This is a genomic window from Psychrobacter sp. PSP (genome assembly GCF_024085615.1).
GTDB lineage: Bacteria > Pseudomonadota > Gammaproteobacteria > Pseudomonadales > Moraxellaceae > Psychrobacter > Psychrobacter pacificensis.
The window spans coordinates 1-230,686 of record NZ_JABLTF010000020.1; the positions used below are offsets into that span (position 1 = coordinate 1).

Annotated in this window: 191 protein-coding genes, 2 tRNA genes, 3 pseudogenes and 1 riboswitch (1 of these 197 cut by a window edge); of the genes and pseudogenes, 119 read left to right on the forward strand and 77 right to left on the reverse strand. The window is 44.1% G+C overall.

Going from position 1 to position 230,686, the window contains the following annotated elements:
- Positions 1 to 94: IS3 family transposase (locus tag HL061_RS09885; protein ID WP_252962710.1), on the forward strand; the 94-nt coding region annotated here is incomplete at its 5' end.
- Positions 95 to 177: 83 nt separating this feature from the next.
- Here the strand turns inward: HL061_RS09885 and HL061_RS09890 are convergent.
- The 3 genes from HL061_RS09890 to msrA form a co-directional block, all read right to left on the reverse strand.
- Positions 178 to 1,638, reverse strand: coding sequence for a lytic murein transglycosylase (locus HL061_RS09890; protein WP_252962784.1), 1,461 nt, complete (start codon positions 1,636 to 1,638; stop codon positions 178 to 180).
- Positions 1,639 to 1,972: 334 nt separating this feature from the next.
- A complete protein-coding gene (tmpT, locus tag HL061_RS09895; protein WP_071002870.1) occupies positions 1,973 to 2,638 on the reverse strand; it encodes a thiopurine S-methyltransferase in 666 nt (221 codons plus the stop codon).
- Positions 2,639 to 2,775: 137 nt separating this feature from the next.
- Positions 2,776 to 3,297: a peptide-methionine (S)-S-oxide reductase MsrA gene (gene msrA, locus HL061_RS09900; RefSeq protein WP_071002871.1), complete on the reverse strand. Its 522-nt coding sequence runs from the start codon at positions 3,295 to 3,297 to the stop codon at positions 2,776 to 2,778.
- 210 nt (positions 3,298 to 3,507) lie between these two features.
- Here msrA and cmoA point away from each other — a divergent pair, with 210 nt between their 5' ends.
- The 3 genes from cmoA to HL061_RS09915 are packed head-to-tail and all read left to right on the forward strand — an operon-like array spanning position 3,508 to position 5,769.
- Positions 3,508 to 4,293 (forward strand): carboxy-S-adenosyl-L-methionine synthase CmoA, encoded by a 786-nt coding sequence (gene cmoA, locus HL061_RS09905; RefSeq protein WP_071002872.1) that lies wholly within the window; start codon positions 3,508 to 3,510, stop codon positions 4,291 to 4,293.
- Between the two features lie 50 nt (positions 4,294 to 4,343).
- Positions 4,344 to 5,396: a tRNA 5-methoxyuridine(34)/uridine 5-oxyacetic acid(34) synthase CmoB gene (gene cmoB, locus HL061_RS09910; RefSeq protein ID WP_071002873.1), complete on the forward strand. Its 1,053-nt coding sequence runs from the start codon at positions 4,344 to 4,346 to the stop codon at positions 5,394 to 5,396.
- Entirely contained in the window at positions 5,383 to 5,769 is a 387-nt protein-coding gene (locus HL061_RS09915; protein WP_071002874.1) for a DUF1176 domain-containing protein, read from the forward strand. Before cmoB ends, HL061_RS09915 begins: the two co-directional genes overlap by 14 nt.
- Before the next feature lie 35 nt (positions 5,770 to 5,804).
- On the opposite strand, the gene HL061_RS09920 is transcribed toward HL061_RS09915, so the two are convergent.
- Positions 5,805 to 6,023 (reverse strand): DUF2788 domain-containing protein, encoded by a 219-nt coding sequence (locus HL061_RS09920; RefSeq protein WP_071002875.1) that lies wholly within the window; start codon positions 6,021 to 6,023, stop codon positions 5,805 to 5,807.
- A gap of 443 nt (positions 6,024 to 6,466) precedes the next feature.
- Between HL061_RS09920 and argS the strand changes: the two genes are divergently transcribed.
- The 3 genes from argS to HL061_RS09935 all read left to right on the forward strand — a co-directional run bounded on the left by argS (position 6,467) and on the right by HL061_RS09935 (position 10,439).
- Positions 6,467 to 8,296, forward strand: coding sequence for an arginine--tRNA ligase (gene argS, locus HL061_RS09925; protein ID WP_071002876.1), 1,830 nt, complete (start codon positions 6,467 to 6,469; stop codon positions 8,294 to 8,296).
- Between the two features lie 87 nt (positions 8,297 to 8,383).
- Positions 8,384 to 9,196, forward strand: coding sequence for an SPOR domain-containing protein (locus tag HL061_RS09930; protein WP_071002877.1), 813 nt, complete (start codon positions 8,384 to 8,386; stop codon positions 9,194 to 9,196).
- 148 nt (positions 9,197 to 9,344) lie between these two features.
- Positions 9,345 to 10,439: a PTS sugar transporter subunit IIC gene (locus HL061_RS09935; RefSeq protein ID WP_212564115.1), complete on the forward strand. Its 1,095-nt coding sequence runs from the start codon at positions 9,345 to 9,347 to the stop codon at positions 10,437 to 10,439.
- Between the two features lie 93 nt (positions 10,440 to 10,532).
- On the opposite strand, the gene HL061_RS09940 is transcribed toward HL061_RS09935, so the two are convergent.
- From HL061_RS09940 to clpP, 3 genes are all read right to left on the reverse strand, one after another.
- Entirely contained in the window at positions 10,533 to 11,561 is a 1,029-nt protein-coding gene (locus HL061_RS09940) for an SDR family NAD(P)-dependent oxidoreductase (protein ID WP_083328923.1), read from the reverse strand.
- Positions 11,562 to 11,903: 342 nt separating this feature from the next.
- Positions 11,904 to 13,178 (reverse strand): ATP-dependent protease ATP-binding subunit ClpX, encoded by a 1,275-nt coding sequence (clpX, locus tag HL061_RS09945; protein WP_071002879.1) that lies wholly within the window; start codon positions 13,176 to 13,178, stop codon positions 11,904 to 11,906.
- A 186-nt stretch (positions 13,179 to 13,364) separates the two neighbouring features.
- On the reverse strand, positions 13,365 to 13,991 hold the full coding sequence (gene clpP / locus HL061_RS09950; RefSeq protein WP_212564481.1) for an ATP-dependent Clp endopeptidase proteolytic subunit ClpP: 627 nt from the start codon (positions 13,989 to 13,991) through the stop codon (positions 13,365 to 13,367).
- 803 nt (positions 13,992 to 14,794) lie between these two features.
- On the opposite strand from clpP, the gene HL061_RS09955 reads away from it, so the two are divergent.
- The 7 genes from HL061_RS09955 (at position 14,795) to HL061_RS09985 (ending at position 21,583) form a co-directional block, all read left to right on the forward strand.
- Entirely contained in the window at positions 14,795 to 15,817 is a 1,023-nt protein-coding gene (locus HL061_RS09955; RefSeq protein WP_252962785.1) for an urease accessory protein UreD, read from the forward strand.
- Between the two features lie 79 nt (positions 15,818 to 15,896).
- Positions 15,897 to 16,199, forward strand: a complete 303-nt coding sequence (gene ureA / locus HL061_RS09960) for an urease subunit gamma (protein WP_057761815.1) — start codon at positions 15,897 to 15,899, stop codon at positions 16,197 to 16,199.
- A gap of 44 nt (positions 16,200 to 16,243) precedes the next feature.
- Positions 16,244 to 18,418, forward strand: a complete 2,175-nt coding sequence (ureC, locus tag HL061_RS09965; RefSeq protein ID WP_083328924.1) for an urease subunit alpha — start codon at positions 16,244 to 16,246, stop codon at positions 18,416 to 18,418.
- A gap of 179 nt (positions 18,419 to 18,597) precedes the next feature.
- A complete protein-coding gene (gene ureE / locus HL061_RS09970; protein ID WP_071002882.1) occupies positions 18,598 to 19,227 on the forward strand; it encodes an urease accessory protein UreE in 630 nt (209 codons plus the stop codon).
- Positions 19,217 to 20,011 carry an urease accessory UreF family protein gene (locus HL061_RS09975; protein ID WP_071002883.1) on the forward strand — a complete coding sequence of 265 codons (795 nt, stop codon included), beginning with the start codon at positions 19,217 to 19,219 and terminating at the stop codon, positions 20,009 to 20,011. Before ureE ends, HL061_RS09975 begins: the two co-directional genes overlap by 11 nt.
- 78 nt (positions 20,012 to 20,089) lie before the next feature.
- Positions 20,090 to 20,779, forward strand: coding sequence for an urease accessory protein UreG (gene ureG, locus HL061_RS09980; RefSeq protein ID WP_083328925.1), 690 nt, complete (start codon positions 20,090 to 20,092; stop codon positions 20,777 to 20,779).
- A 51-nt stretch (positions 20,780 to 20,830) separates the two neighbouring features.
- Entirely contained in the window at positions 20,831 to 21,583 is a 753-nt protein-coding gene (locus HL061_RS09985) for a HupE/UreJ family protein (RefSeq protein ID WP_252962786.1), read from the forward strand.
- Between the two features lie 205 nt (positions 21,584 to 21,788).
- Here the strand turns inward: HL061_RS09985 and tig are convergent, their stop codons facing one another.
- Together tig and rdgB are read right to left on the reverse strand one after the other, a co-directional pair.
- Complete coding sequence (gene tig, locus HL061_RS09990) at positions 21,789 to 23,132, reverse strand: trigger factor (RefSeq protein ID WP_071002885.1); 1,344 nt, start codon at positions 23,130 to 23,132, stop codon at positions 21,789 to 21,791.
- A 438-nt stretch (positions 23,133 to 23,570) separates the two neighbouring features.
- Entirely contained in the window at positions 23,571 to 24,224 is a 654-nt protein-coding gene (gene rdgB / locus HL061_RS09995; protein ID WP_071002886.1) for an RdgB/HAM1 family non-canonical purine NTP pyrophosphatase, read from the reverse strand.
- Positions 24,225 to 24,751: 527 nt separating this feature from the next.
- Between rdgB and HL061_RS10000 the strand changes: the two genes are divergently transcribed.
- The gene (locus HL061_RS10000) at positions 24,752 to 25,381 is read left to right on the forward strand and encodes a superoxide dismutase (protein ID WP_071002887.1); all 630 of its coding nucleotides are present in this window, start codon (positions 24,752 to 24,754) and stop codon (positions 25,379 to 25,381) included.
- A 98-nt stretch (positions 25,382 to 25,479) separates the two neighbouring features.
- Here the strand turns inward: HL061_RS10000 and HL061_RS10005 are convergent, their stop codons facing one another.
- From HL061_RS10005 to HL061_RS10015, 3 genes are all read right to left on the reverse strand, one after another.
- On the reverse strand, positions 25,480 to 25,992 hold the full coding sequence (locus HL061_RS10005) for a hypothetical protein (RefSeq protein WP_071002888.1): 513 nt from the start codon (positions 25,990 to 25,992) through the stop codon (positions 25,480 to 25,482).
- A gap of 134 nt (positions 25,993 to 26,126) precedes the next feature.
- Positions 26,127 to 26,945: a DUF72 domain-containing protein gene (locus HL061_RS10010; RefSeq protein ID WP_071002889.1), complete on the reverse strand. Its 819-nt coding sequence runs from the start codon at positions 26,943 to 26,945 to the stop codon at positions 26,127 to 26,129.
- Between the two features lie 70 nt (positions 26,946 to 27,015).
- The gene (locus HL061_RS10015) at positions 27,016 to 28,077 is read right to left on the reverse strand and encodes a polyprenyl synthetase family protein (RefSeq protein WP_093070404.1); all 1,062 of its coding nucleotides are present in this window, start codon (positions 28,075 to 28,077) and stop codon (positions 27,016 to 27,018) included.
- 806 nt (positions 28,078 to 28,883) lie between these two features.
- Between HL061_RS10015 and fadB the strand changes: the two genes are divergently transcribed.
- The 4 genes from fadB (at position 28,884) to HL061_RS10035 (ending at position 34,069) form a co-directional block, all read left to right on the forward strand.
- Entirely contained in the window at positions 28,884 to 31,043 is a 2,160-nt protein-coding gene (gene fadB / locus HL061_RS10020; RefSeq protein ID WP_093070401.1) for a fatty acid oxidation complex subunit alpha FadB, read from the forward strand.
- 233 nt (positions 31,044 to 31,276) lie between these two features.
- The gene (fadA, locus tag HL061_RS10025; protein ID WP_071002892.1) at positions 31,277 to 32,449 is read left to right on the forward strand and encodes an acetyl-CoA C-acyltransferase FadA; all 1,173 of its coding nucleotides are present in this window, start codon (positions 31,277 to 31,279) and stop codon (positions 32,447 to 32,449) included.
- Between the two features lie 284 nt (positions 32,450 to 32,733).
- Positions 32,734 to 33,309: an isochorismatase family protein gene (locus HL061_RS10030; RefSeq protein WP_058025121.1), complete on the forward strand. Its 576-nt coding sequence runs from the start codon at positions 32,734 to 32,736 to the stop codon at positions 33,307 to 33,309.
- 130 nt (positions 33,310 to 33,439) lie between these two features.
- Positions 33,440 to 34,069 carry an HD domain-containing protein gene (locus HL061_RS10035; RefSeq protein WP_071002893.1) on the forward strand — a complete coding sequence of 210 codons (630 nt, stop codon included), beginning with the start codon at positions 33,440 to 33,442 and terminating at the stop codon, positions 34,067 to 34,069.
- Positions 34,070 to 34,160: 91 nt separating this feature from the next.
- Here HL061_RS10035 and asd read toward each other — a convergent pair whose 3' ends face one another.
- Positions 34,161 to 34,994 carry an archaetidylserine decarboxylase gene (gene asd / locus HL061_RS10040; protein ID WP_071002894.1) on the reverse strand — a complete coding sequence of 278 codons (834 nt, stop codon included), beginning with the start codon at positions 34,992 to 34,994 and terminating at the stop codon, positions 34,161 to 34,163.
- A gap of 129 nt (positions 34,995 to 35,123) precedes the next feature.
- On the opposite strand from asd, the gene dtd reads away from it, so the two are divergent.
- From dtd to phoR, 3 genes are all read left to right on the forward strand, one after another.
- Positions 35,124 to 35,576: a D-aminoacyl-tRNA deacylase gene (dtd, locus tag HL061_RS10045; RefSeq protein ID WP_071002895.1), complete on the forward strand. Its 453-nt coding sequence runs from the start codon at positions 35,124 to 35,126 to the stop codon at positions 35,574 to 35,576.
- A 112-nt stretch (positions 35,577 to 35,688) separates the two neighbouring features.
- Positions 35,689 to 36,393: a phosphate regulon transcriptional regulator PhoB gene (gene phoB, locus HL061_RS10050; protein WP_058025125.1), complete on the forward strand. Its 705-nt coding sequence runs from the start codon at positions 35,689 to 35,691 to the stop codon at positions 36,391 to 36,393.
- Positions 36,394 to 36,485: 92 nt separating this feature from the next.
- A complete protein-coding gene (phoR, locus tag HL061_RS10055) occupies positions 36,486 to 37,601 on the forward strand; it encodes a phosphate regulon sensor histidine kinase PhoR (RefSeq protein WP_252962787.1) in 1,116 nt (371 codons plus the stop codon).
- A gap of 68 nt (positions 37,602 to 37,669) precedes the next feature.
- Here phoR and HL061_RS10060 read toward each other — a convergent pair whose 3' ends face one another.
- Entirely contained in the window at positions 37,670 to 38,260 is a 591-nt protein-coding gene (locus HL061_RS10060) for a M23 family metallopeptidase (protein ID WP_186473538.1), read from the reverse strand.
- Between the two features lie 196 nt (positions 38,261 to 38,456).
- Between HL061_RS10060 and HL061_RS10065 the strand changes: the two genes are divergently transcribed.
- Entirely contained in the window at positions 38,457 to 39,185 is a 729-nt protein-coding gene (locus tag HL061_RS10065) for a DUF3820 family protein (protein WP_227511617.1), read from the forward strand.
- A gap of 85 nt (positions 39,186 to 39,270) precedes the next feature.
- Here HL061_RS10065 and HL061_RS10070 read toward each other — a convergent pair whose 3' ends face one another.
- Positions 39,271 to 40,116, reverse strand: a complete 846-nt coding sequence (locus HL061_RS10070) for an alpha/beta fold hydrolase (protein WP_355457773.1) — start codon at positions 40,114 to 40,116, stop codon at positions 39,271 to 39,273.
- A gap of 689 nt (positions 40,117 to 40,805) precedes the next feature.
- Here HL061_RS10070 and HL061_RS10075 point away from each other — a divergent pair.
- Positions 40,806 to 41,396, forward strand: coding sequence for a TIGR00730 family Rossman fold protein (locus HL061_RS10075; protein WP_240366551.1), 591 nt, complete (start codon positions 40,806 to 40,808; stop codon positions 41,394 to 41,396).
- 134 nt (positions 41,397 to 41,530) lie between these two features.
- Here HL061_RS10075 and HL061_RS10080 read toward each other — a convergent pair whose 3' ends face one another.
- Positions 41,531 to 43,159 carry an FAD-dependent oxidoreductase gene (locus tag HL061_RS10080; RefSeq protein WP_252962789.1) on the reverse strand — a complete coding sequence of 543 codons (1,629 nt, stop codon included), beginning with the start codon at positions 43,157 to 43,159 and terminating at the stop codon, positions 41,531 to 41,533.
- A gap of 531 nt (positions 43,160 to 43,690) precedes the next feature.
- Here HL061_RS10080 and HL061_RS10085 point away from each other — a divergent pair.
- Positions 43,691 to 44,125, forward strand: coding sequence for a hypothetical protein (locus HL061_RS10085; protein WP_252962790.1), 435 nt, complete (start codon positions 43,691 to 43,693; stop codon positions 44,123 to 44,125).
- A gap of 96 nt (positions 44,126 to 44,221) precedes the next feature.
- Here HL061_RS10085 and HL061_RS10090 read toward each other — a convergent pair whose 3' ends face one another.
- Positions 44,222 to 44,827, reverse strand: a complete 606-nt coding sequence (locus HL061_RS10090) for a YceI family protein (RefSeq protein ID WP_240365494.1) — start codon at positions 44,825 to 44,827, stop codon at positions 44,222 to 44,224.
- 499 nt (positions 44,828 to 45,326) lie between these two features.
- Between HL061_RS10090 and HL061_RS10095 the strand changes: the two genes are divergently transcribed.
- Complete coding sequence (locus HL061_RS10095; RefSeq protein WP_075107333.1) at positions 45,327 to 45,605, forward strand: type B 50S ribosomal protein L31; 279 nt, start codon at positions 45,327 to 45,329, stop codon at positions 45,603 to 45,605.
- A gap of 96 nt (positions 45,606 to 45,701) precedes the next feature.
- Here HL061_RS10095 and HL061_RS10100 read toward each other — a convergent pair whose 3' ends face one another.
- The 3 genes from HL061_RS10100 to HL061_RS10110 form a co-directional block, all read right to left on the reverse strand.
- Positions 45,702 to 46,544, reverse strand: a complete 843-nt coding sequence (locus HL061_RS10100; RefSeq protein WP_252962791.1) for an SGNH/GDSL hydrolase family protein — start codon at positions 46,542 to 46,544, stop codon at positions 45,702 to 45,704.
- On the reverse strand, positions 46,538 to 47,935 hold the full coding sequence (locus HL061_RS10105; RefSeq protein WP_252962792.1) for a nicotinate phosphoribosyltransferase: 1,398 nt from the start codon (positions 47,933 to 47,935) through the stop codon (positions 46,538 to 46,540). The genes HL061_RS10100 and HL061_RS10105 overlap by 7 nt, the downstream gene beginning before the upstream one ends.
- Positions 47,936 to 48,103: 168 nt before the next feature.
- Complete coding sequence (locus tag HL061_RS10110) at positions 48,104 to 49,171, reverse strand: bifunctional nicotinamide-nucleotide adenylyltransferase/Nudix hydroxylase (RefSeq protein WP_071002904.1); 1,068 nt, start codon at positions 49,169 to 49,171, stop codon at positions 48,104 to 48,106.
- Between the two features lie 1,036 nt (positions 49,172 to 50,207).
- Here HL061_RS10110 and nfuA point away from each other — a divergent pair.
- Together nfuA and HL061_RS10120 are read left to right on the forward strand one after the other, a co-directional pair.
- Positions 50,208 to 50,870, forward strand: a complete 663-nt coding sequence (nfuA, locus tag HL061_RS10115; protein WP_058025134.1) for a Fe-S biogenesis protein NfuA — start codon at positions 50,208 to 50,210, stop codon at positions 50,868 to 50,870.
- A 230-nt stretch (positions 50,871 to 51,100) separates the two neighbouring features.
- The gene (locus HL061_RS10120; protein WP_093070375.1) at positions 51,101 to 52,411 is read left to right on the forward strand and encodes an aminotransferase class I/II-fold pyridoxal phosphate-dependent enzyme; all 1,311 of its coding nucleotides are present in this window, start codon (positions 51,101 to 51,103) and stop codon (positions 52,409 to 52,411) included.
- 394 nt (positions 52,412 to 52,805) lie between these two features.
- On the opposite strand, the gene HL061_RS10125 is transcribed toward HL061_RS10120, so the two are convergent.
- Together HL061_RS10125 and rsmI are read right to left on the reverse strand one after the other, a co-directional pair.
- The gene (locus tag HL061_RS10125; protein ID WP_071002907.1) at positions 52,806 to 53,825 is read right to left on the reverse strand and encodes an adenosine kinase; all 1,020 of its coding nucleotides are present in this window, start codon (positions 53,823 to 53,825) and stop codon (positions 52,806 to 52,808) included.
- Between the two features lie 54 nt (positions 53,826 to 53,879).
- Positions 53,880 to 54,836, reverse strand: a complete 957-nt coding sequence (gene rsmI / locus HL061_RS10130; protein WP_071002908.1) for a 16S rRNA (cytidine(1402)-2'-O)-methyltransferase — start codon at positions 54,834 to 54,836, stop codon at positions 53,880 to 53,882.
- A gap of 131 nt (positions 54,837 to 54,967) precedes the next feature.
- On the opposite strand from rsmI, the gene HL061_RS10135 reads away from it, so the two are divergent.
- The 8 genes from HL061_RS10135 (at position 54,968) to hisC (ending at position 63,131) form a co-directional block, all read left to right on the forward strand.
- Positions 54,968 to 55,453, forward strand: a complete 486-nt coding sequence (locus HL061_RS10135; RefSeq protein ID WP_240365489.1) for a YraN family protein — start codon at positions 54,968 to 54,970, stop codon at positions 55,451 to 55,453.
- Between the two features lie 211 nt (positions 55,454 to 55,664).
- Positions 55,665 to 56,456: a BON domain-containing protein gene (locus HL061_RS10140; protein WP_252962851.1), complete on the forward strand. Its 792-nt coding sequence runs from the start codon at positions 55,665 to 55,667 to the stop codon at positions 56,454 to 56,456.
- A gap of 343 nt (positions 56,457 to 56,799) precedes the next feature.
- Positions 56,800 to 57,789: an alpha/beta hydrolase gene (locus tag HL061_RS10145; protein ID WP_083328927.1), complete on the forward strand. Its 990-nt coding sequence runs from the start codon at positions 56,800 to 56,802 to the stop codon at positions 57,787 to 57,789.
- Between the two features lie 164 nt (positions 57,790 to 57,953).
- Positions 57,954 to 58,205, forward strand: coding sequence for a BolA/IbaG family iron-sulfur metabolism protein (locus HL061_RS10150; RefSeq protein ID WP_058025509.1), 252 nt, complete (start codon positions 57,954 to 57,956; stop codon positions 58,203 to 58,205).
- A gap of 111 nt (positions 58,206 to 58,316) precedes the next feature.
- The gene (gene murA, locus HL061_RS10155; RefSeq protein ID WP_058025508.1) at positions 58,317 to 59,585 is read left to right on the forward strand and encodes a UDP-N-acetylglucosamine 1-carboxyvinyltransferase; all 1,269 of its coding nucleotides are present in this window, start codon (positions 58,317 to 58,319) and stop codon (positions 59,583 to 59,585) included.
- 96 nt (positions 59,586 to 59,681) lie between these two features.
- The gene (gene hisG, locus HL061_RS10160) at positions 59,682 to 60,374 is read left to right on the forward strand and encodes an ATP phosphoribosyltransferase (RefSeq protein WP_252962793.1); all 693 of its coding nucleotides are present in this window, start codon (positions 59,682 to 59,684) and stop codon (positions 60,372 to 60,374) included.
- Between the two features lie 251 nt (positions 60,375 to 60,625).
- Positions 60,626 to 61,921, forward strand: coding sequence for a histidinol dehydrogenase (hisD, locus tag HL061_RS10165; RefSeq protein ID WP_252962794.1), 1,296 nt, complete (start codon positions 60,626 to 60,628; stop codon positions 61,919 to 61,921).
- A gap of 76 nt (positions 61,922 to 61,997) precedes the next feature.
- Positions 61,998 to 63,131 (forward strand): histidinol-phosphate transaminase, encoded by a 1,134-nt coding sequence (gene hisC / locus HL061_RS10170; protein ID WP_240365484.1) that lies wholly within the window; start codon positions 61,998 to 62,000, stop codon positions 63,129 to 63,131.
- A gap of 114 nt (positions 63,132 to 63,245) precedes the next feature.
- Here the strand turns inward: hisC and HL061_RS10175 are convergent, their stop codons facing one another.
- Both HL061_RS10175 and HL061_RS10180 read right to left on the reverse strand, forming a co-directional pair.
- A complete protein-coding gene (locus tag HL061_RS10175; protein ID WP_252962795.1) occupies positions 63,246 to 64,934 on the reverse strand; it encodes an anthranilate synthase component I family protein in 1,689 nt (562 codons plus the stop codon).
- A 3-nt stretch (positions 64,935 to 64,937) separates the two neighbouring features.
- Positions 64,938 to 66,173 (reverse strand): beta-ketoacyl-ACP synthase II, encoded by a 1,236-nt coding sequence (locus HL061_RS10180; RefSeq protein WP_240365483.1) that lies wholly within the window; start codon positions 66,171 to 66,173, stop codon positions 64,938 to 64,940.
- 578 nt (positions 66,174 to 66,751) lie between these two features.
- Between HL061_RS10180 and HL061_RS10185 the strand changes: the two genes are divergently transcribed.
- The 15 genes and pseudogenes from HL061_RS10185 to HL061_RS10255 all read left to right on the forward strand — a co-directional run bounded on the left by HL061_RS10185 (position 66,752) and on the right by HL061_RS10255 (position 86,423).
- Positions 66,752 to 67,840, forward strand: a complete 1,089-nt coding sequence (locus HL061_RS10185; protein ID WP_071002916.1) for an EcsC family protein — start codon at positions 66,752 to 66,754, stop codon at positions 67,838 to 67,840.
- Positions 67,841 to 68,249: 409 nt separating this feature from the next.
- Positions 68,250 to 68,624, forward strand: coding sequence for a 30S ribosomal protein S12 (rpsL, locus tag HL061_RS10190; protein WP_011281154.1), 375 nt, complete (start codon positions 68,250 to 68,252; stop codon positions 68,622 to 68,624).
- Positions 68,625 to 68,832: 208 nt separating this feature from the next.
- Complete coding sequence (gene rpsG / locus HL061_RS10195) at positions 68,833 to 69,306, forward strand: 30S ribosomal protein S7 (RefSeq protein WP_057761735.1); 474 nt, start codon at positions 68,833 to 68,835, stop codon at positions 69,304 to 69,306.
- A 351-nt stretch (positions 69,307 to 69,657) separates the two neighbouring features.
- Entirely contained in the window at positions 69,658 to 71,784 is a 2,127-nt protein-coding gene (fusA, locus tag HL061_RS10200) for an elongation factor G (RefSeq protein WP_071002917.1), read from the forward strand.
- 223 nt (positions 71,785 to 72,007) lie between these two features.
- Positions 72,008 to 72,112: pseudogene (locus tag HL061_RS10205) on the forward strand (GTP-binding protein); the annotation flags it as partial.
- A 427-nt stretch (positions 72,113 to 72,539) separates the two neighbouring features.
- Positions 72,540 to 72,615, forward strand: a tRNA-Trp gene (locus HL061_RS10210).
- Positions 72,616 to 72,666: 51 nt separating this feature from the next.
- Positions 72,667 to 73,152 (forward strand): preprotein translocase subunit SecE, encoded by a 486-nt coding sequence (gene secE, locus HL061_RS10215; RefSeq protein WP_240365480.1) that lies wholly within the window; start codon positions 72,667 to 72,669, stop codon positions 73,150 to 73,152.
- A 71-nt stretch (positions 73,153 to 73,223) separates the two neighbouring features.
- Complete coding sequence (gene nusG / locus HL061_RS10220) at positions 73,224 to 73,754, forward strand: transcription termination/antitermination protein NusG (RefSeq protein WP_071002919.1); 531 nt, start codon at positions 73,224 to 73,226, stop codon at positions 73,752 to 73,754.
- Between the two features lie 95 nt (positions 73,755 to 73,849).
- On the forward strand, positions 73,850 to 74,281 hold the full coding sequence (rplK, locus tag HL061_RS10225) for a 50S ribosomal protein L11 (RefSeq protein ID WP_071002920.1): 432 nt from the start codon (positions 73,850 to 73,852) through the stop codon (positions 74,279 to 74,281).
- Positions 74,281 to 74,982, forward strand: a complete 702-nt coding sequence (rplA, locus tag HL061_RS10230; protein WP_071002921.1) for a 50S ribosomal protein L1 — start codon at positions 74,281 to 74,283, stop codon at positions 74,980 to 74,982. Before rplK ends, rplA begins: the two co-directional genes overlap by 1 nt.
- A 474-nt stretch (positions 74,983 to 75,456) precedes the next feature.
- The gene (gene rplJ, locus HL061_RS10235) at positions 75,457 to 75,984 is read left to right on the forward strand and encodes a 50S ribosomal protein L10 (protein WP_071002922.1); all 528 of its coding nucleotides are present in this window, start codon (positions 75,457 to 75,459) and stop codon (positions 75,982 to 75,984) included.
- Positions 75,985 to 76,104: 120 nt separating this feature from the next.
- Positions 76,105 to 76,482, forward strand: coding sequence for a 50S ribosomal protein L7/L12 (gene rplL / locus HL061_RS10240; RefSeq protein ID WP_071002923.1), 378 nt, complete (start codon positions 76,105 to 76,107; stop codon positions 76,480 to 76,482).
- 763 nt (positions 76,483 to 77,245) lie between these two features.
- Positions 77,246 to 81,364, forward strand: coding sequence for a DNA-directed RNA polymerase subunit beta (gene rpoB, locus HL061_RS10245; protein WP_071002924.1), 4,119 nt, complete (start codon positions 77,246 to 77,248; stop codon positions 81,362 to 81,364).
- A 151-nt stretch (positions 81,365 to 81,515) separates the two neighbouring features.
- Positions 81,516 to 85,733, forward strand: a complete 4,218-nt coding sequence (rpoC, locus tag HL061_RS10250) for a DNA-directed RNA polymerase subunit beta' (protein WP_071002925.1) — start codon at positions 81,516 to 81,518, stop codon at positions 85,731 to 85,733.
- 165 nt (positions 85,734 to 85,898) lie between these two features.
- The gene (locus HL061_RS10255; RefSeq protein WP_071002926.1) at positions 85,899 to 86,423 is read left to right on the forward strand and encodes a DUF6586 family protein; all 525 of its coding nucleotides are present in this window, start codon (positions 85,899 to 85,901) and stop codon (positions 86,421 to 86,423) included.
- A gap of 102 nt (positions 86,424 to 86,525) precedes the next feature.
- Here the strand turns inward: HL061_RS10255 and HL061_RS10260 are convergent, their stop codons facing one another.
- Positions 86,526 to 89,171: a PBP1A family penicillin-binding protein gene (locus HL061_RS10260; protein WP_252962796.1), complete on the reverse strand. Its 2,646-nt coding sequence runs from the start codon at positions 89,169 to 89,171 to the stop codon at positions 86,526 to 86,528.
- Positions 89,172 to 89,363: 192 nt separating this feature from the next.
- On the opposite strand from HL061_RS10260, the gene pilM reads away from it, so the two are divergent.
- The 11 genes from pilM (at position 89,364) to HL061_RS10315 (ending at position 106,341) form a co-directional block, all read left to right on the forward strand.
- Positions 89,364 to 90,419, forward strand: coding sequence for a type IV pilus assembly protein PilM (gene pilM / locus HL061_RS10265; RefSeq protein ID WP_071002928.1), 1,056 nt, complete (start codon positions 89,364 to 89,366; stop codon positions 90,417 to 90,419).
- Positions 90,419 to 91,069 (forward strand): PilN domain-containing protein, encoded by a 651-nt coding sequence (locus tag HL061_RS10270; RefSeq protein ID WP_071002929.1) that lies wholly within the window; start codon positions 90,419 to 90,421, stop codon positions 91,067 to 91,069. Before pilM ends, HL061_RS10270 begins: the two co-directional genes overlap by 1 nt.
- Complete coding sequence (gene pilO / locus HL061_RS10275) at positions 91,066 to 91,800, forward strand: type 4a pilus biogenesis protein PilO (protein ID WP_071002930.1); 735 nt, start codon at positions 91,066 to 91,068, stop codon at positions 91,798 to 91,800. Before HL061_RS10270 ends, pilO begins: the two co-directional genes overlap by 4 nt.
- The gene (locus HL061_RS10280; protein ID WP_058025948.1) at positions 91,800 to 92,333 is read left to right on the forward strand and encodes a pilus assembly protein PilP; all 534 of its coding nucleotides are present in this window, start codon (positions 91,800 to 91,802) and stop codon (positions 92,331 to 92,333) included. The genes pilO and HL061_RS10280 overlap by 1 nt, the downstream gene beginning before the upstream one ends.
- A 27-nt stretch (positions 92,334 to 92,360) precedes the next feature.
- Complete coding sequence (gene pilQ, locus HL061_RS10285; protein WP_252962797.1) at positions 92,361 to 94,733, forward strand: type IV pilus secretin PilQ; 2,373 nt, start codon at positions 92,361 to 92,363, stop codon at positions 94,731 to 94,733.
- 205 nt (positions 94,734 to 94,938) lie between these two features.
- Positions 94,939 to 95,499 carry a shikimate kinase AroK gene (aroK, locus tag HL061_RS10290; RefSeq protein ID WP_058025946.1) on the forward strand — a complete coding sequence of 187 codons (561 nt, stop codon included), beginning with the start codon at positions 94,939 to 94,941 and terminating at the stop codon, positions 95,497 to 95,499.
- 78 nt (positions 95,500 to 95,577) lie between these two features.
- On the forward strand, positions 95,578 to 96,687 hold the full coding sequence (gene aroB / locus HL061_RS10295; protein WP_252962798.1) for a 3-dehydroquinate synthase: 1,110 nt from the start codon (positions 95,578 to 95,580) through the stop codon (positions 96,685 to 96,687).
- A 135-nt stretch (positions 96,688 to 96,822) separates the two neighbouring features.
- Positions 96,823 to 97,926, forward strand: a complete 1,104-nt coding sequence (locus tag HL061_RS10300) for a hypothetical protein (protein WP_240365476.1) — start codon at positions 96,823 to 96,825, stop codon at positions 97,924 to 97,926.
- Positions 97,927 to 98,807: 881 nt separating this feature from the next.
- A complete protein-coding gene (gene gltB, locus HL061_RS10305) occupies positions 98,808 to 103,271 on the forward strand; it encodes a glutamate synthase large subunit (RefSeq protein WP_252962799.1) in 4,464 nt (1,487 codons plus the stop codon).
- A gap of 231 nt (positions 103,272 to 103,502) precedes the next feature.
- A complete protein-coding gene (locus HL061_RS10310; RefSeq protein ID WP_252962800.1) occupies positions 103,503 to 104,924 on the forward strand; it encodes a glutamate synthase subunit beta in 1,422 nt (473 codons plus the stop codon).
- Between the two features lie 205 nt (positions 104,925 to 105,129).
- Entirely contained in the window at positions 105,130 to 106,341 is a 1,212-nt protein-coding gene (locus HL061_RS10315) for an FUSC family protein (protein ID WP_252962801.1), read from the forward strand.
- 82 nt (positions 106,342 to 106,423) lie between these two features.
- On the opposite strand, the gene HL061_RS10320 is transcribed toward HL061_RS10315, so the two are convergent.
- The gene (locus tag HL061_RS10320) at positions 106,424 to 107,551 is read right to left on the reverse strand and encodes a spermidine/putrescine ABC transporter substrate-binding protein (protein ID WP_071002937.1); all 1,128 of its coding nucleotides are present in this window, start codon (positions 107,549 to 107,551) and stop codon (positions 106,424 to 106,426) included.
- A 359-nt stretch (positions 107,552 to 107,910) separates the two neighbouring features.
- Between HL061_RS10320 and HL061_RS10325 the strand changes: the two genes are divergently transcribed.
- Entirely contained in the window at positions 107,911 to 108,723 is an 813-nt protein-coding gene (locus HL061_RS10325) for a 3-oxoacyl-ACP reductase (protein ID WP_071002938.1), read from the forward strand.
- Between the two features lie 42 nt (positions 108,724 to 108,765).
- On the opposite strand, the gene HL061_RS10330 is transcribed toward HL061_RS10325, so the two are convergent.
- Positions 108,766 to 109,605, reverse strand: a complete 840-nt coding sequence (locus HL061_RS10330) for a Cof-type HAD-IIB family hydrolase (protein WP_083328928.1) — start codon at positions 109,603 to 109,605, stop codon at positions 108,766 to 108,768.
- Between the two features lie 393 nt (positions 109,606 to 109,998).
- Here HL061_RS10330 and HL061_RS10335 point away from each other — a divergent pair, with 393 nt between their 5' ends.
- The 3 genes from HL061_RS10335 (at position 109,999) to HL061_RS10345 (ending at position 112,830) form a co-directional block, all read left to right on the forward strand.
- Positions 109,999 to 110,592 (forward strand): hemerythrin domain-containing protein, encoded by a 594-nt coding sequence (locus HL061_RS10335; protein WP_083328929.1) that lies wholly within the window; start codon positions 109,999 to 110,001, stop codon positions 110,590 to 110,592.
- 357 nt (positions 110,593 to 110,949) lie between these two features.
- Entirely contained in the window at positions 110,950 to 111,258 is a 309-nt protein-coding gene (locus HL061_RS10340; RefSeq protein WP_252962802.1) for a BLUF domain-containing protein, read from the forward strand.
- 1,110 nt (positions 111,259 to 112,368) lie between these two features.
- Positions 112,369 to 112,830, forward strand: a complete 462-nt coding sequence (locus tag HL061_RS10345; RefSeq protein WP_252962803.1) for a BLUF domain-containing protein — start codon at positions 112,369 to 112,371, stop codon at positions 112,828 to 112,830.
- Positions 112,831 to 113,077: 247 nt separating this feature from the next.
- Here HL061_RS10345 and parC read toward each other — a convergent pair whose 3' ends face one another.
- Positions 113,078 to 115,384 carry a DNA topoisomerase IV subunit A gene (gene parC, locus HL061_RS10350; RefSeq protein ID WP_252962804.1) on the reverse strand — a complete coding sequence of 769 codons (2,307 nt, stop codon included), beginning with the start codon at positions 115,382 to 115,384 and terminating at the stop codon, positions 113,078 to 113,080.
- Between the two features lie 778 nt (positions 115,385 to 116,162).
- On the opposite strand from parC, the gene HL061_RS10355 reads away from it, so the two are divergent.
- The 5 genes from HL061_RS10355 (at position 116,163) to HL061_RS10375 (ending at position 122,670) form a co-directional block, all read left to right on the forward strand.
- Entirely contained in the window at positions 116,163 to 117,890 is a 1,728-nt protein-coding gene (locus HL061_RS10355) for an AMP-binding protein (protein ID WP_071002943.1), read from the forward strand.
- A gap of 440 nt (positions 117,891 to 118,330) precedes the next feature.
- A complete protein-coding gene (locus HL061_RS10360) occupies positions 118,331 to 120,130 on the forward strand; it encodes an AMP-binding protein (protein ID WP_252962805.1) in 1,800 nt (599 codons plus the stop codon).
- A 182-nt stretch (positions 120,131 to 120,312) separates the two neighbouring features.
- Positions 120,313 to 121,029, forward strand: coding sequence for a ribonuclease PH (gene rph / locus HL061_RS10365; RefSeq protein ID WP_093069240.1), 717 nt, complete (start codon positions 120,313 to 120,315; stop codon positions 121,027 to 121,029).
- 119 nt (positions 121,030 to 121,148) lie between these two features.
- Entirely contained in the window at positions 121,149 to 121,640 is a 492-nt protein-coding gene (locus tag HL061_RS10370) for a hypothetical protein (RefSeq protein WP_093069242.1), read from the forward strand.
- Between the two features lie 265 nt (positions 121,641 to 121,905).
- Complete coding sequence (locus tag HL061_RS10375) at positions 121,906 to 122,670, forward strand: hypothetical protein (RefSeq protein WP_240365464.1); 765 nt, start codon at positions 121,906 to 121,908, stop codon at positions 122,668 to 122,670.
- Positions 122,671 to 122,784: 114 nt separating this feature from the next.
- Here HL061_RS10375 and hemJ read toward each other — a convergent pair whose 3' ends face one another.
- From hemJ to serB, 6 genes are all read right to left on the reverse strand, one after another.
- Complete coding sequence (gene hemJ / locus HL061_RS10380; RefSeq protein WP_186473602.1) at positions 122,785 to 123,219, reverse strand: protoporphyrinogen oxidase HemJ; 435 nt, start codon at positions 123,217 to 123,219, stop codon at positions 122,785 to 122,787.
- A gap of 75 nt (positions 123,220 to 123,294) precedes the next feature.
- The gene (gene bioB / locus HL061_RS10385) at positions 123,295 to 124,407 is read right to left on the reverse strand and encodes a biotin synthase BioB (protein ID WP_075106707.1); all 1,113 of its coding nucleotides are present in this window, start codon (positions 124,405 to 124,407) and stop codon (positions 123,295 to 123,297) included.
- A 256-nt stretch (positions 124,408 to 124,663) separates the two neighbouring features.
- Positions 124,664 to 125,170, reverse strand: a complete 507-nt coding sequence (locus HL061_RS10390) for an SCP2 sterol-binding domain-containing protein (RefSeq protein ID WP_071002949.1) — start codon at positions 125,168 to 125,170, stop codon at positions 124,664 to 124,666.
- A gap of 189 nt (positions 125,171 to 125,359) precedes the next feature.
- Entirely contained in the window at positions 125,360 to 125,752 is a 393-nt protein-coding gene (aciT, locus tag HL061_RS10395; RefSeq protein WP_227517140.1) for an AciT family ciprofloxacin tolerance protein, read from the reverse strand.
- Positions 125,753 to 126,035: 283 nt separating this feature from the next.
- Complete coding sequence (locus HL061_RS10400) at positions 126,036 to 127,043, reverse strand: DUF368 domain-containing protein (RefSeq protein ID WP_093069245.1); 1,008 nt, start codon at positions 127,041 to 127,043, stop codon at positions 126,036 to 126,038.
- Positions 127,044 to 127,201: 158 nt separating this feature from the next.
- Positions 127,202 to 128,392 carry a phosphoserine phosphatase SerB gene (gene serB, locus HL061_RS10405; protein WP_093069246.1) on the reverse strand — a complete coding sequence of 397 codons (1,191 nt, stop codon included), beginning with the start codon at positions 128,390 to 128,392 and terminating at the stop codon, positions 127,202 to 127,204.
- A 478-nt stretch (positions 128,393 to 128,870) separates the two neighbouring features.
- On the opposite strand from serB, the gene HL061_RS10410 reads away from it, so the two are divergent.
- The 6 genes from HL061_RS10410 (at position 128,871) to HL061_RS10435 (ending at position 133,960) form a co-directional block, all read left to right on the forward strand.
- A complete protein-coding gene (locus HL061_RS10410; protein ID WP_252962806.1) occupies positions 128,871 to 130,337 on the forward strand; it encodes a hypothetical protein in 1,467 nt (488 codons plus the stop codon).
- Positions 130,338 to 130,522: 185 nt separating this feature from the next.
- Positions 130,523 to 130,759 carry a PA3496 family putative envelope integrity protein gene (locus HL061_RS10415; protein ID WP_057761656.1) on the forward strand — a complete coding sequence of 79 codons (237 nt, stop codon included), beginning with the start codon at positions 130,523 to 130,525 and terminating at the stop codon, positions 130,757 to 130,759.
- A 248-nt stretch (positions 130,760 to 131,007) separates the two neighbouring features.
- The gene (locus HL061_RS10420) at positions 131,008 to 131,565 is read left to right on the forward strand and encodes a UPF0149 family protein (RefSeq protein WP_071002953.1); all 558 of its coding nucleotides are present in this window, start codon (positions 131,008 to 131,010) and stop codon (positions 131,563 to 131,565) included.
- 109 nt (positions 131,566 to 131,674) lie between these two features.
- The gene (locus HL061_RS10425) at positions 131,675 to 132,112 is read left to right on the forward strand and encodes a YbjQ family protein (RefSeq protein WP_071002954.1); all 438 of its coding nucleotides are present in this window, start codon (positions 131,675 to 131,677) and stop codon (positions 132,110 to 132,112) included.
- 78 nt (positions 132,113 to 132,190) lie between these two features.
- Complete coding sequence (locus HL061_RS10430) at positions 132,191 to 132,724, forward strand: heavy metal-binding domain-containing protein (protein ID WP_071002955.1); 534 nt, start codon at positions 132,191 to 132,193, stop codon at positions 132,722 to 132,724.
- 312 nt (positions 132,725 to 133,036) lie between these two features.
- The gene (locus tag HL061_RS10435) at positions 133,037 to 133,960 is read left to right on the forward strand and encodes a bile acid:sodium symporter family protein (protein ID WP_071002956.1); all 924 of its coding nucleotides are present in this window, start codon (positions 133,037 to 133,039) and stop codon (positions 133,958 to 133,960) included.
- A 166-nt stretch (positions 133,961 to 134,126) separates the two neighbouring features.
- Here the strand turns inward: HL061_RS10435 and HL061_RS10440 are convergent, their stop codons facing one another.
- Together HL061_RS10440 and HL061_RS10445 are read right to left on the reverse strand one after the other, a co-directional pair.
- Entirely contained in the window at positions 134,127 to 134,927 is an 801-nt protein-coding gene (locus HL061_RS10440; protein WP_223333556.1) for a formate/nitrite transporter family protein, read from the reverse strand.
- A gap of 29 nt (positions 134,928 to 134,956) precedes the next feature.
- Positions 134,957 to 135,277 (reverse strand): hypothetical protein, encoded by a 321-nt coding sequence (locus HL061_RS10445; protein WP_223333383.1) that lies wholly within the window; start codon positions 135,275 to 135,277, stop codon positions 134,957 to 134,959.
- Positions 135,278 to 135,567: 290 nt separating this feature from the next.
- Between HL061_RS10445 and HL061_RS10450 the strand changes: the two genes are divergently transcribed.
- From HL061_RS10450 to HL061_RS10460, 3 genes are all read left to right on the forward strand, one after another.
- Positions 135,568 to 138,501, forward strand: coding sequence for a valine--tRNA ligase (locus HL061_RS10450; RefSeq protein ID WP_252962807.1), 2,934 nt, complete (start codon positions 135,568 to 135,570; stop codon positions 138,499 to 138,501).
- 366 nt (positions 138,502 to 138,867) lie between these two features.
- Positions 138,868 to 139,446, forward strand: coding sequence for a hypothetical protein (locus HL061_RS10455; RefSeq protein ID WP_252962808.1), 579 nt, complete (start codon positions 138,868 to 138,870; stop codon positions 139,444 to 139,446).
- A 2-nt stretch (positions 139,447 to 139,448) separates the two neighbouring features.
- Positions 139,449 to 140,555 (forward strand): DUF262 domain-containing protein, encoded by a 1,107-nt coding sequence (locus HL061_RS10460; RefSeq protein WP_252962809.1) that lies wholly within the window; start codon positions 139,449 to 139,451, stop codon positions 140,553 to 140,555.
- 102 nt (positions 140,556 to 140,657) lie between these two features.
- On the opposite strand, the gene HL061_RS10465 is transcribed toward HL061_RS10460, so the two are convergent.
- Positions 140,658 to 141,554 carry an ABC transporter substrate-binding protein gene (locus HL061_RS10465; RefSeq protein WP_240365451.1) on the reverse strand — a complete coding sequence of 299 codons (897 nt, stop codon included), beginning with the start codon at positions 141,552 to 141,554 and terminating at the stop codon, positions 140,658 to 140,660.
- Between the two features lie 151 nt (positions 141,555 to 141,705).
- Positions 141,706 to 141,823: riboswitch (TPP riboswitch) on the reverse strand.
- A 559-nt stretch (positions 141,824 to 142,382) separates the two neighbouring features.
- Between HL061_RS10465 and HL061_RS10470 the strand changes: the two genes are divergently transcribed.
- Complete coding sequence (locus HL061_RS10470; RefSeq protein ID WP_071002960.1) at positions 142,383 to 142,808, forward strand: YbaN family protein; 426 nt, start codon at positions 142,383 to 142,385, stop codon at positions 142,806 to 142,808.
- Positions 142,809 to 143,041: 233 nt separating this feature from the next.
- Positions 143,042 to 143,251: a cold-shock protein gene (locus HL061_RS10475; protein ID WP_025644841.1), complete on the forward strand. Its 210-nt coding sequence runs from the start codon at positions 143,042 to 143,044 to the stop codon at positions 143,249 to 143,251.
- Between the two features lie 188 nt (positions 143,252 to 143,439).
- On the opposite strand, the gene HL061_RS10480 is transcribed toward HL061_RS10475, so the two are convergent.
- A complete protein-coding gene (locus HL061_RS10480) occupies positions 143,440 to 144,564 on the reverse strand; it encodes a YeiH family putative sulfate export transporter (RefSeq protein ID WP_071002961.1) in 1,125 nt (374 codons plus the stop codon).
- A gap of 222 nt (positions 144,565 to 144,786) precedes the next feature.
- On the opposite strand from HL061_RS10480, the gene HL061_RS10485 reads away from it, so the two are divergent.
- A complete protein-coding gene (locus tag HL061_RS10485) occupies positions 144,787 to 145,722 on the forward strand; it encodes a LysR substrate-binding domain-containing protein (RefSeq protein ID WP_071002962.1) in 936 nt (311 codons plus the stop codon).
- 99 nt (positions 145,723 to 145,821) lie between these two features.
- On the opposite strand, the gene HL061_RS10490 is transcribed toward HL061_RS10485, so the two are convergent.
- Positions 145,822 to 146,283, reverse strand: coding sequence for a universal stress protein (locus tag HL061_RS10490; RefSeq protein ID WP_071002963.1), 462 nt, complete (start codon positions 146,281 to 146,283; stop codon positions 145,822 to 145,824).
- Between the two features lie 815 nt (positions 146,284 to 147,098).
- Between HL061_RS10490 and HL061_RS10495 the strand changes: the two genes are divergently transcribed.
- Positions 147,099 to 150,179 (forward strand): insulinase family protein, encoded by a 3,081-nt coding sequence (locus tag HL061_RS10495; RefSeq protein ID WP_071002964.1) that lies wholly within the window; start codon positions 147,099 to 147,101, stop codon positions 150,177 to 150,179.
- Positions 150,180 to 150,246: 67 nt separating this feature from the next.
- On the opposite strand, the gene HL061_RS10500 is transcribed toward HL061_RS10495, so the two are convergent.
- The 3 genes from HL061_RS10500 to HL061_RS10510 form a co-directional block, all read right to left on the reverse strand.
- Positions 150,247 to 150,810 (reverse strand): NUDIX hydrolase, encoded by a 564-nt coding sequence (locus HL061_RS10500; protein WP_058025448.1) that lies wholly within the window; start codon positions 150,808 to 150,810, stop codon positions 150,247 to 150,249.
- Positions 150,811 to 151,049: 239 nt separating this feature from the next.
- Positions 151,050 to 152,321 carry an AGE family epimerase/isomerase gene (locus HL061_RS10505; protein ID WP_156770991.1) on the reverse strand — a complete coding sequence of 424 codons (1,272 nt, stop codon included), beginning with the start codon at positions 152,319 to 152,321 and terminating at the stop codon, positions 151,050 to 151,052.
- A gap of 4 nt (positions 152,322 to 152,325) precedes the next feature.
- Positions 152,326 to 153,141, reverse strand: coding sequence for an SDR family oxidoreductase (locus tag HL061_RS10510; protein WP_071002966.1), 816 nt, complete (start codon positions 153,139 to 153,141; stop codon positions 152,326 to 152,328).
- A 765-nt stretch (positions 153,142 to 153,906) separates the two neighbouring features.
- Between HL061_RS10510 and HL061_RS10515 the strand changes: the two genes are divergently transcribed.
- Positions 153,907 to 154,641 carry a CoA pyrophosphatase gene (locus HL061_RS10515; protein ID WP_071002967.1) on the forward strand — a complete coding sequence of 245 codons (735 nt, stop codon included), beginning with the start codon at positions 153,907 to 153,909 and terminating at the stop codon, positions 154,639 to 154,641.
- A 10-nt stretch (positions 154,642 to 154,651) separates the two neighbouring features.
- Here HL061_RS10515 and HL061_RS10520 read toward each other — a convergent pair whose 3' ends face one another.
- Together HL061_RS10520 and nhaA are read right to left on the reverse strand one after the other, a co-directional pair.
- Positions 154,652 to 156,004, reverse strand: coding sequence for an oxygenase MpaB family protein (locus tag HL061_RS10520; protein ID WP_071002968.1), 1,353 nt, complete (start codon positions 156,002 to 156,004; stop codon positions 154,652 to 154,654).
- Between the two features lie 377 nt (positions 156,005 to 156,381).
- Positions 156,382 to 157,584: a Na+/H+ antiporter NhaA gene (gene nhaA, locus HL061_RS10525; protein WP_071002969.1), complete on the reverse strand. Its 1,203-nt coding sequence runs from the start codon at positions 157,582 to 157,584 to the stop codon at positions 156,382 to 156,384.
- Positions 157,585 to 158,083: 499 nt separating this feature from the next.
- On the opposite strand from nhaA, the gene HL061_RS10530 reads away from it, so the two are divergent.
- A complete protein-coding gene (locus tag HL061_RS10530) occupies positions 158,084 to 158,839 on the forward strand; it encodes a TSUP family transporter (RefSeq protein ID WP_058025453.1) in 756 nt (251 codons plus the stop codon).
- A gap of 95 nt (positions 158,840 to 158,934) precedes the next feature.
- Here the strand turns inward: HL061_RS10530 and HL061_RS10535 are convergent, their stop codons facing one another.
- From HL061_RS10535 to radC, 3 genes are all read right to left on the reverse strand, one after another.
- Positions 158,935 to 160,311 (reverse strand): dicarboxylate/amino acid:cation symporter, encoded by a 1,377-nt coding sequence (locus tag HL061_RS10535; protein ID WP_240365449.1) that lies wholly within the window; start codon positions 160,309 to 160,311, stop codon positions 158,935 to 158,937.
- Positions 160,312 to 160,803: 492 nt separating this feature from the next.
- Positions 160,804 to 163,710 carry an acyl-CoA dehydrogenase gene (locus tag HL061_RS10540; protein ID WP_083328931.1) on the reverse strand — a complete coding sequence of 969 codons (2,907 nt, stop codon included), beginning with the start codon at positions 163,708 to 163,710 and terminating at the stop codon, positions 160,804 to 160,806.
- A gap of 362 nt (positions 163,711 to 164,072) precedes the next feature.
- Positions 164,073 to 164,756, reverse strand: a complete 684-nt coding sequence (gene radC / locus HL061_RS10545) for a DNA repair protein RadC (RefSeq protein WP_071002971.1) — start codon at positions 164,754 to 164,756, stop codon at positions 164,073 to 164,075.
- 128 nt (positions 164,757 to 164,884) lie between these two features.
- On the opposite strand from radC, the gene coaBC reads away from it, so the two are divergent.
- Together coaBC and HL061_RS10555 are read left to right on the forward strand one after the other, a co-directional pair.
- A complete protein-coding gene (gene coaBC / locus HL061_RS10550; RefSeq protein ID WP_240365448.1) occupies positions 164,885 to 166,267 on the forward strand; it encodes a bifunctional phosphopantothenoylcysteine decarboxylase/phosphopantothenate--cysteine ligase CoaBC in 1,383 nt (460 codons plus the stop codon).
- Between the two features lie 42 nt (positions 166,268 to 166,309).
- The gene (locus HL061_RS10555; protein ID WP_212564176.1) at positions 166,310 to 167,092 is read left to right on the forward strand and encodes a sulfite exporter TauE/SafE family protein; all 783 of its coding nucleotides are present in this window, start codon (positions 166,310 to 166,312) and stop codon (positions 167,090 to 167,092) included.
- Positions 167,093 to 167,247: 155 nt separating this feature from the next.
- Here the strand turns inward: HL061_RS10555 and HL061_RS10560 are convergent, their stop codons facing one another.
- The 4 genes from HL061_RS10560 to HL061_RS10575 all read right to left on the reverse strand — a co-directional run bounded on the left by HL061_RS10560 (position 167,248) and on the right by HL061_RS10575 (position 170,448).
- On the reverse strand, positions 167,248 to 167,454 hold the full coding sequence (locus HL061_RS10560) for a DUF2905 domain-containing protein (protein WP_071002974.1): 207 nt from the start codon (positions 167,452 to 167,454) through the stop codon (positions 167,248 to 167,250).
- Between the two features lie 56 nt (positions 167,455 to 167,510).
- Positions 167,511 to 168,428, reverse strand: a complete 918-nt coding sequence (locus tag HL061_RS10565) for a histone deacetylase (protein WP_240365447.1) — start codon at positions 168,426 to 168,428, stop codon at positions 167,511 to 167,513.
- Between the two features lie 109 nt (positions 168,429 to 168,537).
- Positions 168,538 to 169,308 carry a YbjN domain-containing protein gene (locus HL061_RS10570; RefSeq protein WP_223333405.1) on the reverse strand — a complete coding sequence of 257 codons (771 nt, stop codon included), beginning with the start codon at positions 169,306 to 169,308 and terminating at the stop codon, positions 168,538 to 168,540.
- Positions 169,309 to 169,338: 30 nt separating this feature from the next.
- A complete protein-coding gene (locus tag HL061_RS10575) occupies positions 169,339 to 170,448 on the reverse strand; it encodes a hypothetical protein (protein ID WP_252962810.1) in 1,110 nt (369 codons plus the stop codon).
- Between the two features lie 146 nt (positions 170,449 to 170,594).
- Here HL061_RS10575 and ccmA point away from each other — a divergent pair, with 146 nt between their 5' ends.
- The 5 genes from ccmA (at position 170,595) to ccmE (ending at position 174,023) form a co-directional block, all read left to right on the forward strand.
- The gene (gene ccmA, locus HL061_RS10580) at positions 170,595 to 171,224 is read left to right on the forward strand and encodes a heme ABC exporter ATP-binding protein CcmA (protein ID WP_223333407.1); all 630 of its coding nucleotides are present in this window, start codon (positions 170,595 to 170,597) and stop codon (positions 171,222 to 171,224) included.
- A gap of 135 nt (positions 171,225 to 171,359) precedes the next feature.
- Entirely contained in the window at positions 171,360 to 172,016 is a 657-nt protein-coding gene (locus HL061_RS10585; protein ID WP_223333558.1) for a heme exporter protein CcmB, read from the forward strand.
- A 225-nt stretch (positions 172,017 to 172,241) separates the two neighbouring features.
- Entirely contained in the window at positions 172,242 to 173,030 is a 789-nt protein-coding gene (locus HL061_RS10590; RefSeq protein ID WP_058025463.1) for a heme ABC transporter permease, read from the forward strand.
- Between the two features lie 16 nt (positions 173,031 to 173,046).
- Complete coding sequence (gene ccmD / locus HL061_RS10595) at positions 173,047 to 173,268, forward strand: heme exporter protein CcmD (RefSeq protein ID WP_186473637.1); 222 nt, start codon at positions 173,047 to 173,049, stop codon at positions 173,266 to 173,268.
- A gap of 254 nt (positions 173,269 to 173,522) precedes the next feature.
- A complete protein-coding gene (ccmE, locus tag HL061_RS10600; RefSeq protein WP_186473638.1) occupies positions 173,523 to 174,023 on the forward strand; it encodes a cytochrome c maturation protein CcmE in 501 nt (166 codons plus the stop codon).
- Between the two features lie 86 nt (positions 174,024 to 174,109).
- Here ccmE and HL061_RS10605 read toward each other — a convergent pair whose 3' ends face one another.
- The 7 genes from HL061_RS10605 to HL061_RS10635 all read right to left on the reverse strand — a co-directional run bounded on the left by HL061_RS10605 (position 174,110) and on the right by HL061_RS10635 (position 182,603).
- A complete protein-coding gene (locus HL061_RS10605; RefSeq protein ID WP_071002980.1) occupies positions 174,110 to 174,958 on the reverse strand; it encodes an aldo/keto reductase in 849 nt (282 codons plus the stop codon).
- A 349-nt stretch (positions 174,959 to 175,307) separates the two neighbouring features.
- Positions 175,308 to 176,288, reverse strand: coding sequence for a MetQ/NlpA family ABC transporter substrate-binding protein (locus tag HL061_RS10610; RefSeq protein ID WP_252962811.1), 981 nt, complete (start codon positions 176,286 to 176,288; stop codon positions 175,308 to 175,310).
- Positions 176,289 to 176,457: 169 nt separating this feature from the next.
- Positions 176,458 to 177,144, reverse strand: coding sequence for a methionine ABC transporter permease (locus HL061_RS10615; RefSeq protein WP_252962812.1), 687 nt, complete (start codon positions 177,142 to 177,144; stop codon positions 176,458 to 176,460).
- Between the two features lie 19 nt (positions 177,145 to 177,163).
- Positions 177,164 to 177,934, reverse strand: a complete 771-nt coding sequence (locus tag HL061_RS10620) for a methionine ABC transporter ATP-binding protein (protein WP_240365441.1) — start codon at positions 177,932 to 177,934, stop codon at positions 177,164 to 177,166.
- A 254-nt stretch (positions 177,935 to 178,188) separates the two neighbouring features.
- Positions 178,189 to 180,240 (reverse strand): sensor histidine kinase, encoded by a 2,052-nt coding sequence (locus HL061_RS10625; RefSeq protein WP_252962813.1) that lies wholly within the window; start codon positions 180,238 to 180,240, stop codon positions 178,189 to 178,191.
- Between the two features lie 76 nt (positions 180,241 to 180,316).
- Entirely contained in the window at positions 180,317 to 181,039 is a 723-nt protein-coding gene (locus HL061_RS10630) for a response regulator transcription factor (protein ID WP_058025471.1), read from the reverse strand.
- Between the two features lie 307 nt (positions 181,040 to 181,346).
- Entirely contained in the window at positions 181,347 to 182,603 is a 1,257-nt protein-coding gene (locus HL061_RS10635) for an HlyD family efflux transporter periplasmic adaptor subunit (RefSeq protein WP_212564178.1), read from the reverse strand.
- A 678-nt stretch (positions 182,604 to 183,281) separates the two neighbouring features.
- Between HL061_RS10635 and pilG the strand changes: the two genes are divergently transcribed.
- From pilG to HL061_RS10680, 9 genes and pseudogenes are all read left to right on the forward strand, one after another.
- Entirely contained in the window at positions 183,282 to 183,659 is a 378-nt protein-coding gene (gene pilG, locus HL061_RS10640; RefSeq protein ID WP_057761576.1) for a twitching motility response regulator PilG, read from the forward strand.
- Positions 183,660 to 183,842: 183 nt separating this feature from the next.
- The gene (locus HL061_RS10645; RefSeq protein ID WP_071002986.1) at positions 183,843 to 184,205 is read left to right on the forward strand and encodes a response regulator; all 363 of its coding nucleotides are present in this window, start codon (positions 183,843 to 183,845) and stop codon (positions 184,203 to 184,205) included.
- Between the two features lie 3 nt (positions 184,206 to 184,208).
- Positions 184,209 to 184,739: a chemotaxis protein CheW gene (locus tag HL061_RS10650; RefSeq protein ID WP_071002987.1), complete on the forward strand. Its 531-nt coding sequence runs from the start codon at positions 184,209 to 184,211 to the stop codon at positions 184,737 to 184,739.
- Between the two features lie 360 nt (positions 184,740 to 185,099).
- Positions 185,100 to 186,329 (forward strand): annotated as a pseudogene (locus HL061_RS10655) (methyl-accepting chemotaxis protein); the annotation flags it as partial.
- A gap of 109 nt (positions 186,330 to 186,438) precedes the next feature.
- Positions 186,439 to 187,374: a CheR family methyltransferase gene (locus HL061_RS10660; RefSeq protein WP_071002989.1), complete on the forward strand. Its 936-nt coding sequence runs from the start codon at positions 186,439 to 186,441 to the stop codon at positions 187,372 to 187,374.
- Positions 187,375 to 187,404: 30 nt separating this feature from the next.
- A complete protein-coding gene (locus HL061_RS10665; RefSeq protein WP_252962814.1) occupies positions 187,405 to 194,328 on the forward strand; it encodes an Hpt domain-containing protein in 6,924 nt (2,307 codons plus the stop codon).
- Positions 194,318 to 195,319, forward strand: a complete 1,002-nt coding sequence (locus HL061_RS10670; RefSeq protein ID WP_093069309.1) for a chemotaxis protein CheB — start codon at positions 194,318 to 194,320, stop codon at positions 195,317 to 195,319. The genes HL061_RS10665 and HL061_RS10670 overlap by 11 nt, the downstream gene beginning before the upstream one ends.
- A gap of 17 nt (positions 195,320 to 195,336) precedes the next feature.
- Positions 195,337 to 195,834, forward strand: coding sequence for a hypothetical protein (locus tag HL061_RS10675; RefSeq protein ID WP_058025479.1), 498 nt, complete (start codon positions 195,337 to 195,339; stop codon positions 195,832 to 195,834).
- Between the two features lie 141 nt (positions 195,835 to 195,975).
- Positions 195,976 to 196,497, forward strand: coding sequence for a cytochrome b (locus tag HL061_RS10680; protein WP_071002992.1), 522 nt, complete (start codon positions 195,976 to 195,978; stop codon positions 196,495 to 196,497).
- Between the two features lie 143 nt (positions 196,498 to 196,640).
- Here the strand turns inward: HL061_RS10680 and minE are convergent, their stop codons facing one another.
- From minE to HL061_RS10705, 5 genes are all read right to left on the reverse strand, one after another.
- Complete coding sequence (gene minE, locus HL061_RS10685; protein ID WP_071003763.1) at positions 196,641 to 196,931, reverse strand: cell division topological specificity factor MinE; 291 nt, start codon at positions 196,929 to 196,931, stop codon at positions 196,641 to 196,643.
- 2 nt (positions 196,932 to 196,933) lie between these two features.
- Complete coding sequence (gene minD / locus HL061_RS10690; protein WP_071002993.1) at positions 196,934 to 197,746, reverse strand: septum site-determining protein MinD; 813 nt, start codon at positions 197,744 to 197,746, stop codon at positions 196,934 to 196,936.
- A gap of 414 nt (positions 197,747 to 198,160) precedes the next feature.
- A complete protein-coding gene (minC, locus tag HL061_RS10695; protein ID WP_071002994.1) occupies positions 198,161 to 198,988 on the reverse strand; it encodes a septum site-determining protein MinC in 828 nt (275 codons plus the stop codon).
- A 76-nt stretch (positions 198,989 to 199,064) separates the two neighbouring features.
- Positions 199,065 to 200,156, reverse strand: a complete 1,092-nt coding sequence (locus tag HL061_RS10700; protein ID WP_227517143.1) for a hypothetical protein — start codon at positions 200,154 to 200,156, stop codon at positions 199,065 to 199,067.
- A 341-nt stretch (positions 200,157 to 200,497) separates the two neighbouring features.
- On the reverse strand, positions 200,498 to 201,463 hold the full coding sequence (locus tag HL061_RS10705) for an acyltransferase (protein ID WP_071002996.1): 966 nt from the start codon (positions 201,461 to 201,463) through the stop codon (positions 200,498 to 200,500).
- A 448-nt stretch (positions 201,464 to 201,911) separates the two neighbouring features.
- Here HL061_RS10705 and HL061_RS10710 point away from each other — a divergent pair, with 448 nt between their 5' ends.
- From HL061_RS10710 to HL061_RS10740, 7 genes are all read left to right on the forward strand, one after another.
- Complete coding sequence (locus HL061_RS10710) at positions 201,912 to 202,568, forward strand: OmpA family protein (protein ID WP_071002997.1); 657 nt, start codon at positions 201,912 to 201,914, stop codon at positions 202,566 to 202,568.
- Between the two features lie 426 nt (positions 202,569 to 202,994).
- Complete coding sequence (locus HL061_RS10715) at positions 202,995 to 204,452, forward strand: imelysin family protein (RefSeq protein WP_071002998.1); 1,458 nt, start codon at positions 202,995 to 202,997, stop codon at positions 204,450 to 204,452.
- Between the two features lie 226 nt (positions 204,453 to 204,678).
- Entirely contained in the window at positions 204,679 to 206,328 is a 1,650-nt protein-coding gene (locus tag HL061_RS10720; protein ID WP_071003764.1) for a di-heme oxidoredictase family protein, read from the forward strand.
- A gap of 83 nt (positions 206,329 to 206,411) precedes the next feature.
- Positions 206,412 to 207,563, forward strand: coding sequence for an imelysin family protein (locus HL061_RS10725; RefSeq protein ID WP_071002999.1), 1,152 nt, complete (start codon positions 206,412 to 206,414; stop codon positions 207,561 to 207,563).
- 3 nt (positions 207,564 to 207,566) lie between these two features.
- Positions 207,567 to 209,099: a DUF1513 domain-containing protein gene (locus HL061_RS10730; RefSeq protein ID WP_071003000.1), complete on the forward strand. Its 1,533-nt coding sequence runs from the start codon at positions 207,567 to 207,569 to the stop codon at positions 209,097 to 209,099.
- A gap of 49 nt (positions 209,100 to 209,148) precedes the next feature.
- Positions 209,149 to 209,796 (forward strand): M48 family metallopeptidase, encoded by a 648-nt coding sequence (locus HL061_RS10735; protein WP_227517144.1) that lies wholly within the window; start codon positions 209,149 to 209,151, stop codon positions 209,794 to 209,796.
- A gap of 193 nt (positions 209,797 to 209,989) precedes the next feature.
- On the forward strand, positions 209,990 to 210,592 hold the full coding sequence (locus tag HL061_RS10740; RefSeq protein ID WP_071003002.1) for a methyltransferase domain-containing protein: 603 nt from the start codon (positions 209,990 to 209,992) through the stop codon (positions 210,590 to 210,592).
- Here HL061_RS10740 and HL061_RS10745 read toward each other — a convergent pair.
- Complete coding sequence (locus tag HL061_RS10745) at positions 210,570 to 211,241, reverse strand: hypothetical protein (protein ID WP_071003003.1); 672 nt, start codon at positions 211,239 to 211,241, stop codon at positions 210,570 to 210,572. The two genes, HL061_RS10740 and HL061_RS10745, sit on opposite strands and share 23 nt — an antisense overlap.
- A gap of 23 nt (positions 211,242 to 211,264) precedes the next feature.
- The gene (locus HL061_RS10750; RefSeq protein WP_058025493.1) at positions 211,265 to 212,173 is read right to left on the reverse strand and encodes a hydrogen peroxide-inducible genes activator; all 909 of its coding nucleotides are present in this window, start codon (positions 212,171 to 212,173) and stop codon (positions 211,265 to 211,267) included.
- Positions 212,174 to 212,455: 282 nt separating this feature from the next.
- Here HL061_RS10750 and ahpC point away from each other — a divergent pair, with 282 nt between their 5' ends.
- Positions 212,456 to 213,022 (forward strand): alkyl hydroperoxide reductase subunit C, encoded by a 567-nt coding sequence (ahpC, locus tag HL061_RS10755; RefSeq protein ID WP_058025494.1) that lies wholly within the window; start codon positions 212,456 to 212,458, stop codon positions 213,020 to 213,022.
- 416 nt (positions 213,023 to 213,438) lie between these two features.
- Here ahpC and HL061_RS10760 read toward each other — a convergent pair whose 3' ends face one another.
- A complete protein-coding gene (locus HL061_RS10760; protein ID WP_240365428.1) occupies positions 213,439 to 213,687 on the reverse strand; it encodes a DUF465 domain-containing protein in 249 nt (82 codons plus the stop codon).
- Between the two features lie 362 nt (positions 213,688 to 214,049).
- On the opposite strand from HL061_RS10760, the gene ahpF reads away from it, so the two are divergent.
- Together ahpF and HL061_RS10770 are read left to right on the forward strand one after the other, a co-directional pair.
- Positions 214,050 to 215,627, forward strand: coding sequence for an alkyl hydroperoxide reductase subunit F (gene ahpF / locus HL061_RS10765; RefSeq protein WP_252962815.1), 1,578 nt, complete (start codon positions 214,050 to 214,052; stop codon positions 215,625 to 215,627).
- 264 nt (positions 215,628 to 215,891) lie between these two features.
- Positions 215,892 to 217,340: an alanine/glycine:cation symporter family protein gene (locus HL061_RS10770; RefSeq protein WP_071003006.1), complete on the forward strand. Its 1,449-nt coding sequence runs from the start codon at positions 215,892 to 215,894 to the stop codon at positions 217,338 to 217,340.
- A gap of 73 nt (positions 217,341 to 217,413) precedes the next feature.
- Here HL061_RS10770 and HL061_RS10775 read toward each other — a convergent pair whose 3' ends face one another.
- The 5 genes from HL061_RS10775 to HL061_RS10795 form a co-directional block, all read right to left on the reverse strand.
- Positions 217,414 to 218,163, reverse strand: a complete 750-nt coding sequence (locus HL061_RS10775) for a glutathione S-transferase family protein (protein WP_071003007.1) — start codon at positions 218,161 to 218,163, stop codon at positions 217,414 to 217,416.
- Between the two features lie 182 nt (positions 218,164 to 218,345).
- On the reverse strand, positions 218,346 to 218,678 hold the full coding sequence (locus tag HL061_RS10780; protein WP_071003008.1) for a TIGR01244 family sulfur transferase: 333 nt from the start codon (positions 218,676 to 218,678) through the stop codon (positions 218,346 to 218,348).
- A 73-nt stretch (positions 218,679 to 218,751) separates the two neighbouring features.
- Entirely contained in the window at positions 218,752 to 219,087 is a 336-nt protein-coding gene (locus HL061_RS10785; RefSeq protein WP_071003009.1) for a sulfur transferase domain-containing protein, read from the reverse strand.
- A 225-nt stretch (positions 219,088 to 219,312) separates the two neighbouring features.
- Positions 219,313 to 221,022 (reverse strand): SulP family inorganic anion transporter, encoded by a 1,710-nt coding sequence (locus HL061_RS10790; protein ID WP_071003010.1) that lies wholly within the window; start codon positions 221,020 to 221,022, stop codon positions 219,313 to 219,315.
- Positions 221,023 to 221,076: 54 nt separating this feature from the next.
- Positions 221,077 to 221,502: a metalloregulator ArsR/SmtB family transcription factor gene (locus HL061_RS10795; protein ID WP_252962816.1), complete on the reverse strand. Its 426-nt coding sequence runs from the start codon at positions 221,500 to 221,502 to the stop codon at positions 221,077 to 221,079.
- Positions 221,503 to 221,731: 229 nt separating this feature from the next.
- Between HL061_RS10795 and HL061_RS10800 the strand changes: the two genes are divergently transcribed.
- Together HL061_RS10800 and trxA are read left to right on the forward strand one after the other, a co-directional pair.
- Positions 221,732 to 222,604, forward strand: a complete 873-nt coding sequence (locus HL061_RS10800) for an MBL fold metallo-hydrolase (protein ID WP_240365424.1) — start codon at positions 221,732 to 221,734, stop codon at positions 222,602 to 222,604.
- A gap of 139 nt (positions 222,605 to 222,743) precedes the next feature.
- Entirely contained in the window at positions 222,744 to 223,181 is a 438-nt protein-coding gene (gene trxA, locus HL061_RS10805) for a thioredoxin (RefSeq protein ID WP_240365423.1), read from the forward strand.
- A gap of 139 nt (positions 223,182 to 223,320) precedes the next feature.
- Here the strand turns inward: trxA and HL061_RS10810 are convergent, their stop codons facing one another.
- The 4 genes from HL061_RS10810 to HL061_RS10825 all read right to left on the reverse strand — a co-directional run bounded on the left by HL061_RS10810 (position 223,321) and on the right by HL061_RS10825 (position 225,689).
- A complete protein-coding gene (locus tag HL061_RS10810) occupies positions 223,321 to 223,722 on the reverse strand; it encodes a hypothetical protein (protein WP_071003013.1) in 402 nt (133 codons plus the stop codon).
- A gap of 185 nt (positions 223,723 to 223,907) precedes the next feature.
- Entirely contained in the window at positions 223,908 to 224,267 is a 360-nt protein-coding gene (locus HL061_RS10815) for a SirB2 family protein (protein ID WP_212564188.1), read from the reverse strand.
- 60 nt (positions 224,268 to 224,327) lie between these two features.
- Positions 224,328 to 224,648, reverse strand: coding sequence for a BolA family protein (locus HL061_RS10820; protein ID WP_212564189.1), 321 nt, complete (start codon positions 224,646 to 224,648; stop codon positions 224,328 to 224,330).
- Positions 224,649 to 224,876: 228 nt separating this feature from the next.
- On the reverse strand, positions 224,877 to 225,689 hold the full coding sequence (locus HL061_RS10825) for a M48 family metallopeptidase (protein WP_212564190.1): 813 nt from the start codon (positions 225,687 to 225,689) through the stop codon (positions 224,877 to 224,879).
- Between the two features lie 583 nt (positions 225,690 to 226,272).
- Between HL061_RS10825 and HL061_RS10830 the strand changes: the two genes are divergently transcribed.
- A tRNA-Gly gene (locus HL061_RS10830) sits at positions 226,273 to 226,347 on the forward strand.
- Between the two features lie 241 nt (positions 226,348 to 226,588).
- On the opposite strand, the pseudogene HL061_RS10835 reads toward HL061_RS10830, so the two are convergent.
- Positions 226,589 to 227,724: pseudogene (locus HL061_RS10835) on the reverse strand (IS3 family transposase).
- A 436-nt stretch (positions 227,725 to 228,160) separates the two neighbouring features.
- Here HL061_RS10835 and HL061_RS10840 point away from each other — a divergent pair.
- The 4 genes from HL061_RS10840 (at position 228,161) to HL061_RS10855 (ending at position 230,529) form a co-directional block, all read left to right on the forward strand.
- A complete protein-coding gene (locus tag HL061_RS10840) occupies positions 228,161 to 228,520 on the forward strand; it encodes a hypothetical protein (RefSeq protein WP_071003016.1) in 360 nt (119 codons plus the stop codon).
- Positions 228,521 to 228,849: 329 nt separating this feature from the next.
- On the forward strand, positions 228,850 to 229,578 hold the full coding sequence (locus tag HL061_RS10845; protein WP_071003017.1) for a BLUF domain-containing protein: 729 nt from the start codon (positions 228,850 to 228,852) through the stop codon (positions 229,576 to 229,578).
- A 4-nt stretch (positions 229,579 to 229,582) separates the two neighbouring features.
- A complete protein-coding gene (locus HL061_RS10850; RefSeq protein WP_071003018.1) occupies positions 229,583 to 230,116 on the forward strand; it encodes a hypothetical protein in 534 nt (177 codons plus the stop codon).
- Positions 230,117 to 230,124: 8 nt separating this feature from the next.
- Positions 230,125 to 230,529: a hypothetical protein gene (locus HL061_RS10855; RefSeq protein WP_143007412.1), complete on the forward strand. Its 405-nt coding sequence runs from the start codon at positions 230,125 to 230,127 to the stop codon at positions 230,527 to 230,529.
- 86 nt (positions 230,530 to 230,615) lie between these two features.
- Here HL061_RS10855 and HL061_RS10860 read toward each other — a convergent pair whose 3' ends face one another.
- Positions 230,616 to 230,686, reverse strand: the final stretch of a protein-coding gene (locus HL061_RS10860) for a LysR family transcriptional regulator (protein WP_252962817.1). The gene runs 835 nt beyond the window's last position; 71 of the gene's 906 nt are visible here — the last part of the coding sequence; its start codon lies off the right edge, out of view; its stop codon occupies positions 230,616 to 230,618.

The window sequence follows — 230,686 nt, forward strand, 5'->3', positions numbered from 1 at the left end:
TCATGAGTATATGCATTATTACAATAATGAGCGTATTCAACTCAAACTAAAAGGACTGAGCCCTGTGCAGTACAGAACTCAGTCCTTGGTATAAACTAAACCGTCCAAGTTTCGGGGGTCAGTTCAATTATAGCGTGGCTTTTTTAATGATTTACGGTAGGACTATTCGTTACATTATTATGACCCTTCGTCAATGCGAACTAGCTTGAGCGTCCCATCGGCACTAGCAACACGGCGATAGCGCGTATTAGTAGAAGTTGAAGGACTTATCAATGGTTTAGAAGAATAGCTATTAGGCGTAGTGGTCTGCTGCTCAATTAGCTGCCCCATACGATCAGCAGGCGCAGGGCTCAAAGGTCGGCTATTTGCTGGCTGACCGTACTGCCCTTGAGTTGGCGATGCGTTACCAATGATGGCCCGATAGAACTTTTGGCCTGCGCGTCCATCTGCTGGGAAAATGCCACGACTGGTCTGATATTGCTGGATAGCGGTACGGGTATTGTCCCCAATGATGCCATCAACACCACCAATATCATAGCCTGCATTTAATAAGGCTTGCTGAATATCTTTTGCTTGTTGACGACTGATACCAGGATCGTCTGTTGGCCAAGCAGTGATAAAGTCTGTTTTGCTACTGTCTTCGCGAGTAATCAAATCTGATAAATGGGCGATAGCCAAAGCATAGTTTTCTGAAGCATTATACGAGTAGAACGTATCAAAGTTTTTACCAACCAAAAACGCAGGACCATCGACACCAGCTGGTAGCAATAAACCCGCACTACTCAAGTCATAAGGCAGCGGACTACCGTTAGCCAGCGTTAGACCTTGATTGCGCCAATGGCTGATAGATTTTTTGTCTTTACGGTTGGAAGCCGCCCAAAATCCATCAGGTAGTTTGACTTCATAACCCCAAGGCTCGCCCGTACGATAACCACGTTTGTCTAAAAAATTTGCAGTAGAGGCGAGCGCATCAGGCACACTATTAACAAGGTCACGACGTCCATCACCATCACCGTCTACTGCTAGCTCTAAGAAGGTACTAGGCATAAACTGCGTTTGCCCAAACGCACCTGCCCATGAGCCTGTCATATCATTGGGCGCGATATCACCATTTTGTACGATTTTTAGGGCATTGGCATACTCACCTTGAAAGTAGCTTTGACGACGATCAAAACAAGACAATGTCGCTAACGATTCAAACAATGGCTTTTTGCCCAGCGTCTGACCAAAGTTAGATTCTACGCCCCATACGCCAAGCACATGCTCCGCTTTTACGCCATAGCGCGATTCGATTTGGCGCAGCGTGTCACGCCACTGGCGCTTGGCACGGATACCATCTTCGACACGCTCTTTGTCTACTAGCGCTGAGAGATAATCCCAGACATCTTTTTGAAACTCTGGCTGATAGTTGAGTGACTGAATGACACTAGGATCAGGCTGGCTTGGACGATAGTTGTTAAAGGTATAGCTACTGACACCGCGAAACTTGCTCGAATTTTTTAGGCCATCCAAGCATTGCTGAAATTCACTATTGGACAGATCTGGAGCGGGCGGCTGAGCTGCTTGGGCAGTGCTCGCAAGGCTAATGCCAACTGCAACACTAAGCAATGAAAAGGTAGAAAAAGGAGTCAAACGCATGAAAACATCCTATAAACGTTAAGTTGGTTGCTAAGAGACAAAAATCAAAAGGCTAAAAGTGGTATCAAGGTAGAGTAACCAATCTAAACAGTAAAGAAAAGCTGTCGAAGTACTAAGATTATGAATGGTTACGATAAATTGACGATGGCGTGAGGTTGGGAGAGTATTTTGTTGAGCTAAAAGTTCAAAGTGTCAGACAGCATTTAAATTTCAGAGATTTTTTAGCAAATAGAACCTATCTACTTAGCTAGCAAATTATCCAACTCTTTAATAAAGCCATGAATCCGCGCCGCATTTTTACCCAAGTTTGCTGCGCAAACCAATTCTTTGTTGCTTATTTCAATAGCCAAATATGCTCTGTGACTTTTAGATTAGGTGCAGACCCTATAGAAGAAGGCTCGCTTGCTAGCTTACAGATCTGATAGTGACTGCCATAATACTGCTGCACTTGCTCATGATTGATAGAGAACGGCGGCCCATCTTTTTTACTTTGATCGTAATTAAGCGTTATTAGCAATTGTGGCGCATTGTCGCTAACTTTACGTATCTGTTCGCTATAGTCGGGACGCATATCAGCTGGCAGAGCGATCAAAGCTGCTTTATCATATATCGCATCGATAGTACCTAGATCTGTAGAGGTCAAGGCAAAGATATCAGCAGCCCAGAGTGTAATAGTTCGCTGCTCATCACCATCTACCAGCTGACCTTGGTAGCATTTAATATCTGGATTTTCTACATGCTGAGAGACAATAGGTTGGATATTTTGTTCAGCAAAGAATGCTTGTACGGCTGTCTCAACCAACTCAACGCCCACCACATCATACCCTTGTGCCGCGAGCCAAACCATATCGATAGATTTGCCGCAAAGAGGCACAAAGATGCGACTACCCGTGGATAAGTCTAATTGGTCAAAGTAATTGACTAATAACGGATTAACATCTGACTGATTAAATCCGATACGCTTTTCTTGCCAGCGTTTGTGCCAAAATTCGGGATTCATAATTTACGCCTATCTATAGGTATTTGTTGATAACTTTATAATAACGTCTTATTTGAAAATGCTGAACACAATAAAAAGCCAAACACCTATTTTATAAGCATTTGGCTGTTAGCAAGCAGGATTTGTTAATCAATCGTTTAGCTCGTCATATATTGACTAAATTCTTTACGCAATTTAGCAAGCTTTGGTGGTATGGCAAAATTGCAATAAGCCTGTCCTGGATTTCTGTTAAAGAAGTCTTGATGCGCCTCTTCTGCGCGGTAAAATTCAACGGCAGGATGTACTTCTGTGACGACATTGATGCCCATGTCACGCAGCTTATTAATGGTGCGGTCGACCGTTGGTTTCTGATCTTCCTCGGTATAAAAGACCACGCTGCGATACTGACTGCCAACGTCATTGCCTTGACGATCCATCGTTGTGGGATCATGCGTGGCAAAAAATACGTCGAGGATGACTTCCAACGGGACGGTCGTCTCATCAAATTCGACTTTAATGACTTCGACATGTCCAGTGTCACCACCGCATACGGCTTCATAATTGGCTGATACTGCATCGCCGCCCATATAGCCTGAAACGACAGACTGCACGCCTTTTACGGATAAAAAGACAGCCTCGGTGCACCAAAAGCAGCCACCGCCTAATACGATTGTTTGCATAATTTTTTCCTATTTTTATAAATATAAAATCATCGTTGTTTGCCTAGGTGTGATCTATCAAACAATGTCGTTTAGCTTAGCAGGGCATCTGGTGGCGATAAGTAACAAACAGTAATGTTATAATGGGCTTTTGCTACGTGTGGTATGACCGCAGCGCTGATAAAAACGGTGCGGTTTGCCCATCATTTTATTTGAATAATGAGTGTGACCATGAGCCAGCCAACGCCCGATACTGCCCCAGCCATCCAGCATGATACGCTATTTACCACACCGCTGGACAAAGCGGCGCGTTTTTCTTTTGATGAGCAAGTGGTGGCTTGTTTCCCCGATATGATTCGCCGTAGCGTACCCGGTTATGGTCAGGTATTGGCCATGCTGCCCATATTTGCCCGTCGTCACTGCAAGTATCGTCAGAAAAAGGGCAGCGGTCAGCGCGTGAGCCGCGTGTATGATTTGGGCTGCTCGCTTGGTGCCGCCAGTATGACGCTGGCTGGTGAGTTTGATCCGCAAGACTTGCAGATTAAGGCGATTGATATCTCCCCTGCGATGACGACCGAAGCCACGACGTTATTGAGTGACAATTATCCTGAGCACGATATCGAAGTCATTACTGCAGACATTCGCGACGTTGAGCTTGAGCCATGCGACATGGTGATTTTAAACCTAACGCTACAGTTTTTACCAGCAGCCGATAGAGTCGCAGTATTAGAAAAAATCTATGCGGCCTTGAGCGAAGGCGGCATACTGGTATTAACCGAAAAAACTCATGCCTTTGATGAGCAGTATGATGCGTGGTTGGTTGAGCGTTATTATGACTTTAAGCGTGCCAATGGCTATACCGAAATGGAAATCAGTGGCAAGCGTAATGCATTAGAAAACGTGCTGATTACCGATACGCTAGATGAGCATCATGCACGGTTAGATCAGGTTGGCTTTAAACGTCATCTGACGTGGTTTCAGTTTTTAAATTTTGTCTCTATTGTGGCGTTTAAATAATCCTTACTTTTAACACAGTTATTTCTTCATCATTACGGTAATCTGCTTCTATGCTAAACGACACAATTACGCACGCCGAACGCGAACTATATTTAACCCTATTAGAGCTGGCTCAGCAGCAGCCGAGCGCTTATGAGTGGCTGACGCGACTGCCAACATGGTTAAATGACATCAAGGACAAAGCTAACTACGCACATGCGCCTGCTTATCAAGCGTCAGTCGCTCGTTTACCACAATTGGCTGTCAATCACGTCGATCTCAACAGCGATATATTGACGATTGAGGCAAGTCTAAATGAGTCTCAGCGCAAACAAACAACGGCGTTATTAAAGCAGTTGATGCCGTGGCGTAAAGGCCCATTTCAGATTGGCGGTCAAATCGGCGATGATGAGTCAGGTATTAAGATCGATACCGAGTGGCATAGTGATTGGAAATGGCAACGTGTTGCGCCGCATTTAAGTAGGCTTGATGGTCGGCGTGTATTGGATGTGGGCGGAGGTTCTGGCTATCACGGTTGGCGTATGGCAGGGGCTGGCGCGGACACGGTCATTATTATTGATCCGTCATGCTTGTTTTACCATCAGTTTATGGCGATTCGTCATTTTGTCGGTAGCGCGGATGCCCATACTCATAATACAGGCCGTTACCGTACGCATTATATTCCTGTGCCGCTCGAGGCCTTGCCAGAGCATAGCCAACTGTTTGACACCGTATTTAGCATGGGTGTGCTCTATCATCGCCAGTCACCGTTCGAGCATTTACAACAGTTGAAAGGGCAGTTGGTCAAAGGCGGTGAGCTAGTGCTTGAGACGTTAGTTATCGAAGGCGATGCCAATACAGTCCTAGTACCGCACGACCGCTACGCGCAGATGAATAACGTGTATTTTTTACCATCGGTCGCCGCATTGATAGGTTGGCTAGAAAAAGCAGGTTTCTCAGAAGTGCGTTGTGTCGATGTGGCTGTCACCTCAATGAAGGAACAACGAAAAACCGAATGGATGACCTATCATTCGTTAGCAGACTTCTTAGATCCTAATGACTCAACTAAGACCATCGAAGGATATCCTGCACCCATGCGTGCGACTTTGATTGCGAAAAAGTAGCAAGACTTTTATTGTAGCTACCATCAGCTTGCTATCGCTACCTGCTCTCGCAGGATACGGGACACCATCCAAAGATTCAGGTTTTGTACAAGACGACTGGCAAGTGGTTTGTGATAATACGCGTACTTGCCGAGTGGCAGGCTACTCAAGTGACGCCTCAATAGATAAGCCTGTTTCAGTGCTATTCACCGTATCGCCAAAAGTAGCGCTGCCAAAGGCACAAATTCAGTTGGCATCAAAAGTATCCAAAGATAAGGCTGAGCTGTGGTTAAATAATAAAAACTATGGGACATTGCAGCCCGCTGGAAGTGACGCTGCATTATATGATCTATCTGCTAAGCAAACACAAGCAATTATCGATAAGGCTCGATAAGAAATATTTGGGATTTAATGACGAAAAATGACTGATTATATCAGCCATTTTTTGAAAGCGACTTCCATGACTATTTTAAGGATGAAACCAACAGAGCCTGCGCCAAGGGCCAAAAAGATCCAAAAGGTACCTGCGCGCCCAGCATCAGAAGTTTTAGAGATATCCCACATGATAAAGAATAAGAAAGCGATGAATATCGGCAGTAAGACGTACAAGCCCCAACTGGTGACCGTACTGGCAGCAATAGCAAACATAGCGTAATCCTATAGGGTAATAACGCGTCTTCTATGGCGTAAAAGCGTCATAGAAGCGCAATATAAACCATCATTATAACGTGTAAGCGGTTGGGTATAAACGACTGCCCAGTATCGGGCAACAGGAACGCTACAATTGACAAAGTCATTCGCTCATTGATTTTATATTATTTATACCAGATTTATTTTACTAAGCATCAGCAAACGAGCGAACAAAATTTATATTAATCCCAATTATCAATATTAGTTGTCATAACGGTAAGATTTTAGGGCTAATTTTGGCGCAAATGGTGCAATAAAGCGCAAAGATTGTTATATTTACAGATTACTTATCTTTTTGCATTATTTTATCCCTGCAATGTCGGTCGGCACTATAATAAGCAGTTATCGACTGCTCGCATTCGCACCGTTTTTGTTGTTTATTTAATTGAGTTCAAATCCCTATGTCACAAGCCCAAATTGATACGCTTGCATCCCTATTCAATGATGCCATTCAAACCCTACAAGCAGATGGTACGCTACCAAGCGACTGGCAGAACAACAGCCAAATCACGCGTACGAAAGATTTAAGCCACGGTGATTTTGCCAGCAATATCGCACTGACGGCGGCCAAAGCGGCCAAGGCCAATCCACGCCAACTTGCCGAAAAAATCGTCAATGCACTCCCTGAGAATCAAGACATTCGCCAAGTAGAAATCGCCGGTCCTGGGTTTATCAACGTATTTTTAAACTCAGAGGCTAAGTTTGCGGTATTGGACGATATTTTTACTCAGCAAGATCGTTTTGGTCTGAGTAATCAGTTTGATGGTCAAAAGGTACAAGTCGAGTTTGTCTCTGCCAATCCGACCTCAAGCCTGCATGTCGGTCACGGACGCGGTGCAGCGTTTGGTATGAGCGTATCAAACTTACTAGAAGCCATCGGTTACGACGTCACTCGCGAGTATTATGTCAATGATGCGGGTCGTCAGATGGATATTTTGGCGACCAGTACCTATTTGCGTTATTTGGCGCTAAATGGTGAGCAAATCACGTTCCCAATCAACGGCTACCAAGGCGATTATGTCAGTGATATCGCACAGACATTAAAAACGCAGCATGGTGACAGCTACGTTCATCGTTTTGCCGATGTTGCCAAAGACGTACCAGAAGACGCAAAGTTTGAGATCAATGCGGATGGCGAAAAAACGCTCATTTCAGGTGACAAAGAAGCGCATATTGATGGCTTGATTGCGGGTAGCAAAGCCTTGCTTGGTGACAGCTATGCGCTGTTTTTAAATGCCGCCTTGAGCAGTATTTTGGCCGATATCAAAGACGATTTGAATGACTTTGGTGTGAGCTACGAGTGCTGGTTCAGTGAAAGATCGATTGATAGCGAGATTGAGCCTGTCCTACAAATACTCGATGACAAAGGTTACTTGTACGAAAAAGACGGCAACATCTGGTTCAAATCGACCGATTTTGGTGATGAAAAAGACCGCGTGGTTCGCCGTGCTAATGGTCAGTCGACGTATTTTGCCTCGGATATTGCTTATCATAAAAACAAGTTTGATCGCGGTTTTGACAAAGTGATTAACGTTTGGGGCGCCGACCACCATGGTTATGTGCCACGCGTAAAAGCGGCGCTGCTCGCGTTGGGGATTGATGCTGAACGTCTTGATGTCGTGCTCGTACAGTTTGTGGCATTGTGGCGCGGCAGTGAAAAAGTACAAATGTCTTCACGCTCAGGTCAGTTCGTTACTTTGCGTGATTTACGTGCAGAAGTCGGCAATGATGCGGCGCGTTTTTACTATGTCGCGCGTAAGCCTGAAGTACACATTGACTTTGATTTAGAGCTTGCCAAATCACAAAGCAAAGACAATCAAGTGTATTATATTCAGTATGCGCATGCGCGCGTTTGCCGTGTATTAGAAAAACTGGCAACCTACGATTTGGCAGTAGATGATGCTGTTGGTTTGGCACATCAAGATTTGCTTAATGCGCCCAATGAAGACGAGTTGATTAAACTGTTAGCTGGTTATCCAGCGACACTATTACGTGCAGCGACTGGCTACGAGCCGCATGTCTTGACTAACTACTTAAAAGAGCTTGCTGCATTGTTCCATGGTTGGTATGACACCAATCGCATTTTGCCTGTCAGTCTCACGACAGGTGAAACACCAAGCTCAGATGAGATGGCATTGATGCAAGCACGTTTGCGCTTGTCCAAAGCAGTTAGACAGGTCTTGGCGAACGGCCTTGGTCTGCTTGGTTTGTCAGCACCTTCTGCTATGTAGTCATTTTCTAACATGTGACATGAGTATAGACAGCCAATAGCATTAATTCGATGATGACCGTTAAATTCAGTAGGGAGAACGAGATCCATGCTAGCCAAAAAACCGAAAGGCGCAACAGAAAAGCGCAAATCAAGTAGCGTATCGGGCTTATTGTGGATGTTTGTTGGGGCGGTATTGACCCTTATGATCGGGGTATTTATCTACCTTTCACCATTATTCAACTTTAGTCCCGCTGATGGTAGCGCCGAGAACGATCCTGACAGGCAGGTGCAGCCGCGCGTAGATACTGATACCGATAATGGCGATTATGAATTCTACGATATTTTGCCCAATCAAGAGATGGCAACCATTCCTGATGAAGATATCGCTGAGATTGATAACGATCAGATAGGAGATATTGGCGCGTTTGAGCCGGATGTCGTCGTGACCCAGCCGGATAGTACGGCAGCTAATGGTATAGATAATGCTGGTAGCTTTGGTAATGTGGAAAGTCCTGCAGGCGAGACCAGTGGCGGTAGTAATACTGCTGCGGGCGACGATATTGTTGTTGTTGAAGAGGACGCAACTTATGATGGCACGCCACCTGCTAACACCAGCAACTCTGCGACCCGTAACAACAATGCAGGAGCAGGTACGGCAAGTATTCAAGCGGCCAAACCTGCTGCGACCTATATTTTGCAGATCAATAGCTTTAGTGATGCAGATGAAGCAGATCGTCGCCGCGCCCAAGTATTGATGGCAGGCGTGGATGCCAGAGTAGTCAAAAATACGACAGGTAATGGCTTACCTATCTATCAGGTAATCTCGCGTCCGTTAAGTAACCGTCAGGCAGTGACAACAGCACAGCAGCGCCTACAAAATAACGGTATTGACTCTATTATCGTTGAACAGCGTCGTTAGTCCAAGCGCTATATATAATAATCGGTATATATAAGAAGTATTTGTGATCATAAAAAAGCGTCGTCATGACGCTTTTTTTATCTCTTTAATTTATTAAGCACTCTATTATCTTTTCTCCTTAATCAAAATATTCATAAAGAGTATGGTTATGACAGCATCTCCCTCAGCAGTACCGCAAGCAGGCGTTATCAAAGCATTCTTTCAAAAGTACTTTATCAATGCCTTTACGGGCATGGCGTTAGGGCTATTTGTCACACTAATTGCTGGCTTGATTATCTCGCAAATCGGTGGCTGGTTGAATTTGCCCGCATTAATCGCCGTGGGTAAGCTTGCGTCAATATTGATGGGGGCGGGCATTGGGGTAGGTATCGCTTATTATTTAAAAGCGCCAACACTCGTGATGCTTAGCTGCCTTGTAGCAGGTATGTTGGGTGCGCATTCTGAAGCACTAATGGCAGGAACGCTATTCATACCACAAGAGGGTGGCCCTGCGACCTTTGTAGCACTGCCAGGCAACCCAATCGGCGCTTATCTGACGTCTGTATTCGCTTATCGCGCTGGTACGTGGATCGCAGGCAAGACCAAGCTCGATATTTTATTAGTGCCCTTAGCAGTGTGTGGTATCGCGCTATTGGTCTGTGCGCTGCTCAATCCGCCTGTTGTTGCGGCAGTTAATGCGATTGGGCAAGGGATTCACGCGGCAACTGAGCTACAGCCATTGCTGATGGGTATCGTGATTGCAGTCGTCGTTGGTATCTTATTGACGCTACCGACATCGAGCGCTGCCATTTGTATTGCGATTGGCCTTGGGGGTTTGGCGGGCGGTGCCGCAGTTGTTGGCTGTGCCGCGCATATGATTGGTTTTGCCGTGGCCAGTTTTAAGGATAATGGATTTAGTGGCGTGATATCTCAAGGATTGGGAACCAGCATGCTGCAAATCCCTAATGTGCTAAAAAAACCTATCGTTTTGCTGCCTGCCGTTATTGCGAGCGCGATCGTTGGCCCTATCGCGACTGTCGGATTTGGCTTGGCTTGTACGGCGACAGGGGCGGGCATGGGTACCGCTGGTCTGGTTGGTGTGTTCGGCGTTATTGAAGCATCACAAGAAATCATGAGTACGACCCAATTATGGACAGCGATTGTCCTTCTGATGTTTGTATTGCCTGCAGTGATTGCAGGTTTGGTCGCTTACATCATGCGCCGTATGGGCTGGCTAGTCGCTGGTGATATGAAGCTGCCCTAAAAACGGTTAAAAATTTGTATTCGTGACCATACAACAAAAAAGCCCTGCTGTTCAAAAACAGTAGGGCTTTTTTATTTAAGGAGCGTCAGTTAGTTATGGTGCGGTACTTGTTTTATCACTACGCTTGTTATTGCGTCTTGGTTTTAGTTTACGCGATAACTGAGTGATGTCGTTTATAACTTCACTATAATGTGATGGGAATACCCGCTGAATGGCATCAACCATTTTGGCATCATTCCCAATTAAGCAGCGCTGCTGATTGGTCGCAGCGGCATGTAAAATAATCCAAGCTGCTTCGCTGGCATCAAATTTCAACAGTTTATTAAAGCTTTTAATGGCTTTATCACCAGTAGGCATACCGACCGTACTGGTACTATCATTGCCACGTGCGCTATTGGCAATATTGGTTTTGATACCGCCTGGATGGATACAGGTCGCTGATACACCGCAATTCTGAATGTTAAGCTCTTGACGCAGGCTTTCTGTAAAGCCGCGTACCGCAAACTTACTGGCATTATAAGCAGAATATGAAGGCTGAGCGGTCAAACCAAACAAGCTGGAGATATTGATCACATGACCATGTTCTTTAAACTGGCGGGGTTGATCGTTTTGATTATCACTCGTCACCTCGCTTTGTTTGACACTGTTTTTGATGAGTGGCAAAAACGCTTTGGTGCCATAAACCACGCCCCAAAAATTGATATCCATCACCCATTCAAGCTCCTCAATACTAGCGCCCTCTATCGTCGAAGAGAAGGCCACGCCTGCATTGTTAAAGATGAAATTGACTTTGCCATGGTCGCGCATCACGCTATCCGCCCACGCTTGCATAGCGTCATTGTCTGATACATCAAGTACAGTCATGGTGACCTTAACATCATAACCAACCAGCATCTCTTTGGTTCGTGTCAGTTGTTCTACATTGATGTCTGATAGCGCCACATGACAGCCCATTTTTGCTAAGTGAAGCGCAAGCTCGCGTCCCATCCCAGAACCTGCGCCAGTAATGGCGGCGACATGATTTTGGTAATAAGGTGCAATATCATTATCTTGTTCGCTGGGTGTATAAAAGGGCAGGTGCTGGCGTAATGAGGACGCCATCGTGGTTATATTGTTAAGCATAATAAACAGTCCTTTGTATTATTAAGAGTGAGTATTCATAGGTGCCATAGACGTTGGAAAACAGCAGTAGAATAAAAGTCGCAATAGACTATCTACATTAGCATGATTAATCATGAGGTCTACTTGCGATTGATAAATACTGCTATCATTTTGTAATGAGGAGCGTCAATTATCTCTAAAGCACTATACTGTTAAGTGTTCTTGGAATATAAAGGTTAATCAAATTTTTGATAAATAATTTAGGCGATCGATAGACATAAAAAAGCGCCGTGGCTTATAAGGCCAGACGCTTTTTTTGAATACCTCATTACTAATAATGAGCCATCTAAGTCGCATTATGCATTAAGCAATTTTAGGTATTTTACCTTCATTGATGACTTCTGCATCAACCATCACGGTCTTGGCATTTTCCATAGAAGGTAGCTCATACATGGTCTCAAGCAGGGCGTTTTCTACGATAGAACGTAGACCGCGCGCGCCAGTTTTACGCTCCATTGCTTTTTTGGCGATGGCATCAAGTGCTTCATCTGTAAAGCTGATCTCAGCACCTTCCATATCGAACAAGTACTTGTACTGTTTGACCAGTGCGTTCTTAGGTTCGGTAAGGATTTGGACTAAGGCTTCTTCATCAAGCTCTTTGAGCGCTGCAAGCACAGGCAGACGACCGATGAGCTCAGGAATCAAACCAAACTTGATCAAATCTTCTGGCTCAACTTCTTGTAGCAAGTCTGAGCTACGACGGCTGTCGTCTTTTGAGCTAACATCTGCGTTAAAGCCGATACCACCTTTTTCGGTACGTTGCTGAATGACTTTATCAAGTCCTGCAAACGCGCCGCCGACGATGATTAGGATGTTACTGGTATCGACTTGGATCAGCTCTTGCTGTGGATGCTTACGACCACCGTGCGGCGGAATCGCAGCAACGGTGCCTTCGATCAGCTTTAGCAGCGCTTGCTGCACGCCTTCGCCCGATACATCACGGGTAATCGATGGGTTATCACCTTTTTTGCTAATTTTGTCGATTTCATCAATATAGATGATGCCTTGTTCCGCTTTGGCCACATCGTAGTCAGACGCTTGTAGTAGCTTTTGCACGATGTTCTCAACGTCTTCACCGACATACCCTGCTTCGGTCAAGGTGGTGGCATCGGCCATTGCAAATGGCACATCAAGCAGACGAGCCAAGGTTTGCGCCAGCAAGGTCTTACCAGAACCCGTTGGGCCAATCAGCAAAATGTTACTTTTTGCCAATTCTACCATCGCGTCATCAGCACCGATTTTGGCTTTTTTGCTGTTATTGGCAAGTGTCTGGCTGACTTTTAGACGTTTGTAATGGTTATATACCGCGACCGATAACGCTTTTTTGGCAGCGTCCTGACCGATGACATACTCATCAAGCTTGGCACGCAGCTCTTTTGGGGTAGGTAGCTTTTTGTTGACCCATGAGGTATCTACGTCGCTGTCGTCATCGCTGTGTTCTGCACTGTCTGCGATTAGATCAGTACATAGCTCGATACATTCATTGCAGATATTGGCGTCATCAGCAGCAATCAGCTGCTGTACATCACTTTTGGCTTTACCACAAAACGAACAATGCGGGGTGTTATCTTCTGCCATAAAAGGCGCTCCTAAAGTTTAAAACTGGTTAGTCTATTTGCGACATATCGATGGTTGTATTGGTTGAACGCTCATACCTGCTTACGATCTATCAGGTATGAGCGGCATATTGATTTACCATACAAACAGACTATAACTATTCTTATGATGGCGCACTCGTTTGAGAGGCGTAGCGCTTATTTGAGATTACAAAGATTCAGGACGGCGCTCTAATACTTCATCAACCAAACCGTACTCTTTGGCTTCCTCAGCATCTAACCAAAAATCGCGCTCGACGTCTTTTTCGATTTTTTCGAGTGGCTGGCCGGTGCGCTCAGCCAAAATGCGGTTTAGGCGATCACGGATTTTGAGGATTTCACGAGCATTAATCTCGATATCAGTCGCTTGGCCTTGCGCGCCGCCTGATGGCTGGTGAATCATCACGCGAGCATTGGCGAGTGAGTAGCGCTTACCTTTTTGACCCGCGGCCAACAAGAATGAGCCCATGCTATAAGCACCGCCCATACAGATGGTGGATACTTCAGGTTTGATAAAGTTCATGGTATCAAAGATTGCCAAGCCTGCACTTACTGAGCCACCTGGTGAATTGATATACAAATGAATGTCTTTGTCAGGGTTTTCAGCTTCTAGAAATAGCAGCTGTGCGACGATTAGATTGGCCATATGGTCTTCGACTTGGCCTGTCAAAAAGATCACACGCTCACGCAATAGGCGTGAAAAAATATCAAACGAGCGTTCACCGCGTGAAGACTGCTCAACCACCATTGGTACTAGCGCCGCTTGGGTGGTTTGTACTTCTTTGTGAGCGCTCATTAGCATATCAAAATGTGGGTTAGCAGTGATGCGTTCATAATCTGTCATAGAAAAGTCCTATCGATAAAGGGATAAAATAAAAAACAGTTAAAATGGTTTTATTGTCTGGTATGTTTTGTGCTAATGGGTAGTTTATAGGGGGACTACGCCCACTATTCAAGCCTATAAAACCCGTTTGTACATAAAATAGGTGAAAAAGTGAGTCCGCTATATTTTTATATATAAGTTGAAAGAATATCCAAAAAAGGCAGATTCTATCTGCAAATCAGGCGTATCCCACAGAAACTTACCCCGATATGGATATCATAGAGCAGTGTCTCACCATACTTTTAACATAGAATACCTGATTAACTGCCTTGCAATCTACCTATCTTACTATTCAATTGTGCAAATGTGGGTTGTCAAAAGAATCCTTAAGCGCATTTACTCATAGTTATTCTTATAAGTAGAAAGTGCGGCCTGACATAGTGCGTTAATAGTCCAAGTTTGAATGCTAAAAAATGGTGCATATTAACGAAAAACGCCACAATTTGGTGCAAACCGTTATTTATCTAATGGTTATCAGCGTTAAAAGGCTGTTAAAAAAATAGCTAAACCAGCTTTGTCATGTTAGTAAGAAAAAATATACAGTCAAAACCAAAGTAAAATCATTATGTTGGGTGTGATGGTGGACTGTATGTAAGAGTATTTGCATATGAGTTGGCATAATGCTTGTATGGACAGTGAAATTAACTGACTTTTTGGTCAGGAACCAGATTACTAGATTGTATTTAATGAGTAAAATGAGCAAATGAGTATATAAAATGAGTTGGGCTTCTTCTTTAACATTGAGTTTTGACACTGTTAAGCGCAAAGATACTGTCAAAAGTATGGCTGCTACCGCTAAGACGCGGCTATCTCATCGTAAGCACACGGGCGCGCTTATGATACAGCGTGCCCTATATCCTGAGCCACGTGTGCAACAAGGCATTTGCCATATATTGATGTTATATCCGCCAGCAGGTATCGCAGGCGGTGATACGCTGACGATAGAGTTGCATTTAGACAATGGCAGCCATGCTGTTATCACCACACCAGGGGCGGGCAAGTGGTATGGTAATGACGGTGTCAGCCAAAAACATAAAGCTCGGTCGGACGACAACGACACGCACCAAAGTATGAGCCAAGACAAGATAGCTGCCTATGCAAGCCAACATCTGCAAGCCAAACTCGCCGCACATGTTCGCTTAGAATGGCTACCACAAGAGAGTATTATTTATAACGAAGCCAATATGCATGCAGTGAGCCGTTTTGATTTAGCTGACTCATCTAGCTTGCTGACTTGGGAGATTAGCGTATTTGGGCGGCAAGCATATGATGAGCAGTTCCTGCAAGGGCGTTATCATACTGGATTAAATATCTACCGAGAAGGTAAGGTTATCGTTGCTGATCGGGTCAAACAGGCGGCCCAAAGTCGCTGGTTTACATCGAGTCTAGGACTAGCAGATCAGCATATTTATGGGTCATTTTGGGCAGTGCCAAGTTTGAGCGATGTACATGACAACGCTGCACTGCCTGCCTCTGCCGCACAATCAGACGAGACAGCCTTAGCAACGATGAAGCAGGCCCTAGCTCGCTATTTAGACAATACCATCGTTGCATTACGCCATATGATTGCTGAGGCTAGATTACCGGTTTATTGTACTCATAACGGTCAAGCCATTAATATTCGGTATATCGGTTCAGATGTGCGCGGCTGTTTTGAAGCTTTTTATCAAATCAGAGAAGGCTTGCGACATCATTGGTGGCAGCTTGAGCCTTGCCGTCCGCGTATTTGGGACACCTAAGTCTACGGTTTTTCATAGCTAAGCCACACGACCTGATAATCTGCTATAACTTTTATAATAAATAAAATAAGGATTTGCCATGCATCTGACGCCAACAGAAAAAGACAAGCTCATGCTATTTACCGCTGGCATGGTGGCTGAGCGCCGCAAAAACCGCGGCGTTAAGCTCAATTACCCCGAAGCCATCGCTTATATCAGTATGCTGCTGATGGAAGGGGCTAGAGATGGCAAAAGAGTGGCTGAATTAATGAGTGAAGGGGCTACTTACCTGTCTGCCGATGATGTCATGGAAGGGGTGGCAGAGATGGTCGATGAAGTGCAAATCGAGGCGACCTTCCCTGATGGTACCAAATTGGTCACGGTACACAATCCCATCGTATAGTTCTGTCTATCACTAAATGATCACTCCAACATAAGGCGGCTCCCATGCAAGCAGGCGAATATAACATCCAAGATGGTGACATTATCCTAAACCAAGGAAGACAAGTACAGACCATCAGTGTGAGTAATACTGGCGATAGACCGATCCAAATCGGCTCGCATTATCACTTTTATGAAGTCAATGATGCGCTGAGCTTTAATAGAGAGCAGACCCGTGGGTATCGCCTAAATATCATCTCTGGCACGGCAGTTCGTTTTGAGCCGGGGCAGTCGCGAGAGGTAGAATTGGTGGCTTATGCTGGCAAGCAGGAAGTATATGGCTTTGCAGGTCGTGTCATGGGCGCGGTTCAACCAGATAAGACCGATGAAAAGCAACTGGCTACTTCGCAAAAGCGGGTAAGTCGGCAGATTTATGCAGAGCATTTTGGTCCGACTACCGGCGATAAAGTGCGTCTCGCTGATACTGAGCTTTGGCTACAGGTTGAGGCGGATTTGACCAGCCATAAAGATACTGCTATTGACCAAGCGAATACGTCACAAAGTGATGAAGGTACTAGCCATACTACCGAGATTAAGGGTGAAGAAGTCAAATTTGGCGGCGGCAAAGTCATCCGTGATGGTATGGGTCAAGGGCAACTGCTGGGCGCGGAAGTTGCAGATACCGTGATTACCAATGCACTGGTTGTAGATTATACGGGTATCTACAAAGCCGATATCGGTATCAAAAATGGCCGTATCAGCGCGATTGGTAAAGCGGGTAATCCTGATATCCAGCCTGCCATCGATATTCCGATTGGCGGCGAGACCGAAATCATCGCTGGTGAAGGCAAAATCCTCACCGCAGGCGGCGTCGATAGTCATATTCACTTTATCGCGCCTCAGCAGTGTGAGACGGCGCTGATGTCGGGGGTGACCACGATGCTAGGCGGTGGCACAGGCCCTGCCCAAGGTACGCTCGCGACTACTTGTACGCCGGGGGCATATCATATTGCCTCAATGCTACAATCTACCGATAGTATCCCTATGAATATTGGGCTATTGGGTAAAGGCAATGTGAGTGTGCCCACTCCAATTGCTGAGCAAATCGAAGCGGGTGCCGTCGGACTCAAGCTACATGAAGATTGGGGTACGACGCCGCAAGCTATTGATAATTGTCTGAGCGTTGCTGACGACTATGATGTGCAAGTTGCGATTCATACTGACACGTTAAATGAAAGTGGCTATCTTGAGAGTACGCTTGGCGCATTTAAAAACCGCTGTATTCATACTTTTCATACCGAAGGCGCAGGCGGTGGCCATGCGCCTGATATTCTAAAGGCCATTGGCAAGTCGCATGTGCTTCCATCTTCCACCAATCCTACTAGGCCTTATACCGTCAATACCATTGATGAGCATCTCGATATGCTCATGGTTTGTCATCATTTAAGCCCTGCTATCGCAGAGGACGTAGCATTTGCCGAAAGCCGTATTCGTCAAGAAACCATCGCGGCTGAAGACATCTTGCACGATTTGGGTGCTATCTCGATGATGAGTAGTGACTCACAAGCGATGGGGCGCGTGGGTGAAGTGGTCATTCGCACATGGCAGACGGCGCACAAAATGAAAGTTCAGCGTGGTCATCTGGCTCCAGATGCGACAGCACAAACAGAGCATCAAGCGCAGCATATTACTCTGACCGACTACGATCAAAGCGCGGACAATGATAACTTTCGCATCAAACGCTATATTGCAAAATATACGATAAATCCTGCGATTACGCATGGTATTAGCGATATGGTCGGCTCCATTGAAGTGGGTAAATGGGCGGATATGGTGCTGTGGTCGCCCAAGTTTTTTGGGGTAAAACCTGAATGCATCATCAAAGGTGGCCTGATCGCTGCGGTACCGATGGGCGATATTAACGCCTCTATTCCCACCCCTCAGCCTGTGCATTATCGTCCTATGTTTGCGTCGTATCCCAAATCGGTTGCTCAAACCAGTATCACCTTTATGTCGCAAGCCGCGATAGACAAACAAGTCGATAAACAGCTTGGACTGACAAAAGTGATTCAGCCTGTCCATGGGATACGTGAGATTCGCAAAAGCGATATGCGCCTCAACAGCTACTGCCCAGATATGGACATCAATCCTGAGACCTACGAAGTACGTGCCGATGGTAAGACACTTACCTGTGAGCCTGCTGAGGTACTGCCCATGGCACAGCGTTATTTCTTATTCTGATTTTTATTTTAAGATTTAAAGACACACGGCTAAAGGCTGTCTTAAAAAGCGTGTCACAGGCTTATAGAGAGCTGGTTTTGGGTGATCTTCTCATTGATTGCTGACTGCCATTTTGGGCACTTTTATTATCAATACTATTATTCAATCGTTTGAGCCACAGTAAACAGAGCATTATATTTATGAAAATATTTAATACCCGTCTTCCTACCTTAAGTGATATCCAACAAGCGCAATTGACTGCCCAGCGCCAAGCGGATGACTATCTGCTTTTGGACTTTGATACTCGTCAGCATTCTCGCTTTAGGGCCATTACTGTTTCAGGGGAGGCGGTCGGTATCGATTTGCCGCGTACTGGTGTCTTAAAAGGAGATGACGTCCTCACCAATGCCGCAGGGGAGTTGATGCAAGTCATCGCCAAGCCCCAAGCGGTGACCAAAGTGACGGCAGCCGATGATTTTTTATTAATGAAAGGCGCGTATCATTTGGGCAATCGCCATGTGCCGTTAATGTTTGAGCACAGTGCAGCAGGATACGCGCTGTATTTTGAAAACGATCATGTACTGGCACAAATGCTAGAAAATCTTGGGCTGCATACTGAGTCTGCATCAGTGCCGTTTGAGCCTGAAACAGGCGCTTATCAGACAGGACACGGGCATTCGCATAGCCATTCTCACGCTCATACGCATTCGCATAATGACGCGCATAGCCATGATGACCATGACAACAACCACAACCACAATCACAGTCATAACCATGATGACAGCCACAGCCATCATAATGCGTCTATAGGTCATTCAAATGAGGGTTGATGGCAGTACTCAGCCTACTCAGTCTGTCCAACTTGGACAGATGTTGATGCTGGCATCGAGCAATTTGCCGATTGGTAGCTATACCTACTCGCAAGGTGTAGAGTCAGCGATTGAGTCAGGGGTTGTCTTTGATGAAACCAGTACGCTTACCTTTATGCAGGACTATCTAGCGCTGGCTGTTATTGGCTACGAGCTACCTATATTGGCACTGATCATGTGTGCGCTTGATCAAGGTCATGAAGCGCTAGCGGCAAATCTGGCACATGATTATCATGCAGGCCTTGAGAGTAAAGAGTTTATACTAGAGTCGCAGCAGTTGGCACAAGCGATGGTATCTTGGCTCAACGAGGTACTGAATCTTGGTATACCTGCTGAGATACCTGATGATGGTTATTTACCACTTTTTGCTCACATTGCCCAGCATTGGCAGCTGCCACTCATGCAGTCGATGACCACCTATGGATTTGCTCAATTGGAAAATATGGTGCTCGCTGCTGTCAAGACTGTACCACTCGGGCAAATGGCAGGTCAGCGTATCTTGTGGCAGCTGCAAAGTGATCTTGGCTCTGAAGTTGAAGCGCTGAGCGATAGCATACAGCAAGCCTTTGAGAATGTAATTAGGTCATCAAAAGCGATCGACACGCTCAATATGAGTGAACATCAGGGTTATCAAAAGCTGTGCGAAGACCTCTATGACAGGCTCAATATTTCTAATAGCTTGCCCAATTTGGCGATTCTCTCAAGTATGCATGAGGAGCAATACAGCCGGTTGTTCCGCTCATAACTGTACCTTTATCTCTCATAACTGTACCTTTATCTCTATTTATCACTATTCCTATATGAAACATTTAAGGAGCTTACCATGTCTCTAACCCCGATCAAAACAAAAAGCATCCAATCTACACCTGACTCACATATTGATAATGACCAGTCAAATCCGCCTGCTTCTTTATCCTGCTTACGCCTCGGCATCGGCGGGCCAGTCGGCAGTGGTAAGACCGCTTTGACCCTAAAATTGTGTCAAAACTTGCGTGATACGATCAATATGGCAGTTGTCACCAATGATATTTATACCAAAGAAGATTCGCAGTTTTTGACACGCAATAATGCGATGCCAGCTGAACGTATTCGCGGCGTAGAGACGGGCGGCTGTCCGCATACCGCGATTCGTGAAGATGCCTCTATCAACCTGACGACCATTGCCGAGTTGCAAGAAACCTTTGAGGGCCTAGAATTGATTATCATTGAATCGGGTGGTGACAATCTTGCCGCGACCTTTAGCCCAGAGCTGTCTGATCTGACCTTATATGTCATTGACGTCTCAGCGGGTGACAAAATACCTCGTAAAGGGGGCCCTGGTATCACCAAGTCGGATTTATTAATCATCAATAAAACCGATCTTGCCCCAATGGTTGGCGCATCGCTTGAGGTGATGGAGCGCGATGCCAAAAAAATGCGTGGCGATAAGCCTTTTGTCTTTAGCAATATGAAAACCGGTGATGGTCTGGATGAAATTATTGCCTTTATCAAAGAGCACGGTATGCTCGCTTAACTAATAGCCCCTCATCAATCATTAAAATATTCATCATAAGGAGTCAACCCCATGACAGAACATACAAAAGAGCATCACAGTCATAAAGCCCGTTTTTCACAGGCTTTATCTTCTCGAAAAATAGCAGCGGCTTCAATGACGCTTGCAACCTTTACGATGGTACCGTCGTTGGCGCAGGCACATTCGGGTCATCTTCACTCGGCTACTATGCAAGCGCCCTCGTTTTTGGGCACATTGCAAGCGGGACTGATGCATCCAGTGACGGGTCTTGATCATCTGTTTTTGGCAGTAGGGATGGGTATGTTGTTTTATGGACTACAAAAGCAGCGCCTAGGTATGATGTCATTGGCAGCTGGATTATCACTAGGGGCCGTTTTGGGCACTATTGGGGTGTTGGTTGGCGGTGTTGGGTTTGCGGCATCATCTGGATGGATTGAGATTGCCATATCGCTATCAGTGGTCGTATTGGCTCTGATTTTGATGAGTGATAAGAGTCGACAAGAAGCTTTTTCAGCGCGTACGCAGCCAGCGCATACGCCAAGCATCCAGCAACTATCGTTGTTTGGTTTTGGTGGTTTGGCAGTCTTTCACGGATTGGCACATGCCCTTGAAGTACCAGCGAATGCTGGCGTAAGTGGTCAGTTGGGTTTTTATGCAGGGATGCTAGTGACGATGCTGGCGCTATATGCAGTTGGTACGTTGGTCAGCCAGCAGCTACAGCAGCGCCTAGGCAATAACTTATGGTTACAGCGTGGTCTGGTCGTACTTGGACTGGGTGCGGTGTTTGTACCTGCTCTAGTATAGGGTGTATTATTGCAAGACTTTGAGCGTAGTCTTAGCTGATGCGTCTTGCGTAACGACCATGCTAGCGATTGGTTAATCAAAAAAGCCATTGAGCGTGCACAAAAAAATACGGCCCCGATCGATGATCGGGGCCGTATTTTTTGATATGTAGAACAAGCGTGCTGTATGGTGTTATGGTTTAACACCATACAGCGCTCAGTCTAGATTACATACCTTGCTGCTGTTGTTGCTGAGCCGCTAGCAAATCTTGGTAGCTGACTTCTTTGTCAGTCACTTTGCCTTGGCTGATCAAGTAATCTACTACTTGGTCTTCTAGTACCACAGACTCAATGTTAGCGCGTTGCTGCTTGTCATTGGTGTAGTACTCGATTACTTCCGCTGGATCTTCGTAGTTTTCAGCCGCTTCTTTGATGAAGGTTTCAACACGCTCTTGATCCACTTCTAGACCTTCGGTGTCGATAACACGGGCAACGATGATACCAAGACGGGCTGCACGTAGCGCTTGCTCTTCAAACAGCTCATTTGGCAGCATGTCTTTATCGAAGCTATCAGCGCTCGCACCAAACTGCTGAGAAAAACGTTGCATCATCATGTTGCGCTGACGCTCGATTTCTTGCTCTAGCATGGCGCTTGGTACGTCAAACTCGTTCTTTTCTAGCAATGCATCAAAAGTCGCTTGCTTCACTTGGCTACGCGCGGCGTTCTTGATTTCGCGTTCCATGTTTTTGCGTACGTCTTCTTTTAGTTTATCTACGCCGCCCTCAGTCACGCCAAATAGCTCAAGGAAAGCATCATCGATCTCAGGTAACTTAGGTTTTTCAACCAATTTTACGTTGATTTTGAACTGAGCTTCTTTACCAGCTAGGTTCTCAGCTTGATAATCTTCTGGGAAAGTCACATCGATAATTTTTTCTTCGCCAGCTTTCATGCCTTTGATACCGTCTTCAAAGCCTGGAATCATCTGGCCGCTACCGATGACTAGTTTGAAGTCTTCAGCGCTACCGCCTTCAAACTTCTCGCCGTCGATTGAACCTTCAAAGTCGAAAGTGACCTGAGTATCTTTAGTCGCTTTACCTTTTTTCTCAACGTACTCTTGACGCTGCTTTTGCAGGTTTTCGATCATGGTGTCGACGTCTTCGTCGCTGACGGTTGCCGTGTGACGCTCAACTTCGATTTCATCGATACCTTGTACGTCGATTTCTGGGAAGATTTCAACGGTGGCTTGATACACCAAGAAATCGTCTTCAAGTTTGACGTCGTCGATGTTTGGCATGCCAACCGCGCGGATGTCTTCAGATTTGATCGCTTCAAAGACCGTATCACGGATCACATCGTTGATCACTTCTTGCTGGATGCCTGCACCGTACTGTGAGCGGATGTGCGACATTGGCACTTTGCCTTTACGGAAACCGTCGATTTTGGCGGTTTTCGCCACTTGGCTGATGCGGCCTTCTACTTTGTTTTGAATTTTTTCAACGGGTACTTTAACCGTGAGCTGAGTCTCTTTATTAGATAGCTTGTTGGTTGTGACTTGCAAATCTGTAGCCATGTTCATTACACCTTTAGGATTAAGTAGTACGTTTGATTAATGAGATAGTACTTGGGTTAAATGGTAATAGACAAACCGTGCCTCAAATTACGGGCGTGTACGACGGTTGTCGCTGGAATAAATAGGGGATAATGATAAGCCCGCCACTTCAAAATCAGCACCAGTAGCAATCGCCGCTGATACCAAAGGGTGACACTGTCGAAGTTGTCAGGGTTACCAAATATCAGTTATAAACCGTTAATGCACCGCATAATAACGCTTTTTGGTGAATTATACAGGCAAATAACGGCCTTCAACAAAATTTTAAAAGTAGAACAGTATAATCTATCTGCTTATTAAAGTAAAAATTATCTCTTTGACGGCAGGGTTTCTAAGGTTTTTTGCGATGACAAGCGCACTTATTTTACAAGAGAACCTATAAAGTTTTTATAAGAGAACCTATAAAGGCAGTTGTGCCAATAATTGCTGAATAGCCTGCCCCCGATGACTGAGACGATTTTTATCAGCCGCGCTTAGGCTTGCCGCACTGGCTTGTAGATTAGGTAACCAAAACAATGGATCATAGCCAAAACCGCCGTCGCCATGCGGTGCGTCTAAGATCTCACCGTGCCATAAGCCTTGAGCGATAATCGGTAATGGGTCATCTGCATGACGCACCATCGCTAATACGCAAACGAACATACCCTCAATCGGTGTGTCAGGCTGGGCGTTGCGTAGCGGCTGCAAGTCAGCAATGAGCTTGGCGTTGTTTTTGTCATCGTTACCGTGCTCGCCAGCATAGCGCGCCGAGTAGATGCCGGGGGCATTACCGAGTACAGGCACGCACAGTCCTGAGTCATCAGCAATCGCAGGCAAGCCGCTCAGACGGCTGGCATGACGGGCTTTGATAATGGCGTTTTCGACAAAGCTGAGCCCATCTTCTATCGCATCGTCGATATTGAGCTGACCTTGCGGGACAATCGTCACGTCCAAGTTCGCTTCGGCAAATAGCCGTTTAAACTCAGCCAGTTTGCCTTTGTTATTGCTGGCCAGCACCCACTGGTTATTAGAGGTTGATTGGGGAGCAAGTTGTACGGTATCGGTAGTGCTCATAGGGTCGTTCCGTTATATAAAAAATATGAATGAATTAGCCGAGCTTTAACTTTTGGCATTTTTATAGATGCTATAAGATCGACCTCGATAACGATGTTAGTACTGATGGCATAGGGTTTGACGAGGTAAAAGGTCATCGTTGAATAAATAACCAGTGACGATGCAGAATATACGAGCTATAACATTTGGTAACTGATATTATTAGGGGCTGTTGTTATAATAGTGACCAAGCTACAGTGAAATATATCTTATAGCTTGTGAATATTAAGTTAATATAAGTCTATAGAGTCAAACACTTGGCTTTTGGACGAACAATAACAGCTAGGTTAATTTTGGATTCATAATAATACGTGATACAGTGTTAAGCAATCACGTGTATTAAGCGATAACATTCACTTCAAACAATCAACTCAGCCAATTTAGCTCGATACCAAGTGTTTCTATTCTTAAGGCGTATCTATTTTAGGTATGTCTGTATTTAGAGAGACAGTAGTATGAGTGGACAAATAAGCAAGGATAAAATAATTATGTCAAATATTACTTTACCAGATCTCCCATATGCAAAAGACGCGCTAGAGCCACATATCAGTGCCGAGACGCTAGAATATCATCATGACAAGCATCATGCTGCTTACGTAAACAAGTTAAATGAGCTACTACCAGGTTCTGGTTTAGAAGACAAAACCTTACCAGAAATCATCAAAGCGACTGCTAAAGATGACAGCAAGCAAGGTATGTTCAACCAAGCCGCTCAAGTATGGAACCACACGTTCTACTGGAACTGCATGACGCCAACCAACGGCGGCGGCGAACCTACTGGCGATCTAAAAGCAAAAATCGAAGAAGATTTTGGCAGCTATGACAAGTTCCGCGAAGAGTTCAAAAATGCGGCAACTTCACAGTTCGGTTCAGGCTGGGCATGGCTAGTCGCTGATAAAGTGGGTGGCAAACTGTCTATCGCCAAAACTGGCAACGCAGACACCCCACTAGCGCACGACCAAGTCGCTGTATTGACTTGTGATGTATGGGAACACGCATACTACATCGACTACCGTAACCGTCGTCCTGACTACGTAGATACCTTCCTAGACAAGCTCGTAAACTGGGACTACGCAAACGCAAAATATAAAGGTCAAGACGCAGGCGTTGAAGAGTAATCTTAACGCTTAAGTTTCGATTAATAAAAAAGGACGCTGAGAGGCGTCCTTTTTTTGGTTTTAATGGACAGTTTGGGAGCCGCTAATGAATATAGACCTTATTTAATTGTTGTGTCCTCTTCAATAGCAATCACATCAGCATCTGTTATAAACACTCTATCTGTTAGGCATGACGCATCACCTTTAGTAGCATAAACCACGTTATTTTTAGGTAAAGCGCCGCCGCCTGTGCCTACTTGTACATCCAATGGCACTTTAATATCTCCTAGCATAACAGCATTTTCCTCTATTAAAAAAGTGGCTTTGCCTTGAGGAAAGACAGGGGTTATAAAAGCATCTTGTCCAGTAAGCTCAAGCAATAGACAATTATTTTTAAGTACAAACTCGCCATAGATAATAGCCACCATCTGTGACTCAGATGGATAATGAGTAAAAAGATCAGTCGGTCTTTTACGAGCTTTTTTTTCTTCTATAACAACTTTGGCTGGCTCTACAATAACGTCTTTTTGTTCCATATTATTTTTATTTATATCTATACTTTTTGTTGTACTGACACAACCCAATTGAAAGCAAGATAATAAGACTAGGGTAAGTACAAAACGATGTTTCATAATTGATACCAGTTGATAATATTTAGTAGACGTAATTTGGTTTTTTAACCTAGCTTTGAAACTTTGCAAAGATAAAATGCTGGGTTAAAAACCCAGCCTACAAATATAGTTAAGATTATTATTTAAACTTAATCCTACAAAACCTCAAACCCAAAATTACCCAACGCTTCTCGCAGCATCGCAATATTATAATAAGCATGCGCCTTCACCGTATTTTGAAAAAAGATATAGAGCGTATCAAAATGCTGACGCTGATTGGTAATCGCTTGCGCCCAGTCGTTCATCTCAGCCTCAGAGTAGCGATAATCATGACGATCAGCCGCGCTCATCGCATCCCACCAGTTCAGATTATTGCCATGCATTCGCAGATAGCCCGTACGTTCGGTAAATATCAGGCGCGAGGGCGGCAGCCCGCTGACTTTAGGATAATCGACACTGCACCAAATCAGCCCCTGCTGTTTAAAGCTATCGATTACTTGCGGCGTGTGCCAGCCGTTATGACGAAACTCGATGGCAAGCGGATAGTCCTTAAACCAGCTGACAAGTTCTGCCAAGTACAGACGATGCTCGCGAGTACGGTCAAAGCCATGTGGGAACTGGAGCAGTAACGGCGCTAACGCATCCGCTTCAACAAGTGGCGACAAGGCGTTAAGAAAAGCCTGTGCGTGTGCGGCAGTGCCTTTACGTGCATGAGTAAAGTCTTGGTGTAGTTTAACGGCAAATTTTAACTGGCTATTAGCTTGTGTGTAAGCTTTATCAATCATCCCCGCAAAGGCTTTTTGCCCGATGGGCGCATAGAATGTGCTGTTTATTTCGACTGCACCGTATTGTTTGGCGTATTCACGTAAAAAGTCCGCTTTTTTGGTGCCTTGTGGGTACAGCGTGCCGAGCAAATCCGTGTCGCTATAGCCACCAGTGCCGAGGTAAATGCGCGGGGTAGGGTTACTGTCCATGTTGACCACTCACTGCCGTTTGAGGTGATAAAACTTTCTGAGCTGTTTTTATTCAGCGGCTATTCACTAGCTATTTCTTACGTGACCACAGCCATTCAATCAATGCCAGTAGCGCATCATTGTTTTTGACAGTGTTGTCTTGATTATTGCTAAGTTCACGGCTGATAGCCGCGCGCCCACCATCAAATAGCGATTGCGCATAGCTGGTCGCGTCATCGACGCCCATCAGTTTTACATAGGTAGATTTGTCCAATTTTTCATCGCTACCCGCAGGCTTACCAAGCGTATCTGTCGTCATCGTGACGTCCAATACATCGTCTTGAACTTGAAAGGCAAGACCGATATATTGGGCGCACTCTTGCAATGCCATACGCTGTGGAGCCGTTGCGCCAGCACAGACGCCGCCCATAAGCATGGCCGCTTCAATCAGTGCACCTGTCTTGTCACGATGGATGGCTTCTAAATCGTTTTGCACAATATCAGTACTGGCTTCGGCATTCAGATCCAGCATTTGCCCAGATACCATGCGTCTAGCGCGCGGGGCAAATATGGCCAATAGCTGACTTGCGATATTGGCATCGAATGGCGCAAAGGTTGGCATTTCCGCGGTCAATACTTCAAACGCGAGCGTCTGCAATACATCTCCTGCTAGCAGTGCCGTCGCTTCATCAAAGGCAATATGAGCAGTCGGTTGCCCACGTCGCAGCTCGTCATCATCCATACATGGCAAATCATCATGCACCAACGAATAGGTATGTAGTAGCTCTACGGCCAATGCAGCACGGCGCGACATATCATAGTCTGAGTCGTTTTCTAGCAATGAGTCCAGATCAGCATTGAGCATGTCGATGTCGTCATTGCGCTCGCCTGTACGTTCACTATTACCGCTATTAATACTGGCAAAAGCACTGGCAACCATCAATGGGCGCACCAATTTACCTTGTCCCGTCATGACATAACGACAGGCATCTACCAGTGGACTAGGCAGCTTGGCATAAGCAAACAAGACCTCAATATCTTGCGTCAGTTGCGCGCGCACAGCACTATGAAATTGCTCAGTGCTTTGAAAAGAGACAGCGTTAAAAGGGGCAAAGCCAGAAGAGGTAGCGCTAGAAGTAAGGGAAACCGTCATAATCCAACCATTTATCAGGGATACAATGAAAACTTATTAAGGACAAGGTAAAAACGGTATTAGTGTAGCATGATAGGCCATATTGCTCGTGTGAGACACGGTATCAATCGTTTGTTTTTTGCATTTTATAGCTCTGATTTATCCAAAAACGAGGCAGTACAATCGTAATCTTACAACAAGTCTTGGTTACGCATCGCTGATGTCACTTGCCGGTTGAATATGTTTTGATAAAAGCGCAAGCTAAGTAAATTATATTAATTGGGCTACACCAACGGTTTATCACCCTTGAGGTGGTAGACCGTAAAGACGAGCAAGACCGAATACATTCAAAATAGTAACTCAGTATACAAGTATTCACTAAAACACTTTGCGCATAAGGTAAATGCCTACAGGTGATTTAAGAGTGACTTGCGAGTATGGCATTAGCTTGTGACAGTTGGGGGCATAATCCCCTACACTAATTGACGTGAAAATGGTCTGATGTTGACCGTAATGGGTTTTTACTGAGCGTATTACTTCAGCAATTATCAGTGTTAGACCATGTCTCAGTCAGTATTTTAATAGCGGTATTTGCAACATATAAATGAAGCGCCGTGTGATGGGGTACAAGAGACGTCAAAATAAGTATCAAATCATGAGCGCTGGATAATAAAGACACCTTCACTGATGCGCCCTCTATGTGTTTGTCTTTATGACGATGTTTGTCTTGAAGGCGGCGCACAGTGCTATTACCCATTTTACTAACAGTAACTGGCTATTTATTTTAATTCAAAACGTAGCTTTCGTTATATAGAAAGGAGTTTCAAATGGTATACCAAGGAAATCGCATCACGGTGACAATGCTAGAAGATGGCATCGCCAACATGCACTACAACGCCGAAAATGAGAGCGTGAACAAATTTGATGCCGAAACCAACAAACAGTTTGGTGAAGCCGTTACTGCTTTAGAAAAAGCGGACGACGTCAAAGGTCTTATCGTCACTTCAGGCAAAGGCGTGTTTATCGCTGGTGCTGATATCACAGAGTTTGTGGCTTCTTTCAAAAAATCAGAAAGCGATATCAAAGATTGGGTCGTTCATATCAATGACGCTTTCAATCGTTTTGAAGATTTGCCATTCCCGAAAGTGGCGGCCATCAATGGCGCGGCAATGGGCGGCGGCTGTGAGATGACCTTGGTTTGTGAATACCGCGTCATGAGTGACAAAGCGATTATCGGTCTACCAGAAACTCAGCTAGGTATCTTCCCAGGCTTCGGTGGTACGGTTCGTAGTACGCGTATCATTGGTATCGATAACGCGCTTGAGCTTATCGCCACTGGCACACCAAAAAAACCACTTGATGCGCTAAAACTCGGCTTGGTTGATGCAACCGTACCAGCTGACGACTTGCAAGATGCAGCCATTGATTTGGTCAAAAAATGTATCTCAGGTGAGCTTGATTGGCAAGCAAAACGTGAAGAAAAACTGGCTCCTGTTAAGCTAAACCAGCTTGAGCAAGCTATGGCATTTAATAGTGCCAAAGGTGCTATTTTTGCTAAAGCCAATCCTAAGCAGTACCCAGCACCAGCTCTTGCTATTGAAGCGATTGAAAAGCACGTCAACCTACCACGTGACAAAGCGATTGAAGTTGAAGCTGCTGGCTTTGCCAAAGCGGCCAAAACCCCGCAAGCAGAGAGCTTGGTTGGTCTATTCTTAAACGATCAGCTAGTCAAAAAACTGGCCAAAAAACACAGCAAGCTTGCACACGATATCAATGAGGCCGCTGTACTAGGCGCTGGTATCATGGGTGGCGGTATCGCGTATCAAGCGGCCAGCAAAGGCTTGCCAATTATCATGAAAGATATCAAGTCTGAGCAATTAGATCTTGGTATGGGCGAAGCCAGCAAACTGCTTGGTAAAATGGTTGAACGTAAGAAGATGACCCCAGCGAAAATGGGTGAAACCTTAAGCCGCATCCGTCCTACTTTGAACTATGGTGACTTTAGCGAGACTGATATCGTTATCGAAGCGGTCGTAGAAAATCCAAATGTGAAGCGTGCAGTTCTAAAAGAAGTAGAAGGGCTAGTAAAAGACGATTGCATCCTAGCGTCAAACACCTCGACTATCTCTATCACCTATCTTGCTGAGGCGCTTGATCGCCCAGAGAACTTCGTCGGTATGCATTTCTTTAACCCAGTACATCGCATGCCACTCGTTGAAGTGATTCGCGGTGAAAAATCTTCTGAAGAAGCCATCGCGACTACCGTAGCACTCGCCTCAAAAATGGGCAAAGTGCCAGTTGTGGTCAACGACTGCCCAGGTTTCTTGGTCAACCGCGTATTGTTCCCATACTTTGGCGCGTTTGATTTATTGCTCAAGCAAGGTGCTGACTTTACCCATGTTGATAAAGTCATGGAAAAATTCGGCTGGCCAATGGGCCCTGCATACCTAATCGACGTGGTCGGTCTAGATACAGGTGTACATGGCGCAGAAGTGATGGCAGATGGTTTCCCAGATCGCATGAAACCTGACTACAAAGGTGCCATCCAGCATCTATACGAAAACGAGCGTCTGGGTCAGAAAAACGGCGTAGGTTTCTATAAGTATGAAACTGACAAGCGCGGTAAGCCAAAGAAAGTCGCTGACGACGCCACTTATGAGCTACTTAAAACCACGACAGATAGCGACAAAAAAGAGTTTGATGATCAAACCATCATCGACCGCACTATGCTGGCTTTCTGCAACGAAACGGTTCGCTGCCTAGAAGACAACATCGTGAGCACGCCTGCCGAGGCTGACATGGCAATGATTATGGGTGTCGGTTTCCCGCCATTCCGCGGTGGTCCTTGTCGTTATATCGACCAAATGGGTCTCGATAATTACTTGGCACTATGCGAAAAATACGCACACCTTGGCAAAGCCTATGAAGCGCCGCAAAAGATTCGCGACATGGCAGCCGCTGGCGAGACTTTTTACGCCACAGCGTAACGAGCATACCGTATTAGGATAAGTGGGGTGCGTTTGCTGACGTCGCTATCGGTGATAAAAAAATAGCAGACGCACCGTTTTGGTCGGTTTTATCAGGTCTGGCCTGCCGCGATAATATCCAGCGCGAAAACATCTAGATAGTTATCGTACTGATGTACGGATCGCGTGATAGATGGCTATAGAGCCCGATTAAATCGACAACACTGACAATAAAAATTGAAAAGGAAGATAGTATGACAACTTTAAGTCCAAAAGATGTGGTCATCGTAGATGGCGTGCGCTCAGCGATGGGCAGATCTAAAAATGGTATGTTCCGCCATGTACGTGCGGATACCATATCCGCTGAACTGGTACGCGCGCTAGTAGAACGTAACGACTTCGACACCAATGACATCGAAGATATTATCTGGGGCTGTGTCAACCAAACACTAGAGCAGGGCATGAACATCGGTCGTAACATTGGCCTATTGGCAGGTATTCCAAAGACTGCTGGTGGACAAACGGTTAACCGTCTGTGCGGCTCATCTATGCAGGCACTACATACCGCAGCTGCACAAATCATGACCAACCAAGGTGATGTGTTTATCATTGGCGGTGTTGAGCACATGGGTCACGTCGGCATGATGCATGGTATTGATCTAAACCCTGCCGCTTCTAAGCACTATGCAAAAGCCTCAAATATGATGGGGTTGACCGCTGAGATGCTAGGCCGTATGAATGGCATTACGCGTGAAGAGCAAGATGCGTTTGGTCTTGAATCGCATCGCCGTGCATGGGCTGCGACCACTGAAGGCCGTTTTGATAATGAAATCATCGGCATCGAAGGTCATGATGCAGATGGCCGCCTGCAGCTATGTACCGTCGATGAAGTGATTCGCCCAGATGCGACGATGGAGCAAATGCAAAAGCTACGTCCAGCGTTTGATCCAAAAGGCGGTACAGTGACTGCTGCGACGTCCTCTGCACTCTCTGACGGTGCGTCAGCGATGCTAGTCATGAGCGCGCAAAAAGCCAAAGATCTTGGTCTAAAGCCTCGCGCTCGTATTCGTAGCATGGCTGTCGCTGGTTGTGACGCAGCGATTATGGGTTATGGTCCTGTACCAGCCACCAACAAAGCCTTGAAGCGTGCTGGCATGAGCATCGATGACATGCAAACCATCGAGTTAAACGAAGCCTTTGCCGCACAAGGCCTATCAGTCTTAAAAGCGTTGAACTTGACGGACAAGCAAGATATCGTCAACATCAACGGTGGCGCGATTGCTCTAGGTCATCCACTAGGATGTTCAGGTGCTCGTATCACAGTGACATTGCTCAATGCAATGGAGCAGTCAGATACCGAGCTTGGCCTTGCAACCATGTGTATCGGTCTTGGTCAAGGTATCGCCACTATTATCGAGCGTGTTTAATTTTAAAATCGGCAACCAGTTTGTAACATTTGTTGATTAAAAATATTCTAATAATGACCCCTAGCCGTGATGGCTGGGGGTTTTTTGTGAATATAATGAGCGAGTTAATGCTTGGCGTAGTAAAGAGCACACAGGTACGTATGAAAATTATCTCCATTGACGCATTCAAGAAACTGTGACTAAATAAGGGTGAGCTGAGCTAAGATGTTATTGATGACAACTCTAATAATGACCATTCTAAAATAGCTTTTTATAATAAATATCAGTCGTACAAGGAGTGTACTATGTCTACCATGATTACTGATCGTACTTACCGAATTGCTCGTGAAAACACCCAAGCGATGATTATCGATGTACAAGAACGCCTCACGCCGTACATTTATGATCACGAAAATATCGTCAAAAAAACAGTGACCATAATCAAAGGACTGCAAGCGCTTGGTATTCCCATCATGCTCAACGAGCAGTATAAAAAAGGATTGGGCGATAGCTTGCCAGAGCTTCGTGATGTGCTAGAGGGCGACAATGCAAAGAGCTTTGAAAAAGTCACATTTAGTGCCTGCGATAACAATGACACATGGCATCATTTAGCGCAGCAAAACCGTAGTACCGTATTGCTTATCGGAGTTGAGGCACACGTCTGTGTGCTACAGACCGCGCTTGATTTGCTAGACAATGGTATGCAACCGGTCATTATTGGCGATGCCGTTGGCTCGCGTTTTCCATACGACAAAAAACAAGCCATTCGCCGTATTCGCCGTGCAGGTGGGATAATCTCGACAGTAGAAACCATTTTGTTTGAGTTGTGCCGTAGCAGTGAAGACCCTGCTTTCAAAACCATTCTGAATTTGATTAAGTAGATGGTTATATAATAGGGTGCTCAGTCATTTGACCCAATGACTTATAAGAGATAGCGCTTGATAACATCAGCGCTATTTTGTTGTTAGCCACACCGTAATGTGTAAAATTATCAAAAAATCAGAGAGAAATATGTCTTCAAACACACTGACGTCATTGACCGATCAAAAATCCGTTGCAACTATCGATATAGAGGACGTCACTCATTTCTTACTAGAGCTAGATGCGCTCAAACGCGTGAATCGCCGTAGTTACGTGACTGAGACTGATCGCAGAGAAAACTCTGCCGAACATTCTTGGCACTTAGCAATGGCATGCTGGTCGATCGCTGAGTTGTTTGAGCTGGATGTCAATCATGAACAATTGCTAAAGATGGCACTGGTACATGATTTGGGCGAGATTGATGCGGGCGATACGTTTTTGTACGCCGACTCGCGTCATGATGCACATGTTGAGGAGCGAGCGGGTATCGCCAGATTGCAAGGCGAACGCGGCAATGGGATTGGCAATTTGAGTGAGATTTGGGAGGCGCAAGAGACAGGCAGTAGTAAAGAGACTGCGCTACTTAAAGTGGTCGATCGCTTACTGCCATTTTTGCTCAACTTAAATACTGAAGGCAAAACGTGGCGTGAGCTTGGAGTGACACGTAGTCAAGTCGCAGGTGCACATGCGTTTATTCAAGACAGCTTTGCTCCTATTCATAAATGGCTATCACACAATATTGACTATGCGACCCAGCAAGGATGGTTGATCGACGCGTAAATCTATAAAAACGCTAGGTATAAAAAAGCCCAGTTGAGCATTGTGATATACGCTTCACTGGGCTTTTATTTCTTATTATATTAGAAATAAATTACGGTTTCGTGACACCCAGTAATTGACCCATTTTTACAAAACTATTGGCTTTCATGGTCTCTTGCCAATCGGCTTTTGCTGCTTTTGGCAACACTACGATAGCCGTTGATCCTAAATAAAAACGACCAAGCTCATCACCTGCCGCAAACTGCATATCGTGATCCGCTTCTTGTATATCATCCGTGCGGGTAATTTTGCCAGTGGCGACGGTTTCGATACCAGCGACAATCATAGCGCCTACCATGACAACGGCCGCTTTGCCATACTTGGTATCAAACATGCAGACCAAACGCTCATTACGTGCAAACAAGTCCGGCACATTAGCTGCCGTGGTATTGTTGACCGAAAACAGCGTACCAGGGACATAGCGAGTCTTGGTCAGCGTACCGGCAAATGGCATATGAACACGGTGGTAATTGCTAGGAGCTAGATAGATTGTCGCAAAACTACCATCGGCAAAATAACGGCCATCTTCGCTATCAGCCAGCAATTGGCCAACGTCATAGTGACGCCCTTTGGCTTGTAGCATTTTATGATCTTTAATTTGCCCAAGCTGAGAGATGATACCGTCAGCAGGACTAACGATGCCGTTTGCGGTGGTATCGATGGTGCGAGCATCTTCTTTTAGTTCACGAGTAAAAAAGTCATTAAAACTCTCGTAAGCATTAAGGCTCTGGCGCTCATACTCATCTAGGCTGATATTATAAGCTTTGGCAAAACCACGGATAAAGGTGCGTTTGACATAAGGATGACGACTGGCGGCCAAACGTCCAGCGACTTTACTGAGCTTTTGCTGCGGTACCAGCTGTTGTAAGGTGGTAAATACATTCATAATAAGGCTACCAAAATAGGATGTGATGTCATTATTGCATAGGCAAGTTAATGGCCATATTTTATCATGGACAGCGTATTATTGTCTGACCATAAACTGTAAGCCATTTATAAATAAAGAAGGTCGTAAATGAAAGCACTGATACAACGAGTGAGCCGTGCTAGCGTCACTATCGATGAGCATTGTGTTGGCAAAATTGATCATGGGATATTGGCCTATATTGGGTTGGGTCATGATGATGATTTCGCCGCCGCCAAGCGAATGATTGACAAAATATTGACCTATCGCATTTTTGAAAATGATGACGATCCTGCCAAATTTGGTAAACTGGATAAAAACGTCCAGCAAGTCGGCGGCGGATTGTTATTAGTGTCACAATTTACGCTGATGGCAAAAACGGATAAAGGTCGCCGCCCTGACTTTGGTGGCGCGATGGCACCTGATGCGGCCCAAGCGCTGTTCGAGCAACTCATCGACTATGCCAAAACCCAGTATCCGAATGTAGCCACTGGTCAGTTTGGCGCTGACATGCAAGTTGAAAGCATCAATGATGGACCACTTAATTTTCTATTGGAGATCTGACATCAGAGTGTCATCAGGCTGTCATAATTAATCCGTTTAATAGATAGAGACTGGTGAGTATTTATCGCCTTTTTATATGCCAGATTTTGTCCGCTAACACCGAGAATGTCCTATGTATAATGAGAAAATTTTGATTGTTGAAGATGAACCTGCGATTCGTGAAATGGTTGTGATGACGCTAGAAATGGCTGGGTTTGATAGCCTACAAGCGGCTGACGTATCAGAAGCGCATCAGCAAGTGGTCGATCATAGACCGTCATTAATATTATTAGATTGGATGTTGCCCGGAGACAAGAGCGGTGTTGATTTTTGTCGTATGCTCAAAAGCGATGAGATGCTCTCTGAGATACCCGTCATTATGCTAACGGCCAAAAGCGAAGAAGACAGCAAGGTTCACGGCCTCGATGCAGGTGCAGATGATTACATGACCAAGCCTTTTTCGACGCGCGAGCTGATTTCCAGAATCAAAGCCGTCTTGCGCCGTAGTAGCGCGATGAGTAGCGACAAGCCTATCGAAATTGGTCAGCTGAGTCTCGATACCAAAAGCCAGCGCGTGACAGCCGCAGGAAAAGTCATTGAGGTCGGCCCAACAGAATATCGCTTATTAGCATTTTTTATGAGTCACCCAGAGCGCGCTTACACAAGAACGCAGCTGCTCGATCAGGTTTGGGGCGGTAACGTTTATATCGAAGATCGAACCATTGATGTACATATCAAGCGTCTACGTAAACTATTGCGCCCTTATGATTGTGATACATTGATACAAACGGTGCGCGGTACAGGTTATCGGTTCTCTAGTCTTATTGAGCCAAGCTAATCTTATATAAGTTGATTTTTGATAACTTGATCTTGTATGAACAATGCCACCATAACAATAAATAAAATAGCGGATAGTGGTAAGGATAAGAAATGAACAAGATAGCGCCAGCAAAAAAGAAAAAAGACCATAACTATAATAATGACCAGCAAGATGCGCCAGCACAAATCGCTAGCCAAAATGCGGCGGAGCAATTAGAGAAAATCAGAAGTGCGCTGCGAGCATTGCGAGATGCGGTCATCTTACTGAATGAAGATGATGGGTTAGAGTGGTGGAATCAGGCGGCGCAGGATCTCTTGTCACTGCAGCCAGCTGACAAAGGCCAAAGTGTGTTTGACTTTATCATTGTGCCCGAGTTTCGCCAGTACTATCAAAACACCACCCTGCCGAATGATGGTATTCATATAGAATCGTGGCGCGATCCCAGTCGTTATCTAAAGTGTGAGCTCACGCCTTTTGGTGACGAGAAGCTATTGTTTATTTATGATGTGACCCGCGTACAGCATTTAGAGCAAATGCGCCAAGACTTCGTGGCGAATGTCTCGCACGAGCTACGCACGCCGCTGACAGTGATGATGGGCTATTTGGAGAACTTCTCTCACCAACCAGACATGCCGCCACAGTGGCGTCGCGGTTTTGAGCTGATGACCCAGCAAACAGCCCGTATGAATCGAATCGTAAATGACTTATTACTGCTCTCCAAGATTGAAATCGAAGAGACGCATGAGTTTAATGATGTCGATATGACCAAACTCCTCACCAATATCTATGATGATGCACAGGCATATAACCAAGCGTACAAGCACACCATTCATTTGCACATAGATACCTATGACGGGTTATATGGGTCGGAGGTGTACTTGATCAGCGCCTTGTCCAACTTAGTCATCAATGCGATTAAATATACACCAAAAGGCGGTAATATTACCATCAGTTGGACGCAGACATCGGATGGGTGCCGATTTGCCGTTGAGGACGATGGACTTGGTATCGCACCAGAGCATATTGCGCGTTTGACGGAGCGCTTTTATCGTATTGATAAAGGGCGTAGTCGTGCCACAGGCGGTACAGGATTAGGGCTGGCTATCGTGAAGCACGTTTTGCATCAGCACGAAGCGCAGTTGCAGATTGACTCAATAGAGGGAGAGGGGTCGACATTTAGCGTGGTATTTCCAGCCGCGTATGTAAGGACGGCTGCGACAAATTAGTACAGGCCTTGCCCCATATTGTTTAGACTCGTCATGCGGATTTATTTAGCATGCCTAATTTAGTATACCTAGTCTTTTTGCAACAGCGGGTAAGGGTTGACGGCACTGCCATTGATATAAATACCGTAATGTACATGTGGCGGTGTCCCTTTTGCGTTACCGCTATCACCCACATAACCGATAATATCGCCTTGATTGACCCAATCATTGGGCGCAATATCGGCATAATCCTCTAGATGGGCATAATAATGTCCAGCACCGCCAGGCCCTACCACGACGACCACGCGCCCACCCAAGTTATTCTCACCAACCTTACTCACAATTCCCTGCGTGGTTGACTGTATCGGCGTGCCACGTTCTGCAAAGATATCGATGCCTTCATGTGAGCGCCCTTGACTGCGTGCCGCACCCCAAGTGTCCGTCAGGTTTTTCTCTGGCAGTGGACTGGGGAGACTGCTTTCTGTAGGCAGCTCTTGCTGTAATAGACTCAGCTGTTGCCACTTGGCGACCACAAATGATTGGGTCTGCTCGCTAATGCTGGGTAGCAGCTTATCAAAGACAAATAAGAATCCTAGCAATACAACTGCCCTAATCAGAACGCTCAATATGCGGCTGACCAAAGAAGGCTTCGGTGGTTGGTTTTTTCCATCTGCTAGCATTGATATCTCTTATCTGTTTTATATTATATGAGCTAATATTATAAAAGCCCTATCTGCTAAGGTATGTATCGCATTGTTATCTATGGCTTTTATCCCCATAAATACAGGTGTGGTTAAATACAAGCACAGCAAATATAACTTTATCTACTTAACGCTTCGGTTGAGCGATGATGGTGCTATGGATGGTTAATTTTTTATGAATGATGCTTTGAACACCGCTGACATGACAGATACGGCTACTATGGCTGAAACAGCGCTTGTCATCGATACTGAAACCGATCAAGGCCGTGATCCGAGACCCATTCAAGTGGCGACGATCAACGTGGCAACTGGATTTGAATGGATGAAGTACTTCAATAGCGGCCGCTCTATATCCCCTGCCGTCATCAAGGTGCATGGTATTACTGATGCTGACGTGGCTGGTCTTGAGCGTTTTGAGTTGGATCAGTTTGAGCTGCCAGAGTATTTGATTGGTCATAATGTACGCTTTGATTGGCGAGTGATTGGCAGCCCTTCTGCTAAGCTGATTTGTACTGTGAGACTCGCGCGTGCTGCCTTTCCAGAGTGGCGCGCTTATGGTCAGTCTAAGTGTATCGAGCAATTATTGGGTAAGGGCGAGGCGAGCACGATGACGATTGCCGCTCATGATGCGCTAGGGGATGCACGGATGTGTTATCTACTTTATCAAGCCTGCTGCGAGCGTTTAGAGATTGCGCCGACCGATTTTGCAGCGGCACATGCTATCTCAAATAAAGCGACGCCTGTGAGCAAGATGCCATTTGGCAAGCATAAAGGTAAGCCAATCAAAGAGGTGCCTATCAGCTATGTTAAATGGATGATAGGCAATATTCATAATATGCAGCCGTCACTGTATTCTGCCCTAAAGAAGCGGATAGAAGCAGAAAAAACAAACAATGCTAAGTAATAAAAGCGCATTTACCGACTTTGTGTATTGATACAAATAAATGATATCAGTCGCGACGGCCTCTTATACTGATGGATGAACAACGCTATTCACCTTTACTAAACCAATCTACTGCCATTTGCCACAGCTCAGGCGCTTTAGCATTGGTTTTACTGCTAAAGTAGCGCATGTGACCGATATGATTTAATCCGAAATCTTCAGGATTTAAAAACCGCTTTTCGACGGGCATGTTCGTAAATACGCGTATCATGTCATCCATGTTTTCGCTATTGGCAATATCATCATCACTAAAGCCAAGCCACAATGCTGGCATGCTGAGTGCATCGTAAAAATGGGTGTGTATACTTTTACCAAAAGCAGTCTTGATATAGCCTGCGCCATTACACCATTCACGCCATTGACGAGCCACGCCGCGCGGTAGTGGCTCGCCCATGCCGATTTTGTCTGATGGTGTGTACCCTAAGGTTAAGTTTGATAATGGGATAAAGGCGTCCATAAATCCCATGGCTTTGAGCTTATAAGGCATGCCCATGTTTTTGATACGGCCTGAAGAGCACGCGACATTGAATACGGACGTAATCTCCTGATAATTTGGCATCAAACCGATAAGCTGCCCTCCTGCGCTATGACCGATAAGGTGATAAGACGCTTCAGGAAACTCATCTTGCAGCGCATCAAGTACGGCAGGCATATCGTGTCGCCCCCAACTTATGAGCGAAGCATCACACTTTGCCAGATTGGTCGAAAGCGACTCACCAATCCCTTCATTATCAAAAGTCAGTACGCCAAAGCCGCTCTCTGCTAAATAGATAGCAAAGCTATGATAAAAATGGCGTTTGATACCGGTGGCGGGCGCGATCATAATCGCTTTTGTCATTCCCTCTTTAGGGCGATAGACAGTGGCTGCCAATGCCTGATTGCGATCAGTCATGATGCTCAACGAGTACGTGTCGATATTGGTTGTGCCATCAGCAATATTAGGACTAATCAAAGGATTGTTAATAATACTTTCTGCATACTTTGCGGCAGAAACAGCGTTGTGATTATCCATCGTGATACCTTCATGTTTTTTATGAGTAGATAGTGATTATTAAACTGCGATGAGTCGTCAATTCCCATCTTTAAAATGTAGTTGTTGCGTAGTGATAAATCGTTGTGACTATGTGGTAGCATTGCTTATGTTAAGATAAATACTAGCGAGACAGGTACTCAAATATGACTTTCAAGTTTTGTATGACTTGGTTGAACTCATTCTATAAATGGCGTGCATAACACTATAAATGAAACGTGTGGTATTTGACCTTTACTAGGGCCTGTCATCAATTAGCCCATTCAATCATTTAGCGGTCTTAAAATGGCTAAATCTTGTCAAATATCGTCAAAAATCTTGTGAATATATCTATATTCTCTGCAATTTTTTTCTCATTTGACTACTATTTATCTCATTTTAAGCCTCGCTATCTAAATGATGACACGCCCTAATAACAAACATTCAATAAAAAATGATCGATAAATTAAGGAAACTATATGCAAATGAAAATCAACGATGATACTTATGATGTAATCACGAGCAAAGACATTACCAATATTGAAAAAGCAGTCGATAAGTCTGCCTTGTCCATGCCGCTAGTGGCCGTATATTGCGGTTCACGCTTGGGCAACAATGATGTGTATGAGCAGGCAGCACGCGAGCTTGGCAGTGCGTTGGCAGATAATGGTATGGGACTGGTATATGGCGGTGCTAGCATTGGTCTCATGGGCGCGGTCGCAGATGAGGTCATCAAAGGCGGTGCTGAGGCGGTAGGCGTCATTCCAACCTTTATGCTCAAGCACGAAATCGCTCATGAGCAGCTGACTCGCTTGCATTTGACCGATACCATGCACACGCGTAAGACCGTTATGGCAGAGTATGCTGATGCCTTTATTACCTTGCCGGGCGGACTGGGCACACTAGAAGAAATTATGGAAATCGCCACATGGCGTCAGCTGTATCAACATGAAAAGCCAATGATTATTCTCAATATCAATGGTTTTTATGACCGTATGATTGAGCATCTAAAATATACCACCGAGCAAGGGTTTATGAAGCAGCAAGATTTAGATCGTTTGGTGGTGTGCAATACGATTGGCGAGGCAATCGAGATGCTACAGACCGTCGTGACTATCAATGATCATGTAGATACAGAAAAAATGGCTGGTAGCAACAGCTAAGCTTTATAAAATCGAGCAAAAAGCAGTCACGTAAAAAAGGAGCAGATAACCGATTATTGGTTGTCCGCTCCTTTTGTATAGTCAGTTTTATATTCATAAAGCTAACCGTAAACGCTAGAAATGACTAATACCTGCTATACACCAGCGGGTGAGAGATCATCCAGTGCTGCTTCACGAATACTGTGATTGACATCTGCCATTGCTATTGGAAATCCACGCTGCTCAGCGAGTACACGTGCAACCTTATCAACAGCCAGACCATCGTTATGTATCAAGTACGACCATTCGTGTGCGTAGCGGCTACGATTCATTGGCGTATCGTTTTGTATCAATCCCAGCGTCGTCAGCTCAGTGACTATCTGATCAGAGGCGATCAAAGTCGAAGATGCTTTGACATTTTCTGCACGAGCGTAACGTATATTAGAATACAAGCTTACGTCAGCCACTCGCAACGTATCATCTTCTCCAGGAATTTGCTGCCCACCATATAGCGCATTGCCAACAGTGCGTGCACTATTGAACGTCGGTACAAACTCAGCCACATATTCAATCGCCTGCTGGCTACGCGCTTGTAGCGGCGCTTTGTCCCAGCCATCCTCGATATAGTGTACGTATTGCTGTGGTAGTTTAGGCTGAGCGCTGTCTGAGCTAGATGCGACCAGACCGTCATCAAATAAGGTAATGGCTTTACTCATGCCATGTATCTGAAAATACCCACCCGGATAGGGGGTTAACTGCGCCATGCCTTCGGGCGTACCTCGTTGACCATAAACAATAATCTCAGGTATCTGTCCACCTGCATCGCCCCAATGGGTGACATAAGAGGATTTAAACTCGACCATGCGCGTGACTTCAACACCGACCATGTCATCGATGACACCAGTGCGAAAACCGCAAGCATTGACCAAATAATCGACTTCGATAGAGTCAGCTTGAGAGTCGTTTGCTTGCTGATAGTCAATGCGCCATTTGGTAACATGGTGATCGGCATTGGTGCAGTTTTCACAATCCACAGGGACTACTTTTTGTACTGTGGTGTCAGTAAAGACATGGGCATGATCATATTCTTCAAGCGCCAACTGCGCAGAAGCCGCCAAGCGAAAGATATTCCAGCCATATTCTTGTACGACAATCAGTGGAAATTTTACCTTATTTAAGTCTAAGTATTTGGCAACGGGTATCATCCACTCATCAACCGTACTTGGTACTTCAACTTGCTCACGCTCAGACAACTCAAGCAACTGCTCATGGCTATAGAGTTGATAGTAGTCTTCAGGTTCGCCAAGTACTTTATTGTTGACATCCTGCTCGATAAGCTCTTGATAAGCTTCTGTCAAAATATCCAAACGCGGCAGCAAGTCTTCAGGCAGTCCTTCATCGCGTGTCGGCACCGCAAATACAGTAGGACGAACATCGATGGTATAAGGATAGAGACGTAATATATCAATACATTGTTTGAGAAGTGCCACGCAATCTTCATCAGGTATCTCGCGGTACAAGTTGCCGCCAGCATGCAAATGACACATTGGTGGGCCATCAATGAGTGATTTTTTCTTCTCAAACAAATAAGTCTCAAGCCCTAGTGTCGCAAGGCGAATGGCAATCGTTGAGCCTGCAGTACCGCCGCCCAAAATGCCGACGCGTTTAGTAGGACGTTTGATTGGCGAGTTTTGATGATCTCCATAAGACAGCACCTTAGAAGAATCATCTTGTTTGACAGAATGAGCGTGATTTTTATTAGAAGACTGAGTCATTGTCGTCATTATATCCTTAGTAGCATTTGCATCAGGCCATGCTCGGTGTAATCGTTAAATGTCTTGTAACTATTGATATGCGTGCGAAGGTCGCTAAGTTCAATATTTATTTATAAGCCACAACAGAGGGATTGTCCATTGTGTAGTAATACTTCATTTCTATAAGTTCATTTTACGAAGAACTACAGACAATATGATGACAAATACGTAAGTAGATGCATGAGTTTTGTCAACGAGGTGAGGTGGCCTTGGGCAGTTTCTAATAGGCGAGGTTGAGTGCAGCATCTGGAGAATGGGGATAAGGTCAGTTTTCTGTAGCCAAAAAAGGCTTGTGTTTAAGCATTTTGTAAAATTCAGCCACTTTTGTAAGTTTGTATATTGATGGCCATCATCGCTAAAAACTGTGTGCTATATTTATTTCGCTCAAGTGAGATCAAAGCTTTGTTTTTATCGCTTTCACATCAAAAAATAAAAACGGCTCATAAAATTTACTATTACAATTATCAAAATGACAATTATCAAAATGACAAGGAAGTTGCTATGAAAAATATCATGATGTTATCTGCACTAACTGGCGTATTAGCATTGACCGGTTGTACGACCCTAAAAAGTGTTGTTGGAAATGACATGTCAGGCACGCACGAAGTCCAAGCAACCAATAAAAACACTGCCCCTGTCGCTAGCAAAAATGGCGTGTTGGTTGATGCAACCAATTACATGACGCTTTATACCTATGACAAAGATTCAATGAACAAGTCAGATTGCGGCACAGCGTGTCAAGTTGTGTGGCCAATTTTCCAAGCACCAAGCAATGCTAAAGCTTCTGGCCAGTTTGCGGCGTTCAAGCGTGAAGATGGTAAGTATCAATGGGCGATGAATGGTAAACCATTATACTTCTATGCTAATGATACAAAAATGGGCGATAAAGATGGTGATGACAAATTTGACGTTTGGCATGTTATTCCAACCAAATAGTATCTTATAACGCTATTGTTGGACAAAAAAAGCAGCCTCTATAAAAGGGCTGCTTTTTTATTGTTGCTAGTAAAAGCGATTAATAGCGAATGACGTCTATTTTGACTTTTTCTCTACCAATTCGCCATCTATCTGAATAGGGACGTTGGTGGTGATGCCTTGTGAGTATGCATCCATGCCATACGCTGTACGATCGATGTTACCTGTGGCACGGAAGCCAATCACAGGCTCTTTGGTCAAAGGACTGTTATCGATTTTCTTTAGCGTTAGGTTAAGTGTTAATGGTTTGGTTTGACCAAGTAAAGTAAAGTCGCCAGTGACTTTTGCTTGTTGTGGATTGATAAAGTTAACCTGAGTGGATTTAAAGCTCATGGTAGGGTACTTCTCAACATTGAAAAACTCATCGGTTTTCAGATGCTTGTCACGGGCTTCCCAACCAGTATCAATACTGTCTGTATCTACAACAAAGTTAAATTGAGTTTGATTTGGGTTTTTTAGATCGAACTGTACAGTGCCGTCGACATCACTAAAGTGCCCCATAACCGTAGAAAATCCCATATGCTCAACAGAGAAACCGACACGAGTATGTGAATTATCTAGTTGCCACTGAGTTGGTAGAGCAGCGCTTGCCATAGTCGTGATAGCAAGTGCTGAGCTGATTAATAGTGCCTTAGTAGTGGTTTTGATGGTAGTGTTTATCATTGAATAGTCCTTATTTAGTGTTAGGGAAGTTGTGCTTACCGATGAACAAAGAGTGCGATATTTTTTGAAGAAAACTGACTAGCCATATCGCATAAATGTTCGATAGATAATAGATAAATGGCAAAGAAAAGCTAAAGCTCGTTAGCTTAACTACAGATATCTATATAATTGATTAATTAAACTAACCAAAGTATTGTATTGGGTTAACTCGTACATCTCAACACTATTTGTGTATTGGTGACAACTTATCACATATCTCTATCACAACTGCGGCTTGCGTTGGGTGACAAAAACCGTTAAAATCGCGGTTTAATTTTCCCGCTGGGGAAAGGCTAAGTGAGCAGAAGAGTGGTGCTTTGTGCTGGAATAAGCCAGTGACGCAGTTGCCATACTTATAATGTCCTTAGTGCCTCAGTTACGTATGTTTTCGTTTGCTTGAGACATCGCTCATGATGTTGACGCAAATTGCCATACATACATCGGACCTAGAGAGTTTATTATGCGTAAAGATATCCATCCTGATTACCAAGAAGTTTTGTTCCATGATACGAACGCTGACGTGTTCTTTTTGACTCGTTCAACGGCTAAGACTAAAGCGACTCGCGAATACGAAGGTAAAGAATACCCATACTACCCACTTGATATCTCAAGTGCGTCGCATCCATTCTATACTGGTGAGCAACGTAAAACCTCTACTGAAGGCCGTGTTGCAAGCTTCAACAAACGCTTTGGTGCATTTGGTGGCCGTAGCAAGAAAGCTGCTGACGCTGCTGAATAATTTATACCTATGGTGTAAATGTGTTTTGCTAAGTAATAAAAAACCGCTGATGATTCAGCGGTTTTTTTGTGTCGATAGATCAATACTTGCGTGTTTTTAGCAATCCGTCTGAGCGGTGGGTGAGTCTAACAGTTGGGTCATGTTCTCTACGATCTGCTGTGCCCAATAACCGTACATTAGGCTGCTAGGATGGAAGCCATCACTGGCGAACATCACGGCAATATCAATAGGCTGACCATTGCCATGCTCTGATATCATGCGTGCAAAGTCAGTTGCCATATAGTTGACACCGTCATGAGCAGCGCAGACTTTTTGCAATATCTCATCAAGTATTGAGGCCTTTGCCCCAACAAAATTATTGAGTGGGGAGGGAATCGCAGGCATCTGCGCCATCGGTGGTAAGCTCAAAAAAATCAACTCGCGTACGCCAAATTTACGCTGCGCAATATCAATGGTATCTTCAATTTGCTGCTGCCATTGATGCACAGAGACATTGGACGTCGTATCGTTGACCCCAACGCTCAGCAGCATCACATCGATAGGTTGGTCAGGAGTAGGGAGGACATATAATCTGCGCAAAATATCAAAGCTAGTATGACCAGTTGTCGCTTGTAATGACCAATTGAGCTGTGCAAAGTTCGATCGAATAACGGCATTCTGTTCCAATATCGGAATCAGCTTACCAACCAGCGCTTCTTGCTGAGTCTGACTGCCAACACCTGCTGCTGCTGAGTCGCCCACGACCATCAAATTGAGCGTCTCTTGGCTTTTAGATGACAGTCCATCATCTGCTTTTGATAGCTCAACCATACCATGTCTGTCGCCGTTTGGCTCCGGCAAACGAACGGTTTCACGCTTGATTTTACGACCCTGATAAAGATATACAGGCGCAAATAATACATCTTTTGCGATAGATGTTAGTTTATTAGTATCTACCATCCTGCACGTTCCCTAATAATCGTGAGACTGTCCTCAATCAATAATTGACCATCAACATAGACATCGCGTAATAGGTTGTCTGATGGTCTACCCAATGCTTGCTCTTTTATGGTTTTGATCTGGCCATTGCCATCTTGTACCAGTGCCAATCGTCCTTTTTTCGATCGTTTTGAGCGGCTGGTGATAGGGTCTTTATAAATATCTTTCCATGTGCCATCGATACAGATAGCGCTCGATTTCATCGCCCAGCTCATGGTGTCACGGTTGACTTGCTGCAATAGACCACCGCCCATACCAAATGTCACGTTTTCTATGCTAAAGCCTGCTTTGATTATCACGTCAATGATTTTGCTTAAGCTTTGTGAGCTAATGCCATCGCCTTGGATGATTCGCACGTAGTCAGGCAAGACTTTATAGCCTTTGCTGTTTACCGTCGTGCCAAACTTCAGCGCCAAGCGCTCTAGCGCTTCACGGACGACTTTAGTCGGCTCGCCACTGTCTGGGCGAATAACCAAAGTGCCACCCATATTTTCGACCTCATCTTTTAAGGCATCGCCCCAGATATTATCGATCGCATTCCATAGGTCGTAACTGTCTGATACCACCGAAAACGCTTTGTCTGTGCCGCCGAACTGCTCAATCATATTGTGAAAAGCAGCGGTTTCTCCATCACGTCCCCAAGCCGTCATTGTGCTGTGTTCGGCCGCTGGGATAGAGAACGCAGGCATGTCATCACCCATCTGATACCAGCGACTGGCTGCAATAAGTGCTGTCATTGAATCGGTACCAGCAAAGTTGACCAAATGCGCCAAGCTGCCAAGGGCAACCGTCTCCTGACTCGACGCACCGCGCGCGCCAAAGTCATGTAAGCGAAAAGGTAGCGACTCTGTATTGTCCGCTGACTTTTCTAGCGCTTGACGGATAATCTCTTTGCAATAGCGAGAGACACTAGCGACCGTTGACGGATACCAAATCGCGCGTAATAGCGCTGTTTCGATATAACTTGGTAGCCAATAAAACTCAGGATCAGTGTTGATAACTTGGCAGACTACATTTGATGCCGGAGCGATGCTGCCCTCAGGAACGGCTTGAATACGCAGTGGCAAATAGCCGTTGTGTTTTTCAATCAAGTGCTCCCAGCCCGCACGATTAAAGGTTAAGCCATGCGCTTTAACCACTTTTTCGGCTTCGTCGATATCTTGATGCGTGATAGGGGTGCTTAGGTACTCTTTGATAAAGGCCTGCAGACCAAAGAACACCACATCATAGTCGCCTTTGCGCGCTTCAATGTAGCTGGACAGATACTCACTACCACTTGGATATTGCACCCAATGTGAGGTTTTATAGCTGTCACTATTTAAGATTAAATTATTTAAATTACTGGTGTACATCACAGAACTCCTCTGCTTTGAGCTGCCGCAGCTGCTTTGAAAGAACAGTGGCGGCGGTTAACCATTGCCGTCTATCGGCACTGGTATAAAAAGTTAAAAAATACATTGTGTAGATATCAGTGAGGGTTGATTTGACCATGACCTGATCATCCGTTTAATAACGAAAAACTACAACCCAACCATTTTGGTAATAATCGCATAATGATCTTCAAACATCATTTTGGCATCAAGCTCTGCCAATGGTAGCCAAAATGCTTTGGTCGCATCATCACCGCCTTTTACTTTTGGCAACCCTTTTGGGTCGTTTTTTAGCTGGAAGTAAAAGGCTTGGGTAATGGTGCGTCCGCGTGCTGAACGATACGGGTCATCAAAGGTATGCTGACTGTGGCAAGAACCGCGCAATACGGGCTCAGGCACTTTCAGGCGTGTCTCTTCACGCAGCTCGCGAATACAAGCGTCAAATAGCGTCTCTTTTGGGTTTAAAAAACCACCCGGTAGTGCCCACAATCCGCGTCCTGGCATACTACGTCGCTCGACTAGTAAGATGTGCCCAGATTGTACAATCAACGCATCAGCCGTCATGAAGGTTGGTGGATAGGGGGCAGATTGCCACTGTCTTTTGTATTTATCAATAAAGTCCGCTTCTTCATGCAGTTGATGATAGTCGTCCGTTTTTTTGAATGCATCGAGGACGCTGCGCGTTGACTCAGGCGTGCGCTCAGGCGTTGGCGTAGCGCCCATCAGATAGCTGTCGCGAATAGGCGTGGCTGATAGATTATGATAATTGGGTACTGACACCGATGCCCAGTTAGGGAACAGCGATAAGTAATATGATGAGCTGTCTTTTGAGTGACCAATCAAGCCAATATCCGTTTGCAAATCACCCGTGACCGATTTCACGCCTGCTTGGACGTATTGTAGCCAGCGCGTGTCATTGTAGAGCGCATCGTCTAGACCGACGCAATGGATACGAGCGGCGTCTTCTGCTGAGTAAGCGCCCTTGATCATTGCAGCGCGTTCAGCGACGCTAAATGGATTACGTAAGCTGCGTGGTAGATTGGCCGAACCAATCAGCATAATCACTTCATCAGAGCGTTTGAGCGCTTCGTCAATGACTGCCTTGTGCCCACAATGAAACGGCTGGAAACGCCCGATAAAAACCAAATAACGGTAGTGTGTACTGTTTTTTTGCTCGGGGTTTTGCTTATCTGAAGCTTGCTCTGATAATTCACTCATAGACGCCAATTTCCTACAATTTATTTTTACTGATAAAAAATTAATGACGCTAATACTGACACAGCCTGTGACTTTCTGACAAGTAGAAAGATGTTTTGTCAAAGGCGACACTTAGTTTTTATTCAGATATATAAGGGTATTGCCTATGATTAACAGCGCTATAAACAAAACAATGGTAACTATGTAAAGTATAAAATAGTACTTAAACGCATTTATTTCTTTAGGATTTAAATCATTTTTATAATCTGCGTAAAAGGTTATATGGTATGAGGGATTGTAAAACAGGATGAGTAGATAAGGTGCTTTGTCGTAACGTTTCATTATTTTTTTGGTTAAGGTGAAGTAATAATTACTAGCGATTATCATAGTGATTATTAGAATAACAAAGATGCTCAATATTAACGTTGCCATTGTATATTCCATTTATAAATATCTACTTTTGTTTATTTATTATTTATGAATAGAACTTTCAGTAACAACAGTCTTATACAGAAAAGCTATTGCTAAATTTCTTACGAAAATCCTAATCATCACAATCCGTTATTGTAAATCTAGTGTCATTAATGAAAACAGCTAGTGTTTTCATTTGTGTTTAATCCGATTAGTGATAGAACGTATACGGTTTGATAAGTGCATGGCGTTAATTAGCATAAATCTCTTATGATTTTAAAGCTACCTAGGATACTTGATAAATAATGCAGCTGTCTTTATATAGAGGGTAGCTTATCAGTCATTATATAAACAATGCCTAATCTACTGACTTGTAGTGCCATTGAAAAAACCAATGACAACCATTTGCAGCGGTCACGGTTCAATTCACAGTAGCGCGGTCGGAATTACTCCTTGATTCAGGTATAATGGCCATTATAGACGGATTAAATTTTATGACTATTGCTGCCAGTGCATTACAATAATAAACCTCAAGCACTGATGGCTTGCAAACTGATATAAGCCATAAAAATTTTGAAAAATTCAAATTCACGACACGGTCGCCATAATAGATATTGCGCTTGTGTCATAACGCATAGGAAACATTATGAGTGAGCAAAATCAAGCCGCTGACTATGAGTCAGCATTAGATACTGAGCAAGTTGAAGCAAAAAGCAATATCACCATCACTGAGTCTGCTCAAGGCTATTTGGCAGACTTGTTAGCCAAGCAAGACACTGATGGTATCGGTGTGCGTATCTTCGTTGAGCATCCTGGTACGCCGCGCGCAGAGTGCTGCATGGCTTACAACCAACCAGGCGAAGAAGACAGCGCTGATTTGTGCTTGACCTATGATGATTTTTCAGCCTTTATCGAAGCGGCCTCGGTGCCTTATTTGGAAGATGCGGTCATCGATTACAATAAAGATCGTTTTGGTGGTCAGCTGACCTTCCGCGCGCCAAACTCTAAAGTACCGAAAGTAGGTGCTGATGCCAGTGTCGAAGAGCGTATTAACTATGTCTTGCAGTCAGAGATTAACCCTGGCTTGGCAGCGCATGGCGGTGACGTACAGTTGCTTGAATTGATTGAAGAAGAAGGTATTGGCCTGACCGCGGTCTTGAAGTTTGGCGGTGGTTGCCAAGGCTGTTCAGCTGTTGATATGACACTGCGTCAAGGCGTTGAAGTACAGCTTAAGCAGCAAATACCAGAACTGACGCAAGTGGTTGATGATACCGACCATACGCGCACAGAAAATGCTTATTATAAATAAATGCAAAAAACCAATAAAAGCAGCATAGCGGTTATAAAAACGCTTATGCATGTTTGTCATTAAACAATTAGTATTTTGCTATTCTTTTAATAAAGAAGCTGAGTTATGATGAACTCAGCTTTTTTTATTGCTATGATTTAGCAGACAGCTTTTTAAAATAGTTTTTAAACGCGAACTCTTGAATCAGTAAATCTTGATCAATACATTTGATCCATACAAAGGAATGTACGATGAGTGATGAACAAGCAGCCCAAGAACTAAAGAACAACCAGCGTCTTGAGACCTTGGCGATTCATGCTGGCTATAGCGTGGAGCCGACCACCAAATCTGTCGCCGTACCTATCTACCATACCAGCTCCTATGCGTTTGATAACACTCAGCATGGTGCTGATCTGTTTGATCTAAAGGTCGCGGGCAATATCTATACGCGTATTATGAATCCGACCAATGCGGTGCTAGAAGAGCGCGTTGCTGCGCTTGAAGGTGGTATCGGTGCGCTTGCGGTCGCCTCTGGTATGGCTGCTATCACTTATGTGATCCAGACCATTTGTGAAGCAGGTGACAATATCGTCGCCGTATCGACGCTATATGGCGGGACTTACAATTTGTTTGCGCATGCATTGCCGCGTCAAGGTATCGAGGTGCGCTTTTTTGACCACAAAAATCCAGAAGCCATTCGTGATTTAATCGATGATAAGACGAAAATGGTCTTTGCCGAGAGTATCGGTAACCCACTAGGTAATATCGTAGATATTCAGGCGCTCAGTGATATTGCTCACGAGTACGGTGTGCCTGTCGTGATTGACAATACCGTTGCGACCCCTGCGCTATGCCGTCCGTTTGAGTTTGGTGCGGACATTGTGGTGCATTCATTGACTAAGTATATGAGCGGTACGGGGACGTCGATTGGTGGTGCGATTATCGATAGTGGTACGTTTGCGTGGGGCGATTATCCTGAGCGTTTCCCATTACTGAACACACCAGATGCCAGTTATCATGGGGTGAATTTTGTCAAAGACGTGGGCGCGCCTGCCTTTATCGCGCGTGCTCGTGTCGCACCGCTACGCAATACGGGCGCGGCGCTTAGTCCGCTTAATGCGTTTAGTATCTTGCAAGGGATGCAGACGCTGAGCCTACGGATGGAGCGTCATGTACAGAACGCACAAGCGGTTGCAGAATACTTACGTGACCATGACAAGGTCGCTTGGGTAAAATATGCTGGCCTGTCTGACCATCCTGAGCATGAGCTTGCCAAAAAATATATGAAAGGCACACCTTCTGCTATTTTGACCTTTGGCGTAAAAGGCGGTTTGGAAGCAGGGTCGCGCTTTATCGATGCGCTACAGCTGATTACGCGCTTGGTGAATATCGGTGATGCCAAGTCATTGGCCTGTCATCCTGCCTCGACGACGCATCGCCAGTTAAATGGGCAGGAGCTTGAGCAAGCTGGCGTTAGTGAAGATATGGTACGTTTGTCTATTGGTATCGAGCATATTGAAGACATCAAAGCCGATCTTGCGCAAGCATTAGCTACTGCTTAGGGCGTGTTGAACACTCGACCATGGCACTGACAGCGACTATTTTTTAGGCGACTCGATGTTAAAAATAATAAGCTTAGTCATTCTAAGCGCTTATTTTTAACGATGAAGCGGCAAAAAAGAGTCCTGTCCCCTGCTTTTATCGTTGGGGCTGATGCTAAAATTGCCCCATACTGCGTTACAAATCTCGCTAAGGCATCTGCATTATCGTCGCTTTGTGCCTTGTCTGGAACAATTTTAGCGATCAGCAGTGCCTATTTGCGAATGTTCAACACGCCCTAATATAAAAGCGTGCTCATTTAGGAAAATTATTTGAGTGATTATAATCTATAAACAAAAAAGCCCATATCGACTTGATATGGACTTTTTATTTGCGTTAAATATACATATTCAGCATTTAAGCAGATAGGACACGCTGAGCGATATCTCGGTAATCCTGCGAGGCAAGACGTGGTCCAAACTGCTGGATGACTTGTGACGATATTTCGCTAGCAAGACGTCCACACTCTGGCAAGCTATAATGCTGTGATAGCGCATACAAGAAGGCACCCGCGTAGTTATCACCTGCGCCATTGGTATCGATGACACTCGTTACTGCTGGCGTTGCTACGTCGTAAACTTCAATCTCCGATTCGTCATCAGGCTTGTGGGCAATGACCGCACCGTTGGCACCATCAGTGACGACCGCTGTTTGGCAATGTTCAAGCAAAGCACGGGCAGCGGCTTTGACTTGTTTTTTATCGGTGAATAGCTTGGCTTCTTCGCTATTACAGAATATCACGGCAACTTTATTGCCGAGCATGTTAAGCAGGCCGTCTTTGGCAAATTTCACTACCGCAGGATCCGCAAAACTCACGGCAATTTTTGCATTATGAATACCGGCTTGTTGGCGCAGTTGCGTCATTGCTGGTTGAATGCTTTCAGACATGGCCAAATAGCCTTCTAAATATAGCCAGTCTGCTTGCGTCAACGCATCAAAATCAACATTGTCAGCTGCGATTTCGCTTGAGGTGCCAAGATAGGTCTGCATGGTACGCTCGCCATCTTCGGTGACAGCGACCACGCATGAGCCGGTCACACCGCCTTCATGGATAGATTTATCTGATGTGGCAACGCCTGCTTCGTGCAAGTCTCTGAGGTAAAATGCCCCTTGATCGTCATCACCGACGCGGCATGCATAGAACGGCTTGCCACCGAGGCTAGCAAAGGTGAACATCGTGTTGGCTGCTGAGCCACCGCCGGCTTGTTTTGATGGCTCAATCTCAGCCAACTTAAAGTAAGCCAGTAGTTGCTGCTGCTCCTCAAACTCTGCTAGTGTCATATTACCTTTGGTCAGCTCGGTCTCTTCTAGTGCCGCATCTGACAGCACATACTCGTGATCAACCAACGCATTACCTATCGCCATTACATCGTACATTGCTTACCTCTCTTCAATTAATTTATAAACAGTTATCTTTCTTATTGTTAAAAACTAGTCAGCTTGCAGCTCTAGTAGACGCTGATAAAGTGCATTCTTTTTTACACCAGTGATATCAGAGGCCAGCGCGGCTGCTTTTTTGACCGATAGATCCTCTAGCAAACGCTGTAGCAATTTATCATGAGTACTGATGTCGTCAGTATCCTTTGCCACACCGGCGCCAGCGACGACCACGACGATCTCACCGCGTTGCTGATTGTCATCTGCTTTGACAAACTCGACTAAATCGCCAAGGGTGCTCTTATGTACGGTTTCAAACGTTTTGGTCAATTCACGACAAAAAGTCACTGCACGGCCTGCACCAAATATCGTCGCCATATCTTCCAGGCTAGATACGATACGATGCGGCGCTTCATAAAATATCAGAGTTTCGGTACGTGCGATCAAATCGTTCAGTTGTTTTTGACGGCCGTGAGTTTTGGCTGGTAAAAACCCAATAAAGCTAAATCGATCTGATGGCAACCCTGCCACTGACAATGCGCCAATAGCAGCAGAAGCCCCAACGATAGGAGATACGGTCACGCCAGCTTCATGTGCAGCCTGTACCAATTGATAACCTGGGTCACTAACCAGTGGCGTACCAGCGTCACTAATCAAGGCAATCGAATGACCTTGCTCAATCATTTGAATGATTTTAGGCGTTTGAATAGCGCTATTGTGTTCGTGATAAGCCCATAGCTTGTTATGACCTTTTTGCTTCGTTGTGGCCTCATCATCTTCTACACTACTTGTGGCATGATGGGTCTCTGAGCTTTTTGCCTCATCCGTTTTGCTTCCTTTGGTATCAATACCAAAATGCGACAACAGCTTACCTGAAGTGCGAGTATCTTCACAGGCAATGATCGCGACCTGCTTTAAAACAGCAATCGCGTGTGGCGTCATGTCGGTCAAGTTGCCAATCGGCGTGGCAACGATATAGAGACAAGCTGGCATCGCAGTAGGGGTAGACATGAAAACCTCGGGTTATTAACAATAATAGTGCGCCATTATATCCAGTCGTTATCTATGATTTTTCAGTCAAATAGTGAGTGAATAAATCGATAGATTTTGAGAGCATAACGCGCAGAAGTGGCTAGTTTAGCATGTTGTGCTATGATAATTCTCAAATGTTAAGCAGACGAATTAACCTTATGGCGAATCACAAACCTTTGATTTTAACCTCACCGAAACAACGCCAAGGCAGCCTGTTTGAACAGCAGGCGTGTGAGTATTTACAAGCACAAGGGTTACGGTTGGTGGCGCAAAACTGGCAACAGCCAAAAATAGGCGAGCTAGATCTGATTATGACGGAAGTAGGACCTGCATGGTCAACGCTAGTATTTATCGAAGTTCGTCAACGCAAGCGGTCAGTCTATGGCGATGCAGCACTCAGCGTGACGACAAGCAAGCAGCGTAAAGTGATTAAAGCGGCGCAATGTTTTTTGCAGCAGCATCCTGAGTACGCTCATTATGACTGCCGCTTTGATGTCATTGCTTATAATACGGCGGGTAAGCTCAGCTCAAAAGAGAATCCGTTGAGTGATGAGCTGCAATGGCTTAAAGGTGCCTTTGTAGCCAGTGCATGGTAGTAAATATATAACGCAAATACGGGATGACTCGCGCGCCTGACTGAATCTAGCGCGCAATACTCGTTACCAAAAACCTAACCGCTGCTGGCCAAAATTAAGTAAAGTAGCTGTTAACAAAATTTGTCTTATCACTGCTAGATAAAAATTGACTCAACTCATTGAATTTATAACACCGTCACCACCATGCTCTAAGAGGTAAACAATGACACGGATGCATTTGCGCACTGCTATTTTTGGTTCATCACGCTGTATTACGACGGGCATTATGCTTGCTGCTTGTGTGGCCAGTACAGGCTGTGCCACCAACTATCTGACCAACAGTACAGAAGGAACTTACGGTGTGCCAATGACTGAGCGCACCATTCCGCAGCGTCTACTAGATCGTAGTATCGAGCATACTGCCAAAATCAATGTGTATGGGCTAAAAGAAGACTTGCAGCAGACCAGTCGTATGGGTATCGATAGCTTCAATAGCGAAGTGCTGCTCACAGGGGAAGTACCGTCTGAAGCGCTCAAAGCAGAAGTAGAAAAGGTCGTCAGCTCCATGCCAGATGTACGCCGCGTCTACAACGAGATGGAAGTAAGTGCTTCAAAAGGCTATAGCTCAACGGTTCATGATGGTTATATCACCTCAAAACTACTGGCAAAAATAGCCGCCAGCGATGGCGTCAAAACCTCACAAATCAAAGCAGTCACCAACAATGGCGTGGTCTATATTATGGGTCGCATGACACCCACCCAACAAAGTAACTTAATTGATGTTGCGAACAGCACTGTTGGGGTGACCGAGCTGGTACTGCTGACGACCGTTGTCGATGATAGAGGTGTAAAGATAAACGATGATGATATTATGTACGAGAATAACCTAGCCAATCCGGCAGTCACACCAGCTGTCCAAGATACTGCTGTCAGTACCGCAACGCCGATAGTAATAACGGAAGAAGAGGCTACTACGGCGCAACCATCATCAAGCCCATATATCGATCTTTATCAAAATCAGTAAAACTACTGAGTTTGCCAAGCTGAGTCTACCAAGCAATGATTGACGATAAATAAGAGCGTGTATAGACGATAAATAAGAGCTTATATAATAGCTACTTAGCTATATGTGATACCCAGTCACACCATAGGATGCTAGTAGCTTTTTTTGATATTAATCACAATAAGCCTAAATAGATATAACAGTAAAAGCACGAGAAATCCTCAGCCAGTGAGTACTATATCAATAGTGAAAAGTAGCAGAATCAGAGGTTCTAATGAGACCATAGAGCGCTCACGATGTTAGGCATGATTCATAACTATAAGATACATATCTTAAGATCCATAACTGTAACAAGGTATTGGCAATGAAGGATTCGGTAAATCACATAAAACAAAAGACAGGTGCGAACAACTGCAAGAACTTTGATCATAATTCTTTTGGTAAACACCCGCGCAGACTAAGGGTTGTAGGAGCGGCAGTATTGGCGCTAGGCAGCATCGCGCTTGCCACCCAAAGTGCACAGGCATTATCACCGCTAGGCTTTGTCAATGGCATTACTTCTAGTGGCGGCGTAGGGGTAAGTAAAGATATCTTATACGGCGATGAGCCTTTGCAAGATTTAGATATTTACTATCCAAAGCCCTTGGCACAGGCAATGAAAGCCCAAAGCGCTATCAATAATGACTACCCTATGGTGGTATTCGTGCATGGCGGTTCTTGGGAGAGTGGTAATAAAGATCAATATGCCTTTGTCGGTCAAAGCTTAGCGCAGGCAGGCTATGTCACCGCAGTGATTAATTATCGTAAGGTGCCCGAGCATGTCTACCCTGATTATGTCAATGATACGGCCCAAGCGATTGCTTGGAGTATCGAGAATGCGGCCAGCTTGCATGCTAATCCATCGCGTGTCGCTGTCATGGGCCACTCTGCTGGCGCGTTTAATGCAGTCGCAGCCGTCGCCAACGAAGACTTTTTAGCGCCCTATGGTATTAAGCCAACAGACATTGCGACGGTTATCGGTATTGCAGGGCCTTACAGTTATGACTTCCGTAAGTTTAGTAGTGCGTCAGCTTTTCCCTCGGATGCCACACCTGATCAAGTCATGCCTGATCGTCAGATCAAAGGGGCACAGCCACCATATTTGTTATTAACCGCAGAAAAAGATAAAGTGGTGCATCCAACCAATGCACTCAAAATGACGCAAGCATTGAAAGAGGCAGGGGTAACGGTGCAGACGGGTGAAATCGAAGGCGCGAGCCACGCAACTATCATTGGAGCAATGGCACCGCCGTTACGCTGGGTCAATGATGTACGCGCGCAAGTAGTGACGTATCTAGACACAATGCTCAAATAGCTTGTTGTTATTCATATCATGGGCTTTTGACTGCTTATTTTTCGATACGGTTTCAGTCCTCAAATATACTTGAGCAAGACAGTACTGTAAGATAGGCAAACTCTTGTTATAATGTCATCACTTTAAATCTATACCCTATTCTAAACGTTAAGGCAGACTATTTTATGAGCATGAACGCTGACGATTTGATCGCATTTTTACAGACTCACTTCCCAGACGCTTTTATCCAAGCTGCCAATCAAGGCAATAAATTTGACGTGCGCGTGGTTGATGCAAGCTTTGAAGGCAAACGCGCCGTTCAACGTCAGCAAGCCATTTATGCGCTGGTTAATGATAAGATTGCGAGTGGCGATATTCACGCCCTCAATATTCAAGCGCTAACGCCTGCTGAGTGGGACGCTCAATCAAAAGGCTAATTATATAGCTATCTATCTAACTGGCAATCGAAGAGTTCGTTTAACAGACATAAGGATTCTTTACTGCTCGTTTTCACCATTTTCTATACTCATCGCTAGGTTGTCACCTTTATGGATCAATTTTTAATCACTGGTAGTAGTCGTATCGCAGGGGAAGTTACTATTTCAGGTGCCAAAAATGCCGCCTTGCCATTGCTTGCTGCGATGATATTGGCTGAGACGCCAACGACATTGCATAATGTGCCGTCATTAAAAGACGTACGAACATTGATTGAATTGATCAGTGGCATGGGGATTGATATCCAAAAGCAGGGCGATACGGTCACTTGTGATACCAAAACTATTGATAACTTTTATGCGCCGTATGATTTGGTAAAAACCATGCGCGCGTCAATTTTGGTATTAGGTCCATTACTGGCGCGTTTTGGCGAAGCTGAAGTGTCGTTACCAGGTGGCTGTGCGATTGGTTCACGTCCTGTTGATCAGCATCTAAAAGCGTTTGAAGCGATGGGTGCGGTAATCAGCGTAGAGAACGGTTACGTGAAAGCGCAAGCGCCTAAAGGTGGTAAGCTGATTGGTTGCCACTTCTCATTTGATATGGTGACAGTTGGCGGTACGGAAAACGTCATCATGGCAGCGGCATTAGCTAAAGGCACGACCGTTTTGGCTAACTGTGCATTAGAGCCAGAAGTAGTCGATTTAGCCAATATGCTGGTTGCGATGGGCGCCAAAATCAGCGGCATCGGTACTTCGACGATGACCATTGAAGGGGTCGAACGTCTACACGGTTGTGAGTATTCAGTGGTACCGGATCGTATTGAGACAGGCTCATATCTTGCTGGTGCCTTGATGACTCAAGGGGATGTGTTGACCAAAAAAACTACAGCCTCTTTATTGTACCCAGTGCTTGAGAAGTTTGAAGCGATGGGTGCAGTGATCACCACAGGTGATGACTGGATTCGCGCGCAGATGAAAGGTCGTCCAAAGCCAGTGGATATTCGGACTCAGCCACATCCAGGTTTTCCAACAGACATGCAAGCTCAGTTGATGGCGATTTGCTGTCTGGCTGATGGGACCAGTACCATTATCGAAAACATCTTTGAAAACCGCTATATGCACGTACCTGAACTAAACCGCTTGGGTGCATCTATCCAAGTGGATGGACATACTGCGGTGATCAGAGGTGTCGAGAACTTTACGGCGGCACCAGTTATGGCAACAGATTTACGCGCTTCTATGTCACTGGTGATGGCGGCTGCAACGGCAGAAGGCGAGAGCTTGATTGACCGCATTTATCATATTGACCGTGGTTATGAGCATGTCGAAGACAAGCTGCGTAGCCTTGGTGTGAATATCCAGCGTGTCAATACCAACGGCTAATACTGATAGGTCAACCGTAGTTTATACATGAATTACGTTATACATTAAAACTTCCCTTGAATGGGGAAACTAACTGCATATGGACACGATGTCATTATGACTGAGACAAGCAAACCTGCACCAGCCGATGGTCTACTAAACGAAGTAAACGATGCGTTTTCAGGTCTAACGTTGGCGTTATCAAAAGGCCGTATTTTAGAAGAGACGATGCCACTGCTACGTGCAGCGGGTGTTGATCTTTTAGAAGACCCTGAAGCCTCGCGCAAACTTATTTTTCCAACCTCAAACCCAAATGTACGTGTATTAATTTTGCGTGCAAGCGACGTACCAACCTATGTCGAGCACGGTGCGGCTGATTTTGGTGTAGCAGGTAAAGATGTGCTGCTTGAGCATGGCGCGAACCACGTGTATGAACTGCTTGATTTAAAAATCGCTCAGTGCAAATTGATGACCGCTGGCGTAAAAGACGCACCACTGCCCAATCGTCGTCTGCGTATCGCGACCAAATATGTCAATGTAGCGCGCGCTTATTTTGCGAGCCAAGGTCAGCAAGTTGATGTTATCAAGCTTTACGGTTCAATGGAGCTGGCACCATTGGTGAGCTTGGGCGATTTGATTGTCGATGTGGTTGATACGGGTAATACCCTACGCGCGAATGGACTTGAAGCGCGCGATCATATTTGTGATGTGTCATCACGTCTTATCGTCAATCAAGTCAGCTATAAGCGCAAATTTGCGTTACTAGAACCCATTTTAGATAGCTTTAAAAACAGTATTGCCAATGCCTAGTAAACCGGTGTCAATCATTGGTAATATAAAGCATGGTGATACGAATTTTTAAACCAGTTTAGCGCTCTATGTCTGTCATAGCGTGCTACACTGGTTTTGTTGTATTAGCTTGCGAAAAAATAAAATCACCGTAAAATTTAGACAAGAAGACAGCCAGTAAGTCGCCATATTTGTGAATAATAAGCATACTTTAGTTATATTCACGCCGTTTATTTTCAGCAGTATTTTATGCTCAGATATAGGATTAGGTCATGCGCCAGTTAAGTACCCAAGATGCCGATTTTGACAATCAATTGACACAACTGCTTGCCTTTGAAACCGTCAATGATGCTGAATTATTGCATGCCGTTGACGATATCATCGCACAAGTACGTGCGGATGGTGATAGCGTCGTATTGGCATTAACTCAGCAATTCGATCAGCATCCAGCGACAACGATGCAAGAATTAGAGCTGTCTAAAGAAGCACTTGCCGACGCATTTACCAATCTGGATGAGAATGTAAAAACGGCATTGACCACAGCAGCTACTCGGGTACAGACTTTTCATGAGCGCCAAGTACAAGAAACGTGGCAATATGAAGATGAGCTAGGCAATCGCTTAGGTCAAAAAGTCACGCCACTTGATCGCGTTGGTATTTATGTGCCGGGTGGTTTGGCATCTTATCCATCATCAGTATTGATGAATGCTATTCCTGCCAAAGTAGCTGGGGTTACTGAAGTTATCATGGTCGTGCCAGCACCTAAAGGCGTGCTTAATCCATTGGTATTAGCAGCCGCTCATTTGGCTCAAGTTGACCGTGTCTTTACCATTGGCGGCGCACAGGCGGTAGCAGCTTTAGCCTACGGTACCGAAACCATTCCAGCGGTGGATAAAATCACAGGGCCGGGTAATAAGTATGTCGCGGCAGCCAAACGCGCAGTATTTGGACAAGTCGGCATTGATATGATTGCAGGCCCCTCAGAAGTGTTGGTATATGCAGAGGGTGAAGCGCAAGATCGAGCTGATTGGCTCGCGATGGATTTGTTGTCGCAAGCAGAGCACGACCGTATCGCTCAAGCTATCTTTGTGACGACCAGTGAGGCGCAGTTAAAAGAAGTCGAGTTAGAGATAGAAAGAGCACTCGCTGAGCTGCCAAAAGCAGATATCGCGCGTGACTCGCTGCAAAATCGTGGTGCACTTATTTTGGTAAAAGATCGTAGCGAGGGTATGGCACTGATTAATCGTATTGCTCCTGAGCATTTGGAGTTATCCGTTGATAACCCTGATGCATTGTTAGATGATATTCGTCATGCGGGTGCTATCTTTATGGGTCGTCACACGCCTGAAGCGATTGGCGATTACTGTGCAGGACCGAACCATGTATTGCCAACCTCTGGTACTGCGCGCTTTTCTTCACCTTTAGGTGTCTATGACTTTCAGAAGAAATCATCAATTATTTATTGCAGTGAATCCGGCAGCAAGCCATTGGCTGAGACGGCTGATATTTTAGCGCAGCGAGAGGACTTAGAAGCCCATGCGCGCTCAGCCCGTTATCGTTATCAGTAAGATATTTTGAGCGTCTTCATTTTTACTTTTGATAGATATTTTTAATAGTCTGTATGGCTAATTAGTAGGATAATTTATGAGTGAGACAAAGATAGATAATAGGCTGTGGTCGTCTAAAGCACGCAACTTATCACCCTATGTACCGGGTGAACAGCCACAGCATAATAACTTGTGCAAACTGAACACCAATGAAAACCCATTTCCGCCCTCACCAAAAGTAGGAGAGGCAATCGCTAAAGTACTCACCCAGCAAGCGCAAGAGCTGCGTTTATATCCGGCACCTGAGTCCAATGACCTGCGTGCTGCATTGGCACAAGCATATGACCTTGATGTCAGCCAAGTGTTTGTCGGTAATGGCTCAGATGAAGTATTGGCGCTTATATTTGCCAGTTTCTTCCTAAAAGAGCGTCCGCTTTTATCACCTGATATTGGCTACAGCTTTTATCCTGTCTATGCACAGACTTTTGGTGTGCATCTTGTCAAAATCCCATTAGAAGACGATTTTAGTATTGATCCTGATGCTTATCGCCAGCCTTGTAGCGGTATCATCATTGCCAACCCAAATGCGCCAACAGGTTTACTCCTATCACTTGCTGATATCCGTAAGCTAGCCAGCGAGCATTCTAATGCCGTGATTGTAATTGACGAGGCATACATTGATTTTGCGCAGGCTGATGCAGACAGTACAGGCTCGCAAGTCTCAGCGGTCAGTTTAATCAATGAGTGTGACAACGTTATCGTGACGCAGACCTTTTCAAAATCACGGTCACTTGCTGGTTTACGTGTTGGGATGGCCTTTGGTAGTGCTTCGTTGATTGAAGCATTGACGCGTATGAAAAATAGCTTTAATAGCTATCCACTGGATAAGCTAGCGCAAGCTGGTGCGACGGCAAGTGTGCTAGATGTGGATTATTTTGAGCAAACGCGCCAACAGGTTATCGATTTGCGTACGTCATTGACCGAAGAGTTGACGGCGCTAGGCTATAAAGTATTGCCCTCGCATGCCAACTTTATCTTTGCCCGTCCAAAAGATGGTAATGCAAGTGCTGTGGCGAGTGCATTGCGTGATCAAGGGATTATCGTTCGCCATTTTGATAAGCCGCGCATTAGTGAGTATTTGCGTATTACTGTTGGTACCGCCGAGCAGCATGAGCGCTTGATTGATACGCTAAAAGAGCTGCATACAGAGACTAGCATGACGGCTGATTAATGGTTTACCTGCTTGTGTAGTAAATGCTATCGATAAGTACCAAAAAAGCCTGCTAGCGCAATGTTAAGCAGGCTTTTTTCTTTAGAGGCCAGCGCAAAATAGTATTTCAGTCGTTTATACTTTTTTCGCCAACACCGCCAGTAGATTGCCTACCTTATCTAAGCACTCTTGATATTCAGCATTACAATCAGACGCGACCGTAATACCGCCACCCGCCCATAGATTTATGTGTTTTTCTTTATTAAATTCATCAGTTAATGAAGCACCAGCTTGCAATGTACGAATGAGTACATTCCATTGACCACTGCCATCAAAATTCATATAACCCATGGTGCCGCAATAAGCACCGCGTGGTGTAGACTCTAATTCAGCGATGATTTCGACCGCGCGTTTTTTGGGCGTGCCTGTGATGGAGCCAGCAGGCAGACTACCAAACAGTACAGTCAACGGGTGAGTGTCAGTTTTTAGCTCAGCAGTGATGGTACTGACCATATGATGCACGTTACTAAAGCTCTCAATCGCAAACAGTTGCGGTACTTTTACGCTACCGATTTTGGCATATTTACCCAAATCATTACGCAGTAGATCCACAATCATGACATTTTCGGCACGGTCTTTTTCGCTATCGACCAGTTGTTGCTTATACGATTCATCTTGCTTGTCAGTGGAGCCACGAGGCATAGTGCCTTTGATTGGCTTGGTCAGGATATGGTGCTTATCAGTCACTTTGTTTTTGGTAAATGTAAAGAACAGCTCAGGCGAGCAGCTTAATAACTCAAAACTGTGGTTAAAGGTATCAACGTGCTCAACGCTCGCACCATCAACGCTTAAATAGCCTGCAAAAGGTGCTTTAGTATTATGATGTAGCGCAGGCAGATAATCGATAAGCGCTGAAGTTGGTTGAGTCGCATCGTTTTTATATGGCAGATAGCCCGACCACTTTTGCGTCAGGTTGATTTGATAGCAATCGCCTTGCTGTAGATAGTCTTGAGTACGATCAAATGCTTGCTGATAATCACGCTTACTCCATCGTGCCGTTAGGACGACAGGTATAGTATGTGATGTGTGCTTAGATTGTGCTTGATTGAGATATTTGTCGGACAGCTTTTTATCCAGTTCATCTAGGTAGGATGTCAGAGCAACTATGAACTCATCTTTTGACTTGTTGCCGACAGCTTCATTAGAGCTGCTATTGGTTTGAATGCTTTTTAGCTCCCAACCGGTATCAGTATTGGCAGCAGGTGTTAGATAGATATCGTAATGCCCTAATGAGGCACAAGGCTGATTTGCCAATTCGATTCTGTCTGCAGGACTTAACTCATAAGCAGCGATATCGTAACCGATAAAACCAATCAGACCATGATGATAACAGGGTTTTGTGCTTTTCGGGTTTACGTTATTTGAGCTATTATTATCGGTATCATAAGCTTTGCTATAAGCAATAAGCTCATTTTGCCATTCTAGATAACTCATATAGGCTGTCATGGTATTTTCGCTATGAGTAGAGCAGTTATCACGGCAGTTTTTAACCACTCTATAAGTATTGACTGAATCTTTAGAAGGTTTTTGATCAGTTGGATAAACCGACCAGCTGACTTTAGGCAGCAAACCAATTACTGGTCGTCCATCATTATTTAACCAAGCCAATTGCCAATTTGCTGCATCATCTTGGTTAAGTAAATGGCGTCTTAGCTGTGGCATTAATTCAGCCGCTGACAAATCACCAAAACGCCAGCTAGATTTACTAGCTGGCGATGGCGCAGAATCTGTCTGCTTAGTTATCGTTTGATTTGGTGCGAGCATGGTTTAAGCGTCGAATTTTTTGATGATGAGCGTGGCGTTAGTACCACCAAAGCCGAAGCTATTGCTCATCAAGGTTTCAAGGTTTGATTCACGCATCTGGGTAACAATATCGAAACCTTCAGCTGCAGGATCTAGGTTGTCAACGTTGATGCTCGGTGCGATAAAGCCGTCTTGTAGCATAAGTAGGCAGTAAATCAGCTCTTGCGCACCGACAGCACCTAAGCTATGACCAGTCATGGATTTGGTTGAGCTGATAGCCGGTACTTTACTGACATCATTATCAAAGACTTTGGCAATCGCCTTGAGTTCAGTGATATCGCCCAGCGGTGTGCTGGTGCCGTGGCTATTGATATAATCAACGCTTTCTAGGCCAGCTTCAGCTAAGGCTTGTTGCATACAGCGTACAGCGCCTTCGCCACTTGGCGCAACCATCTCGGCACCATCAGAGGTAGCACCGTAACCCACGATTTCAGCCAAGATATTGGCGCCACGTGCTTGAGCATGCTCTAAACTTTCTACCACAACCATCGCGCTACCAGCAGCAATCACAAACCCGTCGCGATCTTTATCATAAGCTCTTGAAGCGAGTGTTGGCGTGTCGTTATATTGAGTGCTCACTGCACCCATCGCATCGAACATACAAGACTGTGTCCAATGCTCAGCTTCACTACCACCAGCCAATATTACATCAGCTTTACCCAGTTGGATAAGCTCAGCGGCATGACCGATACAATGAGTCGAGGTTGCGCAAGCAGAGGAAAGCGAGTAGGAGACACCTTGGATTTTTAGACCAGTGGCTAGGGCTGCTGATACTGAGCTGCCCATGGTTTTAGGTACAGCCATCGCACCGACACCGCGTAGACCTTTTTCACGCATGGCATCCACAGCGTTCACGATGTTTTCTGTTGACGCACCGCCTGAGCTTGCGACCACACCCACACGTGGATTGTTATTAATGGTGTCAAGTGACAGTCCTGAATGTTCAATGGCGTTTAGTGCACTGACATAAGCGTACAGACTGGCATCACTAAAAAAGCGTTTGAGTTTACGATCGATACCACTAGTATCTAGTTCTGATTGATTGATACTACCGCTCACGTGTGATTTAAACTCGTGCTCAGCGTAAGAATCATTATATGTGATACCAGATTGCCCTTCTTTGAGAGCGGTAGTGACAGTGTCTAGATCATGTCCGATACAAGAGACAATCCCTGCTCCAGTGATGACGACGCGGCGCATATGCTATTCCTTATGAGTAACGACTTGCTAGCAATTGGTTGCAATAATCGTTGTAAATCTATATGTAATGTTTAACGATGAATGAATTTGAGCATTATAATGAAAAAACAGCCTATGTAGATAACGATAGCATGAATTTAGCTAACGCCAGACTATTAAAGACGATAACGCCAGACTATTAAAGACAATGTCATTTCAGTGTACAATTATGCTCTCACTTACGGCACATGATAACGTATCAAGCAGTGAAAATCTTTGGACAAGTGTAAAATAATGGCGAAATAGCCTCTATCGCTACAAGGTAATGAGAAATTGAGTGGCTATGAAACCTTGTTGTTTGAGCAATCGCTTTATTGTTTATGAAAAACAATGTGGGCAAGCTAAATGCTATGGTTAAGTCGGACAAAAATTAAGTTGTACTTTTAGATACAAAATTTGTGATTGCGATAACATTGTTCGCACTGACAGGAACGGCCTTGACTTATTACACTGATAGCTTGAAGATTAAACACATTCATATCACTATTACTAAAAAAATTATTCATCACATTATTATTCATCATATTAAGGACATCACAATGGCAAAGCCTAGCACTCTTTCAAAAAGTATCAATACTATTGGCTCTTTCACACGCAACAACCTAGAGCGCGTGGGCTCCATGATTGATAGCATGAATGCCAAAACAGGCAAACCGCGCCAATATAAAGCGGTAGATTTAGGCGATGAGGATTATCAACAAGACTTATTTCGTGAGCAAACCTTAAAGGCTACGCAGCAATTATTAGGTCCACGTTTTGCTACTTATGGCAAATATGCCAAAAAAGTCGTACCAAACAGCTTTTTTCAATCGACAGTAGATAGCGCGTTTGCTCAAGTTGCGAAACTTGCATCAAACTGGAGTCAATTAGACTTACCGAACGAGCATCGCTTTGCCAATATTGCTACTTTAGATGATGAAGAGCGTTATGCACTTGCAACTGACATCGCTAACCAAAATCGTGCACTTGCAGCAATGGGCGGCCTTACGGGTCTAGCAGGGCTGCCAGGTCTACTTGCTGATACCTTATGGCTATTATTGGTATCTCTACGTACTGTCTACCAAATTGCAGCTATATACAATAAGCCGCTCACAGGTAAACAAGGTGTGAAAATGGCATACGAATTGCTCTCAAGTGCCGATCTAAGCAAAATGCAAGAAAAACAAGCATTGCTAGCAGGTATGGGTATCGGTAAAGGTTTGCTGGATAATGCTCAGAGCCACGGGTTGCATAGCGAGCTGAAGAACTTGGGTCTAAAAAATCAAAACGTAAACTACTATGCTGAGCAAATAGACAGTATTGCTAGACAAGTAGGAATTGATTTGGACAAAATAAACCTATTATGGGTTCGCCGTTTTATTCCCGTTACAGCAGTAGCCATCGGCGTACATTATAACAGTCAGTTGATTGATGAAGTGATTGGCGTTGCTAAAGCGACTTTTGCGCCAGAGGCAAAACTTGCCAATCGTGCCATTACTGATGACAGTAGTAGCGAGGCTGAAGTAAAAAAAGCCAGTAATAACGATGCGCAGAAAGACACAGAAAAGACAGAAGAAAATAGCGATACAGAAGAAACCAGTAGCAAAAAAGACTCAGACAAGCAAACGTCTGATAAAAAAGCCAAGTAATAGACATATTATTTGCTAGTTAGGTTGTATATTAATAAGCAAAATGGTATTTATTTTGGTTCGGTTGAATAGGGTGACTTGAAATCAGGATAAATACCACCACTTAGTTACTATCAAGTAGCATTTATATTCGAATATCTTTTCTTAATGATGCTTGAGGTTGCCTTGTTTACTTTATTTATGACGCTGTTTTTCGGCGAAAAAACGATAAAGTGATATAATGCGAGGATGAATGCATATCTATCAAATGTTGTAAAGCGAAACCATTCATAAGTGGTTGAAATAGCAGCAACAACTCTTTATAATACACTGTCCTAAAAATGGGTGCCCAGAAATCTGCAATTATTGTCAGATAGATGGTGCATTGGCCCATTTTTTTGTTTTATACCAAACGGGAGAAGGATGCCTTATGGCAACAACTAACCAATTGATTCGTAAAGGTCGCAAAACCATCAAGGAAAAGTCAAAAGTTCCTGCGTTGGAAGCGTGCCCACAGCGTCGCGGTGTATGTACTCGTGTATATACTACCACGCCAAAAAAACCTAACTCTGCCATGCGTAAAGTATGTCGTGTACGTTTGACTTCAGGCTATGAAGTATCAAGCTATATCGGCGGCGAAGGTCATAACCTACAAGAGCACAGTGTTGTTCTAATCCGTGGTGGTCGTGTGAAAGATCTACCAGGTGTACGTTATCACACTGTTCGCGGTGCATTAGATTGTGCAGGCGTTAAAGACCGTAAGCAAGGTCGCTCTAAGTACGGTGCTAAGAAGCCTAAAGTTTAATAACTAAACGTTATTAACAAAGCTTTTTGTACTACCCAATAACTGTGCATGGGTTTGGTGTCAGTAGTCATATTACTTTTATATAAGTGATTTGCTCTTAAAACATACCACCATGCAGTAAGGCTAACTGATAACTCGCTGCTATACCCTAATGATGAGTAGTCGATGTTGTGAATGTTAGACACTCCTGAAGATAAGGAAATTTATTATGCCAAGACGTCGCGTCGTTGCTGCCCGTGAGATCCTACCGGATCCTAAGTTTGGTAGCCAAACTGTTGCAAAATTCATCAACCATGTAATGAGTGATGGTAAAAAATCTACTGCTGAGCGTATCGTTTACGGTGCACTTGAGACAGTAAGTGAGAAGCGTAAAGTTGAAGATCCAGTATCTTTCTTCGAAGAAGTGCTTGAAAATGTACGCCCAATGGTAGAAGTAAAAGCTCGCCGCGTTGGCGGTGCAACCTATCAAGTACCAATGGAAGTACGCCCCTCCCGTCGTACTGCCTTGGCTATGCGTTGGTTAGCTGAAGCTGCTGCTAAGCGTTCTGAAAAATCAATGGCTTTGCGTTTAGCTGGTGAATTGAATGATGCTGCTGATGGCAAAGGCGCTGCTATGAAAAAGCGTGACGAAGTTCACCGCATGGCAGATGCTAACAAAGCATTCTCTCATTACCGTTTCTAAGCTACTTTTTAACAGTAGCTTGAGATTAATAGCTCATACTCATTAATCTTACATTGTTGTTTATTCTATTGATTGCCGCCATCATCATTCGGTCATATATAAATGTTATTTATTAATGACTGGGGTGGCGGACATCTATCAAGATGTCTCTCTTAACAAGTATGACTTTCATCCTTTCATTAGAGAACATCCCAAATTTGATGCCACACTATTCTTAGTATTTGCTCTTTTTTTGTCCGTATTAGGCTCAATAATCAGTAAGTAATATTACGAAGCTGAACGCTTTGTCATAGAGTATGAGGTAGAGACACAATACATTATTATATACACGACTTTTCCTAGGAAAACACTATGGCTCGTAAAACTCCCCTAAAACGCTATCGCAATATTGGTATTTCAGCGCACATCGATGCTGGTAAAACGACCACTACTGAGCGTGTTTTATTCTATACCGGTGTTAGCCACAAAATTGGCGAAGTACATGATGGCGCAGCCACTATGGACTGGATGGAGCAAGAACAAGAGCGTGGTATTACTATTACCTCAGCAGCAACAACTTGTTTTTGGTCAGGTATGGCTAAACAGTTTGCCGAACACCGTATCAACATCATCGATACCCCAGGTCACGTTGACTTCACAATCGAAGTTGAACGTTCTATGCGCGTACTTGATGGCGCTTGCATGGTTTACTGTGCAGTAGGCGGCGTTCAGCCACAGTCTGAGACCGTATGGCGTCAAGCGAATAAATACAAAGTACCACGTCTTGCATTTGTAAACAAAATGGACCGTGTTGGTGCTGATTTCTATCGTGTTATCGAACAGATCAAAACCCGTCTTGGCGGCAAGCCAGTACCATTGGTTATTCCAATTGGCAAAGAAGATGACTTCGAAGGCGTTGTTGATCTAGTGACTATGAAAGCTATCTATTGGGACGAAGCGTCTCAAGGTATGCAGTATGATGAGCGTGATATCCCAACTGAACTACAAGACAAAGCGGACGAGTATCGCGAGTACCTTGTAGAAAGTGCTGCTGAAGCCAATGAAGAGTTGATGAACGAATATCTAGAAAACGGTGAGTTGACTGAAGAGCAGATCCACAGTGCTATTCGTCAGTTGACTATTGATAACGAAATCATCCCACTTCTTTGTGGTACTGCCTTTAAAAACAAAGGCGTACAAAAGATGCTAGATGCGGTTATCCAGTATCTACCAGCACCAATTGACGTACCTGCTATTAAAGGTATTCTTGATGACAAAGACGAAAGCGAAGGCAGCCGTGAAGCATCAGATGAAGCACCTTTCTCAGCACTAGCGTTCAAAATCATGAACGACAAGTTCGTTGGTAACTTAACCTTCGTACGTGTTTATTCTGGTGTCATGAAGCAGGGTAGCAGTGTTTATAACCCAGTTAAAATGAAGCGTGAGCGTGTTGGCCGTATTGTACAGATGATGGCAAACTCTCAAGAAGAGCTTGCAGAGATTCGTACAGGTGATATCGCAGCCCTAGTCGGCATGAAAGATGTAACGACTGGTGATACGCTATGTGACGAAGACAACGTGATCACGCTTGAGCGTATGGAATTCCCAGAACCAGTTATCTCTCTAGCGGTTGAGCCAAAGACCAAAGCTGACCAAGAAAAAATGTCAATCGCGCTTGGCCGTTTGGCAAAAGAAGATCCATCGTTCCGTGTACACACTGACGAAGAATCTGGTCAGACGATTATCAGTGGTATGGGTGAGCTGCATCTAGAGATTCTTGTTGACCGTATGAAGCGTGAATTCAACGTTGAAGCAAACATCGGCGCACCTCAGGTTGCTTATCGTGAGACGATTCGTAACACTGTTGAACAAGAAGGCAAATTCGTACGTCAAACAGGTGGTCGTGGTAAGTTTGGTCACGTATGGTTACGTCTTGAACCACTTGATCCAGCTGGCGACACTGAATATGAATTCGCTGAAGAAGTTGTTGGCGGTGTGGTACCAAAAGAATTCCACGGTGCTGTTGATAAAGGTATCCAAGAGCGCATGAAAAACGGCGTACTTGCAGGCTACCCAGTTGTTGGCGTAAAAGCGACTTTGTATGATGGTTCTTATCATGACGTTGACTCTGATGAATTGTCATTTAAGATGGCAGGTTCTATGGCCTTCAAAAAAGGTTTCTTAGCAGCTGATCCAGCGCTACTTGAGCCAGTGATGAAAGTAGAAGTTGAAACACCTGAAGACTACATGGGCGACATCATGGGCGATCTTAACCGTCGTCGTGGTTTGGTACAGGGTATGGAAGACCTACCTGGTGGCACTAAACAGATTCGTGCTGAAGTACCATTAGCGGAAATGTTTGGTTATGCCACTCAAATGCGCTCTATGTCACAAGGCCGTGCAACTTATTCAATGGAATTCCAAAAGTACGTTGAAATTCCAAAATCAGTTGCTGCTGAAATCATCTCTAAGTACAACTCTAAAGATGATGACGAGTAAATAAAACTTACTAAAGGTGACAATATAGAGTATCTCTGTGTATTGTCACTAAAGAATCGGCCAATAACTTGTTAAAAGACTTGTTATTGGTCGCAATTTTCTTATAATATCTGCACATTAGTATGTGTAACCTTTTAACAATTATCTTAAGGTGACCAAGATTTTCTTAATTGTCATATTTATATGAATTAAGCTTTGGAACCAAAAAAAAGAGGAAATACCCATGGCAAAGGCCAAGTTTGAACGTAGCAAGCCACACGTCAACGTCGGTACCATCGGACACGTTGACCATGGTAAAACCACCCTTACCGCTGCAATCGCAACCGTAGCTTTCGTGAAGGTGGCCGTACTGTAGGCGCTGGTGTTGTTGCTAACGTATTGAACTAAGACTTAAGTCTCAGTAATGAGATTATGAATTAGTCATAAAAAAGCCACCCTATCTAGGGTGGCTTTTTTTTGGAGGTAAATAGGGGTATTTGCAGCATTAGATCTAAGTTTTGGTAAAATGGTTCTTTTGATGGAGTGACTTTTGATACTGGCTATTTATTTATAATGCACTGTATTGTAATTTGCCACATAGCTTGCTATATTAGCGCTGCATTTAACGTGTATGGTTAATCTAAACCATAACGAGAAAGCCTATAATTAATATAGTGACTTTTGATAGATGTAATATCAGGTAAAAATTAACAATTTTACCGCCAAAGGCTTGCATTCTATGCTGGATATTGTATAATGCTGTCCTTTACATCCATAGGCGATTGGCTCAATTGGTAGAGCATCGGTCTCCAAAACCGAGGGTTGTAGGTTCGAGTCCTACATCGCCTGCCATCTTCTTATCTCATCTTTGTTGTACCCCATCATCTCCGAAGCGAGTTCTTTATGAGCAATAATCAAGATAACCTCGAGACTAAGTTATCTGATGCCAAGGCGGTTGCTGGTGGAATGCTGTCTAAAGATAAGCACATCTCAGCGAGCGGTACTTCTGCTGTTGAAGTTGCTAAGACTGGCTCAATCAAAGATTTGATTTTGTGGCTACTTACCGCAATTGTTTTGATCGGTGCGACTCTCGTTAATCAATATCTACCAGGCTATTGGCAACCTGCCAACGATGTCTGGGTACGTATTGGTATTATTGTTGCACTTGTTTTATTTGCATTAATTTGCTTGGCGCTGACGCATCAAGGTCGTGCTTTTAAAATATTATTAAGAGACGCAGGTGTTGAGCTTCGCCGAGTGACATGGCCAGGTAAAGACGAAACCTTTCAATACACATGGCAAGTCATTGTCGTAATCGGAATTGTTGGGTTTTTTATTTGGTTATTAGATAATTTCTTTAATTGGTTCGTTGGTATCTTTATCGGTTAATAGCACGTATTAGTGACTATTAACGAGAGATTTACTTATAACGACTTATTCATAATGATCAGGAGCGTGATATGCGTTGGTATATTGTCCAAGCGTTTTCAGGATATGAAAAACAAGTACAACGTTCGTTAACTGATCGTATTAACCGTAGTGACTTTGCTGAGTCATTCGGTGATGTACTGGTTCCTACTGAAGAAGTCGTCGAAATGAAAGACGGCAAAAAGCGTAAGAGTGAGCGTAAATTCTTTCCAGGTTATGTATTGATCCAGATGGAGATGAACGATAATACTTGGCACATCGTAAAAGATTGCCCTCGTATTATGGGCTTCGTTGGTGGCACGCCTGAGATGCCTGCACCAATTACGCAAGTAGAAGCGGACCGTATTTTGAACCGTTTGAACCAGACTGAAACTGACCCACGTCCTAAGACGCTATTTGAGCCAGGCGAAGAGTTATTGGTTATCGATGGTCCATTCACTGACTTTAAAGGGTTAGTAGAAAAAGTGGATTATGAGAAGTCTAAACTACATTTAACGGTAAACGTATTTAATCGACCTACGCAGGTTGAGCTTGAGTTTAGTAAAGTTGAAAAACTAGACTAAATCAGCAAAAAGTTAATCAACCGGGGAGCTGTTAGTCAACTAGGTATATGTCATATCACGTTGATTTGGCGCTATCACCCATTTAGGAGAGTATCATGGCTAAGAAGATTGATGGTTACATCAAACTGCAAGTGCCTGCAGGCAAAGCAAATCCTTCACCACCGATTGGTCCAGCTTTGGGTCAAAAAGGCGTGAACATCATGGCGTTCTGTAAAGAATTTAACGCTGCGACCTCAGGCCAGGAGCCAGGTCTACCGATCCCAACTGAGATCACAGTATATAACGATAAATCTTTTACCTTCATCATGAAGTCACCACCAGCTGCGTACTTACTACGTAAAGCTGCTGGCATCGCTAAAGGTTCAGGTACACCGAACACTGCTAAAGTCGGCAAAGTGGACCGTGCACAACTAGAAGAAATCGTTAAGACTAAGAATGCAGATTTAACGGCTGCTGATCTTGACGCTGCTGTCCGTACCATCGCTGGTACTGCACGTTCAATGGGTATTACCGTGGAGGGTGTATAATGTCTAAGCTAACCAAACGTCAAAAAGAAATTCAAAGCCGTGTTGATAACGAAAAACAATACACGCTAGAAGAAGCTGTTCAAATCCTAAACGATTTGCCAGCGCTAAAATTCAAAGAGTCTATCGATATTGCAGTAAACTTGGGCGTTGACCCACGTAAATCTGACCAAGTCGTTCGCGGTGCAACCAATCTACCTGCTGGTACTGGTAAAACTAAACGCGTTGCTGTATTTGCTCAAGGCGCTGCTGCTGAAGCCGCTAAAGAAGCTGGTGCGGACATCGTTGGTTTTGAAGACCTAGCAGAAGAAATCAAAGCCGGTAACATGGACTTTGATGTTGTGATCGCAGCTCCTGATGCTATGCGTGTTGTTGGTCAATTGGGTACGATCCTAGGTCCACGTGGTCTAATGCCTAACCCTAAAGTTGGTACGGTAACGCCAAACGTTGCTGAAGCTGTGACTAATGCGAAAGCGGGTCAGGCTCAGTACCGTGTTGATAAAGCTGGTATTATCCATGCAACTATCGGTCAAGTTGGTTTCACTGCTGAGCAAATCGAGCAAAACGCGCAAGCGATTCTTTCTGATTTAAAGCGTGCTAAGCCTGCTACTTCTAAAGGTACTTTCATCAAGAAAATCACCTTGTCTAGCACGATGGGCCCTGGTCTAACGATTGACGCTGTTCCTTATCGTACTGCAAAATAATTAAAGTCTCTATTTTTGAGTACTTGAACTTCAAGTATTTTGAATGTCGAGCACATACTATATTCAAAAATTAGGTCAGCGTAGTATTTGCTACGCTGTCTAAGACCGTAGGTAGAGAGTGGTTTAGCGTCATAAGTGACAATTTTCGAATGGTTAAATATGACACTGAGTCACTTTTGTTAATCGACGACAGATGAAAATCTTAGTTGTCCTACGCAGACGGTGGCCCACACAGTTTAAGACACGAGCGAATAGGGCGGTAAGGTTATTTATATAATCTTCAAACTATTACTCAACGTCATTCTGATAACGGTGCCGTAATCAGTCGTTACCAGTAGATGCTTTTTTTATTAATTGAATCCGCTGGTAATGTGTCGTATCAAGTCAGTCCTAGCTTGAAATTTAAGCTTGCAGAAATTTCGATTTTTAGCGCTTTTATGATAAGCAGATTGATAAGATTAAAGGAGTCAACTTATGGCATTAACGCTAGAGCAAAAACAACAAGTTGTGGCTGAAGTGTCTGAAGTTGCTGCTAATGCTTACTCAGCAGTAGCTGCCGAATATCACGGTATTGGTGTTGCACAGCTTACTCAGCTTCGCGTACAAGCCCGTGAAAAAGGCGTCGTTTTGAAAGTGGTAAAAAATACCCTGGCAAAACGCGCTTTTGAAGGCACTAAGTTTGAGAGCATGTCAGACCGTATGACTGGTCCACTACTTTTGGCTTTCTCTATGGAAGACTTGGGATCTGCCGCTCGAGTCGTTTTCGACTTTAGCAAAGACAACAAAGCTTTAGAGACCAAATTAGTATCAGTCGGTGGTGAAGTTTATGGTCCAGAAGAGCTAGAGCGCGTATCGAAGCTACCAACTCGCGACGAAGCAATCTCTATCTTGATGGCTACTATGAACGCACCAGTGACCAAGCTTGTCCAGACTATGAACGCTGTTCCTGGCAAGTTCGTTCGCACTGTAGCGGCAATCAAAGACGCAAAAGAAGCTGCTTAATTGCTTGTTTTAACGTAACTTTAACATTGCTAATTTTGGTTGAATTTTATTGCCACATTCGGCAATCAATCAAAGCGATATTAAAATCAATTAATTTTTATCAGATAACGGAGAGTTCTCATGGCACTATCTAAAGAAGATGTGTTAAACGCAATCGCTGAAATGTCAGTAATGGACATCGTTGAGCTAATCAGCGATATGGAAGAAAAATTCGGCGTAACTGCTGCTGTTGCTGCTGCTGCACCTGTTGCTGCTGCTGCTGGTGGCGCTGCTGCTGCTGAAGAAAAAGACGAGTTTGACGTTGTTCTTGCTAGCTTCGGCGACAAGAAAGTTGGCGTAATTAAAGCCGTACGTGAAGCAACTGGTCTTGGCCTAAAAGAAGCGAAAGATTTGGTTGAAGGCGCTCCAGCTCCAATCAAAGAAGGCGCATCTAAAGCTGAAGCTGAAGAGTTGAAAAAGAAACTTGAAGAAGCTGGTGCAACTGTTGAACTAAAATAAGTTTAACACTGTACAGAAAAAAAAGCTGGTAATGCCTTGCATTGCCGGCTTTTTTTTATTATAATTCGTAGCTTGACCTTTTGTGTCTGCCAACATACGTATGCATTAACGGTGGATACCCATCAAAAGGACAGACGATATACATGCAAGTACACATACCAGTTTTTAAAATCAGTTAATATCAGCTAAACGTCTGTAGATGTTTGGCATTTTTTTGTGTCTGCATGCTTTCCTATCAACACTATAGTTTATACTGATTCTTAAAGTTATAGTTACCCCAATTATTAATCCTGAAAAAAGCGGTATTCTGAAAAAGCTGGTGATCATAAGTTGCCTACTTGGTGTGGCATGACTGTCGATATTAAGTCTTATAGACAGTTTGCATGTGTAGGGAACATAGTTCGGTAATAAGCAGTCTAGATGGCAAGTGGCTTATATGCAATCTTAATAGACGTTATTTTCCAGCAATGTATTTGTAAATTAAGCCTCATAGGCAATGCATTATAGATTATATAATATTGAATTTTTTGGTTGCAACAGTCATATAGATTGATTCACTTACCATGAATTTAGCAAGCAACGACGAGATTAAGTGAAGTGTGCTAGGTAAGCACTGATGAGTAAAGTAGTAATTGACAGAAAAGACATGAACTGAACACGAAAACCCGTTTTATATTATCGTTTACGTCGCTAAGTGTGCATCGTATTTATGCATATTGGCCACGCTTTTAATTTGTTTCCACGTTTACTGTAAGGACTCTCGATGGCATATTCTTATACTGAAAAAAAGCGTATTCGCAAAAGTTTTGCTGAATTGCCCACTGTAATGGACGTTCCCTATTTACTGTCTATTCAAGTAGATTCTTATGAGCAATTTTTGCAAGAGCATAAAAAGCCAAAAGCTCGTGAGAATACTGGTTTGCAAGCTGCGTATTCCTCTATTTTCCCAATTGAGAGTCACTCTGGTAACGCGGAGTTGCAATTTGTTGAGTACTATTTAGGTACGCCTGAATTTGATGAGCGTGAGTGTATCTTACGTGGTTCAACGTTCGCGGCGCCGATGCGTGTCAAAATTCGTTTGATCATCAAAGATAAAGATAGCAAAGATAAAGATAGCAAAGCCGCTATCAAAGATATCCGTGAGCAAAGCGTTTACATGGGCGAGATACCTTTGATGACGGCGAACGGTACTTTCATTATTAATGGTACTGAGCGTGTTATCGTATCTCAGCTACATCGTTCACCTGGTGTGTTCTTTGACCATGATAAAGGTAAGTCGCATTCAAGTGGTAAAGTGCTTTATAACGCGCGTATTATCCCTTACCGTGGTTCATGGTTAGACTTTGAATTTGATGCAAAGGACTTAGTCTTTGCTCGTATTGACCGTCGCCGTAAGCTATTGGCGTCTATCATTCTACGTGCACTTGGCCTGACTACATCTGAAATTCTAGATTTGTTCTTTGATAAAGTTGCTGTTTATAAAGCTGAAGAGACGTTTGAAATTGATCTAGTTGCTGATCGTCTACGTGGCGAAATGGCGCAGTTTGATATCGTATCACCTGAAGGTGACGTTATTGTAGAGCAGGGCAAACGTATTAACGCACGCCGTATCCGTCAGCTTGAAGAAGCAGGTATGACGAAAATTGCTGTGCCTGATGAATACCTATATGAGCGTATTTTAGCTGAAGACATCGTTGTTAATGATGAAATCATCGCTAAAGCGAACACGCCAATCGACCACGAGTTATTGGTGAAATTGAACTCATTTGAAGCCAGTGGTGCCATCAAAGAGTTCAGCATTTTGTTCACTAACGATATCGACCAAGGCAGCTATATTGCTGATACGCTACGTGCTGATAGCACCTCAACCCGCGAAGAAGCATTGATCGAAATCTACAAAGTTATGCGTCCAGGTGAGCCGCCAACGGTTGAAACGGCTGAGAAACTGTTTGAGAGCATGTTCTTCAACGCCGATCGTTATGACCTATCTAACGTCGGTCGTATGAAGTTCAACCGTCGTCTTGGTCTGCCATTTGAAAACACCGATGACCCAGACGTACAACGCGAACGCAGTGTATTGACCAACGATGATATCGTTAATGTTCTAAAAGAACTTATCGAAATTCGTAACGGTCGCGGCGATGTCGATGATATTGACCATCTAGGTAACCGCCGTATTCGTTCAGTGGGCGAGATGGCAGAAAACCAATTCCGTGTTGGTCTAGTACGTGTTGAGCGTGCCGTAAAAGAGCGTTTGAGCTCAGCAGAGTCAGACAACTTGTCACCACAAGATTTGATTAACTCTAAGCCAGTAGCGGCTGCGGTTAAAGAATTCTTTGGTTCAAGCCAGTTGTCACAGTTTATGGATCAGAACAACCCATTGTCTGAAGTTACCCATAAGCGCCGTGTATCAGCGTTAGGACCTGGTGGTCTAACTCGTGAACGCGCAGGCTTTGAAGTACGTGACGTACATGATACCCATTATGGCCGTGTATGTCCTATTGAGACTCCTGAAGGTCCAAACATTGGTCTGATCAACTCACTAGCGACATTTGCTAAAACCAACAGCTTTGGCTTCTTAGAAACGCCATATCGCCGTGTGGTTGATGGTAAAGTGACTGATGATATTGAATATCTATCAGCAATCGAAGAAGTCGGTACTGTTATTGCACAGGCTGACTCTCCGATGACTGAGGATGGCGCGTTATCTGACGAGATGGTCAGTGTACGTAGCTATGGTGAATTTGTTCGTATGCCGCCAGAAAAAGTGACGCATATGGATGTATCACCAAGTCAGGTAGTATCGGTTGCAGCAGGTCTGATTCCGTTCCTAGAGCATGATGATGCTAACCGTGCCTTGATGGGCTCGAACATGCAGCGTCAGGCGGTTCCTACCCTGCGTGCTGATAAGCCATTGGTAGGTACCGGTATGGAGCGTCACGTTGCTCGTGACTCAGGTGTTTGTGTCATCGCTAAGCGTGGCGGTGTGATTGAAGATGTTGATGCATCACGTATCGTGGTTCGTGTCAACGAAGACGAGATGGTTGCTGGTGAAGCGGGTATTGATATCTATAACTTGATCAAATACACGCGCTCTAACCAAAACACTTGTATCAACCAACGTATCATCGTTAACCAAGGTGACGAGATTGCTTTGGGTGATATCTTGGCTGATGGTCCATCAACGGATCTTGGTGAGCTAGCACTTGGTCAGAACATCCGCATCGCATTTATGCCGTGGAATGGTTACAACTTTGAAGATTCAATCTTACTATCTGAAAAAGTCGTAAAAGAAGATCGTTTCACTACGATTCATATCCAAGAATTGACTTGTGTGGCTCGTGATACCAAGCTAGGTACAGAAGAGATCACGGCTGATATTCCAAACGTTGGTGAAGCCGCACTATCAAGTCTTGATGAAGCAGGTATCGTCTATATCGGTGCTGAAGTTGATGCTGGTGATATTCTCGTTGGTAAAGTGACGCCAAAAGGTGAAACGCAGCTAACGCCAGAAGAGAAACTACTACGCGCTATCTTTGGTGAAAAAGCGGCGGATGTGAAAGACACTTCACTACGCGTACCAACTTCAAGTAAAGGTACGGTTATTGACGTACAGGTTTTCACCCGTGATGGCGTTGAAAAAGACGCACGCGCAAGAGCGATTGAAAAATCGCAGCTTGATAGCTATCGCAAAGATTTGAAAGAAGAGCTACGTATCTTTGAAGAAGCGGCTCGCGGTCGTATTAGTACTCTACTAGATGGCCAAAAAGTCAGCGGCGGTGCTGGTCTAAAAGCCGGTACGGTTATGGCATTGGCTGATATGAAAGATATGAGCCTTGAAACATTGCTTGATATCCAGCCAGTAGAAGAAGAAATCTCTGAGCGTCTGACGCAAATCTCTGATTACTTGGTTGATAAGCAAAAAGACATCGATGTGAAGTTTGCCGAGAAAAAACGCAAATTGACTGCTGGTGATGACTTACAACATGGCGTACAAAAAATCGTTAAAGTATATCTAGCGGTTAAGCGTCGTATTCAGCCTGGTGATAAGATGGCTGGTCGTCATGGTAACAAAGGTGTGGTATCGCGCATCATGCCAGTTGAAGACATGCCTTATGATGAAAATGGTAATACAGTTGACATCGTATTGAACCCACTTGGTGTACCATCTCGTATGAACATTGGTCAGGTTCTAGAGACGCATTTGGGTATGGCAGCGAAAGGATTGGGCGAGAAGATTGATGGTATGCTCAAATCTCAAGCAGCGATCAAAGAGCTACGTGACTTCTTGGACAAAATCTATAACCAAGTAGGCGGTGAGCAAGTTGATCTTGATAGCTTAAGTGATGATGACATCATGGCGCTAGCAGACAACTTACGTGGCGGTGTACCAATGGGCACAGCAGTATTTGACGGCGCAAAAGAAAGCCAAGTCAAAGACCTGCTTGAGCTTGCTGGTATGGATCGCGATGGTCAGCAGACATTATATGATGGTCGTACAGGTCAGAAATTTGACCGTAAAGTGACCGTGGGTTACATGTACATGCTCAAGCTTAACCATTTGGTTGATGACAAAATGCATGCGCGTTCAACGGGTTCTTACTCTCTAGTCACGCAGCAGCCACTCGGCGGTAAAGCGCAGTTTGGTGGTCAGCGCTTCGGTGAGATGGAAGTGTGGGCATTAGAAGCATACGGCGCGACTTACACGTTGCAAGAAATGCTAACGGTGAAGTCGGATGACGTTGAAGGCCGTACTCGTATGTACAAAAACATCGTTGATGGTGAGCAGTATATGGATCCAGGCATGCCTGAGTCGTTCAACGTACTGACCAAAGAAATCAAATCATTGGGTATTAATATTGAGTTAAAACAAAGCAACTAGCCCGTTGTTTAACTTAGTTGTCCACTAAAGGCAGTCTGCTTTATTGCTGCTGCTTTTAGTGATTTGTCTCAACCCTATTCATTGCCTTCATTCATCTTATCTGCGTCAATGGTACGCTGTCAGATGATTATAAAGATAACGGAGAAGCAACTTGAAAGATTTACTCGATATCATGCAAAGCCCTACCGGCAACGGTAATACAGAGTTTGATAGCATTCAAATTACTCTAGCCTCACCTGACGTCATCAAGTCATGGTCGCACGGCGAAGTAAAAAAACCTGAAACCATCAACTATCGCACGTTCAAACCTGAGCGTGATGGTCTTTTTTGTGCCAAAATATTTGGCCCAGTAAAAGATTTTGAATGTCTATGTGGTAAATATAAGCGCCGTAAGTTCCAAGGCGTTATCTGCGAAAAATGTGGTGTTGAAGTCACCACTGCGAAAGTTCGTCGTGACCGCATGGGTCATATTGACCTAGCCAGTCCTGTGGCGCACATTTGGTTCCTAAAATCACTACCAAGCCGCATCGGTCTATTGCTAGACATGACATTGCGCGATATTGAGCGCGTCCTGTATTTTGAAAGCTACATCGTGACTGATCCTGGTCTGACTTCTTTAGAAAAGTATCAGTTGCTTGATGATGAAGATTATTACAAAGCACTTGAAGAGTTTGGCGACGAGTTCACTGCCAAGATGGGTGCGGAAGCTGTCCAAGACCTATTGAAAGATATCGATATGGATCTTGAGATTGATGAGCTGCGTGAAGCGATTCCACAAACAGGTTCTGAGACCAAGCTTAAGAAGATGTCTAAGCGTCTTAAATTATTAGAAGCATTCCGTGACTCTAATAACAAGCCTGAGTGGATGGTAATGAATATCTTGCCAGTACTACCACCAGATTTGCGCCCGTTAGTACCGCTAGAAGGTGGTCGTTTTGCGACGTCAGATCTAAACGATCTATATCGCCGTGTGATCAACCGTAACAACCGTCTTAAGCGTCTGCTTGAGCTGAGTGCACCTGATATCATCGTACGTAACGAAAAACGTATGTTGCAAGAGTCAGTGGATGCGTTGCTTGATAACGGTCGTCGCGGTCGTGCCATCACTGGTAGTAACAAGCGTCCATTGAAATCTTTGGCTGATATGATCAAAGGTAAGCAAGGTCGTTTCCGTCAGAACTTGCTTGGTAAGCGTGTCGATTACTCTGGTCGTTCGGTTATCGTTGTAGGCCCAACACTACGTTTACATCAGTGTGGTCTACCGAAGAAAATGGCTCTAGAATTATTCAAGCCATTTACTTATAACAAACTATTGTCTCATGGTTTAGCGACTACGATCAAAGCTGCCAAAAAGATGGTAGAGCGTGAAGAGCCACAGGTGTGGGATATGCTGGCCATGGTTATCCGTGAGCATCCAGTACTTCTCAACCGTGCGCCAACACTTCACCGTTTGGGTTTACAAGCATTTGAGCCAGTATTGATCGAAGGTAAAGCCATCCAGTTGCATCCGCTTGTTTGTACTGCATTCAACGCCGATTTCGATGGTGACCAAATGGCCGTTCACGTGCCATTGACCCTAGAAGCACAGCTTGAATCACGCGCCTTGATGATGTCTACTAACAACATCTTGTCACCTGCGAACGGTGATCCAATCATCGTACCATCACAGGATGTTGTACTTGGTCTATATTACATCAGTCGCTCGTCGATCAATGCCAAAGGCGAAGGCATGATATTTTCGACCGTCAACGAAGCTTTGCGTGCAATTGGTTCAAACGATTTACATGTAAACGCGAAGATCAAAGTGCGTGTCACTGAAACACAAATTGACGAAGACGGTAACGAGACCAAAGAAACCAGTATCAAAGATACAGTTGCTGGTCGTCTACTTATCTGGAACATCATGCCTAAAGGTATGACGTTTGATGAGTGTAACCAAGAGATGACGAAGAAAAATATTTCTCGTTTGATCAACTCTTGCTACCGTAAAGTGGGCGTCAAAGAAAGCGTTATGTTTGCTGACCAATTGATGTATCTTGGTTTTGCTCAAGCAACGCTATCTGGTGTGTCTATCGGTATTGATGATATGGTCATTCCACCACTGAAAAAGCAAATCATCGAAGTGGCAGAAGGCGAAGTTCGTGAAATCGAAGATCAATTTGAGCAAGGCTTTGTGACCGCAGGTGAGCGCTATAACAAAGTCGTTGATATCTGGTCACGTACCAATGACAAAGTCGCTAAGGCGATGATGGATAATTTGGCAACAGATAAAGTTATCAATGCGCAAGGCGAAGAAGACGAGCAGAAGTCATTCAACTCGATCTTTATCATGTCGGATTCTGGCGCTCGTGGTAGTGCGGCACAGATTCGTCAGTTGGCCGGTATGCGTGGTTTGATGGCGAAACCAGATGGCTCAATCATTGAGACACCAATTAAAGCGAACTTCCGTGAAGGTTTGACCGTACTACAGTACTTCATCTCAACGCATGGTGCACGTAAAGGTCTAGCGGATACAGCACTAAAAACAGCTAACTCAGGTTACCTAACTCGTCGCCTAGTTGATGTGGCGCAAGATTTGGTGATCACCAGTGATGACTGTGGTACTGAAGAAGGCCTACTCATGAAGCCACATATCCAAGGTGGTGAAATCATTGAGAAGCTAGGTGATCTCGTACTTGGTCGTGTGACTGCCCGTGACGTTACTTACAATGATGACAGTGAAAAAGTATTGATTCCAGCGGGTACCTTGATTGATGAGTATTGGGTTAATGTCCTTGATAACAACGCAATCGATGATATCTGGGTACGTTCGGTGATTACTTGTGATATCGAACATGGTGTGTGTTCACAGTGTTATGGTCGTGATCTGGCTCGTGGTCACAAAGTCAATATCGGTGAGTCAGTCGGTGTCATGGCAGCGCAGTCAATTGGTGAGCCTGGTACCCAGTTGACCATGCGTACCTTCCATGTGGGCGGGGCCGCGAGTTCAGCATCTGTGGACAACAGCATCTCTGTACGTAATGCTGGTCAAGCGCACTTTGAAAACATGAAAACGGTACAGCATACTGATGGTCACTTAGTCATCGTATCGCGTTCAGCTGAAATCGCATTGACCGATGAGCTTGGCCGTGAGCGTGAGCGCTATAAAGTACCGTACGGTTCAAGCGTTCTTGTGAAAGACGAAGAGCAGGTTGAAAGCGGTCAAACCATCGCTAAATGGGATCCGCATACCCATCCAATTATCACAGAATTTGCTGGTACAGCACGTTTCAGTGATATCGTTGATGGTTCAACGGCGACCGTTAAGGTTGATGATGCCACTGGTATGAGCTCGTTTGAGATTCTAGCGACTCGTGACCGTTCAAGTTCAGCAAAAGACTTACGTCCTGCCATTATCTTGAACACTGACGAAGGCAAAGAAGTGGTTTACTTCTTACCAGCTGAAACGATCATTCGCGTGAGCGATGGTGAAAAAGTAGCAGCAGGTTCGATTCTAGGCCGTGTCCCACAAGCCTCTTCTGGTACAAAAGATATTACCGGTGGTCTACCACGTGTTGCTGATCTATTTGAAGCACGTCGTCCAAAAGATCACGCCATCATGGCAGAAATGACGGGTGTCGTGAGCTTTGGTAAAGAGACCAAAGGTAAGAACCGCTTCATTATTACCAATGAAGATGGCGAAGTACATGAAGAGCTGATTCCAAAATGGCGTCAAATCAACGTCTTTGAAAACGAGACGGTAGCACGTGGTGAGATTATTGCAGATGGTCCACAAAACCCGCATGATATCTTGCGTTTGAAAGGCCAGACGGCACTTGCTGATTATATCGTCAACGAAGTACAGGACGTCTATCGCTTGCAGGGTGTAAAAATCAACGATAAGCACATCGAAGTTATTATTCGTCAGATGCTGCGTAAAGTTGAAGTCACTGACGGCGGCGATTCAAGCCACTTCAAAGGTGATCAGGTCGAGTATGCAGATATTAAAGCGTTGAATGCGAAACTAGAAGCGGAAGACAAATTCCCAGTACAGTTTGAACGTCAATTATTAGGTATCACTAAGGCAAGTCTTGCAACTGAAAGCTTTATCTCAGCGGCGTCTTTCCAAGAAACAACCCGTGTACTAACGGCGGCGGCTGTGACTGGTAAAGTGGATGAGCTACGTGGTCTGAAAGAAAACGTGGTCGTTGGTCGCTTGATTCCTGCAGGTACGGGTCTTGCTTATCACAAGGCACGCAAAGAGACAGCGGATCAGAAGCTACAAGACAGTGATCTAAATGCAGCGTTTGATATGACTGCAAGCACTGACAGCAAAGACTTTGCAAGCTTTGATGAGGCCTTTGCTCAAGAGCTAAATCAAAATAATTAATCGTATTGAGTATTTTGTTACATTCCCAATTTAAGAAAAAGCCAGCCTAAGTCGCTGGCTTTTTTGTGTGTATAAAAACTGAGAAAGGCATGGTGCTATTATCTAAAAAAATAGTACACTGGAAAATAAGCCTCAATTTACTATCTATAGAAGGATAAGTCGCACATGGCAGGTAAAACTCGCGTTGCCAAATATCAAGCAGATCGTACCAATCAAAAACTGTATTTCTGCCGTCTCTCTTGTCAAGCAGCAGGCAGCACCAATGATAAGCAGCTATATCAAGCTCATTGTGAAACGGCTATTTTTCATTTGTATGGTGCGCTGCTGGCATTCACTCAAGAACTGGGTCATTTTTATAGCTTAAATATGACCGCACCAACTTTGTCAGATATTGAGCAAGCACTAAGCGAGCGCACGCAGGTATCTCCTGAGATTCAGCGTTTGCAGCAATTGCAGCAGCAAGGCTTTATTGCAAATATAGAGCGCGCTTATGAGCGTTGTCTCTATGCGGTACCACCAGATACGGTTGTGGATGAAAAACCAAGTAGCGATTTAGCCGCGCCCGACCTTATTGTGAATGTCGTTACTTTGTCAAATCAATGGTTACCTGATGAGGCAACGATAAGAGAATGGCGTAATCAGCTTTTAGAGCTGATCGAGCAACTACGTGCAGGGATGGTTGATTTTTAGCAGGATGAGTCTATTCGAAATATAATATCTACAAAAAAAGGCTTATTCAGTGATGACTGAACAAGCCTTTTTTTTATATCGGTAGCTAGAGATACCAGTAGATTATTCTGGCATCGGGGGCATACGCTGGACCGGCGTAACCGATAAAGGGTTTTGCGGCACGCTATCGTTACTACGGCTATTGTTTGCTTGAGCTGCTGAGTTGTTAGTATCTGCAGTGGGCTCGGCGACTGTCGGTTTGCGCTGCTGAATTTGAGTCTTGACCGGTTTTGCTGGTGCGCTATTATCAGAGATGTCGTCATCATCAGTTATAATACCATCATCGGTCATTTCTATAATTTGCTGTTGCTGCTTTTTAGATTTTGAGCGGTTATTGATAGACACCCATTGGTTTGGCGTGTCTTTGAGCTGAGCTTTCATAAAGTCCATCCAGATGGGCAGGGCAGCCACACCACCATACTCTCGGCGACCCATAGATGTTGGCTGATCAAACCCCATCCATACAACCGTTGCATTGGTAGGATGAAACCCTGCAAACCAAGCGTCTTTGGCTTCGTTGGTTGTACCGGTTTTGCCGCCAATATCATCACGGCCTAAGGCTTTTGCTCGTACTGCAGTACCACGTTGCACCACATCACGTAAAATATCTGCCATTTCAAATGCTACTCTAGGCTTTAATATCCTTGGTGCTTGTTTGGCTGCTATGTATTGTACGACAGGTGCTTTTAGGCGATCTGATTGTGGACCAGCGTCATAGACAGTAAGATCGATTGCTTCATCCGTTTCTTCTACATTTTCACTATTTTCTAGCTCTGTGCTCTCGGTAGCCAATTCTTCAGTAGTACTGTTTTTATCTTCTAATGATTTGTTATATTCTTCTATCAGGTTTTTATTAACCGCTTCAAGTTGCTCATTAAAGCATAAGGCGCAAGCCTGAAGTGGATTGGCCTGAAATAATAACTCGTTTTTATAATTATAAATTTGCTCAATAAAGTAAGGTTGTACGCGGTGACCACCATTAGCAAAGGTTGAATACGCCGTTGCCATTTGCAATGGGGTTGCTTGTCCTGCCCCTAGAGCCAACGATAAAGTTGTTGGTAGTTTTTCTTTGTCTAGGCCGAACTCATCTAAGAGGTTGCGCGCATCAGAGATACCAATGGCTTGTAGGAGACGGATAGAAACCAAGTTGCGCGATAAATACAAACCGCGACGTAAGGTAATGTCACCTAAGAAGCGTTCATCAGAGTTTTTAGGTTTCCAGTCGCCTACTTGAATAGGGCGATCTGAAACAATACTGTCTGGGCGATAGCCTTTTTCCAAAGCGGCGGTATAGACCAATGGTTTGATGGTTGAACCAGGTTGGCGCCATCCTTGTAAGGCTCGGTTGAACTTACTGTGTTTGAAATCAAAACCGCCTACTAATGCATTAACCGCGCCGGTTTCTGGATTTAATGAAACCAGACTACCTTGTATTTTGGGTATCTGCCCTAGTTGCCAATTACCATTTGCGGTAGGTATCACGCGGACAATATCGTTTTTGCTCACTATTTGGCCAGCATTATTAGGATAGTAACCGATACGATTGGCAGAGATGTATTTGCGTGCCCAGCTCATGCCAGACCAATTGACCGTTACACTTTCACCAGACTGTAATATCGCTTCAAAACTACGAGAGTTGACCTTGGTAACTTTGGCAGGAGACATATTGCTATAGCGCTGAAAGTTTTCGAGAGGCTCGTCATTTGCCTCTGCACCGCGCCAGCCATGACGATGCTCGTAAGCAATCAGCCCAGTTAATATGGCAGCCTCTGCCGCCGTTTGTGCCTTGCTATCGACCGTGAGACGAACGCGCCAACCACTGTGCATGACTTGCTCACCATAGCGTTCAACTAAGGTTGCACGTGTCATTTCTGCCAAATAGGGCATATTAACGTCGAGTTTTTCTTGATATAGCTTAATGCCAACGGGGGAGTTAACGGCCTCATCATGCTGAGCTTTGGTGATATAACCAAGCTCATGCATACGGCCAATAATCCAGTTACGCCGAGTCAACGCGCGGCTAGGATTGGCAACAGGATTATATTTAGAAGGGGCTTTTGGTAAACCGGCAAGCATTGCCATTTCAGCAATAGTAAGATTATCTAGTGATTTACTGTAGTATTTTTTGGCAGCGGCGCGGATACCATAAGCGCCTTCGCCCAAATAAATCTTATTGACATATAAAGTCAAAATATCGTTTTTACTCAGCTCGTCTTCGATTTTACGTGCTAAAAATAATTCCGTCAGTTTGCGGTTTAGAGTACGCTCAGGACTTAAAAAATAATTTTTGGCGACCTGCATTGTAATAGTTGAGCCACCAGTCTGACTGTCATCATCAGTCACCACTTCAGTGACCGCACGCCCAAGACCTTTGATACTGATGCCACTATGCTGAAAGAAAGAAGCATCTTCTGCCGCTAAAAAAGCGTGAGTCAAATCTTCAGGAATTTCATCAAATGTGACTGGTAACGATAAACGATTGCCGTATTGGCCGATTAATTTGTCATCGCTACTATAAATCTGCAATGGCATTTCTAAATTGGCAGTTTTTATCTCTTGAATACTTGGCAAAGTTGGCGATAAATACATCGCCATCCCATAAAAACCAATAGGTACAGCAAGCGCTAAGATAACTGCCAATGCTAGGCAAGCGACGAAAAGTCCCACCAAGAAATGAATGAGACGAGCGGTAGCATTTTTTTTGGCCATAATAAGACTTATTCATTAGAATTTGTAGCGGATAAGGTATTATACCTTGAACAAAATCAACAGGTCATAATAAATGTGTAAGTAGGCCTTAATATATTTTTAAACGCTTGAATCTACCAATTAAGTAAAGTATTGTATTCAATTATTACAAATAACTATCAGATTGTACACTTAATATAAGGTATAGAGTTTGTGAGGCTATTTACTTCAAAAAGTCGACATTTGATTGGTGTGGATATTTGTGCCACTTCAGTAAAAATAGTGGACATACAGCGTCAACAAGGCATGTTCCACCTAAAATCTTACGGTATTGAGAGACTACCAGAAGGTGTAGTCGTCGACAAACTCCTAGTTGATACAGAGGCGGTTGGCAACATTATAGCGAGTCTAGCAAGACGTTGCCAAGTTGCGGGCAGTAATGCTGCAACCGCCGTATCAGGATCTGCCGTCATCACCAAAATTATTGATATGGATATGATGCTAAGCGATGTTGAGCGTGAAGCACAAATACGTTTGGATGCTGATCAATATGTGCCTTATCCATTAGAAGATGTCAATTTAGATTTTGAGGTGCTAGGTCCATCTTTAGTGAGTGAGGATATGGTACAAGTACTGCTTGCGGCCTCTCGCTCAGAAAACGTTGATCAGCGTGTTGATGCGTTGGCCTTTGGTGGTATGCAAACCAAGGTTATGGATATCGAGTCACATGCAATAGAGCGCGCTTTTGGACTGATGGCAGACAATCTGCCAAATATGCCAGAACTGGTCGCTTTGGTTGATATCGGCCATAATCAAACCACTTTATATATCGCAAAGAATGGTGAGTTTATTTATAGTCGCGAGCAATTGTTTGGCGGTGTTCAGTTAACAGAAGCGATTCAAAACCGGTATGGGTTGTCAGCTGAAGAGGCAACGCTGAGCAAACGTGAGCGCACATTGCCTGATGACTACTATCCTGAAGTTTTGACCCCTTTTATAGAAAATACCATTCAGCAAATCACTCGTTCCTTACAATTTTACTTCTCCTCAAGTCAGTATAGTAGTATTGACCACGTGGTACTTGCGGGTGGTAGTAGCTCCATTGCAGGTCTTGCTGGGATGGCACAACAAAAACTCGGTGTAAGCGTTAGTGTTGCCAATCCGTTTACCAATATGACCATTGCGCCTAATATCGATAATGAGCAATTGACCATTGACGCGCCAGGATTAATGGCTGCATGCGGTCTTGCGTTAAGGAGCTTTGACTAATGGCTCGTATTAACCTTTTACCTTGGCGACAAGAGGAGCGCGAGCGTCGTAACAAAGAGTTTATGACTCTGATCGTTGCGGTGACTTTGCTCACCTTATTGGCGGCCTTTGCTTCATGGAGCTATTTTAACAATGAGCTTGATGAACAGCTTGATGCTAATGCTTTGATTGAACAAGAAAATGCACGCTTAGACACCGCATTGACTGAGATTGACAGTTTAGAGCAGCGCCGTGAAGATATTATCTCACGTATGCAGGTCATTCAAGACTTGCAAGGTCGGCGTCCTGTACCAGTACGTTTGTGGGATGATCTGGCAAGAGCGATTCCACCAGCGCTTTATCTAACCAATCTCAAACGCGAAGGCGATGTATTAACATTGACTGGTCTGGCTGATAACCCAAACATTGTATCTAGCCTGATACGTAATTTGGACAGCAGTAAATGGATGGGTAACTCAGCAGTTAGCAATATTCAACAGAACATTAGCGCTTATGAAGCGGCCCCTGTACTAAATAATACCGTCACTACGGCTGGTGAGACACCGCGTCCAGTCTATCCTGAAGACAGTTATGTACAGTTCGTAGTGACGACTAAAGTACAATCAGAAACGCCTGTCCCTGCGGAAGATGGTGTGGGAGGGGAGTTATGAAACTTGTCCGTAAAAAAAGCCTGATCAAGACCAAAAAAATTGCTTCAAAACCAAAGAAGCAGTTTGATCTTAATGAATTTCGTCGCAGTTTTGAGTCACTAGACTCTGAAAACTATGGCAGCTGGCCGTTACCAGTGAAGGTGACGGTGATCGGTCTTATTATTACCTTTATAGCGGCCCTATCATGGGCGCTACCGATTAGTAGTAAAATCGATGAGATCAATGCTGCTGAAAGTCAGCAACAGACCTTGCTTGAAAGCTATCGTGAAAAAGAATCGCGCGCGCGTCACCTACAAGCCTATCAAGCACAGGTCGTTCAGATGGAAACGGAGTTTAATACCTTATTAGACCAGTTGCCAAAAGACACGCGTGTGTCAGAGCTGGTAGAAGGTATCAATATGACAGGTGTCGGTAGTAATATTCGTTTTCAAGACATCTCTGTCGAACCTGAGATTGAAAATGAATTTTTCATTGAGCAACCGATTCGCATTGCTGCTTTAGGTGAATATCATCAGTTTGGTAGTTTTATTAGTGGCCTTGCAGCACTGCCTCGTATCATCACCATGCACGATTTTGAGGTGAGTAACCCACAACCGAGCTTAGATGTTTTACCTGAGCTTAATCTAGTCTTGCAAACCAAAACCTATCGTTCAAAAGAAGCGACTCCTGAAGATGAAACGGCTCCTGCAGGTGATGCCGCCGCTACTGATGCAAATGCAGGAGGTAACTAATGAGTATGCAAAAACTACCCATGCTGTTGACTTTAAGTATCTCAGTGCTAGCGATGACTGGCTGTACGGATCGTATCGGTATGGCAGAGCAAGCGATGACTGACATCCGTAACCAGCCAGCGCAGCCTATCGAACCACCACCCAAAGCTGAACTAGTAGAAGACTTCGTCTATAGTGCAAGCTCACAGCGCAGCCCGTTTTTACCACCGAGCTTGGTGAATGTAGAGGGTCCTACCACTTCTATTGATGGCGTGCGCCCAGATATTACACGTGTAAAAGAACCACTTGAACAATACGAGTTATCGCAACTGGTTTTTCGAGGCGTAGTAGTGTCGCCTGAAGGTCAGCGATACGCATTGGTACAACGTCCTGATGGTTCAGTTGCTAGTGTGAAGGTAGGTGATTATCTTGGATTGAATGACGGCCGTATTGTTGAAATCACGCCGACCCAGATCAATTTGATTGAAATTGTGCCAGACAGCCGCGCTGGGTTTATTGAAAAACCCCAGTCGCTGGTATCCCCTATAAGCTAAGTCGGCAGATTTTTTGAGGAATAAATAATGACAGTACGCAATAACAAGGTAATGATGATGAGCAACCGCGTTTCTTCTGCTTTTGCCATTTCAGCACTGGCAGTCAGCATGGTGGCAGTCAGTAGTAGCGCCCACGCTGCACAGCGCATCAATAATGTGTCTGTAGTGCAAACTGCACCAGCAGTGACACAAATGCGTTTGGGGTTCACAGGTTTACCAGTATTGCCTGCAGCCTACGAGCTTGATGATCCTAGCCGCTTGGTATTAGACTTTGAACAAGTACAAAACGGTCTTGCCAGTCGTTTCAACGAATACAATATCGGTATGGTCAATGATGTCACCACGTTGAGTAGCGACAGTACGACGCGTCTTATCGTTGGCCTCAAGCAATCAGGCAATTATACAACAGCGATTGAGGGTAACGAGCTACTACTGACCATTACAGATCCTGATCGTCCAGTGATTACTAGTGACCCTGTACAAGATGTCCTTAATAACTCTAGCGGCATCACCACCACTGCAGTCGTCACGCCAATCGTTGAGACCAGCACGGTTCCCGTTGCAGCTGTCAGTACAAATAATACCGTCGTGGTAGAAAACGAAGTACCAGCCGATACGATGGTAGTCAGAGTTAATCCACTGTTGAACCCGCAACTTGCTTCGGCACAAGTGAGTAAGCAATACAGCTATGATGGTCTCAGCGCGGTCAATTTTTCGGCAGGTAATGATGGTGGCGGTAACGTCAGCATGGTACTTGCCAACGAAGCCATTCCGGTAGATGTACAACGCCAAGGTAATAAGCTTGTCGTACGTTTAACAGGCAGTACGGTCCCAAGAAACTTGCTACGTCGATTAAATATTAATAGTGGTTTGGTGAGTAGCATCGATACTAAAAACCAAGGACAAAATGGTGTCATCACTATTAATATGTTTGATGATTACGAGTATCAAGCTTACCAATCGGGCAATCAGTTAAATATTAGTATTAGCAAGCCTGAGCTGCTACGTGAGCCGACACTTGAGGAGAGAGTATACAGCGGCGAGCCACTGTCTATGGAATTCCAAGACGTTGAAATTCGCAGTGTGTTAGATATTTTAGCGCAGTTTACCGAGATGAATATCGTTGCGAGTGATTCAGTCGCTGGTAACATCACCTTGCGTTTGATCAACGTGCCTTGGGATCAAGCACTCGATATTATCCTAAAAAGTAAAAATCTAGGCAAGCGCGAAAATGGTAATGTGATTTTGGTTGCGCCTTCTACTGAACTCGCTGAACAAGAAGCACGTGAGCTTGAAGCGCAGCAAGCTGTTCAATCTTATGCGCCATTACGTACTGAATATATTCGTTTGAGCTATGCAAAAGCACAAGATGTCCTGACTTTGATTTCTCAAGGAAGTGGCTCATCTGGTAGTAGCGGTATAGGGGGCACGAGCGGACTTACAAATCGTGGAAATGACAATAATACGTTGTTGTCGGATCGTGGTACGGTAACAGTTGATGAGCGTACCAATACCTTGATTGTCAAAGATGTGGCAAATAGCATTGAAAATATTCGTACCTTAATTAGCAAGATTGACATCCCTGTGCGTCAGGTTATGATTGAAGCGCGTATCGTTAGTGCCACTGACAGCTTTAGTAAAGAGATTGGGGTTCGCTGGGGAATCTTATCAAATGGTGCAGCCAATAATCGTAGCTTGTTGGTTGGTGGTAGTGATCAAACTTTGTGGGACTTAAAAGATTTTGACGTAGAAACCACGACTGTCAATGGACAAACGGTTTCTTATCCTTCATATGACATCAGCCGTCCTGATAACTTAAACGTTGATTTAGGGGTGGATAATCCAGCCGGTAGTATCGCTTTTGGCCTATTAAGTTTATCTGATGTGATGCTTGATCTTGAACTATCAGCATTACAAGCGGACAATCGCGGTGAAGTCATCTCAACCCCGAAAGTTTTGACGGCCGACAAGCAAACCGCAAAAGTTTCTTCTGGTACCCAGATTCCTTATCAGGAAGCCTCAGCGAGCGGCGCAACTACAACCAGTTTTAGAGAAGCGGCACTGAGTTTAGAGGCGACACCAAATATCACCCCTGATGGTAAGATTGGATTGCAATTGCTGATTACCAACGGCACACCAATTAGGTCTCTTGATGGTCAAGTTGCTATTGCTGAAGACTCTATTTCCACCAATGTGACTATAGAAGACGGTCAAACCGTCGTATTGGGTGGTGTCTTTAGAAACCGTAACAGCAACGAGGTGGAAAAAGTGCCGTTTTTAGGCGATTTACCATACATTGGCCGTGCATTCCGCAGAGATGTGCGCAATAACAATAAGGAAGAGCTGTTGATATTTGTCACACCAAAATTGATCAATGATGGCACAAGTCGCTTGAATTAATCATAAATTTGTTGATTATTCACTAAAAAAGTAAGCCTTAGTGCTTACTTTTTTTTGTGCGTAAACTTAGCCTCTTTAATATTGCGAGCTATATGCATGGATTAATGGACGATAAGCTCTAAATATTACTAACAATAATCACAGCGCATTACTAGCCAGAATATCAATGACGTTGTATGATAGCTAATTTAGCTGAGTGAGTATTATGGTGCAGGAATTGCCGTCGGTGTTTTTAGTGGGTCCGATGGGAGCGGGGAAGACGACGATCGGTAAGTTACTGGCCAAGCAGTTAGGTCGCACTTTTGTAGATAGTGATTGGTATATCGAATCGCAAACCGGTGCTGACATTGCTTGGATATTCGCCAAAGAAGGTGAAGCGGGTTTTCGTGAGCGTGAAACACGTGCCATTGATGAGCTGACTCAAGCCCCCCAAATTGTATTGGCAACTGGCGGTGGCGCAGTATTGGCTGCTGAAAACCGAGAGTTCTTAAGACAGCGTGGCATCGTGGTTTATCTCAATGCCCCAGTCGATGTGCAAATGGCCCGCACTTCTAAAGACAAGTCACGGCCTCTTTTACAACAGCCTAATCCTAGAAAAATACTGCAAGATCTATATAGTATTCGCGATCCATTATATCGTCAGGTCGCGCATATTATTATGCCCACTGGTCACACTTATCCGCGTCATATGGTCAGCCAATTAATGCAGCAGCTGAACGCATTTTTTGATTGTACTGACACAACATCAAAAGACAATAAAGAGTAGACCGATATTATCTATTGATATGATAGGTAGGTATACTCAGCTACTTTTACCCAATTATAAATGCTTAAGGAGTGTCTCATGGCAACGTCACTGTTTCATGATAGCTTAACAGTTCGTACGCAAAGTCATGATTATCCAATCATTATTACTGAAGATGCGACGTCAAAAGACAGCAGTATGGCAAAGCAAGTCGCACCTTATATTAAGGGCTGCCAAGTATTGATTGTGACTAACGATACCGTGGCACCTCTATATTTGCAAGCTTTAGAAGACGAGCTAGCAGAGCAGTTTAAGGTAAAAGTTTGCGTGTTACCAGATGGTGAGCAATATAAGAACCAGACAAGCATTGACCAAATATATGATGCACTAATGGCAGAGCATTTCAATCGTGATGTCACGCTTATCGCACTTGGTGGCGGCGTGGTAGGTGATATGACAGGTTTTGCTGCGGCAAGTTTTATGCGCGGGGTCAACTTTATCCAAATTCCAACGACCTTATTATCGCAAGTCGATTCTAGCGTTGGCGGCAAAACGGGCATCAATCATGCGCAAGGCAAAAATATGATTGGCGCATTCTGGCAGCCACAAATGGTGCTCGCTGATATGAGTACGCTCAAAACGTTGCCTGCACGTGAGCTGTCAGCAGGAGTCGCTGAAATTATCAAGTATGCGCTTATCATGGATGAAGCATTCCTGACATGGCTTGAAGAGAATTTAACTGCAATGATGGCGTTGGATCTGGCAGTACTTGGCGAAGCCGTGAAGCGCTGCTGTCAATACAAAGCAGATGTGGTCGCTCAAGATGAAAGAGAGTCAGGTGTGCGTGCCCTGCTGAACTTTGGGCATACGTTTGGTCATGTGATCGAGACCCATCAAGGTTACGGCAATTGGTTGCATGGTGAGGCGGTAGCGGCGGGCATGATGCAAGCAGCTGAACTGTCCCAAAAAATTGGTTGGTTGACCCTTGATGAGGTTGAGCGCATTGAGCGTGTTTTGATGCTAGGTAACCTGCCAACCAAACCGCCTGCCATTGATGTACAAACTGCTCTGGACTTGATGGGACACGATAAAAAAGTGAAACAAGGACAAATCCGGCTGATTTTGTTAAAATCAATAGGGAGTGCAGTAGTGACCAATGACTTCGATAACGATCTGTTGCTCGAAGTATTGTCACAACACAGCGCATAATGTATCAAAATTTTAGTGAGTATTCGTACTAAAACTTGATATGTACAGCAGATTCATAGGCTGCACTAACTGCACTTCTATTTGAATGAGCATTGATGTAATGCTCTTAAATATGTTTTTACCAAGGATATTCCTATGGCAGCATCAAAATCGAAGACGCGTACCGCTGGCCAATCATACAGTCGTCAAGCCCTGATCTGGCTGGTCGCGACGTTACTATTAGGTGTTGTGACAGCGTTAGTCTGGATGCTAAGCCAAACGCCAGCGATGGGTGCCAAAATTGAAAACGAACCAGTATCAGCACCGCAAATGTTGGCTGATGAGTTTGAGCAACCATTAAAAATCGAGTCGCTTCACGAGCTGGATACCGATGTACAGCCGATTAGTTTTGATACGACTGTCCGTGACTTGCGTAATTATCCTGACGAGTTTAAAGACAAGCGCTATCTACTTGCCAACAAGGGTAAGTGGACCGTGCAGGTGATGAATGTCGCTGAAAATGACGTGATTGTCAGTTATTTAGAAGGCCGTGAAGATCGTGATAAGTTCGCTTATTTCCGCTATCTTGATAGTGAAAATCAAGTCCGTTATATACTGACTTACGGAATCATGAGTAGTCCACAGGAGGCCGTTGGGGCAGCAAAGCTCACAGATTTTAAACTGCCTGCCAATGTACGTGTACTACCGGAGGAGATCAATCGATACGTAAGTATTATCGATAACTACGAGCGTCCTGATCCAGTAAAAGACTTAAGTACGAAGCGCACGCGCGCTGTCAATCTAAAACCGACTAAGCGTGAAATACCAGTACGTCAGCAAGCGCAAGCAGTCAACAATACGGCTAATGAGCAAGAAGCCGCTAACACTAATACGAGTCGCGATAGTCAACGTTCCTCTAACGATAGCGCCCCAGTAGAAAGCATCCGTCAATCTGCAGATACCTCTGAAACATTATCTGTCACAGAAGAGCGCACAGTTGGTAATGAGCCACAATCAACTGATGAGGCATCAAGTCAAACGCAAAGTAATACCAACAACTCCAAGCAGGAAAATAAAAAGCCGTCAACAGCAGGTGCAGATAATAGCACCGCTAAAAAACCACCCGCTATACCTGCGCCAAAACCGCCCAATACGGGCAACAATGGGGCAAATAGTAATGCAAATGCACCTAAAAATAATAATGCGCCTAAAAATAATAGTGACAGTATCAAGTCGTTAATAGAGGACAAAAGCAACTGATACGCATTTTCTGTTATTGAAAACCCCACTAGCTAATTGGTTAGTGGGTTTTTTTTATACTTCGTTTTTTTAATATATTAGTGGCTACTGTCGCTATTTTGGGGCAAAGTATTCAAGGTAGACAGATATCATCCATTGCCTCAGGTAACCCTAACATAGGCGCTTTATATTATATTTCTAATAGGTTTTTAATCGTCCTATAACCAATAGTAATGAGACCTTATACAAATTATGGCTGATGAATCGATAGAAAAGACTAGATTTTTTGTGAATCATTAACTAATATAACTGTGGGCGACGTTCTGTATAGTTATCGTAAAAAACTATTATTAAACAAGCATTTAGTGATAGATCTATCATTTATAGAGTTTATTACTGAAATTTGTTGTCTCAAGCGCGGCTACTTACAACCGACATCAAGATCATTGTAAGTGACGCAACCTCTCTTATTGTCACTCTTTTTAGAGTGAATAAGGCGCTTGAATACAGAGCGTCAGATATTCAAGACGAACCACATGCACGGTTATTAAATGGTTGGATGTCCAGCTCTCATTGCTAGATATAACGACATAACACACGATGCTTAAACGAACGACATAACGTATTACTGATTGGGCAATTGGCATTTAGGGGTATAAATTACTCTGTTTCAAAGGGCTGTCATTCACTGTCTTTAATATACGACGCATATGTCACGACATTACCTAATGACCAAGAGGGTCAAAGGGTTACTTGCTTTTAGAGCATGATGTTGATTGAGCCTCGCACCATTTACTAATTCAACTATCCGAATATCCACTATCAGCCCGTTCTGCTTACGGGTACCAGCTTATGCTCCGCATTGGAGATGTAAGTTGCCCGTCTACTTAAAAGGACAAGCTATGTCAATGATTTCCTCGCAAACACACCTGGCCACGCCAGATGATTTTTCTGATAATTGCGGTTTTGGTCTAATTGCTCATATTAAGGGTGAAGCCAGCCATAATTTGGTAAAAACCGCCATTCATAGTTTAAGTTGCATGACACATCGTGGTGGTGTGGCGGCAGATGGTAGAACTGGTGATGGTTGCGGTCTACTATTAGCGACGCCTACCGACTTCTTTAAACAGATCGCTGATGAGCAGCAATTCGCAATCACAGACAACTTTGCTGTTGGTATGGTGTTCGTCAATTTGGATGATGATAAAGCCAAGCATAGCCAGCAAGTATTGAGCGATGAGATTACCGCTCAAGGATTAGAAGTCGCTGGCTGGCGTGATGTGCCACTTGATTTGAGTATTGTGGGTGAGATCGGCCGTGAGACATTACCAGGTTTTAAGCAGGTATTTGTCAATGCGCCAGATGACTTGGCTGCTGAAGATTTCAACCGTAAGCTATTTGTTGCACGCAAAAAAGCAGAGCAGCGCCTGACAGATGACGAGCTGTTTTATGTATGTTCATTAAGCTGCCAGACCATTATTTATAAAGGTTTGGTCATGCCATCAGACCTGCCAGCATTTTTCTTGGATCTTCAAGACGAGCGCTTGGCGTCACATATCGTGGTTTTCCATCAGCGTTTCTCCACCAATACTTTGCCGCGTTGGCCTTTGGCACAGCCGTTCCGTTATCTGGCTCATAATGGTGAATTGAATACCATTACAGGTAATCGCAACTGGTCTAAAGCACGCACGCCAAAGCTTAAATCAGACAAACTGCCGAACTTGAATGAATTGACGCCGCTTGTAAACAGTACAGGTTCTGATTCATCAAGCCTAGATAACATGCTTGAAGTGCTAATGTCTGGTGGTATGAATTTGTTCCATGCGATGTCGATTTTGGTGCCACCAGCGTGGCAGAACGTCGATAGCATGGATATGGATTTGCGAGCGTTTTATGAGTTTTATTCGCAGCATATGGAAGCGTGGGATGGTCCTGCAGGGCTTGTGATCCAAGATGGACGCTATGCCGTCTGTATGCTCGATAGAAACGGTCTGCGTCCGTCACGTTGGGTGACCACCAAGAACGGTTATATCACGGTTGCATCAGAGGTTGGTGTTTGGGACTACTCACCACAAGATGTGTTGGCAAAAGGTCGTGTCGGCCCAGGTCAAATGCTGGTTATTGATACGTTGACAGGTCAAGTGATGGATACGACTGCTGTTGCAACGTTGCTAAAAAATGCGCATCCGTATCGAAAGTGGCTGCGTGAAGAAGCGACACGTGTCCGTGATGATGAGCGCTTAGAAGAAACCTTAGCAGCGCAAGCGTGCCGTGGCGACAAGCTAAAAGCTTTACAAAAGATGTATCACATCACCAATGAAGAGCGTACAGAGATCATCCGTCCTAATGCTGAAAACGGCCAAGAGCCAGTAGGTTCGATGGGTGATGACACGCCAATGGCAGTACTATCGCAGCAAATCCGCCATGTCGGTGATTTTTTCCGTCAGCAATTTGCACAGGTGACCAACCCGCCAATTGATCCATTACGTGAATCAATCGTGATGTCACTACAAACTTGCCTAGGTGCTGAGACTAATGTGTTTGCGCCATCAGCAAGAGATGCTCACCGTATTATTTTGTCATCACCAGTCTTGTCAGCCAGCAAGATGCAGCAGCTTGAAACCTTGGATGATCCAGCATTCAAGATGGCTCGTATCGATCTGAACTATGACCGTACTTTAGAGTTATCTGATGCTATCGTTGCTATTTGCGAAGAAGTGGCAGATAAAATCCGTTCGGGCAATACCTTGATCGTACTGTCTGATAAAGAGATCGATGCAGAAAAAGTACCTGCCAATGCCATCATGGTCACAGGAGCCGTACATCATTATCTGATTGCAGAAGGTATCCGTACCGATGCTAACTTGGTGATTGAGACAGGTCTTGCACGCGATTCGCATCAAGTCGCGGTATTGATCGGGTTTGGTGCAACTTGTGTGTATCCATATCTGGCATATGATGTCATCGATGACTTGGTGGCGACTGGTGAGTTGCTTGGTGATCCGATTCAAGCTCGCGTTAATTTCCGCAAAGGCTTGGATAAAGGTTTGCTAAAAATCTTATCAAAAATGGGTATCTCTACCATTGTGTCGTATCGCGGTGCGCAGCTGTTTGAAGCAGTTGGTCTGTCTGAAGAGGTCGTGAGCCTATGTTTTAAAGGCGTACAAAGCCGTATCAAAGGCGCTACCTTTGCAGATCTTGCCGCTGACCAAGCGCAACTGGCTGCCAACGCATTTAAGCGTCGTGCGCCACTAGATCAGGGCGGTTTGCTCAAATTTGTCTTCAATAAAGAGTACCATGCCTTTAACCCTGACGTGATCAACAGCCTGCATACGGCAGTACGTACGGGCGATTATGAGAATTATCAGAATTATGCCAATCTAGTCAATAGCCGCCCAGTGGCGACCTTACGTGACTTGTTGCAATTAAAGACTGACAACAGTATCGATGTCGATGATGTTGAGGATATCTCTGAGATTTTGACGCGTTTTGACTCAGCAGGCATGTCACTAGGTGCGCTGTCTCCTGAGGCGCATGAGTCAATTGCGATGGCGATGAATACTATCGGTGGACGTTCAAACTCTGGTGAGGGCGGTGAAGATCCTGCGCGTTATGGCACGTTGCGTAACTCAAAGATCAAGCAAGTGGCCTCTGGTCGTTTCGGCGTGACACCTGCATATCTGCGCTCAGCAGAAGTCATGCAGATTAAGGTCGCTCAAGGCGCAAAACCGGGCGAGGGTGGTCAGCTACCTGGTGGTAAAGTGAATGCGCTGATTGCGCGCTTGCGTTATTCGGTGCCAGGCGTGACCTTGATTTCACCGCCGCCGCATCACGATATTTACTCTATCGAAGATTTGGCGCAGCTGATTTTTGATTTGAAGCAAGTCAATCCAGATGCATTGGTATCGGTTAAATTGGTGTCGCGTCCGGGTGTTGGTACGATCGCGACAGGCGTTGCAAAAGCCTATGCCGATTTGATTACGATCTCAGGTTATGATGGTGGTACAGCAGCATCTCCGCTATCGTCTATCCATCATGCAGGCTCGCCATGGGAGCTAGGTCTGGCTGAAACCCATCAGTCTCTACGAGTGAATGGATTACGTGATAAGGTACGTGTTCAGACCGATGGTGGTTTAAAAACAGGATTGGATGTCGTCAAGGCTGCCATTCTTGGTGCAGAGAGCTTTGGCTTTGGTACTACGCCGATGATTGCGGTTGGTTGTAAGTACCTTCGTATCTGTCATTTAAATAATTGTCCAACAGGGGTTGCTACCCAAAAAGCCAAGCTACGCGATGAGCATTTCATTGGTGAAGCAGAAATGCTGATTAATTTCTTTAAATTTGTGGCGACTGAAACACGTGAATGGTTAGCAGCGCTAGGAGTTCGTAGTATGGAAGAGCTGGTCGGTCGTACTGACTTGCTAGATATCTTAGAAGGTAATACGGACAAGCAGCGTCATCTTGATTTAACGCCATTGCTATTTAGTCACCCAGCCAGTGTGGGCAAAGCCCAAACGTGTCAGGTGGAGCGTAACGAGCCGTTTGATAAAGGCTTGCTCGCTGAGCAGATGATTCGCGATATGCTCGTTAATATTCGCCAAGGCTCAGGCGGCGATTATAGCTATTTCGTTGGCAACTGTGACCGCTCTATTGGTGCTCGTATCTCTGGTGAGATTGCACAAGTATGGGGCAACCTTGGCATGAGCGATATGCCGATCAAGCTTCGCCTGACAGGTACTGCAGGGCAAAGTTTAGGCGTGTGGAATGCTGGCGGCTTAAATATCGAGCTTGAAGGCGATGCCAATGACTATGTGGGTAAAGGCATGGCTGGCGGTGAGATTGTCATTTATCCACCTAAAGACTCAAACTTTACGGCACAAGAAACCGCCATCATCGGTAATACTTGTCTATATGGTGCAACGGGCGGTAAGTTATATGCTGCTGGGACCGCAGGTGAGCGTTTTGGCGTCCGTAACTCTGGTGCGCATGCAGTCATTGAGGGTACAGGTGACCATTGCTGTGAATATATGACGGGCGGTATCGTCACGATTCTTGGCCGTACTGGGCTCAACTTCGGCGCTGGTATGACGGGTGGTTTTGCTTATGTACTCGACATGGAAGGTGACTTCTTTGATCGTTGCAATCATGAACTGATCGATCTCAACCGTATCTCAAGCGAGCAAACAGAAGAGCATCGCATTCACTTACAACAAGTGATTGAAGCTCATGTAGATAAAACAGGCAGTGCGTGGGGTCAGACGATATTGGACGACTTTGAGCACTATGTTCGTAAATTCTATTTGGTGAAGCCAAAAGCGGCGAACATTGCAAGTCTTCTTAAAACTACCATGGCCGACCCACAATAGCCGATTTGTCATTGTCGGTCGTGTCAATCGATTTTCTTAAGAGATCGTATTGAGAAATCGACAATGACTTTAATTAGGGTAGCCAGCGTTCCGTTTTTAGAGACGTTTTAACTCACAGGTTTTCAGCAGGTACGTGACAGCAGTGATATATGTCTTTGATTTTAGACAAACAACACATCGCATGACTGTCGCCACCACTGCAAAAGAGCCTTATATAAAAGAGATAGCACCATGGCAACACGCTTAGAAAATAACTTCCAGTTTTTAGATGTACCGAGATTTGATCCAACCAAAAAAGACATTGCAACGCGCTCAACAGAGTTTGTTGAGATTTATAAACCTTTTGAAAACGAAGCTGTTGCTCAGCAAGCGCATCGTTGTCTTGAGTGTGGTAACCCGTACTGCGAGTGGAAATGCCCAGTACACAACTATATTCCTAACTGGCTAAAGTTGGCGACAGAAGGACAGATATTCCAAGCGGCTGAACTATGCCACCGCACCAATACCTTGCCTGAAGTATGCGGACGAGTTTGCCCGCAAGACCGTTTGTGTGAAGGCGCTTGTACATTGAACGATGGCTTTGGGGCAGTGACCATTGGTAATGTCGAGAAATATATCAACGATACCGCGTTTGCACTTGGCTGGCGCCCAGATATGTCTGAAGTTGTTTGGACAGACAAAAAAGTTGCTATCATTGGCGCAGGACCAGCAGGTCTTGGTTGCGCAGATATCTTGGTCAGAAATGGTGTCAAGCCTGTCGTCTTTGACAAACGTCCTGAAATTGGTGGCTTATTAACTTTTGGTATTCCTGAGTTCAAAATGGAAAAAGACGTCATGCGTAACCGCCGTGTCATCTTTGAAGACATGGGTATGGAATTTCGCTTAGAGACAGAGATCGGTACAGACGTCACCATTGATGAGCTATTGGCTGAGTATGACGCGGTCTTTATGGGTATGGGTACATACACCTATATGCGTGGCGGCTTCGCTGGTGAAGAGTTGACAGGCGTCTACGATGCGCTAGATTACCTGATTGCCAACGTCAACCGTTGTAATGACTGGGAAAAAGATGCCGAAGAGTACATCGACCTTAAAGGCAAAAGAGTTGTCGTACTAGGAGGTGGTGACACAGCGATGGACTGTAACCGTACCAGTATTCGTCAAGGTGCTGAAAAAGTCGTCTGTGCTTATCGCCGTGATGAAGAAAATATGCCTGGCTCACGCCGCGAAGTAGTCAATGCTCGTGAGGAAGGGGTTGAGTTTTTATTCAACCGCCAGCCTACTGAAATCATTGGCTTAAACGGTAAGGTCAATGGGGTAAAAGTAGTCACGACGCACTTGGGTGCGCCAGATAACCGCGGACGTCAGCGTCCTGAGCCGATTCCTAATTCTGAAGAGATTATCCCATGTGATGCCGTGATTATGGCATTTGGCTTTAGACCAAGTCCTGCTGATTGGTTCGAGTCGCAGCAAGTGGCAATGGACAGCTCTGGTCGAGTGTTGGCTGCAGAAAAACAAACCTTTAAATTCCAAACGCAGAATCCCAAAATTTTTGCAGGTGGTGATATGGTACGTGGCTCTGATTTGGTCGTGACGGCTATTTGGGAAGGCCGCGAAGCAGCAGAAGGTATACTAGACTTTTTAGAAGTATAATTACCTCGATTTAGATTCCACGATTTATTAGTGGTTTGTGATGTAAACGTCTTTTGTCTTTTATCAGACAAAAGGCGTTTTTTTTGAGTGATGCTTGGTAAATCGAGGCTCGACTGCTAGCATGTTTTTGCGTACCCTATATGCTTTATCGTTTACCTTATTTATCCACTAAAACTCGTTTATTCACTAAAAAGAGTAGCCTTGCGTGAAATCAACCCTTTACCAGCTTATTACTGCTCCATTTACTGAGCCTTATGTTCGCTATCAACATGCCGACGTCTTGCACGCCATTCGCTTAGGAACGGCTGTCATACTGGCGCTACTGGCCAATAAACTCACCAACCTGCCGCATGGTGAGTGGACCACCATTACGGTTTTTATTATCTTGGGATTATTGCAGTATCAAGGCGCTATCTATACCAAAGCCAAAGAGCGTGTCTTGGGTACTCTATTAGGCATAGGTACGGCCCTTGGGGTGCTGTGGTTCATTCAAAATGCAGGTGCATGGCTATGGATCGATTATGCACTTATCGGTATATTAAGCGGCATCATTGGCTATTTAGCCGTCAGAAAGCTCGGATATACAGGGCTGCTAACGGGTATCACTATGTTGATGATTGTCTCTGACTTGGGTCACAACAGCATCGGTCAAGATGGCATCTACCGCGCGCTAAATATCTTACTGGGTACAGGTGTTTCGGTAGCAGTGACGCTGATTTTACCGCTCAAATCAACGTTGATGTGGCGGTTTTTATTGAGTAGTAATCTTGACGCTTGTAGCAGTCTCTATGCTGGCGTGGGTCATCATATTGATGCAGCGGATGGGGTAATGGACAATGCTACTCAAAAATCAAACCCAATCGCCTTTCCTATTAAAGAAGTACCCGTTGATAGGAAGTTGGTAACAGCGCTACAGCAGATCAACAAACGCCTGCTGGCTGTGCGTCCACATATCGCTGCGACAGCAAGTGAGTCAGGAATCGAAAAAGAGACGCTAGAGACCATTCAGCGTACCCATCGTAATATTATCGGAACGATTGATTTATTATTAAGTGCTGCTCCGCGTTTGGCGAATATCGAAATTGATGAAGAAAACCATGTGTTACTGATGCATTATCAGCACGAATTGACGCAAGCCATGCAGCATATGGCGGCGGTACTCCGAAGTCCAAGCGATGAAGTGTTTCGCCCGATTACTCGTATTGCTGTGTCAGAATATCCAAGTGTGCAGCACTTAGCATTTGAGTGGCAGGGGTATTTTTGGTTAACACAGACGTTGCAAACCCAGTTGCAGCAATTGAGTGATCTGTTACAAACCTCTAAGCCACACTGGTTTGCTGCATCTGGGCTGGGTTATCAGCGCCGTGAGCAGCGCCGGATGAAAGAGCAGGGCGGCGAGACAGATTTGCATTTATAACGCACAAAAAAACGCTGACCATTTAGGATCAGCGTTTTTTCTTAAAGATTTACTTTATTTTAAAGGTATTAAACCATGGCTATTAGCGCCCCGTTTTTAGCTTATCCCAGTATTGTTGATACACTTGTAGTGCTTCATCGCCCACATCTTCTTGGAATTCCGCTTTGGCTAACACGTCTTTAGATGGGTAAATCGTTGGATTGTTGCGAACGCTTTCATCCATCAGCTCTCGTGCTGCCTGGTTTGGTGAGGCATAACCAATTTCTTCACTCACGATTTTGGCGTTTTCAGGACGCAATAAGTAATCAATAAATTTATGTGCTGCATCAACCTGTTTGGCATTTTTTGGAATGACAAAGTTGTCCATCCACAAGATAGCGCCTTCAGTTGGGTATTTATAAGCCAGGCTCGTTAGACCTTCGTCATTCGCCATGACTGCTTCGCCATTCCACGTCATGCCAAGAGACGTCTCACCTTCGATGTACGGCATACGTGTCGCATCAGAGTTAAACGTTTTGACGTTTGGCATTAACGTTGTAAGCTTGTCGTAAGCCGCTTTGATTTCATCAGGATTGCTACTGTTGCCCGAGTAGCCTAGCGTCAGTAACGCCATACCGAACACTTCACGCACATCGTTGGTAAGCATCACCTGACCTTTGTACTTAGGATCCCATAGGTCGTTCCAGCTATTCACAGTTGCAGGATCGACACTATCGCCATTGATCGCAAGACCGGTGCTACCCCACATGTACGGTATAGAGTATTTATTGTCAGGATCGACTTTGGTGTTGGTAAATGACGTATCGAGGTTTTTAAAGTTACTTAATTTAGACTTATCTAACTCTTGCAGTAACCCTTCTTTGGCCATTTTTTCGACATAATAAGTCGATGGAATGGCCAAATCATACTGGCTAGAATCATCAAGCAATTTGAGTTTGGCGTACATGGCTTCGTTGGAATCAAACGTTGTGTAATTGACCGTGATACCAGTTTCTTCCTCAAAACCATCCAAAATCTCTTGTGGCATGTACTCTGACCAGTTATACAGATTAAGCGTCTCATTGCTCGCAGCAGCGCTAGCATCTGCCGCATTGTCAGAATTGCTACAGCTGGATAATGCCAAGCCAACAGTGGCTGCTAGTAATGCTTTTGGCAGCATACGTCCAAAGCGTGCCGGGCTGCTTGAATGGAACGATGATAAATGGGTCAAAATACCTCTCCTAAATAAAGACAATTCAAATCAAAGATGCGGATAAAAATGATAAGGCAATTAATGCCTAATGTCGCTAATAACACTATTATGGTTATCACTTTGCACAATTTAAAGGGCTATTACTAAGACAATATGTCGTAATGCGCATACATAGCGCTCATGAGACAAATCAAATTTGTCATAACAGCTGATTTGAACACAGATGATAATCAGTCGAATTTCTAAAAAACTGCTCACAAGGTGCTGGGCAATGAGGTGATATAACCATGCTACTATAAACGTAGGCTCAAGCGCAAAATCGCAAAAAGCACTTGGCTCTCAATGAACCATACCACAATAATAAAGGATACCGCGTGATGACTCAAAGTACCTCTACTAACAGACCTGTCGCTATACCAGCATTACTTACGGACAAAGTCGCCATCGTCACTGGCGCCAGTCGTGGACTTGGTGCACAAATTGCTCAGCAAATGGCAACAGCTGGCGCAATCGTTTGTGTCAATTACCTCAACAGTAAAGAGGCGGCTGAGACGGTAGTGGCTGATATCATGGCAGCAGGCGGGCAGGCGTTCGTATATCAGGCGGATGTCACCAAGCTTGAGCAGGTAAAGGCCATGGCGGCTGAAGTTATTAGCCGTCATGGTCGTATCGATATTGTGGTCAATAATGCATTGCCACACTATCAATTTGACCCTAGTGCTGACAATACTAGCATCGAGACCGTGCAGTGGGCGCATTTTTCTCAGCAAATCGACGGTATCGTCAAAGGCGCGGTCAACACTGTACAAGCGGTATTGCCACAGATGAAAGCGCAGCAGATGGGTAAAATCATTAATATCTCAACCAACCTTGTCTACAATCCTGTCGTGACTTATTATGACTATACGACCGCCAAATCGGCGCTGCTGGGGCTCACGCGCAATCTAGCTAGCGAGCTTGGTCCGCACGGCATTCGCGTAAACCTATTAGCAGGCGGCCTGTTAAAGACTACCGATGCTAGCAGCCTCACGACTGAGGAAGTCTTTGACTATATCGCTACCACCACGCCGCTGCGTCAAGCCACCTCAGTTGCCGACTTTGCTAACTCTGTACTACTCATGGCGTCTGATTTGAGCGTGGCTATCACCGGTCAGTCCATCGCGGTTGATGGTGGTTTGACGATGCCTTAGCAAAAAGCTAACGGGTACTTGATATAGGCTCAAGCAAGGTTTTTATTTGGTGGACGCGGCAGTGTAGAACTGCTCAAGCACGGCTTGGATACCATACTCTTCAATCGTACCAGTGACAAAATCAGCTCGTTCTATCAGAGCGGGCTGAGCATCCCCCATCGCAACCGCAAACCCCACCAAATCAAACATTTCTAAATCATTCATACCATCGCCAAACGCCATACACTCGCTGACATCGACCGCATAGTATTCGCAGACATCTTTGATGCCGCGCGCTTTTGAAGCATCTACTGGCAAAATATCTGCACCGATTTGATGCCAATGTACCAGCTTTAAATCATACTGCGCAAAATCGATGTCCTGCATTTTATCGAATTGATTATTAAAAAATACTGAGCATTGATAGACGATATTTGACTTGTAATACTCAGGGTCAAGAATAGAGTTGGGTGTGACAGCGTTGAATTCACGCAAACGGTCGTTTTCATCTGACCATGCGATATGAGTAGCAGAGTCAAACTTATGAATCAAGTCGCTCTGCTGGCAAAGACGCACGATTTTATCTGTTTGCTCATCTGACAATGGATAGTGGCTGATTCGGCCCTTTTTATCAAAGCTATACTGTCCATTCATACAAATAATGGCATCCAATATATCTGCATCAAGCAATGCTAAGATATCCTCAGGCAATATGGCCTTGGAGCGCCCAGTTGAAATCACCAGCTTGATATCAGTGTCTGCCAGTTGCTCAAGGGTTGCTTTATTATGTTCGGCAATGACGCCGCTGCGACTCAAGGTATCATCGATATCGAAAAAGATGATTTTAGGTGTAGAAACTTTGGTATTCATACTTTCTTGAGCAATTTTATCTTCGATAAACATGATGATCCTCTACATTTTAAGCGCTGCTACTAAAGGTAATAGTAGCTGATTACTAATGCCTGAGCGACTTTATTATTCGTCTTATCCTACAGGCTCATTAGCCAAAAATGAGGATGGTTTTGACTAGGTTGTGTAACGCATGGGTCTTACGCTATTCACTTTGATGATTCATAAAATTGCTAACGTATTACCGAAGATACCGTTGATATTCTATGTTTAGACTATATATAGACTACACTTAAATTAAATATTTTTTAGTTCATCTAATGAATTTTATCTAATAAATTACTATGTCGTTTTCTGAGCTAAGTTCTTTAAAGAGGGTTTATTGATAACGACTCAAGCACTTATAGAGAAAATTGAATAAGCAAAATAATTTATAGGGACAAGATTATGACTGCTTCTACCCCAAAATCAAATCATGATGCCATAGCAGATAACACGCTCGATGCGTCTATGCCACGTCACCCTGAGAGCCGATTACAATCAGAATGGCTATTTTTGTATGACAAACTGCCACCAGATCAATGGTTCAGTAACGACTATGTTTATAAGACATCTTTTTGGCTAAGTATTCACGCTGACATACGTAAACGCCAACACGTTCTTATCCAAATCAGTGATGCCTATCATGCTGGTGATATTGAATGGTTAGAATACCGCTCACAAATCTCACCACGGATTAATCAATATATTTTTAAATTACATCAGCACCATAATATTGAAGATACAGGCTACTTTCCGCAGTTCATGCGCATGTACCCTCAACTAAAAGCAGGGTTTGAGATATTAGATCGTGATCATGTGCATTTAGATACACTACTTAATGAGCTGCAAGTGCTAAATAGCAGGCTAGCATCAAGCAATACTGAAGATAAAGCGCTGGTTGAGCAATTGCATCAGCGCTTAATGGATGCAAGTGAGTTACTGTCGCAACACCTCACTGATGAAGAAGATTTGGTGATTCCTATTTTGGGGCTGAATTAGTGTTATAGCGAAAAATAGTTCAGCTTCATTTTTTATCAGACAAGACTACCGCACTGAATGTATCAAAATCTGTATAGTCGAACCACTATTAAAGTGTTACAGCGTTAGACTCGTTTAGCCTACTACTGTAGTACTTGCACTCGTCTGCCTTGTACCACTTTTAGTATTGATTGACTATAGTACTACGATGTAGCGATAGGAGTATGAGTACGCTATCTTATTGAAACTGCAACGTTGCCTCTCTAGAAAATAGTAATAACGGGTAAAAACCTACTAAAAAATACAAAATGTTGTTGATTGTACTTTAGAGTAAAGGATATCTTAATTTAAAGTGGCTTTTGATCATTGGAATCTTTTATGCATAAAGTTATTGATTACATCTCAGAATCTGGTACTGAAGTTTTGGAGGAGGGAGATAAAGACGGTGTAGATATTCTGGTTAGCCTCACATATATCGGTAAAAATCGTGAGAAAGATAATGGCATAAAGCTGACTCGTACCTTTGAGACGGCACGAAAAAATACCGAAAAAAGCAATATCACTTCAGCGCTTGTCATTAAGGATCATTATTTTATTCAAAACATTGAAAACTCGAGATTTTCGATCAATGAAAGCTTGGTTATTGCTATTTTGGGATTAAAAAATAGTAATTATAGTCAGATATAGATTAGGCTTTTGAGCTATTAGAATAATACAATCACACAGTTTTCACCAACATTTGTAGTAAAATTCGCGGCAGTAAATACTGGTGTCCTATCTCATCAAAAAGGTCATGTCACAATTTAAAAAATAATAATAGATGGTAAAAATTCGGTCAAAACGTAACAATTTCATTGATTATATTTTATAATAAAGTGTATCTTAATTTAGATAAGTATTTTGCAAATAGGGTTTCTTATGCATACAACGACAAGCCATGCTTCAGAGAACAAAAAAAGAAATGGCGAGCACATTCTTATCAACATGACATATATCGCCAGAAATGTCGATCTAGACTCAGGCATCGAGTTGACTCGTGCACTTGAGTATTGGAGAAGGTATTTCGAAGAAAACGGCATCGTTTCAGCTTTAGTTATCAGTGAAGGCTATTTTGTCCAAAGCTTTCAGGGAACAAGACCTGCTATCAGTATAGTCGAACCACTATTAAAGTGTTACAGCGTTAGACTCGTTTAGCCTACTACTGTAGTACTTGCACTCGTCTGCCTTGTACCACTTTTAATATTGATTGACTATACTGCCTTGCACAAGATATTCGACGAGCATCCAACTATTTTTCCTAACATTATCAACATAGAAGAAATAGAATCACGCCAATGGGATGGTTTTTTAATCAAACATTTAACGTCAAGTAATGAAGATGAATTGTATGCTTTGAAAAACTTCTCGACAGGTGCTGACTATAACCCTTACCTTATGAGAAGTAGTCAGATTGAGAACTTTTTACATGAGATTTTTGCAGATCAAAAAAAATTATAACGACATAATGACTGAAAAGGTTTGTGAAGAAAGAGTTGATGAGTTGTTCTCGCTACAGAACTCTCAGAGAAAGATATTATAGATGCTGTTTTTAGATTTTTTTGAGTGGAATTAGAATAAAAATACAAGATGGGTCTTCGAGAATTAATAACTTAAGGTTATTAATTAGTAACTATATAACAAAAAAATAAGGGGCTATTGATTAGGGTAATTCTTAAATAGTATCTTAAGTTAAATGGATTTTTAATTAGATACCTTATGCGTAGATTTATTGAATTCTAATTTAGAAGAGAGAAGGGAATGATTTCAGACGAGAGAAATAAAAACGGTGCTCACATTCTCACCAGTCTAACGTATATTGGCAAAAACCGCGAAAAAGATAATGGCGTGAAAATGGCCCGTACTTTTGAGATAGCAAGACGAAACAACGAGAAAAGCGGTATAACCTCAGCACTGGCCATCAACGACAACTATATTATTCAAAATATTGAAGGTTCAAGACTTGATGTCAACGAGCTGATAACGAGGATTATCACGGAACGTCCACATCTTTTTATCCATGTTGTAGATATTAAAGAGGTAGAGACACGTAAATGGGATGGATTTTTGATCAGATACTTAGCATCAACTCCTGAATATGAAGCACATACCCTCAGACATTTTTCGGCAGGTACTGACTTTAATCCCTACCTAATGCCGAAAGATCGAATCACAAGTTTTATGGATGCGCTGTTCACAGATGAACTGCTTAACGATATGTAAATGGAGCGTATCTGTTCGCTACAACTGTGTTTTTTCACTCTACTTTTAATCGTTTCTAGTTTTGGTGGCTCTTAGTTTTAATATTCAAATATGGCCAGACATTTTTCTGCTGTAGTACAAATTTTTGTTCTTGGTAATACAAACCTTTATTAGTACAAAAAAGCTGCCCATACATTGTGTATGGGCGGCTTTTTGATGCGTGATAGCTGGGTTTTAATCTAGCTTGATCAAACTTGAGAGACCAAAACTACCCAACCTCAACACTCGTTACATTCTGAAAGCCTCGTGGTAACTGTCCGCCGCGATTACCGCGAGTGCCCGTATAGTTAGCCAAGTCATTTGGCTTGAGTGTCACGTGGCGTTTGCCAGCAGTAATGACGAGGCTGTTTTGTAAACTAAGTGGCGTAATAGCCAGCACTTCTTCATCATCTTTCAGCTTAATCAGTTTGTTTCCTTTACCGCGAGCCTGTTCGGGCAAATCATCGAGGGCAAATATTAGTAGATATCCGGCATTGGTTACCACTGCGACATGGTCAGGCGTTATCTCTAACTTGGTGGTCTCGTCGTCAGTGTTATCCGCCGTTTTTACTGGCGCGTCGATACGAGCGACAGACAGCAGGCGACTATCGGCAGCGAGGTTAATGACATTCTTGCCTGCCTTTTGATTGCTGTCTAAATTAACAAGGGTGTTGATAAAGCCATAACCTTGCGAGCTGGCAAGAATGATGCGTTGATCGTCAGCACCAGTCAATAGCTGCTCAAAGCTGGCACCTGCTGGTGGTTTTAACACACTGGTCAGGGGATCGCCTTGACCACGCGCAGAGGCAAGGTTGTGCGTATCAATACTATAGCTACGTCCTGTACTATCGAGGACGTAAATTTTCTCATTGGACTTGCCGCGCACGTGCGCTTGATAACTGTCCCCTGAGCGATAACTCATACCAGCGGCATCAACATCATGGCCTTTGGCCGCGCGAATCCAGCCCGCTTTCGATAGGATAGCGGTGACCGGCTCGCTCGGTACGAGTTCTGACTCTTTTAATGCTTGTGCTTCTTCGCGTTCTGCTAATGGCGACACACGCTCATTGCCGTGTTCTTTCATATCGGCGGTGAGCTCTTCAATCATCAGATTGGTGAGACTGTCTGGATTGTCCAAGTACTCTTGGATGGTGGCGCGTTCGGCAGCGAGTTCATCTTGCTCGCGGCGTAGCTCAATTTCCTCTAACTTTGCCAACTGACGCAAACGAATATCCAAGATAGCATTGGCCTGAATATCAGTCAGGTTATAGTCCTGCATCAATGTTGCTTTTGGATCGTCTTCTTCACGAATGATACGTATGACTTCATCGATATTGAGATACGCAATTAGCAAACCTGCAAGGACGTGCAAGCGCTTATCGATTTTATCAAGACGATATTGCAGACGGCGTGTGACGACTGAGCGGCGACAAATGAGCCATTCTTCTAAGATTTCTTTTAGATTTTTGACCTGTGGCTTACCATTGAGGCCAATCATGTTCATATTGACGCGGTAGTTGCTCTCAAGATCGGTGCTAGCAAACAGATGGCTCATAACGCGATCGACATCGACGCGCGTTGAGCGCAATTCTAATACGATACGACAAGCGTTCTCATGATCTGATTCATCATGAATATCGGTAATCCAAGGCAGTTTTTTATCCGTCATGAGCTTGGCGATTTGCTCTTGGATTTTGTTGCCTGAGACTTGGTAGGGCAGCGCGTCAATAATGACTAAATTCTTCTCTTTGGGGTCGATATGAAAAGTCGCGCGCATTTTGTAACTTCCACGCCCTGTTTCATACATCGCCTGCAAGTCTTTTTTGCTAGTGATGATTTCAGCTGGCGTTGGCAAATCTGGTGCTGGTATTGACTGGGTAAGCTGCTTAACAGACAGCTCAGGATTTTTTAATAAACGAATAGCAGCACGTACCACTTCGTTAAGGTTATGCGGCGGAATGTCAGTTGCCATGCCAACCGCGATTCCTGTAGTGCCGTTTAATAAAATATTGGGCAGGCGAGCGGGTAGAGTGGTTGGCTCTTGTATCGTGCCGTCAAAGTTATCTTGCCAATCGACCGTGCCTTGTCCCAACTCTGCAAGTAGGGTGTTGGCATAAGCAGACATTTTGGCTTCGGTATAACGCATGGCCGCAAAGGACTTAGGATCATCAGGGCTACCCCAGTTACCTTGACCCGTGATAAGCGGATAGCGATAGCTGAACGGCTGTGCCATTAATACCATGGCTTCATAACACGCGCTGTCACCATGTGGATGGTATTTACCGAGCACATCACCGACCGTACGTGCAGATTTTTTTGCCTTAGCAGAGGATTTTAGCCCAAGCTCGCTCATGGCGTAGACAATACGGCGCTGAACAGGTTTTAGGCCGTCAGCGATATTTGGTAGCGCCCGATCCATGATGACGTACATGGCATAATTGAGGTAGGCCTGCTCAGTGAACTCTGCCACTGAGCGAGTATCCATCGGCTCATTAGGAATGATTGGGGCAACAGTAGGATCAATAACATCAGACATAAAATAGACTTCGCTTATGAGTTTTTAATTAGTATGGTTTATATAGTCAGGCATAGTATGAATGTGAACTGCACCGTATGCTCATTTAGGTTGGGCGCGATACTTATGCAAAAATAAGATAGTGCTATCGTAAAGGATATTGATCCAATTAAAAAGACATGTATCAGAATATACGACAGCTCATGACGTGCTTATACTGGCTTTTATAGACTTTACTTACCATGTCCCCGTACGTGGCTTTTATAGATAAAGTTAAGTATAGTAAAACTAACATTTGTTTTTAATAAATATCTTAGAGTGACAGTGCCGAATTAGTGACAGAACCAGCGCAGCTAAACCGAGCAGCGACAAAGAGAAGAGGGAGCTTACTGTAACTTTACGCCGCTCACTGGGCCAGCTGATGCCCTCGAGAGCACAGGCGAAGGCAGTTTTATTATGTAAATATTGTGTCTAAAATAAAAGAGATACTGTGGGTAAAATTCAGTGACATGACCAGTTTTTGTTGGTATAAATAATTGATATTAATGAAAATATCAGCCGTCAAGCCAGTTTGAGAACTCGTATAACAATCTTTTGTATTGAGTAGTCTATATAAAGTGTGTATGTTAATGAACAAAGGGCTATTTACCACTACATTGTTTGCTCATCACCTTACGACTATATCGCAGCCTCGCTTGTCATCATGATGGTGAGACTGCGCTCTGGTTTTTCGTCTGTTTATCACACTGTGATTTGCATGAGCTGACGGTAATGTATTATTACTAGGAGAGAAAAGATTATGGAAGATCAAGGTAACCTGATTCGTCGCAACGACAAAGTATGGCTCAAAACATACGAAAAACTTGGCATTCAGTATGATATTGATATGCCGCCAGCCAACACCTCATTGATTGATATCATTGAGCAAAACTTTATCAATCATGCAGGCAAAACGGCGTTTGTCTGTATGGATGTTAAGCTGTCTTACGAAGAGTTGGATCTCTATAGTAAACAAGTTGCCGCTTACCTTCAGTCATTAGGACTACAAAAAGGCGATAAAGTGGCAGTAATGATGCCTAATATTTTGCAGCTACCAGTTGCGGTGCTAGGGGTGCTACGTGCTGGTATGACATTGGTCAACGTCAACCCACTTTATACCAGCAAAGAGCTGTCACATCAGTTAACAGATTCAGATACCAAAGTTTTGATTTTGCTTGAGAACTTTGCCAAAACTTATGAAGATATCGGCCAAGACCTCGTCGATCATGTCGTAGTTGCCTCAATGGGTGATATGATGAGTCCGCTCAAGGGCTTTATTGTCAATGCCGTGGTACGTCACGTCAAAAAAATGGTGCCTGCTTATCATATCAAAGGCAGCGTCAAGTTCAAAAAAGCAATGAACCTTTTTTCTGCTAAAAGCTATAAACGTCCTAACAATATCAGCCTCGATGATGTCGCTGTACTTCAATATACGGGCGGTACGACGGGGGTGGCGAAAGGTGCCATGCTGACGCACGGTAACCTGATAGCGAACCTGATCCAGTGCAACATGCTATTGGGCGATGAGTTCGATGAGTTTGAAAGAAAAAATGAGCAACCCGTTATCATGACGGCACTGCCGCTATATCATATTTTCTCATTTACTGTTTGTGGTATGTTTGGCCTATACCGTGGTTGCATCGGGCTGCTAGTACCAAACCCACGTGATCTACCAAGTTTGATCAAAGCATATAAAGACTATCCACCCGCATTTTTCCCAGCAGTGAATACGTTGTTCACCGCCTTAGCCAATAACGCAGAGTTTAAGTCTTTGGATCATAGTAAGCTGGTCTCTTCAATGGGCGGTGGTATGGCAGTACTTGGCTCAACGGCTGAGCAATGGCAGCAAGTGACGGGCAACGTCATCTCGCAAGGCTACGGCTTATCTGAGACAGCACCTGTGGCCACTGCCACCCCCATGGGTAGCACCGTTTTTGATGGTACGATTGGTCTACCAGTACCTGGCACCGATGTTGCGATCTTGGATGAAGAAGGCAATGAAGTGGCCTTGGGTGAGCGTGGTGAGATTAGTATTCGTGGTCCGCAGGTAATGAAAGGCTACTGGAAGCGTGATGACGCGACTGCTGAGGTTATGACGTCTGACGGTTATTTCCGCACAGGCGATATCGGTATCATGGATGAAAACGGCTACTTTAGAATTGTCGATCGCAAAAAAGACATGATTTTGGTCTCAGGCTTCAACGTGTATCCAAATGAAGTAGAAGACGCCATGTCCACCCATCCAAAAATTTTGGAATGCGGGGTTATTGGCATTGATGATGAGAAGAGTGGTGAAGTGCCCAAAATTTATGTGGTACGTAGTGACGCCAGTCTGACCGCAGAGGAAGTCATTGAGTATGGCAAAGAAAACTTAACTGGCTACAAACGTCCTCGCCATGTTGAGTTTATTGACGAGCTACCAAAATCGAACGTCGGTAAAATCTTACGTAAAGACTTACGAGCACTCGAAGAGAAAAACCACGGTTAATCTACGAAGGCTTATGTTTAGATGGGGTTTTATCACTGGCGATTTATAAGTACCTCTATGATTGATTGGTACTTGTAATATGCTGAGTAACCAGATTTAGTTATTGTTATAACCAAAATGATAAGGTTGTCTCGTGCTGCCTTATCATTTTTTGTCTTTGTGCCTGTTGTGAATAGTGGGGCATAAGGAGTATAGATAGAGAATTTTTAGTAAAAATGCTATAGTGCCAGCCAAGAGATTTTTGCATTTATTTATAATAGAGTGATGATTTTACTCAATATGACTTGCAAAGCGATTACTATAAAAATGATATAGCTACGCTGACCTGTGAGCTCATTTAATACGATTTCACCATGCTGCATCAAACATTACACCATCAAAAAAACAGAGTTTTTATATAAAGTATTCTATGTTTTTAACAGTAATATTTAAGGAAAATTATGACGGACAATATCAATAAAGAGACAACAGATAATAACGCTGGCACCAGTGATAAAGGCAATGCATCTGAGTATATTTATCAAGACAATGCATTCCCTACTATGCCGACTATCGCCAGTGACAGTCCATGGTTGAGCGCTTATGAGCGTTATAGCATTGATGCTACGATTGAGATGCCAGAGGACAGTACCTCTTTACTTGATGTGTTTGAGCGTAATTTTAACCGTTATGGCCAAAAAACGGCCTATATCTGCATGGGCGCCTCGATTAGTTTTAAGCAATTGGACCTATATAGCCGCCAGATTGCCAGTTATTTGCAATCGCTAGGGTTGGTTAAAGGCGATAAGGTTGGGGTTATGATGCCCAACCTCTTGCAGTATCCGATCATCGCGTTAGGTGTCATTCGCGCTGGTATGATACTCGTCAATGTAAACCCTTTATATACCAGTCGCGAATTGTCCCATCAGCTCCATGACAGTGGTGCCAAAGCCTTATTCATCGTTGAGAATTTTGCGAAAACCTATCAAGATGCCGAAGATAAAGGGCAGATTGAGCATGTTGTCGTCTGTAAGATTGGGGATATGCTGGGTACGGTCAAAGGGGTCGTGGTCAACCTCGTCGCTCGTCATATCAAAAAAATGATTCCTCCTTATCGAATCCCAAATAGCGTGAGCTTTAAGGAAGCATTGGGCGCAGTCTCTGCCAGTCATTATGAGCGTCCTGAGTTGAACTTGAGTGATGTGGCATTACTACAATATACAGGCGGGACGACAGGCGTGGCGAAAGGGGCAATGCTATCTCATGGCAACTTAGTCGCCAATATGCTACAGGTTAGTGCACTGATGAATAGTGCATTCGAAGATGATATAGACAGCAGAGATGTCATCTTGACAGCACTGCCGTTGTATCATGTGTTCTCATTTATGGTATGCGGTATGTGTAGCATGTACCAGGGTTATACAGGCTTGCTTATTCCTAACCCGCGCGATCTCGATGGGCTTATCAAAGAGATGGGTAAATACAAACCTTCTTTTATCCCAGCTGTGAATACGCTATTTAATGGCTTAGTGCACAAAGACAGCTTTGCAGACCTAGATTTCTCTAATCTAAAAGCCTCTATCGGCGGTGGTATGTCCGTATTGCCGAGCGTTGCCAAAGAGTGGCATAAAATCACAGGTCTACCTATCGTTGAAGGCTATGGATTATCTGAGACGTCACCAGTCGTTGCTTTTAACCCAATGACCATCGCAGAGTTTACTGGCAAGATTGGTATTCCTGCACCTAGCACCGATGTCGTGCTCATCGATGAAGAAGAAAACGTCGTCGCGCTGGGTGATCGCGGTGAGATATGCGTCAAAGGTCCACAGGTGATGATTGGTTATCAAAACCGTCCAAAAGAAACAACCGAGTCCTTTACCGCTAGTGGTTACCTAAAAACCGGTGACATTGGCATTATGGACGAAAAAGGCTTTATCAAAATTGTTGATCGCAAAAAAGACATGATCTTGGTATCTGGTTTTAACGTGTATCCAAATGAAATCGAAGAAGCCATGAGTGAGCATCCAGCTGTGGTAGAGTGCGGTGCCATTGGCGTTCCTAATGATGAGCGCGGTGAAGAGCCAAAACTATTTGTGGTCAAAAAAGGCGATGTCACCGAAAAAGAGCTGCTTGAGTACGGCAAAAAACAACTGACTGGCTACAAGCGTCCGCGTCACATACAGTTCGTTGACGAATTACCAAAGTCGAACGTTGGCAAAATCCTACGTAAAGAATTGCGTAAGATGGAAGGCTTAGAATAGCCTCTATCGTCCATTATTGCCTAACTGACGGCGCAATGGCGGGCGTGAATCTTGCCATTGCGCCGCTGTCACGTTAGGATATCTTAAGATTTTAGTCTACCAGATACCTGTCGGTCTGCTTATTAGCCACTGATAGCGTACTTTTATGACACTGCTTTTATAATATTGTACTAGGAATTTTTATGCGTATTGACAATCGTGAACTTGACCAACTTCGTTCTATCAGCTTTGAGCGCCACTATACTAAGCATGCTGAAGGGTCAGTATTGGTCAGTTTTGGCGATACCAAAGTGCTATGTACGGCCAGTGTCGAATCTGGTGTACCGCGCTGGCTCAAAGGTAAAGGTAAAGGTTGGATAACCGCCGAATACGGTATGCTGCCACGCGCAACCAATACTCGCAATCAACGCGAAGCGGCTCGCGGCAAGCAGTCAGGCCGTACGCAGGAAATCCAGCGTCTGATCGGTCGTAGCTTGCGCGCCATGATTGATTTAAGTAAGCTTGGTGAAAACACCATCTATCTTGATTGTGATGTATTGCAAGCGGATGGCGGTACTCGTACGGCCAGTATCACTGGTGCGGCAGTTGCACTGATCGATGCGTTAGAAACTATCCAAAAGAGCAAAAAACTCAAAGCTGATCCGCTGATTGGATTGGTTGCTGCGGTTTCTGTTGGTATGAAAGGTGGTGAAGCTTATCTGGATCTGAACTACGAAGAAGACTCTAGCTGTGATACCGACCTAAACGTTGTTATGACTCAAAAAGGTGAGTTTATTGAGCTTCAAGGTACGGCTGAAGAAAAGCCGTTCACTCGCGCTCAAGCAGACGCTATGCTGTCATTGGCTGAAACAGGCATTGCTGAATTGATTAAAATGCAGCAGACTGCACTTGGTTGGTAGTCTGGTATTTAGATAAAACTTGCTGTCTTTATTTTTAGTTTTGATAACTGCCTGTTGGTTTCTGATAGGCAGTTTTTTCATAAAAAACACTTTTTACATTTCGCAATAGGTAACAATGCATGCTCAAGCTGACTGATGATGGCGCCAAAATCACCTTACAGGGTCAGCCGAATAATGCTGACAACGGTATGTTTTGGTTTGGATCTGCATTACTGATAGGGGCGGTGGCAGTCGCTATGGCAATGAGCTTATTGTCTGAGCGATTGGCTATCGGTGCGCTGGCACTGCTTATCGTCGGTAGTTTTATTTTTAACAAAAAACGTCAGCAGCATAAAAAAGCCATGAGTGGCATGATTAGTAGCGGTACATTATGGGTGCGAGCGGATGAGTTGGTACATGACAATCTAGGCAAACGTGAACACATTCATTTGACTGACGACGATAAAGTTGTGCTTATCGGTGATGGGCTGCAGATTGTCGATAGCAGTGAGGCACGCAAGTATCATATTACTGGTTTTGAGAGTGCCCAAGAGGCGAAAGTGACTAAAGCCATATTAGAAGGGCAAGCACTGACAAAACGCCACGTAAATATTAAAATGAGTAGTGATTAGTATTTTTACGCCTCAGTCGCTTGATTCATCAAAAGTCACTCCAGTCTCTATCCTATCTAACACCACCGTGCTTTGTCTTCTTTGACCCTTCTGAACGCTCTTCTTTGTTATGACCATGCGTCATGATTTTTATACCGTCTATCGCATATCTAAGGTGAATAATTCTTGCAGATGCCTGTCTAAATGGTTTATAAGTAAGATTACAAAATTCAATCTTCACTATTATCCATACTGTCATTGATACTTTTTTGATCAGGAGTTAGTCATGTCGCGTTTGCCTATGTCGTCAGTTGCAGCGTCGTGCAGTTTGTTATTATTCACTTGTAGCATACAAGCCCATGCAGATAGTATGAGCGCCCTTATCGCTCAAAAGTCCATCCAGTCTGACTCTAGTGCGCGCTATATGTCTTCTTATCCAGCAGTTCCCTCCGTCAAAGTCAGTACACACTCTACCATTCAACGCGCGCGCTCACCATCATATAGCAATGATAGCATGAGCAGTTATGGCAATCAGTCAACGATGAACAGCACCTATCATTACCCTGAAATTCAGCGTCAGTCACCCACCGTGTTGCCAGCATTTTTATCAGGGAGTTATGACAATGTCGATAGCGAGTATTTACCGCTATTGAGTAGTGCGGAGACGCAAAGCAGTATGGCTGCCCGCGAAGTGGTCAGCACGGCACGTAAAATGGCACTGAATGAGCGGACGATTATCAAAGGCGGCTGCTGGGATTATTTGAATGCGGTGTTTAATCGAGCGGGAGTTTCGCGTAATACCATTCATAAAGGCACGTATGCGCAAGGCCCTTATGCCAATAGTAGCGACATTGAGACAGGTGACTGGCTTTACTATATTAATCATGGCTACAATGGCATTGAGCACAGTGGACTGTTCGTCGGTTGGGTCGATGAGCGTGCTAAGCAAGCATTGATATTAAGCTATGCTGGTGAAAACCGCCGTGAGCCGGCGCGTTATCGTGTTTATGATTTGAGCAATGTCTATCAAATCATGCGCCCTAGTGTTTGATCTATAATATTTGGTAGACAGTCCAAAAAACAAATAAAAAAGCGTCCGTCACTTATGGAAGTGGCGGACGCTTTTTATTGGTAGGTCATCAGTTACAAGCATTTCGACTGGATTTTAGAATGGTTTAACGACCACTAAAATGACGATAATCACCAAGGCAAAAACAGGTACCTCATTAAACCAGCGCCAAAACTTATGGGATTTATAATGAGGGTTATCAATCAGTTTTTTGCGATAAAAACCGCAAGCGCCATGATAACCTGATAGCAGTACGACCAATAATAGCTTGACGTGTAGCCAGCCTTGGGTTTTATAAACATCCCAGCCCAGTCCTAACATCCATAGACCGAAGATCCATGTCGCTATCATCGATGGCGTCATAATACCGCGATACAGCTTGCGCTCCATAATGGCAAAGCGCTCTTGGCTGATGCTATCGTCACTCATCGCATGATAGACAAACAGACGCGGCAAATAAAATATCGCCGCAAACCAGCAGACCACCGAGATGATGTGTGCAGCTTTAATCCAGTTAAAATAATCTGCCATTACTTAATCTCTTATTATCAGCCGTGTAATATCAGGCTTGTTTTCATACATTGTTGTTAGCCGCACACAGCCAAACTAATCGGCCAATACCATCTGCGATTGATGACCGCTCATCGCATCCATCACAGGCAATACTTTGGGCGCTCTTGGTGCGGCAAACTGCTTGGTGAGGCCAAGCTCACGCATGAGTCTGTCGTCGCCTGATTGACTGGCATTACCCGTCGTCAATAACTTGTCGCCATAAAAGAAGGAGTTAGCACCCGCCATAAATGCCAAGGCTTGCTCTGAATCTGATAAGCTTTCACGGCCAGCAGACAAACGCACATAACTAGTCGGGCAGCAAATACGTGCCACGGCAATGGTACGAATCCACTCTAGCACTGATAACTGGCCTTCTGCCAATACTTTATCGCCAATCGGTGTGCCTTTAATCGGGACTAGCAGGTTAACAGGAATCGACTCAGGGGCTTTCGGCATTTTTAGGAGCTCATGCACCCAATCAATACGGTCATCCCGGCTCTCACCCATACCAACAATGTTACCACTACAAACATTGATACCAGAGTTGCGTACGTTTTCGATGGTATCTAAGCGCTCATCATAGCTACGCGTGCTGACGACTTGCTCGTAATAGCTGCGCGAGGTATCTAGGTTATGATTGTAATAATCCAGTCCTGCATCCGCGAGTTGCGCCGCTTGATTGGTATCGAGCATACCTAACGTCATGCAAGTCTCAAGTCCTAACGCTTTCACTTCTTTGATGAGCTCGACCACATAAGGCATGTCTTTGGCGCTTGGGTGTTTCCATGCAGCACCCATACAGAAGCGAGATGAACCGGTTGCCTTGGCGCGTTTGGCCGCGGCGATGACTTTATCCACTTCTATGCGTTTTTCTGCCTGCAGTTTCGTCGTATCGCGATGATGACCTGATTGTGAGCAATAGCCACAATCCTCAGGACAGTTACCCGTCTTAATAGACAGTAGCGTACTGATTTGTATTTCGTTAGCGACAAAGTGCTCTCTATGAATGGTCTGGGCTTTTAACAACAAGTCCATCAAAGGCAAATCAAACAACTGAGCGATGTCGTCACGACTGTATGTGTGAGCGGCTTTGTGAGTATCAGGTTGGCTGAGTAGGTCAGTTGTGCTATCGGCGTTTGGTTCAGAGATGCTAAGCAGTCCTGCCATAAGGTAAATCCTTTTATAAAATTAAATGGTATCAGGTAGTATCAATGTATGTGTCTATTGTCATTTATAAGGTAATAAAAAAGGTTGCCGTATAGTATACCGCAACCTTTTTAGAAAATCAGAACACTGCTAGAGAGCATGTATAATTGTCACAATAGCGCACATAAATAGCAACTATCTAGTTGATCCTATTTCAGCCATTTTACCAGTGAATATCATGCAATGCATTACTCATTTATAGGAAAGGATCAGCTATTTACTTGCCCAATTTATGCTTAGCAAAACCCACCCAGTGCTCAGCAAACTTCTGTGCTTTATACGCATAAGGCTTGGCTTTTTGGAGGTAGGGTTTACACTCTTCTGGAACAGCTGGCACGATATGCTTAGCAAGTTTGTTGAACCACATCATTAGGCTATAGTCACCCTCGATGCTTAGATTGCCTTCTTGCACGGCAGTCATAAATGCAGGCAAGCTACCTTTGGTCAATAGCTTGACGCCCGTCATAGAATCTTTGAAAGTAATGGTCAAATCTGCTGCTTTTGCATGACCACTTTGTTGACTAAATTGTCCATTATCAAAGCGAAAAGAACGCGCGATATCAGATTCGGTGCTGGCAAACTCAATCGTGACATTGCGATCGGCAAAGAGTGCTTTGACGTCTTCGTTGTCGCTATCAGCGAGCATGGACAGACGATAGCCAACCACGGCTAGCAGCGCATCTAATGGGTCAGATTTGATATCTAATACAGGAATAGTAAACATAGTGGAACTCCTAAAGAATGGGGCATAAAAATAAATCGTACTTTATACCAGTTTCTATGATAAATACATCATTAGATTATAACCTACTGAGTGATTTCAACTCTTTAGGAGTTAAGTAGAAAGCGTTAAGTATCTTGTAACATTAAATATCACTGTTATGGGTAGGGTATTCATATCAGTATGGCAGTATCAATGAAAGCGTGGCTTATAATCATCATCGTAAACAGGCGTATGTTCGACATAGCGAGCCGCTTCTAACTTGCGCTGCCGACTGACTGCATGACTCACATCCTCGTAGCGTAGTGCTCGGTATAGTACCCAGCCGGCCAAAGGTAACCAGCTGATTCCCATCGCGATGACGTAACGGTGCCATTCCGAAAGCGCAGACAGCATCGGACGACCTACCAAGATATTCTGTATCATCTCAACAGCCAACCAGTAGACCATACCACCAAATAGATATAGCAACAGCCAACGCTGCGATGATAGAGCGAGCGCCACGATCATACCTGCCAGTAAGCTATAGCCTAGCCATGCTGAGCTGCTCCACATCTCTACGCCAATAAAAGAAAAAATAGTCATTGCCATCATTCATCTCGCTATTCATAAGGTGAACTCCAATGAGACTATTATGGAAGGTTGCTGAGCAAAGCTAAAGAGGCGCTAGGCGACTTTGCGACAACCGTTGACGTTTGATTTTTTAGATTAAGGTTGCTTTTTTTTGGATAGCTTGTACGATTTTTAATCGTTAGCTGGTAGGCTAAGCGCCGCAAAAAAGGGCGCTTATATTGGGGAGGGTAGGAGCCGTTGTAATGGTTCAAACAGAGGCTTTTTAATCAAATATTTACACACAGAGGATCAACAGTTAAGCCTTATTGGTTCGTCTGCCCCACCAAGATAGTAACGACACCAAAATAGCACCAAGTAGCATAAGACCAACTGTGGTCAGCCAGTGGGGACCAGTAGGATACTGCCATGGCATAACGTTATTGATCGCCTCGCTGTTAAGAGCGCCTAATACATCTACTTTCCATGGCCATACCTTGACCAAAGAGCCGGCAATAAAACCGGTCAGCAATGCCAAGGTGGCTTGATAGTAGCGGGCTAATAACCATTTTAGAGCACGGGTAAATAATAACAATCCAGTTGCCATGCCCGCCATCACAGTTAATAGTACCGTAAAGTTAAGAGTATGCACGGCTTCCAATACCGTGTCATAAGCCCCTAGCAACAACAATATAAAAGACCCTGAGACCCCAGGCAATATCATGGCGCAAATCGCAATCGCGCCTGCAAAAAATAAGTATGGTAAGCTAGGTGTCGCCGCGAGTAATGGCAGACTACTAATGACCACAGCAGCAATGAGTCCGGCAGCAAACAGTGCCACACGTCCTATATTCCAGCGCTTAATCTCACTTAATAAGATAAATACCGTTGCGACCACCAATCCAAAAAAGAATGACCAAATAAGCAGTGGTTGATTGTCTAGCAAATATTTGATGATACCAGCCAAGGTAACAAAACTCGTCGCAATACCAAGTATCAAACACAATAAGAATGTCGCATCAACCTGTCGCCAAATCGCAATCAGTCCTTTGATTCCGCCGTTTTGTCGAAATATCTGCCAAAGGTTGGGGCCAATGCTACCGAGTGCATTAATCAGGCGCTCATAAATCCCTGCAATCAATGCAATAGTGCCACCAGAGACACCAGGAACGATATCAGCAGCACCCATCGCCATGCCTTTGACATAAACCCCTAGCAGCTCTTTTGGGTTATTCGTATGCACAGGGACAGAGACAGGGACCGTGCTTGCGTCTAATGGCTCTGCTACTGACGGCTGGTTTGGCCGTGGGGATTGTGGTGCCGTCATGAACAGTCCTTTATTATCTGAGAATAAATGTTATCTAAAAATAAATATCTGGCGTTATTACAACGAAACGTATTTAAAAATTAAAGCAACATCATTTAAAGCTGGCTTAATGAGACAGACATCAATCCCGTTTATCGGAAATCTAAGGGATGATGCGCTTATTTAGTAGAGGCAAATGCTGGATAACCAAGCGCATATAATGTCCCCTCAAGTCCTGTCACATTGATCGCGGCATCAGCACGTGCTTGCACGATGGGCTTGGCATGATAAGCCACTCCTAAATCGGCAAGCGCCATCATCGGCAAGTCATTAGCCCCATCACCGACACAGACCACTTGCGACATCTCCATACCTAAGCGCTCAGCCGTATGTTCGACTATAGCGGCTTTTTTGGCACCATTGACAATAGGAAGCTGCACCTGGCCGGTAACTTCTCCCTCGTCGATGTCTAAGACATTGGCATGGACCTCATCAATCCCTAATTGCTCAGCGATATAGCGGGCAAAGTAAGTAAAGCCACCAGACACCAGTACCGTATGGTAGCCCAAGGCTTTTAACGCACTGATGGTGGTACGGGCACCGACCGATAACGTCAAGCGGTTGCAAATATCATCAAGCACATCGGTAGAGATACCTTTTAATAAGGCCACGCGCTGAGCAAATGATTCATCAAAGTCAATTTCACCACGCATCGCCGCCTCAGTAATGGCTTCAACTTGCTCACCAATACCAGCCGTTTTTGCCAGCTCTACAATGACCTCTTGTTCAATCAACGTCGAATCCATGTCAAAACAGGCAAGCTTGTGAGTACGTAGCATATGACCGACCGATAGGATGTGACAATCGACGATGTCTAGATTGCCTGTACTATCCGCACTGCGTGTGCGGTTGTATTCTTCAGACAAGTCATGGCGCAGACGAGTGGTCAGCTGATCGTCAATGATGTGAGCGGCGGCGGTCTTTTTGCCAGGGTGCATCAGCGTATCGGTCACAGGTACCAACAAATAGCGGTATACTTGAGCATTGGTAAAGGGTAGACGCTGTGCATCGGCTGCCGTTGGCTCTGTATCAGAGACCGTAATATTAACAAAGCTCGCCTCAGTATCCTCAGCGACCGTCACCAAATGCCAACTTGGCTGCTCATCGACCCAAGACTGAACATATTGATGAATGTCCATCGCTGATACTTGAGTAGGCAGCACGACAATGAGCGCAAAAACAGGCAGCGACTGTAGCGCATCAAAATCTCGCAGATTGGTATCATCAGGTAATAATTCTGCAATAGAGTCGACGGCTTGTTGCCATGCTTTGCTGTCTTTTGGTAACGAATAAGATGTATTTTTTGGCATGGCTCAATTGTCCCTTGTATGCTCATATAAGATTGGGAATAATAACAGTTTTACTGAGCAGCGCCTATAGATGACATGCAAAGTATCATGGGTGTTCAAAAATGCTTATCAGCGCCTAAAATCTGCTGAAATGCAACAAAGTTATTATGATAAATTTATAAATCGACTAACGCTATAAGACTTATTATGGTGATATAGTAGATGACTTAAACTGACCCCTTGGTAACGATGCTGTGGCAAAAATAGCAGCGATAATCATGAGGCAGCGCGCGATAGTATCATCGTTCAAATTTAGCTCAATAAATAAGTGTCATTTTACATAGTAGCATTTTATATGATGACTGATTTCAATGAAATACTATCGATTTTCCATGAATATCGATCAATATTCGCGCATTACAATTGTTCAAAAATTAGCCAAAAAATGAGCAATAGACTCGTTTTTTAATTTCTTTTCTCCAAAAAAGTTTAACATATCATGACGTATTTAGCGCCGCGGCAAGGGTTGTTTGCCATTATTCTTCTGGTTAGTTTTTGTTTGCAGACGTTGTTATTGGTCATCAGTACCGATCAACAGCTGAGCAAAAGTCGTGCGTTAAAAGGCGAGCAAATGGTCGCCCAGCTGATTGATGAAGCAAGGTTGTCTTTAGAAAACAAAGACCGTGTCAGTCTCAGTGTGATTGCTAACCGCTATACCAGCGAGCAGGACGTAACAAGAATACTGATTAAAGACAATAAAGACGATATTTTGGTGCCTGTGGGCAACGCGCCGATGCAGCAAGGCGATACGATTCGCCAAATCGCCACCAATGGTGATGCGGTGATTGGTAGCGTTGCACTGACGTTAAAAGACGTTAGTAAAGGTGAAATCATCGCGATGCAGTGGCCGTTTGTGATTGGCACTATGTTGCTGCATTTATTACTGTGGTTAATCTACGGTTATCTTGCTCGTCCGACCAAAGAGCAAATCAGTGCGCTGAGCCGTAATATTCAGGACTTGTATCGCGAGCAGTACAGTCAGGGCGATCAGCGCGGCTACAGCCGTGACCTTGAGCGCGGCACGACTGGCAGTCTAGCTGATGGTACTCCAAGCGATAGTCAAATGGCTGGTTTGGCTGCCAAGAGCGAGACAGCTGGCAATGCAGCACAGGCGCGTCCGTTCAATGTACATAACGAAGTCAATGAGTACCTAAGAACACAGCAAAACCAAAGCAGCAGCGACGAAACTGGCAGTCTAACGGCTACGTCTGAAGGCGATATTGAAGACAAGGTTGTCGGCACTGTAAAGCGTCATAGTTCGCAATCTGGTGGTCAGACTTCTAAATTGTCTGCCACGCGCGCAGTCGATAGCGTGAGAGTGCAAATCGTCTTTCATGATGAATTCAATATGCTTGAGCGCCTTGCACCGGCGCAGCGCCTGCCTTATCTAGCCCTATGTACGCAACTGCTCAATCAAGCCGTGACCGAACTACTCAAACAGCCATTACTACTGGGTGTCAGTGCGACCAATGAGGCACACTTTGAGGACGATGGTGCAAGCGTGGTGCTAAAAGCGGACAACAGCCATGCCAAAGTAGCACTGGCTGGGGTCATGCTTGCCAAGCTGTACTTGATGCTCAACAAAATCATTCATGACAAGCATATCGAGCTGTCGCGCTTTGCACTACCAGCCAAAGCAGGGGTGAGTGATGAGGCGCAATCAGAGCCCATGACCCATCTACTACAGAGCATCGGCAAAAAAGAGCAACTGCTGATATTGCTGCCAGCTGCTGGTCTTAAACAAATCAGTAACCATGTACAAGTACACAGCATCATGCGTCCAACCACTGTCTACGAGCGCGAGTGTGCGATATTCGATGGCGGGAACGACTCGATGATTCAGCGTTTGGCAGATGTTCGTAATGCCGTGCTCATGATTGAAGACGAAGATGAGTCAGCGACATAGCAGTATTAACATGGGTCATTTATACTACAATTGTCCATTATATAACTGGTGTCATAGTCTTGGTACTCAGGCTGAAATGTGACATATTAAGAAAAAGGATTGACAACTTTCAATAGAGACTTTATAAGGCATATATATATTGATGTATATTTAATACCCTTGCCTAAAAATGATAGGAGTTTGTCATGAGTGACGCTGATATTGACGACGATTTTGATGATGATTTTGTCGACGATGACGATGCAAAGATGGTTGAAGAAGCTGAGACAAGTGTACGTACGCGTTTAAGTAGTCTTGAGAAGCGTCGACTGATCGATAATTTGCTAGAAGAAAAGCGTTTGGCTAAAGAATTAAAAGATGATCTAGATGATATAGACAATTTTGATGAAGATGGTGATGATTGGGATGACGACGATTTTTAATTCATTGGCACCATTGTCTAAGCTGACTAAAGTGCTTTAATGAGTGATAATTATCTACTCAGTTATACCGATTGCTCGCTGTTTGTTATTTTTGACAATGGCTCGCCATCTGCTCTATTCAATAATACTTACTTTATAAGGGCTGCTTGGTTACGGTTATTCAAGCAGCCTTTGTTTTAAAACCCTTTTGCCATTAACCAATCAATCACTGCGATTGACGATAGCTATCTCTCAAGGACTGTTAAGCCATGAATAACCAACTAAGTTTTGATGAATTACTAGATTATTTGGATAACCAAGAGAGCGAGTTTGTGCTCGATAGTGTCGCGGCGCATGGTTTTTTGACAGCGACGGTCATTGGTCGCCCACTCCCTAACTGGATGGATGCACTTTTTGAAGGTCATGTGAGTGAGATTCCAGAAAACGTCATCGATGGTATCAAGCGCTGGCGCGACTCGATCATGGCTGAGCTAAAAAACGAGACTCCGATTGAATTGCCATTTGGCGAAGATGCTGGTGACGAAGAAGTGGCAGTTGATTTTTCAGATGAATCAGATATTGTGGCTTGGTCGATTGGTTTTGTTGATGCCATGTATGGCGATGAAGCAAGTGATTGGTTTGAAGACGAAGAGACAGCAGAAGACGTGGCTGTGTTGACCTTACCAATGATTGTATTAAGCGGCATTGATGATGAAGATCCAGAGCTAGAAGCAATGCGTCGCGATGAAGATAAGATGGTTCAAATGGCCAACAGCATCGAAGGCAATTTGACCGAGCTGTTTTTGTTGTTTCATACCAATGACTAGTCATTCTAAAAGACAGTACGAATAATCGTACTGTCTTTTATTGGTGCTGCGTTAAGTCGCTCTGGTCATTCTTTTAGATACTTTAATAAGTTACCGATAAGGTCTTACTATGGCTGTGCAACTCTCCAATCTTGAACACCTACCTAATTATCAAATTACCGAGCGCTTAGATGTGGTGTATGGCAGTACGGTGCGCTCAAAGCATGTGGGCAAAGACTTGTTTGCTGGGCTAAAAAACATCGTTGGTGGCGAGCTGACCGCTTACACCGAGCTGTTAGAAGAGTCACGCCAAGAAGCGATCGATCGTATGGTGGTGAAAGCCGAGGCGTTGGGCGCTGATGCTATCGTCGGCTTGCGTTTCTCTACCTCTAGTATCGCCCAAGGGGCTTCTGAGCTGTTTGTTTATGGAACAGCGGTCAAAGCGGTACCAGTATCGCAGCAGCTCCAGAACCCACCAAGCGATAATCACTATCCGTCCGGTCAAACACCCAACCCTCAAGTCCAGACTGCGCCAGAGGATTTACCGCGTTTTAATCCTTTTGGTTGATCTTAGCGCTTTAAAAGCTGTAGCACTGAAAACCACAATGCTAAAAACCGTAATGATTTTTATAATGAGAAACGTCCCATGAATGACTCACTCACGCAAGTGCTTATCAATTATGGGCCGTTTATCTTTTTATTCGCCGCTGGTTGGTTTTTTGGGTCGCGTCACGAGCGTCAGCATTTGGCACAGCTAACGGTAGCAGAGCAGGCGCTAGGGGATATTACGGTTTCAAGCGAGCGTTTCTACCGTCCTGAGCTGGCTGTCGGTAGTGAGGGCGCGCTAGTTCTTGGCAGCGTCGTTATTGCTCAAGATTACTTTAAGATGATTATTGCTCGCGTGCTTAGTCTCTTTGGCAAAAACCTAACCACCTATGAGACCCTACTTGATCGCGCGCGCCGTGAGGCAATCGTCCGTATGCGTACACAAGCGAAAGCCAAAGGCTACACTCATATTTATGGTGTACGTCTAGAAGTCACTAACATAAACCAATTGGGCAGTATGGTAGAAGCCATTGCTTATGGCACGGCGGTCATCAGTACTGATCACACACCTATCGTTTCTGCTACACACACATCGCCTGCACGTGTACCTTCTGCACTTCCTAGCATCTCTTAATACCTCGTAGCACTGCTATTTAGATTCTCCTCTGTGGTTGTCGCAGCACAAAACCCAACGCTGACTGACCAGTAGTCAGAAAAATCAAATACATACACTTTTACAACGATATACTGACTTTCAATGTTTCGACATTTTTTGGGTGTATGTCAGTAGTGATGATTCCAAAAAGTGTTGTGTACAAAGTGTCGTATAAAAACGCTGACAATGTCGGTGGCTTTTACCCAAGATATCAGCAGGATTGGCTGATTGAGCATCATAACGTTGTCATAAACCTGCCCGTGTAAGGGTTATATCTACAAGGATGTAGTTATGGAAGGTGTGGAGTTAGTCACGTTTGTCAATTCAAAAGTCATTCCCATTAGTATTTTTTTGATTATGATGGGAATGGGGTTGTCCTTAGTTACCAATGACTTTAAAAGAGTCGTCAAATATCCCAAAGCAGTCGCAATCGGACTGACCAATCAGCTACTATTTTTGCCATTGGTCGGTTTTGCCTTGGCAACTTTCATGTCACTCGAGCCTGAGTATGCCGTTGGCGTTATGCTGCTAGTACTGTGTCCTGGTGGCACGACATCTAACTTATTTACTTATTTGGCAAAAGGGGATGTCGCGCTTTCGGTCACAATGACGGCGATCGCCAGTATTATCACCGTCTTTACCATTCCTATCGTGCTGAGTTTTTCGCTCGTGTACTTCATGGGTGCTGGTAGTGAGTTTCAGTTGCCAGTCGCCAAGACCATGATCAGCTTGATTACTCTGACCATACTGCCAGTTAGTATTGGTATGCTCATCAAACGCTATGCGGCAAGCTTCGCCGATAAGGCACAGGTGATGGTGTCTCGTTTTGGTGTGATATTTTTGAGCTTCTTGGTAATTTTTTTAGGATATGTGCAAAGAGATATTTTGGTCGAGGCCTTAGTTGCCACTGGCCCTGTATCGCTTATATTGAACGTATCGACGATGGCGCTTGGTTATTACACCAGTAAATGGTTCGGTCTAAATCCTGCGCAGAGAAGATCAATCACCATGGAAGTGGGTCTACAAAACAGTACGCTGTCGATGTTTATGGCATTGACGCTGCTCGCTAACTATAAGATGTCGTTGACTCCAGCTATTTATACGCTAATCATGTTCTTAACCGCAGGTATCATGGTCAGAGTATTTACCGCGCAACACAATAAAGCGAATAGAGTAGACAGAGAAAATAGCGTATTGGCTGCAAGAAGAATGTAGTTTAATCAGAATGTAAGCCGCAGTGCATTGCTAAGTACGCAGTGCACGACCCAATAAAATAAGCCCACAATATACTTTTTATGATGAGAGTTATTGTGGGCTGTTATATTTATCATGGTTTCTTAAAGTGTGTGGGTTGATTCAATACGGATAGCATCGCTCAACGCTAAAATCTGCGCCTATCTACTTCTGCTCGTGCCTCAGCGGCCTGCTCTTTGACCCTTTCAATTTCAAACAAGAATGTGCGGTTTTTGAGTACCGCGACAAATACCACGCCGCCGACCGTATTGCCCACCAAGACCACGACTAAAAATATCAAATAGTGCCATAGGCTGACCGTATTGCCATACAGCAATGCTGAAAACACTTCAATATTGCCAACGATACTGTGATGCAGACCCAAAAACCCGATACTACTAGTGATAATGGAAACCAAAACAATACGGCTAAGGGTATCGCGTGCAGATGTGACTAGCCATGCCGCCACGCCCATCATCCAACCTGCCAGTACCGCACTACCAAAGATGACCCACCACTCAAACCCTAAGATATGCTCAGCGTAAGCATCGATAGCATGGTCGGTAAACAGATGCATATGCAGCCCCAAACCAATTATTAAAGCGGCAAACAAACAGCCACCGACGATGTTACCAGCGATAACGATGCCCCATAGACGCAGCAGCTTATGCAGTGGTTCAATCTTGTTTAGCACAGGTAGACTGAGTAGGGAGGTCTGCTCAGTGAATAATAACGACTGACCAATCACCACGATAATAAAGCCGATCGGATAGAGCAGGGAGGACAGTACCATCGCATAGCGACTCGGCAGCACATCATTAAGTAAGGCAAACGCCGATAAAATCACAAAAAAGCTGATACCAATCTCAAGCCCAGCTGTAAAGGCGCTGGTAAACAGCGAGCCAAGCGAGCGCTCAAAGGTTTCTTTGGCATGGATGACTTGCTCCACCAAAATACTGGCATAGCTTTTCGCTTGGCTTAAATTATCGTCACTGGCAACTTTTTAATGGTTTCTTTGTCTTCGTCGCTGATTTCTTCTGGCAGGTCATCATTGTCTAAATCTTCGGTGGCTTTTATATGATCATCTGCGTGGCTATGCGTATGAATATCTATATCGTTGTTTTCAGGAGTGTGACTGTGCTGTAGCGTGTGACTGTGCGCCATATTGTCTTTTTTATGAGGATCGCTTGCATCATCATCCTGAGATGAATGACTGGTGGTACTCACGCGCGCGCTATCTGGTAGGATATCCTGAGCATCCTGACGACGGCTTTGGTTAGGTCTGTTATTTTGGGACAAGGGTGATTCACTGTTGGTCGGCTGGTATATGGATAGAGCTGATACAACGCTATCGATGCTATTTTAGCGCATGACTGTGGTAGGTTCTGTTGAGTGTTTAACCAATTGCGGTTATTAATTGTTCGATAACGGCATGAAAAATGACCTTCAGGCTTTATAAATTGCCTTACCATCTAACAAAATCTGCCTATCTGCGTTAAAATCACTCTATTCATTATTTTCCTAATTTTTATATTCTCTTTAATTCAATTAACTTTGATCACATTCAATCAATAAAAGATAATGCCATTATGAGTAACCACAACCTAACTGCCTCTATTCAAGCGGCACTCAATCAATTAGAAAACGCCTATAACCCTGCACAAGTCGAGGCAGGTATGTATCAAGGTTGGGAAGAAAGCGGCTATTTTGCCCCAACATTTGATAAAGATGAGTCGTTCTCTATCGCGCTGCCACCGCCAAATGTCACGGGCTCGCTGCATATGGGTCATGGGTTTAACAATGCAATCATGGATGCGCTCACACGTTATCACCGTATGAATGGCGACAACACGCTGTGGCAACCAGGTACGGATCATGCCGGTATTGCAACCCAAATGGTCGTTGAGCGTCGCTTGGAGGCGCAAGGCATCCGCCGCCGTGATATGACACGTGAAGATTTCATCGATAAAGTGTGGGAATGGAAAGAAGAGTCGGGCGGCAGTATCACTAGCCAAATTCGTCGTTTGGGTAGCTCGGTTGACTGGTCGCGTGAGCGCTTTACCATGGATGATGGTCTGTCTAACGCGGTAAAAGAAGTATTCGTACGCCTGTTTGACGATGGTCTTATCTATCGTGGTAAGCGTTTGGTCAACTGGGATCCAAAATTCCAAACTGCGCTGTCAGATCTTGAAGTCGAAAACCACGATGAAAAAGGCAGCTTGTGGCATTTTCGCTACCATTTCACCGATAAAGACCTAACCACTCAAGATGGCAAAAACTATCTGGTTGTCGCCACCACCCGTCCTGAGACACTCCTTGGTGATACTGCTGTTGCCGTCAATCCGAGCGATGAGCGTTATGCACACTTGGTCGGCAAAACCATTACTTTACCAATCACGGGTCGCGTCGTGCCTATCGTCGCTGATGACTATGTCGAGAGCGACTTCGGTACAGGCTGTGTCAAAATTACCCCAGCGCATGACTTTAACGATTATGAATTGGGTCGTCGTCATAGCTTGCCACTCATCAATATTCTCGATGAGCGCGCCAACATTTTGCCAGCGATGGAAGTCTATCCTGATTTGCAGACACGTGAGCCAGAGCTAGAGACTACGCCTAGCGAGTACGCCGGACTTGAGCGTTTTGCCGCGCGTAAGTTCCTTGTTGAGCAAGCAGGCGATCAGGGCTGGCTAGAAGACATTGAGGACTACGCACTTAAAGCCCCGCGCGCTGAGCGTGGCGGTACGATCGTTGAGCCATGGTTGACCGATCAGTGGTATGTCGCGGTCAAAGAGCTTGCCAAGCCTGCGATTGACGCGGTAGAAGACGGCAGCATCGAGTTTGTCCCTGCCCAGTACAAAAACATGTATATGGCATGGATGACCGATCTGCAAGACTGGTGTATCAGCCGTCAGCTGTGGTGGGGTCATCGTATCCCTGCATGGTATGACGATGCGACAGGTGAGGTGTATGTCGCGCGTGATGAGGCGGAAGTACGCACTAAATACAACCTAAGCGATGATGTGGTATTGCGCCAAGATGATGACGTGCTCGATACGTGGTTCAGCTCGGGTCTATGGACGTTCAGTACGCTTGACTGGGCAGACGTCAACGCCGATCCACGCGTGATGGAGACTTTCCACCCAACTAGCGTCTTGGTCACGGGCTTTGATATTATTTTCTTCTGGGTCGCGCGCATGATTATGCTGACCATGCATTTTGTCAAAAACGAAGACGGCACGCCGCAAGTGCCGTTTAAGACCGTCTATGTGCATGGTCTCGTCCGTGATGGCAACGGTCAAAAAATGTCAAAATCAAAAGGTAACGTCTTAGATCCGATCGATCTAATCGACGGTATCGATTTAGAAGCGCTGGTCGAAAAACGCACCAGCAATATGATGAATCCAAAAGACGCGGCTAAGATTGAAAAACAAACACGTAAAGAGTTCCCAGAGGGTATCCCAGCCTACGGTACCGATGCGCTGCGCTTTACCTTTACCTCATTAGCCAGTACCGGTCGCGATATCAACTTTGATCTGAAACGCGTTGAGGGCTATCGTAACTTCTGTAATAAAATCTGGAACGCCAGCCGTTTTGTCCTAATGAACTGTGTCGATGGTGACAGCAATGCCAAGCCTATCGACCAAACGGCGAACCCTGACGTATGGGAACTACCAGAAAAATGGATCATGAGTCGTCTGAACTCTAGTATCAAAGACATTCATCAGCATTTCGCCCAGTATCGTCTCGATATGGTCAGCCAAGATATCTATGAGTTTATCTGGAACGAGTACTGTGATTGGTACGTGGAGCTTGCCAAAGCCAGCCTAAATGATGACTCGGTGACGGATGCGCGTAAAGCGCAAATCCGCTATGTACTACTGCACGTATTAGAGACGGCGCTACGCTTTAGCCATCCAATCATGCCGTATCTGACTGAGCAAATCTGGCAGACCATCGCGCCGCTACTGGGTCGCAAAAACACCGACAGCATCGTGGTCGCTGACTATCCACAAACTGAAGCCAGCCAAATCAGTGAGCAGACCGAAGCGGATATGGCATGGTTACAAGAGCTGATTGCTAGCGTCCGTAACATCCGTGGTGAGATGAAACTGGGTAACGCCGTACGTCTGCCAGTACTCTTACAAAACGTCTCTGCCGATGAAGAAGCGCGTCTATCACGTATCAAAAACCAGTTCAAAGCGCTTGCCAAAGTTGAGAGTTTGGATATCGTCAAAGAAGGCAATGAAGTGCCACTGTCGTCATCGAGCATGGTTGGCCAGCTACGCGTCCTTGTACCCATGAAAGGGCTGATTGACCCAACCGCTGAGTTAAAACGTCTGGGTAAATCTTTTGATAAGCTACAAAAGCAAGCCGAAGGTATCTCGCGTAAGCTGAGCAATGAAGGCTTTGTCAGTAAAGCACCAGCGCAAGTGGTCGAAAGCGAGAAGGCGAAACTGGCTGAGTTAGAGGGGCAGTTGACCGCGATGACGGCGCAGATGGAGCAGTTGAAGGCGTTGTAATGAAACGGTTGTAATAATCTAATAATGATAAAAAACGCCTCTGTAATGGAGGCGTTTTTTGATTGGAAGATATGATACGAATAGGTAAGAAGTAGTTTATTTGTGATGAATGACAAGCTACACTAGTAAACAACATAATTATAGAAATTTGTTATTTTATACTTGATAAGACAATCTAATGCTTCTCATACCACCTAAATAAAAGGTAGGTATACGATGTATGAGGCGATATTATCAACTGGTCTGGCTCAGAGATTACAAAGATAAACAATAGTATGTTTTTTCTATTAACAAATCGTTTTTGAAGCTATAATTTCTTTAGATACTCTTGACCACGACATATTTATTTGAACAAGAAGATTATTTATGCAATACAAAGAGCAGCTGACTGAATGCATTCAAAACGATATGGATTTAGATGACATAGTTAGAAGATTTTTTATAGTACACCCTACATTTGCTTTTAATGACTTAGTTAAAGCTGACGATATACTTAACAAGGTTAGTCTTGAGTTTGATGTTCCTATAAATGATATTTTAGTTTGTGGATCGGCAAAGATAGGGTTTAGCTTAAAAAGCGGGCAACCGTATAAGCCAGGAGAGTCAGATCTTGATTTAGCCATTATCAACAATGAGATGTATTGTAGAATCTTTAATAAAGTGTTGACTGAAACTAGAAATTATTCTAGAAGAGATCTGTTTCAGAGTAAGGAGTGTTTAGAAAGGTATCAGTATGGTATTAAGTTAGGTATGATTAATTATAACTTCTTACCTAATATTGAGTTAAAAAGTGAGTTAACTAGTTTTTTTGATAGTTTATCAATCAATTATAGAGATCTTTTCTCAAGTATTTCTTGTTGTTTCTATATGTCGGAAAGTAATTTTAAGCAAAAGCAAATAAACGGTTTGCACAGTTGGAAAACAGATAATTTTATTAGGGAGTAATCGTGATAGCCTATCAAATCAGGTCAGTTCAGCTAATTAATCTTGTTAGAGATATAAAAAATGGAAACCTAATTACTAATGCTTATTTTCAAAGAAATCTCGTTTGGAGAGAGGTTAATAAAAAAGAGTTAATTAAAACAGTTCTAGATGGTTATCCCTTTCCATTGATATTTATTTCTAAGGGGGAGATTGACGTGGAAAGAATGATATCGACCTCCTGTATTGTTGATGGTCAACAAAGGTCTAATGCGATTGTTTCTTTTGTAAATAACGAATATCATATAGATGGTAGATATTTCAAAGATTTTAGCGAAGATGAAAAAGCTAATTTCTTCAAATATGAGATACCAGTATGTGAGCTAGATATTAAAAATACTGACCCTAGACTATTGGATATATTCCAAAGAATTAATAGAACTTCAGACTCTCTTACTGGTATAGAGAAAAAAGCTTCTGAATACGGTGCATCTTATTTCATGCTAGTGTGTCAAATGCTATGTAATCAAATAGATGTAAATTTAGCTGATAAAGATAATGAAGATTTCAAACTTGACCCTAATATACCAGAAAGCTTTTTGAACTGGGCTAGAGATAAAACAAATAGCTGTGAGAACATACAAAAATTACTTACTGATGAAAGAATATTTTCTATAAGAGAAATTTCTAGAAAAGTTAATCTTCAGTACACCTTGAATATTGTCTCTACATATTTAGCAGGTTTTTATACTAGAAATGATAAAGTAGATGAATACCTGTTGCTTTACTTGGAAGACTTCAATATGAAAGATGAGATTGTAAATAGATTTGAAAAAGTAGCTGAGTTCTATCTAAGACTTGAGTTAGATGATAAATCAATGTGGTTTAACAAAGCTAATATGTTCTCATTGTTCATTGCTCTTGCTAATTATAGTGAATTAGATAGCTTGGATATATCGAAATTTAGTGAAATATTGAACCAATTTGACAGTTTGGATGTATATGATCATGAATATATGGTTTGGGCTAAAGAGGGAGTTAATAATCTCAAGGAAAGAAGAGGTAGACACAAAATAATTATGAAATATATTTTGAACATACCAGACATACAAGAAGAGTCATTTAAGGATTAACATAATTAAAACTATATGAAAATTTAAGCTGATAACAAAAACCGCCACACCAAACACTATGGCGGTTTTTTATCACTTAAAATATCTTAAACTCTAAAGTATCTACAATGCCCACAGCGACTGGTACTGCTCATCAGTCAACGTCACAATATCGATCTCGGCCAGCATCTCGCGTAGCTCTTGCCACTTACTCGCATCAGGTGTGATCGGTGTAATCAATCTGCCTAACGTATTATCAATAATCGCATCCATCAGCGTATCCGCCTCAGTTTTACTATAGTCATAATACATGCGGCGCGCAGACTCAGGCTCATTTTTACACAGCTCTGTCATCTGATTTGTCACTTGGATAAAAGTATCTATCGCGTCTTTTTTCGCGCTATAGATCTCATCAGTTGTGAGGATTTCTAACGCCGAAAAGTTCGGATAAGGTGACAGATGCTGATCGATAAACGTAAAGTCTAGCCCTTCATGAGTCGCCTCAACCCCTTCAAAGTTATAAAAGCACAGCCATGCACCATCGAGACTTGGGTCTTCTTGCAGGTTTTTTATATGGTAAAAGTCTTTTTGTACAAAGCTCACATTGTCACGGCTGATAGTGAAGCCATTTTTTTTGGCATAGCGCGCTAATATCTCAAAGCCAATACGATTGGTTTTTTCTTCAGCAGCAGGGGTGCAAATGCGAATCGGTTGATTGTTTTTGAGCTTATCCATACTGGACTGCTGCATCAATATGCCGCCATCGGTCTCAAAAAAACAGCCAAGCGCACGCAGATTCGGCGCGTAATGCTCAAACAGATGAATCGGCTCATTCACATGCAGATCGATACTTTGGTTTTGCAATTCAGCAAAGCCATCATAGTGGTCATCAGGCTCGATAATAGTGATATCTAGCCCTGCCTGCTCATATGCGCCTGTGGTCATACCCGCGATAAAAGGTAGGTGATCAGGGTTTAAGAACCATTCGAGGGTAAGGGTCAATTTGGTGGTCGGCTGCATGGTTGTTTCCTTATTAATGATAGAAAACAATCAGACTGATGCTGTTTAAACAAAACAAAAAAGGCAAAACAAGAAAGGCAAAATCTCAACATGTAAGGCGCTATCAGATCAGCGCGTCAGGTAGAGATTTCTCTTATTTATAGACTGCTTAGGGTCTGTCATGCTTGTTTCCTACGTCAGTGCTAACTGCTTCAGGTTCACGGGTGTGTCTCAGCGATGGTTTTAACAATCGTTACAAGGTTAAAAGCAAAGCACCCCGACAAGGTTAAGTGGTGCTGCATTATTTTTGATCAGTACTGCTAATGGCTATTATCGATAGCTACTGCATCATCATATAGTGAAACCATTATAAAAATGGTATAGCAAGATTAAACGCTATTTTTCGCAGCCTCTGGAGACGCAGTCACAGCAAGCAAGAAAAGTAGCATTTAATCGAGCGCGTTTCCTATGCTGCATCAATTTTATTGAGGTTCTACTATAGACGACTTGTAAGCGGCGATGCAAGCGTACAAGGAATGACAATGAAAGGTGATGACTGACGCTCGTTAACCGCCCTTTATAACAGTTCACATTTGTGTTGGCTTTTTATAAGCGCTTTCAATCTTATAAGCGCTTGCAATCGACGTGTTAATAGAAGAGCGCAGTATTTGTCATTGGTACTTACCCAATCACTAACCAACGATACTGATCGATAGCAAAAAGCTTGTATAAATGGGCTTGTACAATTTTTGGTGATATTGCATGCTTGGTTATTCATACAAGTAGCTATGTAAATACTTTTGATGGCTACCAAAATCATTCACCGCACCGTCCATCGACATCACTTATATGACCCATAATAAAAAAGCGTTTTATCATAGGCCTAAGACCAACCAATCTAGAAGTCCAATGATACGCTGGACCTTTGTGACGCTTGGCTGGGTGTTTTTTGTCTTAGGGATTATCGGTATTTTATTGCCTGTGATGCCGACTGCGCCTTTTATACTACTTGCAGCAGGCTGCTGGGCGCGTAGCTCTAAGCGCTTTCATTTTTGGCTGATCAATCACAAATACTTCGGCAAATACGTCCGTGATTGGGAAGAAAATCATGCAGTACCGCTCTATGCTAAGTGGCTTGCGACCATCATGATGGCGATATCGACTGCCATGTTGTTTTATCGTCTGCCCGCTGATATGACATGGGCGGCATGGCTGGTAGCACTGGTCTGTAGCGGGGTTGCCGTCTATTTGTTTCGTCTGCCAAATGCCAAATAAAGTCGCCAATATAGGGCAATAGTTAAGTCCAGTTACATAAAACCTGAGATAAGGCTTGCGATACTAGGATGTTCCCCCTATAATACATCCAAGCTTAAGAGCAGTTCTGCACCAAATCATTACCTCGTAGTATTAGTTATAATCCTTCGTTTTAATATTTATCGTTCAGTAGCTATTTGCAAGCGTTATCGGTCTATTAGACCACAAATAAATTAAATATCAGGGTTATGACTATGTCAGACGTTCAAAAAGGTACAGTTAAGTGGTTCAACGAAGCTAAAGGTTTTGGTTTCATCGCTCCAGAAAACGGCGCAGACGTTTTCGCTCATTACAGCGAAATCTCAGGCTCAGGTTTCAAAACTTTGGCTGAAGGCCAAGAAGTTGAGTTCACTGTAACTCAAGGCCAAAAAGGCCCACAAGCACATAACATCGTTGCTATCTAATTTGTCTTTATAGACAGATAGATAAAAAGATGTAAAAAAGCGAACCTTAGGGTTCGTTTTTTTTTTTCGTCTGTGATTTGGTATTAAATGAAACGACAGATATAAAAATGCCTCCGACTATATGGATAGTTAGAGGCATTTTTGTACTGGGTACTGAGGTAAGTCAATAAGCATGAGCAATTGACTTATTATATAAAGCTAATACCGATATTGATCAGACCACCGCCCAATATCAACCAGCCAAACATCACCGCACCCAATACCAGAGGTTTGACGCCAGCTTGCTTGATCGCGCTTAGATGCGTGGTTAGACCTAGCGCAAACATCGCCATCGTAAGCAGTACGTCATCTAGTCTCACCATACTACGCTCAATGCTTGCAGACATTGGCACCCAAGTATGTAATAAGACGATACCGATAAAAATAAACGCAAACCATGGCACTTTGACTTGCTTGACGCGGCTCATAAATGATGCTGTCTCGCTTTTACTACCTTCATGTTCTATAGCGGCATTATCTACGGAGCGATCTTTGGTTAGCGCAAATGAGAGCACAAGTAAGAAAGGTGCGAGCATCATCACCCGTATCATTTTGGTCACGACAGCAGTGTCGCCAATCTCAGTATTGATGGCATTGCCTGCGACCACGACTTGCGCCACTTCATGTACGGTTGAGCCCGTGTACATGCCGTACTGCTGGGCACTAAGCCAAGGCTGCAACCAACCAAGCTGATAGAGAAAAGGATAGAGCAGCATGGACATGGTGCCAAAGACCACGACCGTCGCCACAGCAATAGTCACTTTATGTGCTTGAGCTTTGACCACTGGCTCTGCAGCAATGACAGCCGCCGCCCCGCAGATACTCGCGCCTGAGCCGATGAGTATAACGGTTTCTTTATCGACTTTTAGCCATCTGGTGCCGATCCAATAGGTCAGTATAAAGGTTGACGTCAGGACGAGAGCATCGGTCATAATCGCTGGCATACCAACGCTCGCCACTTGCGTCATGGTCAGCTTGAACCCATAAAACATGATCGCAAGTCGTAAAATTTGACCTTTTGCAAAAGCGACTCCACTACCTAAGCGTTCAGCAAAATTTGGATAGACGGTGTTGCCCAAGACCATACCCAGCAAAATCGCGAGCGTTAAAGAGGATAAGCCAACGATACGTCCGTTCGACCACGCATCCAAACGCGTATCTAACCATAGACAGAATGCACTACCGATCAGTACCACAGCCAAACCAGCCAAGTGGCGTTGGCTTGGAATGTAGTTACTCACTGAACGACTGACTGATTTGGCTAGTGTATGCATAAGAGGCATATCCTATTACTGATATTAAAATAAGCATAAGCTTATGAGTAGACAGTATAAGCTGACTATATTTATAATAAAAACAGATTAATAAGATATAAACTATCGATATTTTAGGTTAGTGTTTACGGTAGAAATAGATATACCGCGCATGAGTAGCAAAAAAAGACATGTATAGCGAATAAGACAGGCTAAAAAATGACATAAGGCATCATCAATAACATGAAAAAATCTGTACAGACATTGCCAAAGATTACACTTAAGCAGCTCGCTGTTTTTGTCAGTATTTACCAGACAGGTAGCACCAGCCGTGCCAGTGAAGAGATGCATTTATCACAGTCGGCGGTCAGCAGTGCGCTGACAGAGCTTGAGTCTAGATTACAGATGCCATTGTTTGAGCGCGTCGGTCGCAGGCTTAATCAGCATCCCAATGCCCATCCTATTTATATACAGGCACAGGCTATCTTGGGTCAATCGCTCACGCTTGAACATTATCACCAATATCAAGCGAGGCAGATACATATCGGGGCGAGTACCACGATTGGCAATTACGTGCTGCCATCATTGCTTGGTAAGTTATATGAGGCGCTACCAGATGCCAATGTCGATATGTATATTGCCAATACTCAGGAGGTGGTGAGTGAGGTTGAGCAGCTCAATATCGATATTGCTTTAGTAGAAGGGATGCCGCGTCCGATAGACATGAAAGCCATTGAGCAGCGCGAATGGCGAACGGATACGCTGATGATATTTGCCAAACGTGATAGTAAATGGTTAAAGAACGTCGCTATCTATAGCCAAGATAAGGGCTGCTATCAGCTGACTATTAATCAGCTAGCACAGTTGCCGCTACTCGTACGTGAGGCAGGGTCGGGCACACGGCAGATTATCGATGAGCAGTTGCTAAAGTATCTACCCAATGCAGAAGTGGTAAAGGCCATACACCAATCAGAAGCCATCAAACATATGGTGAGTGCAGATATTGGTCTTGGCTGCCTATCGCAGCATGTGATTGAGACAGAATTGGCAACAGGTGAGCTGGTGCAAGTAAGCGTTGCAGGAATCGATCTATCGCGGACATGGTGGCTGGTCTGGCACAAAGCCCGTCATCAAAGCCCCATTTGGCAGACGTTTATAGATATTATCCAACAAGATTAACTGAGATAATGTCAAAATGTGAGGAGTAAAAAAGCGCCGTATTAATCATGATAGGGCGCTTTTTGTTAACTGATAATTCCATATAGCCAAAGCAAATTGCTACGTCGAAACCGGTTTGTCGAGTCTTACGACCAAGCTGTCGCAAGGTACGTTAGGCAAGATATTATCTGCTGTCGCGCCACTGATCCATGCGGCAATACCAGTGCGCTTATGGCGACCGATGACCAACAGATCGACGTCGTGTTTATGACAGTAGCTGACAATACCTTCACTGCTAGAGATAGCGGTAGTGACTTCTGACGTTGCCGCATTGAGCTGGTTGCGTTCAAGGAATTGCGCCAGTTTTGCCCGTGCTTCTTGGCAGCGTTCGTCATCAATCTCATCATAAAGACTTGACGCAGGTACCAGCTCATAGCCGAAGCCCACCATGGTATCTTTGACAATATGCAGCACAGACAACTTAGAACCGGGACGGTTTTCAACGATGCGCTTGGCCTTTTGCGCGACGATATCCGCATCAGAGAGTAAGTCGGTGACCAGTAAAATATGTTCGTAACTCATAACGTCTTCCTCATGTCAGATAGTATTTACTATAGCACTACTATAGAGCGCTGTTAAGTAATGCTTGTCTATCTTTGTGACATAGATTTTGATATGGAACAACACCCGAGTGCAATGCTAACAAATAACAGGTTAACTCGAATGATGAGCCGGCCCCCTTATTCTGATACTGGCTCATCAAGCTTGACGACTAGGCTGTTGCAAGGGATGTTTGGCAAGATATTATCGGCTGTTGCACCCGACTAACCAAGCGGCGATACCGTGACGTTCATGACGCCCAATGATGAGTAAGTCGACCTTTTTTCATGACAGTAGTCAACAATACCTTTACTGTTAGAAATGGCAGCTGTCACCTCAGAGTTGACTGCTAGCCTACTACTGTAGTACTTGCACTCGTCTGCCTTGTACCACTTTTAATATTGATTGACTATAACAGTGCAAACGGTCTCTGTTAAGCGATATGACCATCATTTGAATGTGGCTTTTGTTGGAATTATATTGGGCTGTTTGAAAGAGTGGCGAGCATTTCACGATATATTATTGCCCATGTGCTGACTTGACTTATCAACGACCAAACCCCACTAATAGCGCTAAGCCAATTCTTTTTTAGCCAATATAGCCAATATAGTCACTATAAATACCTGCATAATTGAGTTCAAAAGCCAGTATTGGGTTTAGCATTCAGTTTTTTCAGAAATTGTAAGTCAAAATGTTTTAATAGCCATTTTTACGACTGATAGTTCAATAATTTTTACCACTCTATTTACCCTGATAGTCAGGGCACACGATACGCATTGTAAGCGATAAGGATAACTATGACTGATACCCCATTTACTGCTGATCTCACGTTGCATCCAGCATTTGAGCTGATTGAGCATCGCCATATTGAGGCGCTATCGATGGATGTGCTGATCAGTCAGCATGTGAAGACAGGCGCGATGCACTATCATTTAGCGCACCCAAGCGATGAAAATGCGTTTTTAGTAGGTTTTCGTACTCAGCCGATGGACTCAAAAGGCGAGGCGCATATTTTGGAGCACGTCGCATTGTGTGGCTCTAAGAAATTCCCAGTACGTGACCCATTCTTTTCAATGATCAAACGCTCATTAAACACGTTTATGAATGCGATGACCGCAGCCGATTGGACGGCGTATCCGTATGCCACGCAAAACAAAAACGACTATTTTAATTTGCTTGCTGTGTACCTTGATGCGTCGTTTTTTCCCAATATCCACCCGCTCGATTTTGCGCAAGAAGGCATCCGCGTAGAGCTGGACGAAAACGACAAGCCCCAGTTTAAAGGTATCGTCTTTAACGAGATGAAGGGCGCGATGAGTGGCGAGATTGATCAGCTTTATCATACGGTTGCGCATCATCTATTCCCAACGACGACTTATCACTACAATTCAGGTGGCGATCCTGCTCAGATTCCTGACTTAACGCATACTGAGCTGACAGCTTTTCATGAGAGTCACTATCACCCATCGAATAGTGTCATCATGAGTTTTGGTAATATTCCTGTTGCTGAGACGCAAGCGAAAATACACGAAGATGCTTTGATTCAATTCGAAGCAGGTAAAAAACACGTATCGCGTCCAGAGCAGCGTTTGTCTGCACCTATTAGTGCAGTTGACACGTACACTGCTGATGAAGCCGGTCCAGATCAGACCCATCACGTGGTCGCTTGGTTGTTGCCGTCGATCACTGATCCTAAGCAGCGTTTGGCGCTGCGTTTGCTCGAAGGCGTACTGATTGAGCATTCAGGCTCGCCACTACGTGCTTATTTGGACAGCCATCCACTGGGCAAAGCGCCAAGTCCGCTATTAGGGCTGGATGACAGCCATTATGAAATGGTCTTTTATACGGGACTGCGCGGCTCTAACCCAGAGCATGCCGAAGCGGTCGAGCAAGGCATTATTGACTTGCTGACTGAGGTGGCAAACTCGCCAGTTGATGACGAAACGATCGAAACCATTCTGCATCAGATTGAAATTGATCAGCGCCATATCGGCGGTGATAGCATTCCTTATGGTCTAAACCTGATGTTAGAGGGCTTTAGTACTGCCATTCATGATGGTAACCCTATCGATGTGTGGGAAGTGGATGAGCATCTACAGTGGTTGCGCGAGCAAGTGGTCGATCCGCAGTGGCTACCGAACTTAATCAAAACGCATCTGCTGGACAATCAGCACCGTGTGCGCGTGACCATGACGCCAGATAGCGAAAAATCAGCGCGCCTTGCTGCAGCAGAGCAAGTGCGTTTAGATACCATCGCGATGGACTTGAGCGCTGATGACAAAGACATCTTGCACAAGCAAGCATTAGATCTGGCCGCACGCCAAGCAGCGCCAGATGATTTGAGCTTACTGCCAAAGGTAGGTCTAGAAGACGTACCAACAGACATTAGCTTTAAAGAAGGCACCCAAAAGCAGGTGCGTCTGAGCGGGCAAGATAGTACGCTATTTGAATATGAAGCGGGCACCAATGGTATCTATTACTATCAGGTGATCGTACCGCTCACTGAAGCCATTGGCAATCAGGACACCAGCAGTTTGCCTGTGAACGAGGTGATCAATCATCCATTGCTACCGATTTATTTAAGCCTACTATCAGAGCTGGGTACTGACTCGATGAGTGCTCATGAGATGCAGGCCAAGCAAGCCGCGCATTCTTCGGGTGTGACCGCGCGTATCAGCCAGCGTACCCACGTGGATGATAGTCAATCGATTAGCAGCTATTTTGTCGTGGCAACGCGCGCGCTCAACCGCAAACCTGAAGCGATTGATTTGCTCAAAGAAGTAATGGAACACAGCATCTTTACTGAGCATGATCGCATCAAAGAAATCTTGCAGCAGCGTCAAGCCAGCTGGCAATCCAATTTGGCAGGTTCTGGTCACTCATATGCAATGCAAACCGCCAGTCGCGGTATGAGTCGTCAAGCGCAGCTAGAATATGTGCGTAGTGGTTTACCAGCACTAAATGCACTAAAAGCGTTCTTGGGACATGCCAGTAGCGATGATACTCAGTGGGATACATTGGCAACGAGTTTGATGGATTTGCATCAACGTTTGATCAGCTTACCTAAGCATGCCGTTATTATCTGTGAAGCCGAGCAAACGGAACGCTTGAGTGGCCTCATCGTCGATAGCTGGACAGAGAGCAAAGCAGTCACATCTGCTGAAAAAGCAGACAATACTGAAGCAAATATCCCTAGCGAATTTGCAAATCTGCATCTAGATACTGCGTTAAATGGTGAGACTAATTCAGTCAAGGCATTAGAGAGTGGCGACGATGTTAAAAACAATGTGCTCGATGTTGCAGATTTAGCGTGGTTAGTGCCAACCAACGTTTATCATAATGCCAGTGCTTATACGGTACCAGCGGCTGACCATCCTGATACTGCCGCACTCATGGTGTTAGCGCCTTACCTACGTAATGGCTATCTGCACAGCGCCATTCGTGAACGCGGCGGTGCCTATGGCGGCGGTGCTGGCTATGACGCCAATGCTTGCGCCTTTAAGTTCTTTAGTTACCGCGATCCGCAGTGCGCTGAAACCTTTGAGCATTTTGAGGCCAGTATTGAGTGGATCTTAAACGAGCCACAAAACGATGAGCAATTAGAAGAGGCGATTTTAGGTATTATCTCCGGTATGGATAAGCCAGGCTCTCCTGCAGGGGAGGCGATCAAAGCGTGCTTCGCCAACTTGCATCATCGCGGTGCTGATTGGCAGCGCAAAATGCGTGCTGCGATCTTGGCAGTGACCATTGATGATTTACAGCGTGTTGCCAAGCAATATCTGCAAGGTCAAAAGCATGTGCGTGCCGTATTAGCGCCTTATAATAAAGAAGAGACAGTCAAAGGACTGGGCTTTGAGGTTTGTAAAATAAAGAGCTAAGGTAGCAAAATCTATCACCAAGAAAAAGCCAAGCGTCATGCTTGGCTTTTTTGTATGTAGTATTTGCTTAGTACCGTTTGATACTCAAATCTTTGCCGATTTTGTCTTGATGGATCGGGAATTCTGACAACTCGTTATACTGCTTACGATCAGAAAAATAGTTTTTTAAGGTAAGGCGAATGGCCTCAAAGGCGAGCGTATCCCATGGAATATCTTCTTCACTAAATAGCGCACAATCAAGGCTTTCTGAGCCAATACCGTACGCACCATCTTTTAGATCGGCGAGATAAATAGAGTAGATCTGCCCAATATCTGGTAGGTCATAAATGCAGTATAGATGCGGATTCAGTACGATGGCATCAGCTTCTTCGTAGCTCTCGCGTGCGGCGCCTTCAGCCATGGTTTCGCCGTTTTCCATAAAACCTGCAGGTATCGTCCATAGCCCATATTGCGGCTCGATCGCTCGGCGGCACAGTAGGACTCTGTCTTCGTGTACGACTAGCGAACCACAGATAACCTTTGGGTTTTCGTAGTGGATATAGTGACAATTGGGGCACACCAAGCGCGGCATATTATCTGTAGGTGGGATTTTTCGTTCTGCTTTATGACCGCATTGGAGACAATAGCTCATACCAACTACCTTTATTAGTAAATATTGTATGTCCACTTATCTTAAAAGTTTTTTTGCCGTTCTGATGTTTGCTTTTGTATACAGCAGCGATAGTGACAAATACTTTTGAGGATATCCTTTTACTTTTAACGAAAAAGTTATTTTATTTAATTTTTATGATTACAACGAAAACGCTCTGACAGCGCATTTTAATTGCCATCAAAGCGTTCTTATATTATCGAGTATATCCTACATAGGAATTAGGTTTTTATTTTGAGCATTTGTGTGCGTAGTCCACCAGCTACCGACGCAGAGATAGGAATCAATGGCGTCAATGTGGCTTGAAAGTCATGATAAAGATCTTCGCGCGTCGGATATATGACCGTACTTAAGTTGCCATCTGCATCTACCTCATGACGCCAGCCGCCGTGCTCAAGATCAATCAAAGTACTGGCAATATAATCCCAAGCTAAGCGGTAGTAATACTCAAAGCGCGGATCACCCGTACGGCGCGATAGCATCAGTGCGGTATTAGCCATTTCCGCCTGTACCCAGTAAGGACGGTTTGGTATTGAAATCTCATCATCCCAGCCAATGGTATAAACCATGCCGGGCTGACCGTCAGGTGCCCAGCCACGATCGATAGCGCTATCAAATAATGCGATGGCATCAGGTAGCAGCCAATCAGGTATGTCATAATCATGCGCGATACAAGCAGACTCAACCTTGAGCAGCAGTCCTGCCCATTCTGCAAAGTGACCAGGTGTGAGTCCCCAGGGACGCAGGTCATCAGAAGGTTCATTCGCATCGTAGTCGGGCAACAGATTCCACCCACTATCAAAATGCTCGGGCAAACGTCCACCATAAGCCTCAGGAATATCATGACCAAAACGCTTGGCTAAGTGTAGTGCGCGGTCTAGCCAGCGCGTTTCACCGGTGGCATCTGTCAGTGCTAAGCAGGCTTCGGTCGTATGCATGTTGCAATTGGCGCCGCGATAATCTTCGGGATCAGCCCAATCAGCGGCAAAAGAAGGTAGCATTGATTGCTCATCTTCTAACCAAAAATGCTGATCAATGATTGTTATTGCAGCCTCCATCAACTCTGTACCGCGCGGGCGACCAGCAATGCTAGCAGACGCGCCAGCAAGCGCGACAAACGCATGCAGATAGGCGTTTTTGCGTGATGGGTTTTCATGAGTTGAGTAAGCATCACTGAACCAACCGCCATGTACCGAGTCGCGCAATGGACCATCGAGCAACGCATCTAGGCCATGGTCAGCAAGTGTTGCTGCACCTGGTATACCCATTAGTGCCGCTAGCGCATAGCAATGCACCATCCTCGTAGTGATGATGCTCTTTGCTGTGTCATCTACCATGTTGCCATCGTGACCCAAAGTAGCAAACCCTGATGGCACGCGCGCTTTGGCATAATGTTCGAGCAAACGTTGTCCTTCAGCGAGCAACCAGCGGCGATGACTACTGCTATCTGCCCAACAGACAGATAGCAGGTCAGAAGAGTCAGGAGAATCCATGATATCAGCCATTGGTAATCATGCCTCCGTTTATGTGTAAGGTCTGCCCAGTCACAAAGCTACTGTCTTGGCAAGCAAGAAATACATAGGCAGCGCCCATCTCGCGTGGCTGACCCATACGCCCCATTGGTGAGGACATCGATTCTAAAATATCTTTATCAAAGTCTTTAAATACCAGTTGAATCTCGCTCACTACAGGACCTGGTGCTACCTGATTGACGCGAATACCGCGACTAAGTAGTTGTTGCGATAACGCGCGGGTGTAGCCAACGATAGCGCCTTTGGTTGCGGTGTACGGCACCAATACATCATTGCCGACATACGCATTAACAGATGTCGTATTGATGATGCTATCACCTTCTTTCATATGCTCAAGGGCGGCGCGGGTTGCATAAAACATTCCTGCCATATTGACATCGAAATGCTGTTGCCAGTCTTTATCACTGACTTCAGACAAATCATGATACGGCTTTTGCATACCAGCGTTATTGACTAGCACATCAATGCCGCCCCATTGTGCCACGACCGCTTCGACTGCCTCTTTGCAACTACTACTATTTGCTGTATCACCCTGCAGTACCACCGCGTCTGTGCCTTCTGCTTCAATACCTTTACGCGTCTCATTGGCGCTCTCTTCATCAGAGTGATAAAGGATGGCAACTTTGGCGCCTTCACGTGCCATATGAAAAGCCACTGCGCGACCGATACCACTGTCTCCGCCAGTGATTAAAACGCGCTTATCAGCCAGTTTTCCTGAGCCTTTATAGTTATCATTGATATATTCAGCAGGTGGCATCATGTTGTCGATTTGGTCTGTCATAATCTGTATCCTTTGTTCTTTTGAGGTATTGTTTATTGTTATTACAGCAATCCTATGACGTTGGTGTCAGTATTTTTATAATGCTATTTTAGGATGTCCGCCTCATAGTCTTGCTAGCAGTTATCATAATACCCAAATGCATTTTTTGAAATATTACTCGGTTAATGTTTGGTAATTTAAAGCTGCAGTTATGATATTTATTATCATTGATAAGTACCAGGCAAAAAGGATATTGAGAAAATCTTAATTAATAAAACGATCACCGTCTGAGACAGACGGTATGAGATATTGAGTGATTTAGAAAGGTGTAAAGACGCGGCAAAAAAATAGACATTTAGTTGAAAGGCTCACTTGGATAGAGGCTCAGTCTATATAACAAAGCTTATACACAAGCGGTAAGCCGTTTTATATTTATCATAGTGACCACATATATAGTGAAACCATTATAAAAATGGTATAGCAAGATTAAACGCTATTTTTCGCAGCCTCTGGAGACGCAGTCACAGCAAGCAAGAAAAGTAGCATTTAATCGAGCGCGTTTCCTATGCTGCATCAATTTTATTGAGGTTCTACTGTATGTATAGCAGTCAGCCGATGCATCAATAAATCGCACTTTGTCGAAAATAACGTAAATATGAGATACATCTACAAAAGCGATAATCTGATTAATAAAAAAGGCTGCCATACTAGCGACAGGTTATACTGTTATGCTGGCACCGGTATTTTCATGAGTAATATGAAAATGACCACTCATAGGATTTGATAATGACCGTACCCGAAAATATTGATTTTTTTAATAAGTTTAGCGTCGCTGTCCCAAGCTTTATTCGTCATCCCACACTCAGAAAACTGGCCGAGCGAGTACAACACGAGACATTGAATGCGCTCACGAGTCCAGCGATGTACGAGAGTGGCAACACCTCACAAAGTACGCGTATTTTGGACAGCTTGTATCAGACACCGATTGCCGATGCCTCAATATTGGTGGCAATTACCAATGAGCGTCGACCCAAGCTTTTATTGACGCGCCGAGCCGCTCATATGAACAGCCATGCAGGAGAGGTCTCCTGTGCAGGCGGCAAACATGAGATAGGTGATGGCAACAACGTCGTGACCGCATTACGTGAAGCTTGTGAAGAGACGGCGCTGCCACCTAATAAAGTGCAATTACTGGGACAACTACCGATCCAAACGTCCAAAAGCGGTATGAGTGTACGTCCCATTGTCGCGCTCATCGCCCCAGGTCTGGTATTAGTTCCTGAAGTGGGAGAGATATCGCGTATCTTTTGGGCGGATTTAGAGTCGTTAGTCAACCAGCCAACGGTGGAGTATGCGGTAGAATATAAAATGCAAGAACAAACCGCGACCATACTGACGCCGAGTTGGCAAGTGGATGGTGAGACGGTGTGGGGACTGACAGGGCGCGTCATTGCCAGTTTGCTAGAAACTGGGTTTGATCGTCAGCTAGAATGGTATTACCGCGTAGAAAACAAACGCTGATAGATATCATCTACTTATAATAATCATCGTTCTTTTTAAGCCACCAATTCATATTGTCTTGGCGCTTGGCACGAAATGCTTCTAATTTTTGGGCAACCGTTGCATTGTGCTGCCGCGCAGTATCAAGCGCAAAAAGAATCGGCACTGAAGACAATACGCCAAAGCGTATCTTTGATTTTGGTAAAGCTAAGCCGTCACCAATGTCATCACCGACTAAGGTGCGTGTCACACTGGCATTGACCATCTCCACAAAGCGTCCACGTCGATTGTCTTCGCCCATCAACTGACGCGGTAGATCATGCAAGGCTTTTGCCAGTGGCTGCCCCGTCTTAAAGTCTAGCTGCTGTATTGATAAGTAGGTATACAGCCATTCCCAGCTAGCCGCTTCATCTTTTGGCAGACGCTCTAAATCAACGCCCATCCAGTAGCTGGCAAGATTCCATAAGTGCAAAATACCTTCCGCTTCCTCAGGGCTAATACGGGCGCCGAGCAGGCGTAGGCCACGCATAATTAACAACGAGAACTGTAAATGGGTGGCAATCATATCGGTTTGGTTAATCGGCACGCCCCAATAATCGGTATTCCAGCTACCATCAGGGTTATGATGTTGCTCGGCGTTTGGTATCACGCCTGTAGCAGCATTGCCCTTACCTTTGAGCAAGTTTTGCCGTACCAATGTATGAATCTGACGTACTTTGATGGATTGTCGCCAGCCCTCAGAGCCAATCGCCAATACTTGATCGATAGGTTGAGAGTGATTGCGCATGCCCATATCTGATTGTGGATGCTCAGACACCGCCAAGATATAGGCATAGGTACGCATGAGCCGTGGTAGCGCATCGTGCATCAACGCGCCCGTCTGAATGAGTGGTAGTGATAGGGCTGGGATGCTATAACCTGCCATCAGCGCGACATTACGCAGTAGCCAAATGAGCATCAGTGGATAGCGTCGATAGGCGACCGCACCGATTTGAGCGAGTTTGGGATCGAACCAATCAGGATGACTGCTAAATTGCTCGGTTAGTGCATTAAATGAGGCGTTGGTTGCGAGATCGCTATTTAGGTCTAGACCATCGCCGCCGCTGATAATCTGTTGTAGGGGCTTTGCAAAGCGGATATTGTTAGCGGCCAAATCATCTGCGAGTGGATCGCCAATATCGTAGCCGGCGACTATCTCCTCTAGTAGCGCAGGCGAGATAGCAAAGTCTTTTGGTAGTAGATATCGCTTAATCCGCTTTAACACTTGCAAATCACTATGGTCATCGATAGCAGTCGTACGCCCATGACGCAAATACAACGCTGTTGATGGATGCTGCGTCTTATTGGTGGGAATATTTGCAGTATTGCTGATTTTCTTATCCATATGATCAAACACCTTTATAAGTCAGCTATAAAACAACATTCGTATCGTAAGAGCGATCCATAACCATCACTTATAAGCGTTAATTGATGGACTCAATGACTCTCGTTGTCTTTGTATCGTACTGATACGAGATTTTAGGTCACATATTTCATCAGATAAGAACGGCAGTCTTACACGCGCGTCTTTCGCCCTAACGATACGGCAGGCACGATGTATTGGATATTCTCGTCTGCCGACATGACAATTATTGCTAATGCTACAGCGGGTTCATTAACAATAATCAACCTTGGCTGAATACACATTTTTCATTAAAAGTTTTTGCAGATAATAAAAAGCGACTTATAAGCTAATAGGCTCATAAGTCACTCGTTTTGCTATTAATGAGAGCGAGTCAAATCGACTGATGTGCCGCTGACATTATCTTTCAAGCTCACTTTGAGCATGATGTAACCTGCGATACCAGAAACGATAGAACCCATGATGATACCCAAGCGCTCATCAAACATAGTGGTGTCGCCAGCGAACGCCAAGCTACCAATGAATAAGCTCATGGTAAAACCAACACCGCACAATAGCGCTGCGCCGTAGATTTGCTTATAGTTCATACCTTTTGGCATGGTTGAGATACCAAGCTTAAAGATTAACCAGCACATAATCATGACGCCCAACTGCTTACCGATAAACAGACCTGCGGCAATACCTAGTGGTACTGAATGGAATAATTCAGCAAGACCTGCGCCTTCGAGTGAGATACCCGAGTTGGCAAAAGCGAATATTGGCAAAATACCAAAGGCGACGGTGTTATGTAGGTCATGCTCTAGCTCTTCAAGCGGAGAGTGCTCAGGATCAGTGCGGTCAAACATAGGAATAAATAGTGCTAAGACCACACCGGCCAATGTTGCATGGATACCCGATTTGAGCACTGCAATCCACATGATAATACCAATAAGTAGATAAGGCGTGATGCTAGTGACGTTACGACGATTAAGAAGGTACAAGAATGGCAGACATAGGCCAGCCAAAGCTAACGACTCTAGTGACAACTCACTGGTATAAAACAGAGCGATAATCAAAATCGCACCGATATCATCAAAAATAGCAATAGAGACCAAAAAGACTTTTAGAGAGTTGGGTACACGGTTGCCAAGAAGGCTCAAAATACCAAGCGCAAAAGCAATATCTGTTGCCGCAGGAATGGCCCAACCTTTCCAAAACTCAGGCTCATTGTAGTTAAAGAGTAGATAAACAATCGCAGGCATGATCATACCACCCAGTGCTGCACCAGCTGGTAGGATAATCTGCTTGACGTTAGACAACTCACCAATCAATACTTCACGCTTGAGCTCAAGCCCGACCAAGAAAAAGAAAACGGCCATTAGACCATCATTGATCCAGTGGTGAGCATCTTTGGCAATGGCAAACTCACCAATTTGAATGGCAACTGGTGCGTGAATAAAACCTTCGTACCAAACATTGAGAGGGGAGTTGGCAATGATCATTGCAGCAACGGCAGCCAATGCTAAGACGATACCGCCCGCTGCCTCAAATTCAAAAAATGCCTTAATCCTTCGTATTGCCATATTATCCTCACCTCCTAAGTACAATTTACTAAATAATCTCAAATATCCACGTTACTATTCATGACGATATAGCAAGCAGATAAAAACAGTTTCTCACACTCTTATTAATATAGACAACAAAATACGCTGAAATAACGCCATTAGCCCATTATATCGTCTCAATGACAGTGACATTATAAAGGCGATGCGACGAGCAAAATAGTTGTAAGTCGTTAAATCTTTTTAACAAACTGTCCGTTATATGAGAGATTTAGAACACTATTGGCTAAATCTAGCAGACTTTGTGACGTTTTTGGCTTTTTTTGCGGTTTTATATCTATAATGATCGACGCATTATGACGTTATCTCATGTCTTAAGAAGTTTTCAGAGAATTTATCGTCTTATCACTACTATTATCAATAACAGCTATTACCAACGATAGTAGTGTCATTAGTAAGTTTTTAGCCTAGTATCTGAGGCTTTCTTTTCTTTTATCACCATATTTTGTAGGTCAGTATTATGGACTTAACCTTCTCACTAGAGATTATTTTGATGCTTGCGGCTGTCGCAGCATTGGCAGGATTTATTGATGCGATTGCTGGCGGCGGCGGTCTGTTGACCATACCTGCCATGCTACTGGCCAATATCCCGCCAGTGCTCACGCTTGGCACCAATAAGCTACAAGCTGCTTCTGGCGCATTGGCCGCATCCATTACCATGATAAAAAAGGGCGTCGTCAAACCGCAGCGTATTAAAGTGGCTATTATTGCCGCGTTTATCGGTTCAGTCTTGGGTACCATTGCGGTGCAGATGTCACCACCTGATTTGCTCGAAAAACTGATTCCTTTTTTGATTGCCGCTATCGGTATTTATACCTTATTTGCTCCTAGGCTTGGTGAGGTAGAGGCGGCTCCCCGCATATCAGAGGGTAAATGGCAAAAAGGGGTGGCACCTTTGATTGGTTTTTATGATGGGTATATTGGACCCGGCACAGGGATGTTTTTTGCGCTGGGCAATGTGGCACTGCGTGGTCGTCAGATTATTGAAGCGACAGGGACCGCAAAGGTGCTGAACTTATCTACCAATATCGGCTCACTGATATTTTTTATCTTGGGTGGCAATGTGTTGTGGAAAGTGGGATTGGCAATGATGGTGGGACAAACCATCGGTGCCTATTTTGGTTCACATATGGTCGTCAAAGGCGGTAGTAAGCTGATTCGTCCGATGATTGTGCTGGTGTGTTTGGCAATGTTGACCAAATACGTTTTTGGCTAAAGAAACCCATTACTATCTCCCACAAAAAAACCTCAGTCCGTGTGCATAGGTGACTGAGGTTTTTTATTTTACGAATGTCTATCTAGCAGAGATGATTAGTGGCGACGATCAACGTCATCGTACTCACTACCCATGATGCCATCATTCATGACTTTAGAGAACTCACGCTCGTTGTCTTCATCGATATGACCATCGAACACGTCTTTAGCACCAGCGTTAGGATCGTTGTATAGCGCCAGATCCATTTTACCTTCTGATTTTGCTACGATAGCAGTCACTGCCGCATCACCACCAACGTTGACAGCAGTACGCAGCATATCTAGGATACGATCTACACCCAAGATCAGACCAATACCTTCGATAGGCAGACCGACCTGAGCAAATACCATAGACAGCATGATCAAGCCGACACCAGGGACACCAGCCGTACCGACAGAGGCCAGTACTGACATCAAGATAACGGTTAGATATTCGGTCACGCCCAAATCAATACCATAAATATTGGCAATGAAGATGGTCGCTGTCCCTTGCATGATGGCTGTACCATCCATGTTGATGGTGGCACCAAAAGGAACGGTAAACGAAGCCACTGAGTTATTCACACCCATACGCTTAGTAACGGTACGCAAGGTAATCGGAATGGTCGCGTTTGAGCTCGACGTACTAAACGCAAAGATTTGTACTTCGCGCATTTTTGCCAAAAAGGTCTTGATAGATAGACCTGAAGAGACTTTTAGTACAATCATCATAGTAACGAAGAAATGGAAGGCCAAAGAACCAACCAATACTGCCATATAGCTTAGCAGTGACAAAATTAACTCAAAGCCTAGCTCAGACATCGCCTTGGCTAACAGTGCAAATACACCATAAGGGGCTAGGTTCATAATGATGGTCACCATCTTCAAGATGACTTCATTGATAAGCTCTAGACTTTGAACCAAGCCTTTGGCAGGTTTACCCACCATCAAAATACTGATACCGATTAGAATGGCAAAGAAAATAATCGATAGCATGTCGCCATTTGCCATCGCACTGATGGGATTTGATGGGATAATGTTTGAGAACACATCAAGCAGTGGCGGCGCTGATGCGGCTTCAAACGTGGCTTCAGATTCGATATTCATGCCTTTACCGATACCAAATAGCACACCCAATCCAATCGCCGTTGCAATAGCAAGCGCGGTTGTCATCATATAGATCATAAATGTTTTGGTACCAATACGTCCTAGCAGACGGATATCACCAATGCCACACACACCGCAAATCAGTGAGATAAGTACTAAAGGTACGACCAACATTTTTAGCGAGTTAACAAATAGCTTGCCGATAATAGCAAAGGCACCATTTGTGATGTAAGTATTAACGAAGCTGCCTTCGCCATTCAATCCTGAGTAGTTTAAAAATAGACCCAGTATGATACCGAGCACCATGGCAACGATAATCTTGCCTGTCAGTCCCATATTTTTCCACATATCCATATCCTTTGTGTGCATAACAGCGCTATAGTCAGCGTCACCCAAATCTATGTGACCGTGTTTGCCAATCTAACTATAATGCGTGTTATGACTATTAAGTTCTTGTGATTGTCGCTTGATGTCACATTTTCGAGGACAATATAAAAGAATAGGTAAGGGCACTGCAAGATTTTTTTTATCATTTTATTCCAAGAGAACAATCCCTGTCACAACTATGTGCCCATAAAATAGCGATGATTTATTGTAAACGGTTTGTTTCTGATATGAAACAATATATTCATGAAAGAGTTTTTAGGGTAAATGGATATATCAAACTATTGATATTAAGCCAGTGTTATCACTTTGATGTCATAAAATACGTTTACATTTTGGCAACTCCAAAAAAAACCAAACTGTCGCGTGTAGACAGTCTGGCTTTTGAAGTTTTATATTTATCGTCATGAATAATCACGATACTCATGAGTTTACGCGTTTGAATTGACCTTTTAGTTATACCTTATCATCTTCTTCACGTTCGCGCGGCAGATGCGTCTGATCATCTAAGGTTTGGAGGTGTTTGTCACTTGCGCTTTCGTCGACCTCATCAGGTGGAGCAATATGGCGACTGTGGTTGTTACTCATACGCTCATTGAGGTGAGACTCTGCATCACGGTAGCGATGATCAAGCGCTTCGGCTTCAGGATTTGATTTCTCAAAATTCGCCTGTGACTTGATTTCTTTCACAGTATCTTGCTCACTGACCATTTCTACATCACCATCGCTCTCATAGCCGTGATTAGGATTGGCATCACCAGTCTGTGGTTCTGTATTTGTCGTATCATTTAACTCATGCGTGACTGGCATCTCACTGTCAGTCGATACGCTACTTTTGTTTTTTACTTCTTTTTTTAGCGCTGCATAATTTGTTAGTTGATTGACAGCATTTTCGAGCGTATGTGGATTATCGCGCTCTTGAGCTTCTGATAGATGCTTATCAAATACATCGGTCAATAATGAATCAAAGCGCATGGCATTATATTGAATCAAGACCTCAGCCTCTTCTTCAGTGATGCTATCGTTTTGGCTCGCATGTACCACATGGTCTTCGAAGGTTAGGCCTTCAAAGCTGTCCTGATGTTCTGCCTTTTTAAACTTCTGCCACAGTGGTTCGATCTCAACCAAGGTCTGATAAGCATGCTCCATACGGCCTGTCACATCATCTGGGTCGGTATTGTAGTACACCATGGTTTTGAGATAATCGCGGAATGGGTTGGTAGCAAAATCATCCATAAAGGTATCACCCAGCTGACGTTTTAGCTCATCGCTTGCTGGCGTAAAGATACGGCCACTTGGAAAAGTCACAAAGCTCACCACATTGGCGGCCATACGATTAGGGAAGTTGGCAAAGAAAGACACAAAAGCTTCTTGAATCGTATATAAGCTGTTTTGGAGTGCAACTTTGGCATGTAAACGCTCAGCTTCGGATTTACTACCATGCTCATAAAATTGCAAAATAGCCGTCGCGATAAATAAGTGGCTATGAATATCCGCTAAGCGACCAGACAGCATCTCTTTACGTTTTAGATCCCCTGCTAACAGTCCTAACGCCATATCTGCAGTCAATGCAAAGCTTGCGCTTAGGCGGTTGATATGCTTGTAATAAGGACGAGTAAAGGCATCAGCAAAACGTGGCGCATTATCACTACCACCGACGTAACCTGCGATAAACGCTTTTGCCCCGCGGTTGAAGGTATAGCCTAAATGTTTGAAGAAAAGCGTGTCGAATTTTTCAGTCGCTGCTTTTTTATCCTCACTCTGTAGCAGTTGCAGCTCATCGAATAGATAAGGATGACAACGCATCGCGCCTTGACCAAAAATCATCAGCGAGCGGGTCAAAATATTGGCACCCTCAACAGTGATAGATACAGGAATTGCTTGATAAGGTATCGCTAAGAAGTTACGTGGGCCCATCTGTACGGCACGACCACCAACGACATCCATACCATCATTGACCACACTACGCATGGTTTCGGTCGCATAATATTTTGCCATTGCAGTCATGACTGATGGCGTACCGCCTTGGTTTAACCCGCAAGTTACCAAATGACGGAACGCTTCTAACATATAAGTGTTACTTGCCATGCGACTGGTGGCGTCCTGTACACCTTCAAATTTACCGACTGATATTTTGAACTGTTCGCGAACTTTTGCAAATGCACCGACAGACAGATAGGTCATTTCACTGGCTGAGGTCGATAGAGCAGGCAAGGAGATACCACGACCCACGCCCAAGCACTCCATCAGCATACGCCAGCCGCGACCAGCGTTTTCGACACCGCCAATGATGTAATCTAAGGGGATAAAGACATCTTTGCCATCGACCGTACCATTCATAAATGGTGAGCCGATTGGGTTGTGACGTGGACCCGTGACCACCCCTTCATGATTGGCAGGGATCAGTGCACAGGTTATACCATAATCAGTTTTATTGGGATCTCCAAGCAGCCCTTCAGGATCATGCATCTTAAAAGCCAAACCCACGACAGTAGCGATAGGTGCTAATGTAATCCAGCGTTTGGAGAAGTTCATACGCAGACCAAGTACCTGCTCGCCCTCATGCGTGCCATAACAGACGACGCCTGTATCAGGGATCGCACCTGCATCAGAGCCTGCCTCAGGTCCAGTCAAACCGAAACAAGGTACTTCATCACCTTTGGCGAGACCCGGTAGCCAGCGCTGTTTTTGCTCGTCCGTGCCATAGTGCATTAGTAGCTCACCAGGACCGAGCGAATTGGGTACCATACAGGTCACTGCCGCAGTCGGTGAGCGCGACGCGATTTTACTCATCACGCGGCTTTGCGCATAAGAGCTAAATTCTAGACCACCAAACTCTTTTGGAATAATTAACCCTAAAAAGCCATTACTTTTGATAAATTGCCACGCTTCAGGTGACAGCTCTTTATCTTTGTGCTGTATTTGCCATTCATCGAGCATAGCGCATAGCGTTTCTACTTCGTTATCAATGAAGCTTTGCTCTTCTTCTGAGAGCTTTGGATAAGGGTAATTGGCAAAAGCCTCCCAATTTGGCGCTCCCATAAACAGCTCTTTTTCCCACCAACTGGTACCAGCATCCAGTGCTTCGCGCTCCGTATCACTCATACTCGGCATTGCACCACCCAAAGCCTTATAGACCGGTTTGGTAATGAGTGATTGGCGCAGTGGAGTAATGAGTAAAACCAAGCAAAGCAGCGCGATGGGCACCCCTAAGAGGAGCGACCATGGACTGATAATGGCAGTAACAATAACGGTGATCAAGGCAACAATACTGCCCGTGACTCGTGATAAGGACAGCAAAAAGATGGCCAAGACTACAGCTAATTGAATGATGACTGCCAAAATAAACAAGCCAATTGCCATGACTATCTCCTGTGGGATACTAAATAAAAAGTGTGAAATATAAGAAAGTAAAAAGATATGAACCGTTACGATTATTATTGTGTTTTATAACAAACAATTCTAACCATATAATAGTTGGCAGCATAAGTAACCTTGGTGCTGCTAGCAGACTCTTGTACTGTATACGGCTAAAACAAAAGCGTAATGCGTCAGCTGCTATAGAACAAGCTACTAATATGAAACAGATGTTGATGACTATCAATAGCCAAAGTGCTACGCTGTGTCGATAATATGTATCAGGTATCATACCCAATAGATTCTAATGAGTAGGGTTTGCCAAGTAGCTCAAATTTGCTGACCAGTTGAGTGGTCAGTGTCATGAACTAACCAAAAGGTGCAAGGCAGCTTTCGGCATAAGATAAGGTATCGTTACGTCCAACGATGATGTGATCGACCAGTGAGATATCTAGTAGGTCACACGCTTTTTTTAGCTCATAGGTCAGTAGATTGTCAGCAGCTGAGGGCTTGGCATCGGTATGAGGATGGTTATGCGCAATAATGAGCTGGCTAGCCGCATGGCTTAGTGCGTGCCGGAGTACATGCTTGATACAGACGGAACACGATGAGATGCCGCCTGTGAACAGTATTTCAAAGTTTAACAGGTTCAACGCATTGTCCAGACAGAGGACAGCAAATACTTCACGATGCTCACCGCGTAACTGGGTGCTAATATAATCTTTGACCATTTGCGAGCGCCCAAGTGCTTGCCCCGTTTTTAGCTTACTATCCAGATAACGTGTGCCCATCTCAAGCGATGCCAATATCTGAGCGTACTTGGCGGGACCGATCCCATGACAAGCAAGAACGGTTTTTTGCGGTGCGGCAAGCAGCTCAGCTAGGCTGCCAAACTGATCGATCAAATGACGCGCGAGCTCAATCGCTGACTGTGACTGCGTACCCGTACGTAAAAATATGGCCAGTATCTCCGCATCAGATAAGTGAGCGGCACCGAATTTCAATAATTTTTCGCGTGGTCTGTCATCCTCATGCCAGTCTTTAATCGCCATTGCCACTCCTTAAGAATAAATTGCTAATTGTTATCTGAGGTAAATACGGAAAATTTTACCCAATTTATCTCATAGTTGTTACTATAAGCGCAATTTTATCTTTTCACTTTTTGATTGAAGCCACGCTTATGTCCAATATTGTGCTTGCTATTACTGGCGGTATCGCCGCTTATAAATCTGCTATATTTGCCCGCTTGTTGATTAAAGCAGGCTTTGATGTGCGCGTCATTATGACGACAGGCGCACAAGCATTTATCACACCGCTGACTCTGCAAGCGTTGACGGGTAACGAGGTGCATGTCTCATTACTCGATGAGCAGGCAGAAGCGGGGATGGGGCACATTGAGCTGGCTAAATGGGCGGACTTAATTGTCATTGCCCCTGCGTCCGCCAATACGCTCGCACGTCTGGCTATGGGAATGGCTGATGATTTGTTGACCACAGTGTGCCTTGCCACAACCGCACCAGTTATTATCGCTCCTGCGATGAATCAGCAGATGTGGGCGCATCCTGCGGTAAATCTGAATGTACAAACCCTGCGTGATATGAACTATCAGATTATCCAGCCAGCCAGCGGTGAGCAAGCGTGTGGTGACGTGGGTGCAGGGCGGCTGCCTGAGCCTGAGCAGTTGTTGGCTGAGGTACTCTTGTTCAAAGCAATGAACACGACGCCGCAATTATTAGCAGGCAAAAGAGTGGTCATTACCGCAGGACCTACAGTAGAAGCAATCGATCCTGTGCGCTATTTGTCCAATCATTCTTCAGGAAAAATGGGCTTTGCTTTAGCGCGCGCTTGCGTGGCGGCTGGCGCAGAGGTGATCCTAATCGCTGGTGGTAAAGTGGCATTGCCCACGCCGCTTAATGTCACACGAATTGATGTGCTGTCTGCCAAAGATATGCTGATCGCTGCCCAGCAATGTGTGGATGGTACGCATAGCGAGCTTCAATTGGATCTTGAAGATGAGTATGACCATTCTCATGAGCACGCACATGAACATAATCATTCTCACACCCATGACCATCATGGCGATTGTGGTTGCGGTGATGAGCATGAACTACCGCAGGCTTATACTGAACACCAATTCGTAAAGGCAGATATCTTTATCGCGACCGCCGCAGTAGCAGATTATCGTACTGAAGAAGCCGCACCGCAAAAAATTAAAAAGACACAAGATGCTATGAATCTCAGCTTGGTTAAAAACCCTGATATTTTAGCGACGATTTCTCTTGCTCATCCAGAACTGTTTGTCGTTGGTTTTGCCGCAGAAACACAGGATGTCGAGCGTTATGCGCGTGGTAAGCTAGCTGCAAAAGCGCTAGATATGATTGCCTGTAACGATGTCTCACGGGCAGATATTGGTTTTGCTAGTGACGATAATGCCATGCAGGTATTTTTCTCTGAGCGCTATGAGCATGATGCGATAACGTTAGACAAAGCCAGCAAAGACAAGATCGCTGAGCAGTTAGCCAGTATTATTGGTGAAACAATCGCTCAATGTCAAAACAGCTAGTGGTATAAATATAGGCGCTGAGCCTCAAATGGTATAAACAATATGACTAATATAGCTGGTGACGATAGCACTCAGATGCTAGTGCTGACGCTCATTTTTGCGCTGGCATCGCTGCTACACGGTATTAGCGGACTTGGTGCGACGCTCGTCACGACTACCGCGCTTGCTAGCATGTACCCATTGCCATATGCCATTGTATTGGTGATTTTCCCCTCGCTAGTGGTTAATATCATGACTTGGCTAGCAGGTGGTGAGCGCAGTGTTTGGCAAAACTTTATCTACTATGGCAGACGCTATTGGCTGCTGGCGCTCACAAGCTTGCTTGGCAGCATCTTGGGTGCTCAGTTGCTGCTGTGGATAAACAGTGCCTATATCCTATTGATGCTGGCGGCGGTCATTGGTTTTTATGTCACCAGTAGCGTGCTGGGCAAACAAATCCGCTTAGCAGATACGAAGCCCATGTTGATTGCTGTTGGTTTTGGTGCAGGCGTCATTGGCGGCTCGACCAATGCGATGTCGACCATACTGATGATGTATCTGCTCTCTGCCAGTGATGATAAAAACACCATCGCCAAAGTCGGCAACATGTGTTATTTCTTAGGCAAAGTGGCACAAATTATCGTGTTGCGTGAGCCTATCATGGCATTGAGTAGCGATGAGTGGCAGCTGATTGCCTTGCTCAGTGTGATATCTATTGTTACGCTTTTAGTCGGAATTCGTCTACGTCGTTATTTGCCACAAGCGCGTTTTCGTCAGCTTATTTTATTGATTCTAGTCGTGCTTGGAATACGCGTGGGCTGGCAAGGCGTGATGGCGTTTTTGTAGTATGGTCAGTAATAAACAGAATCAAACCATCAACTATTACAGGCTACTGGTATAAATCTTGCTTACGTGCTGCTATCGTTCGATGCGGCACAAACAACCTCCCAGTAGCACTGACTCGGTTTAAAGTAAGTTGACTATAGGGAGTGTTTTTCAGGTTAACGATTGAATAAATTTAACACGATGGTCGCGATAACACTGATAACTACCATAGTGACCACTGGAAAATAAACCCGTGTATTGCCTGAGGTGTGCTTAATATCGCCTGGCAGATTGCCGAACCACGAAAAGGCATTGGGAAAAACCAGCCAAATGACCCCGACAACCACTAACACGATGCCAATTACAATCAGTATTTTTGCCATATAAGCCTCGCTAATCTTATTTTACTCTTTTGTCTCCACCATACATGCGCTGAACCTTAACCAGCTATTTCACCAAAATACAGCTGCTGTGCCACTCGAAAGGTATTGCAGTGCGCCTCGACCACATCTTCAATATTTTCAGAATAACCCCCACCCATGACGATAGCAACTGGAATGCTAGCGGCTTTTGCTTGCTGCAATACGTACTCGTCACGCGCCTTACAGCCTGCTTGCGTTAAGCCAAGTTTACCCAGTTTATCGGTCGCCAGCACATCAACTGCGGACTGATAAAAAATCATATCTGGTGCAACCTCAGTAATCAAGCGTGGCAGGGTGTCTTTTAATAACCTAAGATAGGTCGCATCGTCTGTATCATTATCGAGCTCAATGTCTAGGTCAGAGACTTGTTTGCGAAACGGATAGTTCTTGGCGCCATGCATGCTAAAGACAAAAACGCGTGGCTCATCCGCCATGATGCTGGCGTTGCCATTGCCTTGATGGACATCCAAATCCACGATTAAAATCTTTTGCGCCTGCCTGCGATTAAGCAGTAGATTGCTGGCGATACAGACATCGTTAAACACGCAAAACCCCTCGCCATGATCGGCAAATGCATGATGGGTGCCGCCCGCGACATTCATCGCCACGCCATATTGCTGAGCATATAGCGCGCACTCATAAGTTGCATGGGCGATATAGCGACCGCGCTCCACCAACTGCGGTGTCATCTCAAACCCAATTGCTCGTGCCGCCTTTCGCGGCAGGGTTTGGGTTTTGAGCTGATACCAGTACTCTGCTGTATGAGTGGTCAAAATCTCCTCTTCGCTTAAGTAGGCAGGGGCAAAGAAGTTATCTTGACTGATCGTGCCCTCACTCAATAAGCGCTCCGGAATCAAGATGTATTTTTGCATGGGGAAGCGGTGCTTTTCGGGCACAGAGTAGCGAAAGACGTCAGAGTAGGCAATTTTTAGCATAAGAATTCTAGCTTAATATTGATGGTTTTTTGGATATGCAAATAGATAGATGAGCGACCGCTAAGTGCGGCCTCATTGCGTAAACTATATGAGTGAATAAACTGACGCATTACTGAACAAACTGCGTCGGTAAAAAGAATGTGCGTGCATCTGATTGCTGGCGCAGCTCTGTCAGTAATGTCTGCATATCTTCAGCAGGGTCCTGATTATTAATCAAGTCGCCAAATAGCTCGCTTGCAACCGTGGTCATCGCAACGACGCTTTGTAGTGAGTGCTCAATGATCTCAGTATCGATACCAACCGCTTCGACATCGATCGCATTTTTGTAGCGTATTTCCCCATCATTGACATCCATCTCTAGGTTGCCAATCAGCATGTCATAGTTAATTTGAGTGATGAGTAGTAGGGCAGCGCTCTGATGACTCTCTGGTATCAAAAACGGCAAAATGCCATAGATTGCTAACAGTTTATTTTTTTCCTGAACACGAAACAGGTAACCACAGTCTATTTTTTTATGACGCATTCTTAGGGATAAATGATGCGATTGCTGGCTGTCGCCGGTTTTGGGACGATAGTGCGTATAGTGCCATTGCTTATCATTGAAGTACTGTTTTAAGCAATCAACGATGGGCGTCTCGTTATGATGTGGTGGGGCTGTGTTTTTTTCATCGGTTTTGAGCGTGGCATCAGGCGTTGGCAATTGATCATTGCCCGAATGAGAACCGTCTACAGGGCTGATGCTGTCCGCTGCTTGAGTACTGGTATTAGCAGAAGCCATCCTATTTTTCTTGCTCGCAGCATCAGTTACTGGCTGCGGGGCAGAAGCCGTCAATAATCGTTTGATTTTTTGCCATAAGCTGAGTTTATTGGGTTGACTCATAATAGTATGCTAACAAATAAAAGTTATAAATTAATCGTGATTGAGAGCCAAACCTTCTTTAATAGAAGGCTGTGCATAGAATGCTTCTAGCATGTCACGAATATGAGCCGTTAACCAAGGCGTTTCAATGGCGTCGTATACGATAGGTAATAGAGCGCTGCTACATTGCGCCATAGCCTCTTCATTGATATGCAAACTCGCCGCAATGGTCGCTATCGTGTCGGATTGATGATTGGCATACCAAGTATCAATACTCGCTGATACCAAACTGTGTAGATAGGGTGACAGTCGCAGGCGGTTGTAGCTTTGCTGGATGCTGGCTTCAATATGATCGATGCTGCTATTATCAGGTTCATCGCTTAAGTAAGTTTGTAGCTCACTGATTGGTTGGTCTTTGATACGATCCCAGCCCATGACCATCAGACGCGCCACTTCTTGATTTGACAAATGCGCTTGTGCATTGGCCTCAGCTCTGCGCGTCAAGTCTTTGATATTGCGATGCAAGTACGTTTGTAGTTTTTCATCGAGGTTTCTATTGGTCGCTTTCTCAAACGAGCTGCGCCCAAGCTTCATCAGTTTACCAACACCGCCCGCTTTATCAAGCGTGGTCTCCATAAAATCATTGATAGCGTGATAGAGCGTTTGGGTCAATAGATCCGCAAAGGTTTCGTTACCCACCAGTGTATGAATGAGGACGTTACGCTGCTGCTCATGGCTACCAATATAGTTAGCAAGGGTCTGAATTTGGGTGTCATCGACCAGCTCAGACAAAGGCACGTTGTCATTGACTGGATGATAGATAATAGTATGCAAAATATCACGGATATCTGTACGCATCACCTCAGTCATTGGCTGATTTAACAGCCAGTCTTTCATTAAATGCTGTAAATGGTCACAGGTGATGTAGTTGCTTAAGGGCTGAGCACCAAACCAGCGCCAAGCTTCCATCGATAAAGGCTCGGCCTGCTTGTGCAACCACTGCTGCATAAAATCAACTTGCGCGTCAATCAAGCTGTCTATCGTCAAGCGGCTGGTTAATGGTGCTTTTGACAAGTTGGTGTCTACATTGACACTGTTAGTCTCCGCATCTGGCATTTGATTTTGGCTATCTTGTGAAGTCTGCATAGGTTTTGAAGTCATATTTTGAGGTCGTATTTTTTGAAGTAAGAGTAATCGACAATTTGTTATACTGTGTGTTTGTGGTGAGCATAGGGTATTATGCCACGAACATTAGCTTTGTTTGTGATGAATATTGATTGCTGCTTGATAAATAACCAGAGGTTTTGATGACGGTTTTGGATACGCCTGTACTAACGCTTGATGAGATGACGGTTCAGCGCGGCGAGATACCGCTCTGTGAAGGGGTGACGCTGCACTTGTCAGCGGGTAGTATTTGTCATCTGATTGGCGCAAATGGAACCGGAAAGACCACGTTACTCATGCAGCTGGCAGGATTATTACCGGTTTTAACAGGTGAGATTTCTTATCAAGGTCTATCAGGTCTACCTATTCAACCGTTATATGTTTCGCACCAGCTGGGTATTCATCCAAATCTAACCGTGGCACAAAACCTGACATTTTTATTAAACTTATATGGTATCACGCCAAGCACGACTGATATTGACGATGCACTCACTTGGGTTGGGCTACAAGGGTTTGAAACGATCAGCTCGAGTCATCTATCCGCTGGTCAGACACGGCGCATCACACTGGCAAGATTGTATTTATTGACGCCAGCTGTCACACCGCTGTGGTTACTTGATGAGCCATTTACCGCGCTCGATGTCGATATGGTGGCACGTATGGAAGCACGGTTATGCGACTTTGCGCAGGCTGGCGGCTCGATACTCATGACCAGTCATCAGGCAGTAGGTGTCGCCAATCAAATGCTCGATTTGTCAGATTACATGGTCTAAATGTGACTGCTATCAGTACCATCAGTATCGGTAAAAGGATGAATAATGACAGACAGTCCAATGCAAGTGAGCACAACCATAACCGCGAATAAAAAATCAAATGTTATTGTCACAACGCCGCGCAGTATTGGGTTTATGCAGTTGTGGCGCCGTGAATGGCAAGTCAAGCAGCAAGGGGCGGTACAATGGTTGTACCCATTGGTACTGTTTTTAGTGATTATCACCTTGTTTCCACTAGCGGTCGGTAGTGAGCCTGCGCTTTTGCAGCGTCTTGGCGTATCAGCCGTGTGGATTGCTGCATTGCTGTCCTTGGTGATGGGTGTTGATGGCTTGTTCAAGCCTGCACTTGATAACGGTACGCTTGCGCAATTGGTCGTCGCCAAAGCGTCATTGCCGCTATGGGTGCTTATTAGGTTGGTCATTCACTGGATTTTTAGTAGTGGTATTGTGGCATTGCTTAGTCTGCTTGCTGTGCCACTATTTCAGCTTAGTTGGTTTGAGGCGGGGATATTGATGGCGTCTATCGTGACAGGCAGTCCGATGCTTTTGATGCTATCCGCAGTCGCCAGTAGCTTAACGCTGTCATTGAAGAATGGTGCGGTACTGGTACCATTGATTGCATTGCCAATGCAGCTGCCTGTATTGATCTTTGCCACAGGCGCGGTTGATTTATTTGCCACTGGACTGAATGGCTTACCTATCTTGGCGCTATTGCTGGCAGGAAGTATTATATCCGTTTTGGTCATGCCGTGGGTCATTGCGCTGACCCTAAAAATGACATGGCTCAATTAAGTACATTTGCGAAAGACTAAAAACCCAGTCGTCTAAATCCAGTCATCTAAACGCCATGTATTAACATTGTGTTGAAAACGGGCAATTTTGCTATAATAGTCAATTGAATACGTAAATACGCTTTGTAGATTCTATCCAGTGTTTAACGCCAGCAGGTGAGCTGATCGTGTGCTTTTGTAGGCCACGTCGGTCATGACCAGTAAGCTGTGTAATAGGTTTATTCCCATGCCCAACCTGAATAACGTCTCGTCTCCTAGCCTATGGCAGCGCATTTGGCAGGGCTTCTTGACCACCGTAGGCACCAAGCAGTTCTTTCAGATTTTTAGTCCTTGGGTCAAGTGGCTCGCGATATTAGCCAGTCTCTGTTTGCTCATTGGTAGCGTATGGGGTCTTGCTTTTGCGCCGCCTGATTATTTGCAGGGCAATAGCTACCGTATTATTTTTATCCATGTTCCAGCAGCCAGTCTTGCTATCTCTATCTATTTCTCCCTTGCCGTTTTGGGGGTGATTTATTTGGTGTGGAAGATTAAGACGGCCAGTCTGGTCGCGCAGGCATTGGCTCCGATGGGGTTTTTGCTTTGTGTGATCAGTTTGCTCACAGGGTCTATTTGGGCCAAGCCAACATGGGGGACCTACTGGGTATGGGATGCGCGTCTTACTTCAATGCTGATATTAGCGTTTCTGTATGCAGGGGTGATGGCGCTGTTTGCTGCTTTTGAGCACACGGCCAATCGTGGCAAAGCGGCTGCTATTTTATCTATTGTTGGTGCGGTGAATCTACCGATTATCAAGTACTCCGTAGAATGGTGGAATACCTTACATCAAGGTGCCACTTTTAGTCTGACCGAAGCACCGAAGATGTCAGCTGACATGTGGATGCCACTGTTGCTCATGATTATCGGTAGTTATTTGTTGGTTGCGACCATGGCGATTTATCGTACCAATACACTGATCTTACATCGTGACCAAGGCAAAGCGTGGGTCAAAGAATACATTCGTGCTCAACACAAATAACGGCTAGGAACCTACTATGCAGCCTTACTTTTATAGCATATCTGAGTTTGTCGCCATGGGTAAGCATGGGGTCTTTGTATGGTCATGTTGGGCGATTACCATCGGTGTGATGCTGGCCTTTATTATTTATAGTCGCAGACAAAGACAAGCGCTTATCAAGCAGCTGACGATTCAACAAGTACGTCAGGCACAGCGCACGACCAAAAAATCCACACCGATCACCAAGCAGTCTGACTGAGAAAATATATTAATATCAGGGTTTTAGCATAAGAAACTATATGCTTTTATTGACAAAAATATGACCTCGCGAGTAGCTATAGGGCTTATTGATTTGTCCGAAAAATGCTATCATATGATCATTAGAAGATTACGATTAGAAAGATTTTTTGACAATATTTCTTGCAAGCGTTTTTCTAATCGTCGTTTCTTTAATATTTTCTGTTTTATGGGCTAATTGTATTTAAAACAGAGACTCATCAACGAGGTAGAGGTATGAATGCAGTTCGTCGGAAAAAACTGACGTGGGTGATGTTTACGCTGGCAGGTGCAGCTGTAGCAGTCATATTGGTTATTTATGCTATCGGGCAGCAAACCGACTATTATTTTGATGCGACCGCTATCGCTCAAGGTGAGGCGCCTCAAGACAAGCGTATTCGTGCTGGTGGTATGGTGGTGGCTGGTAGTGTGCAGCGTGCAGCAGACAATCCATTGAATGTTGAGTTTGCGATTACTGACTTTCAATCAACCGTACCTGTGACTTATCAAGGTATTTTGCCAGACTTATTTGCCGAAAACTCAGGTGTGGTGGCTACAGGCAAGATGCAAGGCGATACCTTTGTCGCTGGTGAAGTATTGGCAAAGCATGACGAAAACTATATGCCACCAGAAGTCGCTAAATCAATGAAAGAAAACAATCGTAGCGGGGCAGTGCCTTCTTCTGAACAATATAATCCTGCCGAAAGAATTCATGAGACTGAAACCCTGCAACAGTAATGATGATAAGTATTGATGACATATAAAAAGGCCACCGATAGTCGGTGGCCTTTTTAATACATTGTATTTAGCTATTCAGCTAATGATTAGTCATCCCATTCAGGGCTATAATCAGGATGCTCAATCTTACGACCATCAGAACTGGCTAGCTTGCCGATTTTTTCTAATTCATCTGCACTCAACTCTACTTTGATGGCGTCTAAATTGCCTTTTAAGTGATCAGGGTTAGACGTTTTTGGGATGGCAACGCGGTGTTTGTCTGATAAGATCCATGCCAATGAGATTTGTGCTGGCGTGACGTTGTGCTTATCTGCAATCTCTTTGATGATATCGTTATCAAATACATCGCCACGAGCGAGTGGTGAGTAAGCTTCTAGCAAAATATGATGGTTATTCAAAAATGCCTGCAAGGTATCTTGCTTGATGAACGGATGGAATTCTACTTGGTTCACAACGATTGGTACATCCGCATATTTTTTGGCTTCGATGATGTGATCAATATTAAAATTAGACACACCGATATGGCGGGTCAACCCTTGCTTTTGCAGCTCACACAAGGCAGGGATGGTCTCAGATAATGGTACACGATCATCTGGCCAATGTAGTAGCAATAGATCGACATAGTCCACGCCCAAATTTTCTAGAGACTTTTTAGCTGCAGCTTTGAGCTTTTCTGGCTCAAATTTCATGTCATCTGGAAAAATTTTGGTCGTCAAAAAGAATTTATCGCGCGCCACGCCGGATTGCTTGATACCTTCGCCCACTTCTTTTTCATTTTCATACGCTTGAGCGGTATCAATGTGCTCGTAGCCCATTTCTAAAGCTTTTTTAACCACGTCTACGCAGTCTTGACCAGTTGATTGCCAAGTACCCAGTCCTAGAACGGGAATATTTGCTTGTCCTGCGGTACGAATATTATAGTTTTTAGTCCTCATATTTTTATCCTTATTTTATTTATAATTTATAGTATGTCTTGAGTTAAAAATGGTTTTAAACAAAACATTTAATACTAGTAGGAAAACTTAGCAGTTGTTTAGCTAATCTAATAATCAAGTTTGTCTACTATAAGAAAAACTAGAGCAAAGTGAAAGAGCGTGTGACGCATCCCTACAAAGGACAAACAGGCTGTAACGTGAACTCGATAACCTGTTAGGATGATAGGAAGCTTAAAAAGAGGTAAGATCAGCAAAACGAAGACATTAAAAAACGCCCACCACGGTTAAGTGGTGAGCGCCTATAATCATTGAGGTACCCGTATGGCTGGGCACTGATGATTTTAGTGTCTTATTGAGCCGCGGCTTCTGTTTCTACCGTTTCAGTACTGTCAGTTTTAGCTGCGGTATCAGTGCTTGCACTAGTGTCAGAACCCCAGATTTTTGGGTACTTGTAGCCAGGGAACGTTTCATGCGCGTACTTTTTGAAAGCCTCTGAGTTATAGGCATTGGTGACATCTTCAACCCATTTCTTACCAGTATCAGCAGATTTGATCGCTGACCAGTTCACATAAGCAAAGCTTGGCTCTTGGAACAATGCTTCGGTCAGCTTGATGCCAGAGTCAGTTGCATAGTTACCGTTGATCACGGCAAAGTCAACTTCATCACGCGCGCGTGGTAATTGAGCCGCTTCTAGCTCAACGATATCGATATCGTATTTGCTGTTGTCAGCGATGTCAGCTTTTGATGCAGTCAATGGGTCGATACCGTCTTTTAGTTTAATCCAGCCAAGATCGTCCATCATGACCAACGCACGAGCAAAGTTACTTGGATCGTTCGGTGCAGAAACACTCATGCCTTTGAATGCTTCATCTAGGCTAGACTTTTTGCCTGAGTAGATACCAAGCGGGGCGGTTGGTACTTGGAATACTTCAACGAGATCAAGGTTGTTCTCTTTTTTGAAGGTATCAAGATATGGCTTGTGCTGGAAAATGTTGATGTCCAAGTCGCCTTCTGCCAAGGCAAGGTTGGGACGAACATAATCAGTAAATGCAACTAACTCAACCTCATAACCCTGAGCTTCAAGTGTGCCTTTTACTTGGTTACGAACCATATCAGCAAAATCACCTTCAGTCGTACCGATAACAATTTTGGTGTGTTCAGGATCGATGTCACTAGTGCTCGCAGTCGTTTCTGCAGTGGTACCTTCAGTGACAGGCTCTTGGTTCGCTTCTGGCGCTGATGAGTTGCTGCAACCGACTAAGACCAAACCTGATACGCCAACAGCGGCAAATGCGGTGGCTAACTGACGGCTGATATCTGTTAATTTCATAATACGTCCTTAATAATGAATAAAATTGAGTAAAGCGTTTATCGTCGAAACATTAAAAAAGCAACATTATAAATAGTAATGCTGCTTTTTTGTGAGAGCTGAGATAAGGGTTGAGTGTTGCCAAAAATAAACCTAGTCGCTCGTAATGTCAAGTATTCTCTAAAGCGGTTTAACGTTTGTCTAAACGATTGGCGAGCCAGTTGCCAGACGCTTGAATCGATATCACCATCACTGACAACACCAGCACGATAAAAATCATCACCTCGGTCTGATAGCGATAATAGCCATAACGAATGGCCAAATCACCCAAACCACCACCGCCGATCATACCAGCCGCTGCTGAGTAAGAGAGTAAGCTGATACAAAGAATAGTGACCGAGAGTACCAATCCTGAGCGCGCTTCATTGAGCAGTACTTTGATGATTGTAAAAGGTCTGGCGCCCATCGATTCAGTTGCTTCAATAATACCGCGCGGTACTTCACGCAAATTTTGCTCAACCAAACGCGCAAAATAAAACGAACCTGCAATCGCAAGGACGAGAGAGGCGGCAATCGGACCGATACCAGTACCGACGATAGCTTTGGTAAACGGACTCATCGCAATCATCAAAATCACAAAAGGGAAGGCGCGCATAAAGTTGGTAATGGCGCCAAGTACGCCATAGAGTGTCTTGTTTTGCAAAAATTGTCGGTCACTGGACAAAAACAAGAATACGCCAAAGAGCCCACCGATAAGGATGGCGACCGTGGTTGAAATACCAAGCATGATAAACGTATCAACAAACGCACTCACAATCTCTTTGCGTAGGGCAAGCAGCTTGTCTATAGAGGCGGATAATTCAGTACCAGTTAACATATCTATTTCTCCTGCCTCATTAGTCCTCAACGACTAAGCCTTTGCCAATCGGGGTAGTTGCCTGAATCAGACCATCTCGTACATCGGCCACTTCTAATAGCTGACCTTGATGTAATAATGCTGCGCGATCACAGAGTCTGCGAATGACGCTCATCTCATGGGTTACGATGACGATGGTCACACCAAGTTGCTCATTGATATCGCGCAAACAAGTCAGCAAACTGCGAGTCGTTGCAGGGTCAAGCGCACTGGTTGGCTCATCGGCCAGCAATACTTTTGGACTCGGGGCAATCGCGCGGGCAATACCGACACGTTGCTTTTGCCCACCGGATAGCTGCGCAGGATAATGTCCAGCGCGATTAGTTAAATCGACAATCTCAAGACATTCCATAACGCGTTTATGAATATCGCGGCTAGGATAGCCTGACACTTTTAAATTAAATGCTACGTTGTCAAAAACCGTTTGATTAGACATGAGATTGAACTGCTGAAAAATCATACCGATATTATGACGAGCAATACGCAGTTCACTGGCAGATAGCGTGGTCAAGTCAGTACCGTCTATCACCACTTGGCCTGAATCTGGACGCTCAAGCATGTTAATCAAGCGCAACAAGGTCGATTTACCTGCGCCTGAATAGCCCATTAGACCAAAAATCTCGCCTTGTTTGATAGTCAGAGATGTCGGCTCAACAGCAGTAAACCAATGTGGTTTGCCGTCTTTGTCTTTGATTGATCGGTCGCTTAAAAACCTTTTGGTCACATCGTTTAAGACAATCATGTCATTCATGGAGGGCTCAAAATTCAATAAATTTTTTAATGGTCATCGTGTGTTGTTATGCTTCTATTACTAGATAAGAAGCCCATCAAAACGACAATAGTCAATAACCGTATAATAAGGGGCGGTAATATAGCATATTATCAGTCACTTTGGATATGCACATCCGTGACTGACTTATGATGAATAGCTATTAAGGAAGGAATGTTTGAGGGGTATCAGTGGAAGTAATATCAACAAAGTAACGTATTTTCAAATATAGCTGACTACTCATGCTGATTGTAATGAGGGTCATGTTCAACGGGTATGGCGACTAAAAAGCGAGTATGACCGTTTAGCGTATCAGTAGTGATCCGCCCTTGATGCGCGGTGACAATCTGAGAAACCAAAGAAAGCCCCAACCCTGACCCTTTATTCTTTTGCTGTAACCGTACAAATGGGCTAAACACTTCTTCGCGTTTTTCTTCAGGAATACCTGTGCCTTCATCAATCACCGCTAGTACTGCATATTTTGGTAGGGGACGTACCGGCTCAGTTTTTGCCTTTTTGAGATGCTTAGCAAATAAGCCTTCTTTACGCGGTGTGGCTGCGGCTTCGTTATTATTTTGGGTGTTGGCTTTAGCACTGTTTTTCGCTTTATCTTTGCTGCCATTTTTGTGGATAGTTGTATCAGTTGCTACTTTGTCAGTTTTTCTATTGCTATCGTTTTCAAGAGCATGCGCACGATTGTCGATTGTTCCATCTGTAGATTCGATAAGATTATCATGTACGCCTTTATTAGAGTCTAGAGTGTCTTTAGAATCAGGAACGGCCTTCCAAATCACTTTATCTAAATCGGTGCTAGCAATATGAGCATTAGGTTTTACAGAGCTTGGGGTGTTTTTAATAAAGTTAAGATCAGCATTTACATCTTCATCGACTGTTAGATTTTCGCCATTCTTGTAGATTGGCGGTGCTGGCAAGACAGCTATTGGCTCGACTGAATCAATTTTGTCTTTATTGCTCAGAGTAGAGTCGGCATTTTCGGGTGAAGCAGACTCCTGCTCATCACTATTGGTATCAAGCGACCCTTCATAAGAGTCAAAATCCAACAAGCTATTATAATCGGTGAAACTGCTAGAGAGCACGGTCTGCAATAGGTAATCAGGAACAGTGCCAGCATCTTCGATAGTCTGAACGCCGTACAGTAACACGGTAACGGGCGGCTTGCCATGAAGCATGGCATTGGTCAGTAGATTGCGAATGAGATGAGTCAACATTGATGATTGACCATCAATCATGATGTGCTCACCAATCAACGTGGCTTCAGGATAGTGCTGACGTTCTTGATTGACCAAATCGTATAAATCCAAGTTTTCAATTTGCTGCAAGGCATGACCTGCGTCTAGACGGCTGACCAACAATATACTTTCGACCAAATCATTGAGACCTGACAGATCGCGAGTGATGGCATGAGCGCGTTTATCAAACTTGGACTTGGTATCTGCTGGCAGCCCGCTTGCCAACATATCCATCATCTCAATCTGCAAGCGAATACGAGTAATCGGCGTGCGTAGTTCATGAGAGGCGTGCGCCAGTAGTAGATTATTGGCATCGACAAGATGTTCAATTTTTTGTGCTGCTTGGTTGAACCCTTTGGCCAGCGAGGCAATTTCATCGTTACCACGAGCGTTCACTCGTACCGTAAAATCACCATCACCCAACTGCGCCATTTGCTGGCTTAATTGATCAATACGCCACGTCATTGTACGGGCAATCAGCCACAACACTCCTGCCATAATAATGAGCAGCAGCAACGTACCTGTAAACAGATTAAGGGCGGCAGAGAGAACCGGTTTTTTGGGTGGTAGGCGTGACTCATACAGCAAGGTATAGCCTGTGCTGCTATACACTTGAGCTTGCTTGGTCGGAGACGTATCGGCAAGAGAGGGGAATACACGTGAAAACAATGAAGGCGTAGGTGGTAGCTCTAGTGGCAAGTCGCTATTGTCAGTTTGCATCAACAACCGACCTTCGCTGTCGTACAACCCCATTTTCGCCTGCAAAGACTCATCAAAAATATCAAAGCTTTTTTTGACAACAGCTAGCATAAATCGTGATTGTAGGTGATTGTCCTTGCTGATAGAGATATTTAGCTCATGCAGAAAGGGATCAATCTGACCCAAAATCTGCGTGGCCAATATCTCTGATCGGATTCCTGCGTCCTTGTCATGCACCAATTGGGTCAATAGCACCATAGCAACTGCAAATAAAATAAGTGCCAGCATAACGCTGGCAAATAGTTTGGCAAATACGGAACGAAAACCCAATTGCTGCATTAAACAATCTCTGTTATTGGACACTAATATCGACTGAGCTTAATATGCTCTCTATCGATTAATCCGTCTTTTATGATCAAACCTGATCAGTGGCAAATTGATAACCAACACCGCGCACCGTGATAATGCGTTTTGGTTGACGTGGGTTGTCTTCGATCAAAGCACGCAAACGTGAAATATGCACGTCAATGGCACGATCGATGTTGTCTGAGCTGTCGTCGTTTGGCATTGCCTGCCAAAGCTGCTCGCGATTTAGCACTTTGCCAGAATGGGTAGCAAAATAGTGTAGTAATTGGAACTGATGTGTCGTTAAACGTACAGGCTCATCATCGATAGTAACTTCGTGACTGTCAGGGAACACACTCAAACGACCAAAGGTTAAGCTATCTGACTGGCTATCTGCTTGGTTTGGCTGCTCATGACGGCGGATAACAGCACGGATACGGGCGAGAAGCTCACGCGGCTCGAAAGGCTTTGCGATATAGTCATCAGCACCCATCTCCAAACCTAACACGCGATCAGTTGTATCCCCTTTTGCGGTCAGCATAATAATAGGTACTTTATTGGTCATATTATTCTTGTTGCCACGAATTTTTTGACATACTTGCATGCCATCCATGTCAGGTAGCATCAAATCAAGTACGACCAAATCGATATCACGCTCTTTGGTATCTAACAGATCAAGGCCTTCTTGACCCAAACCTGCATGATGGACGTCATAGTAATTCATGGTCAAATAATCACTGATCAGCTCTGCTAAATCTGGATCATCTTCAATCAATAAAATCTGCTTGCTCATGGGATATCCTCTAATTGTTCTTATAATTTGCCAAAGGTCTAATGTGTGCTAGTCGCTTAACTATGATAACTATGATAGAAGTATCAATAGTTTTTACATTCTATGCCATTAAACCTCTGAGCCTCTAAGTTTTCAGGTGTTTTAGAGTACTGAACTATCATGATGATAAAAATACGTAGTGATAAAGATAGTCCTAAATACTCGGATAGTGCTATATATAGTACGACTATATTGCCTAATGATGCTGTTACAAAACAAGATAGGCTTTGTTAATGTTTCTACCAAATGTAACTGTCAGCGTGAATGGCTATGACACGATGACTTTTTTGCCTTCAGAGTCAATAGGTAAGTCAGCCAAGCAAATTAAACTATCGTTACTCACACCAGCAATCAAATATTGTTGCGTGGTCGGATCATACTCAACAACCTCAATAGGCTGGCGTGTCAAACGCTGGTCTTGGCCAATAATCCAGACATTGGCGGTCAACGGTTTAAGCGGCATATAAGGCGGTTTTTGTAACTCTGTTAAGTCAACATCATGTAAGGCGCGCTTGGGCACGATAGTACCTACGTCTATTTGTCCATAATTGACTCGCCCCGTGACCTTTATTTCTGGTTGTAGCTTGTCACGGCTGGCTTCATTGTCAATGACGTTAACATACACCAACAGTTTTTTTGGCTGGCTGGTAGGCACAAGCTTACTGACCTGACCTGTAAACTTGTCAGTGATACCTTCGGTCGTAAAATTGACAGTCTGACCAACTGAAAGCTGAGGCTCCGCTTGAATGGGTAGTGTCGCCGCAAAGTGCAATTTGGTCTCGTCACTAATTTCTAATAGGGGCGTGCGCGCCGCCATTTTTTCACCAGTTGTGGCATATAGGTTTTCTACACGACCTGAAAAGCTAGCAGTTATCGTCACCAAATTATATTGTGGGTTCGGTTTTTTAGTAGCAGTTTTTATACCATTACTATCGGCGTTATCACTATTATCTGTCACAAGGTTTGCTGCTGACGACTCTTTTTTATCATTGTTAGTATTATTTACATTAGCATCATTATCAACAGATAAAGCCTTAGTAGAGCTAGAGTCAGAATTGTCGTCAATACTTGGTGTATTCTCTGGTTTCTTATTATTGGTAGTGCTTGTCACTATCTCTTCTTTAGAAGAGTTGGCTTCTGTAGATGTGTCTGATTTTACGGTAGGATCACTCACCGCCGCCAAACGCCTGACAACTAGTAAAGGCGTACCTTTTTCTACCCATTGACCTTCGCTAACGAACGTTTTTTCTATATTGACGGGATGTACTGCAAAAAATTTGGTTTGTTTGATAGGCTCGATGCTACCTTGCAGCCCTAGACTTGGCTGATAACGGGAAGACTTTATACTGAGTATGTGTTCTGGTGTGATCGTGACACTATCACTGGTAATGACAACGGGGGAGTCTGCCGTTGCCGTGTTTTCAGGAGCGACTGATTCATTCTCAGATGGTGAGGGTTGACAAGCAGCAAGCAATAAAACGCTGAGCAAGTAGAGGCTTTTTTTGGAATGTTTAAAGGCTGTCATAGCAGTCACCGTTATAGTCGTCGTTTCATTATATAGTGAATAGATACGCGGTGGAACAATTGCGCCACACTTACTAATCTTAGATGCGTAAGCGTTTGTCATAAGAAAATAGATGAGGTTGCCGACTTATTAAATAAGAACAGCGGTTTATGATACTCATTAGTTAGAACATTAATTCGCTAATGACTGGAAAAGCATCAATAACTGTGCTAAAACAAACATAACGAAATACTGTGATACATTTTTATCACAAAAGAAAATTATTCAGCAATGTGGTTATTGATTCTATATAATGCAGGGATATCATAAAGTTGGTTGCCTCGTTGTTTAAATGACGTTGTCACTGAAAGTAAGTGAGTTCAAAAACTTTTGAGTGTTTTAAGAGATAATACGACTTTGCTTGATGGTTATAGAAGTAAAATATCAGGCCTAAAAAGCTAAGAATCGCACTCAATTTTATGAGCTTATTACGAGCAAAGTGCGTATAGTAACTCATGTTGACGCTGTGTTTGATGGGCAGACACTGATAAAAGGTATTCACTGTCATAAAAGGTCTAATGAAGTCTCAGTCTTTTGTATTGGTCTCATATTGACTGATATCATGACTTAAGATGATTGTTAGAGCTTTATATAGACAGAGAGCGTTACGAATAAATAGTCGTTCATAGGATAATGATAATGGAAAATAATTTTGAAGGTTTGAAAGTAATGGTGATTGATGATTCAAAAACCATTCGCCGTACCGCAGAAACCTTGCTACAAAAAGCGGGTTGTGAAGTCGTAACCGCTATAGATGGCTTCGATGCCTTAGCAAAAATTGTTGATAACAACCCAGATATTATTTTTGTCGACATCATGATGCCGCGCTTAGATGGCTATCAGACTTGTGCACTCATAAAAAATAACCCTGATTATGCTAATAAACCCGTGATTATGTTGTCATCTAAAGATGGCTTATTTGATAAAGCCCGTGGCCGCATCGTCGGATCTGATGAGTATTTGACCAAACCATTTAGTAAAGATGAGCTTTTTGATGCGATTAACCAGTACCGTTAATCAGCTCTATAGACTCAAATATAGTGATTGCTAAGATTAAAAATAATGACTCACTATTTAAGTGACTAACATACTAAGTGACTAGCATAAAAATAAATCACGAATAAGATGTTGGCCATTATTTTCAGTCGTTTTATCAACAATATATCCTCATAGATATTTTAGAAAATAAAGGAAAATCCTATGGCTACCGTTTTAGTCATTGACGACTCACCATCAGAAATGGCGAAATTTCGCGACATGCTTTCTAAAAATAACTTTCAAGTATTAGAAGCATCAAATGGCGAGCAGGGCTGTCAGATGGCAGCTGATCATCTGCCAGATGTCATTTTAATGGATGTAGTAATGCCAGAAATGAACGGTTTTCAGGCTACGCGAAAAATCACTCGCGGCAAAACCACCGCTCATATACCTGTCATTATGATCAGTACCAAAAATCAAGAAACCGATAGAGTGTGGGGCAAGCGTCAAGGTGCCAAAGAGTATATGAATAAGCCAGTCGATGAAAACGTATTGGTCAATATGATTCGCAAAGTGATGGAGTAACTTGTGGCCTCTAGAGGATTCATTGAGCTTCTGCGTCTAGCAGATTTGGCACGTGCGCGCAAAAGCGGTCGCCGCGGTGGTCAAGAGTTTGATTGGCAAGGGGTGGTATTTGAGATTGGTGGTCAGCGCTTAGTTGCTCCTATGGGTCAGGTATCAGAGGTGTTATCCATGCCAGAATACACTAGCTTACCTCTAGTAAAGCCTTGGATGCTAGGTATTGCCAATATTCGCGGACGACTACTACCTTTGACGGATTTGTCACGCTTTTTACAAGTGCCAAGCCGCTTGCCACAGCTAAGCCAGCGCAAAGTTATTGTGATCGATCACGATAATAACTTTTCAGGGCTACTGGTCGATCAAGTGCTTGGTATCGAACAGTTCACTCAGGAACATTACCGCCCAGAAGCGATTGATTCCAATTCACCATTTGCACCTTATAACCATGGTAAGTTTTTGAAAGACGAGCAGGAGTGGTACGTTTTCATGCCAAGCTTGCTGGCACAAGATCTGCAGTATTCAGATGCTGCGATATAGTAATCGACAATAAAACATCTATTTATTCGGTAACGACAGATTAATAGCGGCTGACACGATACAGTGGAATGTCAGTATTTATACAGGCTTTGCTAATCATTGTTTTGATAACAACAAGATTGTCAAAGTCAGTCACGATAAGACTTTGACGATTGTTTGAAAGGGATACGCAAGATGAGTGATGTTAAAAGAAAACCTGTAGCTGGTACAGGCAACACAACTGTAGAAGGCAAAGAGACCAATAATACGTGGAATCTATTATTAGGATTTTTTATTCTGCTGAGTGTGGTCTGTGTCGTTTGGTTGGCTAACGCGGTGTTATCGGTGAGTCAAGACTTTACTAACTTTAATCAAACAATTGTTTTACCAGCACTTGTCTTTGCTATTGGTGCTTTGGGTATTATGTTTGCCTCGTATCAATTGCTTAAGCAACGTGGGGGATCGGAGCGTTTGCTGATTGAAAAAGAAACCTTACGCCGCCGTCAAGAAGCAGAAGCAGAGTCTGAACGAGCTCGTCAAATTCAAGAAGAAAATGAACGTAACCAGATCGCTATTCTACGCCTACTTGATGAGTTAGGGGATTTGGCAGAAGGTGATTTGACGGTCAATGCTACCGTGTCAGAAGACTTTACAGGGGCAATTGCTGATTCAGTCAACTTCGCAATTGACCAATTACGTCAATTGGTCTTGGTTATTAACAGTACTGCCGACCGAGTTGCACAGTCTTCAGATCAAACGCAGATGAACGCTGTTGAGCTTGCTGAAGCTTCTGAACATCAAGCGCAAGAAATTGCTGGTGTATCAGCCGCTATTAATGAGATGACCGTGTCAATTGACCAAGTTTCGAATAATGCGTCAGAGTCTGCGACGGTTGCTCAGCGTTCAGTTGCCATTGCCTATAATGGGGCAGAAGTTGTACAGCGTTCGATTGAAGGTATGAACGTTATTCGTGATCAGATTCAAGAGACATCGAAACGTATCAAGCGCCTTGGTGAGTCTTCTCAAGAGATTGGTGATATCGTTGGCTTGATTAACGATATTGCAGACCAAACCAACGTTCTGGCATTGAACGCCGCCATTCAGGCATCGATGGCAGGTGAGGCTGGTCGAGGCTTTGCAGTTGTTGCTGATGAGGTTCAGCGTCTGGCTGAGCGTTCAGCGAATGCGACCAAACAGATTGAAACGTTGGTAAAAACCATTCAGGCGGATACTAATGAGGCTGTTATGTCGATGGAATCGACGACATCTGAAGTAGTACGTGGTGCTCGTTTGGCAAAAGATGCTGGTGAAGCACTAGAAGAGGTACAGAGCGTTTCTAACACGTTGGCTGACTTGATTCAGAACATCTCAAATGCTGCATTACAGCAGGCTGAATCTGCTGGCCATATTTCTCATACTATGAATATCATTCAAGATATTACTTCACAAACCTCATCTGGTACGTTGGCCACAGCACGTTCTATTGGTGAGTTGAGTGAAATGGCTGCCGCACTACAAGAGTCGGTTACTGGCTTTAAAGTATCGAACGATGATGAATTGTTAGATGATGAAATGATTAACTCTGAACAAACCTTATCAGAAATTGTCTAACCTTTTAGCTTGAATATTGAATCGGTATTGATACGTCTTTTTGTATAAGATTTTAATTAAAATGCTGTATAGGTTCTGACGCCGTGCAGCATTAATAATAGCAGGCGACGTGAACAATCATATACAAGCAGAAAAGGCTCTATCTAATACATTTGAACCTGTATGGGGTGATGAGATGATACAGGGCGATAGTGCTAATTTACAGCAATGGCAGAGATATATAGAACAAGAGATTGGCTTTATATTGCCAAATACGCAGCTGCAGTGGTTGACCAATGCCATTGACCACACAGCAACATTAAATGGACTCACTACTCAGCAGCTCTGGTATCAATTACCAAAGAATAATGAGATTCGTCAGCAGCTATTAGACAAAGTGCTCATTCATGAGAGTCGCTTTTTTCGTCATAAACCTTCTATCGATTTCATCACACGATATGCAATAGACAAGTGTGCAGATGACAGGAGTAAGCCCTTTCGCATTTGGAGCGTTGGTTGTGCAAGTGGGCACGAGACTTGGTCACTGGCCATGAGTCTGACAGCAGCGCAGTTATCCAATCATGTGATACTGGGAACAGATGTGAGCGAGCAAGCGATTACAAACGCGCGATTAGGACAATATGATCAACGGCAGTATTCATTAATTCCTCAAAATTGTCAGCAGTTTGTTTACCCTTTGATCACCAAAAATGCAGGTAATGAGCTGAGTATGGCTGATACTTCTAGTAAAGTAGAAAGGTCTATCAATACTCAGTTTGACTGGCAAGTAGCGCCAGCTTTACGACCTTATGTTAGCTTTGCTCTACACAATGTTATTGAACAAAAATCACCCACTTCGCATCTTCAAAATGTGATTATCTGCCAAAACATGCTGCTGTATTTTCGCAAGTTTGATCAGCGTGATATTTTGGCATGGCTATCAGAGCAGTGTGCGGTAGAGGGATATATTATATTGGCTCCAGGTGAGGCGTTGTTTTGGCGCCCTTCGAATATGCGCCGTATTGCGCACCCACAAGTGAATGTGTGGCAAAAAATTAGTGCCTAAATTAGTGCCTAGACGAGTTAGGATAAACCTATGAAAAAGCAGCCCAATGACATAGTGACGCTTGAGTGGTTGTCGCCACTGCTCAATCAGCAATTATCACAGATATCTGATGGCTGGCAATCAGGTGCTGATATCGACAGTTATCAACAGATGACATCGCACTACTATCAAGTTAGTGGTGCGCTGACTATGATTCGCTTGCCTCTACTAGCAGATCTTGCCAATAAGTTGAGTTTTATGGCGAGCTTGGGGGCTAGTCACAATCTGTCTGCTAGAGACTGTCAAATAGGCAAGTTTTCTCATAAGTTATTGCAACATGCGCTCAATCAATATACGCATCTAGGCAAATACAACCGTGCTCTAATAAATAAGGCTACTAATGAGCTTGCTCAGATACTATCGCAACGAGGTGTGGAAGCAGATGCATTTATAGATGCTACTGATACCCAGCATGCGCATCTAAACAATGATGATACTCATGAAGATATGGTTCATGAAGATATTGTCAATAGCATTCAGATCGCAGTACCCACGAGTAATGTTACGACCAATTTAGAAGATCAACACTATCAGCAGATGTTACTGGTGTGGCGACAGCAAGTACAAAAATTGCTGGTTGCCAATATGAATCAGGCACCTGTTCTACAAATTTTAGAAAAAGTTAGTCAATATCTATGGCAGAATACTCAAGACAATGATTTACAGCGTCTATGGTATTTGAGCGAGTTGTGGCTGAGTGATCTTGCCCATAATGAAGCGCCATCACCTGAATATTATGCGCCACTATTAGGTCAGCTTGATCGCGTCATAGAATCTGCTACTCAGCCCACGCACTTATCTTCGAGCCTTGTTAAAGGCTTGATCAACAGTGTCTATATTCAGCTCATCTACCTAGAGAATAGTAGCGAGCGAACTCAATCTACCCTTAATGAGATATCACAGCGTGAGCCTGCGACCTTACGTTTTTTAACGCGATTGCTCAGTGAGATTGAGACTCTTATCTTCAATCTAGATAAGCCAGATACGCTAATAAATCCTCTACGATATATAAAGAGCCAGCTTGAGAGTCGAGGTTGGGTGCAATATGCGTCGCAAGTTGAATCGATCCTTACAGATTTAGAGCAAGCACGCTTATCAGAGACAGAGTTTACGCAGCAGCAATGGCACATAGAGCGCAAGCTACAAGAGCTATATAGTGCTATTTACGATACCGAGCAGGCAATATCACTCAAAATTGGCGCTTCTTCTTCTTCTTTTGCTATTATACCTGAAGCGTTTGATAGCAGTGATGTAAAGGATGAAGGTAGACATGAGTCAGTTTCTACTGACAGTGACTTACGTGAGCTACGTATTGCCGTTGAAGAGATCAAGGAAAGCTTTAACGAGTATATACAACGTCAAGATATCCAGTCTTTACCAGTCATTGCTGACTTTGACAAGATTGCCCATGCTTTTGATGATATGGGACTGCCAGTCATTAGTGAGACGATAGAAAATATAGGCAGTATATTCACACAACTGCTCACTCATGAGGTTGCTGTACTTAGCTGGGATGTGACCCAAGCCTTGGCGGAGAGTCTGACCTCGATTGAATTGTTACTCGACTATCTTGCGCAGCAAGTCTTTGATCAAAACTTATTGACGCAGGCAAATGAGTATGCAGCGAAAGCATCACAGCTTCTTAATGCGTATGCGAAATCACCAGAAACAACTAACGATACATGGCTGACGCAAAAGCCAGTCGCGATGAATGTGCTTCGTTATGATGATAGTGGTGAGATCGCACCTGTGACCAGCTCAGATAATGAAACGGTGATAGCAACGCAAGATACCACTGATACTAATCCTAATGTAGAGAGTGATGCATTGCTGCGTGCTCGTGAACAACTCAAGCCTGACAACTTTGAAGTTGATGAAGAGATTCGTGATATTTTTATCGAAGAAGTGAACGACGTCATTACTGATTTAGAAGATTTTCTTCCTATTTGGCAGCAGGATTCACAAAATCTAACACCCTTGACCGAAGTCCGTAGAAGCTTTCATACCTTAAAAGGCTCAGGCCGCATGGTTGGTGCCTTTAGCATCAGTGAGATGGCGTGGTCAATAGAAAACCTACTTAACCGTCTGTTGGATAAGACACTCCCTGTAACAGACGATGTCGTACGTCTGGTAATAGAGACGGCGGAACGTTTGCCAGTGCTACTGACAGATTTTGCCGCACAACAATTACCGAGCTCTGATCCTGCTATTACTATTCTGAAAAGTCGTAACCTAATGACGCAGCAGCCTGTCAATGCTGGTTTAGATACGTTTGAGACTGGAATCACTGAAACATCAGCTGAAGTAGCGTTAGGTATCGATGACTCTGATTCAATGGATGATGTATCGTTAGAAACATTACTTTCGAGCGTTGATGGTGCTGAAGGAGCAGATTCTGAAAGCAATAATACAAATATACCAGAATCGCTATCTGGTTTAGAGATTCCAGCAGTACTTATCCCGTTTATGCAAGAAACCGAGCAATTAGCAGCCGATGCGAATGATTCAGATCCTGATATTAAAGAGATATTTATAGAAGAGGCCGAGGAAGTACTTGCCGAAATCGTACCTTTATATGAAGGTTGGCAGCTAGCATCGACTGACCTTGCCGCTCTAAAAGATATCCGTCGCGGTTTTCATACTCTAAAAGGCTCTGGTCGCATGGTGGGCGCTAATTACACCGCCGAGCTAGCATGGGCGATAGAGAATATGCTTAATCGCGTATTGGATCATAGTGTTATTGTCTCAAATGATATGTGTCAGCTGATGTCAGATGTATTGGCCGCTTATCCTGAAATGTTAGTAGCATTTGAAAATAACAGCCAAGATTACCCAGCTTTAGTGCCCTTATGGATTGCCTGCGCCAATGCCTATAGTAAGCAACAGGGTGATGCGTTTAGTTACTCTCGCTTATATGAGCAAGCAACAAGCCATTCTGAAGCTGAAGCTGAAGCTGACGCCGCGCAAGAGCCTGTATTGATGACTAGCATAGACGAAGACAATCCTACCTATGATGAGACTAATGAAGCGATAGACATGACGCTACAGACCTTCCATTCTGTCAACGAAAAAATGGCAGAGGCAACTGTTGTTTTAGCGCCTCAAAGCGAAGAAGAAAAAGCATTTTGTAAGATATTTATTGATGAAGCAGAAGAGTTACTTCATCACATTGATCAATTTGTCAGCGACAATCAAGATCAGCAACTGATTGAGATAACGGATGAAATAGTACGTGCATTTCACACATTACGAGCCGCATCTGGCTCCAGTGCTTTGGCTGCTATCAGCGAAGTTAGCGCAGCGATAGAGCACAGTTTGGAGCTATTGCATCAGCAAGATATAGCGATGAGTGCCCAACATCTAGAGGCTTTAGCGCAATCTGCCAAGCTGATAAATGGTTATTTAAGTAGCTACAAACAAAATATTCAGCAGCGTAGTGTCATAGTAGAAGATTCACACAGTCAGCAAGAGCAAGACATAGCGTCATTGCAAGCAATGCTGGCTGAGCAGTATGTCATTAGTGATGCTGATGCGACCGTTGTTACTAATAGCAAACCAACGATAGAAGAGCTATTAGATAATAATATCGACACGTTGTTAGATGCTGAGTGGGGGTTAGAGGAGGCGCTCGGTCATGCTGAAAAAGAACACAGTCAAGACTATATCGCGCAGCAAATTTCACAAATCACCTGTTTAATAGATAAAGCTCAAGCATTTCCAAAATTCATTACCGTTCTGAATGAGCTAGGTAATGCCTATAGTTACCTGAGTGATAATATTGATAAAGCGAGAGATAGAGATATTCAATCTATTCTGCTATCAGGTCATGCCCAGTTGATTGGGCTATTCGATGCCCTAGCTGGTAGTACGTCATTGAAAATAGACCAGCAGGTAATGAGTGAGCTACAAGGTATCTATCAAAATGATAACCTTGACGATAACGACGAAGGCTTTGTCGTTCGAGCTATTTCAGCACCTAAAATCCAATTTGAAACGATTGATACGGATATTGAGCTATTAGAGATTTTCTTAGAAGAAGCTCAAGAACTTGATAACGCCCTAGATGAGAGTTTCAATAAATGGCGTGACGATATTACTAATATCAACTCGCTAAAAGTATTACAGCGTCATTTGCACACCATTAAAGGTGGCGCACGGATGGCTGGCATTCGTAGTATTGGTGATCTAACTCATGAAGCAGAAAGTGTTTATGAGTCTTTTGTAGAAAACAGACGAGAGCCGACGACACAGTGGCTTGAGATTATGCAAATGGTGCAAGACACGATGTCGCAACAAGTGATGCATATCGTGAATCATAAAAAATCCTTTTTCACCTCAGAGCTGATTGAGCAACTAAGAACGTTTGAAAAAGAAAAAACCTTACCAGAAACGGTAGAGCTGATCATACCAGTACCGAAAAACTATTTTGAACCAGACATTCAAAACGTAGTGGCGGATGAGGCCATTAGCAATACCGAAACATCAGAATTGCTCAGCCTAGACACTATGATTAAGCAATCATGGGCTAATGGGTTGCCTGATCCAGACATATTATCGGTGTTCTTAGAAGAGGCGGAGGAGCTTACCAATCGTAATAAATACCTGCATTTGTTCTTGAACGACACAAATAATACCACAGCATTACAAGCACTTCAGCGAGATCTGCATACGATTAAGGGCGGTGCCCGAATGGTGACTGCGTCCGGTATCGCTGATTTGGCTCATGAGATGGAGTCGGTTTATACGGATTTTGTGAGTAACCGTCGTCCCCCTACTCAGAAAGTATTAGAGTTGCTAGTTGCCAGTCATGATTGGCTTGCTGATGCCGTATTTATACTTCAGCATCATGTCAATCCGCCAACGCCTGCACTATTGATCGAGGCGTTAGAGCAGTTTGGGAGAAATCCTGATAGTCTCAAACAAGTTCCTAAAGAATCCCTACAGTCTCAGCGCGAAGCAATTTTGATTGCCAAAGAAAACCAAGACCCTCACTATCTTGCAAAAGATATTAGCGAGATGCCATCTATGTTCAGTAATACCAATAAGGAGGACGACAGCACTAGTAGTAATGAAATGATTCGTATCTCAGGTGGTCTGATTGAGCATATGATTAATCTATCTGGTGAGTCAGCGATTAACCGCGCCCGTATTGATATGGGTATTAGTAGCTTGACCAACAGTATCGAAGAGATGGGTACAACGGTACAGCGACTGGCAGATCAGTTACGCCGTATGGAGATTGAGCTTGAAGCTCAGATTTTGTCACAAATAGATGATGAGCTGATTGATAATGAGGATTTCGATCCTCTCGAGATGGATCAGTATTCTTCACTGAATCAATTATCAAAATCATTGACAGAATCTGCCTCGGATTTGGTGGATATTAACCATACTCTATTAGAAAAGACTCGTGATAGTGAAAGCCTGTTGCTACAGCTATCGCGGACACAGACTGAGTTGCAAGATGGGCTGATGAATTCGCGTATGGTACCATTCACGCGTCTGACACCGCGTCTTGAGCGTATTGTTCGGCAGACGGCTAATGAGTTGAATAAATCGGTTGAGCTGACCATCATCAACGCTGATGATGAGATGGACAGAACCATCCTAGAGCGGATTACCTCACCGCTTGAGCATATGCTACGAAATGCTGTCGATCACGGTATCGAAACCACATCAGCACGTCTAAAAGCAGGTAAAGAGCGCAGTGGTAATATTACGCTTGAGGTACATCGTGAAGGTAGTGAGATTGTCATCCAACTATCAGATGATGGCCGTGGTATCGATGTAGAAGCGGTAAGAAATAAAGCGATCTCTCAAGGTCTTATTGATGCAGACGATGACAGTCTCTCTGATCTTGATATTATGCAATATATCTTTAATGCTGGGCTGAGTACTAGTAAGCAGGTGACACAGATCTCTGGACGCGGCGTTGGCATGGACGTTGTTATTAGTGAAATTCGTCAGTTAGGCGGTGCGGTCTCTGTTGTCTCCGAGCTTGGCAAAGGCTCTAAATTTACGATGCGCTTGCCATTGACTGTTGCTGTTTCTGATGCGCTGGTTGTGCGCGCCGCAGATCGTTACTATGCAATACCATTGGTACAGATTGAGCGCGTGGTACGGGTTAACCCAGAAAAGCTCTATGACTATTATCATTCAGATGATGCTACATTGAACTTTGAAGACACGGAATATCGTGTACGCTATCTCAACGAGATCTTATCTGGTAATAAACTGAACGAGCTGGTGGTTAATACCAACACCAGTCTGCCGCTGATTATTATTAAAAACCGCACAGGGCAAAATATTGCACTGCAAGTTGATCAGATTGCAGGATCACGTATCGAAGTTGTTGTTAAGCCTCTAGGACAGCAACTATCAAACATACCAGGTATTTCAGCGGCTACTATCATGGGTGATGGCTCGGTAATGCTCATCCTAGACTTAATTGCATTAATGCGTAACGCACAGCTGGTCAAAAACCTCTCAAAATCTGCGAGTACCAAGCGAGGACGTATCGCCACCAAATCAACGATACTGGTAGTCGACGACTCAGTAACTGTACGTAAGGTAACGTCTCGCTTCTTGGAGCGTCAAGGATTCAATGTGGCGGTTGCAAAAGATGGCATCGATGCAATCGAGATACTACAAGATACAACACCAGATATGATCTTGTTAGATATCGAAATGCCGCGTATGGATGGATTCGAGGTGGCGACTCAGGTCAGATTCAATAGTCGATTACAGCATATCCCAATTATTATGATTACCTCACGTACTGGAGAAAAACATCGTGAGCGTGCTCTAGAGATTGGGGTGAACGACTATATGGGTAAACCATTCCAAGAAAAAGAGCTTCTTGAAAAAATTCAAAGACTACTAGGTGAAGAGGTTAGCCTAACTAATGACGGATAATGCACGTGTTTTAGCACTGCGGCAAAAAAGCAATCATGATATCAAAGTGCTGGTGATGGCAGAGGATCATCGCCAGCGCTTGGCTTTTTCAGATACCGTACGTAGTTGCGGCTTTACCCTTGTAGGTTGTGTGTCAAGAGCACAGTGGCAAGAAAAAAGTGAGCTGTCTAATGCAGATATTGATATTTGGCTGATAGACAGTGATTACGACGACAGTGTAGCAACCGCAACAATCGCGTCAAAATCAGCGGCTGTCTTGGTGGGCTTTAGCCAAGCACCGTATCTCAATGAGGCACAGCAATATGGTAAATGGCAGCGTAAGTTAAAACGTAAACTTGCAAAGCTTTTAGCACTACCAGCCCTGATCGATACTCCCGAATACAAGGGCGATGACACTGAAAGAAGCTGGCAGTATGTCGTGTTTCTGGGCGCGTCTATGGGCGGCCCTAGTGCGGTAAAAGAATTTTTAGACAATGTGCCAGCGACACTGCCAGTGTGTATTTTATTGGCGCATCATTTCAATCAGACCATGATTGGTACGTTACCACGGATACTCAATCGCCATAATGATTGGCGCTGTGAGGTTATCGCGTCCTCGCAGCGTTTGCGAGCAGGGCATTGCCTCATAGCCCCTATTGATAAGCAAATAGTCTGTGATTCAGCTGGTAGGGTCATCTTGTTAGATCAAGCATGGAGCGGTGAATATAAGCCTGCTATTGGTCAGATTCTAAAAAACACCAGTGATGTCTATGGTAGCGATCTAATCAATATTATATTTTCGGGTATGGGCAATGATGGCTCTCAGTATTTGGATATGGTTCAAGACAACAACAGCCAGTTGTGGGCGCAAGACCCTAGTCTGAGTGCATGTCCGAGTCAACCTCAGGCTATTATTGACTCAGGGTATTGTGGTTTCGTTGGTAGTCCGACAGATTTGGCAAAAAAACTGACTGATTATATTGGTGAAAGGGCAGCAAGCCATTCACGCTAACTGATTGTGAGCGACGTATGAAACAAATTTTGAAACACTCATTTGAAGCGGTAAGTTTACTGACCACGAACAATGGTATGCTCGATGTGACTATCGTGCCAGCATCTAACCAACCCGATTGGATTATTCCGAGCAGTTTGATTTTGAGCGTCGACGATTATCAAGAGCGTATATCCAAGTATCAGTGGCAAGAGCAAAATCTTGCTGTCTTTCACTTGTTACCGCAAGATAGAACACCAGAGAAAGTCATCATACTAGAGGGTAATACCACCGAGCATCGATTTGCTTTGCAAACGGCAGGTGAGTTGCGCCAATTACAAGCCCGTATTTCTGACGTCAAAGATACAGAGCTTCCCGAGCAGTTTGCGGATACTAGCGTTGATAAAATAGAAGGGCAGTCTGACGAAAACGTTGTGCTCTCTTATCTGTATCAAACCGTTATGATTGACGATAATGTTTATTTGGTACCAGACTTGGACAAAATTGCGCATCATTTGGTGAATTTAGATGACTAGATTCTCGTCTAAGTTTCAGTTATGCTTCACCTCATAGGTAGTACCCGAGCAATGCTGATTACTTTTTGTTATTGAATGAGTTGCTGCCCTATATATAATATCAATTATAAATAACGTTTAATAAAAACTATAGAGCCGCTCATGAATAATTCTAACGTATCAAAATGGTCGCTCAGCAGTCGTATATTTCATTGGATCAGCGCAGTTTTATTATTGATCACATGGGTGATGATACTGCTGCATGAAAATCTCGATAGCAATCTATATATCGGATTTCACAAAGCGTTTGGGATAAGCTTGTTGTTTTGGATGATTGCGCGAGTTATCAACCGCATCTTTACCAAAGCGCCACCGTCTATACCAATGCCAAAATGGCAATCGATGGTCTCTAAGCTATCGCATTTTGCGCTCTATGCCATTCTGATCGCTATGCCGCTTGCTGGTTTATTGATGACTGTATATGGTGGTCGTCCTGTCGATATCTTTGGTTTATTCCAAATACCCGTGTTTGTGACTCCTGATAGGAGTTTGGCCCGCTTTTATAATGATTTACATACCGATATTATTTGGCCAATGATCATCGGTTTTACAGCGCTGCATATTGGTGCTGCCTTGTATCATCAGTTTATTAAAAAAGACAATTTAATATCACGTATGAAATGATCTGCTATTGATCAATGCTCGAATGCTGTATACAGCATGCCGTACCAATAAACTTAAAGATGCAAAAAAGCCCTAAGTGCATTACTTAAGGCTTTTTAAGTGATAAATGAAAGTGCTTACGGTCTAAAGGTCTGGTTACAAATTTATTTTTTGTGTTCCGGTAAATTAATGTTCATCTCTAACACATCTAAGCTGTCTTCTGAGCGATGATTGATATTGACATCATCAATCTGCACGCCATTCACATATTTGTTGACCACTTCTAAGATTTCACGTTTCATTTTTTCGATACGATCAACCGTTAGGCGGTTATTTAGACGATTTTCGCTAGCAACGATAACCTTGAGGCGTTCGGTAGCTAGATTGGCACTGCCTGCACTACTGCCATCGTCAGTACCGAATAGGCTACTCCAAAATCCTTTTTTCTTAGTCATCATTAACCCCCAAACCAGCGCTGTAGTAAACTCTTTTTCTTCACATCAATATGACGTAGTGGACGCTCTTCGCCTAAGAAACGGGCGACGATATCATCATAACATTGACCAGCAACAGAGTCGGTATAATGAATAACAGGCTCACCGTGGTTCGATGCTTCGAGCACAGAATGGCTCTCAGGCACAACGCCGAGCAATGGTACTTTTAAGATGTCATTTGAGATAGTGTCGATGTCCATCATCTCGTTCGCAGCAGCACGTTCTGCATTGTAACGAGTGATAACCAAGTGCTCACGTACAGAGCCTAGGTTTTCTTCAACCTTTTTCGTTTGACTTTGCAAAATACCGATGATGCGATCCGAGTCACGTACTGAAGAGATCTCAGGGTTGGTAACAATGATGGCTTCGTCAGCGTGATACATGGCCAACTGTGCACCGCGCTCGATACCAGCAGGTGAGTCACAGATGATATAGTCAAACTGTTTAGACAGCTCATTCATGACCTCTGCGACACCTTCGTCCGTCAATGCGTCTTTGTCACGCGTCTGACTAGCAGGAAGGATATACAGGTTTTCAAGCTGTTTGTCTTTGACAAGTGCTTGCGACAAGCGTGCGCTACCGGTAATGACATCAACGAAATCATAAACAATTCGGTTTTCACAACCCATGATCAAGTCTAGATTACGTAGACCTACATCAAAATCAATTACAACCGTTTTATAGCCACGCAATGCTAAACCAGCGGCAAAAGAGGCGCTAGTCGTGGTTTTGCCTACACCGCCTTTACCTGAAGTGATTACAACTATCTTCGCCACAATGGCACACTCCTATGAATCAATGGGATATCTTTTATATAAATAGCACAATTGCATGGTATTTATCTACTAACTATATATGTACTATCTGCGAAGATAGCCTAGCATAAATATACAAGGATTTATAGCAAGTCTATATTAAAGCAGAAAAACAACTGAGATATGAGCTATAAAGGGCTTTTGCTTATAAATTTTACAGTTAATGGCGATAATTTTTAGCCGTTTGATAGCTATTTAAATATACGGCAAATAACGTTAGAACCAACACTTAATAATAGCCCAATTGTAACGATTAATTTAATATATCTTGTTTTATTTATCTGACACAGCAGCTTATATAATTACAGCTTACCTTACCCAGTTTACTTTACTAGACAATCACCTAACCGTTTATTATTTTTAACTGAGCAATAATTAAGCTTCATCCATTACGATAAATACTAGGCCTTCACCTTCCACAAACTTTACTTGCACAGGTTTGTCTATCACGTGCTCAGGTAGGTTGTCCCGTAAACAGTAAGTTCCAGCTACAGACACGAGGGAGGGGTTAAAGACTTGGCAAAAAATGCGGGCATCTTTGTCACCCGTTGCGCCTGCCACCAAGCGACCTTGCGCACGTCCATAGACATGTAAGCTGTTGTCAGTGATGGCTTCAGCACCGCTATTCACACTGTTTGTCAAAATCAAATCGCCGCCGACATGGTTTAAGCTTTGGCCTGAGCGTAGCATCTGGTCGTAGATGAGGCTGGTAATATGCTGAGCACTTAACAATGTCTCATCTGGAAGACTGGAGATGGTGGTTTCAGTGGCAGATATATTTGCCGCACTCTCGGTGCTAGTAGCGTTGACTGATTCTGTGCGATTATCTTCTTTAGGTTTATTGGACGGTGTAGGGGCTGTTTTGCTAGGTACGATACGTTCAATGCGTTTACCATCTGCAGGAAAGATGGCCAAGCGCTGCTCACGCGCTTGATCATCAAGTAGGCCTGTCACCACACCGATCGGCTGTAGTCCCCATGACCATAATAGCTCTACTAAGGCAGATAAATCTTGCTCGACGTCGCTATCGAGCAAGATAGGAATGTTGCTTGATTTATTGCTCAGTGTCTCAGTAAGCTGGGCTTCAATAGCGCCCAGATCGCTGGTACTAAACTGTAAACGCGAAAAGGTCAGCATCTTGCCATATAGGGCTAAGGCTGGTGCTGCGCTTGCAGTCTGATTATTATTGTCTGAAACTGTCATATATAAACCCTTAAAAATAATTCTGTCGCTGTATTCACGGTGTCATTTTTATTATCGTGTCATGTTAGTAGGCATACTATAGATTGAGCATGTCTTGGTGTTTCCATTGTTGTACTTTTACTTGTGCTTCAAATGCAGTCAAACTGTCATCAATGATACTCGAAATCAGAGTATCAAGTGCACTATTATCGGTGTCTATTTGCGCAATACCACTGGCAATCGCCACCATCAATGCGTCAAGCCGCGCTGGATCAAGCAGGCGCTTATTTAAGGCATAAACAACGTTTTCACCGATGTTGTGTCCGACATGCTGCAGTTGTGATTCGATCAGGCTACCCGCGATAGGAATCATGCGCAAATAGCGTCGCAGCTCAGGAGTATTGGCTAGACCTTCTTCAATAGCGTTGCCCATTTCGCTGGCTAATAGACTGCCACCACCTGATGAGGCAGTCAGCTCCTGTAGTTTTGGTGCAAGCTCTGAGCGCAGAATAGATAATACAGCCGCTTCAATCTCAGCACGGTTGCGCGTGATGGCTGACTCGATAAAAGATTTGTGCGTTTCAGGGTTGGTCAATTCCTGCCTAAAATTTTGGATGGTCGTCAGGATGACACGATCAGAGAGCTCTTCTAATAATAGGTCAATATAGAACTTAATACGATTGATCCATGGCTGCGGGAGTACTTGGTAGCCAAGCTGGTACAATCGGCGTCCGATAACAACGGCTCTAAATAACCGTAACAAACGTAGCTGCGGAAAACAGCCTAAGACTTCGTACCAGTGGACAAAAGGGAAGAAAAACCAGCGATAATAGACTTTTTCTTTGATTGCGATTGCCCAGCGTAATAATAATTCAGCAACCAAAAATATGGTAAAAAACCCACCAGCGGTACGCAACGGCTTATGCAACGTCGCCTGATACCAACTTAGTCCTTCGCTGACTGACAGCCATTGTGCAGCATTGACACTAAAGTCGCTCATCAATACAGCATCCAGACTGATCAGCAGAAGATCAATACTGATAGCGATAAGCATCACGATATCATAAGTGAGCTTTAAACGACTGGGTTTTGGACGGTTTGGCCTTGGTGGCTCACTATTTGCAAGATGAGGCGACACCGGTGCAGTTGCAATAGGCGGGCTGGTAGTAGGAGAGGCGGGCACAGTCATACCTTATAAATGATAAATGGCACAAAGAAATGAGTAAATTTTTGACGGCTATTAAAAATAACCATCAAAAATCGATGCGTACATGATTAATCACATTATCAATGAATAAGGCCAAAAAACAACCCATCTATGATTAAAAATCATGCATAGCTACTTATAAAGTAATAATGATCATTTGCAACGCGACTATCATCAGTACAGTGCTCACGTATCATCATTAACCTCTGCGTTATTGATTACTCAAGCGCTTATGGCAGTATGACTAGATTTTGTCCGTTATCGGACTATGAGTGCTGCGTCTTTTAAAAGTTATGTGATGACTTACGGCGTAAGTGAGTCATTTATTGAGCCGCTTGAGTTTTAGGGGCTGTCTCAAAATCGGCCAGCATGTCGGTGATGCGCTGATCTTTTTGACGCCAGATGTGTTCAACCCAATCAAACATCTGCGCCTTTATTTCTTCATCATTTTCATAGCCGCCTTGCTTAATACCTTCAAACAGCGCATCTGGTATATCGATATATCTTAGATCCACGCCCAAACGTTTGATATTGCCTTTCCACAGATCGCTATAGCTTGGTACGCCATCAGGATAGACGATGGTCATATCCAGTATGCCATCGATATCCTCGCCTAGGGCGTTAATCGCAAGGGATAAGCCGCCTGCTCGTGGTTTTAGCAAGTGCGTATAAGGAGACTGCTGTTTGGTATGTTTGGCCTTGGTAAAGCGCGTACCTTCTAGATAGTTTAGCAAGGTGAACGGCTTGTCTTTTAAAAGGGCACAGGCACGCTTGGCCTCTTCGATATCTTTACCTTTGAGTGCAGGGTTTTTGGCGATGGCTTCTTTAGAGTGTCTGCGCATCATGGGGAAATCTAAAAAGTAAAAAGCTTGCCCAACGATGGGAATATAGATCAGCTCAAATTTAGTAAAGAAACGCGTCAATGGCAGGCGCTTTTCGCCAATGTATTGCACGATGCTGGTATCGACCCAAGATTGGTGGTTGCTGACCAGAAGGTATTTACCATCGATGCGAATATCATCTGGTAGGCTGATACGCCAATCTTTGCGAGGCAGCATATCATCGATTAGTGCACTGTTGCTGCTGATCCAGTAAGTCGCGATTTTGATGACCGCTTTATCTGCAATAGGTGCACCGGTGATGACTTTGCCGACACCCATCAACCACAAAGGAATACTACCACCAAAGCTATTGGCAGTGATAACGCTTGCTGCTGTCGCTAATGAAACCGCCTTACCCAGTTTGGGCGTGCGTTTGTGCAGTTTTCGAATGGTAGATGTCAGTCGCATGCTTAATCCTCTTGGTTCAGTTTAATTAATAAGTACACCATATATTTCACAAGTCGATGTTTTAAATATTGCCAAAACTGCTCATATGATTGATGACCAATAATCCAGTGGACTAAGCGCTAATCATAGAAGCGTTGCTGATTAATTCCTGATACAGCGGTCATTTGACGATGAGAAATTTGGCCACATAATTTTAGCAGAAACGTTTCGCAGTGTACGAGTGTAAACGTGACTAGTGATAACAAGGAACAGGTATTGGATAGTTTAGATGCTAAGAAATACCGTAAAGTTAATCTGCACTTCTCATACATAGGTGTGACAAAATATTACACAGTGTTAGATTGTAATTGCCATAATAATGATTAAAGTAAATAAGTACTTAATAAGATTAACGGACAATCTTGATAAAGCACGATTTATAATACTTTAAACTTATAGAGGAAATATCATGCGTAATACATTATTAATTGCAGCAGTAGCATCAGGTCTAGCACTTAGCGGTTGTACGACTGATCCAAACACTGGGCAGCAACGTTTGAATAAAGCTGCATTGGGCGGCCTAGTTGGTGCAGCAGGTGGCGCAACTATCTCAAAAGCAACAGGCGGCGACAAGACTGGTCGTGATGCTGCTATCGGTGCTGCATTGGGTGCTGGCGTTGGTTATTACATGGAGCGTCAGGCTCGTCAGCTTGAGCAGCAAATGGCTGGTACAGGCGTGACTGTTAACCAAGACCCAACCACCGGTAACATTGATCTTGTTATGCCAGGTAGCATCACTTTCTCGTTTGATAGTGCAACACTTAACTCATCATTCAAGCCAACGCTAGACAAGCTTGCTTCAACCATGAACCAGTATAACCAGAACACCATCACGATTGCTGGTCACACTGATAGCCAAGGTTCAGCATCTTACAACATGGGTCTGTCACGCGACCGTGCTTACTCAGTTGCCAACTACCTAACTGCTCGCGGTGTTGCTTCTAACCGTATCAATGTAGTTGCTTATGGCGAGTCACGTCCAATTGCTACCAACAACACTGAATCTGGTCGTCAGCAAAACCGCCGTGTTGAGCTAACGGTTAATGCACCACAAAGCGTCAACTAATCGACAGTTCTATATAGCTATTTGATAGGTGCAAATGATTTTCACGCACTTATCTAGCAAAAAGAGTCAGCGATATGTTGGCTCTTTTTTTATGCGCTAAATTTTGATTGAACAAACTCGATAGTTAGGATAGCGAAGGTATAATATCTGCTGTCCAAAATAGAATAGTGCTCGTTTAGTATTTGATAACATTTTATAAAAGGATCATAAAGATTAATGATTATTAATATAGAATTAAGTATTGATAATGATTATCAATAACACTATAATTTATTAGTGTTTTATTACTGAATAGTTACAAGCTTGATAATATGCGATAAGCATAAATATACGAGATCAAATCAGCTGATTAAGGCGTGATTTGATAATCGATATGATGGAAGCCATTTAACCAAAACGAATTTTGCTATCTCTTTGAGGATTTGTATGACGATTACCACAGAAACACGCCGTAAGATTTTACCAACTACTTTAGCTGTTGCACTTGCAGGATTGTTAATGGTATCGGGCTGTACCAAAAAAACCGAAGAAGACACTGCTGCTACTGAGACGCAGACAGAGGTTGTAAGCACAGAAACAGGCGATAACACAGAGATATCAGCTGCCGAAAAAGCACATATTGATAGGTTAGTCATCAGTTACGCAAATATGGCCCATGCAGCCTACAAGGATTCACTAGAGACAGCCAAAAAACTCCAGACAGCGGTAAATACGTTTGTGGCAACACCGACACAAGCCAACCTTGATGCTGCCAAAGCTGCCTATAAAGCGGCTCGTCAGCCGTATTCGCAGACGGAAATTTTCCGTTTTGATGAAGGATTTGTGACGGCAAATGATAAGCGCGCGATCAATAGCATTGATAGCTGGGAAGGTCAAATCAACGCTTGGCCGCTAGATGAAGCGCTGATCGATTATGTCAGTGATGACTATGAAGGCGAATATAACAGTCAAGAAAATATCATCAATAGCGATAGCATTACGGTCGGTAGTACCAAGCAAGATACCAGTACAATTACACCTGAGCTGCTTGCCGACATGAACGAGATTGGCGGTAGTGAGGCTAATGTCACAACGGGCTATCATGCGATTGAGTTTATGTTATGGGGTCAAGATACCAATGGCGTAAAAGAGGGCGCGGGTAATCGCCCGGTCACTGATTATGTGACGGAAGCTGGACAATGTACCAGCGGTGATACGGTCAATGAAGATGCCAGTATTTGTGAGCGTCGCGGTGAGTTTTTAAAAGCCGCTACTCAACTACTGGTGGATGATTTGACGGCGATGGAAGCTCAGTGGCAGCCTGATACCGAAAATACCTTACGCAGTGATTTGATGGCGCGTAAATACGACAATGGCCTGCGTCAGATTATGTACCAAATGGGTAGTTTAGCACTGGGTGAGTTGGCTTCTGAGCGTATGCAGGTCGCTTTTGTCACAGGGTCTACCGAAGATGAGCATGAGTGCTTTAGTGACTTGACGCATCTGAGCTATGCCAATAATGCCCGCGGTATCCAAAATGTCTTTAATGGTAGCTACCAGACAGTCGCTGGTAAAACAGTCGGTGGCTATGGTGTTAAAGACTATCTCGTTGACAGCAGTCATGTAGAGGAAGCTGATAAACTGGCCGCTGACTTTAGTAAAGTCGAAGGTGCATTCAACGTCATGGTTGAAAAGGGCGAGAAAGAAGGCATCAAAATTGACCAAATGATTGCAACGGTTGGTCAAGCAAGTCAAGAAGGCGTTTCTGCTGAAGAGCAGAATATCCGTCGCGGCTGGGTAGAAGCGGGTATTAATAGCTTGCAAGAGCTGACCGCTGGTATCGAAAATGCCGCAAAAGCCGTTGGTATTGATAATCTTGATGCAGATGCAGGGTCGCAGTTTTAAGTAGACACCAAGTAGCTAAAAGGTGCTTATTATCTGTATAAGACGTACCTTGATAAAATGATCAGTTGGGTAAATAGACGTTATCAACGATGGTTGGCAACGTCTATTTATCCGTTTCAAAATAGGCCAATAAGGCTATATTCTGAACCAGACTATCGATACCAATGACAACGTGATCGATATCGACTTGATGATTCTACTCTCAAAACTAAGGCGCTTGATGTTTATGAAAGCCATCTATCCAAAGTATTCTGTTTTTCTTCTTCCTTCTGCCATAATACAAAATTTGCCATCCAAGCTTGCACTGCTTATGATGGGTGCAGCGGCGCTAAGCGCTTGTCAGCCAGCCGATAGCGTGTCTAACGACGCCTCAAATAGTGAGCATGCCGCAAATGCCAGTGAAGACGAGCATCCGCTCACCTCTGAGCGTGTGGATAACATCGAAGCACTGGCTGGCGTGCCGATGCAGCAACTGGTCAGTTTTGATCCGCAAGAGATCAAGCAGGGTGGGGACTCTGGTATCAGTATTACCAGTGCTGAAAGCTACTCTAAGCCTTCATCGAACCTGACAGCGTCGCGTAAGGGTTCGTTTTTTATCGGTAATGCATTCTTTAAGCAGCCTTGGGTCGTCGCTCCTGCCAGTACCGACAGTCGAGATGGGCTTGGTGCGCTATTCAATGTGGCGGCTTGTCAATCTTGCCATATCAAAGACGGCCGTGGTCATGCGCCCATGACTGCCGATGATGATGCGGACAGTTTATTGCTTCGTCTCTCTATGCCAGCAACGACGGATGAGCAGCGTCAGCAGTTACAGGACTCGCTGATTGAAAAGGTCGTTCACCCTATGTATGGTGGACAATTGCAAGATCGGGGTATCCAAGGTGTCCCTGCTGAGGCCAGAATTGCAGTACAGTGGACAGATAAGCCAGTCACTTTCGCTGATGGGCATATTGAGACGCTACGTGCGCCAACCTTTAATCTGACCAACCCCGGTTATGGCGCTTTTGATGAGGCGATGATGGTATCACCACGAGTGGCACTGCCTATGATTGGGCTTGGGCTGCTAGAGCAAATACCTGAGGATGATATTAAAAAACAAGCAAGCCATAAGGGTAATAGCGACATCAGTGGTAAGTTCAATTGGGTGATGGATCCACAGACTGGCAAACGTGCGCTTGGACGTTTTGGCTGGAAAGCCGGTCAAACCAAACTGATTACCCAAAATCAAAGTGCTTTTAACGAAGACATGGGTTTGACATCAAATATTCGTCCTCATGAGTCCTGCATGCCGACCCAGACCGTCTGCTTAAATGCGACAACAGGTGTTGATGAGCAAGGCAATGGCAAACCGCCCGTTGAAGTGAACGACGATGTTGCCAAGTTTGTGGAGTTTTATACCCGTAATTTGGCAGTGCCGCACCGCCGTAATGCGGATGATAAGCTTGTGCTGGCGGGTAAAAAGCGTTTTTATGACATGGGCTGTCAAAGCTGCCATACACCAAGATATCAGCTGCCAAAAACTGACGACGATCATCTTGAGCAGCATAGACAAGTGATTTATCCTTACACCGATTTATTGCTACATGACATGGGAGATGACCTTGCTGATCGTACTATCGCGGGTAAGCTACCATCCAAAGACGCTCAAGTTGAGTTTTTAGCCAATTCTTATGAATGGCGCACGCCCGCACTTTGGGGCGTGGGACTTGCGCAAACGGTTGATCCACAAGCGACGTTTTTGCATGATGGACGCGCTCGTACGCTGATGGAAGCGGTTCTTTGGCACGGCGGAGAAGCCGAAAAGCAACAGCAACAAGTATTGAAATTAGACAAGCAAGGTCGCGCCGAGCTAAATGCGTTCTTAAAGTCGCTATAATAAGGTCACTGTAATACAGTCACTATTATAAAATCAGCACAAAAACGCTATAAATTATTACCTATAACATTACCGAGAAATCTATGAAAATAAATCACGCTTTGGCGATGGCGCTATCTGCATTGAGTGCCGGTCTGCTGATTAGCTGTGTTAAACCTGCCGACGACAACAAATCTGCAGAAGTGGATAGTCAAGAAGTTGCAAAAGACAATACAGCTACTGACAGCTCAGCAGAAAGCAGCAAGGAAAGCACTGAGCAGATCGTTGCGGTAGATATCAGCCCTGAGACTCAAAAAACGTATTTGACGCATGTGGCAGAGGACATTGTCCTTCCTGCGTATGCTAATGCCGCAAAGCAAAGTGATCTATTAAATGAATTGGCGCAGAGACATTGTCAGCAAGCACCCGTCAGCGGCGCTGAGCTACAGGCATTACGCGCGCAGTGGTTAGTATTGGCACAAGCGTGGTCGAGTGCTGAGATGATTAATTTCGGTCCTGCGACTGCCAGCATGAGCAATCTGTACATCAACTATTATCCTGATGAGCGCGGCTTGGTACATAGCGGTGTGTCTGATTTGATTGCTGCCAATCCAACACTCACGCCAGAGCAGTTCGCGGGCGAAAGCGCTATCGTACAAGGTGTACCAGGACTAGAAGAAGCCTTGTTTGCCAATGAGAGCTTAAATGCTGGTCAATGCGCCTACGTCATTAGCGCCAGTGGTGCTTTGAGCACGCGTCTAAAAGACATCGAGAAAAACTGGCAGCAAAACGCGACTGAGTTATTGGCGATAGACAAGTCTGCTGAGAGCGATCAAGGCTTGAACCAATGGTTTAACTCGCTATTGTCATTAGTTGAGACCATGAAGTCTAATGCTATTGACCAGCCGCTCGGTCTGACGGGTAAAGCAAAAGGTCATTTGCCAGCGGCTACGGCTGGTCAAAGCCGCGCTATTATCAATGCAAAACTAGATGCCATCAATAAAGCCATGACAGATCCCGTATTGACGGCGATACTTAATAGCAATGATGAGAGCACAGTCGCTAATAATCTATCGACGGCATTGGCTGAAACGACCACTTTATTGGCACAAATGCCAGAAGATTTATCAGCCGCAGACAAAGACGATCAACAAGCGTTATATGACCATCTCACTACCGTCACTCGCTTGATTAAACGCGAGCTGATTCCAACACTCGGTATCCGCGTAGGCTTTAATAGCACCGATGGCGATTAAGGGATGTTTATTACTAAAGGCAATACGATGTCAGAAGATGAGCGTCATGACAGATCAGATGAGCCAAAAGCCAGTTCAATAAGCCGTGAGCTTTTGACGACGTCAATGCTCACGGCAGTCGGCACCGCGGCTCTGGTCGGTATTCACCATCATTATCGTAAGCAGCAGCATCCTGATGCCAGTTTACAAGATTATGTGGCGGGTATGCGAGCGCAGTTACAAGCATTACAGTCGGGCGTTGGGTCAACGCCAAACCTTAAAAGCTTTCGCTATGCTTGTCAGCAAGCAGCGGTGACATGGCAGCAGGCTTATCATCAAGCGATAGATGATGAGAGTAACGTGCTTGATCTTACTGCTGTGCATACGACGACCATGCTCGCACGGCCTGTTCGCTGGGTCAGCGGCGTTGCCTCTATGCCAAAAAATAACGCGTCATTGAATCAAAATGAGCATGACTTTGGCGTGGTAGGTATTGATGCCGATAGACAAATCGTTTGGCAGACGACCATGCCTGAGCGTGTCCATGACATCGTTGTTCAGCCTACAAATGTATCTGAATCTCAAGTTCAGGATAGCAATGTCGACCAAAGGCGCGACGTCGTCGTCATGGGTCGGCGTCCAAGTGAAAAATTCTGGGTGCTTGATACCTCAAATGGACAAGTACAACATGCGATCAAAGCGGATTTACATCGTCATTTCTACGGCCATGCTTGTTATAGCTTAGATGGAAAATTGCTTTACGTAACTGAGAATGACACAGTCAGTCTGGCAGGTAAAATCGGTGTTTATGATGCTAACAACGCTTATAAAAAAGTAGCAGAATTTAACTCTTATGGCATCGGCCCGCATGAACTGATTATGCATCCTGATAGCGAAACACTAGTCATTGCAAACGGTGGCATTAAGACTGAGCAGGCCTCACGTGAAGAGCTAAATTTAGACACTATGCGACCATCGCTGGTCTACCTGAATCGTCATGACGGGGCATTGCTTGAGCAAGTGACGCCCGAGCATAATCAGATGAGCATACGTCATTTAGCGATGCACAATGATGGCACTGTCATGATCGGTATCCAGTTCCAAGGCGAAAAGCATATCAATGTACCGTTAGTACTGACTCACCAGCGCGGTGATGTTAGCTTTGCGCCACTGACTATGCCAAACAATCAATGGCAACGCTTTCATCAATATATTGCGAGCGTCGCCGTTGATAGTGACCGTAATTTGCTTTGTGTGACCACTCCGATTAGTGGCTGTGCGGCAATTTATGACTTACATACTCGAGAGTTGATTGATGATGTGAGCTTGCCTGATTGTGCAGGGGCATCCGTCCTATCCAGTAATAGTGCAATCACCAATAACGTAGATGATATTAAACCGTCAGGATTTATCATCAGTGATGGGCAAGGGCAATTGACAGCGTTAAGAGTAAGTGTTTTGCCAGATTCAAAATTGAATGGTAAAGATGATAAGCATATTAGTACAGACAGCCAATTGCATAGAATGTCCTTTGATAACCATTTGCAAGCGTTATAATACGTAGCCATTGGCACAGTTACGGCCATTGAGGAGATAAAACATTAGCTTGGAAATCCGTTTAGATACTATTAGACAGCAGCTCGCACAGGCAGATATTGAGCTACATATCAGCAAAAAGCGTGTCAAAAACATCAATTTTCGTTTAAAGCCGCATGTCTTGATGGTTTCTGTACCACTGCATATTAGTAATTCAAAAGCTGCTGACGCGGTGGCGCGGCGAGTGTCTTGGGCGATTAACCACCATCTACAAGTGCTAAAGCAACACCAGCGTAAAAAAAGCGCGCCATCAGGTCTTACAACTTCTAAGAACCCTGTCTATCTATGGGGCACTGAGCAGACCTTTATGTTAAGCCATGATGAAAAAATAGCATACTATCGCCAGCAGCTCTCCGATGTCATGCCGTCGCTATTTGAGAAATGGCAGCCAATTGTTGGTGTTCACGCCGATGAGATACGAGTAAAAAAAATGCACACACGCTGGGGCAGCTGCAACACGCGCGCAAAGCGAATTTGGTTGTCCGTTTATCTTCCTGCCTATCCTATCGAATGCACCGAATACGTCATCGTCCATGAACTGTGCCATTTGCATCATGCCAATCATAGCCTTGCATTTTGGCAAACGGTGGCGAGTGCGATGCCAGATTATCGGCAATGGCATAATATACTGGCAGGCAAGACAGGGCAGTTGGATTGAGAGATCCATACATTGAGTCTATTAATTCTTTGAGCGACTTTCCCATCTAAATGAATTTCACTGTGTGAGAGTAATTTGTCTCCCTTTTTTCATCCTATTTAAAACGGCGACACATGTTGATAAGACTGATATGATAAGAAATAACGATACAAATCGTGTCGTTTAAATCCAATTTTATATACAAGGATGTCAGATGGAAAACGTCAATCAAGCTGAGTTTTGGCAGCAGCGCTATGAGAAAAAAAGTACTGGCTGGGATATGGGACAAGTATCACCACCGCTCAAAGCTTATATTGACCAGCTGCCTGAAAATGCTAAGGATGAGGCAATACTCGTACCAGGTGCTGGTAATGCTTACGAGGTAGGCTATCTATATGAGCAAGGATTTACCAATGTCACGTTGGTCGATTTTGCGCCAGTCCCGATTGAAGCCTTTGCGGCGCGTTATCCCGACTTCCCATCTGAGCAGTTAATTTGTGCGGACTTTTTTAACTTATCAGCTGAGCAGTACCAATTTGATTGGATACTTGAGCAGACGTTTTTTTGTGCGATTAATCCAGTGCGCCGTGATGAGTATGTGCAGCAGATGGCAAGGTTACTAAAACCACAAGGCAAACTGGTTGGTTTGTTATTTGATACTGACTTTGGACGAGAGGAACCACCATTTGGTGGCACTAAAGAAGAGTACCAGCAGCGTTTTCAAAGCCATTTTGATCTTGATATTATGGAACCTAGCTATAATTCACATCCAGCACGGCAAAGTAGTGAGTTATTTATAAAGCTGCGAGCGAAATAAGCTCGCGCTTGATATTGTCCCGAGCTTGCGCTTCTAATTGGCTATAGTAATAATCAGTCAAATAGAGTTTGGGATGCGCTAGTAATCCTTGTAATACCGCAGTGCGCCCATCACGGTAGTTGTCATCTGCGACGTGTGCATATTCTTGACGTATCGCTTGTGCATACTGCTGATAGGTAGGCCAAGGCGCACCCAAAATACTCAAATCCATATCTAGCAGATATGCCGCATCACTGTATTTAACACTATCTATCGACTCATCTACCTGATGATTGGCCGTCATCATGATGAATGCGTAGATGTCTTGGCACTGCTCTGGGCGTAGATAAGAACTCAACGCGCCTACGGCATATTCAGCGCTTTTTTGCTCATTATCTACGCGTGTTGGGTCGTATATCACATCATGATAATACAGTGCCAACACCACGATATACGGAGCAGTTAGATGGTGTTTAATGCTTTCAAACTGTACCAATAACTGCTCAATATGACTCAGGGTATGATAAGCTCGTTGTGGTTCACCGTAGCGCACAGAGATATCTTGCCAGAGGGTTTGTGCGTCGTCTGGTGTCACATCACTATTGAGAGCAGACAAGCATAAGTAAAAATGATTGCCCAGCTCCATATTTATAGGTGGCAATTCATTCATAATTAACCTTTGTCACTTGCCATTTATTTTGTATTAGCCGCATCTTTAAATGCCTTATTAAATACTTCTCCGAGCAAGCTGATATCATCGACACGGGCATAATTTAAGCGGGTGACAAAAGCAATATGGCGGTGTGGTCCTTCTTCAGCTAGAGGTACAGCGACAGCATTTTGATTTTGCAAGTGCAACTGATCGAGTGCCATTTCAGGCACTAGGGTCGTGCCCATGTTGGCAAGCGCCATTTGAATCAGCGTGTTTAGACTGGCATCCGAGAAGCTTGATTTCATCTGTGCACGGTCAAAATGACAGACAGATAGCGTCTGATCGGTTAGGCAGTGGCCTTCACCAAGGAGCATAAGATTGGCAGTAGCTAGCTCGTCAGCGCTGATGGTATCAAGCTTGGCATGTACATCGTCTTTTGGGAAGACGGCAAAGAAGTCTTCACTCCAAAACTCAAAACTGTGCAGGCCATCTACAGCATATGGCAGCGCAATGATAGCCGTATCGATATGACCGTAGCGCACTTGCTCAAGCAACCGCTCGGTTTGCTGCTCAACGATCGTCATGCGAAACTCTGGATACTGAGCACGCAGGGCTGGTAGAACCTTTGGTAGCAAGTAAGGCGCAATCGTGGGAATGATACCAACGGTCATCGGATACGCCAGCGGTGTCTGATGGCTATGGGCGCGTGTGGTCAAATCGCTCACTTCAGAGAACACGCGCTGTGCCCTTGTGAGGATTTCTTGACCGATAGGCGTAATCAGTACTTGCTTGTTATTGCGCTCAAAAATCTGTGTATCTAGCTGTTTTTCTAATTCTGCGATACCCAAGCTCAGGGCAGACTGCGAAATATTACAATCTTCGGCAGCACGTTTGAAGTGACGATGTTTGGCGACGGCTAAGGCAAACTCAAGTTGTCGTAAAGTAATCATAAAACCTCTCTTTTAATGGGTTTTTAATGTAATTTATCCTGTCAGTAAGCCTCTATAAGGCAGCAAATTACCAGTTATGTACCAATGATAGGATGTACCAATGATAGGATATAGAAAGCATAGTTTAACAAGTTTAATAAAACAAAACATCACATTAAAAACTTTTAACTGGATTAACCGTAGAATTCGCGTATAGTTTGTCGGGTAGCCCAGAAAGCTAAAGGGCTAGTTAAAAAATCCCTATAAATAATTTTAATTTACTTAACAAGAGAGGAGCCAATCATGGCGTCTATTATCAATCAAGCAATCCCAGAATTTTCAGCCGATGCCTATGTAAACGGTGAGTTCAAAACCATCACCTCAGAAGACGTAAAAGGCAACTGGGCGATCTTTCTATTTTACCCAGCTGATTTTACCTTTGTTTGCCCAACTGAGCTAGAAGACATGGCCGCTCACTACGACGAGCTAAAAGGTTTGGGTGTTGAAGTATACTCAGTATCAACTGATACGCATTTCACGCACAAAGCATGGCATGATTCTTCAGAAGCGATCGGCAAAGTACAGTATCCAATGATCGGGGATCCTACTGGTAAAATCACTCGCGGCTTCAATGTTATGATTGAAGAAGCAGGTCTAGCAGAGCGTGGTACGTTCCTAGTAGATCCTGATGGTCTGATCCAAGTAGCAGAAATTCATGCTGGCGGTATCGGCCGTAGCGCAAAAGATATGCTACGTAAAGTAAAAGCCGCTCAGTACGTTCGTGAGAACGATGGCGAAGTTTGCCCAGCAGCTTGGGAGCAAGGCGGCGATACACTTAAGCCAAGTCTTGACCTAGTCGGTAAAATCTAAATAGCTATTTCATCCCTTAGATAAAGTAGCGCTGACTTTTATACTTTTAGTGTGAATCAGTTCTACAAATAAAGACCCCATTAACTGATGTTGATGGGGTTTTTTTATGGCGCTAGCTACAATCTTATGAGTCTTATTTATTGATCATAAGCGTAGTAGGCGTAGTATATTCGAACCACTATTAAAGTGTTACAGCGTTAGACTCGTTTAGCCTACTACTGTAGTACTTGCACTCGTCTGCCTTGTACCACTTTTAATATTGATTGACTATATAGTGAATTCAGTATAAAAACGATACAGTGGGACTGGGATAAATTTTTCGCAGCATCGAGCAGCATAGCCACAGCACGCAAGGAAGATTTAGACCAGTTCCACTTTGATATATAATGTATTTGTTTTATTTAGGATTGACTATATCAGGCGCGAGATTGTTCTTTATTTTTATCAATAATCTTATAAATCTCGTCTTTGAGATGTAATTTACGCCGTTTCATTTGTTCTATTTCTTCTTCACGGCTGGCATGCTTGACTAGATCTTTTTCGAGATAATTGATTTTTTGATCAAGCTCGGTATGCTCATCAAAAATACTCGCGAAATGACTGTCTTTGAGCTTCAGTTCGGCAATAATATCTCTGTTATCGTGGAAAGTATCTGTTTTTCTCATGTGTTCATCCTTGTCATGAAACGCAAGCTTCTCATAAGCAATCGCGTATGGTGTTAAAAAGACGGCTTAACTTAAGAACTATTCTCGATTGTAGCGAAAAAATAGCCTAGATACTATGGCTATTATCTACCAGTATATTTGTATTTAATTAATTAAACCTATTAACGATTGGTTTTATAAAACGTAAAGTTTGAGTTTCTCAGCTTGCCCAAATACTGCGAACACCTGATAATAGGGTCATTCAAGAGCGAAAGCTCGATATATACAAGGTTTTTTATAAAATTATTAAGTGTGAGAATTTCATATTTAAACAGGCAGTTCGATAGTTGCCGTTACATATTCAGTCATAATGAGGAACTAACATGATAGATCAAAATTTATTAGACGCAGTTAAGACATATAGCGAAAACATGACGCGCCCGATTACTTTTGTATTGGGCAGCGGTGAGCACGATAAGCGCGCTGAATTGATCGACTTTTTGAGCAAGATTGCGGGTACGACTGACAAAATCAATTTCGATGAGCAGGTTATCGATGACAGTTTGCCAAGCGCGATTAGTTTTAAAGTAGTCAGTCATGTTGATGGAGAGACTGCTGATACAGGTATCGTATTTAGTGGTATTCCTGGTGGTCATGAGTTTACCTCATTGATCCTAGCCATTTTGCAAGCGGGTGGTCATACGCTGAAATTGGATGAAGGTATCCAAAAGCTAATCAAACGCTTCAACAAGCCGCTACAGTTTCAGACCTACGTGTCACTATCATGCCATAACTGCCCAGAAGTGGTTCAGGCGTTGAATCAATTTGCGCTACTAAACGATGGTATCAGCAATGAGATGATCGATGGTGCGCTCTTCCAAGAGCAAGTAGAAGCAAACAAAATCCAAGGTGTACCGGCCGTATTCTTGAACGGTAAACCATTTGCCAATGGTCTGATTGACACTGCCAAACTGATTGGAAAATTACAAGAGCAGTTTCCTGATCTGTTGTCAGATGTGGAAGATGATGCTGAGCAATTAGAGCAGCAAGATGTCACTGTCATTGGTGCAGGTCCTGCAGGCGTTGCAGCAGCTATTTATACCGCGCGTAAAGGCTTAAAAGTCACCATGGTCGCTGATCGTATCGGTGGACAAGTCAAAGACACGCAAGATATCGAAAACTTAATCTCTGTACCTTTAACCAATGGTACTGATTTGTCGACTAATTTCGTTAAGCACTTAGCTGAGTACAATATCACGCTAAGAGAGCATGTCAGTGTGAAAGATATCGGCGAGACAGAAGAAGAAAACTACAGCATCAATCTAAATACCGGCGAGACGTTTGAAACTCGTAGTATTATCTTGGCGACAGGTGCCCAATGGCGTAAGCTTGGCGTACCGGGCGAAGAAGAAAATATCGGTCAAGGCGTGGCTTTTTGTGCCCACTGTGACGGTCCATTCTTCAAAGGTAAAGACATCTCAGTGATCGGCGGTGGTAACTCAGGCGTTGAGGCTGCGTTAGATCTGGCAGGTATTGTTAAGCACGTCACTGTATTAGAGTTCGCTGATGAGTTAAAAGCAGACCAAGTATTGATCAATAAAGCCAAAGAAAAATCCAATATTGAATTCATTACTGGTGCGGCGACGCAAGAAATTAAGGCGACTGATGGAAAGGTATCATCTATCGTCTACCAAGATCGCAGCACAGGCGAGACGCATGAGCGTGACTTATCAGGCGTGTTTGTACAAATCGGTCTCGTACCAAACACTGAATTTGTCAAAGGCTTTGTCGATTTAAACCGCTTTGGTGAGATTGAGATTGATGAGCGCTGCCGCACCGATCGCAAAGGTATTTTTGCTTGCGGTGATGTGACCACCGTACCATTTAAGCAGATTAATATTGCAATGGGTGAGGGTAGTAAAGCAGCATTGGCAGCATTTGAATATTTGGTTATGCAGTAAGTTTTAATATCAGAATTAATATTAGAAGAAAAAGCCACCTTAATTGAGGTGGCTTTTTTTTGCGTTTTTATAGGAATTTTTCTATAGAATAGCGCCTAAAGTTTAAAAACCAGTCATTTTGATGAGTGAACAAAGCAATTTCTCTTGAAAAATGTCATCATCTACGTTACAAATGCGCCATTTTCGTTACAAATATGGGTCTTAGATGCGATAATAAGCCCAATAAAACCTATCATAGCGTCACGAACTATAAGGAAAATAGGCATGGAATATATAGAATCTTTTTTTGCCCTAGTCGGGGATCTAACATGGGGCTGGGCACTCGTGCCTATGTTAATTATTTTTGGTTTATTATTTACCATTGTGGGCAGGTTCGCTCAGTTTACATATTTTAAACGTATGTTCCGTGTATTTAAGACGGACGAAGTAGGAGACGACGGCATTTCTGCCCGTCAGGCGTTGCTTGTTTCGATCGGCGGACGTGTTGGCGGTGGTAACATTGCTGGTGTTGCCGTTGCAATCTCTTTAGGTGGTCCCGGTGCAGTTTTTTGGATGTGGGTTGTGGCACTCATCGGCATGATGACCAGTATTGTTGAATGTAGCTTGGCTCAGCTTTACAAGCGCAGAGACATTGATGGTAACTTTCGCGGTGGCCCTGCAACTTATATTTTACACGGTTTAGGTAAAGATTATCGTTGGCTCGCTGTCATTTATGCTATTGCTTTACTACTGTCTTTTTCCATTGGATTTATCGCATTCCAAGGTAATACGGTAGCAGGTTCTGCGCTTGAGAGTTTCGGGATTGATCGCTGGATATCAGGTACGGTACTGGTGGTTGCGGGTGGATTTATCGTCTTTGGTGGTATCCAGCGTATTGCAAAAGTCGCTGACGTTGTGATTCCTGTGATGGCGTTGATTTACATTGGGATGGCACTAATTATCATCGTGTTGAATATCGCCGATCTGCCTGCACTGATGGCAATGATTGTCAAAAATGCATTTGGTATTGAATCCGTCGTTGGTGGCGGTATCGGTGTGGCGATTGAGCAAGGCATGAAGCGCGGCCTGTTCTCTAATGAGGCAGGTTTGGGTTCTGCGCCTAACATTGCCGCCACTGCTTATGCCACGCATCCAGTCAGTCAAGGTATCTCGCAGTCACTATCAGTATTTATCGATACCATCGTTGTCTGTAGTGCCACGGCATTTATGATTTTGCTCAGCGGCGTTTATCAGCCAGGTGCCGAAGTTGATGGTATCGTACTCGCGCAGCAAGCGCTCACCGCGCAGCTTGGTGATTGGTCACAGTACGTGTTAACCATCTCGCTACTATTGTTTGCATTAAGCTCGATCATGTATAACTACTACATGGGCGAAAATGCGATTAACTTCTTGGTTAAGAAGAATACTAAAACGGCAACCTTGGTGTTGCGTGTTGTGGTGATTGCGATCTTGTTCTTGGGCGCAGTCGCTCCAGCAGCTACCACCGTGTTCTTCTTCGCCGATCCATTGATGGGCGTACTGGCACTTGCCAACTTATTGGCCTTGATTATGCTGTTCCCACGTGCCAAGCGCTTACTTGACGACTTTGCCCGTCAATTAAAATCAGGCGTCAAAGAGCCGTTATTCGATGCGCAAGAGTATGAGAAATTAGATCTCGATCTGAGTGCATGGGGCAAAAAAGCAGTAAAAGAGGCATTAGAGCAAAAACAGTAAAACGTTATGCTTGAAGTCTTATCAAATAAAAAACCACTTTAGCCAAGCTAAAGTGGTTTTTTTGTGGAAAGTGTTATTTAGCCGACAATATACCCGATAACGAGACAACCTCACCCGCTTCATCTTCTTCGATCATCCGTGTCTCTTGCAGTGCTGCTTGAATCCAAGCCTTGATATGCGGGTTGTTCAGCATGGCCTGGCAATACTGCTGGGTTGTTGGTTGTAGTGTTAAACCAGAGGCGTTGGCATATGTCTGTAATCGCAACACCACTGGGGCAAAAAAGACATCAGCTGCTGTGAAATGTCCAAACAAATAACTGTTCGTCGAACGTCCTTTTAAGCAATCGGCAAAGATAGCCTCAATACGAGCAATATCAGATAAGCACGCACTGCTCGGTTGTATTTTAGCAGTTGCTCTGATATTCATCGGCATCTCATTACGAATACCTGATAATCCTGAATGCATCTCAGCAATGATGCTTTGGCAATAGGCGCTGTTGATTCTATTTTGATGGTCAGTTTGAGCGTTAGTGTCAGGCTTATTGATGCCTGTCCAAATATTGATATCCGTAAAGTACTCATCAATATGTATCGCAATGGCTAACGTATCCCAAACAGTGACTTTTTCATTGCCTTCACCGTAGACCAATACAGGGACTTTTCCTGTTGGTGAATGCGCCTCAAGTATTGGGCGTGCTGAGGGATCAAACAATTCAATCAGCTGCTCGTCAAAGTCAACATTGAACGCTTTTAAGAGTAACCATGCCCGTAGCGACCAAGAGGAGTAGTTTTTATTGCCGATGATCAGTAGTGGTTTTTGCATTTTTAAATCCTATTCAACGATCACAGTGACTTTTGATTGTGTACTCAATGTCAAAAATTAACCAGTCTATAACTTGCGTGATATCTCTATCATTCAAATGATATCCCAAAAAATGCCCATCCAAAATCTGGATGGGCATTTTTATTTTTAGCGTTAGCAAGTTTTATTAGCTTAATAATAGGCTAGTCGTCTAACAAATCCATTTGCTTGGCGGCTTCATAGATACCGTTTGAGCGGTTACCCGTACGGCAAAAGATGAGCATTGGCTGCTCAGCTTGGTTAAAGAAATCTGCAAATGCTTCGACATGCTGCTGCGTCAAGCCATTACCTGAGAATGAAATCTCTTTATAAGCAAGTCCTGCTTCTTTAGCAGCAGCTTCAATCTCTGCACTGGTTGGCTGATTTGGTTCTTCACCGTCAGGACGGTTGTTGATAATGGTTTTAAAGCCATTTTCGGCAATCATAGGCACTTGGTCAGGGGTGATCTGTCCGGTAAAGCTAACTTCATGGCTCATAGGAGCTCCTTTTTTATTGGTTGAGTTGGTGGTGTAAAATACATTTATGATTGAGCCAAAGCGAGTAATATGACTATAGCAAGCCCTGCATCAATGCGCTTTGATACAGCAGTTTGGCGCGTGCGCCCGTACCGCAAAACATCAATATGGGCTTTGGCATCGCATGATAAAACTCAGCAAACTGCTCTACGGTCAGCATACTCAAGCGCTCATCATCGAATGGTAGATGATGATAGGTTAAGTTTGCTTCTTTTGTAGCAGTTGCCAAATCACAGCTGTTAGGCTGTGTTTCGATCTCAGCGTCTGGACGTATATTGAGTACTGAGCGATAGCCAAGCTCGGCAATTTTGATACATTGGCTTGGATAAATTTGCTTATAAATCGTTAGGTCATTTAGGTTATCGGTCATAAATAGCTTCAGTTATCGTTATTAATATATATTTATTATTGAGCTCGTGGCAGAGATGATAAAAATAAGGTCATGCATTGTTGAGACTGAAACGACGGGTGATATGTGTTTATGTACCATTAGCCTATGTTCAGTCAATCTAGCATAACACAGGCTCTATCATAGCGATATTGTACGATAGACGACAGTAGCGATTAAAAGCGCGGTACAAAAATAATGACGCAGCTAAATATCCTTCAAGGCATCGACGGCATCTAACGTACTGAGATATACCTGCCCTGACAGCTCGCTGATGAGCGGTGTCTGCCCGATGATATCCATGACAGGGCCCTTAATAAAACTAAAATGTAAGCGCTTGTTTTGCAGCGCAAGCTCTTTATTTAAGGTACTGAGCATCTCTTGTGCTGTCAGATCAATATGATTGACCGCGGCCATGATCAAAATAATTTCCTGCGCTGCTGGATATTGCTGCATGGCATTTAGAATACGGCGGTGTACCGATTCACTATTGCCAAAAAACAGACTCTCATCGATACGCAGCATCAATAAATTGTCAAAAGTCACCACATCGTGACGATTGATATTGCGAAAGTGTCCGGTACCACCCAGCTGTCCCACGATGGCGACATGTGGCTTACTTGATTGCCAGATGAGACTGGCGAATGACACCATTAGCCCAATAACCAAACCCGTATTTAGCCCAAATATGAGCACACCGACGAACGCTGCCAAAAAGCTAGCTCCATCCAAGCGATCGCGTTGCCAAGCAGACTTTAAAGTCGCAATATCTATCAGACCAATGATAGAGGCCATGATGGTTGCACCTAGTAACGCATAAGGCAAGGGTGCAAGTGCATTACTAAAGGCAATCAGCGCGGCAATCATTACCAGCACCGTCACAAGGCTGGCAAGGGGTGTGTTTGCTCCAGAATCTGCATTGATCGCCGTGCGTGAAAAGCCACCTGCGACCGCAAAGCTCTGGAACAGTCCGCCAGATAGATTGGCAAGACCAAGACCCGTCAGCTCATGGTTGGCATCGAAGCTCTCACCGCGCAAGCGTGCGTAAGTACTGGCAACGGAACTGCTAGAGACAAAAACAATTAGTGCCATCAATCCTGCGGTCGGCAAGAGTTTGAGCGCTTCTTGTAGGTCGGTCATATGCGGTAGTGTAAAGCTGGGTAAACCTTGTGGAATACTACCAATGGTCGCAACCCCTAACGAATTCCAGTGCAATAGCATACTTAGAACGATAGCAATACCCAGTAAAACCAATGGAAATAAACGTTCGGCCCATTTGGCATACGATGATGACAGCCACGTTCGCCATACCCATTGACTCGCATAGCGGTTAGCGACCAAAAGTACAAACGCGATAATACCAATCACTAAGGTCAGCGGATGCACCTGACTGGCATAGCGCTGCATGGTAGATAAATAGCCAACCAAGCTGCTACCAGCGATAGGTATCGCCATCAGATACTTCAGCTGACTGACAAAGATAAGCACTGCCGCGCCGCTCACAAACCCTGCTGAGACGCCGCGACTGATAAACTGCATAATCCAGCCAAGCTTTAGCCGCCCTGCAATCCACAGCAATGCCCCTACCATTAATGCCAATAAACTCGCCATCAGGGCATACTGCTCTGTGCCTTGCTCAGCATAAGGCAGTAGACCACTGGCCGTCATGATGGCAGTGATCGCGACGGGCCCAACAGCTTGTACGTTGCTAGAACCAAGCCAAGCATAGACGAGTACAGGCACGATCGCAGAATACAGACCATACACGGGCGGCAGACCAGCAAGTACCGCATAACCTAGGCTTTGTGGTATCACCAGTACGCCCACCACCAGTCCTGCGACCAGATCAGTCGGTAATACTGTGAGCTGGTATTGGCGCAGCCAAGTAGGAATCAGACGTGCAGCGATAGAAGACATATCAATACATCACCAAGATAGAAAGCAGTATAAAACAGTCAGGCGAGTACGGCATTATTCGGTTTTGGCACAAAATCTCTGATAAAGCAGATCTAATACGGCTAAAGCATCATCACTTGCGATACGATAGTAAATTTGCTTGCCCTCACGGCGAGTGGCAACCAGCTCATCCTTACGCAAGATACCCAGTTGCTGCGACAAGCTTGGCTGTCCAACACCAACCAACCCCTCAAGCTCACCGACGCAGTACTCACCTTGTGTCAACTGACAAAGTAAAAGTAGGCGATCAGGGTGAGAGAGCGACTTTAGTAATTGGCTGGCCTGCATCGATGCTTGTTGCATTTGTTTGGCAAGATCAATAGATGAAAAGTCGGCGCTATCAGAGGAGGTATCATGGTTAGCGCTGTGAGTAGATGTACTCATTGGTGAAGTAGAAGTAGCCAGAATAAGCTCCTTATATAATAGGGCAGTCACTGCCATATTATTTTTAATAATATATGTTGATTATCAATGATATTGCGCCACATAGCAAGATATCATTATTTACATTATATAAATTGATAAAATGTATTGCAGTTGCTATATTAGTAATAACAAATAAGTCGTAATGATAAGCAATCATTATATACGACTCAATATCATACTTAAGCGTTAATTGAATATAAAAACCACATTGCCACAACACTCATAAATAGACAAAGAGGCAGCCATGCAAGTTCATTCTTTCTTAGACAGAGACACAGAAACCTACACACATGTACTGGCTGATGTCGAGCAGCAGCTATGTGCCATGATTGATCCAGTATTAAATTTTGATGCAAAATCAGGTAGGACGAGCACAAGCAGCGTTGACGAGGTCATTGAGTTCGTACGTGAGCGCGGTTGGGCGCTGAAATACATTATTGAGACGCACGCTCATGCGGATCATTTATCGGCGGCGATCCACGTCAAAGAAAGCCTTGGTGGACAATTGGTCATCGGTCAGCACATCACTGAAGTACAAAAAATATTTAAGCAAATCTTTAACTTTGATACCAGTTTCCGCACCGATGCCAGTCAGTTTGATATTTTGACAGACGACGGTCAGACGTTAGCGCTCGGCAGTATTACAATCACAGCCATGTATGTGCCAGGTCATACTCGTGCTGATATGGCTTATGTGGCGGCTGATAATGAGAAAACAGTGGTGTTCGTCGGCGATACATTGTTTGCGCCTGACGTGGGTACCGCTCGCTGTGATTTCCCAGGTGGTGACGCAAAGACGCTTTATCGCTCTATTCAAAAACTGCTCGCACTCCCTGAAGATACTGTGATGTACTTGTGTCATGACTATCCGCGTGAGAGTCGCCAGCACTGCCCAACGACTACCGTTGCTGCCCAAAAATTAGAAAATATCCATGTCAAAGACAGTATCAACGAAGCAGAGTTTGTGCAAATGCGTGAGCGCCGCGATGCGACCTTGGACATGCCGCGTCTGATTATACCAGCGGTACAAGTGAATATTGATGCGGGGAACCTTCCCGCGCCAGAGGACAACGGTACGCGCTATCTAAAAGTACCTATCAATGTCCTTGGTGAATAAATCAAAGCGTGTCATGACTAAAAAATGTGATATATCGCATCGCGCTGTAGGGTAGGCACTTATCTATAAATGACTATGCTAAAATTATTGATACAAACCGATCGAGACACTCCAGAACAATTAAAATAGGACACAGATAATGAGTGAGCAAAGTTTTCATTTAGTATGCCTGCATTGCCAGGCCACCAACCGTGTTCCGGCTGCACGGCTAAGCGCTGCACCGAAATGCGGTAAATGTAGTCAATCATTATTGACCGCAAGCCCGCATGAGCTTGATGCACAAACGGCCAATAAGGTTATCCAAAAAAACGACGTATTGACCATCGTAGATTTTTGGGCGAGCTGGTGCCAGCCGTGCATTATGATGGCGCCAGAGTTCAAGACGGCTGCTGGTCAATTGCCGCAGGTAGTGTTTGCCAAAGTACAGACGGATAAATACGAGCAAGCGGCAGCCCCTTATAATATCCGAAGCTTACCGACGATGGTTGCTTTTAGAAATGGTAAGGAAGTCGCGCGTCAGTCAGGCGCACTACCAAGCAATCAAATCATCCAGTGGGTGCAAAGCCTGCAGGTGTAGGGCTTAGTAAAGTAGTATTACTCAGATTAGATTATGACTCATCAAAGTTATAGCCATAAAAAAGCCAATATGCTGAGCGCGTATTGGCTTTTTTGTTATGCCACGATTCTATCTTAACGAGAGTGCAGATCGCTAAATCTTATTCACCATAAATCTTGATGCCATTGGCAAAACTACAACGTTGAATACGGGCAGATTGGACAATCGCATCGCGCTCACCATAGAGCCGCGATAACTTTGCGTCACGCGCTTTGGTATTATTGCTTTTGCCAACCCCAAAGCTAATATTGGGAGAGATACCCCAGCGTCCTGCAGAAATCCCCACGCCCACGCCGGACGCTGCAAAAGTAGATTGCTCATTGCGCGCCGCTTCGACATAACGGTTGACGCGATTGTATTCTTGGCTCAATGCTTGGCAATCATAGTTTTGATAAGTGCTGGGCGGCACATATTGCGGCGTGACATTGCCCGTAGAGGCACAGCCTGAGAGCGCAAAAACGCCAACTGTTGCCAGTAGTGTCGCTTTGGTAAACGTTTTCATAGTGGCTCCATTAAGCTAAGTAATTGTATTTATATCTATTTAAGATAGCAAAAATAGCATGTTTAAGATATTGAAAAAATATAAATGATTAAATATTTTACGGTCTTATCAATACGCCTGCTTATGCGATAGCAATACGATATTTACTCAAAATATTAAAGCGCTGCTACAACGACAATTCCTTATCAAAATAGGTTGGCGGGTTTGACAAAGGCGAGTATTACAATGCCAACATATGCGATAGCTGCAATTAGGATACCTGTTTTGCTCTGAGTGGGTGTCGCAAGGGCATTAAAGGCTTTGATGCTTGAGCTAATCGCTGCGATAAGTAAGATGATTTTGGCAAATACCCACTGTACAGGCGCATTAACACTCATCAGTTGCATGAGCATGATCGCACCTGATACGATCAGTAATGCATATATAATATGAGTGGCGATTTTGACCACGCGTGGCGCGCGTCTATTTGCGCTGAGCACTAAGTAGCTCTGATATAAGAACAGCACAATGGTCAGTACTGCCATCAGCATGTGTAGATGTTTCATCGAATATTGCTCCTGCTAGAACTGCATTATATGGGCTTATTTAAAACATTTTATTGTCAGCTATTTATTTTGACCCGCGCATAATGGACTGTCAGGGCTTTGACCTTGCCACTCTGTCGGTGTATAAGCATGAATGGCTAAGGCATGTACTTGACCGCCTTGTGACGTCAATAAAGGCGTGACCAATCCATATATTAGCTGATGACGCCCGACCAGTCGCTTGCCCTCGAATGCCTCACTGACAATAGTGAGCTTAAAGTGGCTTTCTTTACCTTCGAAATAGCCAGCATGGACCATCGACTCATTGATTAGTTCAATGTGCTGCGGCTCTAGAGCCTGTAGCTTGGCATGAAGTGCATCGGCGGTAGGTGTAGTGCTCATAACAATCCTTCAATGTATATTGCGCAATTCTATTAGGCAATCTGCAAATGATATCTATCGGCATTATAGCAGACATAGAAACCAGTATAGCGCGCGTTTTAAGACCTCTTAAATTGTGACAACCATAAATAATAAAAGTAAAAAAGCAAAGCGCAGCTCAGAGTCTGTACTTTGCTTTTTGGTATTTGCGCACTTCATGAGTCGTAGCTTAATACGCTAAGTCACGTGTTAACGACGCGCCTTTTGATACAGTGGCATTACTTTTGGCATCAATGATTGTAGCTCCGCGATACGGCTGCTGCTCGTTGGGTGAGTGCTTAGGAATTGAGGCGGCTCGCCTTGGCTCGCACGCTGCATTTTTCGCCATAAAGTAATAGCGGCCTGCGGGTTATAACCTGCGCGCGCCATTAACTCAAGACCAATTTGATCGGCTTCGCTCTCTTGGGTACGACTGTGCGGACGGCTCAAGCCTAGATCGCCAGCAACGCTTGCTAGCTGCGCTTGACCTTGTGATAGACCAAAGATACTAGCAGCAACACCGATACCTGTTTGGGTCGCGTATTCGCGTGAGATGCGTTCACGTGAGTGCTCACGTAATGCGTGAGAGATTTCATGACCCATGATCGCAGCAATCTCATCATCAGTTAAGTTCAGACGGTCAATAATGCCTGAGTAAAACATAACCTTACCACCTGGCATAACAAAAGCATTCAACTGATCAGATTTGATCGTGTGTACTTCCCATTTCCATTTTGCTGCATCTGCACGATAAACACCCACTTGACCAACCAAACGATTAGCAATTTTTTTCAAGCGATTTAATTGGGCGGTATTGGTATCTAATACACCTTTTGATCTTGCATCTTGCAGTGTTTTCGCATAGCTCTGTGCAGATAACTGCAGTACTTGCTCGCTAGAAACCAACAATAACTGCTGACGATCGACGCCGACGGCACCAGTATTGGTCGTACTGGTACAACCAGTCAATGTTAGCGCGGACAATGAAGCCGCCATCACACCAGTGGTCAATAGTTTTTTCATAAAAAGCATCCTCTCGATAAATGGTAAAAAGAAAAATCAAACAAAGTAAATCTCGTTGCAGCAAGTAATGGCGCTATTTTTTATGGCTATTTATCGACGCCCAATCACCTACTAAGACAGTAAAAGCCTGTTCAAGCTATCATTGTAAATAAGTATAATAATGTTAACCAAGTAAAACCAAGATAGTAAAAGTAACAATAGAGCGTATGATTGTAAGTGAAATAGACATTGTTCATAATGAAGTAACGTTTTGCTTTTAGTGATAGCAAAAAAATTTATAATCTTTTACAAACTTGACGTAAGGTAAACTGTGGACTGATAGGGTTTAACTGAAGTAGTAGGTATCAATGTCAGAGGATAAACCTTAAAGTGCTATTATTAATATGAAATAATTTATATTTTTCTAAAAGCAATTCCGTTTTTAAATCAATTGCTTATGTGGTATTTTCTCAAAAACGAAGGTCTGGACTGGAAATATCAGCCATAATTTTTAAAAAAGGTGTTGACACCCACAGAATATTTGCTAAAATAGCCAGCCTATCGAGACGGAGTAGTTGTTAACAACACGATGATTCGATAATAAGCGGGAATAGCTCAGTGGTAGAGCATAACCTTGCCAAGGTTGGGGTCGAGAGTTCGAATCTCTTTTCCCGCTCCAAATATGGCTTGAAAAAGCACAAAAAGCCTCACTTTATAGTGAGGCTTTTTTTTATGCGTAAAATCCGACTTAGCGCTACTTTTTAGATAAATAACCGAAGACAAAGAACAGATCGACGCTCTATGGAAAGAAGAGAATATAGCAATAGCTGTCATGGGTGCTATGCACTAGACGTATCAACTTAAATACTTGAGTACTTTTGTAAATACCCCATTCTTAACACAACATCATCGTAGAATAATTAAGCCACCTGCCTGTACTCGGTAGGTGTCATATCATTAAGTGAATCATGGGGTCTTTCGGTGTTATAAACCTTGATCCAGTCTTCAGTCAGTTGAGTAACTCCATTAAATCATTGAATAAATAACAGTCTAAAACCTCATTGCGGTAACTGCGATTAAACCGTTCAATATAAGCATTCTGATAAGGACAGCCAGGCTCGATATAATCAATATAGATGCCATGAGCTGATGCCCAATCAGTGAATACGCTAGATGTAAACTCACTGCCGTTATCCACACGAATTTGCTTAGGATAGCCATACCACTCGGCTAGCTGGTCAAGGTAACGAATTACTCGGAGTGAAGGCATACTGGTACCAATATCAATGCCTAATACTTCACGGTTGTAATCATCAATCACATTAAAGGTTCGAAAGCGAATATTGTTGTGTAGTCTGTCGCTCATAAAGTCCATTGACCATGTATGACCCAATACGTTTGGCACACTTAACGGCTGAGGATGACGTGTTGGTAGCCGTCTTTTAGACTTACGGCGTAGGTTTAAGTTTAACGCGGTATAAACACGGTGTACTCGCTTATGATTCCATTGATAGCCAAGCTTACGTATGCGTTTAAAGCACTTTGGGAAACCCCAACGATTGTGCTTGTCAGTAAGCTTATTTAAGACATCAATAATCTCACTATCATCAGATAGCTTAGGCTTATAGTAGTAAGCAGTTCGACTCATGCAGACAACCTGACAACTCACTGCAATGCTGACATCATACTGCGCCTGTAATTCTTGCGCCCAGACTTTGCGCTCGGGTACAGGCGCTATAGCTTTTTTATGATCTCTTTCTGCATTTGCGCTTTAAGGCTTAAATCAGCATACATCTGTTTAAGCCTACGGTTTTCTTCTTCAAGCTCTTTTAGTCGTTTGACATCAGAGGCTTCCATACCGCCATACTTGGATCTAACTTCGCTATCGCTTCGTCTTGCGTCACTAAAACAGTCTCCCAGACTGTTTCTTAACGTTCCTCATTATAAAAGTCGAGCTAGCTACCCCGTATTTACGGCACAGCTTTTTAGCAGGTATCCCAGCGTCTGCTTCTTTTAATATCGATACGATTTGGGTCTCAGTCATTCGTTTGCTCATATCAAAACTCCTGCTGGTATTTTAGCAGTTAGTTTCTACTTTTAAGTGTTATTATTTTTTGGGGTGATTACCATTTAACGTCAAAAAAGTAGTTTCTAGGCTCTAAAATATAATCATTATTAATTAGTATGATTTTTCCTACCCAGTGGTCGTTATTTCTCCTTGAATGGTCGAGTAGAAACGTGATCTGACCCCGTATATAGAATATAATAACAGTCACTACGGAAATTTGTTTACGATTACGCTATAGTTCCTGTACCTAAAAATACATTTAATTATTCGTATTCAATTATCATAATTCCTTAAGTGTAAGTAAGCATATTTAAGTTATACTAATGTTTATATAGTCAATTCAGCTTAACATAATTTGATATTGCTCGATTGTGCAAGTGTCTCTAATCGAGAATTATCTCAACACAAAAAAATAGGAAAAAGTATGTCAAATATCAATGAGTCTTTACAAGAGTTAATGGATCTTGATGGTGCGATGGGTGCCTGCATTGTGGATTATATGTCAGGTATGGTGTTAGGCACGATTGGTGGCGGTGTCGATCTTGAGCTAGCTGCTGCCGGTAACTCACAAGTTGTAAAGGCAAAAGTAGCAACGATGAAATCACTCGACATCAAAGGTGAAATCGAAGATATGTTGATCACACTAGAGTCTCAGCTACACATCATTCGTCCGACAGCCAGTCATGAAGATTTATTTATCTACTTAGTACTTGATAAATCAAAAGCGAACCTTGCATTGGCACGCCGTAAAGTACAGTCAATCGAAAGCAAACTAGAAATATAATTTGGCCAAAATCAATTGAGCCAGTCACTATAGTGAAACCATTATAAAATGGTATAGCAAGATTAAACGCTATTTTTCGCAGCCTCTGGAGACGCAGTCACAGCAAGCAAGAAAAGTAGCGTTTAATCGAGCGGGTTTCCTATGCTGTATCAATTTTATTGAGGTTCTACTATAGTTTATTGATTCTGCCTTATTACATCTGATGTATTACCTAGGATACACAATAAGGTCAAATTCGTTATATACAGTATGTATATAACGAATTATTAATTTATATATAATTATAAGAACTTAATTAAGTTTTAGATGTTCTATCAAATGGTGGCAAAATGAAATGTATTGCATACGTCAGCAGAGTGCCTCTTAAAGATCGCAGTATTCGTATGCCTAGTGGGTTATCAGACATCATTAGCGTCTCTAGTAAGCATAATCCACAGTCACACATCACAGGCATCATATCCTATCGTGAAGGGCAGTATCTTCAGGTGCTGGAAGGTCCTGATATTGAAGTAGATAGACTGATGGCTAAGATATCATCTGATACTAGGCATGAAAATATCTGGGTTTTTCTGAATAAAAGTGTAACTGAACGTAGCTTTCGTAATTGGGGCATCAGCGTGTTCGATTTTGTGGATCAAGGCGCTTTTTTTGATGATTTTATTGAAAAAAATAGCGTTGTCTTAAACAGTTTCGATGAGCAGCAAACAAAACGTATTCAGCCATTTTTTGATATACACAAGTCTAATACCGCCTCCCAAAAGGATTATAAAGGTAAAAGTCTTAAATTATTGGCTTGGCCTGACCTAAATCATGTCAGTAATCCTCAAATGATTATGGATTTATGTGTCAAACTGACAAAAAAACCTTATCCGTTTGATACATTGGTCGCTAGTGGTGAGTTTGGTTCGTCTCCTCAAGTCACAGAAATAATCAATGGGTTTGATCAATCAGGTATACTGAGCGTGACAGAGACACAGCCGTTAGACGAGCCAAAGGTTAATGAAAAAAAGCCTAATAAGTTTTATGGCGCGATCAAGAAATTCTTAGGAATGAGGTAAAAAATTGAATTATCAGAAGTTAGCTATCATTGGTGAAGTAGGTGCTGGAAAAACTCGAATGGTTAAGACGTTGAGTGAAATCAGCCCTTTTGAAACAGAGGCAAGATCGAGTATCGATATTGGTAAAGAGTACACGACTGTCGGTATTGATTATGGCAGAATTACTTTATCTGATGATATGGCACTAGGTATCTATGGAGTTCCAGGTCAAGAGCGTTTTTCTTTTTTGTGGGAATTTGTCAACCACTCTTTGTGGGGTTTGCTCATCTTAATCAAGCATGGCGAGACGCCTGATTATGCAAATTTAGATAAACTGCTACACTTTTTTGCACCAGCAAAAAAGCAGACGACCTGTATCGTTGGTATTACTCACTGCGAAGATGCCGATAAACAAAGCGTGGCTGTGCTCGGACAAGAGATCAGAGTCATGCTGATGGAACACGATATAGTCGCGCCTGTGATCAATGTAGATCCAAGAAACAAAGAGTCCGCTGTGTCTCTATTATCATTATTTAATACCCTGAACAATCAAGGTTGATGTTAGATATGACTACACAAAACGAAAAATCACCTGCAAAAATAGCACTTTTGGGTCACATGAAAGCGTTGTGTGAGGCCAATAGAGAAATCGTATTGGTCAGCTTATGCACCACAGATGGTTTTCCTATTAGCTGCTTCTCGATCAAAGAGTTGAGCAACCAATCTGACAAGTTTGCGGCGATGAGCAGTACGCTATCAGCGCTCAGCGACTCATCAGCTGCCCAGATGAAACAAGGTAAGTGCGATATCACAATCGTTGAAGCCACGTCTGGCAATATGCTATTTGTCAAAACAGACTATATCGGCAAACCATGTGTATTGACCGTTGTGGCACAAGACAAGATGGCATTAGCAGAAGCAAGATATAAGACTAAGAAGCTGATTGGTGAAATCTCATCTATTACTGAGTAACGTGAAATTATTGATAGTAGATCGCTTCTTAGAGTAGCTGCAACGCTATACTTTGTAAAAGATTAGCCTTGCTTAATCAAATCTTATCAAAAATCATCCCAATACGGATGATCACCAAAGCGCTCAGCAATGAAGTCAATCAAATAACGACAACGCT

Excerpts from the sequence above, each read along its gene's own strand:
- HL061_RS09890 (WP_252962784.1), bottom strand. The coding sequence starts at position 1,638 with ATGCGTTTGACTCCTTTTTCTACCTTTTCATTGCTTAGTGTTGCAGTT.
- tmpT (WP_071002870.1), bottom strand. The coding sequence starts at position 2,638 with ATGAATCCCGAATTTTGGCACAAACGCTGGCAAGAAAAGCGTATCGGA.
- msrA (WP_071002871.1), bottom strand. The coding sequence starts at position 3,297 with ATGCAAACAATCGTATTAGGCGGTGGCTGCTTTTGGTGCACCGAGGCT.
- cmoA (WP_071002872.1), top strand. The coding sequence starts at position 3,508 with ATGAGCCAGCCAACGCCCGATACTGCCCCAGCCATCCAGCATGATACG.
- cmoB (WP_071002873.1), top strand. The coding sequence starts at position 4,344 with ATGCTAAACGACACAATTACGCACGCCGAACGCGAACTATATTTAACC.
- HL061_RS09920 (WP_071002875.1), bottom strand. The coding sequence starts at position 6,023 with ATGTTTGCTATTGCTGCCAGTACGGTCACCAGTTGGGGCTTGTACGTC.
- argS (WP_071002876.1), top strand. The coding sequence starts at position 6,467 with ATGTCACAAGCCCAAATTGATACGCTTGCATCCCTATTCAATGATGCC.
- HL061_RS09930 (WP_071002877.1), top strand. The coding sequence starts at position 8,384 with ATGCTAGCCAAAAAACCGAAAGGCGCAACAGAAAAGCGCAAATCAAGT.
- HL061_RS09935 (WP_212564115.1), top strand. The coding sequence starts at position 9,345 with ATGACAGCATCTCCCTCAGCAGTACCGCAAGCAGGCGTTATCAAAGCA.
- HL061_RS09940 (WP_083328923.1), bottom strand. The coding sequence starts at position 11,561 with ATGCTTAACAATATAACCACGATGGCGTCCTCATTACGCCAGCACCTG.
- clpX (WP_071002879.1), bottom strand. The coding sequence starts at position 13,178 with ATGGCAGAAGATAACACCCCGCATTGTTCGTTTTGTGGTAAAGCCAAA.
- clpP (WP_212564481.1), bottom strand. The coding sequence starts at position 13,991 with ATGAGCGCTCACAAAGAAGTACAAACCACCCAAGCGGCGCTAGTACCA.
- HL061_RS09955 (WP_252962785.1), top strand. The coding sequence starts at position 14,795 with ATGAGTTGGGCTTCTTCTTTAACATTGAGTTTTGACACTGTTAAGCGC.
- ureA (WP_057761815.1), top strand. The coding sequence starts at position 15,897 with ATGCATCTGACGCCAACAGAAAAAGACAAGCTCATGCTATTTACCGCT.
- ureC (WP_083328924.1), top strand. The coding sequence starts at position 16,244 with ATGCAAGCAGGCGAATATAACATCCAAGATGGTGACATTATCCTAAAC.
- ureE (WP_071002882.1), top strand. The coding sequence starts at position 18,598 with ATGAAAATATTTAATACCCGTCTTCCTACCTTAAGTGATATCCAACAA.
- HL061_RS09975 (WP_071002883.1), top strand. The coding sequence starts at position 19,217 with ATGAGGGTTGATGGCAGTACTCAGCCTACTCAGTCTGTCCAACTTGGA.
- ureG (WP_083328925.1), top strand. The coding sequence starts at position 20,090 with ATGTCTCTAACCCCGATCAAAACAAAAAGCATCCAATCTACACCTGAC.
- HL061_RS09985 (WP_252962786.1), top strand. The coding sequence starts at position 20,831 with ATGACAGAACATACAAAAGAGCATCACAGTCATAAAGCCCGTTTTTCA.
- tig (WP_071002885.1), bottom strand. The coding sequence starts at position 23,132 with ATGGCTACAGATTTGCAAGTCACAACCAACAAGCTATCTAATAAAGAG.
- rdgB (WP_071002886.1), bottom strand. The coding sequence starts at position 24,224 with ATGAGCACTACCGATACCGTACAACTTGCTCCCCAATCAACCTCTAAT.
- HL061_RS10000 (WP_071002887.1), top strand. The coding sequence starts at position 24,752 with ATGTCAAATATTACTTTACCAGATCTCCCATATGCAAAAGACGCGCTA.
- HL061_RS10005 (WP_071002888.1), bottom strand. The coding sequence starts at position 25,992 with ATGAAACATCGTTTTGTACTTACCCTAGTCTTATTATCTTGCTTTCAA.
- HL061_RS10010 (WP_071002889.1), bottom strand. The coding sequence starts at position 26,945 with ATGGACAGTAACCCTACCCCGCGCATTTACCTCGGCACTGGTGGCTAT.
- HL061_RS10015 (WP_093070404.1), bottom strand. The coding sequence starts at position 28,077 with ATGACGGTTTCCCTTACTTCTAGCGCTACCTCTTCTGGCTTTGCCCCT.
- fadB (WP_093070401.1), top strand. The coding sequence starts at position 28,884 with ATGGTATACCAAGGAAATCGCATCACGGTGACAATGCTAGAAGATGGC.
- fadA (WP_071002892.1), top strand. The coding sequence starts at position 31,277 with ATGACAACTTTAAGTCCAAAAGATGTGGTCATCGTAGATGGCGTGCGC.
- HL061_RS10030 (WP_058025121.1), top strand. The coding sequence starts at position 32,734 with ATGTCTACCATGATTACTGATCGTACTTACCGAATTGCTCGTGAAAAC.
- HL061_RS10035 (WP_071002893.1), top strand. The coding sequence starts at position 33,440 with ATGTCTTCAAACACACTGACGTCATTGACCGATCAAAAATCCGTTGCA.
- asd (WP_071002894.1), bottom strand. The coding sequence starts at position 34,994 with ATGAATGTATTTACCACCTTACAACAGCTGGTACCGCAGCAAAAGCTC.
- dtd (WP_071002895.1), top strand. The coding sequence starts at position 35,124 with ATGAAAGCACTGATACAACGAGTGAGCCGTGCTAGCGTCACTATCGAT.
- phoB (WP_058025125.1), top strand. The coding sequence starts at position 35,689 with ATGTATAATGAGAAAATTTTGATTGTTGAAGATGAACCTGCGATTCGT.
- phoR (WP_252962787.1), top strand. The coding sequence starts at position 36,486 with ATGAACAAGATAGCGCCAGCAAAAAAGAAAAAAGACCATAACTATAAT.
- HL061_RS10060 (WP_186473538.1), bottom strand. The coding sequence starts at position 38,260 with ATGCTAGCAGATGGAAAAAACCAACCACCGAAGCCTTCTTTGGTCAGC.
- HL061_RS10065 (WP_227511617.1), top strand. The coding sequence starts at position 38,457 with ATGAATGATGCTTTGAACACCGCTGACATGACAGATACGGCTACTATG.
- HL061_RS10070 (WP_355457773.1), bottom strand. The coding sequence starts at position 40,116 with ATGACTGATCGCAATCAGGCATTGGCAGCCACTGTCTATCGCCCTAAA.
- HL061_RS10075 (WP_240366551.1), top strand. The coding sequence starts at position 40,806 with ATGCCGCTAGTGGCCGTATATTGCGGTTCACGCTTGGGCAACAATGAT.
- HL061_RS10080 (WP_252962789.1), bottom strand. The coding sequence starts at position 43,159 with ATGACGACAATGACTCAGTCTTCTAATAAAAATCACGCTCATTCTGTC.
- HL061_RS10085 (WP_252962790.1), top strand. The coding sequence starts at position 43,691 with ATGAAAAATATCATGATGTTATCTGCACTAACTGGCGTATTAGCATTG.
- HL061_RS10090 (WP_240365494.1), bottom strand. The coding sequence starts at position 44,827 with ATGATAAACACTACCATCAAAACCACTACTAAGGCACTATTAATCAGC.
- HL061_RS10095 (WP_075107333.1), top strand. The coding sequence starts at position 45,327 with ATGCGTAAAGATATCCATCCTGATTACCAAGAAGTTTTGTTCCATGAT.
- HL061_RS10100 (WP_252962791.1), bottom strand. The coding sequence starts at position 46,544 with ATGGTAGATACTAATAAACTAACATCTATCGCAAAAGATGTATTATTT.
- HL061_RS10105 (WP_252962792.1), bottom strand. The coding sequence starts at position 47,935 with ATGTACACCAGTAATTTAAATAATTTAATCTTAAATAGTGACAGCTAT.
- HL061_RS10110 (WP_071002904.1), bottom strand. The coding sequence starts at position 49,171 with ATGAGTGAATTATCAGAGCAAGCTTCAGATAAGCAAAACCCCGAGCAA.
- nfuA (WP_058025134.1), top strand. The coding sequence starts at position 50,208 with ATGAGTGAGCAAAATCAAGCCGCTGACTATGAGTCAGCATTAGATACT.
- HL061_RS10120 (WP_093070375.1), top strand. The coding sequence starts at position 51,101 with ATGAGTGATGAACAAGCAGCCCAAGAACTAAAGAACAACCAGCGTCTT.
- HL061_RS10125 (WP_071002907.1), bottom strand. The coding sequence starts at position 53,825 with ATGTACGATGTAATGGCGATAGGTAATGCGTTGGTTGATCACGAGTAT.
- rsmI (WP_071002908.1), bottom strand. The coding sequence starts at position 54,836 with ATGTCTACCCCTACTGCGATGCCAGCTTGTCTCTATATCGTTGCCACG.
- HL061_RS10135 (WP_240365489.1), top strand. The coding sequence starts at position 54,968 with ATGTTGTGCTATGATAATTCTCAAATGTTAAGCAGACGAATTAACCTT.
- HL061_RS10140 (WP_252962851.1), top strand. The coding sequence starts at position 55,665 with ATGCATTTGCGCACTGCTATTTTTGGTTCATCACGCTGTATTACGACG.
- HL061_RS10145 (WP_083328927.1), top strand. The coding sequence starts at position 56,800 with ATGAAGGATTCGGTAAATCACATAAAACAAAAGACAGGTGCGAACAAC.
- HL061_RS10150 (WP_058025509.1), top strand. The coding sequence starts at position 57,954 with ATGAGCATGAACGCTGACGATTTGATCGCATTTTTACAGACTCACTTC.
- murA (WP_058025508.1), top strand. The coding sequence starts at position 58,317 with ATGGATCAATTTTTAATCACTGGTAGTAGTCGTATCGCAGGGGAAGTT.
- hisG (WP_252962793.1), top strand. The coding sequence starts at position 59,682 with ATGACTGAGACAAGCAAACCTGCACCAGCCGATGGTCTACTAAACGAA.
- hisD (WP_252962794.1), top strand. The coding sequence starts at position 60,626 with ATGCGCCAGTTAAGTACCCAAGATGCCGATTTTGACAATCAATTGACA.
- hisC (WP_240365484.1), top strand. The coding sequence starts at position 61,998 with ATGAGTGAGACAAAGATAGATAATAGGCTGTGGTCGTCTAAAGCACGC.
- HL061_RS10175 (WP_252962795.1), bottom strand. The coding sequence starts at position 64,934 with ATGCTCGCACCAAATCAAACGATAACTAAGCAGACAGATTCTGCGCCA.
- HL061_RS10180 (WP_240365483.1), bottom strand. The coding sequence starts at position 66,173 with ATGCGCCGCGTCGTCATCACTGGAGCAGGGATTGTCTCTTGTATCGGA.
- HL061_RS10185 (WP_071002916.1), top strand. The coding sequence starts at position 66,752 with ATGGCAAAGCCTAGCACTCTTTCAAAAAGTATCAATACTATTGGCTCT.
- rpsL (WP_011281154.1), top strand. The coding sequence starts at position 68,250 with ATGGCAACAACTAACCAATTGATTCGTAAAGGTCGCAAAACCATCAAG.
- rpsG (WP_057761735.1), top strand. The coding sequence starts at position 68,833 with ATGCCAAGACGTCGCGTCGTTGCTGCCCGTGAGATCCTACCGGATCCT.
- fusA (WP_071002917.1), top strand. The coding sequence starts at position 69,658 with ATGGCTCGTAAAACTCCCCTAAAACGCTATCGCAATATTGGTATTTCA.
- secE (WP_240365480.1), top strand. The coding sequence starts at position 72,667 with ATGAGCAATAATCAAGATAACCTCGAGACTAAGTTATCTGATGCCAAG.
- nusG (WP_071002919.1), top strand. The coding sequence starts at position 73,224 with ATGCGTTGGTATATTGTCCAAGCGTTTTCAGGATATGAAAAACAAGTA.
- rplK (WP_071002920.1), top strand. The coding sequence starts at position 73,850 with ATGGCTAAGAAGATTGATGGTTACATCAAACTGCAAGTGCCTGCAGGC.
- rplA (WP_071002921.1), top strand. The coding sequence starts at position 74,281 with ATGTCTAAGCTAACCAAACGTCAAAAAGAAATTCAAAGCCGTGTTGAT.
- rplJ (WP_071002922.1), top strand. The coding sequence starts at position 75,457 with ATGGCATTAACGCTAGAGCAAAAACAACAAGTTGTGGCTGAAGTGTCT.
- rplL (WP_071002923.1), top strand. The coding sequence starts at position 76,105 with ATGGCACTATCTAAAGAAGATGTGTTAAACGCAATCGCTGAAATGTCA.
- rpoB (WP_071002924.1), top strand. The coding sequence starts at position 77,246 with ATGGCATATTCTTATACTGAAAAAAAGCGTATTCGCAAAAGTTTTGCT.
- HL061_RS10255 (WP_071002926.1), top strand. The coding sequence starts at position 85,899 with ATGGCAGGTAAAACTCGCGTTGCCAAATATCAAGCAGATCGTACCAAT.
- HL061_RS10260 (WP_252962796.1), bottom strand. The coding sequence starts at position 89,171 with ATGGCCAAAAAAAATGCTACCGCTCGTCTCATTCATTTCTTGGTGGGA.
- HL061_RS10270 (WP_071002929.1), top strand. The coding sequence starts at position 90,419 with ATGGCTCGTATTAACCTTTTACCTTGGCGACAAGAGGAGCGCGAGCGT.
- pilO (WP_071002930.1), top strand. The coding sequence starts at position 91,066 with ATGAAACTTGTCCGTAAAAAAAGCCTGATCAAGACCAAAAAAATTGCT.
- HL061_RS10280 (WP_058025948.1), top strand. The coding sequence starts at position 91,800 with ATGAGTATGCAAAAACTACCCATGCTGTTGACTTTAAGTATCTCAGTG.
- pilQ (WP_252962797.1), top strand. The coding sequence starts at position 92,361 with ATGACAGTACGCAATAACAAGGTAATGATGATGAGCAACCGCGTTTCT.
- aroK (WP_058025946.1), top strand. The coding sequence starts at position 94,939 with ATGGTGCAGGAATTGCCGTCGGTGTTTTTAGTGGGTCCGATGGGAGCG.
- aroB (WP_252962798.1), top strand. The coding sequence starts at position 95,578 with ATGGCAACGTCACTGTTTCATGATAGCTTAACAGTTCGTACGCAAAGT.
- HL061_RS10300 (WP_240365476.1), top strand. The coding sequence starts at position 96,823 with ATGGCAGCATCAAAATCGAAGACGCGTACCGCTGGCCAATCATACAGT.
- gltB (WP_252962799.1), top strand. The coding sequence starts at position 98,808 with ATGTCAATGATTTCCTCGCAAACACACCTGGCCACGCCAGATGATTTT.
- HL061_RS10310 (WP_252962800.1), top strand. The coding sequence starts at position 103,503 with ATGGCAACACGCTTAGAAAATAACTTCCAGTTTTTAGATGTACCGAGA.
- HL061_RS10325 (WP_071002938.1), top strand. The coding sequence starts at position 107,911 with ATGACTCAAAGTACCTCTACTAACAGACCTGTCGCTATACCAGCATTA.
- HL061_RS10330 (WP_083328928.1), bottom strand. The coding sequence starts at position 109,605 with ATGTTTATCGAAGATAAAATTGCTCAAGAAAGTATGAATACCAAAGTT.
- HL061_RS10335 (WP_083328929.1), top strand. The coding sequence starts at position 109,999 with ATGACTGCTTCTACCCCAAAATCAAATCATGATGCCATAGCAGATAAC.
- HL061_RS10340 (WP_252962802.1), top strand. The coding sequence starts at position 110,950 with ATGCATAAAGTTATTGATTACATCTCAGAATCTGGTACTGAAGTTTTG.
- HL061_RS10345 (WP_252962803.1), top strand. The coding sequence starts at position 112,369 with ATGATTTCAGACGAGAGAAATAAAAACGGTGCTCACATTCTCACCAGT.
- parC (WP_252962804.1), bottom strand. The coding sequence starts at position 115,384 with ATGTCTGATGTTATTGATCCTACTGTTGCCCCAATCATTCCTAATGAG.
- HL061_RS10355 (WP_071002943.1), top strand. The coding sequence starts at position 116,163 with ATGGAAGATCAAGGTAACCTGATTCGTCGCAACGACAAAGTATGGCTC.
- HL061_RS10360 (WP_252962805.1), top strand. The coding sequence starts at position 118,331 with ATGACGGACAATATCAATAAAGAGACAACAGATAATAACGCTGGCACC.
- rph (WP_093069240.1), top strand. The coding sequence starts at position 120,313 with ATGCGTATTGACAATCGTGAACTTGACCAACTTCGTTCTATCAGCTTT.
- HL061_RS10370 (WP_093069242.1), top strand. The coding sequence starts at position 121,149 with ATGCTCAAGCTGACTGATGATGGCGCCAAAATCACCTTACAGGGTCAG.
- HL061_RS10375 (WP_240365464.1), top strand. The coding sequence starts at position 121,906 with ATGTCGCGTTTGCCTATGTCGTCAGTTGCAGCGTCGTGCAGTTTGTTA.
- hemJ (WP_186473602.1), bottom strand. The coding sequence starts at position 123,219 with ATGGCAGATTATTTTAACTGGATTAAAGCTGCACACATCATCTCGGTG.
- bioB (WP_075106707.1), bottom strand. The coding sequence starts at position 124,407 with ATGGCAGGACTGCTTAGCATCTCTGAACCAAACGCCGATAGCACAACT.
- HL061_RS10390 (WP_071002949.1), bottom strand. The coding sequence starts at position 125,170 with ATGTTTACTATTCCTGTATTAGATATCAAATCTGACCCATTAGATGCG.
- aciT (WP_227517140.1), bottom strand. The coding sequence starts at position 125,752 with ATGACTATTTTTTCTTTTATTGGCGTAGAGATGTGGAGCAGCTCAGCA.
- HL061_RS10400 (WP_093069245.1), bottom strand. The coding sequence starts at position 127,043 with ATGACGGCACCACAATCCCCACGGCCAAACCAGCCGTCAGTAGCAGAG.
- serB (WP_093069246.1), bottom strand. The coding sequence starts at position 128,392 with ATGCCAAAAAATACATCTTATTCGTTACCAAAAGACAGCAAAGCATGG.
- HL061_RS10410 (WP_252962806.1), top strand. The coding sequence starts at position 128,871 with ATGACGTATTTAGCGCCGCGGCAAGGGTTGTTTGCCATTATTCTTCTG.
- HL061_RS10415 (WP_057761656.1), top strand. The coding sequence starts at position 130,523 with ATGAGTGACGCTGATATTGACGACGATTTTGATGATGATTTTGTCGAC.
- HL061_RS10420 (WP_071002953.1), top strand. The coding sequence starts at position 131,008 with ATGAATAACCAACTAAGTTTTGATGAATTACTAGATTATTTGGATAAC.
- HL061_RS10425 (WP_071002954.1), top strand. The coding sequence starts at position 131,675 with ATGGCTGTGCAACTCTCCAATCTTGAACACCTACCTAATTATCAAATT.
- HL061_RS10430 (WP_071002955.1), top strand. The coding sequence starts at position 132,191 with ATGAATGACTCACTCACGCAAGTGCTTATCAATTATGGGCCGTTTATC.
- HL061_RS10435 (WP_071002956.1), top strand. The coding sequence starts at position 133,037 with ATGGAAGGTGTGGAGTTAGTCACGTTTGTCAATTCAAAAGTCATTCCC.
- HL061_RS10450 (WP_252962807.1), top strand. The coding sequence starts at position 135,568 with ATGAGTAACCACAACCTAACTGCCTCTATTCAAGCGGCACTCAATCAA.
- HL061_RS10455 (WP_252962808.1), top strand. The coding sequence starts at position 138,868 with ATGCAATACAAAGAGCAGCTGACTGAATGCATTCAAAACGATATGGAT.
- HL061_RS10465 (WP_240365451.1), bottom strand. The coding sequence starts at position 141,554 with ATGCAGCCGACCACCAAATTGACCCTTACCCTCGAATGGTTCTTAAAC.
- HL061_RS10470 (WP_071002960.1), top strand. The coding sequence starts at position 142,383 with ATGACCCATAATAAAAAAGCGTTTTATCATAGGCCTAAGACCAACCAA.
- HL061_RS10475 (WP_025644841.1), top strand. The coding sequence starts at position 143,042 with ATGTCAGACGTTCAAAAAGGTACAGTTAAGTGGTTCAACGAAGCTAAA.
- HL061_RS10480 (WP_071002961.1), bottom strand. The coding sequence starts at position 144,564 with ATGCATACACTAGCCAAATCAGTCAGTCGTTCAGTGAGTAACTACATT.
- HL061_RS10485 (WP_071002962.1), top strand. The coding sequence starts at position 144,787 with ATGAAAAAATCTGTACAGACATTGCCAAAGATTACACTTAAGCAGCTC.
- HL061_RS10490 (WP_071002963.1), bottom strand. The coding sequence starts at position 146,283 with ATGAGTTACGAACATATTTTACTGGTCACCGACTTACTCTCTGATGCG.
- HL061_RS10495 (WP_071002964.1), top strand. The coding sequence starts at position 147,099 with ATGACTGATACCCCATTTACTGCTGATCTCACGTTGCATCCAGCATTT.
- HL061_RS10500 (WP_058025448.1), bottom strand. The coding sequence starts at position 150,810 with ATGAGCTATTGTCTCCAATGCGGTCATAAAGCAGAACGAAAAATCCCA.
- HL061_RS10505 (WP_156770991.1), bottom strand. The coding sequence starts at position 152,321 with ATGGATTCTCCTGACTCTTCTGACCTGCTATCTGTCTGTTGGGCAGAT.
- HL061_RS10510 (WP_071002966.1), bottom strand. The coding sequence starts at position 153,141 with ATGACAGACCAAATCGACAACATGATGCCACCTGCTGAATATATCAAT.
- HL061_RS10515 (WP_071002967.1), top strand. The coding sequence starts at position 153,907 with ATGACCGTACCCGAAAATATTGATTTTTTTAATAAGTTTAGCGTCGCT.
- HL061_RS10520 (WP_071002968.1), bottom strand. The coding sequence starts at position 156,004 with ATGGATAAGAAAATCAGCAATACTGCAAATATTCCCACCAATAAGACG.
- nhaA (WP_071002969.1), bottom strand. The coding sequence starts at position 157,584 with ATGGCAATACGAAGGATTAAGGCATTTTTTGAATTTGAGGCAGCGGGC.
- HL061_RS10530 (WP_058025453.1), top strand. The coding sequence starts at position 158,084 with ATGGACTTAACCTTCTCACTAGAGATTATTTTGATGCTTGCGGCTGTC.
- HL061_RS10535 (WP_240365449.1), bottom strand. The coding sequence starts at position 160,311 with ATGTGGAAAAATATGGGACTGACAGGCAAGATTATCGTTGCCATGGTG.
- HL061_RS10540 (WP_083328931.1), bottom strand. The coding sequence starts at position 163,710 with ATGGCAATTGGCTTGTTTATTTTGGCAGTCATCATTCAATTAGCTGTA.
- radC (WP_071002971.1), bottom strand. The coding sequence starts at position 164,756 with ATGGCGATTAAAGACTGGCATGAGGATGACAGACCACGCGAAAAATTA.
- coaBC (WP_240365448.1), top strand. The coding sequence starts at position 164,885 with ATGTCCAATATTGTGCTTGCTATTACTGGCGGTATCGCCGCTTATAAA.
- HL061_RS10555 (WP_212564176.1), top strand. The coding sequence starts at position 166,310 with ATGACTAATATAGCTGGTGACGATAGCACTCAGATGCTAGTGCTGACG.
- HL061_RS10560 (WP_071002974.1), bottom strand. The coding sequence starts at position 167,454 with ATGGCAAAAATACTGATTGTAATTGGCATCGTGTTAGTGGTTGTCGGG.
- HL061_RS10565 (WP_240365447.1), bottom strand. The coding sequence starts at position 168,428 with ATGCTAAAAATTGCCTACTCTGACGTCTTTCGCTACTCTGTGCCCGAA.
- HL061_RS10570 (WP_223333405.1), bottom strand. The coding sequence starts at position 169,308 with ATGAGTCAACCCAATAAACTCAGCTTATGGCAAAAAATCAAACGATTA.
- HL061_RS10575 (WP_252962810.1), bottom strand. The coding sequence starts at position 170,448 with ATGACTTCAAAACCTATGCAGACTTCACAAGATAGCCAAAATCAAATG.
- ccmA (WP_223333407.1), top strand. The coding sequence starts at position 170,595 with ATGACGGTTTTGGATACGCCTGTACTAACGCTTGATGAGATGACGGTT.
- HL061_RS10585 (WP_223333558.1), top strand. The coding sequence starts at position 171,360 with ATGCAGTTGTGGCGCCGTGAATGGCAAGTCAAGCAGCAAGGGGCGGTA.
- HL061_RS10590 (WP_058025463.1), top strand. The coding sequence starts at position 172,242 with ATGCCCAACCTGAATAACGTCTCGTCTCCTAGCCTATGGCAGCGCATT.
- ccmD (WP_186473637.1), top strand. The coding sequence starts at position 173,047 with ATGCAGCCTTACTTTTATAGCATATCTGAGTTTGTCGCCATGGGTAAG.
- ccmE (WP_186473638.1), top strand. The coding sequence starts at position 173,523 with ATGAATGCAGTTCGTCGGAAAAAACTGACGTGGGTGATGTTTACGCTG.
- HL061_RS10605 (WP_071002980.1), bottom strand. The coding sequence starts at position 174,958 with ATGAGGACTAAAAACTATAATATTCGTACCGCAGGACAAGCAAATATT.
- HL061_RS10610 (WP_252962811.1), bottom strand. The coding sequence starts at position 176,288 with ATGAAATTAACAGATATCAGCCGTCAGTTAGCCACCGCATTTGCCGCT.
- HL061_RS10615 (WP_252962812.1), bottom strand. The coding sequence starts at position 177,144 with ATGTTAACTGGTACTGAATTATCCGCCTCTATAGACAAGCTGCTTGCC.
- HL061_RS10620 (WP_240365441.1), bottom strand. The coding sequence starts at position 177,934 with ATGAATGACATGATTGTCTTAAACGATGTGACCAAAAGGTTTTTAAGC.
- HL061_RS10625 (WP_252962813.1), bottom strand. The coding sequence starts at position 180,240 with ATGCAGCAATTGGGTTTTCGTTCCGTATTTGCCAAACTATTTGCCAGC.
- HL061_RS10630 (WP_058025471.1), bottom strand. The coding sequence starts at position 181,039 with ATGAGCAAGCAGATTTTATTGATTGAAGATGATCCAGATTTAGCAGAG.
- HL061_RS10635 (WP_212564178.1), bottom strand. The coding sequence starts at position 182,603 with ATGACAGCCTTTAAACATTCCAAAAAAAGCCTCTACTTGCTCAGCGTT.
- pilG (WP_057761576.1), top strand. The coding sequence starts at position 183,282 with ATGGAAAATAATTTTGAAGGTTTGAAAGTAATGGTGATTGATGATTCA.
- HL061_RS10645 (WP_071002986.1), top strand. The coding sequence starts at position 183,843 with ATGGCTACCGTTTTAGTCATTGACGACTCACCATCAGAAATGGCGAAA.
- HL061_RS10665 (WP_252962814.1), top strand. The coding sequence starts at position 187,405 with ATGAAAAAGCAGCCCAATGACATAGTGACGCTTGAGTGGTTGTCGCCA.
- HL061_RS10670 (WP_093069309.1), top strand. The coding sequence starts at position 194,318 with ATGACGGATAATGCACGTGTTTTAGCACTGCGGCAAAAAAGCAATCAT.
- HL061_RS10675 (WP_058025479.1), top strand. The coding sequence starts at position 195,337 with ATGAAACAAATTTTGAAACACTCATTTGAAGCGGTAAGTTTACTGACC.
- HL061_RS10680 (WP_071002992.1), top strand. The coding sequence starts at position 195,976 with ATGAATAATTCTAACGTATCAAAATGGTCGCTCAGCAGTCGTATATTT.
- minE (WP_071003763.1), bottom strand. The coding sequence starts at position 196,931 with ATGACTAAGAAAAAAGGATTTTGGAGTAGCCTATTCGGTACTGACGAT.
- minC (WP_071002994.1), bottom strand. The coding sequence starts at position 198,988 with ATGACAGTTTCAGACAATAATAATCAGACTGCAAGCGCAGCACCAGCC.
- HL061_RS10700 (WP_227517143.1), bottom strand. The coding sequence starts at position 200,156 with ATGACTGTGCCCGCCTCTCCTACTACCAGCCCGCCTATTGCAACTGCA.
- HL061_RS10705 (WP_071002996.1), bottom strand. The coding sequence starts at position 201,463 with ATGCGACTGACATCTACCATTCGAAAACTGCACAAACGCACGCCCAAA.
- HL061_RS10710 (WP_071002997.1), top strand. The coding sequence starts at position 201,912 with ATGCGTAATACATTATTAATTGCAGCAGTAGCATCAGGTCTAGCACTT.
- HL061_RS10715 (WP_071002998.1), top strand. The coding sequence starts at position 202,995 with ATGACGATTACCACAGAAACACGCCGTAAGATTTTACCAACTACTTTA.
- HL061_RS10720 (WP_071003764.1), top strand. The coding sequence starts at position 204,679 with ATGAAAGCCATCTATCCAAAGTATTCTGTTTTTCTTCTTCCTTCTGCC.
- HL061_RS10725 (WP_071002999.1), top strand. The coding sequence starts at position 206,412 with ATGAAAATAAATCACGCTTTGGCGATGGCGCTATCTGCATTGAGTGCC.
- HL061_RS10730 (WP_071003000.1), top strand. The coding sequence starts at position 207,567 with ATGTTTATTACTAAAGGCAATACGATGTCAGAAGATGAGCGTCATGAC.
- HL061_RS10740 (WP_071003002.1), top strand. The coding sequence starts at position 209,990 with ATGGAAAACGTCAATCAAGCTGAGTTTTGGCAGCAGCGCTATGAGAAA.
- HL061_RS10745 (WP_071003003.1), bottom strand. The coding sequence starts at position 211,241 with ATGAATGAATTGCCACCTATAAATATGGAGCTGGGCAATCATTTTTAC.
- HL061_RS10750 (WP_058025493.1), bottom strand. The coding sequence starts at position 212,173 with ATGATTACTTTACGACAACTTGAGTTTGCCTTAGCCGTCGCCAAACAT.
- ahpC (WP_058025494.1), top strand. The coding sequence starts at position 212,456 with ATGGCGTCTATTATCAATCAAGCAATCCCAGAATTTTCAGCCGATGCC.
- HL061_RS10760 (WP_240365428.1), bottom strand. The coding sequence starts at position 213,687 with ATGAGAAAAACAGATACTTTCCACGATAACAGAGATATTATTGCCGAA.
- ahpF (WP_252962815.1), top strand. The coding sequence starts at position 214,050 with ATGATAGATCAAAATTTATTAGACGCAGTTAAGACATATAGCGAAAAC.
- HL061_RS10770 (WP_071003006.1), top strand. The coding sequence starts at position 215,892 with ATGGAATATATAGAATCTTTTTTTGCCCTAGTCGGGGATCTAACATGG.
- HL061_RS10775 (WP_071003007.1), bottom strand. The coding sequence starts at position 218,163 with ATGCAAAAACCACTACTGATCATCGGCAATAAAAACTACTCCTCTTGG.
- HL061_RS10780 (WP_071003008.1), bottom strand. The coding sequence starts at position 218,678 with ATGAGCCATGAAGTTAGCTTTACCGGACAGATCACCCCTGACCAAGTG.
- HL061_RS10785 (WP_071003009.1), bottom strand. The coding sequence starts at position 219,087 with ATGACCGATAACCTAAATGACCTAACGATTTATAAGCAAATTTATCCA.
- HL061_RS10790 (WP_071003010.1), bottom strand. The coding sequence starts at position 221,022 with ATGTCTTCTATCGCTGCACGTCTGATTCCTACTTGGCTGCGCCAATAC.
- HL061_RS10795 (WP_252962816.1), bottom strand. The coding sequence starts at position 221,502 with ATGGCAGTGACTGCCCTATTATATAAGGAGCTTATTCTGGCTACTTCT.
- HL061_RS10800 (WP_240365424.1), top strand. The coding sequence starts at position 221,732 with ATGCAAGTTCATTCTTTCTTAGACAGAGACACAGAAACCTACACACAT.
- trxA (WP_240365423.1), top strand. The coding sequence starts at position 222,744 with ATGAGTGAGCAAAGTTTTCATTTAGTATGCCTGCATTGCCAGGCCACC.
- HL061_RS10810 (WP_071003013.1), bottom strand. The coding sequence starts at position 223,722 with ATGAAAACGTTTACCAAAGCGACACTACTGGCAACAGTTGGCGTTTTT.
- HL061_RS10815 (WP_212564188.1), bottom strand. The coding sequence starts at position 224,267 with ATGAAACATCTACACATGCTGATGGCAGTACTGACCATTGTGCTGTTC.
- HL061_RS10820 (WP_212564189.1), bottom strand. The coding sequence starts at position 224,648 with ATGAGCACTACACCTACCGCCGATGCACTTCATGCCAAGCTACAGGCT.
- HL061_RS10825 (WP_212564190.1), bottom strand. The coding sequence starts at position 225,689 with ATGAAAAAACTATTGACCACTGGTGTGATGGCGGCTTCATTGTCCGCG.
- HL061_RS10840 (WP_071003016.1), top strand. The coding sequence starts at position 228,161 with ATGTCAAATATCAATGAGTCTTTACAAGAGTTAATGGATCTTGATGGT.
- HL061_RS10845 (WP_071003017.1), top strand. The coding sequence starts at position 228,850 with ATGAAATGTATTGCATACGTCAGCAGAGTGCCTCTTAAAGATCGCAGT.
- HL061_RS10855 (WP_143007412.1), top strand. The coding sequence starts at position 230,125 with ATGACTACACAAAACGAAAAATCACCTGCAAAAATAGCACTTTTGGGT.